Annotated in this window: 199 protein-coding genes and 3 tRNA genes; 91 read left to right on the top strand and 111 right to left on the bottom strand. The window is 64.6% G+C overall.

Annotated elements, in window-relative coordinates:
* Positions 1-467: 467 nt before the first annotated feature.
* The 7 genes from DL237_RS10200 to DL237_RS10230 all read right to left on the bottom strand — a co-directional run bounded on the left by DL237_RS10200 (position 468) and on the right by DL237_RS10230 (position 7,268).
* The gene (locus DL237_RS10200; RefSeq protein ID WP_119398973.1) at positions 468-1,283 is read right to left on the bottom strand and encodes an enoyl-CoA hydratase-related protein; all 816 of its coding nucleotides are present in this window, start codon (positions 1,281-1,283) and stop codon (positions 468-470) included.
* Positions 1,280-2,329 (bottom strand): MBL fold metallo-hydrolase, encoded by a 1,050-nt coding sequence (locus DL237_RS10205; protein ID WP_119398974.1) that lies wholly within the window; start codon positions 2,327-2,329, stop codon positions 1,280-1,282. Before DL237_RS10205 ends, DL237_RS10200 begins: the two co-directional genes overlap by 4 nt.
* Before the next feature lie 12 nt (positions 2,330-2,341).
* Positions 2,342-3,886 carry a class I adenylate-forming enzyme family protein gene (locus DL237_RS10210; protein ID WP_119398975.1) on the bottom strand — a complete coding sequence of 515 codons (1,545 nt, stop codon included), beginning with the start codon at positions 3,884-3,886 and terminating at the stop codon, positions 2,342-2,344.
* Positions 3,883-4,368 (bottom strand): MaoC family dehydratase, encoded by a 486-nt coding sequence (locus tag DL237_RS10215; RefSeq protein WP_119398976.1) that lies wholly within the window; start codon positions 4,366-4,368, stop codon positions 3,883-3,885. The genes DL237_RS10210 and DL237_RS10215 overlap by 4 nt, the downstream gene beginning before the upstream one ends.
* A complete protein-coding gene (locus tag DL237_RS10220; protein WP_119398977.1) occupies positions 4,365-4,865 on the bottom strand; it encodes an FAS1-like dehydratase domain-containing protein in 501 nt (166 codons plus the stop codon). Before DL237_RS10220 ends, DL237_RS10215 begins: the two co-directional genes overlap by 4 nt.
* Positions 4,862-5,989 (bottom strand): RidA family protein, encoded by a 1,128-nt coding sequence (locus DL237_RS10225; RefSeq protein WP_119398978.1) that lies wholly within the window; start codon positions 5,987-5,989, stop codon positions 4,862-4,864. The genes DL237_RS10220 and DL237_RS10225 overlap by 4 nt, the downstream gene beginning before the upstream one ends.
* A gap of 79 nt (positions 5,990-6,068) precedes the next feature.
* A complete protein-coding gene (locus DL237_RS10230; protein WP_158585614.1) occupies positions 6,069-7,268 on the bottom strand; it encodes an acyl-CoA dehydrogenase family protein in 1,200 nt (399 codons plus the stop codon).
* Between the two features lie 373 nt (positions 7,269-7,641).
* Between DL237_RS10230 and DL237_RS10235 the strand changes: the two genes are divergently transcribed.
* Positions 7,642-9,132: an alpha/beta fold hydrolase gene (locus DL237_RS10235; protein ID WP_119398980.1), complete on the top strand. Its 1,491-nt coding sequence runs from the start codon at positions 7,642-7,644 to the stop codon at positions 9,130-9,132.
* Between the two features lie 145 nt (positions 9,133-9,277).
* Here DL237_RS10235 and DL237_RS10240 read toward each other — a convergent pair whose 3' ends face one another.
* Together DL237_RS10240 and DL237_RS10245 are read right to left on the bottom strand one after the other, a co-directional pair.
* On the bottom strand, positions 9,278-10,264 hold the full coding sequence (locus DL237_RS10240) for an NAD(P)H-dependent flavin oxidoreductase (protein WP_119398981.1): 987 nt from the start codon (positions 10,262-10,264) through the stop codon (positions 9,278-9,280).
* A gap of 53 nt (positions 10,265-10,317) precedes the next feature.
* Entirely contained in the window at positions 10,318-11,286 is a 969-nt protein-coding gene (locus DL237_RS10245) for an IclR family transcriptional regulator (RefSeq protein WP_119398982.1), read from the bottom strand.
* Positions 11,287-11,553: 267 nt separating this feature from the next.
* Between DL237_RS10245 and DL237_RS10250 the strand changes: the two genes are divergently transcribed.
* The 6 genes from DL237_RS10250 (at position 11,554) to DL237_RS10275 (ending at position 18,244) form a co-directional block, all read left to right on the top strand.
* Positions 11,554-12,471, top strand: a complete 918-nt coding sequence (locus DL237_RS10250; RefSeq protein WP_119398983.1) for an ABC transporter permease — start codon at positions 11,554-11,556, stop codon at positions 12,469-12,471.
* Positions 12,468-13,316: an ABC transporter permease gene (locus tag DL237_RS10255; protein WP_119398984.1), complete on the top strand. Its 849-nt coding sequence runs from the start codon at positions 12,468-12,470 to the stop codon at positions 13,314-13,316. Before DL237_RS10250 ends, DL237_RS10255 begins: the two co-directional genes overlap by 4 nt.
* Before the next feature lie 37 nt (positions 13,317-13,353).
* On the top strand, positions 13,354-14,832 hold the full coding sequence (locus tag DL237_RS10260) for an ABC transporter substrate-binding protein (protein ID WP_119398985.1): 1,479 nt from the start codon (positions 13,354-13,356) through the stop codon (positions 14,830-14,832).
* 9 nt (positions 14,833-14,841) lie between these two features.
* A complete protein-coding gene (locus DL237_RS10265; protein ID WP_158585616.1) occupies positions 14,842-15,474 on the top strand; it encodes a cysteine hydrolase family protein in 633 nt (210 codons plus the stop codon).
* A gap of 110 nt (positions 15,475-15,584) precedes the next feature.
* Positions 15,585-17,345, top strand: coding sequence for a dipeptide ABC transporter ATP-binding protein (locus DL237_RS10270; protein ID WP_119398987.1), 1,761 nt, complete (start codon positions 15,585-15,587; stop codon positions 17,343-17,345).
* On the top strand, positions 17,345-18,244 hold the full coding sequence (locus tag DL237_RS10275) for an amidohydrolase family protein (RefSeq protein ID WP_119398988.1): 900 nt from the start codon (positions 17,345-17,347) through the stop codon (positions 18,242-18,244). The genes DL237_RS10270 and DL237_RS10275 overlap by 1 nt, the downstream gene beginning before the upstream one ends.
* Before the next feature lie 183 nt (positions 18,245-18,427).
* Here DL237_RS10275 and DL237_RS10280 read toward each other — a convergent pair whose 3' ends face one another.
* Positions 18,428-21,883, bottom strand: a complete 3,456-nt coding sequence (locus tag DL237_RS10280) for a rhamnan synthesis F family protein (protein ID WP_119398989.1) — start codon at positions 21,881-21,883, stop codon at positions 18,428-18,430.
* A gap of 626 nt (positions 21,884-22,509) precedes the next feature.
* On the opposite strand from DL237_RS10280, the gene ileS reads away from it, so the two are divergent.
* Positions 22,510-25,437, top strand: a complete 2,928-nt coding sequence (ileS, locus tag DL237_RS10285; RefSeq protein WP_119398990.1) for an isoleucine--tRNA ligase — start codon at positions 22,510-22,512, stop codon at positions 25,435-25,437.
* A 93-nt stretch (positions 25,438-25,530) separates the two neighbouring features.
* Here ileS and DL237_RS10290 read toward each other — a convergent pair whose 3' ends face one another.
* Positions 25,531-25,989: a hypothetical protein gene (locus DL237_RS10290; RefSeq protein ID WP_119398991.1), complete on the bottom strand. Its 459-nt coding sequence runs from the start codon at positions 25,987-25,989 to the stop codon at positions 25,531-25,533.
* Positions 25,990-26,362: 373 nt separating this feature from the next.
* Here DL237_RS10290 and DL237_RS10295 point away from each other — a divergent pair, with 373 nt between their 5' ends.
* Complete coding sequence (locus tag DL237_RS10295) at positions 26,363-26,830, top strand: methylated-DNA--[protein]-cysteine S-methyltransferase (RefSeq protein WP_119398992.1); 468 nt, start codon at positions 26,363-26,365, stop codon at positions 26,828-26,830.
* Positions 26,831-26,912: 82 nt separating this feature from the next.
* Here DL237_RS10295 and phaZ read toward each other — a convergent pair whose 3' ends face one another.
* Complete coding sequence (phaZ, locus tag DL237_RS10300) at positions 26,913-28,184, bottom strand: polyhydroxyalkanoate depolymerase (RefSeq protein ID WP_119398993.1); 1,272 nt, start codon at positions 28,182-28,184, stop codon at positions 26,913-26,915.
* Positions 28,185-28,317: 133 nt separating this feature from the next.
* Here phaZ and DL237_RS10305 point away from each other — a divergent pair, with 133 nt between their 5' ends.
* The 4 genes from DL237_RS10305 (at position 28,318) to DL237_RS10320 (ending at position 32,527) form a co-directional block, all read left to right on the top strand.
* Positions 28,318-30,126: a PHA/PHB synthase family protein gene (locus tag DL237_RS10305; protein ID WP_119398994.1), complete on the top strand. Its 1,809-nt coding sequence runs from the start codon at positions 28,318-28,320 to the stop codon at positions 30,124-30,126.
* Positions 30,127-30,271: 145 nt separating this feature from the next.
* The gene (locus DL237_RS10310; RefSeq protein WP_119398995.1) at positions 30,272-30,715 is read left to right on the top strand and encodes a phasin family protein; all 444 of its coding nucleotides are present in this window, start codon (positions 30,272-30,274) and stop codon (positions 30,713-30,715) included.
* 263 nt (positions 30,716-30,978) lie between these two features.
* On the top strand, positions 30,979-31,545 hold the full coding sequence (gene phaR, locus DL237_RS10315; protein ID WP_119398996.1) for a polyhydroxyalkanoate synthesis repressor PhaR: 567 nt from the start codon (positions 30,979-30,981) through the stop codon (positions 31,543-31,545).
* Positions 31,546-31,552: 7 nt separating this feature from the next.
* On the top strand, positions 31,553-32,527 hold the full coding sequence (locus tag DL237_RS10320; protein ID WP_119398997.1) for a LysR family transcriptional regulator: 975 nt from the start codon (positions 31,553-31,555) through the stop codon (positions 32,525-32,527).
* A gap of 2 nt (positions 32,528-32,529) precedes the next feature.
* Here the strand turns inward: DL237_RS10320 and DL237_RS10325 are convergent, their stop codons facing one another.
* The 4 genes from DL237_RS10325 to DL237_RS10340 form a co-directional block, all read right to left on the bottom strand.
* Positions 32,530-33,486, bottom strand: a complete 957-nt coding sequence (locus DL237_RS10325; RefSeq protein ID WP_119398998.1) for an ABC transporter ATP-binding protein — start codon at positions 33,484-33,486, stop codon at positions 32,530-32,532.
* Complete coding sequence (locus DL237_RS10330; protein WP_119398999.1) at positions 33,483-35,375, bottom strand: dipeptide/oligopeptide/nickel ABC transporter permease/ATP-binding protein; 1,893 nt, start codon at positions 35,373-35,375, stop codon at positions 33,483-33,485. Before DL237_RS10330 ends, DL237_RS10325 begins: the two co-directional genes overlap by 4 nt.
* Positions 35,372-36,319: an ABC transporter permease gene (locus tag DL237_RS10335; RefSeq protein ID WP_119399000.1), complete on the bottom strand. Its 948-nt coding sequence runs from the start codon at positions 36,317-36,319 to the stop codon at positions 35,372-35,374. The genes DL237_RS10330 and DL237_RS10335 overlap by 4 nt, the downstream gene beginning before the upstream one ends.
* Positions 36,320-36,521: 202 nt before the next feature.
* The gene (locus DL237_RS10340) at positions 36,522-38,105 is read right to left on the bottom strand and encodes an ABC transporter substrate-binding protein (RefSeq protein WP_119399001.1); all 1,584 of its coding nucleotides are present in this window, start codon (positions 38,103-38,105) and stop codon (positions 36,522-36,524) included.
* Between the two features lie 103 nt (positions 38,106-38,208).
* Here DL237_RS10340 and DL237_RS10345 point away from each other — a divergent pair, with 103 nt between their 5' ends.
* A complete protein-coding gene (locus tag DL237_RS10345; RefSeq protein WP_119399002.1) occupies positions 38,209-38,925 on the top strand; it encodes a DUF1028 domain-containing protein in 717 nt (238 codons plus the stop codon).
* A 15-nt stretch (positions 38,926-38,940) separates the two neighbouring features.
* Here the strand turns inward: DL237_RS10345 and DL237_RS10350 are convergent, their stop codons facing one another.
* The 7 genes from DL237_RS10350 to DL237_RS10380 all read right to left on the bottom strand — a co-directional run bounded on the left by DL237_RS10350 (position 38,941) and on the right by DL237_RS10380 (position 46,393).
* A complete protein-coding gene (locus DL237_RS10350; protein WP_119399147.1) occupies positions 38,941-39,654 on the bottom strand; it encodes a FadR/GntR family transcriptional regulator in 714 nt (237 codons plus the stop codon).
* Positions 39,655-39,839: 185 nt separating this feature from the next.
* Positions 39,840-40,844: an ABC transporter substrate-binding protein gene (locus tag DL237_RS10355; RefSeq protein WP_119399003.1), complete on the bottom strand. Its 1,005-nt coding sequence runs from the start codon at positions 40,842-40,844 to the stop codon at positions 39,840-39,842.
* A 41-nt stretch (positions 40,845-40,885) separates the two neighbouring features.
* Entirely contained in the window at positions 40,886-41,731 is an 846-nt protein-coding gene (locus DL237_RS10360) for an ABC transporter permease (RefSeq protein WP_119399004.1), read from the bottom strand.
* Positions 41,728-42,642: an ABC transporter permease gene (locus tag DL237_RS10365; protein ID WP_119399148.1), complete on the bottom strand. Its 915-nt coding sequence runs from the start codon at positions 42,640-42,642 to the stop codon at positions 41,728-41,730. The genes DL237_RS10360 and DL237_RS10365 overlap by 4 nt, the downstream gene beginning before the upstream one ends.
* Before the next feature lie 111 nt (positions 42,643-42,753).
* Complete coding sequence (locus DL237_RS10370; protein ID WP_119399005.1) at positions 42,754-43,536, bottom strand: ABC transporter ATP-binding protein; 783 nt, start codon at positions 43,534-43,536, stop codon at positions 42,754-42,756.
* 10 nt (positions 43,537-43,546) lie between these two features.
* Positions 43,547-45,007, bottom strand: coding sequence for a dihydropyrimidinase (gene hydA / locus DL237_RS10375; protein WP_119399006.1), 1,461 nt, complete (start codon positions 45,005-45,007; stop codon positions 43,547-43,549).
* A gap of 135 nt (positions 45,008-45,142) precedes the next feature.
* On the bottom strand, positions 45,143-46,393 hold the full coding sequence (locus DL237_RS10380) for a Zn-dependent hydrolase (RefSeq protein WP_119399007.1): 1,251 nt from the start codon (positions 46,391-46,393) through the stop codon (positions 45,143-45,145).
* A gap of 248 nt (positions 46,394-46,641) precedes the next feature.
* On the opposite strand from DL237_RS10380, the gene DL237_RS10385 reads away from it, so the two are divergent.
* Positions 46,642-47,274 carry a TetR family transcriptional regulator C-terminal domain-containing protein gene (locus DL237_RS10385; protein ID WP_119399008.1) on the top strand — a complete coding sequence of 211 codons (633 nt, stop codon included), beginning with the start codon at positions 46,642-46,644 and terminating at the stop codon, positions 47,272-47,274.
* Between the two features lie 106 nt (positions 47,275-47,380).
* Here the strand turns inward: DL237_RS10385 and DL237_RS10390 are convergent, their stop codons facing one another.
* The 5 genes from DL237_RS10390 to DL237_RS10410 form a co-directional block, all read right to left on the bottom strand.
* Positions 47,381-47,767: a YigZ family protein gene (locus tag DL237_RS10390; RefSeq protein WP_407691905.1), complete on the bottom strand. Its 387-nt coding sequence runs from the start codon at positions 47,765-47,767 to the stop codon at positions 47,381-47,383.
* A gap of 177 nt (positions 47,768-47,944) precedes the next feature.
* The gene (gene preA / locus DL237_RS10395; RefSeq protein WP_119399009.1) at positions 47,945-49,249 is read right to left on the bottom strand and encodes an NAD-dependent dihydropyrimidine dehydrogenase subunit PreA; all 1,305 of its coding nucleotides are present in this window, start codon (positions 49,247-49,249) and stop codon (positions 47,945-47,947) included.
* 66 nt (positions 49,250-49,315) lie between these two features.
* Positions 49,316-50,650: an NAD(P)-dependent oxidoreductase gene (locus DL237_RS10400; protein WP_119399010.1), complete on the bottom strand. Its 1,335-nt coding sequence runs from the start codon at positions 50,648-50,650 to the stop codon at positions 49,316-49,318.
* A gap of 312 nt (positions 50,651-50,962) precedes the next feature.
* A complete protein-coding gene (locus DL237_RS10405) occupies positions 50,963-51,286 on the bottom strand; it encodes an H-NS histone family protein (protein WP_325048633.1) in 324 nt (107 codons plus the stop codon).
* Positions 51,287-51,542: 256 nt separating this feature from the next.
* Positions 51,543-53,720, bottom strand: a complete 2,178-nt coding sequence (locus DL237_RS10410) for an anthranilate synthase (RefSeq protein ID WP_119399012.1) — start codon at positions 53,718-53,720, stop codon at positions 51,543-51,545.
* A gap of 321 nt (positions 53,721-54,041) precedes the next feature.
* Between DL237_RS10410 and DL237_RS10415 the strand changes: the two genes are divergently transcribed.
* The gene (locus DL237_RS10415) at positions 54,042-55,106 is read left to right on the top strand and encodes a ketopantoate reductase family protein (RefSeq protein WP_119399013.1); all 1,065 of its coding nucleotides are present in this window, start codon (positions 54,042-54,044) and stop codon (positions 55,104-55,106) included.
* Positions 55,107-55,201: 95 nt separating this feature from the next.
* Here the strand turns inward: DL237_RS10415 and DL237_RS10420 are convergent, their stop codons facing one another.
* Genes DL237_RS10420 through DL237_RS10430 form a run of 3 tightly spaced genes read right to left on the bottom strand, consistent with a single transcriptional unit; the run spans position 55,202 to position 58,084 of the window.
* A complete protein-coding gene (locus tag DL237_RS10420) occupies positions 55,202-55,780 on the bottom strand; it encodes an amino acid synthesis family protein (RefSeq protein ID WP_119399014.1) in 579 nt (192 codons plus the stop codon).
* Entirely contained in the window at positions 55,773-56,642 is an 870-nt protein-coding gene (locus tag DL237_RS10425; protein ID WP_233544947.1) for a UPF0280 family protein, read from the bottom strand. Before DL237_RS10425 ends, DL237_RS10420 begins: the two co-directional genes overlap by 8 nt.
* Positions 56,639-58,084, bottom strand: coding sequence for a 6-hydroxynicotinate reductase (locus tag DL237_RS10430; protein WP_119399015.1), 1,446 nt, complete (start codon positions 58,082-58,084; stop codon positions 56,639-56,641). The genes DL237_RS10425 and DL237_RS10430 overlap by 4 nt, the downstream gene beginning before the upstream one ends.
* A 170-nt stretch (positions 58,085-58,254) precedes the next feature.
* Between DL237_RS10430 and DL237_RS10435 the strand changes: the two genes are divergently transcribed.
* Positions 58,255-58,692, top strand: a complete 438-nt coding sequence (locus tag DL237_RS10435) for a MarR family winged helix-turn-helix transcriptional regulator (protein WP_119399151.1) — start codon at positions 58,255-58,257, stop codon at positions 58,690-58,692.
* 9 nt (positions 58,693-58,701) lie between these two features.
* On the opposite strand, the gene DL237_RS10440 is transcribed toward DL237_RS10435, so the two are convergent.
* From DL237_RS10440 to DL237_RS20575, 6 genes are all read right to left on the bottom strand, one after another.
* A complete protein-coding gene (locus DL237_RS10440; RefSeq protein ID WP_119399016.1) occupies positions 58,702-59,415 on the bottom strand; it encodes an ABC transporter ATP-binding protein in 714 nt (237 codons plus the stop codon).
* Positions 59,402-60,127 (bottom strand): ABC transporter ATP-binding protein, encoded by a 726-nt coding sequence (locus DL237_RS10445; protein ID WP_119399017.1) that lies wholly within the window; start codon positions 60,125-60,127, stop codon positions 59,402-59,404. The genes DL237_RS10440 and DL237_RS10445 overlap by 14 nt, the downstream gene beginning before the upstream one ends.
* A complete protein-coding gene (locus tag DL237_RS10450; RefSeq protein ID WP_119399018.1) occupies positions 60,124-61,074 on the bottom strand; it encodes a branched-chain amino acid ABC transporter permease in 951 nt (316 codons plus the stop codon). The genes DL237_RS10445 and DL237_RS10450 overlap by 4 nt, the downstream gene beginning before the upstream one ends.
* Positions 61,071-61,997 carry a branched-chain amino acid ABC transporter permease gene (locus tag DL237_RS10455; RefSeq protein WP_119399019.1) on the bottom strand — a complete coding sequence of 309 codons (927 nt, stop codon included), beginning with the start codon at positions 61,995-61,997 and terminating at the stop codon, positions 61,071-61,073. Before DL237_RS10455 ends, DL237_RS10450 begins: the two co-directional genes overlap by 4 nt.
* A gap of 146 nt (positions 61,998-62,143) precedes the next feature.
* Positions 62,144-63,457, bottom strand: a complete 1,314-nt coding sequence (locus DL237_RS10460; RefSeq protein WP_119399020.1) for an ABC transporter substrate-binding protein — start codon at positions 63,455-63,457, stop codon at positions 62,144-62,146.
* A gap of 282 nt (positions 63,458-63,739) precedes the next feature.
* Entirely contained in the window at positions 63,740-65,137 is a 1,398-nt protein-coding gene (locus tag DL237_RS20575; RefSeq protein WP_158585617.1) for a hypothetical protein, read from the bottom strand.
* 164 nt (positions 65,138-65,301) lie between these two features.
* Here DL237_RS20575 and DL237_RS10470 point away from each other — a divergent pair, with 164 nt between their 5' ends.
* The 4 genes from DL237_RS10470 to DL237_RS10485 all read left to right on the top strand — a co-directional run bounded on the left by DL237_RS10470 (position 65,302) and on the right by DL237_RS10485 (position 71,914).
* Positions 65,302-67,368, top strand: a complete 2,067-nt coding sequence (locus DL237_RS10470; RefSeq protein WP_119399021.1) for a hydantoinase/oxoprolinase family protein — start codon at positions 65,302-65,304, stop codon at positions 67,366-67,368.
* Positions 67,369-67,681: 313 nt separating this feature from the next.
* Positions 67,682-69,424: a hydantoinase B/oxoprolinase family protein gene (locus DL237_RS10475; protein WP_119399022.1), complete on the top strand. Its 1,743-nt coding sequence runs from the start codon at positions 67,682-67,684 to the stop codon at positions 69,422-69,424.
* Positions 69,425-69,603: 179 nt separating this feature from the next.
* On the top strand, positions 69,604-70,587 hold the full coding sequence (locus tag DL237_RS10480) for an NAD(P)H-dependent flavin oxidoreductase (RefSeq protein ID WP_119399023.1): 984 nt from the start codon (positions 69,604-69,606) through the stop codon (positions 70,585-70,587).
* A gap of 679 nt (positions 70,588-71,266) precedes the next feature.
* Positions 71,267-71,914 carry a TetR/AcrR family transcriptional regulator gene (locus DL237_RS10485; RefSeq protein ID WP_119399024.1) on the top strand — a complete coding sequence of 216 codons (648 nt, stop codon included), beginning with the start codon at positions 71,267-71,269 and terminating at the stop codon, positions 71,912-71,914.
* Between the two features lie 183 nt (positions 71,915-72,097).
* Here the strand turns inward: DL237_RS10485 and DL237_RS10490 are convergent, their stop codons facing one another.
* The 15 genes from DL237_RS10490 to hemP form a co-directional block, all read right to left on the bottom strand.
* Positions 72,098-73,171, bottom strand: coding sequence for a DUF1513 domain-containing protein (locus tag DL237_RS10490; protein ID WP_119399025.1), 1,074 nt, complete (start codon positions 73,169-73,171; stop codon positions 72,098-72,100).
* A gap of 3 nt (positions 73,172-73,174) precedes the next feature.
* Positions 73,175-74,197 carry an imelysin family protein gene (locus DL237_RS10495; RefSeq protein WP_119399026.1) on the bottom strand — a complete coding sequence of 341 codons (1,023 nt, stop codon included), beginning with the start codon at positions 74,195-74,197 and terminating at the stop codon, positions 73,175-73,177.
* Positions 74,197-75,702 (bottom strand): di-heme oxidoreductase family protein, encoded by a 1,506-nt coding sequence (locus DL237_RS10500; protein ID WP_119399152.1) that lies wholly within the window; start codon positions 75,700-75,702, stop codon positions 74,197-74,199. Before DL237_RS10500 ends, DL237_RS10495 begins: the two co-directional genes overlap by 1 nt.
* A gap of 237 nt (positions 75,703-75,939) precedes the next feature.
* On the bottom strand, positions 75,940-76,425 hold the full coding sequence (gene bfr, locus DL237_RS10505; protein WP_119399027.1) for a bacterioferritin: 486 nt from the start codon (positions 76,423-76,425) through the stop codon (positions 75,940-75,942).
* Positions 76,400-76,666 (bottom strand): (2Fe-2S)-binding protein, encoded by a 267-nt coding sequence (locus DL237_RS10510; protein WP_119399028.1) that lies wholly within the window; start codon positions 76,664-76,666, stop codon positions 76,400-76,402. The genes bfr and DL237_RS10510 overlap by 26 nt, the downstream gene beginning before the upstream one ends.
* A 108-nt stretch (positions 76,667-76,774) precedes the next feature.
* Positions 76,775-78,049, bottom strand: a complete 1,275-nt coding sequence (locus DL237_RS10515) for an imelysin family protein (protein WP_119399029.1) — start codon at positions 78,047-78,049, stop codon at positions 76,775-76,777.
* 41 nt (positions 78,050-78,090) lie between these two features.
* On the bottom strand, positions 78,091-78,552 hold the full coding sequence (locus tag DL237_RS10520) for a hypothetical protein (RefSeq protein WP_119399030.1): 462 nt from the start codon (positions 78,550-78,552) through the stop codon (positions 78,091-78,093).
* A 488-nt stretch (positions 78,553-79,040) separates the two neighbouring features.
* Entirely contained in the window at positions 79,041-79,268 is a 228-nt protein-coding gene (locus DL237_RS10525; protein ID WP_119399031.1) for a formate dehydrogenase subunit delta, read from the bottom strand.
* Entirely contained in the window at positions 79,258-80,076 is an 819-nt protein-coding gene (fdhD, locus tag DL237_RS10530) for a formate dehydrogenase accessory sulfurtransferase FdhD (RefSeq protein ID WP_119399032.1), read from the bottom strand. Before fdhD ends, DL237_RS10525 begins: the two co-directional genes overlap by 11 nt.
* On the bottom strand, positions 80,076-82,949 hold the full coding sequence (gene fdhF / locus DL237_RS10535) for a formate dehydrogenase subunit alpha (RefSeq protein WP_119399033.1): 2,874 nt from the start codon (positions 82,947-82,949) through the stop codon (positions 80,076-80,078). The genes fdhD and fdhF overlap by 1 nt, the downstream gene beginning before the upstream one ends.
* On the bottom strand, positions 82,946-83,167 hold the full coding sequence (locus tag DL237_RS10540) for a DUF4287 domain-containing protein (RefSeq protein ID WP_119399034.1): 222 nt from the start codon (positions 83,165-83,167) through the stop codon (positions 82,946-82,948). Before DL237_RS10540 ends, fdhF begins: the two co-directional genes overlap by 4 nt.
* 186 nt (positions 83,168-83,353) lie before the next feature.
* Entirely contained in the window at positions 83,354-84,871 is a 1,518-nt protein-coding gene (locus tag DL237_RS10545; protein ID WP_119399035.1) for a formate dehydrogenase beta subunit, read from the bottom strand.
* Positions 84,868-85,335, bottom strand: coding sequence for a formate dehydrogenase subunit gamma (locus DL237_RS10550; protein WP_119399036.1), 468 nt, complete (start codon positions 85,333-85,335; stop codon positions 84,868-84,870). The genes DL237_RS10545 and DL237_RS10550 overlap by 4 nt, the downstream gene beginning before the upstream one ends.
* Positions 85,336-85,424: 89 nt before the next feature.
* Positions 85,425-86,312: a LysR family transcriptional regulator gene (locus DL237_RS10555; RefSeq protein ID WP_119399153.1), complete on the bottom strand. Its 888-nt coding sequence runs from the start codon at positions 86,310-86,312 to the stop codon at positions 85,425-85,427.
* 336 nt (positions 86,313-86,648) lie between these two features.
* Positions 86,649-86,810 carry a hemin uptake protein HemP gene (gene hemP, locus DL237_RS10560; RefSeq protein WP_119399037.1) on the bottom strand — a complete coding sequence of 54 codons (162 nt, stop codon included), beginning with the start codon at positions 86,808-86,810 and terminating at the stop codon, positions 86,649-86,651.
* 516 nt (positions 86,811-87,326) lie between these two features.
* Here hemP and DL237_RS10565 point away from each other — a divergent pair.
* The 6 genes from DL237_RS10565 to DL237_RS10590 all read left to right on the top strand — a co-directional run bounded on the left by DL237_RS10565 (position 87,327) and on the right by DL237_RS10590 (position 94,666).
* A complete protein-coding gene (locus DL237_RS10565; protein ID WP_119399038.1) occupies positions 87,327-88,568 on the top strand; it encodes an alpha-D-ribose 1-methylphosphonate 5-triphosphate diphosphatase in 1,242 nt (413 codons plus the stop codon).
* 329 nt (positions 88,569-88,897) lie between these two features.
* Entirely contained in the window at positions 88,898-90,019 is a 1,122-nt protein-coding gene (locus tag DL237_RS10570) for an extracellular solute-binding protein (protein ID WP_119399039.1), read from the top strand.
* A gap of 365 nt (positions 90,020-90,384) precedes the next feature.
* On the top strand, positions 90,385-91,485 hold the full coding sequence (locus tag DL237_RS10575; RefSeq protein WP_119399154.1) for an ABC transporter ATP-binding protein: 1,101 nt from the start codon (positions 90,385-90,387) through the stop codon (positions 91,483-91,485).
* Entirely contained in the window at positions 91,482-92,897 is a 1,416-nt protein-coding gene (locus DL237_RS10580; RefSeq protein WP_119399040.1) for an ABC transporter permease, read from the top strand. The genes DL237_RS10575 and DL237_RS10580 overlap by 4 nt, the downstream gene beginning before the upstream one ends.
* Positions 92,898-93,099: 202 nt before the next feature.
* Positions 93,100-93,933, top strand: a complete 834-nt coding sequence (locus DL237_RS10585) for an ABC transporter permease (RefSeq protein WP_119399041.1) — start codon at positions 93,100-93,102, stop codon at positions 93,931-93,933.
* Between the two features lie 7 nt (positions 93,934-93,940).
* A complete protein-coding gene (locus DL237_RS10590) occupies positions 93,941-94,666 on the top strand; it encodes a hypothetical protein (RefSeq protein WP_119399042.1) in 726 nt (241 codons plus the stop codon).
* 272 nt (positions 94,667-94,938) lie between these two features.
* Here DL237_RS10590 and DL237_RS10595 read toward each other — a convergent pair whose 3' ends face one another.
* Complete coding sequence (locus DL237_RS10595) at positions 94,939-95,499, bottom strand: tetratricopeptide repeat protein (RefSeq protein WP_158585618.1); 561 nt, start codon at positions 95,497-95,499, stop codon at positions 94,939-94,941.
* Between the two features lie 106 nt (positions 95,500-95,605).
* Here DL237_RS10595 and DL237_RS10600 point away from each other — a divergent pair, with 106 nt between their 5' ends.
* Together DL237_RS10600 and DL237_RS10605 are read left to right on the top strand one after the other, a co-directional pair.
* Complete coding sequence (locus DL237_RS10600; RefSeq protein ID WP_119399044.1) at positions 95,606-96,529, top strand: PHP domain-containing protein; 924 nt, start codon at positions 95,606-95,608, stop codon at positions 96,527-96,529.
* Between the two features lie 116 nt (positions 96,530-96,645).
* Positions 96,646-98,265 (top strand): acyl-CoA dehydrogenase family protein, encoded by a 1,620-nt coding sequence (locus DL237_RS10605; protein WP_119399045.1) that lies wholly within the window; start codon positions 96,646-96,648, stop codon positions 98,263-98,265.
* Positions 98,266-99,001: 736 nt separating this feature from the next.
* Here the strand turns inward: DL237_RS10605 and DL237_RS10610 are convergent.
* The 12 genes from DL237_RS10610 to DL237_RS10665 form a co-directional block, all read right to left on the bottom strand.
* Positions 99,002-101,164, bottom strand: a complete 2,163-nt coding sequence (locus DL237_RS10610) for an esterase-like activity of phytase family protein (RefSeq protein WP_119399046.1) — start codon at positions 101,162-101,164, stop codon at positions 99,002-99,004.
* A gap of 133 nt (positions 101,165-101,297) precedes the next feature.
* Positions 101,298-101,852 (bottom strand): MarR family winged helix-turn-helix transcriptional regulator, encoded by a 555-nt coding sequence (locus DL237_RS10615; RefSeq protein ID WP_119399047.1) that lies wholly within the window; start codon positions 101,850-101,852, stop codon positions 101,298-101,300.
* Between the two features lie 252 nt (positions 101,853-102,104).
* A complete protein-coding gene (locus DL237_RS10620; protein WP_233544948.1) occupies positions 102,105-103,463 on the bottom strand; it encodes an ABC transporter permease family protein in 1,359 nt (452 codons plus the stop codon).
* Complete coding sequence (locus DL237_RS10625; protein ID WP_119399048.1) at positions 103,460-104,149, bottom strand: ABC transporter ATP-binding protein; 690 nt, start codon at positions 104,147-104,149, stop codon at positions 103,460-103,462. Before DL237_RS10625 ends, DL237_RS10620 begins: the two co-directional genes overlap by 4 nt.
* Positions 104,142-104,564 carry a hypothetical protein gene (locus DL237_RS10630; RefSeq protein WP_119399049.1) on the bottom strand — a complete coding sequence of 141 codons (423 nt, stop codon included), beginning with the start codon at positions 104,562-104,564 and terminating at the stop codon, positions 104,142-104,144. Before DL237_RS10630 ends, DL237_RS10625 begins: the two co-directional genes overlap by 8 nt.
* Positions 104,565-104,640: 76 nt before the next feature.
* Complete coding sequence (locus DL237_RS10635; RefSeq protein ID WP_119399050.1) at positions 104,641-106,131, bottom strand: alkaline phosphatase; 1,491 nt, start codon at positions 106,129-106,131, stop codon at positions 104,641-104,643.
* A 381-nt stretch (positions 106,132-106,512) separates the two neighbouring features.
* On the bottom strand, positions 106,513-107,754 hold the full coding sequence (locus DL237_RS10640; protein ID WP_119399051.1) for a cytosine deaminase: 1,242 nt from the start codon (positions 107,752-107,754) through the stop codon (positions 106,513-106,515).
* The gene (locus DL237_RS10645; RefSeq protein WP_119399052.1) at positions 107,751-108,185 is read right to left on the bottom strand and encodes a VOC family protein; all 435 of its coding nucleotides are present in this window, start codon (positions 108,183-108,185) and stop codon (positions 107,751-107,753) included. The genes DL237_RS10640 and DL237_RS10645 overlap by 4 nt, the downstream gene beginning before the upstream one ends.
* A complete protein-coding gene (locus DL237_RS10650; protein ID WP_119399053.1) occupies positions 108,182-108,979 on the bottom strand; it encodes an ABC transporter permease in 798 nt (265 codons plus the stop codon). Before DL237_RS10650 ends, DL237_RS10645 begins: the two co-directional genes overlap by 4 nt.
* Positions 108,976-109,869 carry an ABC transporter permease gene (locus tag DL237_RS10655; RefSeq protein ID WP_119399054.1) on the bottom strand — a complete coding sequence of 298 codons (894 nt, stop codon included), beginning with the start codon at positions 109,867-109,869 and terminating at the stop codon, positions 108,976-108,978. Before DL237_RS10655 ends, DL237_RS10650 begins: the two co-directional genes overlap by 4 nt.
* The gene (locus DL237_RS10660) at positions 109,866-110,957 is read right to left on the bottom strand and encodes an ABC transporter ATP-binding protein (protein WP_119399055.1); all 1,092 of its coding nucleotides are present in this window, start codon (positions 110,955-110,957) and stop codon (positions 109,866-109,868) included. Before DL237_RS10660 ends, DL237_RS10655 begins: the two co-directional genes overlap by 4 nt.
* A 65-nt stretch (positions 110,958-111,022) precedes the next feature.
* A complete protein-coding gene (locus DL237_RS10665) occupies positions 111,023-112,192 on the bottom strand; it encodes an ABC transporter substrate-binding protein (RefSeq protein WP_119399056.1) in 1,170 nt (389 codons plus the stop codon).
* A 384-nt stretch (positions 112,193-112,576) separates the two neighbouring features.
* Here DL237_RS10665 and DL237_RS10670 point away from each other — a divergent pair, with 384 nt between their 5' ends.
* The 3 genes from DL237_RS10670 (at position 112,577) to DL237_RS10680 (ending at position 115,138) form a co-directional block, all read left to right on the top strand.
* Entirely contained in the window at positions 112,577-113,740 is a 1,164-nt protein-coding gene (locus DL237_RS10670) for a M24 family metallopeptidase (RefSeq protein WP_119399057.1), read from the top strand.
* Positions 113,737-114,531, top strand: coding sequence for a maleate cis-trans isomerase family protein (locus tag DL237_RS10675; protein WP_158585619.1), 795 nt, complete (start codon positions 113,737-113,739; stop codon positions 114,529-114,531). Before DL237_RS10670 ends, DL237_RS10675 begins: the two co-directional genes overlap by 4 nt.
* Positions 114,532-114,757: 226 nt before the next feature.
* Complete coding sequence (locus DL237_RS10680; protein ID WP_119399058.1) at positions 114,758-115,138, top strand: hypothetical protein; 381 nt, start codon at positions 114,758-114,760, stop codon at positions 115,136-115,138.
* A gap of 144 nt (positions 115,139-115,282) precedes the next feature.
* On the opposite strand, the gene DL237_RS10685 is transcribed toward DL237_RS10680, so the two are convergent.
* On the bottom strand, positions 115,283-116,296 hold the full coding sequence (locus tag DL237_RS10685) for a LacI family DNA-binding transcriptional regulator (protein WP_119399059.1): 1,014 nt from the start codon (positions 116,294-116,296) through the stop codon (positions 115,283-115,285).
* 152 nt (positions 116,297-116,448) lie between these two features.
* Here DL237_RS10685 and DL237_RS10690 point away from each other — a divergent pair, with 152 nt between their 5' ends.
* The 6 genes from DL237_RS10690 (at position 116,449) to DL237_RS10715 (ending at position 124,560) form a co-directional block, all read left to right on the top strand.
* Positions 116,449-117,507: a sugar phosphate isomerase/epimerase family protein gene (locus DL237_RS10690; protein WP_119399060.1), complete on the top strand. Its 1,059-nt coding sequence runs from the start codon at positions 116,449-116,451 to the stop codon at positions 117,505-117,507.
* Entirely contained in the window at positions 117,504-118,661 is a 1,158-nt protein-coding gene (locus DL237_RS10695) for a Gfo/Idh/MocA family protein (protein ID WP_119399061.1), read from the top strand. Before DL237_RS10690 ends, DL237_RS10695 begins: the two co-directional genes overlap by 4 nt.
* A gap of 5 nt (positions 118,662-118,666) precedes the next feature.
* Entirely contained in the window at positions 118,667-120,178 is a 1,512-nt protein-coding gene (locus DL237_RS10700; protein WP_119399156.1) for a sugar ABC transporter ATP-binding protein, read from the top strand.
* Positions 120,175-121,182 carry an ABC transporter permease gene (locus tag DL237_RS10705; RefSeq protein ID WP_119399062.1) on the top strand — a complete coding sequence of 336 codons (1,008 nt, stop codon included), beginning with the start codon at positions 120,175-120,177 and terminating at the stop codon, positions 121,180-121,182. The genes DL237_RS10700 and DL237_RS10705 overlap by 4 nt, the downstream gene beginning before the upstream one ends.
* Positions 121,183-121,204: 22 nt before the next feature.
* Positions 121,205-122,161, top strand: a complete 957-nt coding sequence (locus DL237_RS10710) for an ABC transporter substrate-binding protein (protein WP_119399063.1) — start codon at positions 121,205-121,207, stop codon at positions 122,159-122,161.
* 329 nt (positions 122,162-122,490) lie between these two features.
* Positions 122,491-124,560, top strand: a complete 2,070-nt coding sequence (locus DL237_RS10715) for a putative bifunctional diguanylate cyclase/phosphodiesterase (protein ID WP_119399064.1) — start codon at positions 122,491-122,493, stop codon at positions 124,558-124,560.
* A 195-nt stretch (positions 124,561-124,755) separates the two neighbouring features.
* On the opposite strand, the gene DL237_RS10720 is transcribed toward DL237_RS10715, so the two are convergent.
* Entirely contained in the window at positions 124,756-125,652 is an 897-nt protein-coding gene (locus tag DL237_RS10720; protein WP_119399157.1) for a LysR family transcriptional regulator, read from the bottom strand.
* Between the two features lie 131 nt (positions 125,653-125,783).
* On the opposite strand from DL237_RS10720, the gene DL237_RS10725 reads away from it, so the two are divergent.
* The 4 genes from DL237_RS10725 (at position 125,784) to DL237_RS10740 (ending at position 131,763) form a co-directional block, all read left to right on the top strand.
* Positions 125,784-126,779: a TAXI family TRAP transporter solute-binding subunit gene (locus DL237_RS10725; protein WP_119399065.1), complete on the top strand. Its 996-nt coding sequence runs from the start codon at positions 125,784-125,786 to the stop codon at positions 126,777-126,779.
* Positions 126,780-126,802: 23 nt separating this feature from the next.
* Complete coding sequence (locus DL237_RS10730; RefSeq protein WP_119399066.1) at positions 126,803-128,689, top strand: TRAP transporter permease; 1,887 nt, start codon at positions 126,803-126,805, stop codon at positions 128,687-128,689.
* A 2-nt stretch (positions 128,690-128,691) separates the two neighbouring features.
* Positions 128,692-129,759, top strand: coding sequence for an amidohydrolase family protein (locus DL237_RS10735; RefSeq protein WP_119399067.1), 1,068 nt, complete (start codon positions 128,692-128,694; stop codon positions 129,757-129,759).
* Positions 129,760-129,915: 156 nt separating this feature from the next.
* The gene (locus tag DL237_RS10740; protein ID WP_119399068.1) at positions 129,916-131,763 is read left to right on the top strand and encodes an ABC transporter ATP-binding protein; all 1,848 of its coding nucleotides are present in this window, start codon (positions 129,916-129,918) and stop codon (positions 131,761-131,763) included.
* A 61-nt stretch (positions 131,764-131,824) separates the two neighbouring features.
* Here DL237_RS10740 and add read toward each other — a convergent pair whose 3' ends face one another.
* Positions 131,825-132,835 (bottom strand): adenosine deaminase, encoded by a 1,011-nt coding sequence (add, locus tag DL237_RS10745; RefSeq protein WP_119399158.1) that lies wholly within the window; start codon positions 132,833-132,835, stop codon positions 131,825-131,827.
* A gap of 296 nt (positions 132,836-133,131) precedes the next feature.
* Here add and DL237_RS10750 point away from each other — a divergent pair, with 296 nt between their 5' ends.
* The 5 genes from DL237_RS10750 (at position 133,132) to DL237_RS10770 (ending at position 138,008) form a co-directional block, all read left to right on the top strand.
* Positions 133,132-134,217, top strand: a complete 1,086-nt coding sequence (locus tag DL237_RS10750) for an ABC transporter substrate-binding protein (protein ID WP_119399069.1) — start codon at positions 133,132-133,134, stop codon at positions 134,215-134,217.
* Positions 134,214-135,053, top strand: coding sequence for an ABC transporter ATP-binding protein (locus DL237_RS10755; protein ID WP_119399070.1), 840 nt, complete (start codon positions 134,214-134,216; stop codon positions 135,051-135,053). Before DL237_RS10750 ends, DL237_RS10755 begins: the two co-directional genes overlap by 4 nt.
* Positions 135,053-135,901: an ABC transporter permease gene (locus DL237_RS10760; protein WP_119399071.1), complete on the top strand. Its 849-nt coding sequence runs from the start codon at positions 135,053-135,055 to the stop codon at positions 135,899-135,901. Before DL237_RS10755 ends, DL237_RS10760 begins: the two co-directional genes overlap by 1 nt.
* A 47-nt stretch (positions 135,902-135,948) precedes the next feature.
* Complete coding sequence (locus DL237_RS10765; RefSeq protein ID WP_119399072.1) at positions 135,949-136,935, top strand: isopenicillin N synthase family dioxygenase; 987 nt, start codon at positions 135,949-135,951, stop codon at positions 136,933-136,935.
* A gap of 62 nt (positions 136,936-136,997) precedes the next feature.
* The gene (locus DL237_RS10770; protein ID WP_147405337.1) at positions 136,998-138,008 is read left to right on the top strand and encodes a substrate-binding domain-containing protein; all 1,011 of its coding nucleotides are present in this window, start codon (positions 136,998-137,000) and stop codon (positions 138,006-138,008) included.
* A gap of 422 nt (positions 138,009-138,430) precedes the next feature.
* Here DL237_RS10770 and ilvD read toward each other — a convergent pair whose 3' ends face one another.
* A complete protein-coding gene (gene ilvD, locus DL237_RS10775) occupies positions 138,431-140,284 on the bottom strand; it encodes a dihydroxy-acid dehydratase (RefSeq protein WP_119399074.1) in 1,854 nt (617 codons plus the stop codon).
* A gap of 256 nt (positions 140,285-140,540) precedes the next feature.
* The gene (locus tag DL237_RS10780; protein WP_158585620.1) at positions 140,541-141,254 is read right to left on the bottom strand and encodes a GmrSD restriction endonuclease domain-containing protein; all 714 of its coding nucleotides are present in this window, start codon (positions 141,252-141,254) and stop codon (positions 140,541-140,543) included.
* 357 nt (positions 141,255-141,611) lie between these two features.
* Here DL237_RS10780 and DL237_RS10785 point away from each other — a divergent pair, with 357 nt between their 5' ends.
* Genes DL237_RS10785 through DL237_RS10795 form a run of 3 tightly spaced genes read left to right on the top strand, consistent with a single transcriptional unit; the run spans position 141,612 to position 144,161 of the window.
* Positions 141,612-142,478, top strand: a complete 867-nt coding sequence (locus DL237_RS10785; protein ID WP_233544949.1) for a phage major capsid protein — start codon at positions 141,612-141,614, stop codon at positions 142,476-142,478.
* 35 nt (positions 142,479-142,513) lie between these two features.
* Positions 142,514-143,092 carry an HK97 family phage prohead protease gene (locus DL237_RS10790; RefSeq protein WP_119399076.1) on the top strand — a complete coding sequence of 193 codons (579 nt, stop codon included), beginning with the start codon at positions 142,514-142,516 and terminating at the stop codon, positions 143,090-143,092.
* A 4-nt stretch (positions 143,093-143,096) separates the two neighbouring features.
* Complete coding sequence (locus DL237_RS10795; RefSeq protein WP_119399077.1) at positions 143,097-144,161, top strand: phage portal family protein; 1,065 nt, start codon at positions 143,097-143,099, stop codon at positions 144,159-144,161.
* A 113-nt stretch (positions 144,162-144,274) separates the two neighbouring features.
* Here DL237_RS10795 and DL237_RS20475 read toward each other — a convergent pair whose 3' ends face one another.
* Entirely contained in the window at positions 144,275-144,790 is a 516-nt protein-coding gene (locus tag DL237_RS20475) for a hypothetical protein (protein WP_147405338.1), read from the bottom strand.
* A complete protein-coding gene (locus DL237_RS10800) occupies positions 144,787-145,008 on the bottom strand; it encodes a helix-turn-helix transcriptional regulator (RefSeq protein ID WP_199672054.1) in 222 nt (73 codons plus the stop codon). Before DL237_RS10800 ends, DL237_RS20475 begins: the two co-directional genes overlap by 4 nt.
* 91 nt (positions 145,009-145,099) lie before the next feature.
* Here DL237_RS10800 and DL237_RS10805 point away from each other — a divergent pair, with 91 nt between their 5' ends.
* The 4 genes from DL237_RS10805 to DL237_RS10820 all read left to right on the top strand — a co-directional run bounded on the left by DL237_RS10805 (position 145,100) and on the right by DL237_RS10820 (position 147,466).
* Entirely contained in the window at positions 145,100-145,501 is a 402-nt protein-coding gene (locus tag DL237_RS10805; RefSeq protein ID WP_147405339.1) for a hypothetical protein, read from the top strand.
* Positions 145,502-145,610: 109 nt separating this feature from the next.
* Positions 145,611-146,126: a hypothetical protein gene (locus DL237_RS10810; protein WP_119399080.1), complete on the top strand. Its 516-nt coding sequence runs from the start codon at positions 145,611-145,613 to the stop codon at positions 146,124-146,126.
* A 12-nt stretch (positions 146,127-146,138) separates the two neighbouring features.
* Positions 146,139-146,375 carry a hypothetical protein gene (locus DL237_RS10815; protein ID WP_119399081.1) on the top strand — a complete coding sequence of 79 codons (237 nt, stop codon included), beginning with the start codon at positions 146,139-146,141 and terminating at the stop codon, positions 146,373-146,375.
* Positions 146,375-147,466 carry a tyrosine-type recombinase/integrase gene (locus DL237_RS10820; RefSeq protein WP_119399082.1) on the top strand — a complete coding sequence of 364 codons (1,092 nt, stop codon included), beginning with the start codon at positions 146,375-146,377 and terminating at the stop codon, positions 147,464-147,466. The genes DL237_RS10815 and DL237_RS10820 overlap by 1 nt, the downstream gene beginning before the upstream one ends.
* A gap of 51 nt (positions 147,467-147,517) precedes the next feature.
* Here DL237_RS10820 and DL237_RS10825 read toward each other — a convergent pair.
* From DL237_RS10825 to DL237_RS10890, 14 genes are all read right to left on the bottom strand, one after another.
* Positions 147,518-147,592 (bottom strand) — tRNA-Phe (locus DL237_RS10825).
* 142 nt (positions 147,593-147,734) lie between these two features.
* Positions 147,735-147,935 (bottom strand): DNA gyrase inhibitor YacG, encoded by a 201-nt coding sequence (locus tag DL237_RS10830; protein WP_119399083.1) that lies wholly within the window; start codon positions 147,933-147,935, stop codon positions 147,735-147,737.
* Entirely contained in the window at positions 147,932-149,005 is a 1,074-nt protein-coding gene (locus tag DL237_RS10835) for a ribonuclease E/G (RefSeq protein WP_119399084.1), read from the bottom strand. Before DL237_RS10835 ends, DL237_RS10830 begins: the two co-directional genes overlap by 4 nt.
* Positions 149,002-149,580 (bottom strand): Maf family protein, encoded by a 579-nt coding sequence (locus DL237_RS10840; protein ID WP_119399085.1) that lies wholly within the window; start codon positions 149,578-149,580, stop codon positions 149,002-149,004. The genes DL237_RS10835 and DL237_RS10840 overlap by 4 nt, the downstream gene beginning before the upstream one ends.
* A 45-nt stretch (positions 149,581-149,625) precedes the next feature.
* A complete protein-coding gene (gene infA / locus DL237_RS10845) occupies positions 149,626-149,844 on the bottom strand; it encodes a translation initiation factor IF-1 (RefSeq protein ID WP_010137880.1) in 219 nt (72 codons plus the stop codon).
* Positions 149,845-149,927: 83 nt separating this feature from the next.
* The gene (locus DL237_RS10850) at positions 149,928-150,815 is read right to left on the bottom strand and encodes a carbon-nitrogen hydrolase family protein (protein WP_119399086.1); all 888 of its coding nucleotides are present in this window, start codon (positions 150,813-150,815) and stop codon (positions 149,928-149,930) included.
* 20 nt (positions 150,816-150,835) lie between these two features.
* Entirely contained in the window at positions 150,836-151,414 is a 579-nt protein-coding gene (locus DL237_RS10855; RefSeq protein WP_199672056.1) for a GNAT family N-acetyltransferase, read from the bottom strand.
* Positions 151,414-151,812 carry a ketosteroid isomerase-related protein gene (locus tag DL237_RS10860; RefSeq protein ID WP_119399088.1) on the bottom strand — a complete coding sequence of 133 codons (399 nt, stop codon included), beginning with the start codon at positions 151,810-151,812 and terminating at the stop codon, positions 151,414-151,416. The genes DL237_RS10855 and DL237_RS10860 overlap by 1 nt, the downstream gene beginning before the upstream one ends.
* 18 nt (positions 151,813-151,830) lie before the next feature.
* Positions 151,831-152,292 (bottom strand): arsenate-mycothiol transferase ArsC, encoded by a 462-nt coding sequence (locus tag DL237_RS10865; protein ID WP_119399089.1) that lies wholly within the window; start codon positions 152,290-152,292, stop codon positions 151,831-151,833.
* A gap of 7 nt (positions 152,293-152,299) precedes the next feature.
* The gene (locus DL237_RS10870) at positions 152,300-152,779 is read right to left on the bottom strand and encodes a UPF0262 family protein (protein ID WP_119399159.1); all 480 of its coding nucleotides are present in this window, start codon (positions 152,777-152,779) and stop codon (positions 152,300-152,302) included.
* A gap of 125 nt (positions 152,780-152,904) precedes the next feature.
* Positions 152,905-154,209: a histidinol dehydrogenase gene (gene hisD / locus DL237_RS10875; RefSeq protein WP_119399090.1), complete on the bottom strand. Its 1,305-nt coding sequence runs from the start codon at positions 154,207-154,209 to the stop codon at positions 152,905-152,907.
* A gap of 255 nt (positions 154,210-154,464) precedes the next feature.
* Positions 154,465-154,932: a DUF2948 family protein gene (locus tag DL237_RS10880; RefSeq protein WP_119399091.1), complete on the bottom strand. Its 468-nt coding sequence runs from the start codon at positions 154,930-154,932 to the stop codon at positions 154,465-154,467.
* Entirely contained in the window at positions 154,929-156,200 is a 1,272-nt protein-coding gene (gene murA / locus DL237_RS10885; RefSeq protein ID WP_119399092.1) for a UDP-N-acetylglucosamine 1-carboxyvinyltransferase, read from the bottom strand. Before murA ends, DL237_RS10880 begins: the two co-directional genes overlap by 4 nt.
* Before the next feature lie 6 nt (positions 156,201-156,206).
* The gene (locus tag DL237_RS10890; RefSeq protein ID WP_119399093.1) at positions 156,207-156,395 is read right to left on the bottom strand and encodes a hypothetical protein; all 189 of its coding nucleotides are present in this window, start codon (positions 156,393-156,395) and stop codon (positions 156,207-156,209) included.
* Positions 156,396-156,519: 124 nt separating this feature from the next.
* Here DL237_RS10890 and DL237_RS10895 point away from each other — a divergent pair.
* A tRNA-Thr gene (locus tag DL237_RS10895) sits at positions 156,520-156,594 on the top strand.
* A 144-nt stretch (positions 156,595-156,738) separates the two neighbouring features.
* Here the strand turns inward: DL237_RS10895 and DL237_RS10900 are convergent.
* From DL237_RS10900 to DL237_RS10915, 4 genes are all read right to left on the bottom strand, one after another.
* Positions 156,739-158,166 (bottom strand): TrkH family potassium uptake protein, encoded by a 1,428-nt coding sequence (locus DL237_RS10900; protein ID WP_119399094.1) that lies wholly within the window; start codon positions 158,164-158,166, stop codon positions 156,739-156,741.
* Between the two features lie 299 nt (positions 158,167-158,465).
* Positions 158,466-159,728, bottom strand: coding sequence for an MFS transporter (locus DL237_RS10905; RefSeq protein ID WP_233544950.1), 1,263 nt, complete (start codon positions 159,726-159,728; stop codon positions 158,466-158,468).
* 403 nt (positions 159,729-160,131) lie between these two features.
* A complete protein-coding gene (locus tag DL237_RS10910) occupies positions 160,132-162,030 on the bottom strand; it encodes an acyl-CoA synthetase (RefSeq protein ID WP_119399096.1) in 1,899 nt (632 codons plus the stop codon).
* Positions 162,031-162,515: 485 nt separating this feature from the next.
* Entirely contained in the window at positions 162,516-164,330 is a 1,815-nt protein-coding gene (locus DL237_RS10915) for an ABC transporter transmembrane domain-containing protein (RefSeq protein ID WP_119399097.1), read from the bottom strand.
* Positions 164,331-164,586: 256 nt separating this feature from the next.
* Between DL237_RS10915 and DL237_RS10920 the strand changes: the two genes are divergently transcribed.
* Both DL237_RS10920 and DL237_RS10925 read left to right on the top strand, forming a co-directional pair.
* The gene (locus DL237_RS10920; RefSeq protein WP_321186033.1) at positions 164,587-165,150 is read left to right on the top strand and encodes a (2Fe-2S)-binding protein; all 564 of its coding nucleotides are present in this window, start codon (positions 164,587-164,589) and stop codon (positions 165,148-165,150) included.
* Complete coding sequence (locus DL237_RS10925; protein WP_119399099.1) at positions 165,147-168,503, top strand: molybdopterin cofactor-binding domain-containing protein; 3,357 nt, start codon at positions 165,147-165,149, stop codon at positions 168,501-168,503. The genes DL237_RS10920 and DL237_RS10925 overlap by 4 nt, the downstream gene beginning before the upstream one ends.
* On the opposite strand, the gene DL237_RS10930 is transcribed toward DL237_RS10925, so the two are convergent.
* Complete coding sequence (locus DL237_RS10930) at positions 168,500-169,669, bottom strand: aminotransferase class V-fold PLP-dependent enzyme (RefSeq protein WP_233544951.1); 1,170 nt, start codon at positions 169,667-169,669, stop codon at positions 168,500-168,502. The genes DL237_RS10925 and DL237_RS10930 overlap by 4 nt on opposite strands.
* 250 nt (positions 169,670-169,919) lie before the next feature.
* On the opposite strand from DL237_RS10930, the gene DL237_RS10935 reads away from it, so the two are divergent.
* The 11 genes from DL237_RS10935 to DL237_RS10985 all read left to right on the top strand — a co-directional run bounded on the left by DL237_RS10935 (position 169,920) and on the right by DL237_RS10985 (position 178,860).
* The gene (locus DL237_RS10935) at positions 169,920-170,894 is read left to right on the top strand and encodes a ketopantoate reductase family protein (protein WP_119399101.1); all 975 of its coding nucleotides are present in this window, start codon (positions 169,920-169,922) and stop codon (positions 170,892-170,894) included.
* Positions 170,894-171,649 (top strand): class II aldolase/adducin family protein, encoded by a 756-nt coding sequence (locus DL237_RS10940; protein ID WP_119399102.1) that lies wholly within the window; start codon positions 170,894-170,896, stop codon positions 171,647-171,649. Before DL237_RS10935 ends, DL237_RS10940 begins: the two co-directional genes overlap by 1 nt.
* 170 nt (positions 171,650-171,819) lie before the next feature.
* On the top strand, positions 171,820-172,986 hold the full coding sequence (locus DL237_RS10945; RefSeq protein ID WP_233544952.1) for an amidase: 1,167 nt from the start codon (positions 171,820-171,822) through the stop codon (positions 172,984-172,986).
* Positions 172,986-174,146, top strand: coding sequence for an acyl-CoA dehydrogenase family protein (locus tag DL237_RS10950; RefSeq protein WP_119399103.1), 1,161 nt, complete (start codon positions 172,986-172,988; stop codon positions 174,144-174,146). Before DL237_RS10945 ends, DL237_RS10950 begins: the two co-directional genes overlap by 1 nt.
* A 105-nt stretch (positions 174,147-174,251) precedes the next feature.
* Positions 174,252-174,608, top strand: coding sequence for a hypothetical protein (locus DL237_RS10955; protein ID WP_119399104.1), 357 nt, complete (start codon positions 174,252-174,254; stop codon positions 174,606-174,608).
* A 22-nt stretch (positions 174,609-174,630) separates the two neighbouring features.
* Positions 174,631-174,825: a hypothetical protein gene (locus tag DL237_RS10960; RefSeq protein WP_119399105.1), complete on the top strand. Its 195-nt coding sequence runs from the start codon at positions 174,631-174,633 to the stop codon at positions 174,823-174,825.
* A complete protein-coding gene (locus DL237_RS10965) occupies positions 174,822-176,099 on the top strand; it encodes an aromatic ring-hydroxylating oxygenase subunit alpha (protein ID WP_119399106.1) in 1,278 nt (425 codons plus the stop codon). The genes DL237_RS10960 and DL237_RS10965 overlap by 4 nt, the downstream gene beginning before the upstream one ends.
* 5 nt (positions 176,100-176,104) lie before the next feature.
* A complete protein-coding gene (locus DL237_RS10970; protein ID WP_119399161.1) occupies positions 176,105-176,587 on the top strand; it encodes an aromatic-ring-hydroxylating dioxygenase subunit beta in 483 nt (160 codons plus the stop codon).
* Between the two features lie 13 nt (positions 176,588-176,600).
* Entirely contained in the window at positions 176,601-177,350 is a 750-nt protein-coding gene (locus DL237_RS10975) for an SDR family NAD(P)-dependent oxidoreductase (protein ID WP_233544953.1), read from the top strand.
* Between the two features lie 16 nt (positions 177,351-177,366).
* Positions 177,367-178,323, top strand: a complete 957-nt coding sequence (locus tag DL237_RS10980) for a PDR/VanB family oxidoreductase (RefSeq protein WP_119399108.1) — start codon at positions 177,367-177,369, stop codon at positions 178,321-178,323.
* 9 nt (positions 178,324-178,332) lie between these two features.
* On the top strand, positions 178,333-178,860 hold the full coding sequence (locus tag DL237_RS10985; protein ID WP_119399109.1) for a flavin reductase: 528 nt from the start codon (positions 178,333-178,335) through the stop codon (positions 178,858-178,860).
* A gap of 18 nt (positions 178,861-178,878) precedes the next feature.
* Here DL237_RS10985 and DL237_RS10990 read toward each other — a convergent pair whose 3' ends face one another.
* Positions 178,879-179,361, bottom strand: coding sequence for a MarR family winged helix-turn-helix transcriptional regulator (locus DL237_RS10990; protein WP_119399110.1), 483 nt, complete (start codon positions 179,359-179,361; stop codon positions 178,879-178,881).
* 153 nt (positions 179,362-179,514) lie between these two features.
* On the opposite strand from DL237_RS10990, the gene DL237_RS10995 reads away from it, so the two are divergent.
* From DL237_RS10995 to DL237_RS11010, 4 genes are all read left to right on the top strand, one after another.
* The gene (locus tag DL237_RS10995) at positions 179,515-180,534 is read left to right on the top strand and encodes a TRAP transporter substrate-binding protein (RefSeq protein ID WP_233544954.1); all 1,020 of its coding nucleotides are present in this window, start codon (positions 179,515-179,517) and stop codon (positions 180,532-180,534) included.
* A gap of 44 nt (positions 180,535-180,578) precedes the next feature.
* Positions 180,579-181,082, top strand: coding sequence for a TRAP transporter small permease (locus tag DL237_RS11000; protein ID WP_119399111.1), 504 nt, complete (start codon positions 180,579-180,581; stop codon positions 181,080-181,082).
* A 52-nt stretch (positions 181,083-181,134) separates the two neighbouring features.
* Entirely contained in the window at positions 181,135-182,433 is a 1,299-nt protein-coding gene (locus DL237_RS11005) for a TRAP transporter large permease (protein WP_119399112.1), read from the top strand.
* A 56-nt stretch (positions 182,434-182,489) separates the two neighbouring features.
* Positions 182,490-182,563 (top strand) — tRNA-Gly (locus DL237_RS11010).
* A 266-nt stretch (positions 182,564-182,829) separates the two neighbouring features.
* Here the strand turns inward: DL237_RS11010 and DL237_RS20725 are convergent.
* The 4 genes from DL237_RS20725 to DL237_RS11030 all read right to left on the bottom strand — a co-directional run bounded on the left by DL237_RS20725 (position 182,830) and on the right by DL237_RS11030 (position 185,971).
* Positions 182,830-183,231: a phage holin family protein gene (locus DL237_RS20725; RefSeq protein WP_199672058.1), complete on the bottom strand. Its 402-nt coding sequence runs from the start codon at positions 183,229-183,231 to the stop codon at positions 182,830-182,832.
* Between the two features lie 7 nt (positions 183,232-183,238).
* The gene (locus tag DL237_RS11020; RefSeq protein WP_119399113.1) at positions 183,239-183,598 is read right to left on the bottom strand and encodes a DUF883 family protein; all 360 of its coding nucleotides are present in this window, start codon (positions 183,596-183,598) and stop codon (positions 183,239-183,241) included.
* Positions 183,599-183,934: 336 nt separating this feature from the next.
* Entirely contained in the window at positions 183,935-184,243 is a 309-nt protein-coding gene (locus DL237_RS11025) for a DnaJ family domain-containing protein (protein WP_119399114.1), read from the bottom strand.
* A gap of 159 nt (positions 184,244-184,402) precedes the next feature.
* Positions 184,403-185,971, bottom strand: a complete 1,569-nt coding sequence (locus DL237_RS11030) for a bifunctional metallophosphatase/5'-nucleotidase (protein WP_119399115.1) — start codon at positions 185,969-185,971, stop codon at positions 184,403-184,405.
* A 273-nt stretch (positions 185,972-186,244) separates the two neighbouring features.
* Here DL237_RS11030 and DL237_RS11035 point away from each other — a divergent pair, with 273 nt between their 5' ends.
* The 3 genes from DL237_RS11035 (at position 186,245) to arsC (ending at position 188,042) form a co-directional block, all read left to right on the top strand.
* Positions 186,245-186,580: a DUF952 domain-containing protein gene (locus DL237_RS11035; RefSeq protein WP_119399116.1), complete on the top strand. Its 336-nt coding sequence runs from the start codon at positions 186,245-186,247 to the stop codon at positions 186,578-186,580.
* Positions 186,581-186,678: 98 nt separating this feature from the next.
* Positions 186,679-187,704 carry a quinone-dependent dihydroorotate dehydrogenase gene (locus DL237_RS11040; RefSeq protein ID WP_233544955.1) on the top strand — a complete coding sequence of 342 codons (1,026 nt, stop codon included), beginning with the start codon at positions 186,679-186,681 and terminating at the stop codon, positions 187,702-187,704.
* Positions 187,701-188,042 carry an arsenate reductase (glutaredoxin) gene (gene arsC, locus DL237_RS11045; RefSeq protein ID WP_199672060.1) on the top strand — a complete coding sequence of 114 codons (342 nt, stop codon included), beginning with the start codon at positions 187,701-187,703 and terminating at the stop codon, positions 188,040-188,042. The genes DL237_RS11040 and arsC overlap by 4 nt, the downstream gene beginning before the upstream one ends.
* On the opposite strand, the gene DL237_RS11050 is transcribed toward arsC, so the two are convergent.
* The 3 genes from DL237_RS11050 to DL237_RS11060 are packed head-to-tail and all read right to left on the bottom strand — an operon-like array spanning position 188,043 to position 190,329.
* Positions 188,043-189,380 carry an MATE family efflux transporter gene (locus DL237_RS11050; RefSeq protein WP_119399118.1) on the bottom strand — a complete coding sequence of 446 codons (1,338 nt, stop codon included), beginning with the start codon at positions 189,378-189,380 and terminating at the stop codon, positions 188,043-188,045. It abuts the gene before it with no gap.
* Positions 189,377-189,895: a PaaI family thioesterase gene (locus DL237_RS11055; protein WP_119399119.1), complete on the bottom strand. Its 519-nt coding sequence runs from the start codon at positions 189,893-189,895 to the stop codon at positions 189,377-189,379. Before DL237_RS11055 ends, DL237_RS11050 begins: the two co-directional genes overlap by 4 nt.
* Entirely contained in the window at positions 189,892-190,329 is a 438-nt protein-coding gene (locus DL237_RS11060; RefSeq protein WP_119399120.1) for a PaaI family thioesterase, read from the bottom strand. The genes DL237_RS11055 and DL237_RS11060 overlap by 4 nt, the downstream gene beginning before the upstream one ends.
* A 141-nt stretch (positions 190,330-190,470) precedes the next feature.
* Here DL237_RS11060 and DL237_RS11065 point away from each other — a divergent pair, with 141 nt between their 5' ends.
* From DL237_RS11065 to DL237_RS11090, 6 genes are all read left to right on the top strand, one after another.
* Entirely contained in the window at positions 190,471-190,845 is a 375-nt protein-coding gene (locus tag DL237_RS11065) for a MerR family transcriptional regulator (RefSeq protein ID WP_119399121.1), read from the top strand.
* 406 nt (positions 190,846-191,251) lie between these two features.
* Positions 191,252-191,659 (top strand): MerR family transcriptional regulator, encoded by a 408-nt coding sequence (locus DL237_RS11070; protein ID WP_119399122.1) that lies wholly within the window; start codon positions 191,252-191,254, stop codon positions 191,657-191,659.
* A 39-nt stretch (positions 191,660-191,698) separates the two neighbouring features.
* Positions 191,699-193,477, top strand: coding sequence for an acyl-CoA dehydrogenase C-terminal domain-containing protein (locus tag DL237_RS11075; protein WP_119399123.1), 1,779 nt, complete (start codon positions 191,699-191,701; stop codon positions 193,475-193,477).
* A gap of 441 nt (positions 193,478-193,918) precedes the next feature.
* Positions 193,919-194,554: a glutathione S-transferase family protein gene (locus tag DL237_RS11080; protein WP_119399124.1), complete on the top strand. Its 636-nt coding sequence runs from the start codon at positions 193,919-193,921 to the stop codon at positions 194,552-194,554.
* 127 nt (positions 194,555-194,681) lie between these two features.
* Entirely contained in the window at positions 194,682-195,893 is a 1,212-nt protein-coding gene (locus DL237_RS11085) for an acetyl-CoA C-acetyltransferase (protein WP_119399125.1), read from the top strand.
* Between the two features lie 15 nt (positions 195,894-195,908).
* The gene (locus tag DL237_RS11090) at positions 195,909-198,098 is read left to right on the top strand and encodes a 3-hydroxyacyl-CoA dehydrogenase NAD-binding domain-containing protein (protein ID WP_119399126.1); all 2,190 of its coding nucleotides are present in this window, start codon (positions 195,909-195,911) and stop codon (positions 198,096-198,098) included.
* A gap of 172 nt (positions 198,099-198,270) precedes the next feature.
* Here DL237_RS11090 and DL237_RS11095 read toward each other — a convergent pair whose 3' ends face one another.
* Positions 198,271-199,050 carry a TetR/AcrR family transcriptional regulator gene (locus DL237_RS11095; RefSeq protein ID WP_119399127.1) on the bottom strand — a complete coding sequence of 260 codons (780 nt, stop codon included), beginning with the start codon at positions 199,048-199,050 and terminating at the stop codon, positions 198,271-198,273.
* A gap of 136 nt (positions 199,051-199,186) precedes the next feature.
* Here DL237_RS11095 and DL237_RS11100 point away from each other — a divergent pair, with 136 nt between their 5' ends.
* Positions 199,187-200,395: a multidrug effflux MFS transporter gene (locus tag DL237_RS11100; RefSeq protein ID WP_158585621.1), complete on the top strand. Its 1,209-nt coding sequence runs from the start codon at positions 199,187-199,189 to the stop codon at positions 200,393-200,395.
* 359 nt (positions 200,396-200,754) lie between these two features.
* On the opposite strand, the gene DL237_RS11105 is transcribed toward DL237_RS11100, so the two are convergent.
* Positions 200,755-201,504, bottom strand: a complete 750-nt coding sequence (locus DL237_RS11105; RefSeq protein ID WP_158585622.1) for a Hint domain-containing protein — start codon at positions 201,502-201,504, stop codon at positions 200,755-200,757.
* Between the two features lie 1,127 nt (positions 201,505-202,631).
* Here DL237_RS11105 and DL237_RS11110 point away from each other — a divergent pair.
* Entirely contained in the window at positions 202,632-203,675 is a 1,044-nt protein-coding gene (locus DL237_RS11110; RefSeq protein ID WP_119399130.1) for a hypothetical protein, read from the top strand.
* 83 nt (positions 203,676-203,758) lie between these two features.
* Here the strand turns inward: DL237_RS11110 and upp are convergent, their stop codons facing one another.
* Genes upp through DL237_RS11135 form a run of 5 tightly spaced genes read right to left on the bottom strand, consistent with a single transcriptional unit; the run spans position 203,759 to position 208,358 of the window.
* The gene (gene upp, locus DL237_RS11115) at positions 203,759-204,406 is read right to left on the bottom strand and encodes a uracil phosphoribosyltransferase (protein WP_119399131.1); all 648 of its coding nucleotides are present in this window, start codon (positions 204,404-204,406) and stop codon (positions 203,759-203,761) included.
* Entirely contained in the window at positions 204,403-205,458 is a 1,056-nt protein-coding gene (locus tag DL237_RS11120) for an adenosine deaminase (RefSeq protein ID WP_119399132.1), read from the bottom strand. The genes upp and DL237_RS11120 overlap by 4 nt, the downstream gene beginning before the upstream one ends.
* Positions 205,455-206,657 carry a phosphopentomutase gene (locus tag DL237_RS11125; RefSeq protein WP_119399133.1) on the bottom strand — a complete coding sequence of 401 codons (1,203 nt, stop codon included), beginning with the start codon at positions 206,655-206,657 and terminating at the stop codon, positions 205,455-205,457. The genes DL237_RS11120 and DL237_RS11125 overlap by 4 nt, the downstream gene beginning before the upstream one ends.
* A complete protein-coding gene (locus DL237_RS11130) occupies positions 206,654-207,964 on the bottom strand; it encodes a thymidine phosphorylase (protein ID WP_119399134.1) in 1,311 nt (436 codons plus the stop codon). Before DL237_RS11130 ends, DL237_RS11125 begins: the two co-directional genes overlap by 4 nt.
* 1 nt (position 207,965) lies before the next feature.
* Positions 207,966-208,358, bottom strand: coding sequence for a cytidine deaminase (locus DL237_RS11135; protein ID WP_158585623.1), 393 nt, complete (start codon positions 208,356-208,358; stop codon positions 207,966-207,968).
* Positions 208,359-208,645: 287 nt separating this feature from the next.
* On the opposite strand from DL237_RS11135, the gene DL237_RS11140 reads away from it, so the two are divergent.
* Entirely contained in the window at positions 208,646-210,928 is a 2,283-nt protein-coding gene (locus DL237_RS11140; RefSeq protein ID WP_119399136.1) for an NADP-dependent malic enzyme, read from the top strand.
* 280 nt (positions 210,929-211,208) lie between these two features.
* Positions 211,209-213,113, top strand: a complete 1,905-nt coding sequence (locus tag DL237_RS11145; protein WP_119399137.1) for a propionyl-CoA synthetase — start codon at positions 211,209-211,211, stop codon at positions 213,111-213,113.
* Positions 213,114-213,173: 60 nt separating this feature from the next.
* On the opposite strand, the gene DL237_RS11150 is transcribed toward DL237_RS11145, so the two are convergent.
* Complete coding sequence (locus DL237_RS11150; protein WP_119399138.1) at positions 213,174-213,371, bottom strand: CsbD family protein; 198 nt, start codon at positions 213,369-213,371, stop codon at positions 213,174-213,176.
* 155 nt (positions 213,372-213,526) lie between these two features.
* Positions 213,527-214,291 (bottom strand): NAD kinase, encoded by a 765-nt coding sequence (locus DL237_RS11155; protein ID WP_119399139.1) that lies wholly within the window; start codon positions 214,289-214,291, stop codon positions 213,527-213,529.
* A gap of 211 nt (positions 214,292-214,502) precedes the next feature.
* On the opposite strand from DL237_RS11155, the gene glyA reads away from it, so the two are divergent.
* From glyA to DL237_RS11175, 4 genes are read left to right on the top strand one after another with little or no spacing between them, the layout of a single operon-like run.
* Positions 214,503-215,786 (top strand): serine hydroxymethyltransferase, encoded by a 1,284-nt coding sequence (gene glyA, locus DL237_RS11160; protein ID WP_119399140.1) that lies wholly within the window; start codon positions 214,503-214,505, stop codon positions 215,784-215,786.
* A gap of 47 nt (positions 215,787-215,833) precedes the next feature.
* Positions 215,834-216,772: a bifunctional riboflavin kinase/FAD synthetase gene (locus tag DL237_RS11165; protein WP_119399141.1), complete on the top strand. Its 939-nt coding sequence runs from the start codon at positions 215,834-215,836 to the stop codon at positions 216,770-216,772.
* On the top strand, positions 216,769-217,266 hold the full coding sequence (locus tag DL237_RS11170) for a YcgN family cysteine cluster protein (RefSeq protein ID WP_119399142.1): 498 nt from the start codon (positions 216,769-216,771) through the stop codon (positions 217,264-217,266). Before DL237_RS11165 ends, DL237_RS11170 begins: the two co-directional genes overlap by 4 nt.
* Complete coding sequence (locus DL237_RS11175) at positions 217,266-218,312, top strand: threonine aldolase family protein (protein WP_119399143.1); 1,047 nt, start codon at positions 217,266-217,268, stop codon at positions 218,310-218,312. Before DL237_RS11170 ends, DL237_RS11175 begins: the two co-directional genes overlap by 1 nt.
* Positions 218,313-218,415: 103 nt before the next feature.
* On the opposite strand, the gene DL237_RS11180 is transcribed toward DL237_RS11175, so the two are convergent.
* Both DL237_RS11180 and DL237_RS11185 read right to left on the bottom strand, forming a co-directional pair.
* Complete coding sequence (locus DL237_RS11180; protein WP_233544956.1) at positions 218,416-219,246, bottom strand: alpha/beta fold hydrolase; 831 nt, start codon at positions 219,244-219,246, stop codon at positions 218,416-218,418.
* Positions 219,246-219,848, bottom strand: a complete 603-nt coding sequence (locus DL237_RS11185; RefSeq protein ID WP_119399144.1) for a 2-hydroxychromene-2-carboxylate isomerase — start codon at positions 219,846-219,848, stop codon at positions 219,246-219,248. Before DL237_RS11185 ends, DL237_RS11180 begins: the two co-directional genes overlap by 1 nt.
* A gap of 106 nt (positions 219,849-219,954) precedes the next feature.
* Between DL237_RS11185 and DL237_RS11190 the strand changes: the two genes are divergently transcribed.
* Positions 219,955-220,971, top strand: a complete 1,017-nt coding sequence (locus DL237_RS11190) for a ribose-phosphate pyrophosphokinase (RefSeq protein ID WP_119399145.1) — start codon at positions 219,955-219,957, stop codon at positions 220,969-220,971.
* 341 nt (positions 220,972-221,312) lie between these two features.
* Here DL237_RS11190 and DL237_RS11195 read toward each other — a convergent pair whose 3' ends face one another.
* Complete coding sequence (locus DL237_RS11195) at positions 221,313-221,762, bottom strand: nucleoside deaminase (RefSeq protein ID WP_119399146.1); 450 nt, start codon at positions 221,760-221,762, stop codon at positions 221,313-221,315.
* Between the two features lie 77 nt (positions 221,763-221,839).
* Between DL237_RS11195 and DL237_RS11200 the strand changes: the two genes are divergently transcribed.
* Positions 221,840-222,940, top strand: a 1,101-nt coding sequence (locus DL237_RS11200) for a pseudouridine synthase (RefSeq protein WP_233544957.1), incomplete at its 3' end; no start/stop codon positions are given.

Here is a 222,940-nt window from a genome sequence, read left to right on the forward strand (position 1 = left end):
CACCGCCACCCGTTCCGTCCGCCCCGTCTCGCGTCCCGTCGTGCGCCTCAGCGCCGCCGGTGAAGGGGGTTCTAGAGTTTACCACCCAAACCCGCAAGCACAAAATTCGCAGAAAAGTCACATTTCGCGCGATCACCGCCGTTGAGCCAATAAAATAAGCGCAATCAGCATGATGATGAGAGCGCTCCAGACGGGTTTCACGCGGCATTTCGGCCCTGCGCAGCCCGTTTCAGCCGATCAGACCGCGGAAAGATTCGGAATCAGGGGCGATTTTTCGGCTCAGCGCGGCCGAATCCTGTCGTCTGCCCCGGCACAGCTCTGCTCAGAGGCCATCTTTTTTCAAACGGCGCCGAATCCGGGCGCTCCCCCCCTGCCCCACCGCATCGCTCGCACCAGCCCCCTGACACCTGCCAGCCTCCGGCCCAAGAGACCGGCGAGGTGTTCCCCTTCCCCGGGGACCGCCCCTGCTAGTAGAGTGGGGGAAAATTCGGCGGGCGTTTTTCAAGGTAGCTGCGGACCCCTTCGGCCATATCGGGGGTTGCGATGCAGGCCTCCAGCTCTCGCTCTGCCATCCGCGTCGCCTCGGCAAGGGTCTGCCCCCAGGCGGCGCGCAGTTGCGCCTTGATCACCGCCATGGAACGGGGCGAACAGGATGCGGCCATCTCCTGCGCCACTGCCAGCGCGGCCTCGGCAAAGCCGGCGTCGGGCAGAACACGGCACAGGCCAAGGGCAGCGGCCTCGGTGCCCAGAAAAATGCGCCCGCTCAGCAGCAGGTCCGCCGCCGTCATCGGCCCGACGAGGCGCTGCAACAACCATGCGGCGCCATGCTCGGCCACGAACCCACGCCGCGCAAACGACGTGGTCATCTTCGCGCCCGCGCGCGCGATCCTTATATCCGCGAATAACGCCAGAACCAGCCCGACGCCCGCTGCGCCACCGTTGATTGCGGCAATCAGCGGTTTGCCTCCACCCATCAGGTAGGAATAGCGCTGTGCGAAATCTCCCTCTCGGGCGGGTGGCGCCTTCATCGCGTTGTCCGCATCGCCCTCGGCACTGTCCATATCCGCACCGGCGCAAAAGGCACGGCCAGCCCCGGTCAACAGCAAGACACGAACCTCGGGGTCAGCTTCTGCGCGCTCAAAGGCCGCGCGCAGGGCGACCTCCATGCCCGGCGTCCATGCGTTCATCCGTGACGGACGGTTCAGTGTCAGAACACAGACCCCGTCGCGCACCTCGTAAACGACATCAGGGGAGTCGGGCCCGATGTCGAGCGCTTCGCTCATGCCACCTGCCTCAGCCAGAATTTCCCATCCCCATCCGCGTCATGGGTCAACGCCCCGCGTGCGATCAGCGTATTCACATGTGCCAGCGTCTCGGCAAAGGCCAGACCGGCGTGGTGCGGCGGCAGTTCGCGGCGAAACAGGCGTGGGATCAACGCACCGACGGTGCTGGGCCCATCGGCCGACGCCGCCATGATCTTGCCACAGACCTTTTCGTGATGGGCCAGCAGCTCATCCACACGCCGATGCAGACCGCGAAACGGCAACTTGTGCCCGGGCAAGACCAGTGCGTCATCCGGGATCTGATCGCGTATTGCCGTCAGGGAGGTCAGGAATTCATCCAGGGGCCGCGCCGAGGGTTCCTGCGGCCAGACGCCGATGTTCGGGGTGATCTTTTCCATCACCTGGTCCGCCGCAAGGAAAACTCCCCCCTGCGGATTCCACAGCATCGCCATTTCGTCGGAATGCCCGCCCCCCGTGCGCAGATGCCAATCCTGCCCGCCAATGCGTATCACGTCCCCCGCCCGGATCGAGGTATAGGCCGCAGGCAGCGGCGCGACCGTTTCGATATAGGTCGCACCGCGCCCCAGTATGCCATCGGTGGCTGCATCCGACAGGCCGCGCGCATGATAGAAATCGCGGTCGTGGCCTTCGGTGTCGGCAAACAGCCCCCCCAGCCGGACCCGCGTCAGCAGGAATTCCGACTTTACCATAAGCAGCTCGGCCCCTGTTCGCGCGCACAGCCAGCCCGCCGCGCCAACGTGATCCGGGTGATGGTGGCTGACCAGCAGCCGCGTTACCGGCCGTCCGCCCAGCGGGCCGGCCAGCAAGGTTTCCCAGGTGGACAGCGTCGGCGCATCGCCCATGCCTGCATCCCACAGGAACCAGCCATCGCCGTCTTCGATGGCATAGATGTTGACGTGATCAAGGGACAGCGGCAGGGCAAGCCGCATCCAAAGCACGCCAGGTGCCACGCGGATCGCCTGCCCGGTCGTCGGCGCATCGGGAAAGGGGTGATCCAGACCGTTTGGTACAGCGATGGTGTTCATTGGGACCTCCGATCAGTCAAGGGGCGCATCCAGCGCATCCATCAGGTGCGCCTTGAGCTTGTTTCGCTCGACCTTGCCGGTCGAATTCGAAGGAATTTCAGGCACGAAGAAATAGCGCCGGGGCCGTTTGAAATCTGCCAGGTCGGGGCTCTCGCGGCACCAGCGATCCAAGGCCTCGGCGGTCAGATCCGTATCCTTGGCGACAATCGCCGCACAGACCATGTCGCCCCATTTCGTGCTCGGCAGGCCGATGACAGCCGCGTCGCGGATCGCGGGATGACGAAACAGCACGTTCTCCACTTCGGAGGGATGGATATTCTCGCCCCCCGACTTGATCGTGTAGTCGATACGACCATGCACGTAGAGGCTGCCATCCTCTTCGATCGACCCAGCGTCGCCGGTAAAATACCAGCCATCGCGCAGCACCTGGGCGGTCTTTTCGGGCAGGCCAAGGTAACCGTCCATCACGGCCGGAGACTTCGCGATCACTTGCCCGATCTGACCGGGCGCGGCGATGTCGTTCGGGTCGGTGGCATCCGGCTTGACCAGCCGCATGTGAACCGAAGCCAGCTCATGCCCGACCGATCCGATGCGATCGGGGCGTTGCTTGTAATCGATGCCCGTGCAGGTCAGCGCCTCTGTCATGCCGAACAGGTTCATGAAGCGCCCTGAAAACAGCGCCATCGCCGCCTGCGTGGTTTCATCATTCAGGTTCTGCCCTCCGAAAAAACCGGTGCGCAGCGATGTCAGGTCGTATTTCGACAAATCCTGTTGCATCATCATGACCAGCTGCGTCGGCACACCGTGCAATACGCTGACCCGTTCATCGACGACGTGGCTCATCGTCTCGTCCACATCGAACCCCCGCGTGATGATCGCGGTCGCCCCCAACATGATGAAGGGCAGCACTTGCAGCTGCAATTGCGCAATATGGAACAGCGGCTTGTTGTGGATGCAGATATCGGTATGTCGAAAGCCGATTTCCTGAGCGGTCATCATGGCGCCGATGGTTTCTGCCCGATGGCTGCGCAACACGCCTTTCGGCAATCCCGTCGTGCCCGAGGTGTACATGATAAAGGCCGTGTCGTTCCATCCCGCGCCCAGCGGCGGCTCGGTATCCGAAGCAGGTGCGATGAAGTCATGGAACTCGGTTGCGAAACCGGGACGCGCAGCGCCGATATTGACAAAACCCAGCACATCGAGATCCGGCACGATCTGCGCCACCCGGTCTGCCAGGTCATCGTCAAAGACAACCATGCGGGCCTGCGAATTGCCGATGATGAACTTCAGCTCGTTCGCGGCCAGCCGATAATTCACGGGCACCGGAACCGCGCCCATCTTCAACAGGCCGTAAAAGCTGGCCACCTGCTCAGGCAGGTTCCACGTCAGAAAGGCAACCCTGTCTCCCGGCCGCACGCCGCGCGCGGCAAAGGCATTGGCCGCCCGGTTGGCCAGTTTGTTGAAGGCGCTGTAACTCCAGCGCTGTCCTTCAAAGATGATTGCGGTCTTGTCCGGCCAGCGCGCAGCGGCCTGGGTAAGGTGGTGCCCAATATTCACGTGCGAATACCTTCTTCTGTGGCTTTTCCGGCAGAGTGTTCCGAGTCAGTTTCCGCGACCCCAGTTGCCGGCAGGATCACGACCGAAATGCAGGAGGCAACGCGCGTGCCCGCCTTTTCGATCTGTTGGCTGACCTCTATCTCGGTCCCGTCTGCCAGGGGCGAAACACTGGTGATGACGGCGCGGCATTCCACGTGATCGCCGGCAAAACACATCGCGTGATAGCGAAGCTTCATGCCCCCCACGAACGCCTGCGGTCCGCAATATGCGCGCAGCTGGCGGGCGAACCATGCCCCCCACATCTGGCCATCCACGAATGGCGCCGAAAGGCCCAGATCGCGTGCGGCGGCATCATTGTAATGACAGGCGTACCAATCCCAGGTGGCCGCACCGTAGGCCATCAGGTCAACCGGGGTCAGCGTCTTTTCAAAAGGTGGCAACACGTCCCCTTCGCGCGGGTTCAGCGCCGTTTGGTGCCTCATTGCCCCGCCTCCAGCGGTTGCAGAAAGAACAGCTCTCGGTTCGTGGCGACGATCGCGCCCGCGGCATCCAGATATTCCGCCAGCGACACGGCCAGCAATTGCCCGCGCCCGTCGCGCGATGATTTCGCCTCGACACTTTCCAGCCGATAGCGCACCGAAATACGGTCGCTCGGCACGATGGGCCGCTTGAACACATAGTCCTGGCCGCCGCGGATGGTGCGAAACCCCTTGGGCCACGGCCATTCGTGCGGGATATATCCATTGGCACTGGGCGTATTGCCCGCGTATTGCCCGGTCTCCACCACGAATGTCGGGGGGGCGATACGCCCGGAATACCCCTGGCGACGGGCCGCCGCATCGTCGACATAAATCGGATCCGTATCCCCGACGGCGATGGCAAAATATCGGATCGCCGCGCCGCCGATCTCTTCGTGCGCGGGATAGTATCGCTCCGCGCCAATCAGGGCGCGGATCTCATCGCTCAGCAGATCGCTCATTCCGAGATCACGGCAATCGGCACGATTTCAATCACGAAACTGCGTTTCAGGATACCTTCGCAAACCACTCCGGTCGCCGCAGGCAGCACCTGCGATCCGAAATACTTGCGCCGGACATCCGCGACGCCCTTGTACGCCTCCAAGGTCTGGCTTTCGACGAATTCCAGCGTATGCACCACGTCCGACATCTTGGCCCCGGCAACCGCCAGCATCGTCTGGATCGAAGCATAGATCATGTCTGCCTGGGCCACGATGTCATAGTCGTGAAAGCATTCTCCGGTCGCACAGTTCAGTGCCCCGAACCCTGACCCGAACACCAGCTTGCCCGCCTTGACCCCCGCCGAATAGGACAGGCTGTCATATCGATCCCAGCCCGGCACGCGAATGCGTTCGGGCACATCGCGGGTTGCGGTGATATCGTATTGCACGACGGCATCGGGATGCAGCAGGCCCGGTTGCATGATCCCGGCGGCCCCGGGATAGACAGGCCCCAGCGCGTCGAACCGTGGCTGGCCTGCACCGCGGTAATCCCGCCGGACACTCGGCAGCAGATAGTCGATGGTCTGCACGACGTGGCTCAGGTCCAGACCCATGGCCAGCAGCATCTCTTCCGCCACCTCGAAAATGCGCGCCGTCTGCCCGACCACGTCGCCGGGATAGCAGATCTCGCCATTCTTCAGCGGCAGGATCGTCGGCAGGTGCACGACGCCCTTGGAAATTCCCGCCGCCGCAATATCCGTGTTCGCCTCGATCTCGATCAGGGCATCGGGCCGCAGCAGGCCCTTGACCGGCACGGTGTTGACGCAGATTTCACGTCCGCCCAGGATTTCCGTGCGCACCCCGATTGCTTCGCCGTATTGCTCCAGCGCCGCAATCGGCACGTATTCGGCGACACGGGTCACATCCTGCAGGCTCTTGCCCTCGGCCTCCAGCACGGCCGCGATCTTGGCCCAGGCCAGACGTGCCTGCGCCGCCATGCCGCCCCGGGTCACGACCGCGCCATCGATATGCTCGGATCCGGTCGCGCCGGACAGGAACAAGCCCGCCGGCGTCTTGCGTCCCAGGGCAAAGGCATATTTGCGATAGTCCAGCCAGGGATAGCTTGTCGGTTCGATTGCGCTCATTACACTCAAGTCATCTTCCTTTGTCTTTACCTGCGGTTCCCGGCGGTGCGATCGCCAGGCGGCCGACCACTGTTGGCACTTAATAGGACCGGGGAAGGCCCAGGCGTTCCCCGATGAAATTCCGGCTCATCTCGTTCGACACGGGCGAAAACAGGCCCAGGCGCGCATCCCGGAACAACCGCTCCATCGGGCTTTCCTCGACCAGACCGTATCCGGCCAATATGCGCATTCCCCGGTCGGTCGCCCGTTGCGCGGCCTCGGACGCAAAGACCTTGGCCATCGCCGCCTCTGACGAACACTCGATCCCGCGCGAAATCATCCAGGCGGCCTTCGTGGTGAACAGCCGGGCGTGATGCAGATCGGTCGCGATATCGGCCAGCGGATGCTGAACCGCCTGAAAGGCCCCGATGGGGCGGTCAAAGGCGATACGCTCCTGTGCATAGCCGACCGCCGCGTCCAGCACGCCCTGCATGATCCCGATATAGATCGCGGCTGCCAGGATACGCTCTTCGTCCAGCGTCTTGATCAAGTGGTAGAAACCACGCCCCTCCTCGCCCAGCAGACCATCGGCGGGGGCAACGGCGTCGTCGTAATATGTTTCGCAAGTGCAGGCCGCGCGATGCGCCATCAGCTGCATCCGCCGCGCCTCGAACCCCGGCTGATCGGTCGGCACCATCAGCAGCGACAACCCCCGCGCCGGTTTCCCCTCTGGATGAGGAGAGGTCCGCGCCAACACCAGGACCGCATCCGCCTCGGCCGCGAACGAGGTATAGAGCTTGCGACCGTTGATCTTCCAACTGCCATCATCCTGTTTCACCGCACGGGTCTTGGCGCGCAGCGCGTCAGTGCCGCAATCCGGTTCGGTGATCCCGAATGCAAAGGTAAAATCCCCGATCGCCATCTTCGGCAGCCACGCGTCCTTTTGCGCCGCCGAACCGTGTTCCGCGACCGCGCGTGCCCCCATGAAAAAGCCCACGAGGTCCGTCGCCATCGACGGAAACCGCCGTGCGACCTCCTCGACCAGAACGGCGGCATAGGTCACATCGGCACCCGCCCCGCCATGGCTTTCGGGTATGGTCAGCCCATGCCAGCCAAGATCGGCGATCGCACGCAGGATCTTGTCGGGAATCTTGCGCGCCCGGTCTGCCGCGCGAATGCTTGTTTCCGGCAATTCCCGCTCGAAAAAGCTGCGCACCTGATCCCGGATCATTTCGTGGCCGGGGTCTTGCGAAAAATCCAGAACCGTTTGCATCTCTGATGTGGCATCATCCAGAGTCATATTGCACTCCATGTCGCAGGTCTTGTGGGCGCGGCGGCTCCGGTCCTCACCACGAAGGGCTGGCACCTGGCTCCGGCGCGCGGCCTCATGAAGAAATGATGCGATGCAGCATTTTGGGCGTCAACTTTGATTTCATTTAATGCCATAAAATAACCAACATAGTTCATTAAATGAAATTCTTAGAATTTCATACGTGCATTTTTTGCGCACCGCGCCGCAAATGGGCGCATTTTGTACCCGCTCCTTGCCAAACTTCGGGCATATCCTCACTGCCCGCCGCACAAGTTTTCTATAAGTGAAATTCCGAGTCGCACCACGATGTAATGGCGAAATCCGCCTGATCTCGTGCGACCGGCTTAGCGGAGCCCCCGACATGCCCCATACCGTCACCCGCCTCATCGTCGACGTGGCACAGCGCAACCACCACGTTCGCATCCTCGGCAGCGGGCCCGCCGTCGTCCTGCTGCATCTTTCGCCGCGATCTTCTGTCCAGGTGCTGCCGCTTGCCCAGGCGCTGGCCGACCGCTTTACCGTCTATTGCCCCGATACCCCCGGATACGGGCAATCCGACCCCCTGCGCCAGAAACGGCCCGAGATTGCAGACTTTGCCGACGCAACGGCGGCCCTTCTGGCTCGCCTTGGCCTTCAGCAGGCCACACTCTATGGCACGCACACGGGCGCCGAAATCGCCCTGTCTCTGGCCCGTCGGCACCCCGGCACCTGCTCTCACGTGGTGCTGGACGGACTGCCGCTCTTCACCCGGCAGGAAAAGGAAGAGCAACTGCGCCACTACCTGCCGCGCTTTGCCCCGGAATGGTCCGGCACGCACATGAGCGCGCTCTGGGCCCGCGTGCGCGATCAGCTGATGTTCTATCCATGGTATGCCCACGGAGAGGCGAACCGGCTGCGATTTGATCCGCCACCGCTGGAATTTCACATGCAGGTCATCGAGGATCTGCTGGCCGCCGGGGTCAGCGATGCGCCCAACTACACCACAGGATACAGCGCCGCATTTCGGTATGACGCGCACGATGATGTGCGCGCGGCCGCAGCGGTCAACCTGCCGGTGACCTACCTGTGCCGCGCCGATGACCTGCTGTTTCCGCACCTTGATCGCGTGCAGGCGCTGGCGCCTGCGGCCAATATCCTGCGACTGCCCCCCGATCCGGCCCCCTGGCACAGGGCCATCGCCAATGCCCTGCACCATGACACCCCCGCCCCGCCGCGCCCCGCACAAAGCCAGCGCGCCTTTTTCACGCGCGACGGCCTGTTCCTGCGCCGTCTCGGGCCGGATCGCGACACGGGGCCTGATCGCGACACGGGGCCGGCCCGCCTGCTGCTGCACGGCCATCCAGGGTCCGGCGCGATGCTGTTGCATCACGGCGAACGCGCCAACGGCCCGGTCTGGGTGCCCGATCTGCCCGGCTCGGGCCAGTCCGCGCCACTGCCGGACGGCCCACCAGACACCCTTGCCCCCCGCATGGCCGCCGCCCTCGCCCAGGCGATTCCCGGCTCGGCCCTTGTCGAGACATGGTTCACCGGTGCCCGCGTCGCCGCGCATCTGCCACGCGACCGGTTCACCCTGACCACGCGGCATGACCCCCTGCCACAGGATCCTTCTGAACTGGCGCGACTGCGCGCGCGATATATTCACGACGTGCCCGACGATTGGCACGGCGGACACATGATGGCGGCATGGTGGCGCGCCCGCGACGGGCTGAGCTATGCCCCATGGTTCAGCAGGGACGCCGCACATCAGCGTGCGCTTCCGCTTTCGCCCGATCTGGACGCGCTGCAGGCCCAGACCACCGCCATACTGCTGGGCCGAAAAACCGAACCCGACATCCTGCGCGCACTGCTGTAACAGGCGCCATCACCCAAGCCCCCACGTACGCGGTCATATCCGAGACGTTAGGGGCGCGGCAGGTTTCCCTGCCACGCCCCCGTTCACGTCCACTTAGCCGCACGTGCGCCTCGTGATCTGGCGCACCGTCGATGGCCAGCTGCGATCAGGCCACCGACCGCAGCATGCTGCTTTCGCGCATCAGCCCGGATTTCGCCTTGTCGTAATCATCCACCCAGCGATCGACAATCGCTTCGACCGGGCGCACCGCATCAACCGCTCCGATGCCCTGCCCCGCGCCCCAGACGTCCTTCCAGCGCTTGACCTTCTTGTGGTTCAGCGTCCATTCCAGCGTTTCCTTCGTCTCAAGGTGCAGCTGTTCAGGATCAAGCCCGGCGCGTTCGATGGACGGGCGCAGATAGTTGCCCGGATGCCCGGTGAACAAGTCCGTCATCATGATGTCCTTGGCTTCGCTGTCGACGATCATCTGCTTGTAATCCTCGACCGCATTGGCCTCGGCCGCGGCGATGAAGGCCGACCCGATATAGGCGAAATCTGCGCCCATTGCCTCGGCGGCAAGAATAGACCGTCCGGTCGAAATGCAACCGGACAGCGCCAACGGACCATCCCACCAGGCGCGGATTTCCTGCATCAGGGCAAAGGGCGACACATCGCTGGCATGACCGCCCGCGCCGGCGGCAACCGCGATCAGGCCGTCTGCCCCCTTGTCGATGGCCTTGTGCGCATAGAAATTCGTCGTGACGTCATGATAGACCTGCCCACCCCAGCGGTGCACAGCCTGGTTGACGTCTTCGCGTGCGCCCAGGGACGTGATGATCAGCGGCACCTTGTGCTTCTCGCAGATCTCCATGTCGCTATCCAGGCGTGTGCTCATCTTGTTGACCACCTGGTTCACTGCGAACGGCGCGGCGGGACGGTCGGGATGGCGGGCGTCGTGCGCAGCCAGCTCCTCGTTGATCTGCGCCAGCCAATCGTCCAGCATTTCCGGCGGACGCGCGTTCAGCGCCGGGAAAGAGCCGATGATCCCCGCCTTGCATTGCGCAATGACAAGCTCCGGCCCCGAGATGATGAAAAGCGGAGAGCAGATGACTGGAAGGCGCAGGCGGCCACGTAGCAGGTCCGTCATGGTCATTCGGGCTAGTTCCTTTCTGGATCTGGCCCCTCATGCGCCCTCCTCAGGCGTCATCAGGGCCGGTTTTGAGAACGCGCAGTCCGCTTGCCCGACCAGCGGGTGCGATGCCGTTCCGTTTCAGGCAGCCGATCAAGCTGATCGGCCAGTTCGCGCGCCTCTTCCCGCAGCAGGGCCGCAAGGCCAGCCACACGGTCATCGGCGAAACGTTCGGGAATGCCATTCAGCGTCAGCGCGCCGACAGGACGATTGTTGCGCGAGGTCAGGCACAGGCTCAGCCCCATGATCCGCCCCTGCGGATCGTCTGCGGCCAATGCCCAGCCCCGCTCACGGCACAGGGCGACCTCGCGGCGGATGCTTTCCGCGTCCGAACCGGGCACCTTGGCCAGCCGCGGTGCCGCACGCGCCAGGATATCCTCGATCTCAGGGTCCGGCAGCGGTGCCAGCATGGCAATTCCGGTCGCCCCGGCACCGATCGGTTTGCGCGATCCGATGTCCATCGGCATGGTGCGGACGGGAAAATTGCCCATCTGCACATCCATGCAAATGACATCCAGACCCGAGCGCAGACAGTACATCGCGGTGTCGCCCGTCACTTCGGACAGATGCTCCAGCGCCTCCCGCGCACGATCGGACAGGTCGTGCCGGTTCGATGCCGCCGACGCCAGCGCAAAGAATTCCAGGCCCAGCGTATACCGCTTTGACTGCATGTCCTGATCGACGAAATTGTGGTTCGCCAGGCTGGTCACCAGCCGATAGGCCGTCGCCCGGTCCAGCCCGCTCTGTTCCGCCAGGTCCATCAGGCGCAATCCCTCAGAGGAACCGCCAGCGATGATCTTCAACAATCTCATTGCCTTATCGACTGTCTGACTTCCTTGCGGCGGCTTCTTTCCCGGTGGAATGACCAGTTTGTCATCCGCACCCGTCGGAGTGGCGTCGGGTTCCTGTTTTATCGGCATGCTGCGCGTCTCCTCTGTCTCGCTTTCGGCCCGGCACCCCCGGTCCACACCGAAGGAATGCCCCATAGAGAAGGACGAAGCGCAGCGACTCAAGCCGTCTGATGCTCATCTAAGCAGAATTGTTCATTATCTGACAATATGATTTCGATATTCAAACTAAAATAAATTTCGAGTGCGAATAGTGAATATAAATATTGACAGCAACAACAGTGCAGCCGCAGCATCGAGGCGAAGATTGTTCCAACGGACCCCACACCACGCGCCGCATCGGCATGTCTGCCGCGGCGATACCGGCTCCGTTTCGCACAATCCGCCAACCGCACGGAGAACCGCATGGGCCGATATCTGCTGTCACGTTTGCTCGGGGGTGCCGCCACCTTGCTGGCGGTGCTGACCTTCGTCTTCCTGCTCGTGCGCTTTTCCGGCGATCCCGTGCGCCTCATGCTGCCCGACCAGGCCACAGCCGAAGACGTCGCCGCGATGCGCCATGCGCTCGGCCTCGACCTCAGCCTGCCGGTACAATACCTGACCTTCCTGCAATCGGCGGTACAGGGCGATCTGGGCATATCCCTGCGACAGGGGCGCCCGGCGCTCGACATCGTGCTGGAGCGTATGCCCGCCACGCTGGAACTGGCGCTGATTTCCTTCTCCATCGGCTTCTTCATCGCCGTGGCCCTGGCGGTCATCAGCGAGGTGTCGGGCTCCAGACGCCTGAACACGCTGATCCTGTGGATTGCAACAGCACGCCAATCCGTGCCGCCCTTCCTGTTCGGAATCCTCCTCGTGCTGATCTTTTCGGTCAAGATGAACGTCCTGCCGGCCATCGGGCGCAACGACTGGTCCAGCTACGTCATTCCCGTTGCCACCATCGCCAGCTTTGAAATCGCGCTCTACCTGCGCCTGATCGGCTCGGCGTTTGAGGAAATGCGCGCCAGCGACTGGGTCCGCACGGCGCGGGCCAAGGGCATTTCGCGTCCCCGTCTGGTGCTCGGTCACATGCTGCCCAATGCGCTGCTGCCGGTGATCACCGTCGCGGGCGTGAACCTTGGCGTGCTGATTGGCGGGCTGGTCGTGCTGGAAACGGTATTCAACTGGCCCGGCCTCGGCCGCCTGATCATCGACAGCGTCAGCCAGCGCGACTTTCCCGTCGTCCAGGCCGGCGTTCTGATGATCGCCTGCGCCTTCGTCGTCATCAACCTTCTTGTCGATTTCATCTACGCGGCGCTCGACCCGCGTGTGAGGCATTCATGACCGCCACAGACCTGACCACCCCGAAACGCCGCCGCGCGCGCCTGTCGCTGTCGACCACGCTGTCGCTGATCATGCTGGGCCTCGTGCTGGCGCTGGCGGTGCTGACCCCGCTCTGGCCCGGGTTCGACCCGATGCACCAGGATCTCTTCGGCTCTCTCGGCCCGGCCTTCAGTGATACCGCCCACCCACTGGGGACCGACGCCCTGGGCCGTGACGTGCTGTCACGACTGGCGCGTGCGACGCAGGTGTCGCTGCTGATCGCCGCCAGCGCCGTGGCCATCAGCGCCTGCCTCGGCCTGGCCCTGGGGTTGCTTGCAGGCTGGTATCGCGGGCTGGCCGACACGCTGCTGATGGGCCTGGGCAACATCCAGCTGGCGATCCCCGTCGTGCTGCTGCTGATCGTCCTCGTTGCCGCGCTCGGGGCGTCGACATGGATGCTGGTGCTGCTGCTGGGCCTGACCAACTGGGTGACATACGGCCGCCTGACCCGCTCCATGGTGCTCAGCCTGCGCTCTCAGGAATTCGTGATCGCCGCCCGCACCGCCGGGGCGACGGATCTTTGGATCCTCGCGCGACACCTTCTGCCCAACGTCGCCCCGAAGGTGCTGATCCTGGCGGCCTTCGACACCGGCGTCGTCATCGCCATCGAAAGTTCGCTGTCCTTCATCGGCCTCGGGGTGCAACCCCCCACCCCCTCTCTCGGCATGATGATCTCCGAAGGGCAGCGCTACCTGCAGACGGAACCGCATCTGACGATCCTGCCTGCATTCGTGATCTTCTGCCTGATCGGCGGCATTCAGTTCGCCGGGCAGGGGCTCGCCGCGAAACCTCCCTCTCGCGGCTGACAAGAACCGTTCCTCCCATAAAAAAAAGAGAACACACATGACCAACAGGATCCTGAAAACCACGATCACGGCCACGGCGCTGGCGGCACTTGTGCCGCTCGCCGCCCAGGCACAGCCGGCCGAGGTAATCGCCGGCCTGCACGGCGAACCGGACTCCCTCAATCCGCTCTACGATACCAACCTGCCCGCGCTGAACATCTACTACAACGTGTTCGACCGCCTCGCGACGATTGACGGCAACGGCGATGTCGTGCCCGATCTCGCCACCAGCTGGAGCTTCAACGACACCCTGGACCAATGGACGTTCACCCTGGCCGAGGGCATGACCTGCCAGGACGGCGCGCCGATGGACAGCTCCGACGTCAAGTTCACGTTCGACTCCGCCATGGGCGACAGCACCTCGCGCCTCGGCGGCTACCTCGGTCTGGTCGACACGGTCGAGGCCCCCTCGCCCACCCAGGTCGTGATCAACCTCAAAAGCGCCTTCGCGCCCTTCGATCGGCAGGTCTCGCTGATCCCCATCGTCTGCCAGGAAGCCTATGAGGAAATGGGCAAGGAGGCATTCGGTCGCAAACCCATCGGCTCCGGTCCCTACCAGGTGACGAACTGGGTGTCGGGCGATTCCATCGAAATGGTGCGCTATGACGGTTTCTGGGGCGACGCGGCCAAATACGACAAGGTGACGTTCAAGCCGATCCCGGATGAAACCACCCGGGCGGCTGCCGTGCAATCGGGCGATGTCGATGTCGCGCTCCTCGGTCCGGCACAGGTTGACGGGGTCAAGCAGCAGGGCTCGGTCGATGTCGTCGCGCAGGACGCAAACCGCGTCGTGTTTCTGGGCTTCAACGGCGGCGCGCCGTTCCTTGGCGACCAGAAAATGCGCAAGGCCGTTGACCTTTCCATCGACCGCACCCTGATTTCGCAACGCCTGCTGAACGGGGCCGCAACCCCGACCGCGCAGATCATCGCACCTGTGACCTTTGGCTTCGATCCGACGATGGAGCCGACCAAGGCCGATGTCGAAGCCGCCAAGGCGCTGGTGCAAGAGGCCGGCTATGACGGCACCCCGATCAAGATTTCCTACCCCACCACCGGCCTGCCGCAGATTGACCAGCTGGCCCAGGCCATCGCCTATTTCATGGACCAGATCGGTGTGAAAACCGAACTCGACCCGATGGAGCAGAATACCTTCTACGGCAACTGGTTCGGCAAATCCTTCCCCGGCATCTTCATCTTTGCCTTTGCACCCTCGGTGATGGACGCGCATCTGCCCTTCTACATGCTGCTCGCCAAGGATCAGCAGGGCTATATCTACGATGATCGGATCGACACGCTGATGGCCAAGCAGGTCGGAGAGAACGACGCCGAAGCCCGCGCCGCCGACCTGGCCGAGATTTCGGCAATCAACGCCGAGCGGACGATCTACGCCCCGCTCTTCATCGACAGCTACATCTACGGCGTGTCCAAGGACATCGACTGGTCGCCGCGCCCTGATGGCATGATGGTCTTTCGCTGAGGAATGAACATGACACCCATCCCGACACAGAACACCGCCCTGCTTGTCGTCGACATGCAAAAGGCCTTCATCGACAACCAATACAGCCTTGGCCAGCTCGGCCTTGACGTGACCCCCCTGCAAGCGGCCATTCCCGGCTGCGTCAGCCTGGTCAAGATGGCCCGCGCCGCAGGTATCCCGGTGATCTTCACCCGGTATGTCTACATGCCCGGAATGGTCGACTTCGGGCTGCATCGCGGCGCCAAGGGCGACGAACGCCTGACCAACGGCTCGCTCGGCTTCGGCACCGAGGAGATCGAGGTGATAGACGAGCTCGGAGTGCGCCCCGATGACATCGTCATCGACAAGTCGCGGCCTTCTTCGTTCTACGGCACCCGCCTTGAACCGGTGCTGACCTCGATGGGCATCCGCAACCTGGTTGTCTGCGGCGTGACCACGAACATCTGCGTGGAAACCACCGTGCGCGACGCCGGCCAGCGCGACTACGGCACCTATGTCGTCAAGGACGCGGTGGCCGAATTCACGCCCGAGCGCAATCACTACGCCCTCGTCGGCATGGGCTGGTCCTTTGCCGAGGTCGTCGAAACCGCCGATATCGCCGCCGCCTGGCCCGCCGACGTGGCGACACAGGCCGCCGAATAACCTCGGGGATGGGCGCGCCTGACCGGTGCGCCCGCCTCATGTGCGGGCAGGTGCCGATTGCACCCTGCCCGTCACGCCGTTCTGCCCCTCACGTTTCCGGAGTCCGCCTGATGTCCTCTGCCTCCATCGCTCCGCTGCTGTCGATCCGCGACCTGCACATCGAATTCGACACGCCCCATGGTCCGGTCTCCGCGGTGCGCGGCATCAACCTGGATCTTGCACCGGCGCAGACCGTCGCCGTCGTAGGCGAAAGCGGCTCGGGAAAATCCACCATGGCCGCCGCCGTCAACGGCCTGCTGGCCGGCAACGGGCGTGTCACCAGCGGCCAGATCCTGTTCGAGGGGCGCGACCTCGTACAGGCCAGCGAGGCCGAGTTGCGGCGCATCCGCGGCAGCGGCATCGGCCTTGTGCCGCAGGACCCGATGTCGAACCTCAATCCCATTCAGCGCGTCGGCACGCAGATCGCCGAGGTGCTCAAGGTCCACGGACAGGCCAGCGGTCGTGCGGCCCACGCCCGCGCCGTCGACCTGCTGGACATGGTCGGCATCAACGACCCGGCGCGCCGGGCGCGCCAGTATCCGCACGAATTGTCCGGCGGGATGCGTCAGCGCGTGCTGATCGCCATCGGTCTCGCCTGCCGCCCCCGTCTGCTGATCGCGGATGAACCGACCTCGGCGCTGGACGTGACCGTGCAAAAGGTCATCCTGGACGAGCTGCAAAGCCTGACGGCTGAAATGGGCACCGCCGTCATCCTGATCACCCATGACCTGCCGCTTGCCTCCGAACGCTGCGACGAGGCACTGGTGATGTTTCGCGGAGACATGATCGAACGCGGCCCGGCCGCCCGCGTCATGCAGGCCCCCCAGTCGGAATATACCCGCCGCCTGATCGACGCGGCACCGACCCTTGACGCCCCGCGCCTTGTGCGCAGCCCCACGACCGCCAGTCCCGGCACCCCCGGCAGCCAGCGCGTGCTGGCCGAACTGGTACAGGCCCGCAAGGAATACCCCGGCGCCGCACGCCTGTTCGGTCGCGCCGCGCCCTTTGTCGCGGTCGAGGGCATGAACCTGAAAATCCCGCGGGGCCAGACAGTTGCCGTCGTCGGTGAAAGCGGATCGGGCAAATCCACCACGGCCAAGATGTTGCTGCGCACCGAACAGGTCACGACCGGCGACATCATCTTCGACGGCCTTGCCGTGACCCGACTGCGCCGCAAGCGGCTGCATGATTTCCGCCGCCGCGTGCAACCGGTGTTCCAGAACCCCTATGGCTCTCTCGATGCCCGCTGGACTGTCGGCGCCTCGATCGAGGAACCCCTTTGCATCCACCGCATCGGCACCCCCGCCACCCGCCAGCGCAAGGTCGAAGAGGCGCTGGATGCCGTCGCCCTGCCGCGTGACTTGGCCAGCCGCCTGCCCGCCGAACTGTCCGGTGGTCAGCGCCAGAGGGTCGCGATCGCCCGCGCCCTCGTGCTCGACCCCGACCTCGTCGTGCTGGACGAAGCCGTCTCGGCGCTGGATGTGATCGTGCAGGCGCAGATCCTGAAACTGCTCGCGGATCTTCAGGAAAAGCTTGGCCTGTCCTATCTCTTCATCTCCCACGACCTTGCCGTGGTGCGCCAGATCGCGCACCACGTCTATGTCATGCAGCACGGTCGCATCGTCGAACACGGCGAAACCGAGGCGCTGTTCGCCGCCCCGCAGCAGGAGTATACGCGCCAGCTGCTTGCCGCCATTCCCGGTGTCACGCCACTTGTGCGCGCCGGGGCGCAAAAGGCGCCATCGCTACGCCCGCCCCAGACGGAAACACCCGCAACCACCGACGTCCCGGCAGACCCACGGCACCGCTCGGCCACCGCGCGGACCGCCTGATGACGACTGCCCGTCTTGGCGCCATCGACATTGCCTGCAACCTGCATGAACCCGGCGATGCCACCAGCCACGGTGGCGGTCTCTCTGCCAGCTTTCGTGACCTTCTGCACCTGGATGACCACGCCCGCACCGGCGCCGGTGTCGATGTCCTGCTCGACCAGATGGACCGCGCCGGGATCGAACGCAGCTTTTTGATCGCCGTGCGTGCCGGTGACATGCGCATGCGCGGATCGTTCGAAATTCCCTATGATCGCGTCGCCCGCATCTGTGCCCGGCACCCCGACCGGTTCAGCGGGCTGGCCGGGATCGACCCCACGCGAGGCATGTCCGGCCTGCAAGATCTGGAACGTGCCGTGCGGGACATGGGCTTTGTCGGTGCGCACCTCTATCCGCACTGGTTCGGGCTGGCCCCGGATCACGCGCGCTACTATCCCACCTACGCCAAATGCTGCGAACTCGACGTGCCGATCCAGATCCAGGTCGGGCACGCCCTGATCTATGACCCGGATCGCCCCCTGCGCAGCTTCGGGCATCCGATGACGCTCGATACCGTCGCCTGCGATTTCCCCGAACTCAAGCTGATCGGCAGCCATATCGGCGTGCCCTGGACCGATGAAATGATCTCGGTCGCGTTCAAGCATCCGAATGTGCGCATCGCCACCGATGCCCACCCGCCGCGCCACTGGCCTGCCGCGCTGGTCGACTACCTCGCGCGGCGCGGCGTCGGCAAGGTGATGTTCGGCACCGACTGGCCCGTGGTCGACCCGGTGCGCGCCCGCGCCCAGATCGACGGGATCGAAATGCCCGATGCCGCCCGGCGCGCCCTGCTGCGCGATACCGCGCTGGCGTTCTACGGGCTTACCGATGCAAAGCCCGCGACGGGTTCCACCCCCGCCTAGGCGCGCCTCGCCGCGCCTCGCCGCGCCTCGCCGCACTGCACCAAACACCCCCCCGGCGGGCGGGGCCAAGATGCGACGGGCGCTAAAGACGCCCCCCAGACGAAACCACACGCGAAACCTCTGGGGAAATGCGCCCCGGGCACGGCCCTGAAGGGGCGGCCCGCGATGCGGGCCTGCATCGCCTCAGCGCGTCGTGCCGACCACGTTCAGAACCGCCGTCTTCATCTTCTCCATCTGCGGCAATGCACCGAACAACCGCTCCACTGCGTGCAACTCCGTGCCATCGTCTGGCAGCGGCTCGGACGGATAGCTGTCCCAGTCGAATCCCAAGCCCAGGAACCGCTCGAACAGGGCCCTGCGCATCCAGAACATCGACCCCACCGGAAAGTTGAAGTAATCCGGCAGCGGGCCGGCATTCAGACGCCGGGCAAGATCCTCGGCGATTTCCGCGTTCTCGCACCAGGACATCATCCCGGGATCGTCGGGATAGACGATGGCAATTTCAGGGTCGCGCGCCATCGCGGTGATGGTCCGGCTCGCCATCGGACCGGCCTCCTCGGACCCCAGCAGGTTGTTCAGCATGAAGTTGCTCCACTTGCTGACAACGCCGCGGTCCTGAACATGCAGGGATTTCTTGGTGTGGGTGTGGCCGACGATGTCATACTGCCGCAGGCTGTCACCAAAACCGCTCAGCATCGGGCCCAGGTCACGCCCGATGTTGGGAAAGGCACGGGCCTCCACCAGCTTGCCCTTGTAGGCGCGCGCGCCCTGCGTGACCGCGTCCTCTCCGCCCGCCCGGGTCGAGATGAACAGGTCGGGAAACACGCTGCCGACATTCAGACGCGTGATCAGCTCGTCCAGCATTTCCGGGTAATAGGCGTGGATATGCAATGCCACGGATACCTTTGCGGCCTCTGCCTCGTCGACCTCCGCGTGTTCATCGATGACCAGCGCGTTCCAGATCCCCTGCGGGGTGCCGGTGCCGATGTAATGCGCCAGCGGATCACGGGTCGAATCCAGCCCGGTTTCCGCCGCATAGACCAGCGGATGAAATCCCGGCACGGCCTTGCGCGCGGCCCGCCCGGTCTTGCTGCGATCGACATATTCGGCAATCAGATCCCGCTGGGACATCTTGCGCGCGTGCACATCATAGAAATCCGTCCGGAACATCCCGGAGGCGTCAATCGTGTCGATATCCTCCTGGCGCTGCGCGACCGCGTTCCCAAGATCGCAGGCGACCGCATCGATCTGCGCCACGTATGAGGCCATGTCGAATGTCGGCCCCAGCGCACCGGATTGCCGGCGCCCCAGTTCGATCGCCGCGTCCTTGCTGGTCAGGGCGGCGATGATCCGGTCCGCCATGTCGGAGGTGTCGAAGAAATCCGCGATGCACGCGCCAAAGCCTTCGTCCCGCAGAATTTCGGCAAAACCCGTGGTCTTTTCAAAACAGAAGATCGGCTTGCCCGCATCGATCATGTCGATCGCGACGTTCGGCAGCGGATCAAGGCGCGACGCGATGATCAGCGCATCTGCCGCGGCATAGACCTCGTCCAGCGCCGAGACGGAGGGCAGGAAATGGAAACTTGTCTGCAACTGGGCCCGATTGACCTGGTCGATCAGGAACCGCGGATATTCCGCCCCCTGCGGGTCCAGCCCGTCCCCGACCCAGACAAAGCGGAACCGCGTGGCGGGGGCGCGCTGCTTGATCTTGCGCGCGATCTCGATAAAGACATCCGGCCCCTTGCGGTAATGGATCGACCCGATACCGACCAGCGTGATCTCGGCAGGGTTGCTGCCGAACGCCCGCCCGATGGCGGCAAGCTCGCCTTTCCTGATGGTCTCATCCACCAGCGATGACGGCACCTCGGATTTCCCCTGCGCCAGGATCATCGCCTTGGGGGGGCGGCAGATATGTTGATTTTCCAGCAGGTTCGACAACGTCAGCTCGGTCGAGAACACGACCTTGTCGGCCAGCTCCAGCGTCTCGATGAAATACGGATGGGCCGGCAGATCCGAGGCGAATTCGTGCACCAGCGCCACGATCGGCACCCCCGACTTCTTCAGCGCCGGCAGCGCGCTGTAGCTGGCCGCGGAATTCGCGACGGCGAACAGGGGCTTCGTGGCCTGCGCGATCTCCATGACCCGCACCTCGATCTCTGCCGGTGACATCGTCGCGCGGTCCAGTTCGATGCTGCAATAGCTCTCCTCGCTGAAATATCGCGCCAGCGGCCCGCCCAGCAGCGAAATCGAAATCACGTCATACTTGCGCGACAACTCCCTGATGATGTTCAGCGACAGGATCGGCGCGCCGGTGCGCGTCGCCTCGTGGCTGACCACGATCACGCAGTCGCGTGGCGGCTTGGTCAGGACGGGAACCTCGGGCGCTTCGGACGGGACCACCGGGACCACCGCACCCTGTGGTGACTGCGGTGACTGCGATGACTGAGGCAGCGCCATGATCGGCCGCTTGGGATTGCGCTTCTGCGCGCTCCTGGCAAATCGCTGGGTCATGTCCTTCGGCAAGGGCGGCGACAACTTGGCCAGCACGCGCAGCACACGGTATTCCAGCAGCTTGACCAGCAGCGCCTGCGGCCGCCGCCGCGCGCGCACGACCAGGTTCACCGCCATTTCGCGCTGTGCCTGCAACTGCACCAGGGTATCGTTCTGCGCCTGCAACCTCAGCGCCGCCTCGGCCGCCTGCGCTTCCTGAAGTTCCAGTTGTTCCGTCAGCGCCGTGCGCGCGGTTTCCGCCGCGAACCGCTTCTCCTGGGACGCCGCAAGCTTCTCCTCCGAGGCCGCAAGCTTCGCCTGCGCGTCTTCCAGCAGCTTCACCTGCTCGGCCAGCTGCGCATCCCTGTGCCTGACCACGTTTTCCAGTTCCCGCGCATGGTCGCGCCATTCGCCCAGCTCGCGGGTCCGGCTCTGTTCGACCTGAAGCGCCCAGTTCCGGTTCATGTTCGCGCCCAGCGTGCTATAGGCAAACCGGTAGGCTTCGGCGGCGGCGTCACCGGCCTCGAAAAACGCCGCCAGGCTGGCGGGAACCTCGCCGATCGCAAGCACGCCCAGACCATGCTGGTGAAAGAACTCGAACGTGCTGTAGGTCTCGCCCAGCTCCTTGAACAGCTTCCAGACGCCAAAATCGCGCTCTCTCACGTTGGTGTCGTGGAACAGCACGATGGCGTTGCTGGACAGTTTCGGCAGCCATTCGAAAAAGTCCTGTTTGACGTCGTCATAGAAATGGCGCCCGTCGATATGCAGAAGGTCGATGCCCCCGTCCGGGAAATAGTCCACCGCGTCGCTGAAGGTCGCCCGCATCAGTGTCGAAAACGACGCGTATTTCTGATTGATCGCCGTCACGCTGTTGAAAACCGCGTCGGAATAGAAACCGGCGTGTTCATCGCCCTGCCATGTGTCGACGGCATAGGCCGCGGTTTCCAGGCCCTTGCTGGCGATGGTCTGGCAAAAGCAGAAATAGGAAAATCCGTTGTGCGTGCCCAGTTCGACGAACACCTTCGGCTTCAGTCGCGCAATGACATGAAATGCGAACGGTCCGTGACCCAGCCAGGCCGACTCCACGAAAGTCTCGGGAACCGTCAGACTTTCTCTTGAAATGAAATCCTGTACATTGAACTCGGTCAAAGTGTTTTCTCCCTAGGGCGTCGGACCCTGCGCGACGAAATATCCCCTTGCTTCTGTCAAAATTAACGACCCGCGTCCAGTGCGCCGGATGCACCCGCGCGCCACGGCGGCACCGTTCCGCGCGCCGCTAACCCCGCAGAATCCCTGACAGGTTCGCCCGCCCTGCGCACGCCGCGCCCGACCCGCCGCGCGGCTGGCCCGGGACCTGTATCGGGGCCTTTGGCGGGGCCTGTCGCAGGGCTTGGCACAATGGGGTCACAACCGGCGCACTCCGGCCCGGGAAATGCAGGCGCCTCGGTGCTGGTGGGGCCGCGCGGATGGGGCGAACCGCGCGCCCACGCCCCCCCTTCGCACACGACCTGCACAAGACGACGCAGATGCGCCACCCCCCTGCCCGGGCGTCGGGCAGGCGCTGCCGCCGTCGGATGCCCGACAGGGGCGGCACCCCCTCTGGACGCTCACAGGTCCCGCGCGTATAAGCGCCGCAGGATGACAAATGCTTTCGCCATCATCATTCGAATTACCGGCCCGGCGCTCTCCTTCTGAGCCGCCGGGACAAGGCGTATGGACAGACCGCGCCGCCCCCTCTTCCTGACATTTCGACATGAGAGAACGGATCGCCAAAGATGTGCGCCGACACGCCAGACACCACCGCCGAAACGCCGGACTACAAGTCCACCCTGAACCTGCCCAAGACCGATTTTCCGATGCGCGCGGGCCTGCCCAAGCGCGAGCCGGAATGGCTCGCCCGCTGGGACCAGATCGGCGTCTATGACCGCCTGCGCGAAAAGACAGGCCGGACCTCCTTCACCCTGCATGACGGCCCCCCCTACGCCAACGGGCACCTGCACATCGGTCACGCGCTGAACAAGACGATCAAGGACATGATCGTACGGTCGCACCAGATGATGGGCCACGACGCCCGCTATGTGCCCGGCTGGGATTGCCACGGCCTGCCCATCGAATGGAAGATCGAGGAGCAGTATCGCGCCAAGGGCAAGAACAAGGACGAGGTGCCTGTCGTCGACTTCCGCCAGGAATGCCGCCGCTTTGCCGAAGGCTGGGTCGACATCCAGCGCGACGAATTCAAGCGCCTCGGGATCACCGGCAACTGGGCCGATCCCTACCTGACGATGAACTTCCACGCCGAACGTGTCATCGCCGAGGAGTTCATGAAGTTCCTGATGAACGGCACGCTCTATCAGGGCTCCAAGCCCGTGATGTGGTCGCCCGTTGAAAAGACCGCCCTGGCCGAGGCCGAGGTCGAATATCACGACAAGGAAAGCCCGACGATCTGGGTCAAGTTCAAGGTCGTCGGTACCGGTGACGCCACGCTCGACGACGCCTATGTCGTGATCTGGACCACGACACCCTGGACGATGCCGTCGAACAAGGCCGTCGTCTATGGCGCCGACATCTCCTACGGTCTGTACGAAATCACCGGCCGCCCCGAGGAATGCTGGGTCAACATCGGGGATCGCTACCTGCTGGCCGACAACCTGGCCGCCGACGTGCTGGGCCGGGCCCGTCTGGACGACACCATGTATCGCCGCCTGTGCGATGTGACGCCCGACGATCTGGCAAAGATCTCGCTCACCCACCCGCTCCACGGGGCCGAGGGTGGCATGGGCGAATGGGACGACATCCGCGATTTCCGCGCCGCCCCCTTCGTCACCGACACCGAGGGCACCGGCTTCGTGCATTGCGCGCCGTCCCACGGGATGGAGGAGTATGAGCTCTACCGCGATCTCGGCATGCTGGAGCAGGTCATCACCTACAACGTGATGGACGACGGCTCCTTCCGCGACAGCCTGCCGTTTTTCGGCGGCAAGATGATCCTGAAACCCAACGGCAAGGAAGGCGACGCCAACGGCGCCGTCATCGCCAAGCTGGTCGAGGTCGGCGGCCTGCTGGCGCGCGGCAAGATCAAGCACTCCTACCCGCACTCCTGGCGTTCCAAGGCGCCGATCATCTATCGCAACACGCCACAGTGGTTCGCCGCCATCGACAAGCCTGCGGGCGGCAATGACACCCACGGCAAGACCATCCGCGAACGCGCCCTGACCTCGATCGACCAGCTGGTGAAATTCACCCCGCCATCGGGCCGCAACCGGCTCTATTCGATGATCGAATCCCGGCCTGACTGGGTGCTGTCGCGGCAACGTGCCTGGGGCGTGCCGCTGACCTGCTTCGTGAAAAAGGGTGCCCTGCCGACCGACGCCGACTACCTGCTGCGCGACGACGCGGTCAACGCCCGCATCGCCGAGGCCTTCGAGGCCGAGGGCGCAGACGCCTGGTACGCCCCCGGTGCCAAGGAACGCTTCATCGGCACCGCCGCCGATGCCGCCGCCTACGATCAGGTGTTCGACGTGCTCGACGTCTGGTTCGACAGCGGCTCGACCCACGCCTTCGTGCTGCGCGACCGGGCTGACGGCACCGAGGACGGCATCGCAGATGTCTACATGGAGGGCACCGACCAGCACCGCGGCTGGTTCCACTCCTCCCTGCTCGAGGCCTGCGGCACCCTGGGCCGCGCGCCCTACCGCAATGTCGTCACCCATGGCTTCACGCTGGATGCCAAGGGCAACAAGATGTCGAAATCTCTCGGCAACACCATCGTGCCGGAAAAGATCGTCCAGCAATACGGTGCCGACATCCTGCGTCTCTGGGTCGCCCAGACGGATTACACCGCCGATCAGCGCATCGGCGACGAGATCCTGAAAGGCACCGCCGACAGCTACCGCCGGCTGCGCAACACCATGCGCTTCCTGCTCGGCAGCCTCGGTGATTTCCGAGAGGAAGACCGCGTCGCCCCCGCCGACATGCCCGAACTGGAACGCTGGGTGCTGCACCGCCTGTCCGAACTGGACGAGGTCGTGCGCACCGGCTACCGCGCCTTCGACTTTCAGGCGACCTTCCAGGCCGTGTTCAACTTTGCCACGGTCGAGCTTTCGGCCTTCTACTTCGACATCCGCAAGGACGCGCTCTATTGCGACGGCGACACGCTCCGCGCCAGATCGGCCCGCACCGTGCTCGACCTTCTGTTCCACCGCCTGACCAGCTGGCTTGCGCCGATCCTGGTCTTCACGATGGAGGAAGTCTGGCTTGAACGCTTCCCCGGCGACACCAGCTCGATCCACCTGACCGACTTCGCCGATACCCCGTCGGACTGGCGCGACCCCGCGTTGGCGGCGAAATGGGCCAAGGTGCGTCAGGCCCGCCGCGTCGTCACGGCCGCGCTGGAACTGCAACGGGTGGAAAAGGTCATCGGCGCCTCGCTTGAGGCCGCGCCCGTGGTGCATGTCGACGACCCCGAGACGCTGGCGGCCCTGAAATCCGTCGCGTTCGAGGATGTCTGCATCACCTCGGGTCTCAGCCTGACCGCCGATCCGGCCCCGGCCGAGGCGTTCCGCATGGCCGAGGTGCCCGGCATCGCCGTCGTGTTCGACGCCGCAGAGGGCGAGAAATGCCAACGTTGCTGGAAGATCCTGCCCGACGTCGGCACCCATGCGCACGCCGGCGTATGTGGGCGCTGTGACGAGGCGCTCGGCTGACGCGACGCCCGGCCCACCCCTGACCTGAAACGCGAAACCCCCGGCAGTCCGCGCGACTGCCGGGGGTTTTGCATGTCAGGGCCACACCTGCGCTCAGGCGGCCAGCCGCACCCTTGGCTGAACCAATGTCGCCAGTTGCTGTACCAGCGCATAGATCTGGAACGCGTTGTCCGACCCGCTGTCGCCCGCACGGCTGGCCTGCGCCACCAATCCCTGAAACAGGCTGACAGGGTCCATGCGCGGCGCGTTGTTGCTGAAAGACTCCTCGGCGCGCTCGGCCTGATCTGCGGGATCGGGCAGCGCGTCATGATGGGCCAGCGCCTCGTGCACCCGGTCATGCGGTCCCGGGGCATTCTCCGGCGCCCGATCCGGTGCACGTCCCGGCACCGGCAGCGCCAGCAATCCCACCGGCTCCATCGCGGCCATCGCCTCGACCGGCGGCACCAGCGCGTTGGACCCCGCCACCGTCCGGGTGTCAGGGTCCGCACCGGCCACGCTTGCGCGTGGCTCCACCGGCGTCACGATGCGAACAGAGGTCTGTATCTCGATCATGTCACCGGCTCCTTTCCCGCTGCTGAACACGTAAGACAAACCTGACCGGCAAAGATGACCGAAATCTTGAATCGGTGCTGAATCGCCGCGCCGATCTGCCCCGCCGCCCTGCCCCTCCGCCTTGTCGTGAGTCTGGCGGTCACACAGGGCGATGCCGCGCCCGGGTCGCGCCGCCACAGGATGACCAAGTTTTGTGCAGCCGCGTTAACCTTTGGCCCATGCTGCACCGCGGCGCGAACGCTGCGTTCATCTGGCCTGCCCCGGCGACACACCGAAAGATCGCCGCACGAATACCGACGTGATACCGACGTAGGTACCGACATGAAATCGAGCTGAAATTGCCCCGTGATTCGTGCGCACCGGAAAGGTTAAGATGCCCACAGCCTGCCTCGACACGCCGACCGGCCCTCTTCGCCTGACCGAAGAAGACGGCGCCATCACGCGCCTGTCCTGGTGCCTCGGGCAGGCAGACCTTGGGGGGCCCGCGCCGACGCCGCTGCTGGCGACGGCGCTTAATCAACTGCGTGCCTATTTCGCCGGAACGCTTCGCACCTTCGACCTGCCGCTGCGCGTCGCAGGATCGGATCTGCAACGCGCCGTCTGCACGGTTATGCAGGGCATTCCCTATGGTGAAACAATGACTTATGGCGACATCGCGCGTCGGCTGGATCGCCCGGCGCAGGCGATTGGGCAGGCCTGCGGCGGCAATCCGATCCCGGTGATCATTCCCTGCCATCGCGTTCTGGGGGCCAATGGCCTGGGCGGTTTTTCTGGTCAGGGCGGCGTCGAAACCAAGATCGCCCTGTTGCGGCTCGAAGGCGCCGCGTCGCTGTTGATCTGACGGCCCCGGATACGAAAAATGCCCGCGACCAGCGCAGGCATTTCCCTTTGTTTCCGGGCAGTTGGCAGCCTCAGGTCACGGCTCAGGTCACGGCGGTCAGCTTGGCCTTGGGGCCTTGTTTCCTGCCCGCGTTCTGGTCAATGAACTCCAGCACCAGGGGTCGGATGTTGTTGCGCCAGGACGATCCGGCAAAGATGCCATAGTGCCCCGCGCCCGGCTCAAGGTGGCTGGCCTTCTTGCTCGCATCCAGCCCGGTCAGCAGATCCAGCGCCGCAACGCATTGACCCGGCGCGGAAATATCGTCCTTCTCGCCCTCGACGGTCTTGACGGCCACGTCGGTAATCTTGCCGATATCCACCTGATGCCCGTTGATGGTGAAGGTATTGCTGGCGATCTCGGAGTTCTTGAAGATCCGCTCGACCGTCGACAGATAGAACTCTGCCGTCATGTCCATCACCGCAAGGTATTCATCGTAAAAGCGATTGTGCGGATCGTGGTCCGACGCTTCGCCGCGGGCCACGCGAAAGATCTGTTCGTTGAATGCCTTGGCATGACGATCCGCGTTCATCGAGATGAAGGACGTCAGCTGTAGCAGCCCCGGATAGACGCGCCGCCCGATGCCCTTGTACTTGGTGCCAACCCTTTGAATCATCATCTCTTCCAGCTGGCCCATCTGGACCCGGTTGCCGAAATCGGTGACCTCTGTCGGGGTCGCGTCGGGATCGATCGGACCGCCGATCAGGGTCAGCGTGCTGGGCTGCGCCTCGGGAAAGATCTCGGCCAGATAGGCCGTTGCCGCCAGCGTCAGAGGCGCCGGCTGGCACACCGCGATGACGTTGATCTCCGGCCCCAGCTCCTTCATGAAATCAACGAGGTACAGGGTGTAATCCTCGATATCGAACTTGCCCTCGCTGACCGGGATGTCACGGGCATTGTGCCAGTCGGTGATATAGACCTCGCAGTCGGGCAGCAGCGACACCACGGTCGAGCGCAGCAGCGTCGCATAGTGCCCCGACATCGGCGCGACCAGCAGAACCTTGCGGGCCCGCTCGGCCCGGTCCTGGACGCGGAAATGGATCAGGTCGCCAAAGGGCCGGGTGATCACCTGCTCGACGCTGACAAGGTGGTCGCGGCCATCCTCGCAGGCGACCGAATGAATGCCCCAATCCGGCTTGATCACCATCCGCTTGAACGCCCGCTCGGTCACCTCGCCCCAGGCAGACATCATCGTCAGCATCGGGTTCGACGCCAGCGCGAAGGCCGGGTAGGACGCAAAGCTCAGCGCCGACGCGCCCATCCATTGCTGGGTATTGCGCATGGTCTCCATAAGGTCGTAGCTTGCCATAAAGCGCATAGGCGTCTCCTTTTTGCGGGGCAAAACCCGGCGGTTAGGTAACATGGGCATGGCGGAAAGGTGGTATCCTGATACGACCGATCACCCGGATCGCCACATGCTGCAAAGCAGAAAATAGAGGGGAATCGTTAACATGACAACACAAGAGACAGTTGGCGACGTGACGACTTCTGGAGAAAACCTCGAAAAACTCAATGAAAACCTGGCGAGAGTGGACGCTCTCACGCAAAGATTTCTTGCTGCGCTACAGCAAAAGCAGGGCAGCCGCCCCGAACTGAACGGCCCGGATCCATCGTTGTTCGCCAAGGCCGCGGGCGCCTACTGGAGCGAGATGCTGCAAAACCCCGCGCGCATCTTTGAACATCAGCTGGAATACTGGGGCAATTCGGTAAAGCATTTTCTTGAGGCGCAGCAGGCATTTGCAGCGGGAAAGTTGCAGGCACCCAGCGATTCCGGCCCCGATGATCCGCGCTTTCGCAACCCGCTGTGGAAAACGCATCCCTATTTCAACTACATCAAGCAGCAGTACCAGCTGAACGCCAGCGCCGTCGCCAAGGCAGTCGAGGATGCCGAGGACATGAGCACGGTCGAAAAGGCCCGCCTGGCCTATTTCGCGCGCCAGATCGTCGACCTGATGGCGCCGACGAATTTTCTAGCCACCAACCCCGACGCGCTGGAGCGCGCGATTGAAACCGATGGCGAAAGCCTGGTGAAGGGCCTTGAAAATCTGGTCGCCGATCTTGAACACAACAATGGCGAAATGTTGGTGCGGCTGGCGGACGACAGCGCGTTCAAGCTGGGCGAAAACGTCGCCACCGCGGCGGGCGAAGTGGTCTATCGCAACCGCATGATCGAGCTTATCCAATACGCGCCAGGCACCGAAAAGGTCCACGCCACACCGCTGATCATCTTTCCGCCCTGGATCAACAAGTTCTATATCCTCGACCTCAAGGAAAAGAACTCGCTCATCCGGTGGATTACCGACCAGGGCTTTACCCTGTTCGTGGTGTCATGGGTCAACCCGGATGCGACCTACCGTGAGGTCGGGCTGGAGGACTACATCGAAGACGGCTATCTGGCCGCCATCGAGCAGGTCAAGCAGATCACCGGCCAGAAGCAGGTCAACACCGTCGGATATTGCATTGGCGGCACCACCCTGAACCTTGTTCTGGCCCTGCTGAAAAAACGCAAGGATCGCTCCGTCAAGTCGGCCACCTTCTTTACCACGCTGACGGATTTCTCGGATCAGGGCGATTTCACGCCCTTCCTGCAAGACGATTTCATCGACGGCATCGAGGCAGATGTGCGCGAGGTCGGCATCCTGCGCAGTCACATCATGTCGCGCACGTTTTCCTTTCTGCGCTCAAACGACCTCGTCTATCAGCCTGCGATCCGATCCTACATGCTGGGCGAGGCACCGCCGGCCTTTGATTTGCTGTACTGGAACGGCGACGGTACCAACCTGCCCGCGCGCATGGCGGTGCAGTACCTGCGCCGGCTGTGCCAGGGCAATGAATTCACCACTGATGGCATGGACCTGTTGGGCGAACATCTGCACATCAGCGATGTCACCGTCCCCATCTGCGCCATTACCTGCGAGACGGATCATATCGCGGCCTGGCGCAGCGCCTATCGCGGCTTCATGCAGACCAAGTCCAAGGATCGAACGTTCATCGTTTCGCAATCGGGTCACATCGCCGGGATCGTCAATCCACCGTCGAAAAAGAAATACGGCCACTACACCAATGCCGCCCTGCCCGAGACGGCGCAGGAATGGATGGATGGCGCGACCTTTACCGACGGATCGTGGTGGCCGAAATGGGGCGAATGGCTGGCGGGCAAATCCGGCTCGATGGTTCCCGCCAGGACGCCCGGCGATTCGTCTCATCCGCCGCTTTGCCCGGCACCGGGAACTTACGTGGCGGCACCCCTGCCAAAGTAGACGCATCCTATCTCCCTATGATTGTGGAGTTTTCTGCGCCGCAGAAAAAATACTTGATTTGCTGCGGCGCAGCATTCATATTGGGGTCAACGCCAAAGCTAGCGGGATGCAAAGTATGCCCCGCACCAAGAAGAGGATTTTAGACATGGCCAAGACACAAGATTTCTCCGAGATCATGAAAGACTTCATGGGCGCATTCCCTGTTGATACGTCCTCCATGGAAGACGCCTTCAAAACGCAGGCAGCCCTGGGCGAAAAGCTCTCCGGCGTCGCGATTGAAGCAGCCGGCAAATCCACGGACCTGTCGACCAAATGGACCAAGGAAGCCCTGACCAAGATCTCCGAGCTGTCCAAAGCCAAAAGCGAACCGGCCGATTATGCCAAGGCAATGACCGATTTCGCGTCGGCCTACGCCGAAATGTCGGCAGAAAACATGGCGGCCTTCGCTGAGATTGCCAAGAAAGTTCAGACCGACACCGTCGAACTGATGATGGCAGCCGGCAAGGACATGACCGAGGAAGCTTCGGCAGCGATGCAGAAAGCAACCAAGGACGCCACGACCGCGGCCAAGAAAACCGCAGCTAAGTAATTCCTTTCCTCCCAAGGAATTTGCGCCCCAGTGCTCCTCCCCCTTTGACAGGGCGCGATCAAGAAGGGCGGGTCCTCGGACCCGTCCTATTTGTTTGTGGAACGGGGCCATACCGTACGCCAGCGTACTGACCTAAGCCTGTTTCGCGGGTCACGTTTCAGGGTGTTTTTGAATTGCGCAGAGGCGAGAGTCTCTGCGCTTTCTTTTTGTCTGACAGTGCACTAGGCTTTGCTGCAGCGCTGCATTTTCGGGAGGGTACGCCAGTGGCCAATAGTGACTCCACGCTTTTGATCAAACGTTACGCCTCGCGCCGTCTCTACAATACCGAGACGAGCGATTACGTGACACTGGAGGATATCGCAGGTTTCATCCGTGAAGGCCGCGAAGTCCAGATCGTCGATTTGAAATCAGGCGACGACCTGACGCGGCAATACCTGTTGCAGATCGTCGCGGAACACGAAAGCCGGGGCGAAAATGTTCTGCCACTGAATGTTCTTATCGATCTCGTGCGCAGCTACAGCGGCACCGCGGGTTCCGTCGTTCCACAGTTCCTTGCCGCATCTTTCGAGATGCTGCGCGACGGGCAGTCGAAGATGATGGAAAACATGAAAACGGTGAATCCGATCATGGCCAACATGCCAGGCTTTGACGCGATGCAGGCTCAGCAAGAAGCCTTCATCAAGGCGATGACCGGCAGCTTCTCCGGCAGCTGGAGCGGCCCTGGCCGTGAAGAGGGCGAGGCCCCGTCCACCACGACGAGCGATGAGGACCTGACCCTGATCAAGAAGCAACTGGCCGAGTTGCAGCAAAAGCTGAACAAGCTGAGCTGAGCGCGTCATGACCGGCAGCCCAGGACGGATCACCCTGTGGGGGATCGAAGTCTTCGTGGCCACGGCTGAGGAACGCTCGATCACCGCTGCCGCGCGCCGCTTGGGGGCAAGCCCCTCGGCGGTGTCCCAGCAACTGACAAATCTGGAAACCGCGCTGGATGCGACGCTGCTTATGCGCTCGGCCCGCCCCGTGACCCTGACCCCGGCTGGCGAGGCATTTCGCCGCCGCGCTCAATCCATCCTGAACGAAGCCGCACAGGCCCGCGCGGAACTGGCGGTGTCCGATGCCCCCGCGCTCACGCGTCTGCGGCTCGGCGTGATCGAGGATTTCGAGGCGGACGTGACCCCGCGCCTGCTGACCCGCATGTCCGACGTGCTGTCCGACTGCCGGTTCCTGCTGGAAACGGGCGCAAGCCACTTCCTGCATGATCAGCTGGACGCAGAAGCTCTGGACGTGATCGTCGCCGCCGAGATGGGCACGCCACAACCCTGGGCCGAAGTGCATCCCGTCCTGACCGAAGGCCTGGTCGTTGCCACGCAGCGTGGATCACTGCGCACCGATTCCGACCTGTTGGCCCAGCTCAAGACGCGGCCCATGGTGCAATACACGACACGCCACTACATGGGGCGCCTGATCGCCACGCACCTTGAACAACAGAACCTGCGGCTGGACCACCGGTTCGAACTGGACAGTTACCACGCCATTCTGGCCCTCGTCGGAGGCGGTACCGGCTGGACGATCCTGCCACCGCTGGCTCTTCTCAGGGCGCGCAGACTGATGGCGCAACTCGATATCTTTCCTTTGCCACTTGCCCCTCTGTCGCGCCGTATCGTGCTGACGGCGCGGGCCGGCATCCTGGGCGATGTCCCCGCCCAGATCGCCGCGGATCTGCGGGCGTTGCTGCGCGCGATGGCCCGGGAAATTGATCAAAGCACATATCCCTGGCTCGACGCCTCCGTCAGGATCGCGCCCGACACCTGACTTCAAAGCGGATGGAAACAGGCCACCCGGTGGTCCGTATCCGCGCCAGCTGTCAGATCCGGCGCGACGGCTGCGCACTGCTCTGTCGCACGCGGGCACCGCGCCCTGAAGGCACAGCCTGTGGGCGGGTTTAGCGGATCCGGCAACTCGGTCTCGCGCCCCTCCGGCGCACGCAACGGGCGCCCCACGACCGGCGCCGACTGCGCCAGAAGGCGCGTATAGGGATGACGCGGCGCGCGAAAGATATCCTCGGCCGGGCCAATTTCCACGACCGAGCCGAAATAAAGCACCGCGACGCGATCCGACACCGCCTCGACCACGGCAAGGTCGTGACTGATGAACAGATAGGTCAGGTCCAGGCGCGACTTGAGGTCACCCAGCAGGTTCAGCACCTGAGCCTGCACCGATACATCCAGCGCCGAGACCGGCTCATCCAGGATCAGGATCTTCGCCTCCGCCGCCAGGGCGCGCGCAATACCGATCCGTTGCGCCTGCCCGCCCGAAAACTCGTGCGGGTAGCGATCAAGGAAGTCCTCGCGCAGATTCACGCTGGCGAATATCTCGGCAATCCGCCGGGCACGGGCGGCACTGTCCATCCGATGCAATCGCTTCAACGGCGCCTCCATCACCTGCCGTATGGTCTTGCGCGGGTTGAGGGAGCTGATGGGGTCCTGAAAGACATATTGGATCTTCCTGCCGAATGCCGCCGGGTCCGCCGTGTTCAGCGGTTCGCCGTTGATCTCGATCCGTCCGGTCGTTGCCGGCAGCAGCCCCACCAGCATCCGCGCCAGCGTGGACTTGCCGCAGCCGCTCTCCCCGACAATACCAAGCGTTTCGCCCTGCTGCACGACCAGATCGACGGGCCGGACCGCATGCACCACGCCCTTGGGCGCGCCGAACAGGCGTTTGCCGACGGGAAAGCTCTTTGAAAGTCGCTCCAGTTTCAGAACATCGCTCATGCGCTTTGCTCGCTCGGAATTTCGGTTTCGGGAAACAGGCAGCGTACGGCACGCTGCCCCGATCCAGCCAAGGCGATCTCTCCCGTCAGGCAGGCCGCGCGGGCCTTCTCGCATCGGGGCGCAAACGCACAGCCGGGGTCAAGGCGATCCACGGCGGGCGGCAAGCCCGGTATCGCCTCCAGCTTGCGACGCCCCTCGCCCAGCTCCGGGACGCAGGCAATCAGGCGACGGGTATAGGGATGCGCAGGTGTGGTTAGAATGGCCTCCGTCGGCCCCTGTTCCACGATCCGGCCCGCGTACATCACTGCGATCCGATCGCACAACTGGCCCACCACGCCGAAATCGTGCGTGATAAAGACGATTGCCAGCCCGCGTTCGCGCCGCAGATCATTCAGCAGCGACAGGATCTGGGCCTGCACCGTGACATCCAGCGCGGTGGTCGGCTCGTCCGCTATGATGACATCCGGATCATTGGCCATCGCCATGGCGATCCCGACGCGCTGACGCATCCCGCCCGACATCTCGTGCGGAAAGCTGCTGGCTCGGCTTTCGGCATTCGGAATGCGCACCTGCTTCAGCAGATCGATCGCCCTTTGCCATGCCTCGGCCTTGCTTACCGTGCGATGGCAACGGATCGCCTCGACCAGCTGGTCACCCACCTTGTAAAGCGGGTGCAGCGTCGCCAGAGGATCCTGAAAGATATACGCAATGCGGTCGCCGCGCAGGCGGCGCAGGGTTTCGTAACGTGCGCCGATCAGGTCCTGTCCGTCATACCTGGCGGCCCCCGCAGTGATCACGCCGGGGGGCGAGGCGACCAGCCCCATGACGCTCAGCGCAGTGACGGATTTGCCCGATCCGCTTTCACCGATGATGCCCAGACATTCCCCGGGCCTGACCGCAAGGCTGGCACCGCCCACGGCCTTGTAGACCCTCTTCTTGACATGAAACTGCGTCTGAAGATCACTTAGCGCCAGAACGGCTCCGCCCTCCTCCGTCTCGGCAGGCGGGGGTGTCGGGCGGTCGACCCGCGTCGCCGGCATCGGCCGCGTCAACGCACCAGAGCGCAGCCGAGGGTCCAGGGCATCGCGCACCCCGTCACCCAGCAGGTTGATCCCCATGACAATCACCAGGATCATCGCCCCTGGCACGATCGACGTCAGCGGGTTCGTGATCAGCGCCGAACGCGCCTCGCCCAGCATGGAGCCGAGGTCGGCCTGCGGCGGCTGCGATCCCAGACCCAGGAACGACAGGCCGGCGGTTTCCAGGATCATCCAGCCGATGGTCGTGGACATGGCGATCACGATCACCGGAACGACGTTGGGCAGGATCTCCGTCAGGATGATGCGCCCGTGTCCCAGGCCGGACAGGCGCGCCGCGTCGACAAATTCCTTGTGCGCCAGCCCGACGGTAACACCGCGAATGTTGCGCGCGAAAAAGGGGATGTTCACCGCCGCCACGGCGATAAGCGCATTGCCAAGCCCGGGACCCAGTGCCGCCACGATTGCCAGCGCCAACAGGATATAGGGAAAGGCCATCAGCATATCGACACCCCGCATGATCAGGTTGTCGGTCCGCCCGCCAAAATACCCCGCGATGATCCCGATGGCCGCGCCAAGGGTCGCGGCAAAGATCGCGGCGGCAAAGCCCACGGCAAGGCTTAGCCGGGTCCCCCACAAAAGGCGGCTCAGCAAATCGCGACCCAGGTGATCGGTTCCCAGCAGATGCGCGCGGCTCAGGGCCGGTTGAAACCGGTTGGCCGTATCGGTGGCATCGGGATTGGCCAATGGCAGCACCGGCGTCAGCACCGCCAGCACGACGACGACCAACAGGACAATCCCGCCTGCCGCCGCCAGGCGATTGCGCAACAGCAGGGCAAGAAACTGCGTCATGTCTTGATCCTCGGGTCCAGCAGGCTCTGTGCGACATCGACCGCGATATTGAACAGCACATAGCAGGCGGCGACGAAAACCACGCCGCCCTGCACCAGCAGGATATCGCGTTTCAGGATGGCATCGACCAGCATCCGGCCGACACCGGGCCATTGAAACACCATCTCGATATAGACCGCGCCGGACAGCACGAAGCCCGCCTGAATGCCCAGCACGGGAATGATGCTGACCATGGCCGAACGCAACGCATGACCCCAGATCACCCGCCCTTCGCCCACGCCCTTGGCGCGCGCCGTCCGAATGTAATCCTGCCGCAGCACCTCCAGCATGGCCCCGCGCGACAATCGTGCCACGACGCCTGTTGCGACCACCGACAGCGCCAGCGCGGGCATCACCAGGTGCCGGGCCACATCCACAAAACCACCCCCACCATAGGCCATCTTCATCCCCGACACCGGAAACCAGCGCAGATCGACGGCAAAGATCAGGATCATCATCATGCCAAGGAAAAAGCTGGGGATGGAAATGCCAAGCAGCACGACAAAGGTGATCGCCTTGTCAGCCATCCCATACTGACGCGCTGCGCTGATCACGCCCGCCGCGATGCCCAGCACCGCGCAAAGCACGAAGGACACGCCCGCAAGCAGCAGCGTCGCGCTGAACCGCTCCAGCACCTCGTCCAGAACCGGGCGGTTCAACGCAAAGCTCTGCCCGAAGTCACCTTGCAGCATATTGCCAAGCCAGATGAAATACCGCGCGACCAGTGGCGCATCGAGGCCAAGATCCCGGTTCAGCTTGGCCACGTTTTCCGGGGTCGCATAGCTGCCCAGGATCGCCAGGGCCGGATCGCCCGGGATCAGCGCCATGATCAGGAAAACGATCACCGTAATTCCCAACAGAACCGGAATGGCCGACAGCAGTCGTTTCAGGATGTAACCGGTCATGTGGGGACTTTCCGGCTGGGGCGGCAATCGCGGCCCTGACTTTTACGGATGGGCCGCCCACCTTTCGCGGGCGGCCCCTTTTCGAGCATTGGCACCTGGCCTTTGGGCACCGGCCGCGGTGGTCCTGTCTCAGCAGACCGGCATCGCTTCTCCGGCGCAGCTTCTCCGGCGCAGCTTTTCCGGCCATACCTTCCGCCTGGCGTCAGTTCTTGGCGACGTCTTTCAGCAGCAGAAAGAACGACGGCTCAAGCGCAAAATTCTCCACCGCCTCGCTGGCGACGGCGTTCTGCTTCCAGTTGGCAACGAACAGCCAGGGCGCGTCTTCCTGCACGATGGTCTGCATCTTCTTGTACAGCCGTGCGCGTTCGTCCTGATCGGTTGCAACCCGTGCCTCTTCCAGCAGGGTGTCGACCTCCGCGTTCGAATAATAGCCGGAGTTAAAGCCGCCCTTGTCTGGCCAGGCGTCGCTGCGCAGCGCCAGATAGGGCAGCGTATCGGGATCATTCGTCATCCAGGCCATCTCGGCCATGTCGGCCTTGCCTTCCAGGCCGGGATTTACTTCGCCCAGAAAGGTATTCCACTCGTAGGTTTCGATCTTGACGTCAAAGCCCACGGCCTTCAGGTCGGCCTGAATGGCGGTCCCCATGGCGATGGGGTCCAGCATCCCCGACCCACCTTCGGTGACGAAAAAGGTCACCTCCGGGTGCTCATTTCCGGCTTCGCCCAGCAGTGTCCTGGCCTTTTCGGGATCATACGGGTAAGGCTCCAGATCCTCGTTGTAGGCCCAGGCAAAGGCGGGCGGTGTGGGACCTGCCGCAACCTCGGCCGTGCCTTCAAGGACATTGTCGACCAGCGCCGTCTTGTCGACCGCGTAGTTCGCCGCCTGTCGCACCCGCTTGTCGGCAAACGGGCCTTCCTTGGCGTTCAGGATCAGGAACCACACATGCGGGCCGGCCTGCTCGAAAACCTTGTAGCGGTCGCCCTCGAATTCGGACAGGGCCACCGGGGGGACTTCGACCATCAGGTCGATACCCCCTGCCAGCATCTCGGCGGTGCGGGTATTTGCGTCGGTAATCGGACGGAAGACCAGCGTTTCGGATGCCGGTGCGCCATCCCAGTAATCGGGGTTCGCATTCAGGATGACATGTTCATTCGACTTCCACTCCGCAAAGCGGAACGGGCCCGTCCCGCTGGGATTGCGACCGAAATCACCGCCAGACTGTTCGACCGCCGCAGGCGAAACGATCAGACCGGTCGGATAGGCAAGGTTCGACAGGAACGGCGCATAAGGCGCGTTCAGCGTGAACTCGACCGTCATCGGATCGACCACGCTGACCTCCTCGACCGAGGAAAAGAAGAACGCCAGCGGAAACGGCCCGGTGTCGTGGAAAGGGTGATCCTCTTTCAGCATCCGGTCAAAGTTGAACTTGACCGCCTCGGCATCGAAATCCGATCCATCGTGGAACTTGACCCCCTCGCGCAGATGAAAGGTATAGACCGTCCCATCCTCGCTGATGTCCCAATCCGTCGCCAACGCCGGTTCGACCTCCAGCGTGCCGGATTTATAGCGCACCAGCCCGTCGTAGACGTTCATCAGAATGCGGAAATCATTGACGGCTGTCACCGCCGCCGGGTCCAGCGCCTTCGGCTCGGCAATCTGGCCGATGATCAGAACCCCGGGCGGCGTCTGCGCCGCTGCGGGGGACATCGCGCCAAGCGCCAGCGACATCGCCACCCCGGTTGCCAGAACGCCACGCCGCGTCCAATTGCGAAATCCCTGTGTCATGAGCCACTCCTCTGTCGCGGGCTTCACTTATTAATCATGATAAATTGAAGTCACGCAAATTTTCATGATAAATTCAAGAGGCAAGTAATCCGGAGGTTCGCCGATGACGTTTTCCATTCTCGCCCGTGATGCCGAAACAGGCAGGATCGGCGGCGCCGCAGCCACCGGGTCGCTCTGCGTCGGCGGTTGGGTGCTGCGCGGACGTGTCGAGGCGGGCCTGACCGCCAGCCAGGGCACTGCGCCCTCAACGCTCTGGGGCGAGGCTGCGTTGGACGAAATGCAGGCGGGCAGCTCTGCCGCGCAGGCGGTATCGCGCGTCACCACCCCCGATCCGGGGCGGGCGCACAGGCAACTTGCTGCACTGGATGTGCTGGGGGGAACGGCCGCGTTCACCGGCGAGGCATCGGTCCCTGCCTGCGCCAGTCGCAGCGCAAGCGGCGTCATCGTGTCCGGGAACATGCTGACCAGCGAATCGGTCCTCGACGCGGTACTGTCCACGTTCGTCTCGACCACCGGCGCACTGCCCGACAGGCTGTTGGCGGCACTGACGGCTGGTGAAAAAGCAGGCAGTGACAGTCGCGGCCTGATGTCCTCCGCGATGCTCTGCCTCGGGCCGGACATGCCGCCGCTGAACTTGCGTATCGATTACTCGGAAACGCCGCTGGGCGACCTGGCGGGCTTGCTTGGGCGGGCGACGGCACGGCCTTACGCGGACTGGTCCTACCTGGTACCGACACGGCAGGCCCCCTTTCGCGCCCCCACCGATCAGGATCTCGCGCGGCTCAACGCATCGGTGCCGACCGATATGCAGGGCAAGTGACCAGGGCGTCGTGGCTCAGGTATTCAGAAAGCGTTTCAGCATCAGGGCTTCCTGCCCCTCCATCAATCCCTCGGCCGTGGCCATGTGGTCGGCCATGACCAGGCGCGCACGTTCTGCATCCCCGATCCGCAGCGCCTCGATCAGCTCCAGCTGGTAGGCCCGGCCACGCTCCCACAGCTCCCGGTTCGGCGGTGCATAGAGGTGGCGGTAAACCGTCAGGTCGCTGAGAATCTGCGCCATGAACCCGATGACGAACCCCAGCAGTTCGTTGCGCGCATATCCAGCGAGAAGCTGATGAAACCGCAACGACGCGACATGCTGTTCGCGCTCCTCCTCCTCGGTGGCCGAGGGGGCATCATAGCTCTCGACCACGGCACTCAGCGCAGCCAGCTGCGTGTCGCTCAGCGTGCCGGCAAGCGACGCCGCCAATTCAGGCTCCAGCAGCCGCCGCATCTGGTAGATGTCGGTCAGCCTCAGGTCACGAAAATAGAAATAATTTCCAAGCAGCGCGCGGGCGCGCTCGCTCGACACCTCGTGCACGAAACTGCCGCCACCGGGACCGGTACGCGTCTTGACCAATCCCTGTGCTTCGAGAATGCGCATCGCTTCGCGGATCGTGCCCTTTGACATGGCAAAACGGTCAATCAACTCGGTTTCGCCCGGCAGGCGGTCGCCCATGCGCAACCCCTGCTCGACCACCCAATCCTTGATCTGGTCGGCCACCTGCACGGGGCGCGAACGCCGCATCGGCCCGCCTTTTTCGCTGTCGTGTTTCAGCGGTTCAGCCCCCTGCACTCTCGCCACCTGAACAAGGTTACCTGATCAATCTCGTTAATTTTCATTATAAATTTACTGACAGCAAAAGGGCCGGTGCGCAATGCCCGGCCCTTTTCCACTATCGTTTCAAGATGCCCTTACTTCAGGGCTTCGTCCGTGATGTCCAGCGTATAGGCGCCCTCGGGCTCCTTGGTGATCGCGGGGTTGTCCGGCGAAACCGCCTTCAGCAGGGTCGCGACCGTCTGGTCGTAATCCGCGGGATCAAGTGCGCCATTGGAACCTGCGGTCAGCTTGGCAACTTCGCCCATCATGTATTCCTGATGGTCCAGCGTCTGCGCACCGGTCTCGTCGTTTTCCAGAACGATCTCGGCGGCCTCGTCCGGGTGCTCCTCGGCGTATTTCCAGCCCTTCATCGAGGCGCGCACGAACCGCACCATCTCGTCCTTGAAGGCCGGATCCTCCAACTTGTCACCCAGCACGTAGAGGCCGTCCTCCAGCATGCCAAAGCCTTCGTCGAGGTAGTTGAACGTCACCAGTTCATCCTCGGTGATGCCCGCCTGAAGGATCTGACGATATTCGTTGTAAGTCATCGTCGAAATGCAGTCGGCCTGCCCCTGGATCAGCGGGTCGGCGCTGAACGCCTGCTTGATCACCGTGACGCCGTTGTCGTCCGCACCGTCCGTCTCGATCCCCAGCGACGCCATCCAGGCGTAGAACGGGTATTCGTTGCCATAGAACCAGACGCCCATGGTGTGACCCGGGAAATCTGCCGGCGTCTCGATCCCGCTGGACTTCAGGCAGTTGACCTGAAGGCCACCGGTCTTGAACGGCTGGGCGATATTCACCAGGTCGACACCACGTTCCCGCGCGGCCAGCGCAGCGGCCATCCAGGTGGTGATCACGTCGGCACCGCCGGCGGCAATCACCTGCTCGGGCGCGATATCCGGGCCACCGGCCTTGATCGTCACGTCCAGGTCTTCCTCGTCGTAAAACCCCTTGTCCTTTGCCACGTAGTAGCCCGCGAACTGGGCTTGCGTGACCCATTTCAGCTGCAATGTCACCTCATCGGCGGCCGAGGCCGCACCGGCGGTCAGACCTGTCGCCAGGCCCAGGGTCATTGCCCCTGCGATCATCTTTTTCATCTCTTAGCTCCCGTGCTGGTTTTTATAACTTGCTTATGTTTTCACTTGCGTTGCGACGGGTGCCAGAAGGTCACCCCCCGCTCTATCAGGGCGATGACCCCGTAGAAGACCGATCCCGACAGGGCGGCGACAAAGATTTCGGCCCAGACCATGTCCAGCGCCAGTTGTCCCACCGAGGTCGAGATGCGGAACCCCATTCCCGATATTGGCGAGCCAAAGAATTCCGCGACGATGGCGCCAATCAATGCCAACGTAGACGAGATTTTCAAGCCGTTGAAGATAAACGGCATCGCAGCGGGCAGACGCATTTTCCAAAAGCCCTGCCAATAGCTCGCCGCCCAGGTTTTCATCTGGTCGCGCTGCATGTTGGTGGTTTCCTGCAAACCCGCCGTGATGTTCACCAACATCGGAAAGAACACCATGACCACGACGACCGCCGCCTTGGACTGCCAGTCGAACCCATACCACATCACCAGAATGGGCGCGGTGCCGACGATCGGCATGGCGGCAACGAACGATCCGACGGGCAAAAGTCCGCGACGCAGGAAACTGCTCCGGTCAGCGATGACCGCCACCACGAACGCCGCCGCGATACCGATCAGATACCCCGACAATGCCCCCTTGATGAACGTCTGAACGAAATCGGTCCACAGGATCGGCAGGCTGGTACTGATCTTCTCGGCAATGACGCTCGGCGCGGGCAGGATCACCATCGAAACGCCCAGGCCACGGACCACCAGCTCCCAGATGGCCAACAGTGTTAGGCCAAAAATCAGGGGCACTGCCAGGCGGGTTGCGGCCATGTCGCGCGCTGGCCCGTTGGCCAGCCAGACATTGCACCACCATGCCAGCGCCCAGAGGACGAATGCAGCAATCACCAGTGTCATGCCAACCCCATCCGTTTCAGGGTGCCGCGCTCGATCCCGCTGATGATCGCCACCAGCCCGGCGGCCAGTATCGCCGTGGCGAACAGGGCGGCCCAGATCTGCACGGTCTGCCCATAGTAGCTGCCAGACAGCAGGCGAAACCCGAGCCCCTGGCCTCCACCCGCCGGCAGTTCGGCCACGATCGTGCCGACCAGCGATGACGCCACCCCGATCTTGAGCGAGGCAAACAGGTAAGGTGCGCTGGCGGGCAGACGCAGTTTCCAGAACGTCTGGGCCCGCGTCGCGCTCCACGTGCGCATCTGATCCAGATCCATCGGGCCGGGGCTACGCAGCCCCTTGACCATGCCGACGACAACCGGGAAAAAACTCAGATAGGCGCTGATGATGGCCTTCGGCAGCAATCCCTGCACGCCGAACGAATTCAGCACGACGATGATCATCGGCGCAATGGCCAGGATCGGGATGGTCTGGCTGGCAATGGCCCAGGGCATCACGCTCATGTCCATGGCGCGGGAATGCACGATACCGACCGCCAGGATGATCCCTGCACCGGCCCCGATGACAAACCCCGCAAGCGTCGCCGACAACGTCACCCAGGCATGAAAGACCAGCGACCGCTTGGAGGTAGGCTTCACCTCGGCCGTGGTCTTCCACAGTTCGGCCACCACCTGATGCGGGGCCGGCAGGCGGGGCTTGTCCTGCGTCCAGGTATCGGCCCAGACCACAGGATTACGCACCGCCAGCAGGATGGCTGACATGTCGCGACGCGCCTGCACACCCTCGGGGCTGACGACCACGCCCTGGCGCTCGGCCGTCATCATCGCGAACTTCACGTTCATTGGAACGCAGGCAAGGTACCAGAAGACGACAATGGCCGCGACCACGCTCAGCACCGGCAGAAACCATTTCATCGCCGCCACCCCGTCCATGTCACGCAACCCGTCACCCCGCCGGGTGCCCCCATGTTGCCCTTCGCAGGACCTGCGCGGACGGGCGCCTGGCAAGGCACGGCGCAGCTGGGATCAGTCATAGGCGTGCCCCGCACGCAAACCTTCACGCACGCGGTGCGCGATCTCCAGGAACTCGGGTGAATCGCGAATATCCAGCGGGCGCTCTCGTGGCAGCGGGCTTTCGATCACATCGGTGATACGCCCGGGGCGCGGGCTCATCACCACGATCTTGGTCGATAGGTAGACCGCTTCGGGGATCGAATGCGTCACAAAGCCGATGGTCTTGCCCGTCCTTGCCCACAACTTCAGCAGCTCTTCGTTCAGATGGTCGCGCACGATCTCGTCCAGCGCCCCGAACGGCTCGTCCATCAGCAGGATATCGGCATCGAACGACAATGACCGGGCGATGCTGGCCCGCTGCTGCATCCCGCCGGACAATTGCCAGGGAAATTTCCTGCCGAAGGTCTCCAGGTCGACCAGTTCCAGCACCTCGGCCACGCGCCTGGTCTGCTCGGCCTTGCTGAACCCCATGATTTCCAGCGGCAGCCGAATGTTCCCCGCGATGGTGCGCCAGGGATAAAGGCCCGCCGCCTGAAAGACATAGCCGTAGGCGCGCGCCTTGCGGGCCTCTTCCGGGTGCATCCCATTGACCGTGATCTCGCCCCCTGTCGGGGTCTCAAGCGCCGCAATTGTGCGCAGGAACGTAGTCTTTCCACAGCCCGAAGGGCCGATAAAGCTGACGAAATCGCCCTTTTCGATCTCAAGGTTCACATCGCGCAGCGCCTGGACCGGACCATCATTCGTCTCGAAGGTCAGATCCAGGCCGCTGGCCGTTATCACTGGGGTCCTGGTCACGCAGTTCCCCTCAGATGCCAGCCGGAATGTTCATCGGATCACGCTGAACCGAGCGCGGAGAGTTCAGCTCCTTCCACTTGCTCAACGCGGTATTGGCCGACGGAAACGCCGGACGCGGCACGAACCGCCCGCGTCCCGGCTGGGGTTGCGAATTCTGTCCCCAGGCCCAGATCACCTCGCCCCGGCTCAGCGTATACCGCGCCTGCGCCGTGACCTCGTAGCCCTCGAAGACATTGTAATCGATGATCGAATGATGGTTCGACGCGCTGATCGTCTTGGAAATCTTCGGATCCCACACAACCACATCCGCATCCGCACCGGGGACGAGCGCGCCCTTCCTGGGATAGATATTCAGGATCTTGGCAATATTGGTCGAGGTAACGGCGACGAATTCCTCGGGCGTCAGCCGCCCCGTCTCGACCCCTTGCGTCCACAGCACCGCCAGACGCTCCTCGACACCGTTGGAGCCGTTCGGGATCTTGGTAAAATCCTTCAGCCCCATACGCTTCTGCTCCGTCGTGAAGGCACAATGGTCCGTCGCCACCACCTGCAACGAGCCGGATTGCAACCCGGCCCAAAGCCCGTCCTGGTGCTCCTTGCCGCGAAAGGGTGGCGACATCACGCGCCGCGCGGCATGGTCCCAGTCGGGGTTCAGGTAATCGCTTTCATCCAAGGTCAGGAACTGGGCCAGCGGCTCGCCATAAACCCGCATCCCCTTCTGACGGGCCCGCCGGATCGCCTCGTGCGCCTGTTCGCAGGACACGTGCACGATATACAGCGGCACCCCGGCCGCATCGGCAATCGTGATCGCGCGGTTCGCCGCCTCCCCTTCGAATTCCGGCGGACGCGACCGCGCGTGCCACTCCGGCCCGGTCTTGCCCTCCGCCAGGAATTTCTTCTGCATGATATCGACAAGGTCGCCGTTCTCGGCATGTACCATGGGGATCGCCCCCAGCTCGCGGCAGCGGCTGAAGCTGGCGAACATCTCGTCATCCTCCACCATCAACGCGCCCTTGTAGGCCATGAAGTGCTTGAAGGAGTTCACCCCGTTGTCCACGGCGTATTTCATCTCGTCAAAGATCAGCTCGTTCCAGCCCGTGATCGCCATGTGATAGCCGATGTCGGAACAGATCTGCGGCGCGCTCTTGCGGTGCCACTCGTTGATCGCATTCTTGATCGACCCATCCGCCCCCGGCAGGCAAAAATCCACCAGCATCGTCGTCCCGCCGGTGGCCGCAGCCCAGGTTCCACTCTCAAAGGTTTCCGCCGCGGTGGTTCCCATGAAGGGCATTTCGAGGTGCGTATGCGGATCGATCCCGCCGGGAATCACATAGGCCCCCTCGGCGTCGATCACCTCGTCGCCCATCAGGTCCACGCCGATCTCCTTGATCGTCTCCCCCTCGATCAGGACATCCGCCTTCCATTGCCGGTCCGCCGTGACAACCGTTCCGCCCTTGATCACCTTGCTCATCTTACTCTCCCTGTCTGTTCCAACCCCGGCCCTGTTTCCCTGTTGGAAATATCCCGGGGGCGTCGCGCCTTTGGCGCGGCGGGGGCAGCGCCCCCTCTTCCCTCTGCCAACCCGCCCTCGGGGCAGGCGGCACGATCACTCTACAATCACAGCAGTCTCGACGACCGCATGCAGCAGCACATCCGCCCCCGCTGCGGCCCATTCCTTGCTGATGTCTTCCGCCTCGTTATGGCTCAACCCGTCGACGCAGGGGCACATCACCATTGCGGTCGGCGCCACCCGGTTCATCCAGCAGGCATCATGCCCGGCCCCCGACACGATATCGCGGTGCGAATATCCCAGGCGATCGGCAGCATCGCGCAACGCCCCGACACAGCCCTCATCAAAGGTCACGGGGTCGAAATGCCCCACCGGCTCGATGGAAATCCCAAGCCCCAGGTCTTCGGCAATCTTCGGCGCCTCCGCCTCCAGCCGGGCGCGCATCCCGTCCAGCTTCTCCAGGTCGGGCGAACGGAAATCGATGGTAAAGACGGCCTTGCCCGGGATCACGTTGCGCGAATTGGGATAGACATTCGCCTGGCCGATGGCGCCTACGGCATCCGGCTGCGCGTCCATCGCGATCGAATGCACCAACTCGGTGATCCGCGCCATTCCCAAGCCGGCATTCACCCGCATGTTCATCGGCGTCGATCCGGTATGCGCGTCCTTGCCGGTCAGCGTGACCTCCAGCCACCACAATCCCTGCCCATGCGTGACGATGCCGATATCCTTGCCTTCGGCCTCCAGGATGGGTCCCTGTTCGATATGCAGTTCGAAAAAGGCGTGCATCTTGCGCTGCCCCACCGGCTCATCGCCTTCCCAGCCAATCCGCTTCAGTTCGTCGCCAAATCGCTTCCCGTCGGAATCCACGCGATCCTTGGCCCAGGATTCCTCGTGCAAACCGGCGAAAACGCCGCTCGCCAGCATCGCCGGGGCATATCGCGTCCCCTCTTCATTGGTCCAGTTGGTCACCACGATGGGATGTTTGGTCTTCACATCCAGATCGTTCAGCGTCCGCACCAGTTCCAGCCCGCCAAGAACGCCCAGCACGCCGTCGTACTTGCCCCCCGTCGGCTGCGTATCGAGGTGCGAACCGACATAGACCGGCAAGGCGTCGGGGTCCGTGCCCGCCCGTTGCGCGAACATGTTGCCCATGGAATCCACCCCCATGGTGCACCCGGCGGCCTCGCACCAGTCCCGAAACAACGCCCGACCCTCGGCGTCCTCGTCGGTCAGCGTCTGCCGGTTGTTCCCGCCCGCGACACCGGGCCCGATCTTGGCCATTTCCATCAGACTGTCCCACAGTCTTTCCCCGTTAATCTTGAAATTCTCACCGGGTGCAGACATGACAAGGCTCCTTGACTGACCTAAATTCCTTTTGACCTTTTGGTCAAAGCCACGCTAGCAGAGCACATGGGGCAGTCAAGAAATTCGCCCGTCCAACACCGCTGCAAGACACCTGATGCCCGGATTGATCATATTTCAGTCACTCCGCACGCCCCGCCACGCCCACCCAAGCGACACAGCCGGCCATTTACGCAGAAAAGCTTTTAGAGACAGAAACTTCCCGTAGATTCGAAGGACCCTGCAACAGGATGAACAAACCCTTGGCCCGCACCCGAATTCAACGCAAGAACATCGCCCTGATTTCCGAGGCAGCCCTGAACATCTTCTCCGCACAGGGCTTCCGCGGCGCCACGGTCGACCAGATCGCACGCGAAGCCAGCCTGTCGAAACCGAACCTGCTGTACTATTTCCCCTCCAAGGAGGCGATCCACACGCACCTCCTCTCCACCTTGATGGACACCTGGCTCGACCCTTTGCGTGAACTCCAGGCCACCGGCGATCCGCTGGACGAAATCCTCACCTACGTGCGCCGCAAACTGGAAATGAGCCGCGATCATCCACGCGAAAGCCGCCTCTTCGCCAATGAAATCGTCCAGGGCGCCCCCCATATCCTCGGCCTGCTCGGCACCGACCTCAAGACTCTCGTCGATGAAAAGGCCGCGATCATCGCAGGCTGGATGGCCGAGGGGCGCCTCGCCCCCGCCGACCCGCATCACCTGATCTTCTCGATCTGGTCGCTGACCCAGCACTACGCCGATTTCGATGTCCAGGTGCGTGCCGTTCTCGGCCCCGACCGCCCCGATCCCTTCCCCCAGGCCGAGGCCTACCTGACGACCCTGTTCACCCGAATGCTGTCCGTGGCCCCCCAGGGCCCCGCCTGACGCGGGCGTGCCGGCCTGGATGTTTCCCTGTTTGAAATATCCCCGGGGGACGCGCCGCCGGCGCGGGGGGCGGCGCCCCCTCCACCTCTACCGCCAGGGCCGTCGTTCACCCGGCACGACCTGCCCCGGGATCAATGCCGACCTGGTCGAAATAGGCGCGAACCGCGCTCTGGACATGGCGAAACCGGTCGCCGCCCAGATGCGTGCCCCCGAACCAGCGGGTCACGATGACGACATGCCCCCGAAGGTCCGCGCGTTCCAGCATCCGCAAGATCACCAATCCAGCCCCTGCCTCGCCATCGTCGGACTTCACCGGTTCGCCCGGCAACAGCAGCGCCCAGGTGTTGTGGGTTGCCTTGGCGAATTTCTTGCGCCGCTTCAGTTCCTTGATCATCGCCTCGGCCTGCGCCCGGCTGTCCGCTGGCCCGCCCGACACCGCGTATCGCGATCCGCGGTCGCTCAGGACATTTTCCAGAATGGTCAGTTCCGTCATGCTCACCTCGACGCCGCATTAGGGGCCCGCAATCCCGGGGTCCGCAATATCGCACCCGCCCCGCCTTGGAAACACGCGCCCCACCACCTCCCCCCCTGAAAGCAGGTAGGGCCGCCCGATAAGGACGACCCTGAGACAGCCTGAAAACTGGTGGGGATCAGATTGCCTGTCTCAATCTCATTCAGCCGCCTTGATCGCGCCGGGGTTATTCGGATGGCTGGTCCAGTTGGCATAAGGTTTGACGATTTCCCCGGTACGCTCGTCCAACGCGCCCATTTCCAGCTCGACCATCTCGATACAGCCCTCGACAGGGCAGACATTAACGCAAAGGTTGCACGCCACGCATTCGTCATCCTTTACCGTGAACACCCGATCAATGGACATGTCGATCGCCTGGTGGCTTGTATCCTCGCAGGCGGCATAGCAGCGGCCGCAGGAAATGCAGGCATCCTGGTCAATTCTGGCCTTGGTCACGTAATTCAGGTTCAGATATTGCCAATCCGTCACATTGGGCACCGCCATGCCGACAAAATCCGACGTCTTCTCATATCCCTTTTCATCCATCCATTGGCTCAGACCCGAGATCATCTCCTGAACCACCTTGAAGCCATAGGTCATTGCAGCGGTGCACACCTGTACATTGCCCGCGCCAAGCGCCATGAATTCCGCCGCGTCCCGCCATGTCGTGATACCGCCGATGGCACTGATCGGCTTGCCATTGGTTTCGGGATCACGGGCGATTTCCGCGCACATGTTCATCGCGATCGGCTTGACCGCCGGTCCGCAATACCCGCCATGCGTGCCCTTGCCGTCAATCATCGGCTCCGGGCTCATCGCATCCAGATTGACGCTGGTGATTGAATTGATGGTGTTGATCAGGCTCACCGCATCGGCATTGCCCTTGAACGCAGCACGGGCAGGCTGGCGAATATCGGTGATATTCGGTGTCAGCTTCACGATGACCGGCTTGGAATAGTACATCTTGCACCATTCCGTCACCATGGTGATGTATTCCGGCACCTGCCCGACAGCCGACCCCATGCCACGTTCGGCCATCCCGTGCGGACATCCGAAGTTCAGCTCGATCCCGTCCGCCCCGGTCGCTTCGACCAGCGGCAGGATGGCTTTCCATGCCTCTTCCTCGCAGGGCACCATGATCGACACGATCAGCGCCCGATCGGGATAGTCCTTCTTGACGCGCGTGATCTCCTCTAGATTGCGATGCAGATCGCGGTCCGTGATCAGTTCGATGTTGTTCAACCCGAGCAGCCGGCGGTCGGCACCGAAAATCGCGCCGTAGCGTGGCCCGTTCACGTTCACGACCGGCTGACCTTCCATGCCGAGCGTCTTCCACACCACGCCACCCCACCCAGCCTCGAAGGCACGGCGCACGTTGTATTCCTTGTCGGTCGGCGGTGCAGAGGCCAGCCAAAAGGGGTTCGGGCTGGTAATGCCCAGAAAAGTTGTCGTCAGATCAGCCATATCACGTCTCCCTGCGTAGGGCGGCCGGGCATGCCCGAAACCACCTTTGCGTGGGGGGCTCGCGCCCTACCCCATCAATGCCTTGTGAATATCCTCGGCCGCATCGCGCCCTTCGGCCACGGCGGTCACCGTCAGGTCCTCGCCACCCAGGGCACAGTCCCCCCCGGCCCAGACGCCCTTAACCGAGGTACGCCCGCCCCCCGTCACCACGATCTTGCCCCGGGTGATTTCCAGCCCCTCGGGCGCGCCCTGCAACGTCTGGCCAATGGCCTTGAACACCTGGTCCGCCACCAGCCGCACCGTCTCGCCGGTGCCGGTCAGACGGCCATCCACGTCCTGCGTATACTCCAGCTCGACCTCGCTGGCCGCGCCGTTGCCGTGCACGGCAACCGGCATCACGTTGGTCATGATCCGCACGCCCTTGGACGCCGCAAGATCCTGTTCAAACTGCGATGCCCCCATGCGGTCGGCTCCGCGCCGATAGGCCACGGTAACGCTCTCCGCGCCCAGCAGCCGCGACTGGACGGCGGCGTCGATCGCCGTCATCCCGCCACCGATCACCACGACGCGACGCCCCACCGGCAGCGTCGCCAGATCCTCCGCCTGCCGCAACTCGGCAATGAAGGAAACAGCGTCGACAACCCCGTCCTTCTCCGCACCCGCGACCGACAAGGCATTGACCCCCGCCAGGCCAATCCCGAGGAAAACGGCATCATGGTCCTGTTTCAGCTGCTCCAGGCTCAGTCCGGCGCCCAGCGATCTGCCGGTTTCCACGGTGATCCCGCCGATCCCCAGCAGCCAGGCGACCTCGCGCGCGGCGAAATCCTCGGTCGATTTGTAGGCGGCGATACCGAATTCGTTCAGGCCGCCCGCCTTGGCGCGGGCGTCATACATGACCACGTCATGCCCCTTCATCGCCAGGCGGTGCGCGCAGGCCAGGCCCGCAGGACCAGCCCCCACAACCGCCACGCGCTTGCCGGTTTCGGCGGCGCGGGCAAAGGGGTGCGAATTGCGCGCCATCAGCGTGTCCGTCGCGTACCTTTGCAGACGACCGATCTCGACCGGCTGACCCTCTGCCGTTTCGCGCACGCAGACCTCCTCGCACAGCGTCTCGGTCGGGCAGACCCGCGCGCACATCCCGCCAAGGATGTTCTGTTCCAGGATCGTCCTTGCCGCCGCTTCGGGCGTACCGGTCATGATCTGGCGGATGAACAACGGAATGTCGATCGAGGTCGGACAGGCCGTCATGCACGGGGCGTCGTGGCAGAAATAGCAGCGGTCCGCTGCAACATGCGCCTCATGCGGCGTCAGCGGCGGATGCAGGTCCTGAAAATTCACGTCCAGATTTTCGCCCGGCAGGCGCCCCGGCTGGATACCCGGTGTCATTGTCGTGTTGCTCATCCTGGGGCCTCCCGTTGAGATCCTTGGTAGAGCCAGCGTGGCATGTTTCAATTTTTTATCAAATGGTAAATTTTCTACGCGGACATTATTTTTCAAATGGCCCCGCATCTGCGCAAAATTCAATCGCCCCGCCGTACGACCGGATGCACCGCACGTGCAAACCGACCGTCCGAACCAACAGCCCCCCTGACAGACCTGCAAACAGCAGGCCCCTGCGCATAAAAAAAGAGGCCCCTGGCCCCTTCATCGGTCTCACTCGCGGCGGTCTGGCCGGGCTCCATGAACGCATGGTGGCCCGACCGTACCGGACGATTATTTCACGATCAGAAACTGATCCAGGGACTCGCCCCGCGCAATCGCATCCTTGATCCAGCTCGGCTGGCGGCCACGGCCGCTCCACGTCTGGGTCAGGTCTTCGGTATTGCGGTATTTCGGCGGATTCACTTTCGGCTTACGGCTACCGTGGTTCCCCGTCAGGTCGGACAGGGAAAATCCCATTTCCGCGGCCTTGGCTTCAAGTTCGGCAATTGCCGCTTTGCGCTGACGGTCTTCGTAGGTCTTGATGGCAGTGTTCACCTGCACTTGCAACTTTTTCAGATCCGCCAGTGCCATGGCGTCCAGATCTAAATCTAACATTTTCATTGTCCTCATACACTCAGAAACGGAGTGGCCATTTCTGAAAACGACCTTTAAGACGATTTATTCATCATTGGCAATAGAGCAGAAATAATCAAGATTTGGTTAATCCGAAATTTATTGTGCTTGAGCGAACATCCGCCAGATCATCACGCCGATGTCTAAAGATGACGCTATTGGGCATCCGTACAAAATGAAAAGACCGGACACCTTTCGATGTCCGGCCTGTCCAGCATTCAATTGCAGATTGAACGGGCTACTCGCCTGCCATTGCCTTTGCCCCTGTATTGACGCCAAGGCGCGCCACCACGTTTTCAATCATTCGCATTCCTGCGTCCTGGCCCAGAGACATGATTGACTCGGGGTGAAACTGCACGGCTGCAATTGGCAGGTCGCGATGTTCTATTCCCATGACGATACCATCCGAAGTGCTGGCCGTAATAGCCATCTCCTGCGGCAGGCTTTCCACGGATACATGCAGGGAATGATATCTTCCAATCGTGATCTGCGACTCCAGCCCGGCAAAGACCTCGCCCGGATTGGTGATTGAAATGCGCGACGGTTTGCCATGAACCGGGTCGTCCAGCTGCCGCAACTCGCCCCCGAAATATTCCGAAATCGCCTGCAGGCCGAGGCAGACGCCGAACAAGGCCAACCCACGGTCCAGCGTCTTGCGGATCGTGGCCGCGCAATCGAAATCCGACGGGTTGCCCGGCCCCGGCGACAGCACGACCAGATCCGGGCGGAACTGGTCGAAAACCGCATCGGCAACGGGGCTGCGGGTCGTCAGAACCTCGGCCCCTGTCTGGCGAAAGTAGTTGGCCAGCGTATGCACAAAGGAATCTTCGTGATCGACCAGCAGCAATCGCCGCCCCTTGCCGGACGGCAGGCGGGTGCCGTCCCCGCCCCCGCTGTTGCTGCGCATGTCGCCGCGAATGGCGGCCCGCATGGCGCTGGCCTTCAGCTCGGTCTCGGCCTCTTCCTCGTCCGGGTCGCTGTCGTTCAGCAGGGTCGCACCGGCGCGCACCTCGGCAACACCGTTCTTGATGCGAATGGTGCGCAGCGTCAGGCCGGTGTTCATGCCACCGTCGAACTGGATCGCCCCGACCGCGCCGCCATACCAGAACCGCGTGCTCTTTTCGTGCTTTTCGATGAACCGCATCGCCCACAGCTTCGGCGCGCCAGTGACCGTCACGGCCCAGGCGTGCGACAGGAAGGCGTCAAAGGCATCCATTCCCTCGCGCAGACGCCCCTCGATATGGTCGACCGTATGGATCAGGCGCGAATACATCTCGATCTGGCGCCGCCCGATCACGCGCACGCTGCCGGGTTCGCACACCCGGCTCTTGTCGTTGCGATCCACGTCCGAACACATCGTCAGCTCTGATTCGTCCTTTTTGGACTGCAACAGCTTCAGGATCTGCTCGCTGTCCTCGATCGCGTCCCGGCCCCGCTTGATGGTGCCGGAAATCGGGCAGGTCTCGACCCGCCGTCCCGTCACCCGCACGAACATCTCGGGGCTGGCGCCCACCAGGTACTCCTGTTCGCCAAGGTTCATGATGAACCCGAAAGGGGCCGGATTGATCTTTTTCAACCGCTCGAAAATGGCCGAAGGGCTGTCCTTGCACGGCTCGTAGAACACCTGCCCCGGCACCACCTCGAACAGGTCGCCGCGGCGAAAGCTTTCCTTGGCGCGGGTGACAAGCTGGGCGTATTCGCCGGGGTTGTGATCCCCGCGCGGCAGATCCTCGCGTCCCCGCTGGAACGGTTCGGCCACGCTGCCGCCACGCGCGCCCTCGGTGCTCAGCCCATCCTTGGCGAACTCGTACCGGTACCGCATGGCCGAGGTCGAATAATGGTCCCCGACCAGGATGTCATCTGCTAGGAACAGCACCAGGTCGCGCTGATCGGCAGGGCGTTCCAGGGTGAATTCGATCGGCTCGAACTGGAACGCCAGGTCATAGCCAAACGCGCCGTACAACCCGAGGTGCCCGTCTTCGTCGGTGAAAAACAGCGCCACGATGGCCCGCAATACGGAAAACACCGACGGTGCGCGCGACCGCTCTTCCTCGTTGTACACCCGGTCGGGCTGGCGGATGTCCAGCGTGATGGTGGTCTGCGAAACCTCGGCCCCGGCGACCGCGTCCAGCGCGGTGACCGTCGGCGCGATCATCTGCAACAGAACTTCGCCGCGCCCGTTCAGCGCCCGCAGCTTCATCTTGCGACCACGGCTTTCGATCATCACCGGCGGCTCGGCAAAGCCGAAATCCCACCGGGTATAGCGGCCGGGATATTCGTAGTTCGAAGTCAACAGCACCCCGCGGTGCGAATCCAATTGTACCGCCAGCGCATCGGTGTCGGTCATGTAGGTCGCGGGCAGTTCGCGGCGGGTGACGGTCACACCCCCCTTGGTCTGGAAAGTGAGGTCGGTCATCGGGAATACATCTCTGTGCAGGGGCGGCGCGCGGACAAGGGCGTCAGACCGCTTTGGCAATGGAATGGGGTCAGTGCGGCGATGGCCTTACCATCGCCGGGAAAACGGCCAGCTTTGCCATCGTTTCCCGCTCATTCCGTGCCCTTCTTTCGTCCTGCCTGCCCGATCGTGCCGGGCAACATGACTTAGCAATGAAAATCGACCCTGTAAATCCGTCCTTGGGCGCCGCCTGTCAAGCACTCTTGCAACACCGCCTCGCCTTGCGCCCGGCCCGATCCCGGGCCTAGTTTGCCCGGAACGCAAGACAACAGGAAATGCCCGATGACCGAAGTGACCCAGACCCCGCCCGCCGACCTGCCCGACCTGCCCGACCTGCCCGACCGCCCCCTGTCGATCTGCGTCGTCGGGGCCGGGGCGATCGGCGGCGCCATCGCCGCCCAGCTTGCCGCGGCCCCGCCCGAAGCCGGGATCGGCGCGGTCTCCGTCGTCGCGCGCGGTGCGCATCTTGCGGCCATCCAGGCGCAGGGCCTGCGCCTCAGAACCACCTCTGCCCCCGACATTCGCACCTTTCAGGTGACCGCCACAGACGACCCCGACAGCCTGCCCGCGCAGGACGTGATCATCACCGCACTGAAGGGGCACCAGATACCGCCCATGGCAGATCAGCTCGCTCGGCTGCTCGCGCCCCATGGCCGCATCCTCAGCGTCGTCAATGGCCTGCCCTGGTGGTACCCGATCAGCGATGGCAACGGCGGCACCCGCGGCGCGGACGAGGTCGACCCGGGCGGGGCCTTGTGGTCTGCCATCGGGCCGGCGCGGGCCATCGGCGCCATCGCCTTTTTCAGCGCCTTTGTCGAGGAACCAGGTCTTATCAACGTCAACAACGAAGGCTACATCGACCTTGGCCGCCTGCCCGGCCAGGACACGCGCGACGTGCTGCGGATGGCCGAGGTGATGCAAGCCGCCGGTCTGTCGATCCGCCGCACCCAGCCATTCCAGAATGCACTGTGGAACAAGATCATGGGCAACGCGGCGCTGAATTCGGTCTGCGCCGTTTCGCAGACGCCGGTGCACAAGGCGCTGGCCGATCCGGTGCTGATGCAGTTCGTCGTCGCGATCATGCACGAGGTACAGGCCGTCGGGCTGGCCGAACAGGTCGTATTCCCGACCTCACCCGAACAGCGCGCACAGGCGGCGCGGGAAAAGCTGCGGATCAAGCCGTCGACCCTGCAAGACCTCGAAGCCGGCCGCCCGATGGAGATCGAGCCTATCTTCGGCGCCGCCCTTGCGGTGGCGCGTTCGCATGGGCTGGGATGCCCCAACCTCGCGCTGGTCACCGCCATGCTGCGCGCCATTGACCGCACCCGTTTCGGCGATCCCGCCTGATCACCCAAGTGGCCCGCAGCAGCGGGCCACCCCACACGCAGGCAGGCGCAGGCCCGTCAGATGAGCGGCGGGCCCCCGACAGGCACCTGCACGGCTCAGCGCAGACCATCGCCCTTGGAAATCTGATCGACCGTCAGCCCGCCGACACGCGCGTGGATGCGCCCGCCGCGCGACATCGCCAGCGCGAACAACAGCTCGTCGGCTTTCGGGCCGTCAGGCAGCCCCACCTCCATCGCGTCGAAGTGGCTGCGCACATAGGCCGCGTTGATATGGCCCAGCGGAATGTCGATCCGCGTGCCCGGCCCGCCCTGCTTCATCGACGACGGCACGATGGCCAGCGCCTCGCCCAGCCGTTCGCGCATCGAATACCCCCCCGGCACGTGCCACAGCGCGGTATGCTCCAGCTCTCCGGCCTCGCCGCACATGGCCGCCTTGCCGTAACCGTCGATCCCCTCGATCCCGCCCATGGCCGCAATCAGCTTGTCGGTCATCTCCAGGCCCAGCGGTTTCAGGTCGTCCATCGCGCTGGCAATATCCTCGACATAGCCGCCCGCAAAAGGGTTTTTGACCAGCGCCACGATGGCACCGCGCTGCCGCGCAGGCCCGCTCGGGCCACCGTCATGGGCAATCTCTTCCAGGAAAATCATCGTCTTGCGCAGGGTGAATTCAGCCATGCCGCTCCTCCAGTTTCATTTTTTCATCCGTTATCAGATCGCGCGCGCCAACCTGCCGCGATTGCCCCTGCAACGCCAGGTGCACCGGCCCGATCACCCCGCGCGCCTGCAACTCCGCCGCATGAGAGGCACCGCGCGCCAGCGCCAGCGCCACCTCGGCCTCGCTCAGGGGATCCAGGCCCACCGTCACCAGACGCGCGCCCAGGTCACTGTCGGGCGACAGCGCGTCGGCGGGGCGGCGATGCACTGCGGGATGGCCCGGCAGATCGACGCGATTGGCGATCATCGTCGCCGCCGCGTCGGCCACCGCGGCGCCGCGCGCCAGCACCGTCACCGCATCCGCGATGCCCAGCGAATGACTGCGCCCCCCCCGACCGGATGTCGCGCAGCCCCGCCACGGGGCAGAGGCCGGCACCGCGATCACGCCGCCCGCCATCGCCAGCCGCATCTCTTCGTCTCCGCCGACCTGCCAGGCAATATCCCCGCCGTTGTTCACCCACAGCTTGGCGCCCGGCGCGACAGCGGCCATGGCCCCCAGAACCTCCTCGGCCACGGCGCCGGCCACCGCCGCCATCGGCGTGATGAAATCGGGCGCATGGGGGGCAACCGCACGCGCCATGCGCTGCGCCACCACGCCCTGCGGCTGGCCACCCTGGCGGCGCAGCTCGGCCAGTTCCGCCACCAGATCTTCCAGTAGGCCGTCGAAACGCCGGACCGCCGCCGCATGGGCCACAGGTCGCACATCCACCTCCGCCCAGAGGATCAGGTCGATCGGCCCCGCCTGCAAATGCAGCCGCGCGCCATCGGGCAGCATCGCCGCCCGCGCCACGCCCGAGCGCATCTGCGGCAGCGCCTCGATCACCGCACGACCGGGGCAACCGGGGCGACCGCGCGAAAGCTGTCGCCGTATTCGCCGCCCTCTTCCAGCACCTGCGCCAGCGGCCGGATCGCGGCCCCATAGCCGCCGAGGGCGACGTACAGATCGCGCGGCATGGTGAATTCCAGCGGCGCGACCAGCGCCGGCGTCGGCACATAGCCAAAGCTGCCCGCCGGCATGTCCAGCACATCGACCATCAGGGTAATTCCGCCGCCGGGCCACAAAAACGCCTGCGCCCCGCCCAATGTCACCTTGGCCGCGCCCGATTGCACCGCGCGGGTCAGCCGCACCGGGTTCTGCGTGACCCCGGATCGCAACGACCCACCGGCCCCGGCGCAGAACATCACCGTGCACAGCGCCGGTTCGCAGTTTTCCTCGATCAGCGCGACCGAGGGGCGCAAGCTCTCGGGCAGCGGTTGCTGCACCGGGCGCAGGTCCGCATCCAGCACGTAATAGGCTGCATGTTCGCCCGTGGTCGACACCATCAGCAGCGTCAGTCCGGGCCGCGCGCCCTTCTTGGGCTGCCAGTCGCCAAGGATGGTCAGCGGATCGCTGATATCTGTGCCACCCCAGCCCAGCCCCGGCTCGGCCACCTGAAAGTACCGGCCCGGCGTCGACCGCCGCCCCTTGATCTTGATCCCGGTGTCCTGCCAGCCGATCACCTTGCCCGCCTGATGTTCGCTGACCACGCCGGTGATATGGTCGTCTACCACGACAACCTCGTCGACCAGGCCCTGCCACTGGCTCGCGAACATGCCGATTGTCGCGCTGCCGCAACCAACGCGCATCCGTTCCTCGCGCGCACCGTCCACGACGGGGGCCTGCCCCGCCTGCACCAGCACGGTTGACCCGCCCTCGATCTCCAGCTCCACCGCCGCGCCGTTGCACAGCGCCATCAGCGTGTCGCAGGTGGCACGCCCCTCGGCCTTGGACCCGCCCGTCAGGTGATCCACACCGCCCAGCGACAGCATCTGCGACCCATACTCGGCCGTCATCACCATGCCGATCGGCTCGCCCCTGGCGCGCACCACCGCGCGCTCGTCCCCGATGTGGCGGTCGGTGTCGATCTTTACCTTGACGCCACAGTAGGAATAGATCGCCTCGGTCACGACCGTCACCGTATCGACGCCCTCGATCTCGCGGCTGACGATGAACGGCGCCGGTTTGAAATCGGGATAGGTCGTGCCCGCGCCGATGCCCGACACGAACAGATCGCCCCCCGCCACCGCGTCACCGTCCCAATCACGCTGCGCAAAGGGGCGGATCTCTCCGCCCGCCGCGATACGCCGATCCAGCACCGTCACCGGATCACAGCGCACAATCCGTCCGCCTTCGTTTGCATATCGGTCACAGGCGCCTGTGCGCCCTTCGGCCACATAGCACATCACCGGGCAGGCATCGCATCGGATCTTGTCAACTGGCGCCATACCGCGTCACTCCTGTAAACAAGGGGTCCGGCGCCGCACCGGCCAGCAGAGCCGCCGCGCGATACGCCCGACATTTTGTTCGTATACAAATGGAATTTGCCTGTTCGCCGACCTCGGTGTCAATCTCTTTCCACCTTGCCAATCGCAACCGGGCCAGAGATACCTTTTTCATGCAATATGAGTTCAAGGATAAGGCAGCAAATGCCTACAGGCTGGAGGAGCAGGTTGGCTTCCTTCTGCGCCGTGCGTCGCAACGCCATCTCTCTATCTTCACCCAGATGCTGCCCGATCTCACCTCGACACAGTTCGCCACGCTGGCCAAGCTGTGCGAAATGGGGCCGACCTCGCAGAACGCGCTTGGCCGCGCCGTGGCGATGGACGCCGCCACGATCAAGGGTGTCGCGGACCGCCTGCGCGCCCGGGGCCTCGTCATGGCAACCCCCGACGAAGAGGACCGCCGCCGCCACTACCTCTCGGCCACCGAAGAGGGCCGCGCGCTCTATGAACGCACCGCCCATGCCGCCCTTGCCATCACCGGCGAAACCCTCGCCCCGCTTGATGCCGATGAAATCGAGACATTCCTGACCCTGCTGCGCAAGCTCTGCTGACCCTCCGCCTCAGACCCCCAGATGCCCCCGCAGGCGCCTGGCATGTTCCGGCACCGCCAGATCGGCGCGGCTGAAATCTTCGGCATTGCGGCCCATCTCGATCACGCTGACCCGGTCGGCAAGCCCCAGCACGGCATCGATGCGCTGTTCCACCAGCAGCACCGCCAGCCCCTTGTCGCGCATCGCCACCATGACCTGCCGGATCGCCTCGATCATCGACGGCTGAAGCCCCTCTGTCGGCTCGTCCAGCAGCAACAGCCTTGGCCGCACGCACAGCGCCCGCGCCGTCGCCAGCATCTGCTGTTCGCCGCCCGACAGGGTGCCCGCGCGCTGGCTCATGCGTTCCTGCAGGCGCGGAAACAGCTCCAGCACCTCGGCGCGCAGGGCGCGGCGGCTGGCGGTGTCCTTTGGCCCGGCCCCAACACCGACCTCGATATTCTGCGCCACGCTCAGATCCGCAAACAGCCGCCTGCCCTGCGGCACGTACCCGACCCCCTGTCGCGGCACCTGGTGCGCAGGCATCTGCGCCAGGTCGGCGCCCCCCAGACCGATCCGCCCCGCCTCGGCGCGCACCAGCCCCATGATCGCCTTCATCAGCGTCGTCTTGCCCGCGCCGTTGCGCCCCATCAGCACGGTGATTTCCCCGGCCTCGGCACGCAGGTTCACGCCCCGCAACACCGGCGCGGCGCCATACCCGGCACTCAGCCCCTCAATGTTCAGCATCGTCGCCTCCGGTGCCCAGATAGGCCGATTGCACCTCGGCACTTTGGTGGATCTCCTGCGGCGTCCCCTGCGCCAGCACCTCGCCGAAATTCAGCACGGTGATGCGGTCGGCCAGCTCCATCACGACGGACATGTTATGCTCGATCAGCAGGATCGTCGTCTCGGTCGCCAAGCCGCGGATCAGCGCCTTGAAGCCAGCGATCTCGCTCTCGGCCAGGCCCTGCGTCGGCTCATCCAGGATCAGCAAGGCCGGGCGCTGCGCCAACCCCATCGCAATCTCCAGCAACCGCTGGTGCCCATAGGACAGATCGCCCGCGATTTCCCCGGCACGCGCCCCCAGTCCGACCCGTGACAGGGCCGAGGCAACCTCGGCCTCGACATCCCCGCCCAGACGCCGGGCGGCAAGGGCGACATTTTCATGGCAGCTCAGCTTGGCAAACACGCTGGTGATCTGAAAGGTATAGGCCATGCCCGCCTGCACCCGCGCCTGCGCCCCCAGCCGCGTCACGTCCCGCCCCTCAAAGGTGATCACCCCGGAGGTGGGCCGCAGCCGCCCGATCAACATCGACACAAAGGTCGTCTTGCCCGCGCCGTTCGGCCCGATCAGCGCATGAACCTCGTGGCGGTGCAGCGCGAAATTGATGTCGTGGTTGGCGCGCAGCCCGTCAAAGCTCTTGCTCAACCCCTTGGTCGACAGGATCACATCGCTCATGGCAGATCCCTCCACAGGCGTCGGCGCACCTCGCCCACGATACCCTGCGGCGCGAACAGCGTCAGGCCCACCAGCACCACGCCCGCAATCAGCATGTAGGCGTCGGTCACCCCGGTCGCGAGGTCGATCAGATAGAACATGAACAGCGTCCCCACGAACGGCCCCAACACGGTGCCCGCGCCGCCCAGCAACACCCAGAGCAGCGCAAAGATCGAATATTGCACCCCTGCAAAGCTGGCCCCGACATAGCCGAACAGCAGCCCGTAGGCGGCCCCCGACGCGGCCGAGATCGCGCCGGAAATCACCAGCGCCCCCAGCTTGCGGCGTCCCGTGTCATAGCCCAGCAGGCGCGCGCGTTCCTCGTTTTCACGGATCGCCACCAGAACCCGGCCAAAGGGTGCCCTGACCAGCCACAGGCTGAACAGCAGCGCGGCGGAAAACAGAACCCATCCGACCAGATATCGCGGGTGCTGCTGGCTCAGGTCGATGCCTGCCAGCGTCCGGCTGACGCCCGGCACGACAAACCCGTCGTCGCCATGGGTGATATCCCCGAAATACAGGATCGTCAGGTAGACCGCCTGCGCGAACATCAGCGTCACGATCATGAACGACACGCCCGCCGTGCGCAGCGCCAGCGCGCCGACCACCAGCGCCAGCAACGCGCCGGCCCCCGTACCGACCAGCCACGCGGGCAGCGCCGACATGCCGAAATGCAGCCCCATCAGACCCGCGCCATACAGGCCCGCGCCAAAGAACATCGCATGGCCAAGGCTCAGCAGCCCGGTATAGCCAAAGGCGATATTGTACCCGATCGCATAGACCGCCAGCACCATGACCCGCGCCAGCACGCCCTGATGATAGACCGGCAGGACAAAGTTCAGCGCAAACAGCACCGCCACCAGCCCCAGATGCAGCGCGACGACCGCGCCCCAGGTCTTGCCCCTCATCGCTCACGCACCCCGAACAGGCCCTGCGGGCGGAACACCAGCACCAGCGCCACCAGCAGCGTCGCGATGATCTTGGCCAGCGTCGGCGTGAAAAAGACCGAGATGATGCCATCGCTCATCCCGATCAGCACCGCCGCAACGACCGTGCCCGCAAGCGAGCCGAGCCCGCCGATGATCACCACGATAAAGCTCAGCAACAGGGCGTCGCCCCCCATCAGGTAATGCGCCTGCTGGATCGGCACGATCAGCACCCCGGCCAGCGCCGCCAGCGCGGCCCCCGCGCCAAAGACCAGCGCATAGACCCGCTCGACCGGGATGCCGAAGGCCGTCGCCATCTCGCCGTCGGCCTGCGTCGCGCGCATGATCAGCCCGGCGCGGCTGCGCGTCATGAACAGGCGCAGCGCCGCCAGCAGCACCACGGCCGCCACGATCACGAACAGCTTGTAACTCGTCGTCGACAGACCCCAGGGGAAATACAGGCCAATCCCGCCCTCGCCCCACTCGACCCACGGCAGGGCAATGCGGCTGTTGAACGGCGGCGCCACGGGCCGCGCCTCGGGGCCATACCCCATCAGCGCCAACTGCTGGATGATGTACAGCAACCCGATGGTCGCCACGATCGTGCGCTCGGGGTCATAGCTTAGCCGCTTCAGGATCGTCACATCCGCCAGCACCGCCAGCGCGCCGACGATCAGCGGCGCCAGGATCAGGGCCGCGACGAAATTGATCACCGCTCCGCCGCCCAGCACGCTGGTCACCACCCAGGCCATCACCGCGCCCAGCATGTAGAACTCGCCGTGCGCCACGTTGACAACGCGCATGACACCGAAGACGAGGCTCAGCCCCGAGGCCATCAGCGCCAGCACAGCCGCCAGCACCGCGCCCTCCAGGCAGGCGAGCAATAAGTAAGGTCCGAATTCCATTGATCATTCTCCGAGGGCGCTGCCGATCCGTGCCGGGCAGGTGGCGGGTCCCTCAACCGGGCGCGACTGGCCCGCTGGTCTGGACATGTCCTCCCCCTGCCCGGCACGCGGCGTCGGACAGGGGGATCGTTTCAGGCGCGATGGCGTCAGAAACTCATCGTGGTGTAGTCCACTTCGTCCGGGTACAGCGTATCTTCGTAGTCGACCGTTTCGGCCACCACCAGCTTGCCGTCCGTCACCTTGGAAATGTACTGCGGCCCGAACACCTGGTGCGTCTTGCCGTTGAACCGTTTCGCGCCCTGCGGGTGGTCCGGCCCGGCGGGCATGTCGGTCATCGCCTCGACCGCCTCGATCAGCGCCTGGCGGTCATCGGTGGATTTGTAATCCGCCGCTTCCATGCCCGCCTTGATGATGTGCAGCGTTTCCCAGCAGCCGAACATGTGCGCCGCGGTCGACACATCCGCCCCGTCGCTGGTGCTGGCGCCATTCGCGTCGATCCCCACCGCATCGCGGTAGGCTTTGACATAGTCGGGCGCATCGTCCTGCAGGTACCGCGGCATCCCTTCCCAGAAATACGTGCCCTCCAGGAACTCCAACCCGGGCGAGGACAGATCGACCGCCTCCAGCGAATCGATGAAGCCGAAGATCTCGGGGCGCGAGGGTCCGAAGAACTCGCCCATCTCCTTGACAAAGGTCAGCACGGCCGGCCCGACCATGACGTGATAGATCACTTCGGTGTCGCGCGGGATCTTGGGGAAATACTTGGTAAAGCTGGTCTCGGTCGGCGGAATGGCGATCTGCGCCACCACTTCGCCACCCGCTGCCGTGATCGCCGGGGTCAGGTTGTCGCGGTGATCATAGCCGAAACCGTAATCGGGGTAGATCATCGTCACCTTCTTGCCCAGCGTATTGGTCAGAAAGGGGGCCATCGCCGTCACCTGGCTTTTCACGTCCGTGATACCGGGTTGCAGCGTCCAGCGGTTCAGCATCCCCGACGCGACGTGATGCCCCTCGGACACCACGAAATACGGCAGCTTCAGTTCAGCCGCGCGCGGGGCGGCCCCGATCACGACATGGCTGAACAGCGTGCCGAAGGCGATGTCGCACTTGGACTGGCTGGCGAATTTCTCCAGCACCTCGGCGGCGCGTTTCGGGTCGGTGCCGTCATCCTCGGTCACCAGTTCCACCTGGCGGCCATTGATACCGCCCTCTGCGTTGATCTTGGCCAGGGCCGCAACCGAGGTGCGCTCGTACCAGCGGCCATAGGCCGCGCCGATGCCGGTGGCGTGCTTGCCAAAGCCGATGCGGATCGGCTCGGCGCTCTGCGCGCCGGCGTAACGCGACCACAGCGGCATGGTGGCCGCCGCACCTGCGCCCGCGGCCAGGGTCTTCAGCGCCTGGCGGCGCGTCGGCAGGGCTGAACTCGCCCCGGAAAGTCTCTTGCTGGGTGTATCGGTCATGATCAGAACATCCCTGTTGGATATGATTGACGAGGTCTTATTAGGCTGACCCTGCGTCGCAGTCTGTAGGCGCGCAAATGAGCTGTCCAATAATTTATCTGCACCGAAACTCGTTTGTGTGCATTCTTTCTGGTCGCCGCTCAAAGATCGGGCGCCACTCCGCCCCGCATTGCCGCCCGCTGACATTCCGCCCGCCCGAACGTCGCCCCTTGCCCGAACGTCGCCCCGCCCGTGCTACGCCCCGCCCGCGCTACGCCCCGCCCCAACCACAGCCCGCCCGCATCATGCGCCGCGCGGTGATGCCAGCAGCCACAGCCCGAAAAGGGTATAGGCGATCATGAACAGCGCCAGCGGCGCCTGGCTGATCGCCGCGCGCCGGTGGCTGCCGGTCAGCCGCAATGCGGCGGCATGGCTCATCAGGATGGCAATGACATGGCCCAGGACAACGGCCCCCGCCTGCACCATGAACAGCACATGAACCGGGGCGCGCTGGTTCAGGAACCCCGTCGTCACCTCGATCTCCGGCCCGCCGATGTGATCGCTGACTATGTCCGCCAGGTACTGCCCGTTCACCAGCGCCGCCGTCAGGTAATGGGCAATGTGATAGCCAAAGGCGATCGGCAGGATCGCGGGGGCCAGCATCCGAAACCCCAGGGCAAAGCGGCGATCCCCGACCAGCAGCAACCCGGCCTGCACCGCCAGACCATAGGCCGCCACCAGCGCCGCCACCGCCACGCCCAGCCCGACGGCATTCGGCAGAACCACGGCGGACCGCCCGCTGAACTCCAGCGGATTGACCCCGATCCAGCCCAGCCAGGCAAAGGTCTCGTTCAGGCCGTCGAAACTGCCGCAGGCCAGCGTGATCAACATGAAGATCGCCAGCGACACGCCCGGCACCGGGGCGCTCACCCAGCCCCAGCCCGGCAAGCCGGCCTGTATCGCCCCGCCCCGCCGCGCCACCGGCGCAAGCCGCGCATAGGCGCGCATCACGATGCCCACCCCCTCGGCCCGCACCAGCCAGACCGGCCCGAAGATCACGCATCCCGTCAAGGTCAGCACCCAATACCCCAGCACCATCCAGGCCAGCCGGTCCGGATCCGCCGGGGCAATATCCACCAGCAGCACCGCCGCAAAGGCACCATAGCTCAGCACCCCCGGCCAATGACCCAGCCCGCGCGGCCATCGCAAGACCGGGCGCAGTCCGCAGGCCCGCAACAGCGCATAGGGCGCCCGAAACGGGCTGACCCAGCGCCACAGGTCCCCGACGATCCCCTGCGCCGTGACGACGAACAGCCACATCGCCGTCCAGACCAACAGCGGCAGCGCGTTGTGCGTCGGGTCCTGACCGCCGCGCAACCCCTCCACCACCGCCCCCGCCAGCAGCACCGCGCACACGCCCGATGTCAGCAACGACCACCGCGCGCCACCGCACAGTGCGAACAGCCGCCGCGTCGCGAACATCCCCCGCGCCGCCCGTTCCGGCAACAGCAAGATCAGCAGCACCGTCGCCGCCACGCTCGCCGCGCCGCCCCAGACGTAATAGCCCGTCGGCAGCAACAGCACGAAGCCCCCCTCCGAGGTATGCGCCAGCGCACCCGCAGGCCAGACCGCCGCCAGAAACCACCCAAATACCGCCCAGATACCGCCCAGATACCGACGTTCCAGATTCAGCCTTTTCATGCCCACCCCCGCCTAGGTTTCCCGGTGCCGATCATGGCGACGGCCCGAAAGCTAAGCAAACGACAACTTGACGAAGCCGCCTCCGCACGCAACCGATTGACTTCTGTCTGCACATTGGAAAATCATTTGCACACAAACATACCAATCCGGGGAACAGGCACGACATGGCTTCAGGCGAGGATACGATGACAGGGCAGGTGATCGGCGTCGACGTGGGCGGAACCTTCACCGATCTCATACTCATGGACCCGGCCACGGGCGCGGTCCGTCTGGCCAAGGTGCCCTCCACGCTGGATGACCAGTCGCGGGGCGTGATGATGGCCGTGGCCGAAGCCGGGGCCGATTTGCCCGACACCGCCCTGATCGTGCACGGCACCACCACCACGACCAACGCCGTGCTGGAACGCAAGCTCGCCCGCACTGGCATGATCACGACCAAAGGCTTTCGCGACGTCCTGGAGCTGGGCCGCAGAACCCGCCCCCAAGCCTATGGAATGAAAGGGGAATTCACCCCGCTGATCCCCCGCGACCTGCGCCTTGAGGTGCCCGAGCGGATGGACGCCGAGGGCCGTGTCATCACCCCCCTCGACGAAGAGGCCCTGGCCGATGCGGCGCGCAAACTCCTCGCGCTCGGCTGCACCTCGGTGGTCGTGCACTTCCTGCATTCCTATCGCAATCCGGCACACGAGGCGCGCGCGGGCGAGGTGCTGCGCACCCTCTGGCCCAACAGCTACATCACCCTCGGCCACGCCCTTCTGTCGGAAAGCCGCGAATACGAACGCGGCGTGACAGCCGCCGTCAATGCCTCGGTCCAGCCCATCCTAGACCGCTACGTGACCAACCTCGCCGGCTCCCTGGCCCAGGGTGGTTACGCGGGTGAACTGCTGGTGATGAACGGCAACGGCGGCATGGTCTCGGCCTCCCGCGTGGCCGAAGAGGCCGCCCGCACGGTGATGTCCGGCCCCGCCTCCGGCGTCATGGCCGCCGCCTTCACGGGCCGCGCGGCCGGCATCGAAAACCTGCTGACCTACGACATGGGCGGCACCTCCACCGACGTCGCCCTGATCCGAAATGCCCAGTCTCCCGTCTCCAACGAGATCGAGATCGAATACGCCATGCCGATCCACGTTCCCATGGTCGACGTGCGCACCGTGGGCGCAGGCGGCGGCTCCATCGCCCGCGTCAATCCCGCCGGCCTGCTCGAGGTCGGCCCCGAATCCGCCGGCGCCACCCCCGGCCCGATCTGCTACGGGCGCGGCGGCACCGAACCCACCATATCCGACGCCAACCTCCTGCTCGGCCGCCTGGATCCCGCACGGCTGAAGTCCGTCGAAGGCGGCGTCACGCTGGAACAGGTCCGCGCCATCTTCTCGGAAAAACTGGGAAAACCGCTCGGCCTCACCCCGGAAGAGGCTGCCGACGCCGTGATCCGCCTCGCCAACGTCAAGATGGCGGGGGCAATCCGAATGGTCTCCGTTTCGCTCGGGGCCGATCCGCGCGACTTCGCCCTCTTCGCCTTCGGTGGCGCCGGCCCGCTGCATGCCGCAGCCCTGGCGCGCGAACTCGGCGTGCCGCGGGTGCTCGTGCCGGCCCGCCCCGGCATCACCAACGCGCTGGGATGCCTTGTCGCGGACCTGCGCCACGACTTTACGCGCACCCTGGCCACCCCCCTTGATACGCTCGACATGTCCCAGCTCTCCAGCACACTTGCCGCGCAGGCGAGCGAAGGGCGCGCCCTGATCGCCCGCGAAAAGGTCTCCGTCACCGACACCCGCGTCCTGCACTCGGTCGACATGCAGTTCATCGGCCAGACCCACCTGCTGCGCGTCGACCTTCCCGACCCCACACTCACGCGCGAGGCCCTGCAAGCCCGGTTCGAAGATGTCTACTTCAACCGCTTCCGCGTCCGCCTCGACACCATCCGCGCCGCCGTGGTCAATGCCAACACCTCGGTGATCGGTACGCGTCAGGGCCTCGATCCCGCCACGCTGATCCCGGCGCAGGAACGCAAAGCCACGGTGGACGCCGCCTGCCGCGGCAGCCGCAAGGTGCGCTTCTCCGGCCAGGTCCATGACACGCCCCTCTATCAACGCGATCGCCTGCCCGCCGACGCCGCATTCGATGGCCCCGCGATCCTGGAGCAGATGGACACCACCACCCTCATCCCCCCCGGCGACCGCGTCACCACCGATGCCATCGGCAATATCCTGATCGAGATCGGCGCCGCATGACACGATCACGCTCCCTCCACCCCGACGCCGCCCTCGCCTCGCGCCCGCCCCTACGCCCCCGACGCCCCCACCGCGTGCCCGCCCGGCTGCCTCTCCCGCACGCATCCCCCTGCCCGCTCCGAACATCCGACGCAGCTTCTCTCCCTTTTTCAGACCCTCCCCCTGTCCCGGGCCAGCTCCCCTCCGCAGGGCTCCCCTCCCAAGGACGCCCCTTCCAAGGCCAGATCCGTTTCCCTGTTCCAAGTATCCCCGCCGGAGGCATCGCCCCCCGGGGCGATCTCCCCTCTCTCCGCCCAGCCCCCGAGGTCCGCCCATGACGCCCGAACTCGACCCCATAACCCTCTCCGTCATCCAGGCCGGGCTTCAGCAGGTCTGCGACGAGATGGACCTCTCCTTCTCCCGCGCCGCCTTCTCTCCGGTGATTGCCGAAGCGAACGACCGCTCGGATGGCATCTATTCCGCGACCGACGGCGCCCTCATTGCCCAGGGCGCCCAAGGGCTTCCGGTCTTTGTCGGCACCATGCAATATTCCACCCGCGTGCTGATCGAACGTATCCGCGACGGCCTCACCCCCGCACCGACGCCCGGCGACATCTACATCGTCAACGACCCCTACCTTGGCGGCACGCACCTGATGGATGTCCGTTTCGCCAGCCCCTTTTACCGTGACGGCAAGATCTTCTGCTGGCTTTCCAACACGGGCCACTGGCCCGACACCGGCGGCGCCGTTCCCGGCGGCTTCTCCGCCTCCGCCACCTCGGTCGAACAGGAGGGGCTCCGTCTGCCCCCGGTCCGACTGTTCAAACAGGGTGTGCTGGACAGCGAAATCTACCAGGTCATCTGCTCCAACATTCGCGTCGCCGACCAGCGGATCGGGGATGTACAGGCCCAGGCCGCTGCCCTGATGGTCGGCGCCGACCGCCTCTCCGAATTGCTCGACCGCTACGGCGATGCCACTGTCTCGGCGGCGATCGACGAACTGCGCCATCGCGCGGCACGGCAGATGCGCACCTATCTCGCCCAGGTCCCCGAGGGGACGCATACCGCCTCGGCCTGGATCGACAGCGACGGCGTGGTCAATACGCCCCTGGAAATCCGCCTCTCCGTCCACAAGACCGACGCAGGCCTCACCTTCGACTTCACCGGCTCCTCCGCCCCCTGCGCCGGCCCGATGAACTCCGTGCTCGCCACGACGCTCTCCTCGGTCTACCTCGCCATGCGCCACATCTTCCCCGAGGTGCCCATTTCCGCCGGTGCCTTCGAACCCCTCCATGTCACGGGATACGCTGGCACTTTCCTTGACGCGCAATATCCGCGCCCGGTCTCGGGCTGTGCCGCCGAAGTCAGCCAGCGCATCGCCGAAGCTGTCTTCGCAGCGCTCGCCCCGGCACTTCCCGACCGCGTCACGGCCGCCCCCGCCGGAACATCGGGCAACTTTGCCCTCGGCGGGCACGACCCGGAAAAGCAACGCGATTTCGTCATGTACCAACTCTCGGGCGGGGGCTACGGCGGCAATGCCGATCACGACGGACTCTCGAACGGCTGCTCCACCATCGGCATATCCAAGGCACCGCCGGTCGAAATCATGGAGGCGCAATTTCCCGTCCTCTACCACCACTACGCCCTGCACGAAGGCTCTGGCGGCGCGGGCCGGCATCGCGGCGGCTTCGGCCTGGACTACGCGCTGGAACTGCGCCGAGGGGCGGCAACCGCCAGTTTCGTCATGGACCACGGCCGCGGCGGGCCGCTCGGTGCGCTCTCCGGCCGCGACGGCGCCGTGAATCAGGTCAGGGTGATCCGCAACGGTACCCCCCACATCCCCGAACACCTGTCCAAGGAACAGGACATTCCCCTCGCCCCGGGTGATGTGGTTCATGTCAGAACCCCCGGTGGCGGCGGCTACGGCGATCCGCTGACACGCGCTCCCGCCGCGGTCGCCGACGACGTGCGCCTCGGCCGTTACACCCCCGATCAGGCCCGCAGCCTCTTCGGGGTCGCCCTCGCACCGGACGGCACTGCGGACCTGCACGCAACACGCCAGCTGCGCACGCCCTGACCCGTTTCCCTGTTGGAAATATCCTCGGGGGGCAAAGGCCGCCCAGGCGGCCTTTCGGGGGGCAGACAGCCCCCCCCGCCTGTTTCTGACGCAGCGACACGGATGACAGCTGCGACCTCCCATGCCACACCTCGGGGCAACAGCACACGCCGCGCGCGGCCGGATTTGGGAGGATCCACATGGCTCTACCACCACACTTGCAAAACCTTCGACTGCCCCTCATCGGCAGCCCGCTCTTCATCATCTCCAACCCGGACCTGGTCATCGCACAGTGCAAGGCGGGCATCGTCGGCAGCTTTCCCGCCCTCAATGCCCGTGAAAGCGACGGCGATCCAATCCAGCTCGACCTCTGGCTGACCCGCATCCGCGAAGAGCTCGACCGCCACAACCAGGCCAATCCCGACACTCCCGCCGCGCCCTACGCAGTCAACCAGATTGTTCACCGCTCGAACCCCAGGATCGAACGCGATATCGAGATCTGCGCCCGCCACGAGGTACCGATCTGGATCACCTCGCTGGGCGCACGTACCGACGTGAACGACGCCGCCCACGCCTCCGGCGGGATCGTCCTGCACGATGTGATCAACAACCGCTTTGCGCACAAGGCGATCGAAAAGGGCGCGGATGGGCTGATCGCAGTCGCGGCCGGTGCCGGTGGTCACGCAGGGGCGTTGTCTCCCTTTGCCCTGGTGCAGGAAATCCGCAGCTGGTTCGACGGCCCGCTGTACCTGTCAGGGGCCATCGCGCGCGGCGACTCCCTGCTGGCAGCCCTCGCCATGGGGGCCGATGGCGGCTACGCCGGTTCCGCCTTCATCGCGACCGAAGAGGCCAACGCCCAGGACGCCTACAAACGCATGATCGTCGACAGCGATGCCTCCGATATCGTCTACTCCGACCTGTTCACCGGTGTCTGGGGCAACTACCTGAAACCCTCGATCGCCGCCGCCGGAATGGACCCCGAAACACTGGAGCGGTCCGACCCGTCGAAGATGGATTTCGGCGGTGCCAAGCCGAAAAGCTGGAAGGAGATCTGGGGGTCCGGCCAGGGCATCGGTGCCGTCGAGGACGTGCTGCCCACGGCAGAGCTGGTTGCACGGCTCGAGCGGGAGTTCCTGGCAGCACAGGATCGCCTGGCCGGACAGCTGGGCTGGCAACGGCGTTGATGATCGCTCATCAGGGATAGCAGATCAGAGGGATCGCCTGGGGCATGCCGGGCGGAGGGGCGCTGCCCCTCTGCCGCCGGGGGCGGCATTCACCCCGGGATATTTCCAACAGGGAAACCTCCGAAAGGGAAGATCGCCGGTGGCGCGGGGACACCGCAGCGGGACCGTTTCGATACCGCCACGATACCGACGTCGGAAAGACAGATCCCTGGCCCCGACGCTTGGCGCAGATTTACATCCCGAGGGGTCGGACGCCTTGACTGGGCATACGGTTCGATCAGCAGCTGGACCGGGTGGTTTAATATCTGATCGTTCGGTTCAGACGGTGTCCCGCAGGTCGAAAGCACGCCCTGATCTGACGGTAAAATGCTTGGGAGCCGCGCGAAAAGGGGCACATTTGCAAGTGCCTGCGCCCTTGATCCCCGAGGCGATCCGGGACGAAAGCGGATTCTCGCCTGCATTTAACTTTATGCAAACAAATCAACCATATAAATGCCCCGTTTTGGCGGCAGGCCGCTATGCCAAAGGGGGGCCTCGCGCCTCTCCGGTGGCCGGGGCCGGCAGGGCATAACCGGAACAAAAGCCCCCGAGGGGCGGTTTATTCTCCAACGCGAAACAGGTCCGGCACCTTTGACACACGCCCGGATCGGCCGCCGAAAGGCGGTGATGCACACGAGAAATGGTTGAGGAAAAAATGGTCAACTGGAATGGCGAAGTCGCCACACGACAACAGATACGTGAGCAGAAGCGACGTGCGGCCCTGCGGGTCGCCTCGCGTCTGTTCAACGAAAAAGGCTATCACGCAACATCGCTTGACGAGATTGCGGATCGTATCGGCGTGACCAAGACCGCGCTGTATTACTACTTCCGCAACAAGGAGGAGTTGCTGTACGATTGTCTCCAGGTCAGCTTTGCCTGTGGTGAGCAGGCACGCGCCGAGGCCGAAGAAATGGACGGCAGCGACTATGAACGGTTCTGCCTCTACTATCGCCGGTTCACGCAGCTGGCGATCGAGCAATCCGGTGCGTTCACGACAACGGCGAATATCCGTGCCTTGCCGCAGAACATGCAGACCGCGTTGCTGGCGCGACGAGATGCGCTGCACGACTACATGCAGGGTCTTCTGGATGGTGCAATGGAGGACGGCAATCTGCGGCGGCTCGACCCGAGGGCTGCAACGGGCTACTTCTTCGGCTCGATCAACTGGATGCTGTCCTGGCATCTGGAGGAAGGCGCCAATGACGGCGAAGGCCATGACCCTGCGGTGTTTTCCGACAAGATACTGGACCAGGCGCTGTATGGGTTGGCCCGGCCGGCAAGTTCATGATGCAACGCATGTTGCAGATACCGCCATCGATGGGCGGCCAGACCCCAAAGAAAAACCAGACCCCAGAGAAAAACCAGACTCCGGAGAAAAACATGACGGGCGCGAAGGCCATCGCGCCCGTTTCGCATTCTGGGGACCTGTTACGCGCAGGGACATGGCGCGCCGCGTGTCAGCGTGCCGCCATCAGAGCGCGACGACATGATTATCCCAGTTGCGCGACGCGCGGTGCAGGGGCGAGAAGGTCTCGCTGTCGGCATGCCAGATGCCGCCCTGCCCATCCGTGGCCATGAACCCGCGGGGCCCGCGCGCAAGGCCACAGATGTCGGCGCGCCTGTGCACGGTGCCCAGGTCGCCCTCGGCGGAAAAGATATGCAGCCGACCGCCCACGGGTGACGTGATTCCCACATGCGCATCATCGCCGGAAAATGCCACGCTGCCCGCGTATCCCTGCATCGCGAGTTGTTCCCCCAGATCGGCCTGTGCCAGTCGGGCCGGGCCAGCGCCCAGCCGGTGCAGCCCCAGCAACGGCACCGCGTCGCTCGGCTCTCCCTGCCACTGCATCGCGAACCCGACCAGCCCATCGTCCCGCGCGGCGATGTGACGGATCGAATTCTTGTGCAGTTCCGGCGGCAGTTCGACCTTGTCGCGCAAGACGCCATCGGGCGTCACATAGGTCAGGCTCGGTTGCATCGTCGGGATGTTCAGCTTGTCGCGACCATGGTCGGGATGCGTTTCAATACCGCCATTCGCAATTACCAGCAGGTCATCCGTTAGTGTCAGAATTTCGTGCGGGCCCAGGCCATGAGATGGGATTTCACCAACGCGCCGATACCCTTCGGAGCGTGACCACAGGCCGATCACACCGTTGACCGTATCGAAGTCGTTTTCCGCAGTGCACAGGATATCGCCGTCGGCCACGAAGGTGCCATGCCCGTAAAAATGCCGACCCTTGGGAGAGTGCAGTTCCTTGATTACCTTGCCGCTGACGCAATCGATCACCAACGCGAAGGTACCCGGCCGGCGGGCAAAGGCAACGGCTTCGGGCGCATGGGGGTGCGCGACCCCCGCGTGGCCCCGCGCCGGCAACCCCACGCGAAACAGATCCGCGCCCTCACCGTCCAATCCGAACAGGGCATAGCCCCCATCGGCTTCTTTCGCGGCCGCCAGGAAACTCGGATTGCCGGCGTCGGCCCAGCTGAGCGAGGGCACGACGGCACTGGCCATCATCGCAGCAAGAAATCCACGTCGTGTTGTCATCCCTCAGTCTCCGTCTGCCGAATTGAACCCCGCAGTCACACCAAGCGCTGCACCGATTTCCCCCTCGACCGCGCGTCGCACCGCTTGGATGCGTTGCTGCACGATCTCGACCTTCAGGCGTCCCGTCGGGTCGCCGACGCCGGCGAAGACCGGATCGTTCAGCTCCCCGGCCTCGGCCAGGGCCGTGTCGAAGGCCGCTTCGGTGACGGGAATCGCAACATCGGCCAATGCGCCGCTGAGATCGCGCAGCGCCTCAAGGGACAGGACGACGTTGCGCAAGGACCGGTCGCTGCGCCGTGCCTCCGCCCGGGCCGGACGGGGTCGATCAAATGTACCAAGCGGGCGACCTATGCGCTGATCGGCGGTGAATTCCAACCCTGCCAGCAGCGCCGTGTAGAGCGCCTGCGTAACCTCGTCGCGGGACAGATAGGTGGTGTTGCCGTCCTGCCCCGCGCTGCGCATCTCGGGGGCCTGTGTCGTGCGCCAATCGGCGTCGATGCCGTCCGCCATGCGCGCCAGATCAACACTGATCGCCTGCACCAGCCGGCAGGTATAGCTGTCAGCGTCGTAATCGGCATATTGCGGATCATAGAGCAGCATTTCCAGCGCGAACAGGCCGCGTGCCGCGACCGAGACGTCGCCGAAATCCTGCGGGTGGTTCACAATCGGGTCCTGATCGGCAATCAGGCCGCCAAGGCTGCGCCCGATAAAACCCTTGGCATCCGGCCAGAAGGCGATGGCGTTGATCCGCCCATTCTTTTCCAGGGGGCCAAAGCGCAGATGCGAAATTTCCATCCAGGCATCGAAGGCGGCGTTATAGGGCGATTGCACCGCGTCAGGCCGACAATCCGCACTGGCCGCATCCGACAACCGGCGGGTCGCATCGGCAAAATCGGCGGTGCCCGGCAGGATATGCAGCTCGATCACCTCGTCCAGCCCGGCATGGGCAGGCAAAGCCGCCCATGTCAGACCGGCGCTCAGACATGCGGCGGACAGAAAACGGGCAGTCAGGGTCGTCGGACGCATCAAAGGCTCTCCAGGTAGGTGACAAGGGCGGCGCGGTCTTCGGGGGGCAGACCGACGACATGATCGCGTGCCGCCTGGGCTTCGCCGCCGTGCCACAGAACGGCCTCCAGCAACGACCGGGCACGACCGTCGTGCAGATAGCTGCTGTTGCCGCTGACCTGCCGTGCCAGACCGATACCCCACAACGGCGCGGTACGCCACTCCTGCCCCGTTGCGCGCCCTTCGGGGCGGTTGTCGGCCAGACCCTCGCCCATGTCGTGCAACAGCAGATCCGTGTAGGGCCAGATCAGCTGAAAGCTCTGCTCGGGCTGGTCCTTCAGCCGCGCGGTCACGAATTTGGGAATGTGGCAGGCCGTGCAATTGGCCTCATAGAACACCTGCTTGCCGCGCAGGACATCCGGCGCGCCAACCTGGCGGCGTTCGGGAACAGCCAGGTTGCGGCTGTAGAAGGTGACCAGTTCCAGGCCTTCGCTGTCGATCTCGGTGCCGCGCGCGTCACCGTCGCCATGCGGTGCGCTGCGGCACGCGGTCTCGGCTTCGGTACAATCCCCCCAAGGATCGCCAAAGATCGGGGTCGAGATACCGATATCGCCGGAAAATGCCGCGGCGGACTGCTCTCGGATCGTCGGGGCACCTGCCTTGTAGCCAAAGCGGCCCAGCAAGGGGCGGTCATGTTCGAACGACCAGACAATCTGCGGCTTGCCGGAAATGCCGTCGCCATCCGCATCGTCTGGGTCGGCATGGGCCAGGATGTCCTGCGCGGGGATCGCCTCAAGCAGGCCCAGTCCGATCATCTGTGGCGCAACCCGTGGGCTCAGCATCGCCCCCGGCGCCAGCGGCCCATAGCCCAGATCGTCGGCGCGCCAGGTCGGCTTGCGCAGGGTTGCGGTCTCGCCGCCCGCCATCTCGACCGGGACCTCCTCCCAGTCGACGCCCAGCTTGTATTCCGCTACCTGGCCCGCAACGCCGAAATCCTGCAATTGACCGCCATACACGGGATCGGGCCGCGTCCGCGCGCCGCCCTGTCCGGCAGAGAGCAGGAACGCCTCGATCTCGCTCATCGGTTCGGTTTCGTCAGCCGGAACCGAGATGCGCAGGAACATCGAAACGGCATCGTCGTCCGGGCCTTCGGGAACATGGCCCCGACCATCCTTGAGGTGGCACCGCTGGCAGGACCGTGCATTGTAAAGCGGACCCAGCCCATCGGAGGCCAATGTCGAAGACGGCGAAGAGACCCAGAGTTTCTTGAACAAACCGTTGCCGACCTTGAAATCCAGCTCCCGTTCGAACGAAATATTGGCCGAGCTTTGCGAAAAAGCGTCCGCGTCAGTGCGCGCGCGCGTGGTCGCGGCGCCACCGGGATTGGTTTCAAATCGTTCAGGCGCGGTGAAATCGGTTGTCGGCGCGACCGCGCCCTCGATCCGCTTCTGTTCTTTCGTGCTGCGCGGAACGGTGTCGAGGAAAGGTGCGGTGATGTCGCGCCCCAGTGCCGGCCCGGATGCCATGCAGACCGCGACGGCAAAGACGGATATGGTGCGGACAAAGGCAACGCGGCCAACAGGGACAAGCTCAGCGAGAACTGGGGCCATGTCAGGGCGGGCATGTCGAATAATCATATTGGCGTATCTCCGGTGCTGCCGGACTGCCACTTGTACCCTAGCAATTCAATCGGAATTATCGCCAACCCGCTGCGGCTTTCTGTCAGGCCACCCTTGCGGCCCGACAGACAAGGCAACCGCGACCTATTCGGCCTGGTCCGCCGACGTGGCGTTGAGCAGGCCGTATTTCTCGGCGCCCAGCGTCTCGAACAGGTCGATCTGCGTTTCAAGATAGTCGATGTGACCCTCTTCATCCGCCATCAGCTCTTCGAACAGGTTCTTGGTGACGTAATCGCCAACCTTTTCGCAATGCTCGCGCGCTTCCTTGTACAGGCTGCGGGCCTCATGCTCGGCCGCCAGATCCGCCTCGAGCGTTTCTTTCAATGTCTGACCGATCCGCAGGCTGTCCAGCTTTTGCAGGTTCGGGTGCCCTTCGAGGAAGATGATTCGCACGACGAGCTTGTCGGCATGGTGCATCTCTTCGATGCTCTCTGCCCGCGACTTCGCTGCGATCTTGCCGTATCCCCAGTCTTCCTGAAGCCGATAGTGCAGCCAGTATTGATTGACCGCCGTCAGCTCGCTCCGCAGCGCTGCGTTGAGGTACTCAATGACCTTTGCGTCGCCTTTCATCCAATGTCTCCTTTCCCGTCGCGCGACGTAGGCCGCGCAGAATTTCCGGTACTTCGAAACTATCGCATTGACGCATGGTGTCCATGAAAACTGGCAGACAGCCGCCACATTCGGCCTTCTTGCCCAAGGCGCGGTACACCTTGCCGGGGGTAATGATGGTGTCGGGATCCGAGGCGCGCATCCAGTCGACCGCGGCGCGAATATCGCGGTCGCTGATCGCCATGCAGTGACATACCATCATGTTTTCGTCCTTCCCGTCATGTCCCGGTCGACGGTTTGCAATACCGCGTCGACCGCTGTGTTCAGGAACCGGGCAACGACACCGCGCCGCCGCCCGGATCGTTTTGTCTTACTGGAAAACCGCGTCGGGGTTATCCAGGCTGTCCGAACCTTCGAACCCGATGTCATCCAGGTTCAGCGCCGAAACGGCGCGTTCGATCCCGCGGGTCTGCTGCACCAGCGCATCCACCGCGCCCATGATCAGCGCCTCGCCCTGCTCATTTCCGCGCGCCAGCATCATGTCGTAGCTGAAGCCACCTTCTGCCGCGACCTTGATCGCCATCAGCTTGAACATCGTCTTGTCGAGATCGGCCTTCAGGGCCGCGTCGACCTCTGGGTCGGCGGCCGCCACCAGATCGGACACCGACGCCCCCGAAACGACGCGACCGTCAACACCGACATATTGCCCGTAGTAGACATTGTGCACGCCAAGCCCGTCATAGAAATGGCTGTTGTAGGTATTGTCCGAGAAGCAATCGTGTTCTTCCTCGGGGTCGTTCAGCAAAACGCCCAGCTTCATCCGCTCGCCCGCCTGCTCGCCGTAGGACAGGCTGCCCATGCCGGTCAGGATGGCCGCCACACCGGCGTCGGGATCGTCCATCAGCGTCTTGCGTGCGTCCCCCGTGTCGCCCCATTGCGCTGCCATGTACTCCAGATCGCTGACCAGCAGATCGGTCGCCGCCTTCAGATAGGCGCCACGACGGTCGCAATTGTCGTTGGTGCAAGCCTCGCCCGTGGCATAATCCGTCCAGGGACGGGCGCCAGCGCCCTTGTCCGTCCCGTTCAGGTCCTGTCCCCACAGCAAGAATTCGATGGCGTGATAGCCGGTTGCGACGTTTGATTCGACACCATCCGCTTCCTGCAACGTATTTTCCAGCAGATCAGGGGTGATCTCGCTCGCGTCCACCTCTTCGCCCGACAGCGTGAAGGTCGGATTGGCCACCACGTTCAGCACGGCATACTGGTTTTCATCCGTCGCCCCGCCGTAGGATCCATCGACATAATCGATCAGCCCCTCGTCCAGCGGCCAGGCGTTCACCTTGCCCTCCCAGTCATCGACGATCGGGTTGCCGAACCGAAACACCTCGGATTGCTGATAAGGCACGCGGGCCTCTTTCCATGCCGCTTTCGCAGCGTCCAGGGTTTCTGCGGACGGGTCCGAAATCAGCGCCTCGACCGCGGCCTGCAACGCCTGGGCGGTGGTCAGGGAATCGCCGTAGGCTGCTGCCGCGATGTCTGCGTAGGTGTCCAGCACGTCTGCCTGGTCGACCGCCTCGTTGGCGGCATAGGCCGGTGTCGTCGCAATAGCGATTGCTGTCGCAGCGGCATAGATCTTGCGTGTCATGGAGGGTCCTTCCGGGTCAGTATTCAGGTCTGGTCGTGCCATCAGTGCAATGTCTCCGACGGCATGGCGGGAAAACGGGGCGCTACCGGGGCAGTGCGAAGCAACTCCAGCCCAAGTGTCTGCGCCAGCGATACGACGATCGGCGCCACATCGGCGCGCACCAGCAGGCAGGCCATCAACATGGCATCCTCGCGGTCGCCGCTGGTCGAAATCGTCACGAGATGCGCCAGCACGGCCTCGTCCGCGCCAACACAGGAACATTTCTGGCCGTGCCGCATCACCGGGCGGCGGACGTGGCGCAGGGTCAGCCCCAGGAACTCATCCAGCCGGTCCAGCAGGCGTGCCGCGCCGCCTTCGCCGTAAAGCGCGGCCAGTTCCGTTGCGAATATTGCCATCTCGTCCGGCCCGTCGCATCGCGCGCGCAGCGCCCCGATCAACAGCACCTCGTGAAAAGGCAGGGCCGCGATCGTCGCGACAGGCTCGGCTCCGCGTTCCGGCTTCACGACAGGACCTCCCGCGACGCTTTGCCGACGCGACCTGCCCGGCAGCGGGCGACGTCGCGCGGCAACGGTGGCTTGATCTGGCAAAGGCCGGGCTGGCAAAACATGGGTCTCTCCCGTGGTCCCGACTTTTCTGACTAAAAAGATCAGCTAAGTCAATCCCGAGTATTTTGGTAACCCATCAATCCGCCCGAACTGCCATATGCTATCGCAAGTTTCACGGGCAAAACATTCTGAGGGAGGGCAGCCCGCGCAAACCTGGTTCGAAGGGCATCGCCAGATTGCCCCGGCGAAATGCAGCAGACCCGGGCGACCAGGCTGTCGCGTCCGGGCAAAAGGTATGCGTCACAGGGAAAGGCAGGCGCCAGCTGAACCGGCACGCTATCGCCTCCCCCTGGCATCACCTGCCCGCGGTGGCAGGCGCGGCTCCCTGCGCTTGCATCGCGATATGCCCGGACCGTTTCCGGGGTGCGGACGATCGCCGTTTCCGCTCAGTCGGCGCGAACGACGGGGGCGCGCACATGGGCCGCCGCACGCACCACCAGCGGATCGCACCCTTGCCCCCCATCGCGGACATGGGCCAGGAACTGCGCCCGCATCCGGGGCGCCCAGAAATCATTCAGATGTTCGGCAATCCGTTCAGGCTGGTCGTCTCCCGGCTGACTGCGAAAGAACGTGGCAATCTGGTTGGCCATCATGACCATTTTCTCAGGCGACATCACTGGCTCCGCTCAAAATCCGTTCCGGGTGGGAAAACAGGTCAAACCCCTGGCCACGGGCAAAGGCGACCAGTGTGATCCCCGCCCCCTTTGCCAGGCGAACGGCATGGGCGGTCGGCGCGGACACCGCGATGATCGCCGGACAGCCCACCATCGCTGCCTTCTGCACCAGTTCGACCGACAACCTGCTGGTCATCACGAAGGCACCTGACGCAGGATCGATCTCTGCCACGATCAGCGCGCCGATCAGCTTGTCCAGCGCGTTGTGCCGGCCGACATCCTCGCGCACCAGAACCAGCCCGGCGCCCGGCTGGACAAAGCCCGCGGCATGAATCGCCCGCGTCCTGTCATGCAGCGGCTGCTGATCGCGCAACGCCGCCACCGCGTCCAGAATCTGCGACCGCGTGAACTCCGGCCCGCCCGGTGCCACATGCGGCAACGCTCGCACCGCCTCGCTCAGCGAATCGATGCCGCACAGACCGCACCCCACCGGCCCTGCCATGGCACGGCGACGGCGCGCCACCGCCTCTGCCCGCTCAGGTGCCAGCCAGAACCGCGCTTCGCTGCCGGTCTCATGCTCCACCAACTCGAAATCGCGGATATCACCCACGCCCTCGACGAACCCCTCTGTCAGCGAGAACCCAAGCGCGAAATCCGACAGATCCTGCGGCGTGCACATCATCACCGCCTGCGTGGAGCCGTCATAGACCAGCGCGACGGGCCACTCCTCGGGCAGCGCCCGGTTGATGCCATGCCCCCCGTCTGCGCCAATCGCGCGCCCCTCAACGCTGATCACCGGCGACGGCATCACTCTGCCGCCGGCAGGATGCGCCGCGCCCGCTCGGCATGGGCGGCATAGCCCTCTTGCCAGTCGGATGGCCCGTTCGACTGGCTGACCTGCACCGCAGTCACCTTGAACTCCGGGCAATTGGTCGCCCAGTCGCTGAAATCGGTGGTGATCACGTTGGCCTGAGTATCCGGGTGGTGGAAGGTGGTATAGACAACGCCCGGGCTGACCCGATCGGTGACCTTTGCGCGCAGGCTGGTTTCGCCAGCGCGCGAGGCAAGGCGCACCCAGTCGCGATCCTTCAGGCCCCGCACCTCGGCGTCGTGCGGGTGGATCTCCAGCACATCCTCGTCATGCCAGGCGACGTTCTCGGTGCGCCGCGTCTGCGCGCCGACGTTGTACTGGCTCAGGATGCGTCCCGTCGTCAGCAGCAGCGGGAAACGAGGCCCGGTCTTTTCATCCGTTGCGACGTATTCAGTGACAATGAACCGCCCCTTGCCACGCACGAACCCGTCCACATGCATCAGGGGCGTGCCATCCGGGTGGGCCTCGTTGCAGGGCCACTGGACGCTGCCTTTCTCCTCCAGCACCTCGTAGGTCACGCCCGCAAAGCTGGGCGTCGTCAACGCAATCTCGGCCATGATCTGCGACGGATGCGTATAGCGCCAGTTCGCGCCCATGGCATTCGCCAGCAGTTGCGTGACCTCCCAATCCTCATAGCCGTTCTTTGGTGCCATCACCCGACGCACCCGATTGATGCGACGCTCGGCATTGGTGAACGTCCCGTCCTTCTCCAGGAAGGACGACCCCGGCAGGAACACATGGGCGTAATTCGCCGTCTCGTTCAGGAATAGGTCATGGACGATGACGCATTCCATCGCCGCCAGCCCCGCCGCGACATGCTTGGTGTCGGGGTCAGACTGAAGAATATCCTCGCCCTGACAATAAAGCCCCTTGAACGTGCCCATCACCGCCGCGTCCAGCATGTTGGGGATGCGCAGACCCGGCTCCGGGTCGATCTCGACGCCCCAGGCCTGCTCGAAAATCGCGCGCACCTCGGCACCCTTCACATGGCGATATCCGGGCAGCTCATGCGGGAACGAGCCCATGTCGCAGGACCCCTGGACGTTGTTCTGCCCGCGCAGCGGGTTCACCCCGACACCCTTGCGCCCGACATTGCCGGTCAGCATCGCCAGATTGGCAATCCCCATGACGGTGGTTGACCCCTGGCTATGCTCCGTCACCCCCAGCCCATAGTAGATCGCGCCATTGCCACCGGTCGCAAAGGCCCGCGCCGCCGCCCGCAGCTCTGCCGCAGGCACCCCGGTCAACATCTCCGTCGCCTCGGGCGAATGCCTCGGGTCGCGGATGAAATCGCTGTAGGCCAGGTATTCCTCCCAGTCGCAGCGCTCGCGGATATACTCCTCCGCCGCCAGACCCTCGGTGACGATCACATGCGCCATCGCGCTGACCACGGCCACATTGGTGCCGGGCCGCAAGGCCAGATGATGCGCCGCGCTGACATGGGCCGAACGCACCAGATCGATCCGCCGCGGGTCGATCACGATCAGCTTTGCCCCCGCCCGCAGCCGCTTCTTCAACCGGCTGGCAAACACCGGATGGCCATCCGTCGGGTTCGCGCCGATGACGACCACGACATCCGTATGCTCGACGCTGTCGAAATCCTGTGTCCCCGCGCTTGTGCCAAAGGTCTGCCCCAGGCCATAGCCGGTCGGAGAATGGCACACCCGCGCGCAGGTGTCGGTGTTGTTGTTGCCAAACACCGCCCGCGTCAGTTTCTGCACCAGATATGTCTCTTCATTGGTGCAGCGGCTCGACGTGATCACGCCGATCGAATTCTTCCCGTACTGCTCTTGCAAACCGCGCATCCTGCGGGCGGCAAAGGACATCGCCTCCTCCCAGCTCACCTCGCGCCAGGGGTCGGTGATCCTGTCGCGGATCATCGGGGACAGGATGCGATCCTGGTGCATCGCGTAACCATAGGCAAAGCGCCCCTTGACACAGCTGTGCCCCCGGTTCGCCTTGCCGTGCTTCCACGGCACCATCCGCACCAGCTGATCACCGCTCAGCTCGGCCTTGAACGAACACCCGACCCCGCAATAGGCACAGGTCGTGATGACCGAGCGTTCCGGGGTGCCGATCTCGATCACGCTCTTTTCCTGCAAGGTCGCCGTCGGACAGGCCTGCACACAGGCCCCGCAACTCACGCAGTCGCTCTCCAGGAAATTCGGCGCCCCGACCGACACACGGCTGTCGAACCCCCGCCCCTCTATGGTCAGCGCGAAGGTCCCCTGCACCTCTTCACAGGCCCGCACACAGCGATTGCACACGATGCACTTCGCCGGATCATAGGTGAAATAGGGATTGCTGTCGTCCTTCGGGATATAGCGCGCATTCGCGTCGCCCCCGCTGCGCACCTCGAAATGGGTCTCGCCCGGCCCATAGCGCACCTCGCGCAGCCCCACCGCGCCGGCCATGTCCTGCAATTCGCAATCGCCATTGGCCGAACAGGTCAGACAGTCCAGCGGGTGATCCGAAATATACAGCTCCATCACCCCGCGCCGGATCTTCTGAACCTTCTCGCTGCGGGTCGTCACCACCATGCCCGCCGCGACCGGCGTGGTGCAAGAGGCCGGCGTCCCCCGCCTCCCCTCGATCTCCACGACGCACAAGCGGCACGACCCAAAGGCCTCCAGGCTATCCGTCGCACACAGCTTTGGCACCTGGATCCCGGCCTCGGACGCGGCCCGCATCACGCTCGTCCCCTCCGGCACCGTCACCTCGATACCATCCACGACCAGCGTCACCGGCGCGCCGCTTTTCGCGGGCGTGCCCCTGTCGGTATCCTCCCCGGGAATGATGAAATCCTTCATGCCTCGGATGCCTTTCTCTGCTCGGCCAGCTCATGCGCCACCAGCGCATTGGCATGCCCATGCCCCAACCCGTGCTCGCTCTTCAGCACCGACACGATCTCCATGTGCTTGCGGTCGAGGTGCTCGCGAATGATCGCCTTCCAATGTTCAATCGGTTGCCCATAGGCCTTCTCGATCGACGGAAAATAAGAGGCCGGTCCCGTCACGCGCTCACCCATCACACCCTCCCCACGCTGGCCCAAGTTTCGTCGGCCCCAGTTTCGTCGGCCCAAGTTTCGTCGGCCCAAGTCGCTTCGGCCCAGGTTTCATCGCGCCCGGCTCGCTCATCTGGCCGAAAATACCCCGGGGGAGTCGCAGCGCCGCTGCGACGGGGGCAGCGCCCCCTGTCCCTGCACCCTCGCCCCTCATTCCGCCGCCTCCCGCACGCCTGCGAAGTCCTCGGGAAAGCCCCGCAACGCCGACAGCACCGGATATGGCGTGAACCCCCCGAGCGCGCAGAGAGAGCCATCCTTCATCACCTCGCACAGGTCGCTCAGCACCGTCACCGCCGCCGCGTCGCCGCCCGCGATGCGGTCGATCGTCTCGACCCCGCGCACCGCGCCGATCCGGCAGGGCGTGCATTTGCCGCAACTCTCCACGGCGCAGAATTCCATCGCGAACCGCGCCATCTTCAGCATGTCGGCGGATTCGTCAAACACCACCAACCCGGCGTGGCCGATCAACCCGCCCTGCCCGTCGAAATCCTCGTACCCGAATGGCGTCTCGAACTTGTCGCGCCCGAAATACGCCCCCAGCGGGCCGCCGATCTGCACCGCCTTCACCGGCCTGCCGCTGGCAGTGCCCCCCGCCACCTCGTCGACCAGCGCGCCCAGAGGCATCCCGAAAGCAGTCTCGAACAGCCCGCCGCGCGCCACGTTGCCCGCGATCTGCACCGGGATCGTCCCCTTCGACCGCCCCAATCCGAAGGCCGCATAGAACGCCGCCCCCTTCTCGAAGATCACCGGCACCGTCGCCAGGGAAATCACGTTGTTCACAACGGTCGGCCGCCCCAGGAAACCTTCCAGCGCCGGCAGCGGCGGCTTCGCCCGCACCACCCCGCGCTTGCCCTCCAGCGAATTCAGCAGGCTGGTTTCCTCGCCACAGACATAGGCTCCGGCGCCACTGCGGATCTCCATGTCGAACGACCGGCCTGATCCGAGCACATCCGCGCCCAGCACCCCGGCGGCACGCGCCAGCGCCACCGCCTCGTTCATCACCGCAATCGCATCGGGGTATTCCGAGCGCAGGTAGACATAGCCCCGGCCCGCCCCGACCCCGAGGCCCGCAATCACCATCCCCTCGATCAGCGTGAAGGGATCGCCTTCCATGATCATCCGGTCGGCGAAGGTGCCGCTGTCGCCCTCATCCGCATTGCAGACGATATATTTCTGCTCCGCCTCGGCCTGGCGCACCGTGTTCCACTTGATCCCCGTGGGAAAACCCGCCCCGCCGCGCCCGCGCAGCCCCGAGGCGGTTACCTCCGCGACGATCTCATCGCCGCTCATCGCCAGGGCCCGTCGCAGCCCCGCCAGGCCGCCATGCGCCTCGTAGTCGCGCAGGCACAGCGGGTCGGTCACGCCGCAGCGCGCAAATGTCAGCCGGGTCTGACGGGCGAAAAACGGGATCTCCTCGGTCAGGCCCAGGCTTTCCGCCGATCCCTCCAGCACCCCGGCGACATCGCCGGGCGCGACCGGCCCATAGGCCATGCGCCCCAGCCCGCGATCCACCTCAACCAGCGGCTCCAGCCAGACCATGCCGCGCGAACCGGTGCGGATGATCTCGGCCTCGACGCCCTGCGCCGCCAGCTCGGCCCGCAAGGCCGCAACGACCCGCTCGGCCCCGACCGCTTTCGCGGCGCTGTCACGCGAAACATAGATCTTCATACCCCCGCCTCCTCCAGAATGGCGATGGCCCCGGGTGCATCGACCCGGCCATGCCCCACGCCATCCAGCATCAGCGCCGGCCCGCAGGCACACAGGCCAAGGCAATAGACCGGCTCGACCGTGATCCTGCCGTCCGGGGTGGTACCGTGCCAGTCCACCCCCAGCTTGCCCAGCAGCGACGCCGCCAGCGCGTCGGATCCGACAGACTGGCAGGCCTCGGCCCGACACAGCTTCAACACATGCCGCCCGGCAGGCGCCTTGCGGAAATCATGGTAAAAGCTGATCACCCCGATCACCTCCGCGACGCTCAGGTTCAGCGCCTCGGCCATCACGCGGGTCGCCGCCTCGGGGATGAAACCGAACCGCGCTTGAAGGTCGTGCAGGATCGGCAGCAACGGCCCCTCAAGGTGCAGATGCGCCTGCACGACGGGCCGGATCTCCTCTTCAGATGGCTGCGGGTGCATGGCGTCCTCCCCTCGCTGGCTAGACCTGCGGTTTGGCGCATGCTCCATCTCCAATCAATATCGAATATCCGTCAAACGATAGACAAAGGCTATTGACCTTCTGCCACGCGCCCCGCTTCGGTCAGCAGGGCCTCGATCACGGGGGTATGCGGCTCCTGGTATGGTGCGATCAGACCGACCGAGGGCCCCGGCTCCCCCGTTTCAACCGGCACCATCACCAGGTCCCGCCCGGCGACCAGAAAGGCGGCCAGGTGGTCCGGCAGCACCGTCACCATGCCCGCCTGTTCGACCTGGGTCGCCAGGACGACGGTCGAATTCGATTCCAACCGCGCCACCGGCGCCAGTCCCGCCTGCATGAAGGCGCGATTGATGATCCGCCGGTTCTGCATGTCGGGCGTCAGCAGGCACAGCGCCTCGTCCGCCAGGTCGCGCCAGGCAATCCTGTCGCGCCGGGCCAGCGCATGTTCAGGGCGGCAGATCACCGCATAGGTTTCGCGATACAGAAAGGCGCGCGACACATGCCCAAGCGGCTCGTTGTCCAGATAGGAAATGCCCGCATCGACATCGAAGTTTTCCAGCATGGTCAGGATATCGGCCGAATTGCGGCTCAGCACCGTGAAATTCACGTTCGGATGCGCCACGCCAAAACCCGACGCCAGCCGCGATGCCCATGTCAGTGCCGTCGGAATAACCGCGATACGCAGATGCCCCGACAGCCCCTCGCGGGAAAATCGCATTTCCTCGCGCAGGCGCCGCGCATCCCCGACGATCTGGCGCGCCCAGACCAGGGTGCGCTGCCCCTCGGGGGTGAGGCCGCCGAAACGCGACCCGCGCAGCACCAGCTTGACCCCCAGCTGTGCCTCAAGTTGCTTGATACCGGTCGACAGTGACGGTTGCGTCACGCCAATGCTTTCAGCCGCGCGGCCAAAGTGCTGCTCGCGCGCCAGGGCTATCAGCATTTCCAGTTTCTGGATCATGCGCCCTGTGTGCCACGCAAAGGCGGCCTTGCCCAGCATCCCCACACATCGGGCGCCCATTTTCCGACATACGGTGACACGGCTTGAACCTGCAAGGCCCAACCCTGCAAAGCCCAGGCGGACAGTGCCCGAGGCCCACACATCGCCGCCCCCCCCTCAGCATCAGCCGGGCACGGCAAAACCGCCGAAATTTTCGGCGGTTTGCTCAGGCCATCCCGACCTGTTGTTTGCCTGACCCCCGGGTGACTCAGCCCGGTGGGCTGCGCCCGATTACCCGGCAGCCGTTTGATCAACACCACACCGCGCCCATTCAAAAAGGCGGGCGCTGACCCGGGCTTACTTGGTCAGAATCAACTTGCCGGCGCGCGTGATGCGCAACGTGTAGATCTGATCGTTCAGAATGATCTGCGCCGTTGTACCCTCTCCGGTCAGCTCATTTGCATCGTGCTGCGGAATGGCTGGAACGGCCACCCGGCTGTCGATTTTCTCGGACATCATCGCATCTTTCCTTCCATTCCCGCCGACGCGGGGGACAAGCCCCGTTTCATCGCCTCTGACCGGGGCGCCCAAAGGCGCACCAGCCGCGAAACCCTGAAACAGCCCCTCGAACTCCCCGGAACCGCAGCAATGCGGCGGGCCATCCTTGCAGGGGTCCGTGTTACATTTCAAATCGGGCCACCGACGGACCTGTCCGCAGCACACCCTCTGCGACAAAAGTTGACTCATATTATCAGGATTGTCAATCCGACTAAATTAGTCAGCTACTCGGATGCGTGACTTTTTTCGCCCCACTGATCCAGCGGTTTTTCATCCTGCTCATCCAAAGGCACAGCCGCCGCGCGAAAGGTGCCGCAGCGCAGGCGGCAGGCCCCGTGAACCGATGCGCCCCCTTACGGCACCGACAGCCCGGGCGGGACCGGCCCCTGCAACCGCCCTCTCAGACCCCCCGGCTCGCCATTGCACCGACCGCAGCCGCCGCCTATCGTATGCCGGACCTGACCGGACGAGGCCCCGATGCACACCCAGACCGCCGGCGAAACGCCCGCCCTTCTCTTTCAGGGGGCGCAGGTCATCCTGCCCGACCGGATGGTGCGCTGTTCCGTACGGACCGAAGGCGACCTGATCACCGGTCTCGACCGGCCCCGCGACGGCGCGCGCGTGATCGACGCCAGCGGCCTGATCCTTGCACCTGCCATGGTCGATATCCACGGCGATGCCTTCGAACGACAACTCATGCCCCGCCCGGAGGTGTTCTTTCCCCTCGACCTGGCGCTGCTGGAAACCGACCGTCAGCTGGCGGGAAATGGCATCGCCACCGCCTATCACGCCTTGACCCTGTCGTGGGAACCGGGCCTGCGCTCGGTCGCCCGTGCCCGGCAGGTCGTCGATCAAATGGCCGCTCTCGCGCCGCGCCTGCGCGTCGACAACCGCCTGCAACTGAGGTGGGAGACGTTCTGTTTCGAGGCCCGCCCGCTGATCGAACAGGCTCTTTCGACGACGCCCCGCCCCGCGCTGGCCTTCAACGACCACACCTCGATGGCCCTGCTGCACCCCGACACGCCCTTGCAGGACCGCCCCTTCGATCACGATCCGGCCTTTCCGGTGACCGACACGACCAGCGCCGCCTTTGCCCAAAAGATCACGGCGCGCGCGCAACGCTCGGGGGTATCGCGCGATGATTACGTCCAGCTGATCACGCGGATCTGGGAACGGCGGCCCGACGTGCCCGCCGCGATCGACGCCATGGCACGGGCGGGGCGCGCCGCCGGGGTGCCGATGCTGTCGCATGACGACACCCAGCTGGAAACCCGCCGGTTCTATCGCGACCGCGGCGCGGCCATCAGCGAATTCCCCATGCGCCGCGCCGTGGCCCGCGCAGCACGCGAGGCGGGTGATTTCATCGTCTTCGGCGCGCCGAACGTGGTGCGCGGCACCAGTCACATCGGGTCGCCCTCGGCCCGCGACATGGTACAGCAGGGCCTGTGCGATATCCTCGCCTCGGATTACTTCTATCCCGCGATGCTGGCAGCCGTGGCCAGGATGCGCGCCGACGGCATCGCCGTCCTGTCGGAGCTGTGGAAGCTGGTCTCGCATAATCCCGCTGTCGCCCTGGGGCTGCACGACCGTGGCCGGATCGCACCCGGCGCGCGCGCCGACCTGGTGTTGCTCGACTGGCCCGAAGGTGGCGCCCCCGCGCCGCTGCTGACATTGTCCGGCGGCAGGATTGCTCATGCGGGGCACAGCTTCGGGCTCTGACACGCCAGCGCGGCCCGAGCCCGGCGGCGCCCCGCGCGTGCGCGTACCCGCGCCTCACCCGCGCGCATCAAACACAGACCCGGACCATTCAACCAAAGCGTGCAAGAAAATGCTTGGCGCTCAGCGGGATTGGCGCAAATGTATCGGCATGGGCGCCACCAGCGCCCGGCATTCATCCCGCGTCGACGCCTTTGCCGAGCTGACAACAAAACGTCATCAAATGGATGCACAAACTCGATACGCGGATCACGGTCTGCTGCGGACCGCAAAAAGCAAAACGCATAACACGGCCAGATAAGCTCAAGGCATTCACAATCAGGGGGACCATCATGACATTCAATCGCAGAACCGCACTGAAAATGACCGCAGGGGCCGTCGCCGCACCTGTCATCCTGCGCGCCCATGATGCGCTCGCCTCCTCGGGCAGCGTCAAGGTGCTTGCCTGGCAGGATTATATCCAGCCCAATATCGTCGAGAAGTTCGAGGCCGATACCGGCATCACCCTCGACCTGACCACCTTCGGGTCCAACGACGAGGCGGAATCGACCGTGCGCGCCAATGGTGGCAAGGGCTTCGATGTCGTCTTCCCCTCGATCACCAATGTCGCCAGCTACTACGATGACTCCGGCGAATGCTATTTCGCCCCCCTTCCGGACGCGGTGAACGTCGACGCGGTGATCCCCGCCTTCGTGCGCGATAGCGCCGCGCTCGGTGGTGTGCAGAACGGCGAACAGGTCGTGCTGCCCTTCGACTGGGGCACCGAGGGGATCACCCTGAACCGGGACCAGCTCGACATTTCGGATGCCGACCTGTCCTATGGCGACATGTTCGGCCCCACCACCGTGGGCAAGGCCGCCTTTCGGCAGAAATCGGCCCTTATCGGCGTCGGCCTCTATCTCGACGCGACGGGCGAGGTTGCCTCGAACCGGATGCTCGATGTCTACAAGTCAGAAGAGGACGCGCGCCGCGTGTTCGGCGAAGTCGTCAAATGGATGGTCGCCCGCAAGGACCATTTCGGCGCCTTCTGGAACAACGCGACCGAGGCGACCGCCGCCTTCAAGGACGCGGGCTGCATCATCGGCCAGACCTGGGACACGACGGGGCTGCTGCTGAACCGCGAAAACCCCAGCTATGTCTACCGCGCCCCGAAAGAGGGCATCATCACCTGGCTCGACAGTTTCGGCATCCTGCGCGGGGCAGAGAACACCGAACAGGCCGTCGCCTTCATGAACTTCATGCTCACCCCCGAGGTCGGCGGCATGTTCGCCAACAACACCGGCTACAATTCGGCCGTGCAGGGCGCCGCGGATTTCGCGACGGATGAATTCAAGGCACAGTTCAACGCCGTCTACACCGCCGAGGTTCTCAGCAACATGTGGTGGTGGCAGTCCGATACGCCCTTCTACGGCCCCGTCGTCAACGAGATGGTCGAGATCGTCACCAACGCCTGACGCGACACGGCGGCCCATGACTGCGCGCGGTGCGTTGGAACGTCCGTCGGTCTGACAGAACCGGCCTCACGCACGGGACACCGACACCGACGACGGCGCGGCACGGCGCGCGGGCAGGCAGCCAATTCGACATCACCGGGGCGGTCACGCAGCCGCCCCGGTTGCCCAGCGGCGAAACCGTCCTGCCGCCACTCGGCTCCCCACCGTTAGCCCCCGGCACGGCCACCACAAAACCAAAGTGCCACCCCGTAATTTTGTACCCTGCAATTTCGACCCTGCCAGGCACCGCATCGGAAAAGACCCGCAGATGCTTTGCCCGCAGGACGATCCTCAAAAAAGGAACGCCAGTGGCACGTGATCTGGAAATGCGCGGTCGTGACGTGCAGCTCGAAGGGGTATCGATCACCTACCCCAACGGCTATACCGCCGTGCACCCGACCGATCTGCACGTGCGCGCCGGCGAATTCTTCTCCATTCTCGGCCCCTCGGGCTGTGGCAAGACGACGATCCTGCGCGCGGTGTCCGGGTTTGTCGCCCCCAGCGCCGGGCGCATCCTGATCGGCGGCGCGGACCAGCGGGGGATCGGCCCGAACGCCCGCCCGACGGCCCTGATCTTTCAGAACCTCGCGCTGTTCCCCCTGATGCCGGTCTGGGAAAACGTCGCCTTCGGTCTCGAGGCGCGTGGAATGCCCCGGCGCAAGCGCCGTGACCAGGCCCAGAGCCTGCTGGATCTGGTCGCCCTGGGCGATCAGGGCGACAAGCTGCCGTCGGACCTGTCGGGCGGCCAGCGCCAGCGTGTCGCCATCGCCCGTGCCCTGGCGGTCGAACCGGCGGTTCTGCTGCTGGATGAACCGCTCTCGGCGCTCGACCTCAAGCTGCGCCAGCACATGCGCACCGAATTGCGCGACATCCAGAAAAAGACCGGCGTGACCTTCATCTACATCACCCATGACCAGGGCGAGGCGCTGACCATGTCCGACCGCATCGCGGTGATGAATGCCGGTGTGATCGAACAGACCGGCACCGGGGACGAGATCTATTCGCGCCCGGTCTCGGCTTTCGTGGCCTCCTTCGTGGGCGAAGGAAACACCTTTCACGGGCGCATCACCCGGACCGGAGACGGGATGGCGCGCATCGATACGCCCGCGGGGGCGCTGCTGGGGCGGAACCCGGCGGGCCTGCCGGTCGGCACGCCGGCGATCCTGTTCGTGCGGCCCGAACGCATGGCCTTCGGGGATTTGCCCAATGCCTTCGACGTCACCCTGCTGCGTCGCGACCTCGAAGGCGCGTTCGTCAATTTCACCTTTCGCACTGCCGATGGGCGGCCCATCGCGTTGCACCAGTCCAATCTCGGCCAGGCCGATGACGCCGGGCAAACCGCCCGCATCGGTTTTGCCCCCGATGCGGCCCTGATCCTGCCCGAAGGCCCGATGGCCCGCACCGGCCAGGAGCTGGCCTCGCAATGACGGGCATGTTGCGCGGATACGGTGTCGGCCTGACCGCGCTGTTCCTTGTCGCCGCGCTGGCCTGGGCGCTGGTGCTGATCATCCTGCCCCAGCTGACGATGCTGGAACGCGCCGTGACCCAACCGAAACGCGCGCTCGATTCCTCCATCGCGATGCAGATGTCGCGCGACGCACGCAGTTGCGCCGCGCTTCTGGCGATGCAGGGGACAAAACCCGATGCAGCCCCCACTGCTGGACCCGGTGCAATATCAGGTGCAACATCCAGTGACCTCGCGGTGCCCGCCATCGGTGGAATGCTCAGCGTCCCCGCGATCGGCACCACGGCCCCGACGGCATCGACACCGCCGGTCCGCCCCTACATCCTGCAATGTGATCGCGCCGACACCCACTGGCGCCTGCGCCGAGACGACGAGGCGCCGCCGGTCTACCTCGACACCGAATACGGCATCGAAACCCTCCGGGTCGACGCGACGGCCCCGCTCCCGGCACAAATCGACATGGCCCGCCAGATCAGCGCCCTGACCCAGGCCCTGGCCACCCGCCTGCAAGCGCAAGAGGCAAGGGCCTTCCCCTACACCATGGACAATTTCCAGGCCCTCGCCGCGCCGCGCCTGATCCCGATCCCCCCGGATCGGCAGCAGGCCGAGGATGCGCGCCTGTCCAACCGCCTGATGACCCTGATCGGCCTGCGCTTCGAACGCGACGGGCAAACCTACGAACGCCTCGCCCTGGTGACGCTGACGCGCACGCTGTGGTTCGCCATGCTGGCAACCGCGCTGGCGCTGCTGCTGTGCTATCCCATCGCCTACAAGGTCGCCCTCGCCACGCCACCGGACAAGGCAGTGTGGCTGTTCCTCGGCCTGGTCATCCCCTATGCCATCGTCGAGCTGATGCGGATCTACGCCTGGACCACCATCATCGACAACCAGGGCCTGATCAATGGCCTGCTCCGGGCCGCGCACCTCGTGTCGGAACCGATCCAGTTCAACCGCTTTCCCGGCACCGTCTTCGTGGTCATCGTCTATACCTACGTGCTGTTCATGGTCTTCCCGATCTACAACGTCATGACAACGCTGGACCGCAACCAGATCGACGCCGCCCGTGACCTCGGCGCCTCGCCGCTTCGGCTGCATTGGCGGGTCATCGCTCCGCATGCGAAACCGGGCATCGCCGTCGGCTGCATCGCCACCTTCATGCTCAGCGCCGGGGCCTTCTCGGTACCGCGTATCATTTCACGCGGATTGCAGGCCGAATGGTTCAGCCAGACGATCTACAACAAGTTCTTCGAAAGCGCGAATGCCAACGTCGGCGCCGCCTATTCCTTTGGCTATACCCTGATCTGCGTGCTGCTCGTGGCCCTCTTCATGTGGCTGATGCGCACCCGCCTGAAAGACTTTGCGAGGGCGCAATGACACTTTCACTTTCCCCAACCCCGTCACCCGCACCGCCACCGGTCGCAGTCCTCGCCCCACCGCCCCCCCGATCCGCCTCCACTGGCCTTCCGCAGCCAGCGGCGCGCGCCCCCACGCCCGCAGCAACACCGCCGACGACGCCCGCACTCATGCCCGTACCCACTTCCCCAGCCCGCCCCGGCCCCAAAGGCGGACCCGCACAATGACCTCCACCCGCTTGCTCACCACCTATACCTGGGCCTTCCTGATCTTCATGTTCGCGCCGCTGGTGCTGATGGTGATCTCGTCCTTCAACGACGCCTCGCCCCCCACCGTCACCGAATGGCACGGGCTGACCGGAAAATGGTACGCCTTCTTCTGGTGGCCCGACGACGCCCTGCGCGCCGATCCGGTGCTGCGCGCCCTCGATCGCGACCGCCTTGTCGGCTGCATGGGCAATTCGCTGCGCGTGGCTGGCATCGTGGTGCCGCTGTCGCTCCTGCTCGGCCTGGCCGGCGCGGTCCTGCTGACCCGCTGGCGCACCCGCGCGCAGGGCCTGCTGTGGTGGGTGCTACTGTCGCCGATGCTGGCGCCCGGCATCGTGCTCGGCCTCTCCGCGCTGGTCTTCTGGGGGCGGATCGGCGTCAGCGCGGGCCTGTTCACCGTCGTCATGGCACAGACCACCTTCATCGCGGGCTATCCGATGCTGATCCTGATGGCGCGCCTGCAACGCCAGCCGGTCGAACTCGAGGAAGCGGCCCTCGATCTCGGCGCCTCTCCCTTGCGCGTCTTTCGCCGCCTGACGCTGCCCTACCTCGCCCCGGCCCTGATCTCTGCCGGTGTCATCGCCTTCATGGCCAGCGTCGAAAATTACAACACCACCATGTTCGCCAAGGGCGGCGCCTGCACCCTGGCCACGGAAATCGGCGCCATGGGACGCAACCCCAACGGACACCCGCCAGTGATCAACGCCATCGGCACGGTGATCATCGCCATCACGGTCCTGGCCGCCCTGGCCCATACCTTCCTGTTGTCGCGCGAAAAGAAAGCGGCATAAAGAGGGCATGAGCACGCCAGACATCCCCCCCGCGCCCCGGATCATCGCCCGCTGCCACCCCGCGCTGGCGGCGCTGCTGCCCGAACCGCAGACCGCCCGCGCCGCCCTGCCCGACTGGCTGCGCACCATGCCCGCGCAAACCCCGGCAGATACGCTGAACGGCGACCCGGTGCGCACGCTGAAACACTGCCCCCCCTTCCTCGACGCCCTCTCGCTCGGCCTGATGATGCCCCTGGCCACCGACCTGCACTTCGACAGGGGCGCCGTCAGCTGGGACTGGGATCCGCCCGTCCTGCCCGACACGGCCCTCTCACGCGCGCCCATCGCGCTGCACCTGCCCGAACAGGCAAAGGGCGCCCCCTACCCGCTCGCCGTCAACTCCATCCTCAAGTTCATCAACTTCTGGACGCTGGAAACCCCGCCGGGCACATCCCTGCTCTTCACCCACCCCCTCAACCGCGAAGACCTGCCCTTCCGAACCCTCTCGGGCGTCGTCGACTGCGACCTCTTCCGCGATGGCTACGTGCATTTCCCCGCCCTCTGGCTGGATCGCGACTTCACCGGCACCCTGCCCGCCGGAACCCCGATCGCCCAGGTCATCGCCCTGCCGCGCGGCACCTCGCCCGATCTGGAGGTCACCGTGATGACCGACACCCAGATCGCCGCCAACCGCCGCCTGCAAGACGACCTCGCCACCACGCCGGGAACCTACCGCAAACGGTTCCGCCACTGAGCGACCCCGGCTCTTTCATCTGGCCCGAAATACCCCGGGGGGCCGCAGGCGGGGGCAGCGCCCCCTCCCCCCCTCACCCGCCTCCCGCCCGCCTCCCGGCACGCGCGACAGGGCCGGCACTCTCCACATCCTGATCAGAACATGGTGACGGCCCCGATCAGCGCCCCCCCCCCGGACATGCGGTCATTGTTTGATTATCTCGGCACTTGGCAAGGGACGCCGGGGGCAAGCCGTCCTGCCCCCTCGCGAACCGGGCAGCGCCCCTCCCGCGCTCACAAATCCAGCGGCAGACACCCCTTCGACGCCCGCGTCAGCGCGCGCAGCGCCGCCGCCCGCTCGCCCCGCCCATCCCTGCGCCACAAATCCCTCCGCAGGGCTTCGGCCTCCGGCAGGCGCAGCTCCGCCGCCGCGCGATACAGCATCCCGTCGACCTCGACGTCCCGCCCCGCCAGGGGCTGCAGGACCGCGCGCAGCTCTTCGTAGCGCCCCAGCCTCAGCACGATCCGCCCAAGGTTGATCCGCGCATCCGAATCCCCCGGCGTCAGTCCCAGCACCCTGCCAAAGGCCGCGCCCGCCGCGTCCAGGTCGCCCAGTTCCAGCTCGACCCGCCCCAGCTCGAACCAGGCCTTCGCATGGCCCTTGTCACGCGCCAATGCCCGCCGCAGCCAGGTGCGCGCCGGTCCCCACTTGCCCTGCTCCATCATCACCCGGCCCAGGTTGTACAGCACTGCGGCCGGCGGCTTGCCCTTGTGCGCCGCGCGCATCAGCAACCGCTCGGCCAGCGGCCAGTCACCATGCGCCAGCGCGCCGGTCAGGGGATCCCTCTCTGCCATGGCAAACTCTTGCGTCGCCCCCTTGCGGAATTCAAGCCTGTCATGAAACCATTGCCCAGGTACCCTAGGCAGCACTTCAACCGCCGCCGCCCTCCGGAGATTTCCCATGCGCCTGTCCGCCTTCGCCCGCCCCGGCCAGTTCTACCGTGGCAACCTGCACACCCACTCCACCCTCTCCGACGGCGTCCTGCCCCCCGAAGAGGTCTGCCGCCGCTACCGCGCCGAAGGCTACGATTTCATCGCCCTCACCGATCACTTCGTCGGCCGCTTCGGCTATCCCATCGCCGACACGCTGCCGTTTCGCTCCGAAGGCTTCACCACGATCCTCGGCGCCGAACTGCATTCCGGTGCCATGCAAAACGGCGAACTCTGGCATATCCTCGCGGTCGGCCTGCCTGCGGATTTCGCCCCCTCCAACACCCCGGACTTCACGCCCGTCGCGGATCAGGAAACCGGCGCGCAGATCGCCGAACGCGCCCGCGCCGCCGGGGCTTTCGTCGCGATCGCCCATCCGCAATGGTCCGGCCTGACCCTCTCTGACGCCCGCAGCATCACCGCCGCCCATGCGGTCGAGATCTACAACCACGGCTGCGCCATGGGCTGCGACCGCGGTGACGGCTTCTCCATCGCCGACCTGCTGCTGTCCGAGGGGCGCGACCTGTCCCTGATCGCCACCGATGACGCGCATTTCTACGAACCCGACCATTTCGGCGGCTGGGTCATGGTCAAGGCCGAAGCCAACGACCCCGACGCGCTGCTCTCCGCCCTCAAGGCGGGCGATTTCTACGCCTCCCAAGGCCCCGAACTGCGCGATGTCACGATCTCCGAAACCGAGGTCACGGTCGAAAGTTCTGCCGTCTCCGCTGTCATCGTTCAGGGAAAAGGCTCGGCGTCGGTCGCCGTCCACGGCCACTCGATGACCCGCGCCAGCGTGCCCCTCACCCGCTTTGCCACCTCGCCGTGGATCCGCGTGACGGTCATGGACCGCGCCGGCAAGAAAGCCTGGTCCAACCCCGTCAAGCGGCCGTAGGGCGGGGTTCACCCCGCCGCCCCCGCCCCCGACACCGCCCCCGACGCCGCCCCATATCGCGCCCCTTCCCAACCGCCCCCGCGCGGCCTACCCTTCTGCGGCAGGAGGACCCCGCCATGATCCAAGCGCAAAGCCACCTCGCCACCCACGACGTCACCAACCAGCCCGGCCCGCGCGGCGATGTCGACCTCTGGCAGACCGACCTGCCGCTGCGCGAAGCGATCTCGCGCGAAGGCGGCGACCCGACCGCCCTCGCGCCCTACGGCGCGCAGATGGGCGCGGCGGACACGCGCGAAGACGGTGCCCTCGCCAACCGGCACACGCCGGAGATGCACCTGTTCGATCGGGCCGGGCGGCGCCTGGACGAGGTCCGCTTCCACCCCAGCTACCACGCCCTGATGCGCAAAAGCACCGCCGCCGGCTACAGCGCCATCGCCTGGGACACGGGCGCGACAGGCGGCCATGTCACCCACGCCGCGATGGTCTACCTCGCCTCGCAGGCCGAACCCGGCCACTGCTGCCCCCTGACGATGAGCTATGCCGCCACCCCCGCGCTCGCCGCCAGCCCCGATCTCGCCGCGCTCTGGCTCCCCAGACTGCACGCCCGCCGCTACGATCCCTCGATCCGGCCCGTGGCGCAAAAGGACGGCGCGACCCTCGGCATGGCAATGACGGAAAAGCAGGGCGGCTCGGACGTGCGCACCAACACGACGACCGCCACCCGTGATGGCAATCACTACCGCCTGACCGGGCACAAATGGTTCTGCTCCGCCCCGATGTCCGACGGCTTCCTGACCCTCGCACAGGCCCCCGACGGCCTCACCTGCTTCCTCGTGCCCCGCTGGCTCGACGGGGCGCGCAACACGATCCGCCTCCAGCGCCTCAAGGACAAGCTCGGCAACCGCTCCAACGCCTCCTCGGAAATCGAATTCGACAACACCTTCGCCCAGCGGCTGGGGGACGAAGGGCGCGGCGTGCAGACCATCATCCAGATGGTGCACCACACCCGCCTCGATACCGCGATGGCCCCCGCCGGCCTGATGCGCGCTGCCCTGGCCGAGGCGCACCACTGGGCCCGCCACCGCACTGCCTTCCAGAAACGCCTGATCGACCAGCCCCTGATGCGCGCCGTCCTCGCCGACCTCGCGCTTGAGGTCGAAGCCGCCCTTGCCCTCGGCCTGCGCACCGCCCGCGCCTTCGACGGCACGACCGAACAGGACCGCGCCTTTGCCCGCCTCGGCGTGGCGCTGGCCAAGTTCCACAACAACAAACGCGCGCCCCTCGTGACGTACGAGGCGATGGAGGCGCTCGGCGGCATGGGCTATGTCGAAGACACGCCGATGCCGCTGCTCTACCGCGAAGCGCCGCTGAACGGCATCTGGGAAGGCTCCGGCAACGTGATCTGCCTCGACATCCTGCGCACGCTGGCGCGCGACCCGCTGGCGGCCGAAACGCTGCGCGCCGAACTCACCGCCGCAACAGGCGCCAACCGCCACTTCGACGCCGCCCTCGCGGCGCACGCTGCCCGCTGGCCCGCCCTCCCCCCCGAGGCCGAGGCCCGCTGGTTCGCCGAACGCACCGCGCTGCTGCTGCAAGCCTCGCTGCTGATCCGCCACGCGCCCGCCGCGGTTTCCGACGCCTTCACCGCCACCCGCCTCGCGGGCGAGGCCGGCCGCATCACCGGCGCGATACCGGATGGCGACGTCACCGCCCTGCTCGCCCGCATCGCCCCCTGAAACGCGCCCCCTCTCACGCCTCCTGACGCCTCCTGGCGCGCCACCCGCCCGTCTCGCGCCCGGCACGACCCCCGCCGGGCATTTGCTTCGGAGCCGCCTTCGCCTGATCCCGAAGAGTCGGGGCGCGCGCCGCCCTGCAAGCAAAATTGCGGAGGGTCCACGGCACGTGGAAACCGCCATTTTACTTGCAGGGCGGTGCGGGTTCCGACACGCAAGGATCCGGCGAAGGCGGCGGACAAGCATTTGCTTTGGTGAGCCCGAAGCCGTCCCACCCCATCCGCCCCCCAACGCTGTCCGCATATCCCCCCCGCATATCGACCCTGCCCGGTCATCGCCCCCGCCCGGTCATCGGCCCCCGTCAAAGGCCCCGCCCCGTCAAAGGCCCCCCCGTCATCGGCCCCGCCCGCAAACCGGCCCTGTCGGCCTATCGCTCCCGCCCGCTCATCCTCCTCTCGCTCTCATCCCGCACACTCTTCCGCCTCCCTGGCGCAGCCCGTCCGCCACCACGCCACCGCATGCTGACCGCCGCGCCCGTCTGCCTCGCCCGTCTGCCCCGCCCGTCTGCCTCGCCCGTCTGCCTCGCTCGTCGCCCACCAGGCCCGGAAAAAACACCGCCCGGATACCGCACAGACACCGTTCAAATACCGACGTCGAAATTTCGCTATTTCAATCACTTAACGCAAAGACGCGCCCGGCAATGCCGAACGCGCCCCCAAACCCCTCAAAAGGGCGGTCGTCAGATCTTGCCGATCGAGAAGAACATCGTCTCGCCCGAGTGGTCATCGACCCCGTCATTGTCGGTCGAGACATAGGCGGTCCCGTCCTCCATGATCGCCAGCCCCTCGACCTTGTCGAGGACAAAGCCCCCGGTCGCGGTCAGGTCGGGGATCAGGTCGCGCACCTCCTGCTTGGACACGACAGGCAACTCTTCCCCCAGCGGCGCCGGAACCATTTCAGAGGCCGGGATGCGGTAGATCTTCTTGATCTTCGCCGCTTCACCGATCTGGTTGTCACGCTCGATGACATAGACAAAGTCACCATGCGCGACGATTTCGGACATGCCCACCCAGCCGGTGTCAGGCGCGGCCTTCTCATAGGCCACAGCGCCCCAGATCTTTTTCTCGGGGTTGTAAGCCACCAGTTTCACGTGGTTTTTCGCGTCGTCAGCCCATTCGCGCTGCACCACCATCCACAGCGTATCGCCAATCCGGGTCACCCCTTCAAAGCCAAACCGGGTCTGACCGGCCAACAGCGTCTCGGGCAGCATGACGTCCTCGATGATCGCGCCGGTTGCATCGGCATGGTACAGCGCATGGGCCACACCCTTGTCCGCATTGCCCTCGGACGCCAGCCAGAAGCCGCCCTGACCATCCAGCGTGATGCCTTCCAGGTCCAGACCTTCGGCCGCCGCGCCATCGCGGGTCACGCGGATCACCTGGTCGATTTTCGCAGGCTTTTCAGTGGGATCGATGCGCACGATGGTCGGTTGCGCGCTGTAGAAACTGTCGCTGACCGCCCAGATATGATCGCCATCGGCCACCATGCCCGAATTCGCGCCCCAGCCCACCGGCTTGCCGTCTTCCAGCAGCCCGGCAGACGTCAGCATCGGATAGCTTGCCGGTCCTTCGGCATATTCATAGATCATGACATGCGCACGCACGCCACCATCCTCGGTCAGGTCTGATTCATTGGCCGAGATCAGAAGGTTACGCGACGGGATCGCGATATACCCCTCGGGGGCGATACCCGACGGCAGCAGCTGTTTCAGCACGGGATTGGCGATGTCGCTGACGTCGTAGACACCGACGACCGAGGCCCGCTCGGCACCGACAAAGACCATTCGAGTCCCCTCGAAGGTACCGACCTCGATGGACTCCGGCTCCACGCCCTTCTTGCCCGAACGCTTGTCCGGGTAATGCCCGATTTCCGCGATCGCATATTCGAAGGATGTGCCGCTGTCATAGACCAGATCGCCGGTCTTGGAAAAGATCGACCAGCCGCGCGTGCCGCCGTCCATGTCGCCTTCATTGGCCATCGCGAAATGGTCGTCGTCGATCCAACCGATCGCATCCGGTTCGCGTGGTACGTCCTTGATGCTGCCGTTAAAGGTGATCGCGCCATCCTTTTCGGTGTCCACCCCATCCAGCGAAACCCGCCCCGCCGAAAAGTTCGACAGGATCTCACCGTCCTTGGAAACCACGACGATATGATTGTTTTCCTGAAGCGTGACAACGGTTTCGCCAAGCGAGTTGATGTCCACGAACTCCGGTTCGGGATCTTCGGGCGCGATCTCGGCCAGGCCGGTCATCGCAACGTGCTTGATGCTGGCGCAATCTGCCGTGGCGTCCGCCACACCCAGGATCACCAGGTCACCCGCAGGCATCTGGCCCACACGACCATCCCCCAGCTCCTCGTCCCGCTCGTTTTCGATCGCGACGGAAATAAAGCTGCCATCCGCGGATACGGCCACGCTGTCGGGCTGACCGCCCAGATCGCAGGTTGCGGTGATTTCCTTGCTGGCGATATCGACCGTGACCAGTTTGCCCGACGGTTTCGTATAGCTCTCCGAGGTGTTTACCCCGACATAGGCCGTTTGACCGATGATGCCGACGCTGGTGGGCTCGCCACCCATGTCGATATTGCCCAGCGGCTTGGGTGCGCGCGGATCGGTGATGTCGATCAACCCGACGACACCCAGCGGGCTGTCGGTATAAACCAGCGTCATCCCGTCTTCGGTGGCATAGATGATTTCAGCCGAGGTTTCACGGCTCGTATCTTCGCCCTCGGCCATGTTCAAGGGCGTGGCAAAGTTGGCAATGCGGTTGAAATTCATCTCGGCGCTCGCCATTCCGGCGTGCAGAGCCAGAAGCGATGTCAGCGCAGTGGCGCGAATGATCATGATGTCCCCCATGTGGATCGATGGAGGACAGGTGCCGAAAAGATGTAACGTCATCATGACGTTAAAGACACCCTTTTGCGACAAGACACCGCCCCTTTGCCGGTCCGTCGCCGGTCCGTCGCTGGCCCCGTACCTAGACGGACTCCTGCGTTGCCGCCTCGCCCAGCAGGATACCCTCGGCGTTCAGATCCGCCATCACGCCCATCAGTTTTGACAGCGTACGATACAACGTGCGCCGCTCGGTCGCGGACAGTTTCTGAAGCAGGAATTTCTGGCGGGCACGTCCCACGCGGATCACTTCGCGGCCGACCTCCTGGCCTTCTTCCGTCAGCTCGAAAATGGCGCGCCGGGCATCCTTGGGATCGTCGCCCTTGCAGATATACCCGCGATCCGCCAGTGCGGCCGCGGCGCGGCTGATCTGCGCGCCATCCAGCAACAGGGTTTCGCAGATTTCGCCATAGGATTGCGGGCCGCTGTTGACCAGACGCGCCAGCACCCGCCCCTCGGCCAGGGTCAGCCCGAAATGGCGCGAGAAGTATTTGGAAATATTGCGATTGAATTCACCCGACAACATCCCGATCCTGTAGGTCAGGTAGTCCTCGTGCGGCATCTCGTCATAACTGGCCTCCGCCGTCGTATCGTCGAGGAAGGCGGGCATTTGCCAATAAGGTTGGCTCTTGGGCGGCATCTGGGTCTTTTCCTTTGAACGGAACTGCCCAAGGCTATGGCGAAGTCATTGACATGTCAAACAATCTTGACAGCCGACCGGCCTCGCTTTGCTGACTACGCCAGCTTGGCGGGCACTCTCGCTTCGGCCAAGGGGGGCCGGTGGCATATGGGCATTTTGAGCGCCTGTTTGGCCTAACCCTCGACCGGATTCAAGCGGCATGACCCTATGTCGCAGACACAGGCGAAAGACCGGTTGGCCGACAGGCGCCCATCAAGCACGCAGGCGCGCCAGCACGGGCAGTCGCAGCGCGGCAATCGCGGGCAGCAGGGCAAGCACCATCGCGACCAGAACAAACCCCGCCACGAGATGCAGCTCGGCCCAACCGAAAGTCGCGGGAACGGCGATCCCGGTGCGCGCTGACAGGATCCGGCTCAGGCCCCAGGTCGCCAAAATCCCGCCGCCCAGCCCGACCAGGGCCCCTGCCCCGAGCAATACGCTGGAAAACAGCCAGACCACCGCCATCAGGTAGCGCCCCGGGGCACCAAGCGCGCGCAAAACCGCAAGGTGCCGCGCGAACAGCCGGGTCAGGATGAACAGTCCCACCAGAACACTGGCCGCCACCAGCGCCTGCGACACAAGCGCCATTACCGACATCGCGGCCCGCAGATCGCCCATGATCGCATAAAGCTGCGACAATACCGTGCCGGGAAAGAACGCCATCGTTTCGCGGTCCCGGGTAAAGCGCGAGCGCAGCGCATAACTGGCCGCCAGGCTGTCTGCCTTGACGACAATCGCCGGCGTGCCCGGAAAATACGCCGGGTCGAAAGGCGGGCCAAGATGCTCAGCTGCCGCGTGGTCATCGCCATGGTCATGGTCACCGGCTTCGTGGTCTTCATGGTCATGACCGGCATCGTGGCCATCGGCCAATCCGTGCACACCCCAGACAGCCTCGATCGGGATCACGACCGCATGGTCCCAGGGCGTACCCGTGACCGGCATGCGCCCCACAACGACGAAATCGACGTCATGCGCGTGATCGTCCGCACCATCCCCAACCCCATGTGCGGGCTCGAAACTTTCGCCAAGGCGCAGGGGGACCATCGCACCGACGACGGCCTCGTGTCGTGCGGTGAACATGCGACCCTCCAGCGGCCCCTTGGCCAGATGCGTCACCAGGTCAGCCGTGGTTCCGACCACGGGCGCACGTCCGACGGAATCGCCAAAGGCCAGCGGAGCCGCCAGTGCCACATGCTCGGCACCGGCAATCTCGGCATAGGTTTCGCCATCCAGTAGCGGGGCATCTGTCGCCTGAAGATAGACCGAGGCGAGCATCATCGTCACCTCGCTGCCCGGCGCCGTCACGACGATGTCGAACCCGTCCGCAGCCCGCGCGGTACCGATACGCAACCCGCGTTCCTGCGCGATCAGCCCAACCCCGATGGCAACCGATCCGGCAACCACGGCAACAAAGATCAACGCGGTCCAGCGGAAACGCCGCAACATGGCTGCAACCAACGGCCAGGGCGCATAGCCCTGCAACAGCACCGCGCCCAGGACCGCGATCGGACACAACAGCGCGGCCAGCGTCAGCGCGTCCTGCACACCCGGCGTCAGATCAGCCCAGATCACTGGCTGCCCCCTTTGAAATCGTTGACCAATACCCCGTGGGACATGGTGATCACTCGGTCCATTCGCGCCAGGAGCTGGGGATCATGACTTACCACGATCAGGGTGCGCCCGGCCTGGTGCGCCTCGGCCAGCAGCAGCTGCGTCAGGTGCTCGGCGTTGGCGCTGTCAAGGCTTGCGGTCGGTTCGTCCGCCAGCAGGATCGAGGGGCGGTGCGCCAAGGCGCGGGCAACGGCGACCCGCTGGCGCTCTCCGCCAGAAAAACGCGACACATCGCGCGCATCGTCAGGAAGCGAGAGGGAGGAGAGGCGACGCGCAGCCTCGTCCTGCAACGCGCGCCGTTCCGAGCGCGAGCGAAAGCCCGCGACAACGGTGGCATTGGCCAACGCACCGAGCTCCTCGAACAACAGATGGTCCTGAAAAATCAATCCGATATGGCGCGCACGAAAGGCAGCACGCGCCGGGGTCCCAAGGGCCGACAGATCAGTGTCGCCCCACAGCACCGAGCCGCGCATCCGGGGCGCCAGGCCCGCCAGGGCGAACAGCAGCGAGGACTTTCCCGCGCCGCTCGGACCGCTGATCCCCAAAGCCTCGCCCGCGGCCACGTCCAGCGCCGGCACCTCGGCCAGTGGCGCGCACTCCTCGGTCAGTACGACAAGGTCGCGCAGTTTGAGTGCGCGCTTATCCATACGTCGCATCAACCAGCCGCACCATGCTGAGAAAGCCGGTTTCGGGGTCGGTGTATCGGCCCAGCTCAAGCCGACCGCTGGCCTCGATCCGCACGTTGAAGGGGGACACGTCGAGACGGCGGCGGATATAGACCGCCAGAATGTCGTCAGGCCATTCCGCCTCGCTCTCGCAGAACGGACAGACAGCCATAGGCCGTTGGGTCAAAACGAAAAAAGCCGCGTCGGCTTTCAAAGGCGGGGCCATGAACCCTTCGAACCGCACCTTCTGACCGTCCAGTGCGCGCGCCTTGTCGGTAAAGGCACCGCCTCGCGCGTAGAGGTCGCGGGGCTTCATCGGTGCGGCGCGTTCGGCCCAGACCCGGCTTGCCACTGGAACGGCCAGCGCCGCCAGAACCAGATTTCGACGTGTCAACATGACTGACCTCCTGCCTTGCAAAACGGGCGAAGGGCCCCGGTGTTCGGGGCCCCTGCCTATCGGTTTTCTCCGCGCCTTACTCGGCGGTGACGGCGTAATCCATCACGTGGAAGATGACGTTCTGTTCGATGGTACCGTCGAAGAGATGCGCCCAGGGACCCTTCGCATAGAGCGCGACGTCCACGCCAGAATGGCTCTCGGACGATTTGGGGATCAGGGATTGCTGAACGTAATCAATATCCTGCGCTTCTTCCTGGGTGATTTCCGGGCGGCCTTCGGGGGCGGCAAAGGTGCCGTCGGGCTGTTCGACCATGACAGAGCCGACGCCGTTCAGGTAGCCCACCACGGTGTAGGGCTTGTCATCCGAGCCAAACACCAGATCGTCAGAGTGCATGATGCCGGTTTGCGCGACGTCATAGCACAGACCGTCGATCGGCGTGCCGCGGCCGCAGTAGCCGTTCATGGCAATCGCATGTTCGTGGTCCGCGGTGACGATGATCAGCGTATCGGCGTCCTCGGTCAGCTCGTCGGCCAGGGCGACGGCGTCGGCAAAGGCCTTGCCGTCGATCATGGCGCGCTTGGCGTTGGTGTCGTGGTTGGCGTGATCGACGCGGCCCGCTTCGATTTCCAGGTAGAAACCGTTTTCATTTTCGCCAAGGTATTCAATGGCTTTGCGGGTCATGTCGGCCAGTGACGGCTCGGTCTCGGGGCGATCAGCCTCATACGAGGCATGGCTGTCGGTCCACATGCCAAGGATCGGCTTGTCGTTGGTGGTGGCGTCGAGGCCCGCCTTGTCGGAGACGTACTGGATGCCGTTCGACTGCGCCGTTTCGACCAGGTTCACACCGTCGGGGCGATGGCCTTCGCCGCCATTCGGGGTTGCGGTGCCCTTGGGCACGAAGTAACGCGCGCCGCCACCGAGGGCGATGTCGACGACGCCGCTTTCAAGCGCGTTGATCAGCTGGCTGGCGATGTCGGTCTGGGCCGAGCAATCGGCGGGCACTTCGTCTTCCCAGTTGCGGTTGGCGGTCTTGGCATAGACGGCGGCGGGCGTCGCATGGGTCAGGCGGGCGGTGGTGATCGCGCCAACCGATTTGCCGGCGTCGGTCATCATCTCGGAAAACAGCGTCAATTCGTTGCCCGCGACGGTCGAGCAATCGTCATGGATCGCCTCTTCGCCGAGGTTGATCAGGTTGAAGCGTTGCTTGACGCCAGTGTTCATCGCGCCGGCAGTCGGGGCAGAGTCGGGCGTTTGTGCGTTGATATTATAGGTTTTTACCAGCGCGAGGTTCGGAAATGCCTCTTGCGGCTGAACGTAATCGTCGCCCATGCCGCCCTCTTGCTGACCAGCCCAGAGGCGGTTCATGTAGTTGGACGCGACGCCGTTGCCGTCCGCGATGAAGAGGATGACATTCTTGGCACGGCCGGTGATCGGCTGGCGGTCGAGCTGGGCCTGAAGCGTGGCCTGGCCATCGGTGAACCACTGGCTGGAGGCCTGCGGCAGGTCCTGCGCGAAGGCGGCGGAAGCACTGGCGAGCGCCAGAACGGATGCGGTGAGCAGTTTCATGGGAGTCCCCCGTTTGGTATTTTCACGCAGCGCATAGCGCGGGCAAAAAACGCCTTCATGACGGAGGCGTGAAGGTATTGTGACATGGCCGCCACCTGGCGACAGGCGACGTCGGTAGGTGCGGGGCGGCCAGGGGCGGGCCAAGCCATTGATATTGCTAAATTCGCACGTCGGTATCTGAACGGTATCTGAGCGGTATCCGAACGGTGCTGCGCCACGCAGCCGGGCCTGTCGCCGCCTTGTCGGGGCCTTGGAACCGGGCGGTGGGAACGTCGGTATCCTGTCGGTAACGGAACGGTTTTCTTGCCCGCCATCGGCGGTGCGCCCCGCGCCCCTTTGCAAAGTGCGCTGCCTGTGTTTGCAAATGCGACGCCGCGCCGGTTACCAGCCGGTCGTCAGTGTGCCCTGAACCGGCGTGTTGCGCGCCACGACACGGCCTTTCGACACCACGGCAAGGCGCGGGGCCCGCGTGCGGATCGCCTCGATCGGGTCGGCGGCATCGACGACGACAAGGCTGGCAACCCGCCCCTTTTCCAGCCCATAGTCCAACCCCATGATCGCGGCACTGCTGGCGGTGACCATGTGGTAACAGCTGCGCATCTGGTCGGGGCTGGAGAGCTGGGCGACATGAAGCCCCATGAAGGCCACGTCGAGCATGTCGCCGGTGCCCAGCGGATACCACGGATCGCGCATCGAATCCTGACCGAAGCCGACGGGAATGCCGTGGGCCAGCATTTCGGGCACACGGGTCATGCCGCGCCGTTTCGGATATGTCTCCATCCGGCCCTGAAGGATGATGTTGGCCAGCGGATTGGGGATGGCGGCGACCCCGGCCTCGGCAATCAGGGGCAGCAGTTTCGAGACATAGTAATTGTCCATCGAGTGCATCGAGGTCAGGTGCGACCCCGCCACCCGGCCCTGAAGCCCGCAGCGCAGGGTTTCGGCCGCCAGCGTTTCGATATGGCGCGACATCGGGTCATCGGTTTCATCGCAATGCAGATCGACCATCAGCCCCCGATCCGCCGCCAGTTCGCAGGCGGCGCGCACCGAGTCGGCCCCGGCCTGCATCGTGCGTTCAAAATGCGGGATGCCGCCGATCACGTCGACGCCCATGTCGAGCGCGCGGATCAGGTTCGCCTCGGCCCCCGCGCTGCGAAACCAGCCGTCCTGCGGAAAGGCGACCAGTTGCAGGTCGATGACATGTTTGACCCGTTCGCGCACTTCGAGCAGGCCCTGGACGCCGACAAGGCCCGCGTGGGTCACATCGACATGCGACCGGATCGCCAGCAGCCCCTTTGACACCGCGAGCGAGCAGTATTGCAACGCGCGATCAACCACCGCGTCGACCGTCAGCATTTCGCGCAGTTCGCCCCAGAGGGCGATCCCCTCAAGCAGCGTACCGGAGGCGTTGATGCGCGGAATGCCGTAGCTGAGCGTCGCGTCCATGTGGAAATGCGGATCGACAAAGGGGGTGGAGACGAGCTTGCCCGACGCCTCGATCACCTCGCCTGCCTCGGCGGTGATGTTCGGGGCGATGTCAGCGATGGTCTGGCCGGTGATGGCGATGTCGGTGACGGTGCCGTCGGGCAGCGTGCCGCCCCTGATGATCAGATCGAAGCTCATGCGTGGTCTCCTGCGTAATCGCCCTTGATGCCCTCGGGGCCCCAGGCGTAAATCTCCCACAGCTCGTCGTCGGGACCGGCGAAATAGCAGCCACGGGCGTTCCATTCATAGTCGCGCGGCGGGCCGGTAAAGACCACGCCTTTCGCGCAGAGGTCGTCGTAGGCGGCCTGCACCGCCGCGGCGTCGGGCAGGCGGACGGCGATCATCGCCTTGTGGGCGGCGGGGCGCGCGGCGGAAATGCCGGTGCGCGCCGCGAGGTGGTCGATTTCCCAGGCGGCCAGCGTCAGGCCCGCGCCCTGGAATTCGGCAAAGCCTTCGGCGCGGCGGGCGAGGCGAAAGCCGAGCTTGCCGGTATAGAAGGCGACCGAGGCCTCGGCATCGGCGCAGAGGATGCAGATATCGGTGATCGGGTTGGATTGGGCAAAGCTCATGCGTCGGGTTTCCGGATCAGGTAGGGGATCAGCAGCACCTCGAGCGCGATCAGCACCGCGCAGGACATGGCAAAGACGATGGTGCCGATGGCGTTGAGAGAGGGGTCGATGGCCGCGACCAGCACCGAGTAGATCGCCACGGGCAGCGTCTGGTCGAAGCCCGAGACGAACCAGGCGATGATGAATTCGTCGAAGGAAAAGGTGAAGGCCAGCAGCCAGGCCCCGAGGATACCGGGCAGCGCGAAGGGCAGCACGACACGGCGCACCGCCTGCCATTCGCTTGCCCCGAGGTCCCAGGCGGCTTCCTCCAGCGCCTTTGGCATCTGGCTGAGGCGCAGCTGGATGATGGCCAGCGCCGGGGCGGTGATCAGCACGACATGGGTCAGAAAGACCGCCAGCAGCGTGCCAGACAGGTGGATGCGCGCCAGCAGCCCCAGGAAACCGACGCCGAGGATCAGCGGCGGGATGATGATGGGCAGCGTCACCAACCCCAGCAGCGCCGTCTTGCCGGGAAAGGTGAACCGGTTCAGGGCGTAGCCGGCAAGGAAGGCGATGATGGTGGCCACGCTGGCGGCGGCGGGCGAGACGATCATCGTGTGCCCGAGGGCGGCGATCAGCGTGCCGTCGTCGAACAACCGGGCGTACCATTGCAGTGTCCAGCCTTGCAGCGGGAAGCCGGGAAACCGGTTCGCCTGAAGCGAGAACAGGATCAGAACCACCAGCGGCAGGAACATGAAGGCATAGGCGAGGCCGAGCCAGAGGCGCCCGAGGCCGATCCAGGCGTTGCGTTTCATTGCGAGACCTTTCTGCGGGCGGCGGTGGCAAGCGCCACCCCGGCGACCAGCGCGGCCACCATCACGACGATCAGGATCGTCGCCAGCGCCGAGGTGCGCGGCAGGTTGGTGGCGCTGGAATAGTCGGACATGATCATGCTGGCATAGGTCGGCAGCTTGCCCAGGATCGACTGCCCTGCCCCGCCGCCCAGCAGGTTGCCCGACAGCGCATCGCCCAGCGACACGATCACCGCGAAGCTGCCCGCCGTCAGCAGGCCGAAGCGCGACAGCGGAAAGATAAGCCGGGTGAACACCTGCCAGCGGGTACAGCCGAGTTCGCGCGCCGCCTCGATCAGCACGCGGTCGATGGACAGGACCGAGACGTAGAGGATGACGATCAGGATCGGCGCGAGGTAGTGCACCAGCCCGATGCGGGTGGCGATCTGGGTATAGATCACCTCGAACTTCCAGGACAGGCCGGCCTGTTTCAGCAACGAGTTGATGACGCCGTTGCCCGACAGGATGGTCTGCCACGCATAGAGCCGCAGCACGTAGGACGACCAGAACGGCACGATGGCGAACAGCAGGGCGGCGCGTTGCAGGCGGGGCGGCACGGCAAAGGCAAGCGCCAGCGCCGTCGCATAGGCAAAGGCCGTCGCAAGGATCGCCGTGGTGCCCGCCACCCAGAGCGATTGCAGCAGCGCCCAGCCATAGCGCGACCCGGTGAAAAAGCTGGAAAAGATCTCGGCGTAGTTGGTGAGCGAGAAACCGGGGACGGCGCGGTACGCCTCGATATGCCAGAAGCCGACCCAGAGCAGGAACAGCAGCGGCGCAAGGAACATCACGCCGATCCAGATGACCAGCGGCGCGAGGAAGAGGAGCTTGATCGGGCTGTCGTTCGGGGTCTTCATTTGGCGCCCCGGATCAGGCTGGCGTCTTCGGGCGCGAAACACAGCCGTTCCTCGGCCCCGTAGTCGGGGATGGCCCCGTCGTGAGAGACGACCTTGATCTCGGTTCCGTCGGCCAGGTCCATCAGGAAGACGTTGTGCGACCCGGCGAATTCACGCCCCCGCATCACCGCGGGCACCGTGTTGTCACCGGCGCGCAGGCCACGGCGCAGCTTTTCGGCGGCGATGGCGACGACGACGCGGGTGCCCGCCGCCAGCCCCTGCGCATCGGCCACCCGCACCGGCCCATGGGCGCAGGTGACGACGGCGACGTCGCCGTCGTAGCCCGCCAGCGTTCCGGGCAGGATGTTGTTGGAGCCGACGAAGCGGGCGACGAATTCGGTTTTCGGGGTGGCATAGAGCACCTCGGGCGTATCGAGCTGTTCGATGCGGCCCCGGTTCATCACGGCAACACGGTCGGCCATGGAAAACGCCTCGTGCTGGTTGTGGGTGACATAGATGAAGGCCATGCCGAGCTGTTGCTGGATACGGCGCAATTCGGCCTGCATCCGGATGCGCAGATGGGCGTCCAGCGCCGAGAGCGGTTCATCCAGCAGCAGGATGTCGGGTTCGGTGACCAGCGCACGGGCCAGCGCGACGCGCTGTTTCTGGCCGCCCGAAAGCTGGCCGATGGGGCGGGTCATGAAATCGTCCAGCCCGACAAGCGCGCCCATCTGGGCCACCTTGCCGGCCACCGCGGCCTTGTCGTGCCGTCCCAGCGTCAGGCCGAAGGCGATGTTGCCCGCCACGTCGAGGTGCGGAAACAGGGCATAGTTCTGCCAGACAAGCCGGGTGGTGCGCCGGTTGACCGGCACCGCCGACACGTCGCGGCCGCGAATTTTCACCTGTCCGTAGGTGACGCTTTCCAGCCCCGCCAGAATGCGCAGCAGGGTCGTCTTGCCGCAGCCCGACGGCCCCATGATGGCGACGAATTCACCCGGAGCGACCGAAAGGTCGACGGTATCGACCGCCAGAAAATCACCGAACATCTTTGAGACCTGAACCAGTTCGAGGTCTGGAACGGGTGCGGTTTGGGGCGCAAGTTGCGACATGGAACACTCCGACGGAGAGGGGCCGGGCGGCGCGGGCCGCCCGGTGTCAGGGGAAAGACGCGCAATCAGGCGGTCTTGAATTCGTTGTAGATGTCGATCCACGCCTGTTCGGGCTGATTGGCGGGCAGACCGCGTGGCATGGAGCGGTCGATCAGGGTTTCGACCAGCATCTTGCCCGGCGTGTCGGGATCGGGAACATAGCTGAGCAGCGCCGCCTGTTCATCGTCCCAGTACTCGACGATCTTCATGTTGGGGCCGCGCGCCTTGAAGGCCTTGGTATAGACCAGGCGCGACTGCACGTCGGGCTGGGTCATGTATTTCACCCATTCCATCGCAAGATCCTTTTTCGAGCTGTCCTTGCAGACGGTCGCCACCTCCTGCCAGCGGATGCCGCCCTGTTTCGGGATGGTGGAGGAGAAGTTGTCATAGCCTGCCAGCTTGAGATCGATATCGAGGTCGCCGGTCGGAGAGGCGACGATGTCGCCCGCCAGAAGCGCCTGCGCGATGGGTTGGTTGGAGGAGCCGAACATGCCGATCTGGGGGCGCAGTTTCATCATGAAATCCCTGACCTGGGCCAGTTGGTCATCGCTGATTTCATAGGGCGCGGGATTGCCCGGATTGATCGCCAGCGAGGCATTGCCCATGTTCGGCAGATACCAGTCGAACATGCCCAGCCTGCCCGCGTATTTCGGCAACAGGAGGGAATGCCAGTCACCGGCTTCCTCGGCGCTCATCTCGTCCGTGTTGTAGCTGATGCCGTAAAAGCTGAACCGGGTCGGGATGCCGTAGACGCTGCCTTCGGTGGTGCCCATCGTCGGTTTGAAATCGAGGAATTTCGGGTGATAATTGGCGAGCTGGTCAAAGCCGTCGGTCGGGAATTCGTCGATGGCACCCTGCGCCTTGAGCTTGGTCACGTATTCGGCGTCCGAGATGATCGCGTCGAAGGTGCCGGGGCGGGTCTGGGCAAAGAATTGCAGCATCTGTTCGCCGCCGATGTAGATCTTGAATTCTACCTTCACCTTGTGGGTGTCTTCGAACTGTTCGATGACATCGCGTTCCTCGTACCCCGGCCAGCAGAGCACGCGCAGCGGTTCGGCCGCCGCGGCCGAGCGCGGAAAGTAGAGGAAACTGGTCACGCCTGCGGCGGTGGCGGCGCCGGTTTTCAGCACGTCGCGGCGCGTCACCCCACCGGAGGTGGTGGCCGTGGTCCGGGGATCGATCGGTGTCTTCGTCATACTCAACCTCGTGTTCAGAATGCGGATGCCCCGCTGTGAGGCCGCTCTGACGCCAGTGCGGAGCCGGTGCGGGGCCGAAAGAGGGCCAGTGCGCCGGGTGCGCTGCGCGGTGGAAACCGGGACGTGCGGGGTGCGGCCATGCAGGGCCGACGCCCCACGCTAAGAGCGAGTCTGACCATCGGGTCAGAATATTTCGGCGGGTGTCGGGCAAAATCGACAACACCCCGAGGTTGCGACGAAATTTTGCGCAGCTGGCGCGGAAAACGACAGGCATGACGGGCGCGGATCGGCCGCGCGTCAGCCGAAATGCAGAAAAGTTGACGCGAAAGCGCGCCAGTTGCTGGCAAGGCTTGACGCGGCTGTGCTTCGGTGCAGGCTGATCGCATGAGCGAGAGAGTGTCGCCGCCACGCGGGTTTCCAAAGGAAGAATACCAGGCCCGCGTGATGCGCGCGCAGGCGTTGATGGGGCGCGCCGGACTGGCCGCGCTGCTGCTGACGAGCGAAGCCGAAGTCCGCTATTTCACCGGATACCTGACGCGGTTCTGGGAAAGCCCGACGCGCCCCTGGTTCGTGGTGGTTCCGGCAAGCGGCGATCCGGTCGCCGTCATTCCCGCCATCGGGGCGCACCTGATGCACCAGAGCTGGCTGCGCGACATCCGCACCTTTGCCGCCCCCGCGCCGGGGGATGCCGGGCTGGCGCTGCTGGGCGACACGCTGGAAGAGCTGACCCCGCCGGGCAGCCGGATCGGCGTGCCCTCCGGCCCCGAGACATACCTGCGACTGCCGCTGGCCGACTGGGCGCGGCTGCGCGAACGGGTGGCGCGCGTCCTTGTCGATGACGCCAATATCGTGGCGGTGCTGCGGAGGGTGAAATCCGGCGCGGAGGTGGCGCGGATCACGCAGGCCTGTGCCATTGCCGGCCGTGCCTTTGCGCGCCTGCCCGAGATCGCGCGCGCCGGGGTGCCGCTGGACGAGGTGTTCCGCCGGTTCCAGATGCTGTGCCTTGAGGAGGGCGCGGACTGGGTGCCCTACCTGGCCGGGGCCGCCGGACCGGGGGGATATGGCGACGTGATCTCGCCTGCGACGCGGGTGCCGCTGGCGGCGGGCGACGTGCTGATGCTGGACACCGGGTTGGTCTACGACGGGTACTTTTGCGATTTCGACCGCAACTTCAGCCTCGGCCCGCCCGCGCCGGAGGTGGCCCGCGCCCATGCCCGGCTGATCGAGGCGACGCGCGCCGGGTTCGCGGCCGCCCGCCCCGGTGCACGCCACGGCGATCTGTACCGTGCGATGGCGGATGTGCTGGGCACGCAGCCCGAGGGGCGGCTGGGCCACGGCCTGGGGATGCAGCTGACCGAGGGGCCGTCGATCGTGGCGTGGGAGGAGGCGCCCCTGGTGCCGGGCATGGTGCTGACGCTGGAGCCTTGCATCGACGTCGCGCCGGGGCGCATGCTGGTGCACGAGGAAAACATCGCCATCACGGAAACGGGGGCGATCTGGCTGAGCCACCCTGCCGCTGCCGAAATCCAGATACTGGAGGCCACATGACTCGCCTGCGTTATATTCTGGACACCCGAAAACCGCGCAAGATCGGGCTGATCGTCTTGCAGGCGGATGAAACCATCGAGCTGGATTTCCGCAGACTGTTCCCGCACGAGATCGAGCTGTTCGTCAGCCGGATCCCGTCGGGCGCGGACCTGACGCAGGACAGCATCGGAGAGATGGCGCACAACCTGAGCGATGCGGCGCGCCTGCTGCCCCAGCCCGCCAGTATGCGGGGGGTGTATTTCGGGCTGGATGCGATCGGATATGCCTGCACTTCGGCGACGGCACAGATCGGCACGGCCAATGTCGCCCGGCTGATCCTGGACGGGGCGCTGACGCAATACGTGAGCGAACCCGTCTCGGCCCTGATTGCCGCCTGCCGCCGGCTGGACATCCGCCGCCTGGGCATCCTGTCGCCCTATGTCGCGCCGATTTCGGCCCGGTTGCGGGCGGTGCTGCGCGCCCAGGATATCGAGACACCGGCCTTTGCATCGTTCGAGGAATCCAGCGAAGCCCGCGTCGTGCGCATTTCCGCGCAATCGGTCTATGACGGGGCGCTGGCCGTCGCGGCGCAAGCCCCGGCTGATGCCCCCCTTGAGGGGTTGTTCCTGTCCTGCACGAACCTGCGCACCCTGGACGTGATCCCCGCGCTGGAGGATCATCTGGGCATTCCGGTCTTTTCCTCGAACCAGGTGCTGGCCTGGGATCTGCTGTGGCATACCCAACGCATGAGCGAGCCTGCGACCTTCGTCATTCCCGGGCGGCTGGGCCATACCTCTCCCACCCGCCCCTGAAGCTTGGGCCTGAAGCTTGGGCCTGAGAGGTGGGCTGAGCGGATTGGTGCGCGCGCCGGTGGCGCGGGTGATTTGCGCGCTGAAGGATGGGCAGGCGGATGGCGACCAGCTGGGCGGCAGGTGGATGAGCGGTGGTTGGCGCAGAGGCGCGCCATCCCCGCGCAGCTTCGGAACATGTTGCGGCGGTCCCGTGTTGAATCGGTAGTGTTCCAAGGAGGATGCACCCATGACAGACAAGACGCACGAAAGTGCCCTCATCCCGCCCGAGGTCCAGCGCAAGAAGGGTCGGACCATCAACCAGATGGCCCAGCAGATCGACCCGGCCGGGCGGCATCGCCGCGATGTCAACGCCAATGCGCAGGGACCGGAGAACACCAAGCAACCCGGAAACCTGCCCGAAGACACCGCCACCCATGGCCCCGACGCAAAAGGAGCCGCACCTTTGGGCGAACGCGCAACCACGCACAAGACGGGTCACAAGCAAGGGCACAAGACGGTCCGAGACGCAGGCCCCGGCGAGATGGAGAACCCGCCACGCACCTGGGACATCACCGACGAAGAGGGCGATGAATCCTTTCCCGCCAGCGACCCGCCCGCCAATTACTGAGGCGCGGTATTTGCCCGACCGGGGGCGCGCGGGGTCGATCGGTGGCAGTCTCGGTGGAAGTCGGTGGAAGCTGTTGGCGACAGGGCCGATGGACTGGCTTGAAAGATCGGCCTGAGTGGCAAAGATGCGCCTGACTGGCGCGCCTCAGCCAGGGGTCGGTGGGGGTGCCACGCTGGCCCGGGTGATCAGTTCGACCTCGATCACTTCTGAGGGGCCGGACAGGCTGCCTGCCGCGATCATGTCGAGCAACAGTTCCGCCGACCGGGTGCCGATGATCGTGCGCGGCTGGCGGATCGTCGTCAGGCCGGGTGTCAGGTGCTGGGCAACCTCGATATTGTCGAAGCCGACGATCGAGATGTCGCCGGGCACCGACAGGCCGGCACGATGCACCGCCCCCATGAAGCCGACCGCCATTTCGTCCGAGGCGCAGAACAGCGCGGTGGGGCGATCGGGCAATGCCATCCAGCGGCGGGCTGCGGCCGCGCCGGAATCCATGGTGAAATCGCCTTCGAGGATCCAGTCGGGGTGCGCGATCAGCCCGAGGGCGGACAGCGCGGCGTGATACCCCGCCAGGCGTTCCGTCGTCAGCACGTTGGCCGGTGGACCCGAGAGAAAGCCGATGGCGCGGTGCCCTGCCCCGGCCAGGTGATTTACCGCCAGGGCCGCGCCATGGCGGTTGTCGACCGTGATGCTGGGCAGGTCGTCCTCCATCCATTCCGAAACGAGCAGCACCGGCGGACGGCCCGGCACGTTCAGGCTGTCACGGGACAGGGTGCCGTCGAACAGGATCAGCCCGTCGGCGTTGCCCGACGTCAGGTGATAACCCAGGCGGTCGTCGGGATCGGTGCCGGTTTGCGTGTCGGCAACAAGCAGGCCCAGCCCCGCCTCGGTCAGGACCGCCGACATGCCCGCGAAGATCTGCGAAAAGAACGGGTTGGCAAGGTTGGGCACCAGCGCGATCACGCTGCCGGTGCGCTGGCGGCGCAGATTCGCGGCCAACGTGTTGATGCGATAACCGGTATCGGCGACAGCCCGCAGAACCGACTCGCGCGTCGCGGGGGCCACGACCGAGGGTTTGGACAAGGTCCGGCTGACGGTCGCGGTCGACACCCCGGCCACGCGCGCAACATCTTGGATTGTGGCCGTTTTTCGATCCATTCAGGCATCCTTTTGGCGCGCACAATGACCTGCAATCTGTCTATTGTAAACGATTGCACGTTGTGTAAACTGCCAAGTAATCGATTACATGGGCCTGTTTGCGCTTGAGGAGGCGGAAACCGGCGGGACATGGCGACGCGTGGGGGGAGAACATGCAGACATTGAAGGGCCCGGCCCTATTCCTGGCGCAATTCGCCGGTGACACGGCGCCGTTCGACACATGGCAGGGCATTTGCCGCTGGGCGGCTGATCGCGGCTATGCCGGTGTGCAGGTGCCCAGTTGGGAAGGCCGCCTGATCGACCTTGCCCAGGCCGCCGAGAGCACGGGATATTGCGACGACTGGAAGGGCCAGGCCGCCGATTGCGGTGTCGAGGTGACGGAGCTGACGTGCCATTTGCAGGGTCAGCTGGTCGCCGTCCACCCGGCCTATGACGCCGCGTTCGACGGGTTCGCCGCCCCCGAGGTGCGCGGCAACCCCAAGGCGCGGCAAGCCTGGGCGGTGGATCAGGTGGAAAAGACCATCCGTGCCTCGGCCAACCTTGGCCTGAGCGCGGTGGGGACGTTTTCCGGCGCGCTCGCCTGGCCCTATATCTATCCCTGGCCGCAGCGCCCCGCAGGCTTGGTCGAAGCGGCGTTCGACGAGCTGGCGAAACGCTGGCATCCGCTGCTGGATCTGGCCGAGGAGAACGGGATCGATCTGTGCTACGAGATCCACCCCGGCGAGGATCTGCATGACGGTGTCAGCTTCGAGATGTTCCTGGATCGCGTCGGCCAGCACGCCCGCGCCAAGATGCTGTATGACCCGAGCCACTACGTGCTGCAATGCCTCGATTACCTCGACAATCTCGACATTTACGCCGAACGGATCGGGATGTTCCACGTCAAGGATGCCGAATTCAATCCGACCGGGCGGCAGGGGGTCTATGGCGGCTTTCAGTCCTGGGTGGACCGCGCGGGGCGGTTCCGCAGCCTCGGCGATGGTCAGGTCGATTTCGGGGCGGTGTTTTCCAAGCTGACGGCGATGGATTTCGGCGGCTGGGCCGTGGTCGAATGGGAATGCGCGATGAAGCACCCCGAGGATGGCGCCCGCGAAGGCGCGGCCTTCGTGCGCGATCACATCATCCGCGTGACGCCACATGCCTTTGACGATTTCGCCGATGCGGGCGCGGATCAGGCCGCCATTCGCAAGATGCTGGGCCTGGGCCAATGAGCCGGTTCGAAGGACGCAGCGGCCCGATACGCCTGGGTATGGTAGGGGGTGGTCAGGGCGCGTTGATCGGATCCGTGCACCGCGTCGCCGCGCGGCTGGATGGCGATTATGCGCTGGTGGCGGGGGCGCTGTCGGCCTCGCCCGAGCGGGCGCAGGCCTCGGGGGTGGATGCGGGGTTGGCGGCGGACCGGATCTATGACGATTTCACCGCCATGGCACAGCGCGAGGCGCGGCTGAAGGATGGGATCGAGGCGGTTGCGATCGTCACGCCGAACCACCTGCACCTGCCCGTCGCGCGCGAATTCCTGAAACGCGGCATCCACGTGATCTGCGACAAGCCGCTGACCGGCACGCTGGCGGATGCAAAGAAATTGCAGGCGGCGGCGGAAAAGTCGGAGGCCCTGTTCGTGCTGACGCACACCTATTCCGGCTACCCCATGGTGCGAGAGGCACAGGCCCGTGTCGCCAGTGGTGAGTTGGGCGATATCCGTCTGGTGCAGGTGGAATACGCGCAGGACTGGCTGGCCGAGGCCCCTGCCCCGGACAACAAGCAGGCCGCATGGCGCACCGACCCCGCGCGCAGCGGTGTGGGCGGCGCGATTGCCGACATCGGCACCCATGCCTGGCATCTGGCGCGGTTCATAACCGGGTTGCAGCCCGAGGCGCTGGCCGCAGATCTGCAAAGCTTTGTGCCTGGCCGGACGCTGGACGACAATGCCCATGTGATGATGCGCTTTGCCGGGGGCGCACGCGGGATGCTGTGGTCGAGCCAGGTTGCGGCAGGCCAGGAAAATGCCCTGCGTATCCGTGTCTACGGCACCCGGGCCGGGCTGGAGTGGGAACAGGAGCATCCAAACCAGCTGTCGATCACGCCTCTGGGGGGCGCGCGCTGCGTGATCACCCCCGGACTGGCGGGGAACACGGATGCCTCGGCCCGGCTGGTGCGGGTGCCTGCGGGCCATCCGGAGGGGTATTTCGAAGCCTTTGCCAACCTGTACCGGGAGGCGGCCAGCGCGATCCGGGCACATCGCACCGGCGCGGCGCTGCCCGAGGGCGTTGTCTTTCCGTCCGTTGCCGACGGGGTCGAGGGTGTCGCCTTTGTCGAGGCCTGCGTGCGGTCGTCGGCGCGCGACGCGAAATGGGTGACGCTGTGAGCGACATGCCCCAGGGAACAAGCGTTCTGGAAGGGCGCGGCATCATCCGCCGTTTCGGCCCCATTCAGGTGTTGCACGGCGTCGATTTTGCGCTGAACGCGGGCGAGGTCCATGCGCTGATCGGAGAGAACGGCGCCGGCAAGTCGACGATGATGAAGATCCTCGGCGGCTATCTGTCGCCCTCGGAGGGCGAGTTGCTGCTGGACGGCGCGCCGGTGCGGTTCACGGACCAGCGGCAGGCCGAGGATGCGGGCATCCTGATGATTCACCAGGAGTTCAACCTGGCCCTGCAACTGAGCGTCGAGGAGAACATCTTTCTGGGGCGCGAGCTGCGGCGCGGCCCTTTTCTGGACAAGGCCGCGATGCGGGACGCCGCGCGCGACCTGCTGGCGCGGCTGGATTGCCATGTCGATCCGCGCACGCGCATCCGCGACCTGTCGGTACCGAACCGGCAGATGGTCGAGATTGCCCGCGCCCTGGGGCGGCGGGCGCGGGTGTTGATCATGGACGAACCGACAGCGGTGCTGACCAACCGCGAGACCGATACCCTGCTGACGCAGATCGACCGGCTGCGCGAAAACGGCACGGCGATCCTGTATACCTCGCACAAGCTGGACGAGATCCGGCGGATCGCGGACCGCGTGACGGTGTTGCGCGACGGCACGCAGGTGCTGAGCCGGGAGGCCGAGGGGTTCACGGAAGATCAGATGGCCGAGGCGATGGTGGGCCGCGAGTTGAGCGATCTGTTCCCCGCCAAGGCGGTGCCGCACGATGAGGTCGTGCTGGAGGTCGACGGGCTGACGGTGCCGGGGCGCGTGCGCGATGCGTCCTTTACCCTGCGGCGCGGCGAGGTCCTGGGCTTTGCCGGGCTGGTCGGCGCTGGGCGCACCGAGTTGATGGAGGGCATCGTCGGCCTGCGCCCCTCCACGGGTCGCGTGCGGGTGATGGGCAAGGTTTTGAAGCCGGGGTCGGTTCTGGCCGCGCGCGAGGCCGGTCTGGTTTACCTGACCGAGGACCGCAAGGAAAAGGGCCTGCTGCTGGGCAAGAACCTGACGCAGAACCTGACCCTGCTGGCACTGGACAGGTTCGGGCATATCCGCATCGACAAGCCCGCCGAAGACCGCGCGCTGAGCGAGGCGATCACGGATTTCGACATCCGCGTCAAGGATCGCGCCATGCTGGCGGGCAGCCTGTCGGGGGGCAACCAGCAAAAGCTGCTGCTGGCCAAGACCATGCTGGCCGAGCCTGAGATCGTCATCATCGACGAGCCGACGCGCGGCATCGACATCGGCACCAAGCAACAGATCTATGAATTCATCGCGGCCCTGGCGGCGGCCGGCAAGAGCGTGATCGTGGTGTCATCCGAACTGCCCGAGGTGATCGGGCTGGCATCGCGCGTCATCGTCATGGGCCGCGGCCATATCGCCGGAGAGCTGACCGGCACGGACATCACAGAAGATGCAATCCTGCGGCGAGCCATGGGCGTGACCGACGACAGGGAGGAAATATCCGCATGAGCAATGCAACAGACATCGCGGCCGAGGCCCCTGCCCCGCGCCGTCGTTTCAGCCTGCATGTGCTGGGGCCGGTGCTGGCGCTGATCGCCCTGATCGCGCTTGGCGCCTCGCTGAACTCGAACTTTCTGGGCTATGGCAACGTCACCAACGTGCTGGCGCGGTCATCGTTCATCGGGATCATCGCCGTGGGCATGACCTTCGTGATCACCGCCGGGGGCATCGACCTGTCGGTGGGGTCGATGGCGGCCTTTGTCGCCGGGGTGATGATCATGTCGATGAACGCGCTGGTGCCGGTGCTGGGCATCGGCGTGGCGCTGGTGCTGGCAGGCATGGGGGTGGCGCTGATTGCCGGCCTCGCGGCGGGGCTGTTGAACGGGGTGCTGATCGCAAAGGTCAGGATCGAGGCGTTCATCGTGACGCTGGGGGCGATGGGGATCTATCGCAGCCTTGTCACCTGGCTGGCCGATGGCGGCACGCTGTCGCTGAACTTCGAGGCGCGCGGATTTTACCGCCCGGTCTATTACGACGGGATCCTGGGTGTGACCTGGCCGATCATCGTTTTCGCGCTGGTCGCCATCCTGGGCGAACTGGCGATGCGGCACACGCCCTTTGGCCGCCATTGCGCCGCGCTTGGCGCGAACGAACAGGTCGCACGCTACTCGGCGGTCAAGGTCGACCGGCTGCGCATGGCCACTTACGTTGTGCTGGGCCTGCTGGTTGGCCTCGCGACGATCATGTACGTGCCACGCCTCGGCTCGGCCTCGGGTTCGACCGGGGTGCTGTGGGAGCTGGAGGCGATCGCCGCGGTGATCATCGGCGGCACCGTCCTGAAGGGTGGATACGGCCGGGTGTGGGGCACCGTCGTCGGTGTGCTGATCCTGAGCCTGATCGACAATATTCTCAACCTCGCCTCGATCGTGTCGCCGTATCTGAACGGCGCGATCCAGGGCGTGATCGTGATACTCGCTGTTGTCTTGCAGCGAGAGGGAAAGTCCACCGACTAGGTGGCAATAGGGAGGAAGAAACATGAAACGCAGAGATATCTTCAAGGGGGCGGCCGTTGCCGTTGCCCTGGCGGCCAGCGGCCCGGCCATGGCGCAGGACGAAAGCTATACCATCGGGGTTGCCATCCCCTCGGCCACCCACGGCTTCATGGGCGGGCTGAACTATCACGCCCAGGCCGCCATCGAACGGCTGGAGGCAACCTATCCCCAGCTTGACTTCGTGCTGGCCACGGCAGGCGACGCGGGCAAGATGGTGAACGACATCGAGGACATGGTTGCCACCCGCGACATCGATGCGCTGGTCGTGCTGCCGTTTGAATCCGAGCCGCTGACCTCGCCCGTGCAGGCGGTCAAGGACGCCGGGATCTGGGTCACCGTGGTCGACCGGGGTCTGTCGGTTCCGGGGATCGAGGATCTGTACGTTGCGGGCGACAACACCGGCTTTGGCCGCGTCGCGGGCGAATATTTCGCCGAAACGCTGAAAGAAGGCGACAACATCGTGGTTCTGCGCGGCATCCCGACGACGCTGGACAATGAACGCGTCGACGCGTTCAGCGCGGCGATCGAGGGGTCGGGCATCAATGTGCTGGACATGCAGCACGGCAACTGGAATCGCGACGACGCGTTCAACGTGATGCAGGATTTCCTGTCGAAATACGACGACATCGACGCAGTCTGGGCGGCAGATGACGACATGGCCATCGGCGTGCTGGAAGCCATTGCGCAGGCAGGCCGCGACGACGAGATGTGGGTGGTCGGCGGCGCCGGCATGAAGGAGATCATCAAGCGCATCATGGACGGCGACCCGCAGCTGCCGGTCAACGTCACCTATCCGCCCGCGCAGATCGCAACGGCAATCGAGCTGACCGCGCTTGGCCTCGTGTCCGCCACGCCAGTGTCTGGCCGTTTCATCATCGGCAGCCAACGCGTCACCCCCGATAATGCGGCGCAGTTCTATTTTCCCGACAGCCCGTTCTAAGGCCTGAGAGAACTGAAAAAGGTACCCCGGCCCGCGGCAAATGCTGCGGGCCGATTGCGTTTGTCGACATGGCCACGGTGCGACGCCGCCCCGGCACGTGGGGCGCAGATCAGCCCCACCCGCGACGCAGCGGCATCCTTGCAACAGGTCGGCGTGATTTTTCGCGCAAAGGATAGCTTGTTTATTGCTCCGTCCTAGGTACTGCTTGTCTCAAGTCTCGCCTTGCAGGTTGCATTTTCGCATAAGTATGCAGGCTCGGCTCGGGGATGAACGCAAGCCTGATTGTATTCATCTGCCGGAGGCCTGCTGTTTGGTGAAACGGAGTTGGTATGTTTACGGTTCTGTCATGCGTTGTTTATGCTCATAATATCTGGCTGGTCCTGTTGGCCGCCGTGCTGTGCCTGTCGGGGTCCTGGGTGACCGCACGACTGTTTCGGCGCGCCGGCCAGACCACTGGAATGCTGCGTGTCGGATGGCATTTCCTGACGGCCCTGGCCGCTGGCGTTGCCATATGGTGTACACATTTCGTGGCGATGCTGGGGTTTTACGCAGGCACGCCCGTCGGGTTCAATCCCAGCCTGACCATCCTGTCGCTGCTGATTGCGGTGATCGGCAGCAGCCTTGGCTTCGTGCTGGGGGGCAGCCGCCTGTTCAAATTTGCGCCCGCCGTCGGCGGCGCCGTGGTGGGCCTGGCGATCGCGGCGATGCATTATACCGGCATGATCGCCTATCGCGTGCAGGGCATCGTCACCTGGGACCAGCGCTATCTTGTCGCCTCGATCCTGCTGGCGGTCGGGTTTTCGGCATTGGCACTGCAGCTGGGCACGCGCAAGGGCAAATACGCAAACGACATTCTGGCAGGCGTCCTGGCCTTTGCCATCGTGGCGCTGCATTTCACCGGGATGACCGCGTTCAACGTCGCCCCGCTGGAAATCGACGGGGCCTATTCCGACCCGGAGGCGTTTCGCGCCCTGGCGCTGGCTGTCACCGGGATGGCCGCCCTGATCGTCGCCGCCGGGCTGGCCAGCTATCTGATCGACGACAAGACGCGCACCGAAAACATCGAGATGCTGCGCCAGATGGCAACCACGGATGCGCTGACCGCCCTGCCGAACCGGCAGGGGTTCGAAGCCCGGCTGGAATTCGAATTGTCGCTGGCCGCGGAGCAGCGGCACAAACTGGCGCTGGCGCGGATCGACCTGACCCGGTTCAAGGAAATCAACGATCTGCGCGGGCACAAGGTGGGTGACAGCGTGCTGCGCAATCTGGGTCAGCGCATTTCCGACCTGCTGCACCAGGAAAACGGAGAGTTCGTGGCGCGGGTCGGGGGCGACGAATTTGCCGCGATCTTTCGCATGACTGGCGGACGCGACATCGCCACATTCCTGGAAAAGATCGAGCGGGTGATGCATGCGCCCATCCGGCTGGAGGGATCGGAGATCCATCCGCGCGCCAGTCTCGGCGTGTCGATCTATCCCGATGACGCGGACGATGCCGAGACGCTGATCTCCAACGCCAACCTGGCGATGTATCGGGCCAAGTCGGATATCAGCCGGTCCATCTGCTTTTACGAAAAGGACATGGACCAGCGCGTCAAGGAACGCCGGGCCATGTCAGCCGATCTGCGCGATGCCATCGCGCACGGCCAGCTTTCGGTGGCCTATCAGGTGCAGACCCGCGTTTCGACGGGAGAGACACTGGGCTACGAGGCGCTGCTGCGGTGGGAACATCCCCAGCTCGGCTTCATCTCGCCCGAGACCTTCATCCCGCTGGCCGAGGAAAGCGGGCTGATCCTGGACCTGGGCGAATGGGTGCTGCGGACCGCCTGCGAAGATGCGGCGACCTGGACCCAACCCCTGACCGTGGCAGTCAACCTTTCGGCGGTGCAATTCATCCATGCCGACCTGCCAAAGCTGGTCCGCGACGTTCTGGCCGAAACCCGGTTGCAGCCAAGCCGCCTGGAACTGGAACTGACCGAGACGGCAGTTTTTTCAGATGGTCATCGCGCGCGGCACCTGATGGAACAGATCAAGCAGACCGGGGTGAAGGTGGCGCTGGACGATTTCGGCACCGGCTATTCATCGCTGGACACTCTGGTCAGCTTTCCCTTCGACAAGATCAAGATCGACAAGTCGTTCATCCAGGAAGCCCACTCCAATCCGCAGACCATCGCGATCATTCGTGCCGTTGTCGCCCTGGGCCGCAGCCTGGGGTTGGCCGTGCTGGCCGAAGGCATCGAATCCGAGGAGCAGTTGAACATGCTGCACATGGAGGGGTGCAGCGAAGGGCAAGGTTACCTGCTGGGGCGGCCATCGCCGCTCAAGCAGCTGGTGGCGGATGGGGCGATCACCGTGAACCCGCCGCGCACGGCAAGCTCGGGGGTGGCGCGCGCGCATTGATGCGCGTCGCTGATGCCCCCCTGCCCCCCCCTGCGCACCGATCATCCCGCGCGGAAGGCCGGGCATCGGGCGACATCGGGTTCGCCTATGGCGTTTGGGGGTGGTGGTGGCAGTCACATTCAGCTCCGCCCATGGCTGCAGATCTGAAACAGGCCGGACGCGGGCCTCCTGGCCACGCTCAGGGCCGATCCGGGGTCAGGCCAGTTCCGCCAGCAAAAGCTCGACAAACCTTGCCGCCGGGGGGGACATGCTGCGCCCCCGCCGCGTGAGCACAGAGATGGGACGCGACACGACCGGATCGACCAGCGGGCGGAACACCACCTCGGGGGTATGGATCGCCTCGGCAAGGCGGCGGGGAAACACGCACAGCCCCATGTCGCAGGCCGCCATCCATTCGGCACTGTAAAGAAATCCGATCTCGTTCACGATATTGGCCCGGGCCCCGACCGATTTCAGCGTCGCTTCGACCAGTTCGCGCACGCCATAGTCACGACGCGAGGCGATCAGCGGCTGCATGTCCAGTTGCGCCCATCGTACCGTGTCCTGCGCAGCCAGCGGGTGATCGCGGTGCAGCACCACGTTCAGCGGATCATTGTGCACGGGCTGCCAGTCGAACCGCATGCGGTCGGGGGGCGGCAGGCCAAGACCGAAATCGACCCGCTCCGTCTCGATAATCGAAAACAGCTGATCGGGGGCGCAATCGTTCATGATGATCAGGATATTCGGGTATTCGGCCTTGTAGCGTCGCACCACGGCCGGCAGCAGCGCGATGCCCGTGGCAGGCGTGGCCCCGATCCGCACCGTGCCACGTTCGAGCACCTTCAGCTCCCGCACCGCGTGGTCGAGGGCATCCAGATCACCCAGGATGCGTTCCACGATGCCGATCATCTGCTCCACCGCCTGCGTCGGGGACAGCGAACGGGTGGTGCGATCGAACAGGCGTGTGTCCATTGCCGCCTCGGCCTGTCCCAGCAGGACGCTGACGGCAGACTGGCTGACGTTCAGCCGCTGCGCCGCCGCCGAGACGCGCCCCGTGGCGTAGATGGCGTGAATCGCCCGAAGCTGGCGAATGGTCAGGTGCGATATCGACATGATCATTCATAAGATTACTGCATAAATAAAGTCTAGCATTTCATGAAAACGGATCACTGACCGGTGCTAGGCTGGTGCTGTCCGGGCCTTCGTGGAGGGTGGCGCGGACGCCATCTCAGGGAGGAGATATCATGTTCGGACGCAAGTTTGCCATCGGATGCCTGGCGGCATCTGTGCTGGCCTTCGCCACGCCGGTTCTGGCGCAGGGGCGGATCACCATTGGTACGAACCCGCAGGGTACGCTGTATTACACCATCGGCGGGGGCATCGCAGCGGCGTTGCAGACGGCCCTGTCGCGCAACGTGACGGTTCAGCCCTATACCGGGTCGTCGGTCTACATTCCGCTGATTGCCGCGGACGAAGTGACGGTGGGCCTGAATTCATCCATTGATGTCGGCAGCTGGTATCGCGGCGAATACGACAACCCGCCGATGACCAACATGCGGGTGCTGGCGCGTCTTTGGCCGCTGCGGCAGGCCTTTGCGGTGCGCGCCGACAGCGGCATGACCGAGGTCGCGGATCTGACCGGCAAGCGGGTCGTGACGGCCCTGTCCTCGCAGGCCGCAACCGGGCGCGTCAACGAAGCGATGCTGAAGGCGGGCGGGCTGGAGCTGGACGCGGTTGAAGGTGTCACCGTTTCGGGGCTGTCGCAGGGCATGGACGGTCTGACCGAGGGCACCCTGGATGCCAGTGGCATCGCGGTGGGGATTCCGCTGACGCAGCAGGCCAATGCCACGATCCCGGGCGGCATCCGCTATCTGTCGATCACCGGAGAGGCGGCGACGGACGCCGCGATCGACGCGATCTATCCCGGCGTCTACCTGATGCAGGTCGACCCGTCGCCCCGGATGCCCGAGGTGACCGAGCCGGTGACCGTGGCCGCCTACGACGTGTTCCTGACCACCAGCGCCAGCCTGTCGGACGACGACGCCAGCGCCATCCTGAGCGCGCTTTACGACGCGCTGCCGCAACTGACCGCCGACTACCCGGCGATGGGTGCGGCGCGGCAGGAAAAGATGGCCGACCCCAGCAACACGGTGCCCTATCACCCCGCAGCGGTGCGCTTTTTCAAGGAAAAGGGCATCTGGTCGGAGACCAACGACGCCCATGAGGCGACGTTCGAGTAACCCCCATCGTCGGGAGAGATACCGTGAAATCCACTCATCTCGTCGCGGTCCTCCCGGCGCTCGGTATCCTGTGGATACTCGATGTGCCGGGGCGACTGGGGGCGGTCTACATCACCGAGCAATACCTGGCGGTCGTGCTGGGGCTTGCGGTGCTGGGGGGCGTGCTGATCAGCCCCCTGCCCCGGCTTTGGCGCAGTGCCGATCTGGCGTTCGGCGTGGTGACCATGCTGGCATGGTTCTGGCTGGCCTACAATTACCAGGACTGGCTGCTGAGTGCGGCCAGTCGCGGCCCCGAGAAATGGCTGCCCGCGCTGATCGCGCTGGTCGGGCTGGTCGAGGTCACGCGGCGGGCCTGCGGCGGGGTTCTGGCGCTGCTGGGCCTTGCCTTTGTCGCCTATGGCTTTCTGGGTTGGATGGCGCCGGGCACGCTTGAGGGAGCCTATCTCAAGCCCGCGCGCTATCTGCTGTATCTCTACAGCGATTCAAACAGCGTGCCCGGTCTGGTGCTGAATGTGGGCGCGACGCAGATCCTGGGTTTCATCATCTTCGGGGCGACGCTGAATGCGGTCGGCGGCAGCGATGCGATGACCCAGCTGGCGCTGGCCCTGATGGGGCATCGGCGCGGCGGCCCGGCCAAGGTGGCCATCCTGGCGTCATCGCTGTTCGGCACCCTGTCCGGATCGACTGTCGCGAACGTCATGTCTACGGGCGTTGTGACCATCCCGATGATGAAGAAATCGGGCTATCCGGCGCGCTACGCTGCCGCGATCGAGGCCGTTGCCTCAAACGGTGGGCAGATCGCGCCGCCGGTGATGGGGGCGACGGCCTTTGTCATCGCCGAGTTCCTGCAGGTCGGGTATGCCGACGTGGTCATCGCCGCCTTTCTGCCGGCGCTGTTCTATTACTACCTGCTGTATCGGCAGGTCGATTGCTATGCGGTTGCGCATGGGATCACCGGCGCGCCCCGCGACAGCCTGCCCCGGCTGAGGGCGGCGTTGAAAGGGTCGTGGCCGCTGCTGGCGCCGCTGGGCGTGCTGGTGTGGTTCCTGTTCGTGCTGGGGTATTCGCCGGGTAAATCGGCGCTGTATTCGTCGGGGGCGGCGCTGGCGCTGCACCTTGTGACGGCGCGCCACAAGGGCGAGGTGCTGGCGCTGCTGCCGCGTATCCTGATCGAGAGCGGCCGAACCCTGATCCCGATCCTGCTGGTATGCGGCGTCGCGGGCATCATCATCGGCACGATCAATATCACCGGCCTGGGGTTTTCCATCACCCTGGCGCTTGGCCGGATCGCCGAGGTCGGCGGGGTCTGGGCGCTGTTGCTGACGACCGCGCTGCTGGCCATCGTGCTGGGAGTCGGGATGCCGACCACCGGCGTCTATGTGGTGCTGTCGGTCCTGCTGGCCCCGGCGCTGGTGCGGTTCGGCATCACGCCGATGGCGGCAAACCTGTTCATCCTCTACTTCGGGCTGCTGTCGATGCTGACGCCGCCCGTGGCCATCGCCTCCTATGCGGCGGCCAGCATTGCCGGGTCCGACATGTGGGCGACGGGCCTGACGGGAATGAAGCTGGCCCTGACGGCCTATCTGCTGCCCTTCGTCTTTGCGATGAACCCTGCGTTGCTGATGGATGGCACATGGCCCGAGATCGCGGTCTCGGGCCTGACCATCCTCGTCTCGGGCTATCTGCTGGCCGAAGTCCTGGCCGCGCGCCACGCCTTTGGCGGCGGCCTGATGCGGATCGTCGCCGGGCTGGTTGCCGTCACCGTGGGGGGCAGCACGATCTTTCTGGCCCCCGCCTCGGGTCCCGGCATCGCGCTGGCGCTGCTCTCGCTGCCCATCGTCTACGGCCTGACCCGTCTGCGCGGCCCCGCCGCGCCCACCCCCCTTGCCCCATCCCAGAAAGGAAGCTGAGCATGACCAATCGCTACCCCGAGATGCCCCCGCGCAATCCGAACCCACCCTACAAACGCATCGCCGCGGAGGAGGCTTGGCTGCCGCCCGAAATCATGAACCTGTATATCAAGGGGCTGGAAGACGGATCGATCCAGGACCCGGGGTTTCGCAGCCTCTGGGGGTTCTTTGCCCAGTCGAAGACGGAAAAGGCGCAGGCCCACTTTCGCCGCATCCAGACCCTGGGAGAGGAGCGCCTGGCAGACATGGACGGCTCGGGCATCGACATGCAGGTGGTCGCCCTGTCCTCGCCCGGGGTGCAGGTTTTCGAGGCAAAGCAGGCCAGTGCGCTGGCCCGCAGCGCCAATGACCAGCTGGCCGAGGGCATCGCGGCCAATCCCGACCGCTATGTCGGGCTTGCCGCCTTCAGCCCGCTGGACATCGGCGGCGCCGAGCAGGAGCTGGAGCGCGGGGTCACCAAGCTGGGCCTGCGCGGTGGCATCCTGAATTCGCACACCCTTGGCACCTACCTGGACGACGAACGGTACTGGGGCCTGTTCGAGGCCGCCGAAGCGCTGGATGTTCCGATCTATCTGCATCCCAACACCCCGCCGCCGCAGATGATCGAACCCTTTCTGAACCGGGGTCTGGATGCCGCGATCTATGGTTTTGCATGTGAGACCGGCCTGCATGCGCTGCGCCTGATCGTGGCCGGGGTGTTCGACCGGTTTCCAAAATTGCAGATCATCCTGGGCCACTGCGGCGAGGCCCTGCCCTATTGGCTGTACCGGATCGACTACATGCACGGGCATATCTCAAAGACCGGGCGCTATCCGGATGTGAAACCCTTGCAGCGGCGGACCTGGGATTACCTGATCGACAACTTCTACTACACGTCCAGCGGCGTCGGCTGGGCCCCACCCATCGAATATGTGCGCAATGTCATCAGCCCGGAGCGGATGCTGTACGCGATGGATTACCCGTGGCAGTTCGTGCCCGAAGAGGTCGGCGCGCTGGATGCCATGGGAATAGGAGAAAACGGCCTGAAGCAGTTCTTTGAGGGCAATGCGCGGCGTCTGTTCAAGATCTGACATCGCACGGCAGGGGCCGCCGCGTGCCGGCCCCTGTTTCCCCGGACCGCGAGGCACGCAAACGAACCTGCCGCCATCGCCGTCGCAAGCTTGACTTCTGCGGGGCCTCGGGCCAGCACCGGGCAAGCAATTCTGTCCCGCGAAAAGGCTGCCCCCATGTTCGCCTGGTTCGAACGTCGCATAGACCCCTATCCTGACCAGCCCCCTGCGATGCCGCCCCGCTCGCTGGTGCGCTTCGTGCTGCACTACAGCCGCGGAGTGCTGCCGTGGCTGGTCTTTCTGGCCGTCGGGTCCGGGCTGATCGCGGTGATCGAGGTCATGCTGTTCGGCTGGCTGGGGCAGTTGATCGACCGGCTGTCCGACACCCCGAGAGAGGTTTTCTGGGCACAGGAGGGCGCGCGTATCGCCATGATGGCCGTGGTGCTGGTGATCGCGATGCCGCTGCTGAACACCGTCACTTCGCTGGTGCTGCACCAATCGCTGATGGGGAACTTTCCGCAGCGCATCCGCTGGCAGGCGCACCGCTATCTGCTGCGCCAGTCGGTTGGCTATTTTCAGGATGAATTCGCCGGGCGCATCGCGCAGCGGCTGATGCAGACCGCGCTGGCCGTGCGCGAGGTGGCGATGAAGGTGATGGATGTCGGCAGCTACGTCCTGATCTATTTCCTCGGCGCGATGGGGCTGGCGGCCAGCCAGGACTGGCGGCTGGCGGTGCCCTTTGTCCTGTGGGCCGTCGCCTACGGCGCGATGCTGTGGCAGATCGTGCCGCGCCTTGGCCGCGTGGCGCAACAACAGGCGGACGCGCGCAGCGGCATGACCGGGCGCATCGTCGACAGCTATACCAATATCGCGACAGTCAAGCTGTTCTCGCACTCCGACCGCGAGGAACGCTGGATGAGGGAGGGCATGGACCGGTTCCTGGGCACCGTGCACAGCCAGATGCGCCTTTCAAGCCTTCAGGATATCGTGCTGAACCTGATCAACGTCTGGCTGGTCGCCTCGGTCGCCGGTGTGGGTCTGTGGTTATGGTCGGTGGGCGAAGTGGCCGTGGGCGCCGTCGCGGTGGCCGTGCCGCTGGCGTTGCGGCTGAACAACATGGCACACTGGATCATGTGGGAATTCGCGGCCCTGTTCGAAAACATCGGCACGGTGCGCGACGGGATCACCAGCCTTGCCCTGCCACGCGACGTGCGCGACGCCCCGGATGCCACACCGCTGGTCAAAGGGCCGGGCGAGGTGCGTTTTGATCACGTCACCTTCCGCTACAGCGGGCTGGAGGGTGCACGCCCGATGGCCGTGCTGGAGGATCTGTCGCTGCATCTGCGTCCCGGTGAACGTGTCGGCCTGGTCGGGCGGTCCGGTGCGGGCAAATCGACGCTGATCAACCTGCTGCTGCGCTTTCACGATATCGAGGAGGGCAGCATCACCATCGACGGCCAGCGCATCGAAAGCGTGACACAGGACAGCCTGCGCGCGGCGATTGGTGTGGTGACGCAGGACAGCTCTCTCCTGCATCGCTCGGTACGCGAGAATATCGCCTATGGCCGACCCGATGCCAGCGAGGCGCAGATCCAGGAGGCGCTGCGCCTGGCCGAGGCGGATAGCTTTGTGCCCGATCTGTCCGACAGCATGGGCCGCCGTGGTCTGGATGCCCATGTGGGCGAACGTGGCGTGAAACTGTCGGGCGGGCAGCGCCAGCGCATCGCCATCGCGCGGGTCGCCTTGAAGGACGCGCCGATCCTGATCCTGGACGAGGCGACAAGCGCGCTGGACAGCGAGGTCGAAGCCGCGATCCAGTCGCGCCTTGAGGTGCTGATGCAGGGCAAGACGGTCATCGCCATCGCGCACCGTCTGTCGACAATCGCGGCGATGGACCGGCTGATCGTGATGGACAAGGGCCGTATCATCGAACAGGGCACCCATGGCGAGTTGCTGTCGCGGGGCGGGCTGTACGCCCGCCTTTGGCAGCGTCAGTCGGGCGGGTTCCTGGCCGCCGATGAATGACGGCTTTTGCCGGAAAAGGCCCCGCGCGCGATGATCCGCCCTCGGGGCCTTTCCCATGGCCTCAGGCGGCGGCGAGGGCGGCTTCCAGCGCGTCCAGATAGTGGGCGATCTGCTCTTGCGGCAGGAAAGCGCCGGTAAAGCTGTTGCGCGCCAGTTGGATGATTTCGGCGTCACTCAGGCCAAGACCTTGCTGCGCCGCGATGAAATTGGCCCCGATGTAGCCACCGAAATACGACGGGTCATCCGAGTTGACCGTGACCTTCAGACCGGCGCGCAGCATCTTTGCCAGCGGATGCGCCTCGATCGTCTCAAACACCTTCAGGCGCAGGTTCGACAGCGGACAGACGGTCAGGGTCATGCCGCTTTGCACCAGTTCGCGCGTCAGATCGGGATCTTCAAAGGCACGCACGCCATGATCAAGCCGGTCGGGGTTCAGGCCGATCAGGGCTTCGCGTACAGCGTCGGGGCCGCCTTCCTCGCCCGCGTGAACCGTCGTCTTCCAGCCAAGGGCGCGGGCCCGGTCATACAGGGGGCGGAACTTCGCGGTGGGAAAGCCGACCTCGGACCCGCCCATGCCGATGGCCGAGACAAGGGGCAACCAGCGCGGTTCGGCGGTGAAGGCGTCAAAGGCGGCCTCGGCCTCCTCCAGCGGGCGCTGACGTTGCAGGCCGAAGATCATGGTCGATGTGACACCAAGGTCGCGCGCCCCCTCTTCGAACGCCTGCGCGATACCCGTCATCATCTCGTCGACAGTTACGCCACGCCGCAAATGGCCCTGCACCGAGACGTAGAATTCGGCGTGGCGGACGCCGTCGGCGGCGGCCTTTTCAAGGTATTCGCGCGTCACCTCGTAGAAATCGCGCGCCGTGACCATGACCGTCAGACCGGCATAGAACAGATCCAGAAACGTTTGTAGATTGTCGAACTCATAGGCCTGTTTCAGCTCCTCGGCAGATGCGAAGGGAAGGGCGATGCCATTGCGCTGCGACAGGCGCATGATGGTTTCCGCCTCCAACGACCCCTCCAGATGCAGGTGAAGCTCTGCCTTGGGCAGTGCCGAAATTTCGATCATCTTGATCCACTCCTCTTTCATATCGATCCCGTTGCGCCGATTTTTCCGGCAGATCCCCACACCGAGCGCCCAAAGCTGCATCACCGGGAAATGTTATCGTACCGCCCCTTTCGCCCATGCCTCAGCCGCATGGCCACAACGCATTGAAACGAAAGGAAATCACCTGAATCCTATCCGTTTCGGCAAGTTTTGACAACGTTTTCAGAAAACGTTTTCAATGAGTCGTTCACCTGGTCCACCGCTCCTCCGCTGCGGAAGGTGACACCAAAAACAACAGGGATTTCAGGAGCTTTTCGATGAAACGAACCAGCAAGAGTTTACTTGGCCTTGTCGCGTTTGCCGGCCTTGCCTTGCCCGCTGACGCGCAGGACCTCAAGCCAGTGACAGTGACCGTCGGCACGTCGGTGCTGAACGTCGGCTATCCGATGCTGACCCTGCCCGTGACCCTCGGGTATTGGGCGGACGAGGGGTACGACGTGACGGTCGAACCTTCGGGTGCCTCGATGCAGGCGCTGCAACAGATGGTGACGCGCAACGCCGAATTCGCACAGGTCAATGCCTCGGTCGCGGTGCAGAGCAACGTCGAGAACGACCTGCCCGTGCGCATCGCCATGGCCAACGGCGTGATGGACTGGTCCATCGCCGTGCCGAAAGACAGCGACATCACCTCTGTCGCGGATCTGAAGGGCAAGACCTTCGGGATCTTCTCGCTGGCGACGGGCGGCCTTCCCCTGCTGAAAAGCTACCTCAGCGACAACGGCATCGACCCCGAAACGGACGTGACCTACATCCCCACCGGCTTTGGCGCCGGGCCAGTCGAGGCGCTGAAAAACGGCCAGGTCGACGCGTTGATGTACTGGGCCTCGGCCAACGCGGGCATGGAGAACGCCGGGCTGGACCTGCGCTATATCTTCGACGACAGCTGGCGCGAAATGCCTGACTATTCGCTGACGGTCACCGAAGCCACGGTCAAGGACGACCCTGACATGGTTGTCGCCATTTCGCGCGGCGTCGCCATGGCAACCGTCTTTGCGCTGGCGAACCCGGAATGCGCGGTCAAACTGCACTGGCAGGAATACCCCGAGACAAAGCCCGCCGGCACGGATGAGGCGGCAATCCTTCAGGCCGACCTGAACAACATCAACGCCCAGCTTAACACCCTGAAACTGGGATATGAGCTGAACGGCGAAACCTGGGGCCAGGTCGATACCGATGCGCTGGACAGGCTTCAGGATTTCCTGACCAACAGCGGCATCGTGTCGAAAAAGATCGATCCGGCGACCTATCTGGTCGACATCCCCGATTTCGCGGCGCGGGTCAGCGATTTCGACGCAGATGCGATCAAGGCATCGGCCGAAGCCTGCGAGATGCTGAAAGGATGAGCCATTCGCCCGACATCCAGACCGGCGCGCTTGCGCCGGCCTCCGTCGCGGCTGCAGTGTCGGGCGATCCGCTCGTCCGGATCGCCGCGCTGGAGAAGATCTATCCGACCCGCGACCGGGGCAACGTTCACGCGCTGAGCGACATTCATCTCGATGTGTCACAGGGAGAGTTCCTGACCATCGTCGGCCCGTCAGGCTGTGGCAAGTCGACCCTGCTCAAGATCCTTGCGGGGATTCTGGCCAAGACCTCCGGGCGGGTGCAGATTGCCGGGGCCGATCTGGACGGCCCGAACCGGGATCTGGGCGTCGTGTTTCAGGCGCCCGTGCTGCTGCCTTGGAAATCGGTGATCGAGAATGTGCTGGTCCCGGCACGGGTGCAAAAGCTGGACATGGCCCCTGCCCGCCGCCGCGCCCGCGACCTGCTGGACCTGGTCGGCCTGTCCGGGTTCGAAGACCGCTATCCGGGCGAGCTTTCGGGCGGAATGCAGCAACGTGTCGGCATTTGCAGAGCATTGATCCATCAGCCGAAATTCCTGCTGATGGATGAACCCTTCGGCGCCCTCGACGCCATGACCCGCGAACAGATGAACCTTGAGCTGCTGCGCATCTGGAAGGAACAGGATGCCACCATCCTGCTGGTCACCCACTCCATCCCCGAGGCGGTGTTCCTGGCGGACCGCGTCGTCGTCATGTCGCCCCGTCCGGGCCGGATTGCCGAGGTGATGCAGGTCGATCTGCCGCGCCCCCGGAATCTGGAGATGTTCAACACCGGCCGCTTCGGCCAGCATGTCGCCGCGATCCGGCGCCATTTCAACAGCACCGGAGGGATCGACTGATGACCCAGATCGATACAAGCGACGCCATCCCGGCCAGCCAGCCCGCCGGCACCGCCAAGGGCGTCGCCCGCCACTGGAGCGAAAGCCGCGCCCTGTCCCCGATCCTGCTGATCGCCCTGATCCTGCTGTGGGAAGGTCTGATCCGCTGGTTCGAGGTGCCAAAAATCGTGGTACCGGCCCCCTCTGCCGTCTTTGTGGCGCTGTGGGACGGGATCGTTTCGGGCCTCTTCTGGCCGCACTTCCTCGTCACCTTGTGGGAAATCGTCGCCGGGTTCGGCATCGGCAGCGTGATCGGTATCCTGCTGGGCATCCTGATCGGCCTGTCGCCGCTGATGGAGCGGCTGATTTACCCCTACGTCGTCGCCTTCCAGACCCTGCCAAAGGTCGCCATCGCGCCGATCATCGTGATCTGGTTCGGCTATGGCCTCAGCTCCAAGATCATCATCACCGCGACCATCGCGTTCTTTCCGCTGCTGGCCAATACCATCGTCGGCCTGCGCTCAGCCCCGCGGGAACAGATCGAGATGCTTGAAGCCTGCACCGCGAACCGCTGGCAGATCTTTCGCATGATCCGCCTGCCGCAGGCCCTGCCCTTCATCTTTGTCGGCCTGGACGTGGCGGTGGTTCTGTCGGTCATCGGCGCCATCGTGGGCGAGTTCGTCGGCGCACGGGCCGGGCTGGGCTACCTGATCCTGCAAAAGAACTTCAGCTTCGACATGGCCGGCGTCTTTGCCATCCTGATCATCCTGTCGATGATCGGGGTCGGGCTGCACATGCTGGTGGTCGCCGTCCAGCGCCGTGTCCTGTTCTGGAGCGAGGCCACCGCAAATTCCGTCACCGGCGCCTGATACCGGGTGCCGATACCACAACCATACGATACATAAGGATAATTGCCATGGAGCGTAACATCCGCGCCGCCAGCCGGGACGAAGTGCCCGTCCTCGATCTGACCCCGCTGACCACCGGCGGCGACATCACCGCACTGGCCGAGGCGCTGGACGCCGCCTGCCGCAACACCGGGTTTTTCTACGTCAAGAACCACGGCGTCCCCGAATTTACCCTGAACGCGGTCTTCGGGGCGACCCGCCGCTATTTCGCGCTGCCCCAGGAGGTCCGCGATGCACATGTGATGGATCCGGTGTTCCGCCGTGGGTTCATGCCACAGGGCGTCACCAAGCACCCGGGCTTCAAGGCCGATCTCAAGGAAAGCTACGAGGTGGGCGTCGACCTGCCGCTGGACGATCCCGATGTCGCCGCCGGGTTGCCCCTGCACGGGCCGAACCAGTGGCCAGAGGAGTTTCCCTGGCTGCGCGAGGCCGCCGAGACCTATTTCAACGAAATGCGCGCCCTGGGCGAGCGGATGTTGCGGCTGGTGGCCTTGGCCGTGGGTATGCCCGAGGATCACTTTCTGCAATTCAACACCAAGCCGATGGTGCAGATGCGCCTGTTCCACTATGCCCAACAGCCCGAAGCCGCCGAAGAGGATGGCCAGCACGGTGCCGCGCCGCATACGGACTACGGGTTGCTGACGCTGCTGGCGCAGGACCCGATCGGCGGGCTGGAATTGCAGACGCGGCAGGGCGAATGGGTCAAGGCCCCCTATATCGACGGCGCCTTCGTGGTGAACATCGGTGACCTGTTCCAGCGATGGACCAATGATCGTTACTTCTCCAACAAGCACAGGGTCGTCAACCTGACCGGACGCGAGCGCTATTCGATTCCATTGTTCTACAATCTGGATTATCACGCTCCGGTCGAATGCCTGCCAAGTTGCCTGGCCGAAGGTGAGACGCCAAAACATGCGCCCACCACCTGCGGAGAGTACCTGACAGGTCGATTCAAGGCCGTTCAGGGGTACAAGACCAAGGAAGAGCTGGCCTGATCACAGGCCGGGGTGGCCCTGAAACGGGGCCGCCCGATCAAACGGGGAGAGTGAGGGGGCGCGTGTCGACGGATGTGACGATCAAGGATATCGCGCGGCTGGCCGGGGTCTCGGTCTCGACCGTGTCGCGGGTGGTCAACCGCTCCGGGCTGGTGGCGCCGAACAAGCGCCTGGCGGTGGAGCATGTCCTGTCGCAGGTAAACTACATTCCCAACAACGCCGCCCGCGCCCTGGTCAAGCGGCGCAGCATGACCATCGGGCTGATCGTGCCCACCTTGTCCAATCCGATCTTTGCCCCCAGCATCGGCGCCGTTGAAACGGTTCTGGCCGAACATGGCTTTGGCCTTCTGATCTCGTGCAGCCATCGCGACCCCGAAGCCGAACTGGCGCAATCGCGCACGATGATTGAGCGTGGCGTAGAAGGTATAATCTTTACAGGCAGTTACCGGCACCCCGGCGTCATGCCTATGATCGCGGCGCGGGGCATCGCCGCGGTCAGCCAGGATGATCCGGAAGGCGCGCCGGGGCTGTTGTCCATCGGGATGCCGGATGCGGCGGCGATGGCCTGCGCGATCGACGAGCTGGTGGCGCGCGGGCATCGCCGGATCGGCATCGTCACCGGCCCGACCCGCAACACCCGCCCCATCGCGGACCGCCTGTCCGGCGGCCTGGCGCGGCTGGCTGAACATGGCATCGCCCTGGGCGACGCTGGCGTGACCGAAGCCAGCGATTATTCCGCCGAGGCCGCGCGCCTGGCGACCCGAAAGCTTATACAGCAAAGTCAGGACCTTACGGCCATTGCCTGTACCGGCGACATGCCCGCGATCGGTGTCGTGGCCGAGTGCATGGCCCAGGGAATTCGGGTGCCTGACGATATCTCGATCACGGGGTGCGGCGAAACGATCATGGCCCAATACGTGCATCCGTCGCTGGCCACCGTGCGCCTGCCCTTTGCCGAGCTGGGCCGACTGGCCGCGCAAGGGCTGCTGGACATGATCGAGGGGCGTCCGGCGGCCCCGGTGGCCCCTTTGGACTATGCGTTCGTTCCGGGCAATTCCATCCGCTCTGTCTAGGGCGGTATTCACGTCGGTATCTTGACGGTATCCAAGCGGTGCCGGGACCGCGCCGCCCTCTGTGCCGTCTGTCGCGATTACGCGCGCTTTGCCCCCCCATTCGCCCCGCCTGCCACTCTCGCCTCAGCGCCGCTCATCCGGCGGGCGCCTTCAGCCCGGAGTGCGGATCGGGCGAAACCTCCTTGGCTTTCGCACCGGCGCGGTCGGTCGCATGACCGCTCTTGTCCGGGGCCATGGCGGACGCCTGGGGACGCGCCGCAGCGGCCCTGTGACAACCGGGAATGCTGGTGACTGCCCCCCAAGGCAGGTATGGCGCGCCGCCTTGGGGGGTGTCAGGGCGCGGCGCCGCCGCAGGTCGGTCCGGGGTCCACCGTCGCCGCTGGTGACTGGCAGATCCCGGTTTCAGGCGGTCCGGGCCGCTGCTACTTGGCGGGCCGCGTCAGCTGGGTGACGTCACGCACCGCACCGCGCGACGCCGAGGTGGTCAGAGCCGCATAGGCCTTGAGCGCGCTCGACACCCGGCGCGTCCGCTTCTCCTCGGGGACCCAGCCCTTGTCGTCGCGCGCCTGGCGACGGGCGGCCAGTTCGGCGTCGTCCACGGCAAGCACGATCTTGCGCGCCGGTATGTCGATCTCGATCAGGTCGCCGTCCTGCACCAGGCCGATGGTGCCGCCTTCGGCCGCTTCGGGCGACACATGCCCGATCGACAGACCGGACGAGCCGCCGGAAAACCGCCCGTCCGTGACCAGCGCGCAGGCTTTCCCAAGACCCTTCGACTTGAGGTAGGACGTCGGATACAGCATTTCCTGCATCCCCGGCCCGCCGCGCGGCCCCTCATAGCGGATCAGAACGATGTCGCCCGCGGTGATCTTGCCGGTCAGGATCGCATTCACGGCGCTGTCCTGGCTTTCAAAAATGCGGGCCGGGCCGGAAAAGGTCAGGATCGACTCGTCGACGCCCGCCGTTTTCACGATACAGCCCTCTTCCGCGAGGTTGCCGTACAGCACCGCCAGGCCGCCATCCTGGGAAAAGGCGTGCTCGGCATCGCGGATCACGCCCGCCTTGCGATCAAGGTCCAGCGCGTCATAGCGGCGGCTTTGCGAAAACGCGGTCTGGGTCGGAATGCCCCCCGGCGCGGCGCGGAAAAAGTCGTGCGTGCTGGACAGGTTCGTGCGCGCCACGTCCCACCGGTCGAGCGCATGGGCCATACTTTCGGCGTGCACGCAGCCGACGGTCGTGTCCAGCAGGCCCGCGCGGTCGAGTTCGCCCAGGATCGCCATGATCCCGCCCGCACGGTGCACGTCTTCCATGTGCACATCGTTTTTCGCGGGCGCGACCTTGCACAGCACCGGCACGTTGCGCGACAGCTTGTCGATCTCGGCCATGTCGAAATCGACCTCGCCTTCGTTGGCGGCGGCCAGCAGGTGCAGGACGGTGTTCGTCGACCCGCCCATCGAGATGTCCAGCGTCATCGCGTTCTTGAACGCCGGCAGCGTCGCGATCGACCGCGGCAGGACCGAGGCATCGTCCTGTTCGTAATAGCGTTTGGCAAGATCGACGATCAGGTGACCGGCCTCGACGAACAGCCGCTGGCGATCGGCATGGGTGGCCAGGGTCGACCCGTTGCCCGGCAGCGACAGGCCAAGCGCCTCGGTCAGGCAGTTCATCGAGTTTGCGGTGAACATCCCCGAGCACGACCCGCAGGTCGGACAGGCCGCCCGTTCGATGGCATCCACCTGCGCGTCGGAATAGCGCGAGTCGGCGGCGGCGACCATCGCATCGACCAGGTCCAGCGCCTGTTCCTTGCCCTCCCAGACGATCTTGCCCGCTTCCATCGGCCCGCCGGACACGAAGACGACGGGGATGTTCAGCCGCATGGCGGCCATCAGCATCCCCGGCGTGATCTTGTCACAGTTCGAAATGCAGACCATCGCGTCGGCGCAATGGGCGTTTACCATGTATTCGATGCTGTCCGCGATGATTTCCCGCGAGGGCAGCGAATACAGCATCCCGTCATGCCCCATGGCGATACCGTCATCGACCGCGATGGTGTTGAATTCCTTTGCAACGCCGCCCGCCTTCTCGACCTCGCGCGCGACCATCTGGCCAAGGTCCTTGAGGTGGACATGGCCGGGCACGAACTGGGTAAAGCTGTTGGCAATCGCGATGATCGGCTTGCCGAAATCATCGTCCTTCATGCCGGTGGCGCGCCAGAGGCCGCGGGCGCCAGCCATGTTTCGGCCATGCGTGGTCGTTCTTGAGCGGTAGCGGGGCATTGGGTTTTCCTTGGATTTGGACGTCTAGCCGACCTTAGAATTGAAACCGTCTTGCTGTATCCGACTATGGGAATGGAGTAAATTTTATTTTCCGCGCATCGCGGTGCGGGCGTGTCGCCCCCTCGCCTGCGTCGCACGCCGATCCCGGCATGCACGGCCCCGGCACCGCTCCAACGCGCGGCAAGGCGCCCGTCTTGAGGGCGTCTTGGGGGGCAGGCGCCATCCGCAGGGGAGCATTCCTCGGCCCGTCCTGTCCTCAGCCCGTCCCGTCCGCGCAATGGCGCTGGCGCAGACGCGCGATGCGCGCTGCCTCGAACTCTCCGTAGTGCAGGCCGTAAAGCACCATGATCCGATCAAAGCGAAGCAGGTACTGGCATTGAAAGCCCCTGTCGGGGGGCAGCCATTCCGCCGCCCCCTGCGCCCCCTTTGATCGGTTGGCCGAGGCATCGACGGCGAACAGGTTGCGCGTGTCGTTGGCAAAGGCGATGCGTTTGTCCCGAGACCAGTGGGCAGCGCCGCGCACATGCGCATAGGCCAAAGGCACCAGGTGATCGATGTCGAGGTCTGCGGCGTCCAGAAAGATACGGCCCGTATAGGGATCCAGCCAGCGCCCCCGCACCACCGTGCACCCTGCGCCGTTCCAGGTGACCGCGACGGTGGAAAGCGCGGCCAGAATCTCCTGCCGGGTGTTCTGACAATCGCCATCCGTATCGAGCCAATCCCCGTAAAGGTCACGATCATAGGCGTCCGAAGGGGCCTCGGCCGCCCCCGGTTCGTAGCCGGAATAGGCCCGGCCCGTCGTCAGGCAGGTGGCCATGTCGGGCATGGCCGTGAAACGCGCCGTCCGCCCGTACCAGGGCGACGCCGCATCATGGCAGATGCCCGACGCGCTCAGCTTGACCGGCTCGGCGCTGGCCAGCGGCGCCAAAAGGACGACCGCAAAGGCAAATGTCACGAGAAATCTGAACAAGCCCCAACCCCCAAATATTCGGCCCGACCAGCGCGCCGGTCGGACGTCGCTGGTGTCACCCAAGTGCCCCACTTGGAATGCCCCACCTGACATTGCGCCAAACTGTGACCAGAATGCGACGGCCGCCCCTTTATCGCTGACCCCATATCGCCGCCCTGCGCCGCCGCCCCCGTACCGCAAGCCCGTACCGCAAGGCCGTGACCGCCGCCCCGCCTTCGATCAACGCGCCTGGGCCAGCGCGCCCCGTCTGAACGCATCCGGCGACAGGCGACACCTCAATCAATCCCAGGGGCGCATTGCCCCCTGCTGCCCCTGCTCAACCCGTGCCCCATCCCCGTGCCGTGGCAGGCGCTGGAAGTGCGTGAGGGCGAGACCATCTCGGGCGGCACCGTCGCCCCCGTCCAGACCCGGCCCATCATCGAACGGCTGTTCCCCGACAGTGTGGCCACCCGCATGGGGACGCAAATGATCAGCATCGACCGGGGCGCGGTCGAATGGCCGGTGACCACCTCGGCCGTGACGGCAGGCTGGGCAAACGGGGAAGGCGGCAACGTGGCCGGGCCGTCTGCCTACAAAACGGCAAACAAGGCCCTGAAGCCCGATCACAACCTGGGCATTCAGATGCGGATCACGCGCAAGACGCTCCAGCAATCGGGCGGCGCACTGGAACAGGCTGTACGCCGCGACATGAATGGCGCGATGGCGATGGAGCTGGACCGGGCGATCTTCCAGGGCACCGGGGAAGACGGCCAGCCCCTCGGCGTGATCTCGGGCGCTGAGGACTATGGCATCCCCATCACCGCGGTTGATGCGCCTGGTCTGTGGGGGCCGTTCCGCTCCGGTGTGGTGCGGTTCATGAACGAGAACACCGCCTCCAGCCCGTCCGACGTGAAGGCGCTGATCCGTCCCGAGTTGTGGGACTTCATGGACAGCGTTTTGGCGGCCAGCACCGGACCGATCTGGGAGTGGGATCGGATGATCAAGGCCTTGGGCGCAAGCAACGTGGTCATGTCCGGCACGGCTCTGAGCGCGCCGACGGGTGATCCCTTGGCGGTGTCGTCGCTGTTGACGACCCGCGTTGGGGGCGTTGCGCCGATCTTCATCGGCTCCTGGGGGGCCATGGACCTGATCCGCGATCCCTATTCCGACGCCCAGTCTGGCGGCCTGCGGATCACTGCGCTGGCGACCATGGACGTGACGGTCGCCCGCCCCAAGCAGCTCTAGGTGCTGAGCGGCCTGGAACTGGCGTTGCGCTCCTGATGCTTTGGGGTGCACACAGCGACGGCCTTGAGCTGCGCACCGTTGGCGGGGAAACCCGCCTTCGGGCCACCTTCCCCTATGGCCAGGCAACCGTGCTGGCCGAAGCCATGGGGCGGGGACGTGCCCGTCATGAAGTGATCGCGACCCGCGCCTTTGCGGATCGGATCGGCAGCGGCGAGGATATCCATTTCCTCGCCGGCCACGACTTCAACAAGCCGCTGGCCTCACGATCCGCCGGCACGTTGAGCCTGACCGAAAGCGACAGCGCGCTGACCATGGAAGCGACAATCAGCGCCGATATGGCAGGCGTGTCCTATGTGCGGGACTTCCTGTCTGCCCATGCTGCCGGGCTGGTGCGGGGCCTGTCACCGGGTTTCCGCGTGCGCCCAGGTGGTGAGACGGTCGAGGAACGCGGCAACGCGATCCTGCGCACCATCCGTTCCGCTGATCTGATCGAGATCTCGGCGGTCACGCGCCCCGCCTATCCCGACGCCCAGATCGAGGCGCGGAACTGGCAACCCATTGGCGAGATCGTCGGGCGCATGGCCCACCGACCCGCCGCCCTGCGATGGAGGTAACGGAATGTTCGGATGGCTGAAAAGCAAGGCCCGCCCGATCGAGCAACGATCGAGCGGCGCGGGCTACACCGCCCAGATCATGCAGGCGCGGGAAAGTTATATCTCCGGGCGACGTGGCGTGGCCGAACTGACCGCCACCGTGCAAAGCTGCGTCAGCCTCTGGGAAGGCGGCTTTGCCATGGCCGATGTCAGCGGCACCGACCTGCTGACCCGCCAAAACATGCCCATGATCGCCCGCGCCGTCGCCCTGAATGGCGAAGCCGTGTTTCTGATCACCGACTTGGGCCTTGTGCCTGTGACGGATTGGGACCTGACCACCCGCAATGGCCAGCCGCGCGCCTATCGCCTGTCGATCCCCGAGGCAGGCGGGCCGCGCAGCCTGACCGCGCTTGCCGCAGAGGTGCTGCACCTGCGGATCGGTTCGGACCACCTGACGCCATGGATCGGCACCGCGCCCTTGCGCCGCTCAAGCCTAACCGGGGCCATGCTGCATGCGGTCGAAACCGCGCTGACAACGGTGTTTGAAGATGCACCGCTTGGCAGCCTGATCGTGCCCCTGCCGGATAGCGGCGCGGGCGACATGGAGGGGATGCGCCACGCCTTCCGGGGGCGGCGCGGCTCAACCCTGATCATCGAGGGCGTTGCCCAGGCAACGGCGGCAGGCATGAACCCGACCATAGGGCAAAAGCCGGATCAGCTTTCCCCGGATCTGTCCAAATCGATGACCGACGAAACGCTGGCCGCTGCCCGAGAAGGGATCTTGATGGCCTACGGCGTCCTGCCTGCGCTGGCCAACCGGGCCACCACCGGCCCCGTGGTGCGCGAGGCACAGCGCCAGCTCGCAATCTGGACGCTACAGCCCATTGCCGCCCTGCTGGCGGACGAGGCCAGCGCCAAGCTGGGGGCCGTGGTCGAGATCGACACCATCCGCCCCCTGCAAGCCTTCGACGCTGGCGGGCGCGCCAGAGCGCTGTCGGCAATCGTCAAAACCATGGCCGAAGCGAAAGAGGCGGGCATTGCCGCCGCTGACGTCTCCGGCGCGATGCGCATGGTGGATTGGAAGGAATAGGCCGGATGCGCCTGGGGTTGTTCATGCCCCAAGCATCCCGGATCAGTCGGTGAGTGCCGTAACAACCCCGACAGCGCGCGGCCTGTGCTCCTTCGGGCGCGGCGCGCTCATTGTCATTTGCGTGGATATTTTACATCAACTTGGCGCCAGAGTTCATCGATTAGAGACGTTGCTTCGGAGTATTGCGCTTTACTGTTCTTCATGCAGCTCCACAAAGTTCTCTCTTCTTTTTCAAAAACATTTTCCCAACCGAACTTCTCGCTATGCATCGGGAGAAAACAATGGGCCGCTGCATGCATAGTTTCGCATATCGGCTTCGCATCCAAGCCATAGGATGCTGCCAAGCTCGTGAATTTCATTTGAGCTGCATTGAACCTATCTTGGTTCGATGCGGGGATCTCCTCTTTTGATTGCCTTTTGCTAGCTAACTCGAAGTATCCTTCCAGATCGCTAGTCGCGTCGATCAGACCATCTATCGCACTTCTGAGCTCATCTCTCACACCTCTAGCTTCATCGTTTCGCCTGTCCAAATAATGCTGACGAGCTGGCCAGAGAAGCCCTCCGATAATACCCAGAACGGAACCTGTAGCTGTGATAATCAGGGTGTAATCTTGAGCTGCCCAAGTCATTTTTTTAACCTCACGCCGACACCGCCGCCATTTTCGGGTATAAACTCGACCCCCGCACCTTCGAGCGCGATCTTGATCACTGCGACGGTTGAGGGCTTCAATGGCTCTCCGCGCTCCAGGCGTGAAATTGTAGCCTGTGCCACCCCTGCCAACTCTGCAAGGTCGCGAACGCCCAGCCCAACCGCGACCCGAGCCATCTTGCATTGAACTGCGTTCATTTTAATAACCACGTTATATTTTTGTTGACTGCGCTTGCGATAAATGAAAAGTATAACTCTGTTATCATAATCTAATCAGGAGTCCCTGACAATGAGCAATGAACGCGCCTGCGCGAACGGCCGATCTATGTCCCGTCGCACCTTGTTGACCGCTTTGCCGGTTGCGGGGGTTTCCTTGGTTCTGCCTGCGATCTCTATCGCTCAAGCAACTGACCCACATCCGGCCTGGCTAGATCAGTGGCGGGCCGCTTACGCAGACTGGTGCGCTGGTTTGGCGATAAGCGAGGATGACACCCCGGCCACAGACGCGCTGTACGAGCGGGTGAGCAAGATCGAAACGAGGCTGGAAACCACTCCGGCGAAAACCGTCTCAGGCGCCCTCGCGATTGTGGAATACGTGATCGAGGACGCAGGAGGCGAATTTTCCTACCCGGGCCACGCTCAGGCGCTGGAACTGGCGCGCGATGCTCTGCGGATCGCATCTTTCACCTGAGCCGAAAATCACCCCGCCAGCCTCAAGCCTTCCTCACCCGGGTTATTGACTAACGCCATATATAGGTCATATAAGAACTTATTGCCTAACCCAGCAAGGAACGAAAGCCATGGTTGAAAAGCTGCCCACCAAAGAAATCTGCGACATACTCGGCATTGATCGCCAACGCTTGAATGAGGACATCGCCAGCGGGGCCTACTACTTCGCCCCCGAAGCCGAAGCCCAGCACATCGGGCGTCTCTGGGACGAAGCCGACGTCTTTGGGCTGTTCGTCTATTCGTTCCTTTCGCGCGTCTACTCCTCCCTCGATGATCAGTCCAAGCGGTCTGACCACCGCAAACCGGCGATCAGCAAGCGCGTTGCGGCCATGTACGCGGAACAAATCGTTGCCGCCGCCCGCTCGCCCGAAACGAATGGGGCATCGCGCATCGACTTCCCGCTGACCGGCTTCAACAACGACTGGACCGCCAACAAAGTCGGTTCCGCCCCCTGTTTCATCGCGAACGGAGCCATTTCCAATGTCGCGACCATCTGTTTCAGCCTCGACGGCATCCGCGACGAGATTGAGGGCCGCAAGAAATTCATGGCTGAGCGCGCTGCCAACAACACCAACGCCATCGACTAAGGAAGATCGCCAATGGCAAATGCGAACCTCAATATTAGCGTTATCCAAGTGCGGATGATGAAGCAGGCTGAGGCTGCCAACTACACCGGCCTGCCGGTGAAGTATTTCAAATCCGCCTGCCCGGTTCAGCCGGTTGAGGTGCGTCCGGGGACTATCCTCTGGGACAAGCGCGACCTCGACAAATGGATTGACGACATGAAGGAAGGCGAAGACCTGACCACCCAAGCGTCGATCCTGGGCAAATTGTAATGAAGCAGATCAGGGTCAAAGGCTTCAAGATCTTCAATGACCGGCACGGGAAACCGCGCTGCTACCATCGTGCTACCGGCCACAAGATCGACTTGGAAAGGGCCCCGCTCGGCTCTGCCGAATTCTTCGCGGAATGCACCCGGATCTCTGCCATTGCCGAAGCCAAGAAAGCATTGGGTCCTAAGCCCGGAACGCTCGGCGGCTTGATCTTGGTCTATTTCGAGACAGAGCACTTTCAGAACCGCGCACCCGCCACACAGCGCGACTACCGCAAGTGCGCCGATTTTCTTTACCCGATACGCGACACGCCGGTTTCCGTCATCAATACCCCGCTGATCGCGGGCATCCACGACAAGGCGGCAGCCAAGATTGGCTGGCGGCGCGCTAACATGGTTCGCACCTTTCTGGGCCAGGTCTTCCGCTTTGCCGTCCCGAAGGGTCTGATTGATCAAGACTACTCGGCAGCCGTCATCCCGAAGCCCCGCCCCAAGGACCGCCCCTATGCCAACCGCCCGTGGAAGCAGGACGAACGCACGATAGTGCTTGAGCGCACTGCCCCGCATGTTCGCGTTGTCATCGCATTGATTATGAATACCGGCCTCGACCCCTCCGACGCCCTCAAGCTGACACGTCGCCAGATCGACGGCAGCACCATCTGGGGTTTCCGAGGCAAAACTAACGAAGAGATTGCGATTCCTATCGGCCCGACGCTGCAAGCCGCGCTAGATGCCGCGCCCGAACATGACGCGGTGACAATCCTCGCCAACTCCAGGGGCAAGCCATGGACGTATGACGGTTTCTCGACCGTCTGGCACCGCTTCAAGATGAAGCTGGAAGAGGAAGGTTTGGTGCAACCCGGCCTGACCCTCAAGGGGCTGCGCCACACTGTGGCAACGACGCTGAGAGAGACGGGAATGGGAGAACGACAGATTGCCGATCTGCTGGGGCAGAAAACCCCGGCGATGGCCCGCCACTACTCGCGTTCAGCCAACCTTGCGGAACGCAATCGCCTGACACTGGACGTGCTGGAAAAAGAGAACGAGCGGCGCTCTGAAATTGTCAAACCGTTCTCTAAAACTGTCAAACCTTAGGAGGTCTTCCGGAATGGAAACGGAAAAAAACTTTACCACCAAGGATTTAAGTGGTGCCCGGGGGCGGAATCGAACCACCGACACGAGGATTTTCAATCCACTGCTCTACCCCTGAGCTACCCGGGCACGGGTGAAGGCGCTGCCTTCTGGGTGTGGGCGTTCTAGGCGACGGTTCGGGCGGTGTCCAGAGGGTTTTTCGCAAAAACACCGCCGCATGTGCAAACTTCTCGGCGGGCCCCCGCGGGACCGGCGCAGCACACTGAAATCCCTAGGAAAGTCGCGGTTTCGGCTGGGGGTTGGCCAGCTCTTCCTCCATCGCCTCGACCAGCTCGTCCAGATCGTCGGGGTCGGTCGAGGGCACGGCATAGCTGCCGTTGAACCACCGCGCCAGATCCAGGTCGGCGCAGCGTTTGCTACAGAACGGGCGGTACTTCGGGTCGACGTCGGCGTCGCAGATCGGGCAGCTCATCCCAGCAATGTGCCAAGAATCGGGCCCAATGGCAAACGGGCGCGCTTGCGCTGCAGTTCGTAGTTGCCCAAGGGCGTCCAGCCGGCCAGCACCGTCTCGGTCGCATCGGCCCGGAAGGCCGCGCGCAGCGAGGTTTCGAACTGCCGCCGGTCCTTCTTGCCCATCGGGGCCAGGTCGAGGAAGATCTGCCCGCCCAGACCGCGCAGGCGCAACTGGCGCGGCAGATCCTTGGCAGCGGCAATATTGGCCCGCAGGCCCGACGCCGGGCCATTGTCGGCGCCCGTGTTCACGTCAACGGCGACACAGGCGCGCGTCACCTCGACGAACATCGACGCATCGCCCCCCAGACCCACGTCCGGCCGCGCCAGACGTTCCAGCAGGTCATCGACGCCCAGGTCCGCAAAGGCCCCCTTGCGCTGCACCACATCGGCCTCGGCGGGCCAGTCGCGCCAGGCCAGCTCATGCGGGCCGGGGCCCTCAAGCAGCACTTCGGCGTCCTTGCCGGGATCGCCCAGCACCTGACTGGCCAGGGCGACCATGGCGGCGATATCCTCGGCCACGTCATCGGGGTCGGCGGTGGCGCAGGCAGACCGCAGGATCAGGCCCGCAGGGTCATCGCCCTGTGCCAGCGGATCGCCCGCGAAAATCTCATGCGCGATTTCAAGGATCTGCACGCGCAGCTCCTCGTCGCGAATCGACCGGGACACGTTGATGCCCGGCGCGCCGGGGGTGATGATGGCATAGCGGCTCTTGAACAGGATGCGCTGCGTCAACGGCAGGGCCTTGCCCGGCTCGGCATAGCCGGTGACCTGCACCAGCAGCGGCTCTCCGGGCTTCATCCCCTTGATCTGGCGCAGGAAACCATTGCCCTCGGGGGTGCGCAGAAAGATCCCGCCCTGCCCCTTTACGGGCCGGTCGCAGATACCGCGATAGATCGTGCCGGGGCGCGGCTGGTTGGTGTCGTCGATCAGCAGATCCGACAGACGGCCGTCTTCCAGCAATGCCGCGACCTCGACCTCGCCACCCTGCCCGTCGGGCAGATGATCCAGTACAATCTGCAAGCCCTTCATGACTTTTCCTTCCACAGCGGCCATCCCGCCGCCATCAGCAATTGCGCCGTTTCGGTCACCGGCAGGCCCATGACGGCGGAAAACGACCCCGAGATCCACGGGATGAACGCCCCCGCAGGCCCCTGGATGCCATAGCCGCCGGCCTTGCCCTGCCAGTCCATGCTGGCAAGATAGCCGTTCACCTCGGCGTCCGACAGCTGCTTCATGCGCACTGTCGTCACCACGTCGCGTTCCCAGATCCGCGTGCCCTGCTTCAGCGCAATGGCCGTGATCACCCGGTGACGCCGCCCCGACAGCGCCCAGAGGAACTCTGCCGCCTGCCCGGCCCCGTCGGGTTTGCCCAGGATTCGGCGCCCCAGGGCGACCGTCGTATCCGCGCACAGGACGATCTCGTCCTCCTGTGCGATCACGGCGGCAACCTTCTCACGCGCCATGCGCGCGCAATAGGGGCGCGGCAGTTCGGCCTTGTGGGGCGTTTCATCAATGTCGGGGGGGCGGATATCGTCGGGCGTCACCCCCAGCTGAGCCAGAAGCTCAAGCCGCCGGGGGCTTCCCGATCCGAGGACAAGTTTCAAATCCGGTCCTCACTTAGTTCCGCAATACCGCGCAACAGCGCGATATCACTTGAAGCGATAGTTGATCCGACCCTTGGTCAGATCGTAGGGGGTCATCTCGACCTGCACCTTGTCGCCTGCCAGAACACGGATGCGGTTCTTGCGCATCTTGCCTGCCGTGTGTGCGATGATCTCATGGCCATTCTCAAGCTCGACCCGAAACGTCGCATTGGGCAGGAGTTCCTTCACGACGCCGGGGAATTCGAGAATATCTTCCTTGGCCATGTGGTCTCCTGTAAACGTGGAACCGCCTGCATGAGGCGGATTGCGGCTAGATGGGCCTTTCGCGCGGGATATTCAAGAAAAAACTATTTGAGCGGGCAAAGTTCGACTGAATCCGAGGTGTCCTGTTCGGCCCAATGGGCACGGTTGCGCACATTGCCGCTGCTGCGCACGCGCTGCACCGCGTCTATGTCGACCGTGCCATAGGTCCAGCCGGGCTGGTTCATCTGCCCTTCGGCAATCACGCCGGTGCCGGGAAAGCCCTGGTCGGGGGGCGCAAAGATGCCGCCCATGCCCCAGTTGGTGTCCACCGCCTCCAGCCAGTCGCAGGCCCCCACGGTCGACGACATCACCGCAACCATCTGATTTTCCAGCGCCCGCGCCATCGTGCCGATGCGCACGCGCCAGTATCCCTCCAGTGCGTCGGTGCAGGATGGCACCAACAGCAGGTCCGCCGCGCGCTGTGCCCGTGCCAGCAGGGGGTATTCGCTGTCATAGCAGATATTCACCGCGATCTTGCCGAGGGCGGTGTCAAAGATCTTCAGCGGGCCCAGCCCCTCGACGCCCCAGGGGGTGCGCTCCCACAGGGTCATGATCTGCTTGTCCTGGAACCCCGCCTGCCCTGTCGGCGTGTACAGTGCCGCGCGGTTGACGATGCGCCCGTTTCCCGGCCCGCCGTCCAGCACCACAGGCCCCGACGCACCCAGGATATGCACGCCGTGCCGTGCCGCCAGCGACAGGTGCAGCGCCGCAACCTGCCCCATCACATCCGACACCGCCTGGCTGGCGCGTTGCAAATCCCGGCACACCTCTGCCCCGGCGAGCGAGGCAAGTTCCATCGCGCCATATTCGGGGAACACCAGCAAATCGGCACCCTGCGCGGCGGCCTCGCCCACCCATGTCGTCAGCTTGGCCTCATAGCCCGCCCAATCGTCAAACCAGCTCAGCGGATAGGCAGCGGTCGCAATCTTCATCGTCTCTCCTCAGCGGCGCGTCACAGCGCCTTCATCCAGAATTGCAGCTCATGTGAGGCGTGTTCGACCGTGCCGATATCCTTCCAGTCGAACCGCGCCGTCACCCCGGGCAGCGGCGCATACCCCCGTCCCCGCCAGAACCCGCCGAGCGCACGGGCATCCGCGGGGCGCAAGGGGTGATCATCGTCACGGATCACCGCGCAAAAGGCGCTGTAGCGCCGCCCGAGGGCGCGGGCGTGATCCTCCCGGGCATCGAAAAATGCATGGCCCAGCCCCTGCCCGCGAAACTCCGGCAACAGCACCGACTCGGCGCAATAGAATATCTCGCTCAGCGGTTCCGGGCGATCGGCAAAGGCGGCGGCGAAATCATCCGCATGGGCCTCCATCGCCATGCCGGTCGCCACGCCGACGATCCGTTGCCCGTCAAGGGCCGCGACGACAACCGCGCTCGGGTCAAGGTAGGCCTCAAGATAGCGCATCTCGTAGGACAGATCACCGTCGTACAGGTAAGGCCAGTCGCGGAACACCGCGATGCGCAGCCGCGCCACATCCTCCAGCGCGGCCCGCAGGCGCGCGCCCGTCAGCACCTCGACCCGCATCAGGCCGATACCTGCGCCACCCAGTCGGCAAGGTTGTAATAGGTCGTCACGCGACAGATCAGCCCGGCATCGTCGAGATCGAAAAACGACCCAGCCGGTAAGCGATAGGTCTGGCCGCGCGCCTCCGGCAGGCCAGAGTCACTCTCCAGGTAGGTGCCGTTCACGACATATTCCGCCGCCCCGCGCCGCCCGCCGTCGCCGCTGAACACCACCATATCCGTCAGCTCTTCGCGATAGCAGCGGCTCATGTGGGCGCAGAACGCCGCAAACAGCGCCTTGCCGCGCCGCACCTCGCCCTCGTTCACGTGATGGGCCACGTCATCCGAAAGGCACTCCAGCATGGCGGGGGTGTCCCCGGCGTTGAAGGCCGCGAAATAGCGTTGGATTGTTTCGGTCATGAAAAGTCCCTTGAAGTATCAGAGGTCGACACGCGGCGGCCCGAACCGCTGCTGCAACCGCGTGATGATCTGATCACGGGTCTGTCGATACGAATTCAGTTTCTGGTCACGCGTTTCGCCGATCCCGGTCGGGTCCATGATCGGCCAGTATTCCACCGTCAGATGGAAATACCGCGTCAGCTCCAGCGCCGAACGCTGGCTGGCGGGCGACAGCGCCACGATCAGGTCGAAACTGCTCAGATCGTCGCCCCACTGCTGCATTTCCTCAAAGCTGCGCGACCGGTGCCGCGACAGGCCGACCCCCATCTCGGCGCAGACGGCAATGGCGAATCCGTCGATTTCCAGATCGTTGTGCACGCCCACGGATTGCACGTAGGTCTCGGCGCCGTAGAACTTCTTCATGAAGCCCTCGGCCATGGGCGAACGTACCGCGTTGTGATCGCAGCAGAACAACACCGATTGCGGACGTTCCGCTGTCAAAACAGACTTAGCCTCCGAAGTGCAACACGCATACAAGCGTAAACAGACGACGCGCCGTGTCGTGGTCTACGATGGCCTTGCCTTCGAGTCGTTCGACAAGGATGCGCGCACCCTCATCATGGATGCCCCGCCGGGCCATGTCGATGGTCTCGATCTGTGACGGGGGTAAATTCTTCACTGCATCGAAATAGCTTTTGCAGATCGCAAAGTAATCCTTCACCACCTGACGGAACGGGCCCAGCGACAGCAGGAATTGCGCCGCCTCTTCGCCGCTGTCGGTGCGGATGTCGAACACCAGCCGCTTTTCGCGGATCGACAGACCCACCTTGTAGGGGCCGTCGGGGGCCACCCGGTCATCGCGCCGGGGCAGAGAAAACGAATTCTCCTCCATCAGATCGAACATGGCGACACGCCTTTCCTGCTCGATCTCCGGCGTCGGAGGCGGCAGGTTGCGGTCGTCCAGTTCGATATGCGTAATCCGGGACATAAGCATCGGATCCCCTCAAGGCTGCAGGCGAGTCTCAACTCACACTACATATTATGCTGCAACGCAGAAAAACGCCACAAATTCTTAACGGCAAGTTAACAACACAGGCGGACTTCTACGCAACCTCAACTGCGGTTCAGACGGTTCAACCTTGCACGTACCGAAAGTCCATGCGCCTCAAGGCTTTCCGAGATGGCCAGCGTTTCCGCCGCCGGGCCGATGGCCGCCAGCGCCGCCGGTGTCATCTGCGCCAGCGTGGTGCGCTTGACGAAATCCATCACCGACAGGCCGGATGAAAACCGGGCCGAGCGCGCGGTGGGCAGCACGTGGTTGGGCCCGCCAACGTAGTCGCCGATCGCCTCGGGCGTCCATGCGCCCAGAAAGATCGCGCCGGCATGAATACATTTTTCCGACAGCGCCTGCGGGTCCGCGACGCAAAGCTCAAGATGCTCGGGCGCGATGCGGTTCGACAGCACCGCGGCCTCGTCCATGTTCGCCACCGTGATCACCGCGCCGAAATCGCGCCAGCTTGCGCCCGCGATTGCCCGCCGCTCCAGCGTCTCGAGGCGTTTTTCCACCGCCTCGGTCACCGCCGTGGCCAGCGTCGGGCTGTCGGTGATCAGGATCGACTGGGCGCTTTCGTCATGCTCCGCCTGGCTCAGCAGGTCCAGCGCCAGCCAGTCTGGGTCGTTGTCGCCATCCGCGATCACCAGGATTTCGGACGGCCCGGCGATCATGTCGATACCGACCTTGCCAAAGACCCGGCGTTTCGCCGCCGCCACAAAGGCGTTGCCCGGCCCGGTGATCTTGTCGACCGGCGCGATGCTTTCGGTGCCATAGGCCAGCGCGGCAATCGCCTGGGCGCCGCCGATCCGGTACACCTCGTCCACGCCGGACAGGCGCGCCGCCAGCAGCACCAGCGGGTTCGCGCGGCCGTCAGGTGTCGGCACGCAGATCGCCAGCCGCTCGACCCCCGCCACCTTGGCCGGGATCGCGTTCATCAGCACGGACGACGGATAGGACGCCAATCCGCCGGGCACATACAACCCGGCCGCCGACACCGCGCTCCAGCGCCACCCCAGCGAGGCCCCGTCCGGGTCGGTCCAGAAGGCATCCTGCGGCACCTGCCGCACGTGATAGGCGCGAATGCGCTCTGCCGCGACCTCAAGCGCCTGGCGTTCGCTGGCGGGCACGGCGGCGCAATGGGCGTCGATCTCGGCTTCCGAAAACCGCAGCGTCTCCGGGGTCAGCTCCATCCGGTCGAATTTCGCCGTCAACTCGATCACGGCGGCGTCGCCACGGGCGCGCACATCCGCAATGATGCCCGCCACCACGTCATCCACGTCGGGGCTGTCTTCGCGCTTGGCATTCAGCAGCGCGGTGAAACGGCTTTCAAAATCGGCGTCGGTCTTGGACAGAAAATGCGGCATCGAACCCTCCAGAGGTGCGCGCCCTCATTAGACCGATGTCCGCCCCGCCTCAAGCACTGCCCGCCCTGCGATCTCGCCGCGTCGCAGGCGCTGTGCCGTGGCACGGTGCCACCCACCGTGCCCGCGTCCTTGGTGCAGGGGCGGACCGTCCGGAATGCGCGCGCCCTGCCCCGCCATCCCGCGCCGTCCCGGCCTGCTGCCGGCAACGCAGGACCGGCCCCCGGGGGCCGATCCCGCAAGGTCAGCTTTCTGACGTCAGGCTCCGTGGTCCGGCACCTTGCCGGACGGGGCGCGATAGGGCCGCGTGACGTCACGCAGCACCGCTTCCAGCGCCTCGACCTGCAACCGGATCGCGCCGTCGCCCGCCAGCGTCAGCAGGACCTGCCCGCCCGGTGCCGCCTGTCCGGGAATAAACTCAACCGACAGCAGCGAAAGCACCATGTCCTTGTCGGCCCGGCTGACCCCCTGAGAGGCAACGGTCAGCACGTTGTCGAACGCCAGCACCGATTGCACCCGCTCGGCCTGCATCTGGGCGCCGTTTTCCCAGCGGAACCGGTTCAGCAGCAGCGCAAAGCGCCGCTCGCCCTTCACGAACCGCATTTCCGTCGCCGGAAACACCGCGTCCTGCACCAGTGCCGAGATCACGCCCAGGTCCTCGACCTCGAACGCGCCCAGGTTCAGCGGCCCGTCGCGGCCATCTTCGAAACGTGCATCTGCGCTCATGTCGAGGCCACCCTTTCGATCTTTGCGCCACAGGCCGACAGTTTTTCCTCGACCCGCTCATACCCGCGGTCCAGGTGATAGACCCGGCTGACCACCGTCTCTCCCTCGGCCGCCAACCCGGCAAGGATCAGGCTGACCGAGGCCCGCAGATCCGTCGCCATCACCGGCGCGCCCTTCAGGCGGTCGACACCATGCACCGTGGCATGACCGCCGTGCACGTCGATATTGGCGCCCATGCGGATCAGTTCCGGCGCGTGCATGAAGCGATTCTCGAAAATCTTCTCTTCCAGCACCGATGTCCCCTCGGCGGTGCACAGCAGCGCCATCATCTGCGCCTGCAAATCGGTCGGGAACCCGGGGAAAGGCTCGGTCGTCACGTCCACCGCCTGCACCCGCGTGCCCGCGGCCCGGCTGACCGCCAGTCCTGCCTCGGTCTCCTCGATGGCGATGCCCGCCTGCTCCAGCTTCTGACAGAACGCCTCGACCAGCGACCGCTTGCCGCCCAGCAGCTCGACCCGGCCACCGCAGAACGCCGGGGCCAGCATGTAGGTGCCCAGCTCGATCCGGTCGGTGACAACGGGGTGCGTCGCCCCGCCCAGCCGGTCGACGCCCTGAATGGTGATCGTGGACGTCCCCTCGCCGTCGATCTGTGCGCCCATGCGGCGCAGGCATTGCGCCAGGTCGACGATCTCGGGCTCACGCGCGGCGTTCTTCAGCACCGTGGTGCCCTTGGCCAGCGTCGCCGCCATCAGCGCGTTTTCAGTCGCCCCGACGGACACGATGGGAAACTCGAACGTGCCGCCCTTCAGCCCGCCGGGCGCCTTCGCGTGCACATAGCCCTCTTTCAGCTCCAGCTCGGCCCCCAGGGCCTCCAACGCCTTCAGATGCAGATCGACCGGGCGCGCGCCGATTGCGCAACCACCGGGCAGCGACACCACCGCATGACCGTCGCGCGCCAGCATCGGCCCCAACACCAGGATCGAGGCGCGCATCTTGCGCACGATCTCGTAGTCGGCCTTGTGATTGTTCAGGTCATGGCTCGACATTGCCAGCACCTTGCCGCCCTGCAGGCTGGTCACCTCGGCGCCCAGCGACTGCAACAGCGCCGTCATCGTGCGAATATCGCTCAGACGCGGGGCATTGGTCAGCGTCAGCGGCTCCTCGCTCAGCAGCGTCGCCGGCATCAACGTCAGGCAGGCGTTTTTCGCCCCTGCGATCGGGATCTGCCCATTCAGAGGGCCATTGCCCGTCACCAGTATCGAATCCATCTGCTCTCAGTCCTTGTTCTTTTCATTGTCGGTCCCGGCGTCTGGCGCGGCGCTGTCATCGACGGCGCCTTTGCCCTCTGGTGCGCGCCTGGCACGCGCCTGTGCCTTGCGCCGCGCAAGGTTCGCCTTCAGCGCCGCCTTCAGCCTGTCATCACGCGTTTTCGCGCCTTTTGCCTTACCCGGTTTATCTGTCATGCGCCTTCTGTAAAGCACCGCTGAAAAAGCGTCCAGATTATGCTTGCACCCCTCGCGGATTGCGTCTAATCAGCCGCCCACGGTCACCGGCACAGACGCTTTCGCGGACATGCACGGGAACGTCGCCGCAGTAGCTCAGTGGTAGAGCGCGTCATTGGTAATGACGAGGTCGGGAGTTCAATCCTCCCCTGCGGCACCATCAAACCCCCTTCACGATTTCAGCCGCTGCATGACATGGGGCACGTCCCCCGACCGTCAATGCGGATCGCGCCAGCAGCTGGTGCGGCGATGCAAGAACGCGCCGCAACCCATTGCAATACCATGACAATCCGCGCGGCGCAGATCAGCGGGCGGGAATAACCTCGCGCCAGAAGAACGGCGTCAGCAGTGCAAAGACGGTCAGCATCTCCAGCCGCCCCAGATACATCGCCACCACCAGCACCACCTTGACCGGTGCGCTCAGGCTGGCGAAATTTCCTGCCGGGCCGATGACGCTGCCGACACCGGGGCCGACGTTGGCCAGCGCCGTGATCGCGCCGCTGGTCGCGGTTTCCAGGTCCAGCCCCAGAAACGCCAGGATCACGGCAATGATCGAAAAGGTCGCGACGTAGAACACGAAGAACGCGATCACCCCGCTCAGCACGTCGGGCTGAACCTGCCGCCCCTCATAGCGCAGCATCTGGATGGAATGCGGCGAATGCACCCGCGCGATTTCGGATTTCGTGGCGCGAAACAGCAGGATCCAGCGCATCGCCTTGACCCCGCCCGAGGTCGATCCGGTGCACCCCCCCACCGCCGTCAGCGCGAAAAACACCGCCGCCGCGAAATAGCCCCAGACCAGGTAATCCGTCGTCGCATAGCCGGTCGTCGTCACCACCGACACGACGTTGAAGGCAACCAGCCGCAGCGCCACGAACAGGTTCATCCCGTGCGTCAGCGTCAGCCAGATCGACAGGACCGAGATGACGGCCCCCAGGCACCACAGCATCATCAGTACCTGTTCGCTGCGGAACGATCCACGGTGAAAGGCGCGGATGTACCAGGCAAAGGGCAGACCGCCCATCAGCATGAACACCGTCCCCGCCCATTGCAGGAACGGGCTCTGGAAATGGCCGAACGACGCGTCATAGCCGGAATAGCCCCCGGTCGACAGCGTCGTCATCGCGTGGGTGATCGCGTCAAACACGCTCATCCCGCCGACCGCGTAGACCAGCCCGCACAGCGTCATCAGCCCCAGGTAGACGATCAGCGTGGCCGAGGCGAACTTGGCCGCGTTGCTCAGCTCCTTCTCGCTCTTGTCCGAACTTTCTGTGCGAAACAGCTGCATCCCCCCGACCTTCAGGATCGGCAGCAAGGCGATGCCGGTCACGATGAACCCGACCCCCCCGACCGCCTGCAATATCGCCCGCCACAGGATGATTCCGCGCGGCGTCGAATCCAGCCCCGACATCACCGTCGATCCCGTGGTGGTGATTCCCGACATCGATTCGAACAACGCATCGACCGGCGACAGCGTGGTCAGGTACAGCGGCACCGCCCCCGCCAGCGCCGCCGTCACCCATACGGAGGACGTCAGCAGGAAACCGTGCAGGCGGTGCATGTTCTCGAACGACGAATTGGAAGACAGGGTCAGCGCCATGCCGACAAATCCGGTCAGCAGCGCCGACATGCCAAAGGCCGCCGCCGTGTCGGGAAAGACCAGCGCGTCGACCGCCATCAGTGCCGCTGAGAACAGCAGCACGAGGCCATTCACGAAGATCACGAAATTCACGCACGTCCCCCGAGTTTGACGTCTGACGTTTCGGTTCGGCCCGCTCTGCTGCTCTGCGGCGCAGGGTCAACCTGACCTATACCCGGCACCGCGCTTAGGCAATTGCCTTCCCTGTGCGGCCCATGGTCCCGGCCGGGATGCGGCACGGACGCACCGCAGACGCACCGAAATCGCACCGCCCGGATACCGACGCAGGCACCGACGTCGTGATCGGGCGGTGCAATCGGGTGATGTCGCCGGGTGGTGCGACCGGGCACTGACCTCAGGCGGCGCGACCGGATGGCGCGTTCAGGCGTCCTTCAGGCGTCCTCCTCGCCACGCAGCTCCTGCACATCGCGCAGCTCGGGAAAGATCTTGTACCACAGCCCGCAGATCCCCATGCAGACCACGGCCCCCAGTGCGACCGAGGGCACCGTGCCCAGCAGTGCCGCCATGCTGCCCGCGCGAAATTCCCCCAACTCATTGGAAGCACCGATGAAAATCATGTTCACCGCGTTGACCCGGCCACGCAGCCCGTCGGGCGTGTTCAGCTGTACCAGCGTGCCCCGGATCACCATGGACACCATGTCGAAACCGCCGATGAAGGCCAGCGCCAGCACCGACAGCCAGACCACCTTGGACAGGGCGAAAACCAGCGTGAAAAAGCCGAACCCCGCGACCGAGGCAAACATCAGCTTTCCCGCGTTCCGCCGGATCGGATAGCTCATCAGCACGCCGGCCACCAGCACCGCCCCCACCGCAGGCGCCGCCCGCAACAGGCCCAGCCCCAGCGCCCCGACATCCAGGATATCGCGGGCATACACCGGCAGCATGGCAAAGGCGCCGCCCAGCAGAACTGCAAACAAATCCAGAGAGATAGCGCCGAAAATGATTCGTCGCGCACGGATAAAGCGGAACCCTGCCGTGACCTCAGACCAGCTGCGCCCGGCCGGCGCACCGCGCCGCGGCTGGCGCGGCACCATGGCCACCAGCGCACCGGCGGCGAACAGGAACACGACCGACACGCCATAGGCTGCCTCGGGCGCCAGGCCGTACAGCAGGCCCCCTGCCACGGGTCCGCAGATCGTCGCCACCTCGTTGACGCTGGAATTCATCGCCAGCGCCTTGGGCAGATGCGCCGGCTTGACGATATTGGTGATCAGCGAACTGCGCGCCGGGTTGTAGAAGGCCCGCGCCGTGCCGAACAGCACCATCACCATGAACACCAGGCGCACGTCGCCATTGCCCCGCAGGGTCAGCACCAGAAGGCCCCCGGCGACCAGCGCCTCGACCCACATGCAAAGCGTCATGATGCCCCGCCGCGAAAACCGGTCCGAGACGGTGCCGGTCACCAGCACGAGGATCAGCGCGGGCGCGAATTGCGACAGGCCCACCAGCCCGAGGTCAAAGGGATTGCGCGTCAGGTCATAGACCTGCCAGCCCACTGCAACAGTCTGAATCTGAATGGCAAACCCTGTCAGGAACAGGGCCGCCATGAAAAAACCGTATCCGGGGTTCTGGAACACGTCCCAACGAGAGGGCTGTGCAGCGGTTTCAGCGGGGTCCGACTTGGCCGCGCTCACGAATAGAAGTCCGAAGTCATCTCAATCCGATCATCACGAATTTGAATTGGGTCGACGTCGAACCGCAGGCCGAGGACCCTGTCCAGGATGGCGGAGGAAATCGCCTGATGGGGTCTCGGCGGCGGCGCGTCGTGGCCATATGGACCAAGTTTTCGCGCTTTGCCAAGGCCGTCCGATGCTTTGCGATCCTTGTATAGGCAAAAATATCGCACCCCGCGCCACGGCCCGGGCCTCACCTGCCCGTGCCTCACCTGCCCGCGCCCCGAATGCCCGCGGCCCGCGCACCCCAACGCCCCCCGCCCGCGCAGCGGACCGCATGATTGCACACGAAAAAAGGGGTGCAGCCATTGCCACGCCCCCTTTCGCAATTCCCACGACAACTCGCCCGGACCCGGCCCGGATGTCAGGCGGTTTCCTTCTCCTCGGCCCAGTCCCAGGGCCGGGTGTAATTGCCCAGAACCCGGGTCAGTTCGGCCTCGTCCACGGCACCGGTGCGCACCAGCCGCGCCGTCAGGCCGCGTTTCTTGTCGTCCACCACGTCCCGCACCTCGGCGGCCAGCCCGGCCTCGGCCAGCGCTTCGTTGTAGATCCGCTTGATCGCCATCTTGCGCAGGTCGGGCTTGAACACCTTGCCCACGGCGGTTTTCGGCAGCTCTTCCAGAACCTCGACGTATTTCGGAATCGCCGCGCGTTCGTGCACGTAGACCTTGCAGTGGGCCAGCAGTTCCTCGGTCGTGACCTCGGCCCCCTCGATCAGCTCGACATAGGCGCAGGGGATCTCGCCCGCGCGCGCATCCGGCTGCCCGATGGCCCCGGCAAAGGCAACGGCGGAATGCGCCAGCAGGGCATCCTCGATCATGGCGGGGTCGATGTTGTGGCCACCACGGATGATCAGATCCTTGGCCCGCCCGGTGATGAACAGGTACCCGTCGACATCCAGCCGGCCCAGATCGCCGGTGCGCAGATAACGATCGTAATGGAACAGATCATGGTTCTTGACCTCTTCCGTATAGGTCGACCCGGCAAAGACACCGGGGCTTGCGATGCAGATCTCGCCCACCTCGTCGACGCCGCATTCGCGCGTCACCCCGCCGGAATTGTCAAAGATCCGCACGTCCGTATAGGGAAACGGCACCCCGACCGAGCCGAGCTTGCGCGGGCCGCTGTCGGGGTTGCACGACACGAGGCAGGTCGCCTCGGTCAGCCCGTACCCCTCAAGGATCGTCACGCCCGCCGCCGACTCGAACCGGCGAAACAGCTCCTGCGGCAACGGCGCAGAGCCGGAAAAGGCCAGCTTCACGCTCGACAGATCCGCATCGACCGGCTTTTGCATCAGCACGGCAACAGCCGTCGGAACGGTCGTGATGAAGGTGATCTTCCAACGCTCGCACAACTTCCAGAAATTGTCGAAAACGCCATCGCCACGATAACCCGCAGGCGTCGGAAACACGACATGCGCCCCCGACATCACCGCGCCCATCAGCATCACCTGACAGGCAAAGACATGAAACATCGGCAGCGGGCACATGATGTTGTCGTCTTCGCCAAACAGCAGGGTCGACCCGAGCCAGCCGTTGTAGACGATCCCTTCGTTCAGGTGGCGTGCCACCTTGGGCATCCCCGTTGTCCCGCCGGTATGGAAATAGGCCGCGACGCGGTTCACCTGGCGGTCTTCGAACTGCAGCTGCCTTGGCTGGCGCGCCATCTCGTCGACGAAGCTCTTGATGCGGGCATGGTGCGGCGCGGGCATCTTGGGGCGCAGCAGCGGCACCAGCCAGCTTTTCGGCGGGGCAAGGTAGCGGTTCAGGTCGATTTCCAGCACCGTCTCGACACCGGGGCAGGCGCGCACGGCCTCGGCCACCTTCTGTGGCACGTCGGTCTTTGGAAACGCCTTCAGCGTGACCACGACCTTGGCCCTGGTCTCTTGCAGGATCGAGGCGATCTGTTCGCTGTCCAGCATCGGGTTGATCGGGTTCACGATGCCCGCGACCATGCCGCCCAGCGTGGCATAGATCGTCTCCATCGCGTTCGGCAGCACCAGCGCGACCACGTCGTCCTCGCCCACGCCAAGCTCTCGGAACAGGTTCGCCGCCTGGCTGACCTTGTCCAGCATCTCGGCCCAGCTGACCGTTTCAGCCCGATCCTTCGGGCCGGATTCCAACTGAAACGAGACTGCGTTGTGGCTGGGAAATGCCGCTGCGGTCCGGGCCACCATGCCAAGGACGGTCTTGGGAACGTCACGCTCCTCCCAGGGCATCTCGTTCGTCAGTTTCAATGCGTCGCCAACGCCTGAAAAGGTCATGCTCTCTCCTCCCATGTCCTCTCCGCGCCTTTTCCGCGCGGTAGGACCGCAGACTTTCATCCCCACGCACAATGACAAGCGTGACGCTGCGTTTGTCCCCCCCGACGTCGCGTGAAGCACGCCGCATCGGGGATGGTCACGCCGCACGTCCGCGCGCCCGTCGCCCGGCCCATCTGACAAGTATGCAAGTGAACGCGCGGTTTAGAAAGCCTTTTGGCGGTGTCGGCTCATGCTGTCTGCCCCCGGCCCCGCTACACCGGGGCCCAATCCCCGGCAGGCCCGCTACACCGGGGGGCAATCCCCGGCAGGCCCGTCACACCGGGGCCCCGTCAACGGGCAGGGCGCGCGGCGCGGTCCGCATGAGACAGGCCGGTGCCAGCACAGTCGCGCCAGGGCCATCGCAGTCGCGCCGGGGGCGGTGTGCCGCGCCCGCCCTGTCAGGCCGACCGTGCAGCCCCCCGCACCGGTCGGCCTGCACAACCGGATCAGGCGGCGTCGGCCGAACCTGCGGTGAACTGCAACCGTGCCAAGCGCGCATACAACCCGCCCTGCGCCACCAGTTGATCGTGGGTGCCCTGGGCGACGATGCGGCCCTGATCCATCACGATGATCCGGTCGGCCTTTTTCACCGTGGCCAGACGGTGCGCGATGATGATCGTGGTGCGCCCCTCGGCCACCGTCTCGATCGCTTGCTGCACCAGGCGCTCGCTCTCGGCGTCCAGCGCGCTGGTGGCCTCGTCAAGCAGCAGCACCGGCGCGTCGCGCAGGATGGCACGGGCGATGGCGATGCGCTGTTTCTGCCCGCCCGACAGCATCACGCCGCGCTCGCCCACCGGGCTGTCATAGCCCTGGGGCAGCGCCAGGATGAACCCCTCCGCCGCGGCCGCCTTTGCCGCCGCCACGACCTCGTCGTCGCCCGCCTCGGGCCAGCCAAAGCGGATGTTTTCGCGCGCCGTGTCGGCAAAGATCACCGGATCCTGCGCCACCAGCGCCATGGATCGGCGGAACGCGGGCCGCGACATCGCCGCCAGGTCGACCCCATCCAGCAGAACGCGTCCCTGTTCCGGGTCGTAGAACCGCAGGATCAACTGCATGATCGTCGATTTGCCCGCGCCCGACGGGCCGACGACCGCCACAGTCTCGCCGGGGTGGATGGTCAGGTTGACCCCCTCCAGCGCCGCCGCCGACGGACGCGAGGGGTAGTGGAACGTGACATCCTCAAAGGTGATTTCGCCGCGCACCGGGGCGGGCGGCGCAATCGGCGCGGCCGGATCCTTGACCCGGTCCTGCGCCTGCAACAGCTCGACCAGCCGTTCGGTGGCCCCCGCGGCGCGTTGCAATTCGCCCCAGATCTCGGACAGGGCCGCCACGGACCCCGCCACCATGATGGCATAGATCACGAATTGCACCAGCGCGCCGGTGCTCATCGTGCCCATGCGCACGTCATGCGCGCCGATCCACAGCACCCCGACCACCCCCGAGAAGATCAGGAAGATCACGATTACCGTCATCATCGCGCGCGTCCAGATCCGCGTCAGGGCGGACCCGTAGCTTGCCTCGGTCACGGTGTCGAACCTGGCCCGGCTGCGCCCCTCGTGCGTATAGGCCTGCACCGTCTGCACCGACAGCAGCGCCTCGCTCGCGTTGCCAGACGACTGCGCGATCCAGTCCTGGTTCTCCCGGCTCAACCGGCGCAGCTTGCGCCCCAGCGTCAGGATCGGCACCACCACCAGCGGCACGATCAGCAACGCCAGCCCGCTCAGCTTGGGCGATGTCAGCATCATCAACACGAACCCGCCCGAAAAGATCAGCACATTGCGCAGCGCGATCGACACGGACGACCCGATCACCGACTGGATCAGCGTCGTATCCGTGGTGATCCGGCTCAGCACCTCGCCGGTCATCGTGGTCTCGTAGAATGCCGGGCTCATCCCGATGACGCGCCCGAACACCGCCTTGCGGATATCGGCCACCACCCGCTCGCCCAGCCGCGTCACCAGCGCATAGCGCAGCCCCGTGCCCACGGCCAGCAGCGCCGCGATACCGATGGCGGCGGCAAAATACTGGTTCAGCAGCTCGACCTGGCCCGAATTGAAATTGTCGATCACCCGTCGCGCCGCCAGCGGCAGCACCAGCGACACGCAGGCCGTCAGCACCAGCGCGCAGATCGCGCCTGTCATCATCACCCGGTAGGGCGCCAGAAAGGGCCAAAGATGGCTCAGCGCCCCCACCTTGCGAGAGGTCTCGCGGGTCTGCGCGTCACTGTCACTTACCGGTCTGCGGGCCACGCCGTACCTCATCTGTTGACGCCCTCGGGTGGGCCATGGCTACATGACGGCCCACTTCCTCGGGGTCAAGGCGCGGGCCGCAAATGCCCCGGAAACGGTCAATTTGCCTCAACTCCCCCGGCCCCACCGCCGCGCCGTGTCAGCGGCACTTGACGACCCACCCCGCTTAACTGTTTCCATACATACGAAATCGGACAATAGCGTTTGAGGTGCCGGGCCAATCCGTGCCTCAATGGCGCAGGGCAGAACCAAGGGGAGGCAGGGCAAAGTGACACGCGATCTCGCGCTGGTGGTGAACGGGCAACCGGTCACGTTGCACGTCGATGCCGACCGCACGCTTCTGGACCTGCTGCGCGACGAGCTGTCGCTGAATGGGCCCAAATACGGCTGCGGCATGGCGCAATGCGGCGCCTGCACCGTGCTGGTCGACGGTGCCCCGGCGCGGGCCTGCGTGCTGCGCGGCGCATTGGCCGAAGGGCGCAGCATCACCACGCTCGAAGGTCTGGCCGACCCCGACACCGGCGCGCTGCACCCTGTCCAGCAAGGCTTTCTTGACGCCGAGGGCGCGCAATGCGGCTATTGCCTGAACGGCATGATCATGACCACCCACGCGCTGCTGGCCCGCACGCCGGATCCGACCGAAGACCAGATTCGCGATGCCCTGCGCCACAACCTGTGCCGCTGCGGTGCGCAGGTCGAAATCATCGCGTCGGTCAAACGCGCCGCCACCCTGATGCAGGCAACCCCGACGCAAGCCCCCAAAGTGCACGCCCCCCAAATTCAGGCCCCCCGAATTCAGGCCCGCCAAGTGCACGCCGGTGATCCGGAATGACCGACGCCCTGACGATCCGCCGCAACGGCGACACCTTCCTGACTCTTTCGCCCGACGGCACGGCAACCGGTTACAACGGCCATGTCGACCTTGGCACCGGGTTGCAGACCGCCCTCGCCCAGATCGTGGCCGAGGAGCTGGACCTGCCGCTTTCTGCCGTGCGGATCGTGCTGGGCGACACCGCCCGCACCCCCGACCAGGGGCCGACGATTGCATCCGAGTCGATCCAGATCACCGCCGTTCCCTTGCGTGCCGCCGCCGCACAGGCGCGTCACTGGCTGGCGCGGGCCGGGGCGCTGCGGCTGAATGCCCCGCTGGCCGATATCAGCACGCAGGACGGCCATGTCATCTGGCAGGACCAGCGTATCTCCTACGCCGCCCTGCTGGCGGGGCGCGCCGAGGTCCTGCCGCTGGATGACGCCGCCCCGCTGAAAGATCCCGCCAACTATACCCTGGTCGGTCACAAGGCCGGGCGCACCGACCTGCCCGCCAAGCTGACCGGCGATTTCGACTATATCCACGATATCCGCCTGCCCGGTATGCTGCATGGCCATGTCATCCGCCCCCCATACGCCGGGCGCGATTCGGGCGATTTCATCGGGCGCAGTCTGATCAGCTTTGACGACTCCGCCATTGCCGCCCTGCCCGGCTTTGTCGCGGTGGTGCGGCAGGCCGATTTCCTCGCCGTCGTTGCCACCAAGGCGCATCTGGCCCGTCAGATGGCCGAGGCGCTGCCGGTGCAATGGCACCGCCCCCCCGACCTGCCCGACCTCTCCGATCCCGTTGCCGCGATCAAGGATCACCCCTCCTCGCCGCGCGTCCTCGACACCACCGGCGATATCCGCGCGGGGCTGGCCGATTGCAGCCCCCGGCTGGACCGCCGCTATGTCTGGCCCTGGCACATGCATGCCTCCATCGGGCCGTCCTGCGCCGTGGCCGATTGGAACGGCGGCGCGCCGATCGTCTGGTCCGGCACGCAGAACCCGCACATGCTGCGCGGTGACCTCGCCACGCTGACCGGCCTCGCGCCCGAGGTGATCGAGGTGCGCCGCCACCAGGCCGCCGGTTGCTATGGCCGCAACTGCGCCGATGACGTGGCGGGCGACGCGCTGCTGCTGACCCGCGCCCTGGGTCAGCGGGTCCGCGTGCAACTGACCCGCGCGCAGGAAAACCTGTGGGAACCCAAAGGTGCCGCACAGGTGATGGAGGTGTCCGGCGGTGTGAATGCCGCGGGCGATTTCCACGCCTATGCCTTCGACAGCTGGTACCCCTCCAACCGTGGTCCCAACCTCGCGCTGCTGCTGACCGGCGCGATCTCCCCCGAACCGCGCCCCTCCGACATGGGCGACCGTACCATCGTTCCGCCCTATCGCATCGCGCACAAGCGGATCACCGTGCACGACATGGCCCCCATCGTGCGCGCGGCATGGCTGCGCGGCGTCTCGGCGCTGCCCAATACCTTCGCGCACGAAAGCTTTGTCGATGAACTGGCCGCGCAGGCGCAGGAAGACCCCGTCGCCTTCCGTCTGCGCCACCTCGACGATCCGCGCCAGGCCGACCTCGTGCGCCGCACCGCGCAGGCCGCAGCCTGGCAGACCCGCACCCAACCCACCCTGCGCCGCAAGGGGCGCATGGCCTATGGTCAGGGCTTTGCCTATGCCACCTACGTGCACGGCGCCTTTCCCGGCACCGCCGCCGCCTCGGCCGCATGGGTCGTCGATGTCGCGGTCGACATGGAAACGGGCGAAGTCACGCTGTCGCGCGTGTTTGTCGGGCAGGATCAGGGCCTCGCCATCAATCCCGACCACGTGCGCCAGCAGATCCACGGCAATGTCATCCAGACCGCCTCGCGTGCGTTGCAGGAAAGCGTCAGCTTCGACCAGATCACCGTCACCGACCAAAGCTGGGCGACATACCCCCTCGCCACCTTTCCCCAGACCCCGCAGATCGAAACGATGCTGGTGGCGCGCCCCGACGACCCGCCCCTCGGGGTCGGGGAAAGCGCGGGCGTGCCCGCCGCCGCCGCCATCGCCAACGCCATCTTCGACGCCACCGGAGTGCGGATGCGCGAGGTGCCGTTCACGCCGGAACGGATGCGCGACGCCCTCGGCATCCAGCCGCGCCAATCCGCCCCTCTCGCCCTGCCGGGCCGCAGGAAACGCAAGACCCTGCTGGCAACGACCCTCGGCCTGACCGCGGCCCTCGGCCTCGGCGCGCTGTCCTTCCCGCTGGCCCGCGCCATCCCGAAAACCACCGCCCCCGCCGCCGCCAACTTTTCGGCCGAAACGCTGACACGCGGCGAAACCCTCTTTGCGCTCGGCAACTGCGCCTCTTGCCATACGGCCCCGGATGGCGCACCGAACGCCGGGGGCCGCGCCATCGACACCCCCTTCGGCACGGTGCATTCCACCAATCTGACGCCCGATCCCGATACCGGCCTCGGGACCTGGTCCTTTGCCGCCTTCGCCCGCGCCATGCGCGCCGGGATCAGCCGCGATGGCCACAACCTCTATCCCGCCTTCCCCTACACGTCCTTCGCCGGGATGGCAGAGGACGACCTCTTTGCCCTCTATGCCCATCTGCAAACCCTGCCTGCGGTGGCCCAGCCCACCCCCAAGGCGCAGATGAGCGTTCCACGCCCCGCCCTCGCCGCCTGGAACGCCCTCTTTCACCGTCCGCAATCGCTGGCGCCCGACCCGGCGCAAGGCGCCGACTGGAACCGGGGGCGCTACCTTGTCGAAACCGTCGGGCATTGTTCGGAATGTCACACGCCGCGCACCGCCCTCGGCGCGCAGGCCAAGACCCCGCTCAGCGGTGCAATGGTGCGCGACTGGTTCGCGCCCGCCCTTGCCGGGCCTGACGCGCAGCTGCGCGGCACGGATGACATCGCCGCATATCTCTCCACCGGCGTCGCGCCCGGCCGCGCCGCCGCCTCCGGCCCGATGGCCGAGGTGATCGCCGGCCTTTCCACGCTACCCGACGGCGACATCACCGCGATGGCGACCTACCTCGCCTCGCTGCCGACTGACGCACCCGCGCCGCTGCCCGAACAGGCCGCGACCATACCCGACCGTATCGACCGGATCTTTGCCAATGCCTGCGCCAGCTGTCACGAGGCGGCGCTGCCCGACCTACTGACCGCCGCGCAGATCCCGCTGACCCGCGCCCCGGCGATCCGCGCGCCCTCGCCCGCCGCCGCACAGGCGACGATCCGCGACGGGTTGCGCGCCCCCACCGGCACCGCGCTGCGCGACATGCCCGCCTTTGGCGCGGACCTGGCCGAGGCCGACATCCTTGCGCTGGCCCGCTATCTGCGCGCGCGCTACGCCCCAGACCTGCCCGGCTGGGACTAAAGCGCACCCAGCACCGCGCACAGGCGCGCAATCTCGTCCTGCGTCGTCAGATAGCTGACCGAGGCACGGCAGACCGGCCCCGCCAGACCCGACAGCGGGCCATAGTGCGCGGGTACCGCGTTGATCGTCACGCCTTGGGCGCGCAGCGCCTGCATCACCTCGGCCGGCGTCATGCGCGCATGGGTAAAGGTGGTGATATGGCTCTGAACCACGCCGCTTTCGCGCAGGCTCACCCCCGCCACGCCGGACAAACCGGCGCGTAAGGCCGCGACCTTGTCAAACGTCGCCCGGCGGATCTCCTCGACCCTGAGGTCCAGCGCCAGCCCCAGCGCCACCCCAAGGCCCAGCAGCGGCGCGGGCGCATACTCGTTGCTCTCGAACCGCGCAGCGTCGCGCCGCAATACGACCTTGCCCGCCTGCCAGCCTGCCGCGCGCACGTTCAGCGCACCCGGTGTCGCCGCACATCCCTGTCGCACGTACAGCACCCCAGTTCCCTTGGGCCCGCGCAACGCCTTGCGCCCCGGGGCCGTCAGCATGTCGCAACCGATCCGACCGACATCGCAGGGCAGCAGGCCCAGCGCCTGCGCCGCATCCAGCAGATAGGGCACACCCGCCGCCCGCGCGATCTGCCCCACCTCGGCCACCGGCTCTGCGATGCCCAGGTGCGCCGGAACCCATGTCACCGCGATCAGCCGCACCCGGTCATCCATCATCGCCGCCAGCGCGCCGGTATCCATCCGCCCATCCGGTCCCGTCGGGATCGTCTCGATCACCGCACCGCTGCGCCGCGCGGCCTCCACCAGGGTAAAGACGTTGCCGCCCCATTCATGCGCGCCAACCAGCACACGGTCGCCCCCCTGCAAGGCAGGCAAGGCATGAAAGGCCGCGTTCCAGGCCTGCGAACTTCCCGTTGTCAGCGCGACCTCCTCGGCACGCGCCCCGATCAGCCGCGCCGCCGCCGCCCGTGCCGCTTCGATGGCGTCGGCCACGGCCACGCCTGCCTCATGCGGGGCCAGCGCAGCCTCGGCCTGCAAATGCGCCTGCATCGCTTCCAACACCGCGCGCGGCACCAGGCCGCTGCTGGCCGCGTTGAAATGAACCACCCCCGGCAGCGCCGGCGTGGCCGCGCGCAACGCCTCGATATCCAGTCCCATCTGATCCGCCATCATCACCCCTGCCCCAACCGTTTCTGTCCCGCAGGCTATCCGCCCACGCACCGGCGTCAAACCCTCTCGGACCGCGCTGCGGGTGATTTCCGCGCCAAAGATTTGCCCATCGCGGCGGGGTCCTCCGCGATTTTTGGCGCGGCCTTGCGCAAAACCCTTGCGTCAAAGCCTTGATTCGGAATTTACTTCAATAATCACGTTACTTTTCTTGCAACCATTCCGAGACATCGGTCCACGATTGGGAATTTTCATGACGCGTCCCTCCATTGCCATTGTCGGTGCCGGTGCCATCGGGTCGATCCTCGCCGCGCGCCTTGCACAATCGGGGGCCGATGTCCGCCTTGTGGCGCGCGGCACGCGTCTGGCGCAGATCCGGCAGGATGGCCTGCGCATCCGTGATCTGGACGGCGAGGTCACGGTGCATGTGCCCGTGGTCGCCGCCCTCGCCGCGCCGGTCAGCGTGCTGTTCCTCTGCGTGAAAGGCCCCGCGATCGAGGCCGCGATCCGTGACAACCTTGCAGGCATGGGGCCGGACACCCGCGTCGTGCCGCTGGTCAACGGTATCCCGTGGTGGTTCTTTGATGACCTGGGCCACCCGGTGCGCGCGGTCGATCCCGATGGCGCGCTGTTCGACCTGGTGCCCTTCGACCAGATCGTCGGGTCGGTCACCATGATGACGGCGGCTTTTGACGACGACGGCACCGTCGTGTCGACCATCCCGCACAAGCTCGCCCTGGGGCCGACAACGCCGAACGGCCCCCGCCCCGTCGATCTGGCAGACGAAATCACCGCCGCCGGCATCACGCTGGACCGTGCCGACCACATCCGCCCGCTGGTCTGGCAAAAGCTGGCGCTGAACCTCGCCACCAATCCGTTGTCGGCGCTGACAGGGCAGACCCTGGAACAGATTGCCGCCGATCCCGCCAGCCTGGCCCGCGCCACCGCCATCGCGGTCGAGGCCGAAACCCTTGCCGCCGCCTGGGGCTGCCCCATCGACATCGCAGCCCACATGCCCGCGCAGCTGGCCCGCGCCGGTGCGTTCCGCACCTCGATGCTGCAAGACGCCGAGGCAGGCCGCCCGCTGGAGCTGGCCCCGATCTGCGACGCCCCGCTGGAACTGGCCGAGGCGCGCGCCATCGCCATGCCCGAAACCGCCACCCTGCTGAGCGAACTTCGTGCCAAACTGGGCACACCCGCAGCCGCCCTGCCCCAAGGAGCCTTGTGATGACCATCCACACCACCGACCGCCTCGCCGGCAAATCCGAAGCCGACCTGCGCGTCCAGCTCGCCGATTTCTACCACCTCGTCAGCTACCTCGGCTGGACCGAGCTGATCTTCAACCACATCTCCGTGCGGGTGCCCGGCGAAACCCACGCCTACCTCGTGAACCCCTTCGGGCTGCACTATGACGAGGTGACGCCCGAGAACCTGATCAAGGTCGGCATCGACGGCAAGAAGATCGAGGACAGCCCCTATGACGCCAACCCCGCCGGGTTCGCGCTGCACGGTGTCATCCACGAAAACCGCCCCGACGTCGGCTGCATCGCTCATACCCACACCACGCCGATTTCCGCCATCACCATGAAGGCCTTCGGCATCGACCACGACAGCTTTTATGGCGCGCAGCTCTATGGCCGCGTCGGCTATCACGGGTTTGAAGGCATCACGCTCTACGACGATGAACGCCCCCGGATGCTCGACTCGCTGGGCGACAGGCATGTCCTCGTCCTGCGCAACCACGGTATCGCCGTGTGCGAGGCCGACATCCCCCTCACCTTCTTCCTGCTCTGGACCGTCCAGCGCGCGGCGGAAATCCAATGCGCCTCGCAGGGCATTCCCGGCCCCAACACCACCCTGCCCGAAGTCATCAAGCAGAAATGTGCCGACGATGCCCAGCGCCTGAAGGAAAGCGCAAAGTTCGCGGACCTGCTGTTCGATGCCATGGTGCGCAAGATGAAACGCGACCAGGGCCGCGCCTGACCGGGATCACCTGACCGGGACAAGCTGACCGGAAACACGACCCGGCCCCCCCGGAACAGCGCCCGAAAAACATGCATATTCACGTTTTTCGGGCGCCCCTTGCAGATTTCTCTTAGTGAATCGACCTTAATGCGGTAATATTGACGTAATAAAGACGAAACGGAGCCCTCATGACCCCCGACTTTCCCCCAGGCCTCAGCCCGGACGCCGCGATGACCGTATCGCTGGATCTCGGCACGTCCGGGGGGCCACGGGTCGCGGTCAAGGAATGCCTCGCGATCGAGGGGTTGCCGACCCGCGCAGGCTCGGCCGCGCTGGCCGATGCGCCGCCTGCCCTCGCTCATGCGCAGGTCGTGCAAACCCTGCTCGACACCGGCTGCCAGATCGTCGGGCGCGCCAACATGCACGAACTGGCCTACGGGATGACCGGCGCGAACGCGCATACCGGGACGCCGCAGAACCCGCGCTGGCCCGACCGCATTCCCGGCGGCTCCTCCTCTGGCTCGGCGGTTCTGGTGGCGCAGGGCGCGGTCGATTTCGCCGTCGGCACCGACACCGGCGGCTCGATCCGCCAGCCTGCGGGCTGTTGCGGTGTCTTCGGGCTGAAACCGACCTTCGGGCGGATCAGCCGCGCCGGGGCCACCCCTGTCGCCTCCACCCTCGACTCCATCGGCCCCTTTGCCGCGACGGCCCCCATGCTGACGCGTGCCATGTCCCTGATGGACCCCACCTTTCAGGCCGAAAGCCTCGCCAGCCCCCCCTCGCTGGCGCTGCTCCGGCCCGAGGCCGCGTCCGATATCACCGCCAGTTTCGACGCGGCCACCAAACTCCTGCACGATGCAACGCTGACCGAGGCGACGCTGCCCAGCCTCGATGCCGCCTATCACGCCTCGATGACCATCATCGGGCATGAAATCGCGGCCGAATTCGGCGCCCTCGCCGCCTCCAACGCCACCCTTGGCGCGGATGTGCGCGCCCGCATCCTGAACGGCACGCGCATCACCGCCCGGCAACTGGCCGACGCCGAAGCCGTCCGCACCCGCTTTACCGCCGAAATCGACGCGCTGCTGGACACGCACGACGCCATCCTGTTGCCGCTTCTGGCCCGCACGCCCCCCACCTGGGCCGTGGCCGCAGACCCGGCCGCCGTCCTGCCGATGACCCGCTTTATCCGCCAGTTCAACATGTCCGGCCACCCGGCGCTGGCCCTGCCCACCCTGACGGCAGACGGCCTGCCCGCTGGTTTGCAACTGATCGGTGCCAAGGGGGCCGATGCCCGCCTCTGCGCCATCGCCGAATGGATCGCCGCCCGCACCCCTGAAGAGGAGACAGCCTGATGTCCCAAGCTCTCGCAGAAGCCACCACAACGGTGGCGCAGACCCCCGATGTCACGCTCGACACCGTGCTGGCCCAGATCCGCGCCCGCCGGGCCGAATTCGAAGGTCTGGCCCATGTCCCCGCCGACATGGTCGCACAGCTGCAACAGGTCGGGGTCTACCGGGCCTTCGTGCCGAAACGCTTTGGCGGTGACGCCCTGTCGCCCGCCGACTTCTGCCGCCTGATCGAAAAGATCTCGATGGCCGATGCCTCGACCGGCTGGGTCTCCAGCTTCGGGGTCTCCTCGACCTACCTGGCGGCGCTGCCGCCCGAAACCTTCGCCAAGATCTACGGCGCCAACCCGAACACCGTCTTTGCCGGGGCGATGTTCCCGCCGCAAAAGGCCACCCGCGAAGGCGACCGGCTGCGCGTGTCGGGTCGCTGGCCGTGGTGCTCCGGCTCCATGGGGGCCTCGCTGATCGGCGTCGGCATCAAGATCGAGGGCGAATCCTCGCCCCTGCCACGCTCTGCCATCTTCCCCGTCGCGGACGTCACCATCGACCAGACATGGGACACCGTCGGCCTGCGCGCCACCGGCTCGCATGACGTGGTGGTCGAGGGCAAGCTGGTGGACGAGGACTGGACCTTCATCCGTGGGTCCGCGCCGCAGCTCGACGACCCGATCTTCCGCTTTCCCGCCATGGCGCTGGCCGCGCAGGTGCTGGCCGTCGTCGCCCTTGGCACCGCCCGCGAGGCGCTGGACTGGGTGAAATCCGACGCCGCCAAGAAGGCCTCGATCACCGGCGCGCCCAGCCCCGGCGCGCGCCCCTATGTGCAGGCCGACCTGGCCCGCGCCGAGGCGCTGCTGCGCTCCGCCCGTGCCCATTTCTACGAAACCATCGAAGACGCCTGGGACCAACTGCTGACCAAGGGCGAGGTCGACCCCGATCTGCGCATCCGCCTGCGCCTTGTCGCCACCCAAGCCGCGCGTGATGGGGCCGAGGCCGCCCGCATCGCCTTTGTCATGGGTGGGTCCAACGCCATGCGCACCGGCCACACGCTGGGGCGCTGCATGATCGACGCCGCCTGCGTCGCCCAGCACGCCTTCATGAACGAAGGCACCTGGACCGCCGCCGGTGCCGGAATGTTCGGCGAAGCGACGCCCCCCGGTTACCCATGACCTAACAGGTCCGATCCGGCCCTGAATGCCGCGCAGAAATACCGACGTGATACCGACACGATACGGCACTTGATACCGACACCCCAAAATCCACGGTGAAATGATATGACTGCTCCTCTCCGCACCCTTCTCTGCTTCAACAACCACCCGACCTTCTTCAGCCTGCCCTTCGATCAGATCGGCCCGGTGTGGAAGGCCACACAGGAACTGATGTCCTCCATCGCCAAGATGGATGGTGTTGAAATCGTTGGTACTTTTGATGACGATCAGACCATGGTTGGCGCAAGTCAGGGCTTTCCTTACACCTGGTACATCCTCGCGGACTTTCCCAACCGCGATGCCGTGCAGGCCGCCTGCAACTTCCTGCGCACCATCGTCGTGGGCGAAGGCAACGACCGCCTCTGGAAGTACATGACAGTCGAAGCCCGCATGGGCCGCGCACTGGAAATTCCCGACCTGTAAGCAACTGGAAAGAGACGGAAAAGTGACTGACTCCGCGAAAATCCGCCAGATCGTCGAAGCCTCCCGCGCCCGCTTTTTGCGGGGTGTTCTGGTGCAGGCGACGGTGCCCGGGCGGCCCCCCGTCGCGGTGAATTCCGTCTCGACTCCCCGCGCCAAGACCAGCTTCCGCCCCCTGCGCACTCCTCCCTCCCAGCCCATCACGAAGGACAGGACATGACCCTCGATCATTTCCCCCAAGGCCCGCAAGACGCCAGCTATGCCCCGCTGGTGAAGGGCGACCGCGTTGCCACCCCGATGTATGAAGACCCCGCCATTTTCGATGTCGAGATGGAGAAAATCTTTGGCAAAACATGGGTTTGGGTCGGGCACGAATCCGAGGTTCCCGACAAGGGAAACTTCAAGCTGTCGGTCGTCGGCACCCAGCCGGTGATCATTTCGCATGACCGAAAGGGCGCACTGCACGTGCTGGTCAATCGCTGCCGCCACCGCGCCGCGACCGTCTGCGAGATCAAGAAGGGCAAGACCAGCTCCTTCCAATGCCCCTACCACGGCTGGGGCTATGCCCTCGACGGCAGTCTTCGCGGTGTCCCCTACACCGAAGGCTACAACACCGACTTCGACAAAAAAGACTATGGTCTCAAGAAGTTGAAGGTTGAAACATACCAGGGCATGATCTTCGCCTCCTTCAACATGGACGTCGAACCGCTGGAGGATTTCCTCGGCAATGCCAAACCCTGGATCGACCTGTTCATGAAACAGGGTGGCGGATTCCCGGTCAAAACCCTCGGGGAACATCAGTTCAAGGTCCCGATGAACTGGAAGATCCAGTTGGAAAACACCACTGACGCCTACCATTTTCCCGTTGTTCACAAGAGCTTCATGCAATCTCTCGACGGTGAGGCAACGCAGCAGTTCTCCTTCCTCGAAGACGATGACGGCTGGGTCGAAGACCTTGGCAACGGCCACTCCGTCATGGTGATGATGCCCGAGTTGAACGACCTCGACGACAACCTCGATGCCCCGATCCCCGAACGCTTCCAGGCGCTGGCGGAAACCCTGCGCGCCGACTACGACGAAGATCAGGTCCGCCGCATCGTGCGCGCCGTCGGCGGCTGCGGCTTCAACCTCAACCTGTTCCCGAACGCCGCCTGCTCGCTGTCGTTCTTCCGCATCCTGCGCCCTGTCTCGGTGAACGAGACCGAGATCCGCCACATTGCCCTTGGCATGGACGGCGGCCCGGAGGCGGCAAACCAGATGCGCATGCGTCTTCATGAGCATTTTCAAGGGCCTATGGGCTTCGGCTCTCCCGATGATGCTGAGGTCTGGGAACGTGTGCAACGCGGCTCTGCCGGCGGCGGCGACCTGGATGTGATGGTCAACCGTGGCAAGGGCCTGGAAGAAACCTCCGAAAATGGCCTGCCCAAGGGCGACATCAGTGCCGAAACCGGCATGCGTGCCGCCTACGCCAAGTGGCAGGAGATGATGGCGTGAAAGACATGACACCCGAGACAGAAATCACACTGGATGACGCGATCAAGTTCCTCTGGAGCGAGGCCGACATCCTGGATCGCAACGATTTTGATGCCTGGTTGCCGCTTTGGCATGGCGGACATTACATCATCCCCATCGGCGATGAAGTGACGGATTTCGCCAACAATCTCAACATCGTCTACGATGATGCGCAGATGCGAAAGGCCCGCGCCGCGCGCCTGTCGGGGGGCTTTTCGATCTCTGCCGCGCCGCCGGCGCGCACTGTGCGCACGCTGTCCCGCTTCGTCTTTACCGAAGAGGCACCCGGCGCCGTCACCATCCGTTCCGCCCTGCATGTGATCGAGGACAAGTTCGGCCGCCAGCGCATGTTTGCCGCCAATGTCGAACACAAGCTGATCGCGACCGAAAACGGTATCCGCATCACCCAGAAGGTCGTGCGGCTGCTGAACTCCGACGGAATGCTGACCTCGATCAGCTACCTTTTCTGAAATGGGGGCTCCCTTGCCAGACGTCATCCAGACCGCCGTTGTCACCGGGGCCGCCAGCGGTGTCGGTGCCCGTATCGCCCGCGCGCTGCACGCCGCGGGGTTCCGGGTTGTCATCTCAGATATCGATTCCGAGGGCGCATCGGCACTGGCGACGGACCTCGACCTGGCCGGTGAAACCGCCGTCACCGCGACGCTGGATGTGTCCAAACCCGAGCATTTTCAAGAAGTTCTGGACAAGGTCATCGACCGATGGGGATCGTGCGAAGTGCTGGTGAACAACGCCGCACTGACCAAGGCGCAACCCGTGCTCGACATCGCACCTGAGGATTTCAACAGGATCCTGACGGTCAACGCGGGCGGCACCTTTGCGGGCAGCCAGATCTTCGGGCGGCACTTCAAGGACCGCGGCTATGGCCGCATCATCAACATGGCCAGCCTGGCCGGACAGAACGGCGGCACCACCACGGGCGCGCATTACGCCGCCTCCAAGGGCGCGATCATGACATTGACCAAGGTGTTTGCCCGCGACCTCGCCCCCTTTGGCATCACCTGTAACGCCATCGCGCCCGGTCCGCTGGACAGCCCGATGGTGCATGACCTGGTCCCGGCGGACAAGATGCCGGGAATGCTGGCCAATATCCCCGCCGGGCAGTTGGGCGACCCGGCCTTTGTCGCCAACCTCGTGGCCCTGCTTGCCGGTCCCGCGGCCAGTTTCGTCACCGGCGCCTGCTGGGACGTCAACGGCGGCCTGTTCATGCGCTGAGGCGGAAAGAAGACCTATGACCACCGAGACCCTGACACTGATGATCGCGGAACGCCTTGACGACAAAGGCGATATCATGCGGCTGACCCTGACGGACCCGACAGGCGCGCCCCTTCCCCCCGTCACGGCGGGGGCGCATATCGACGTGCTGGTCGCCACCGACAGCGATACGATGTGGCGACAGTATTCCCTGGCGGGCGATCCCGCGGATCGCAGCAACTGGACGCTGGGCATCCTGAAGGAACCCGCCAGCCGCGGCGGCTCGGTCGCGCTGCACGATATCGCCCGCAAGGGGGCCGAGCTGCGCATCACCGGGCCGCGCAACCACTTCGGCCTGGTCGAGGCAGACAAGACCTACCTCTACGGCGGGGGCGTCGGCGTTACTCCGATGCTTGCAATGGCGTATGAGTTGCACGCCAGGGGTGCCGCATTCGAACTGCACTACTGCACCCGCAGCGCCGATCGTGCCGCCTTTGACGACCTCCTCCGAGCCGCACCCTTTGCCGAGTCTGTCCACCAGCATCACGACGACGCAGAGAGCAAGTTCAACACCGACGCGCTGCCCGACCCCGCCGACGACACCCATCTGTATATCTGCGGCCCCGAAGGGTTCATGTCCTGGCTGATCGGCGCGGCCGAGGCCCGGGGCCATGCCTCGGCCCACATACATCGCGAATATTTCTCGGCAGACGTGGACGTCACGGGCGACACCTTCGAAGTCGAGGCCCGCGCCTCTGGCATCACCGTCACCGTAGGCGAGGGCGAATCCATCGTCACAGCCCTTGCACGAAGCGGCATCTCGGTAGAAGTGAAGTGTGAGGAAGGCATTTGCGGCACCTGCCTGACCGATGTTCTTGAGGGAGAGCCGGACCACCGCGATCATTTCCTCACCGATGAAGAAAAGGCGGACAACAGCGAGATGTGCCTGTGCTGCTCGCGCGCGAACTCTGCGCGACTGGTGCTGGATATCTGAGGAATGATCATGACCGACAGCCCACCCCCACCCGAGCACAAAAAACCGACCGAGGCGGAGGTTCAGACCTTTCGCGAAGGTATGGCCCGCCTCGGCGCCGCCATCACCATCCTGACAACCGATGGCCCTGCGGGCAAACATGGCATGACGGCCTCGGCCGTGTGCTCGGTGACGGACAGCCCGCCGACCCTGCTGGTGTGCATCAACAAATCGAACCGCAGCCATGACATCATCGAAAAGAACGGCGTGATTGCCGTGAACGTCCTGGGCGGGCGGCATCGTGAGCTTTCGGCCGCCTTTGCCAGCAAGAAGAGCGAGGAGGCACGTTTCGCCGGTGGCGTCTGGCGCACGATGGCCACCGGCAGCCCTTTGCTGACGGATGCGCCTGTCGCCTTCGATTGCAAGATCACGGACAGCAACACCGTTGGGTCCCACACCGTCTTCTTTTGCGAGGTGCAGGCGATGGAACTGGCGAAAGGTCAGGCGGAAACCCTGATTTGGTTCGGTCGTGACTTTCACCACCTGACGGCGATCTGACCCATGATCCCGGCGCGCTCAATACTCTCCCAAACGGTGAAAAACGCGCTCCATCAGGGTGTTGAGGGTGCGCTGTTCTTCTGCATCCAGATCCTGAAACGCCCCGGCAAACACCAGATCGGCAATCGCGCGGGCCTCGCGGCGGCGCGCGTCGCCCAGCGGCGTCAGGGTCACCTCGGTTACGCGGGCATCGGTCGGTCGGGCGCGCGTTGTCACCAGACCATCGGCCACCATCCGCTGGATGATCTTGGTGGCCGTGTTCAACTTGATGATGCAGACCTCCGCGATCTCGGACACGCTCATGTGCTCGTCCTCGAACAGGGACATCAGCACACGCCAGCGCGGCACGTCCAGACCGATCGCCTTCAGCCGCTTTTCCATCGTCATGAAGTAGCGTGCCGAGGTGCGGGTCAGCCAATAGAACGGCCAGTCCTGCTTGCGGAATCGGCCCTCGCTCGCATCGGTATCCTGCGCATCTTTCTTGTCGATCGGATCGCTCATGCTGCCTCTTTTCTCGCCCCTACCACCCGCGCACCGTGCATCGTGACACCAAAATGATGAAGGTCGCTGACTTTCGCCAGAAAAAACCAAGAATAGTCACGTGAACATTACGATGATTTTCAGAACAACAGCAACTCAACAGGGAAACCAAAGATGCTCTTCAAGAAGCTGACAATGACGACGACTGCGGCGCTGGCGCTGTCCACCGCGGCTGCGATGGCCGACACCACGCTGACGGTGGCCAACTGGCTGCCCCCCTCGCACCCCCTCGTTTCCGAGGTGATCGTGCCAATGACCGAAGCGATCGCCGAGGCGACCGGCGGATCGGTCACCACCAACATCCTGCCCGCCCCCCTGGGGCCGCCACCTGCGCATTTCGACTTTGCCGTCAATGGTGTGGCCGACATCACCTTCGGCGTGCAGAACTATTCGCCGGGCCGCTTCAAGACGACCAGCGTGGCTGAAATGCCCTTTCTCGGCAACAGCGCGACCGCAATGTCCGTCGCTTACTGGCGCACCTTCGAGGCGATGCTGAAACAGGCCGGTGAATACGATCAGGTCAAGGTTCTGGGCGTTTTCACCCATGGTCCGGGCGAGATCTTCATCAAGGAGGGCGACGCCTCAAGCACCGACGTCCTCAAGGGCACCAAGATGCGCGTCGGCGGTGGTCTGATCAACGAAGTCACTACCCAGCTGGGCGCCGTACCCGTAGAAGGCCCCTCCTCCAAGGCGTACGAACTGCTTAGCCAGGGCGTGGCCGACGGGATCTTCTTTCCCTACGAATCCGTCAACTCCTTCGGCCTGATCCCGCAACTGACCAAGGGGATCGACGTGCCCGGCGGCCTCTACAACACGTCGTTCTTCGTCGTGATGAACAAGGCCAAATGGGACAGCCTGACCAGCGAAGAGCAGGCCGAGATCGACAGCGTCACCGGTGAATCGCTGGCCCGGCTTGCCGGCCAGATGTGGGACAGCGCCGACGCCAAGGGCAAGGCGGCGATGGACGGCAAGATCGAAATCACCACGGCGACCGACGACCAGATGGTTGCCTGGACAGATGCGCTCGCCCCCGTGATCAAGGAAAAGATGGATGAAATCGCGTCGACCGGTGTCGACGCCGAAGCAGCCATGAAGATGATGGAAGACGAAATCGCCAAGGTCGAGGCCGAATGAGCCCCAATCCTGCCGAACATTTCGCAGCGGGTCCGGAGGCAGCAATGTCTCCGGCTCCCGGCAAACGGACCAGCGCGTTCAGCATCTGGCCCCGGCGCATTCTGGCCTGGGTATGCGGTGCGATCCTGCTGGTGCTGATGACACTGACCGTCGTCGACGTGATCGGTCGCTACATCTTCAACGCTCCGCTGATCGGGTCCACCGAATTGACCGAGGTGCTGCTGGTGTCGGTGATCTTCATCGGTCTGCCCGCCGTCTGCATGGACGATGAACATGTCACCGTCGATCTGGTGACCTCGCAGATGCCCGCGTGGGTTCATCCCTTCCGAAAAGCACTGCTGGCGCTGATCTCCGCCACGATCTTTGGCGTCATCTCCTGGCGGCTCTGGATCTACGGCAGCCAGATCGCGGGCTATCACGGCGTCACCAATTCGCTGCGGATTCCCGTCGGGCCTTTCGCATGGCTCTGCTCGGTCTGTGCCGCCGTGGCCGTCGTCATCACGCTCTACGTCGCCGCCCGTGATCTGCGCCGTGCTCTCAGGGCCTGACCCTGCGCGGCGCTGATCCCCTCAAGCCCTGAACATCGAGACGTTTTCCCCCATGGAACTTCTAGCCAACTGGCCCGTCGGCATGGCCGCCCTGTTTGTCCTGCTGCTCGTGGGCCTGCCGATTTCCATAGCCCTGACGCTGATCGGCCTGCTCGGCACGGTCTCGATCATAGGGTGGAGCCCGGCCCTGTCGCTGCTGGGCACGACCTTCTTCGACCAGGGCAAGAACTACTCCCTGTCGGTGCTGCCGCTGTTCCTGCTGATGGGCAACTTCGTGGTGCAATCTGGCATCGCAAGAGAGCTGTACGAGGCCGCCCATGCCTGGTTGCGCCATCGCAAGGGCGGTCTGGCCCTGGCCACCGTCATCGCCTGCGGCGGCTTTTCCTCGGTCTGCGGCTCTTCCATGGCGACGGCGGCGACGATGGCACGGATCTCGCTGCCCTCTATGCGCCGCTATGGCTATCCAGATGATCTGTCGACCGCCTCGATCGCGGCTGGCGGCACGTTGGGCATCCTGATCCCGCCATCGGTGATCCTTGTCTTCTATGGCATCATGACCCAGCAGGACATCGGCAAACTGTTCCTGGCGGGGATCGTGCCCGGCCTGCTGGGCATCCTCGGCTATACGACCGCCGTCTGGATCTCCGTGCGGTTTCGCGGCATCGACCTTGCAACCGAACCCAAGCTGCCCCTGCGCGACCGCCTGCGCGCCCTCAAGGGGACCCTGGGCGCAATCATTTTGTTCATCTTCGTCATGGGCGGCATCTACCTTGGCGTGTTCACCCCGACCGAAAGCGCCGGGATGGGCGCTGCGGGGGCCCTGCTCTTGACGATCCTGTCAGGCAAATTCTCGGTCTCATCGGCCTTCGTGACGCTGTTCGACGCGGCGAAAACAACGGCGATGATGTTTTTCATCCTGTTTGGCGCACTGACCTTTACCAACTATGTCAACTTCAGCGGCATGACCGCCGACATGCAGGCCTTTGTCACCTTTTTCGGAGACGGGCCGACCTCCGTGATCCTGACCATCCTGGTGATTTACCTGGTTCTCGGCTGCGTCCTCGAGGGGCTTTCGATGATCATGCTGACAGTTCCGATCTTCTATCCGGTTGTCGCGGCGCAGGGGTTCGACCTGATCTGGTTTGGCGTCTTCGTCGTGGTGATCACCGAAATATCCTACATCACTCCGCCGGTTGGCATGAACGCCTTCGTATTGCGCTCAGTGGTCAAGGACGTCCAGTTGAGCACGATATTTCGGGGTCTCGTCCCCTTCGTACTGATGGATATCGTGCGGATCGTCTTGTTGATCCTGGTGCCTGGACTGGTTCTGTTCCTGCCCAACAGCATGTAGCGGGCGCTCTGCCTCTTGACCGTGCTTTGCCCATGAAATATGTGCTCTCAGCAAGAGCGGGTATGGTGTAATGGTAGCGCCCTAGCCTTCCAAGCTAGTCGTGCGGGTTCGATTCCCGCTACCCGCTCCAGGATTTCCCTCCTGACACAGTCTGACGGCACGGATCACGACGTTGGCAAAAGCCGACACTCTGGCTCCGTGCCGAATTTCCCCGGCTCACCCTAGACAGTCCCCTCCTAAAAGCGCTCGTGCTGAAACCCGCCGCTGCGCAGGTGCAACGCGCTGGCATCAGTTCGGAAACAGACGAAAATCGCCCGCGACAGCCTATGCTGCGCGGGCGATGTGCTTTGTCGTCAACTCAGATGCCGTCAGTCGCAACCACCGCAATGGTCGCCGTCAGCGATAGTCCGGGTATTGCGGCGGCGGGGGGGGCGGCGGCGGCGGAGGAGTCGGTGCAGGCTTGCGCGCAGCACCCGCAGCAACCCCGGCACCGACGCCTTGCATCAGCGCCGCGATCAGCCCAGTCATCGACGCGGCAGCGGGGGGAGGCGCCGCCGTGGTATGCGCCATCGGGACGGGACGCGTGCGCGCGCTCAGTGCCAGAAAGATCAGGCCAAGCCCGAAATAGGCACAGCCGATCACCAAGGCGGCAAACAGCGCGTCATGCGTCTGCGCCAGGTAGATCCAGGCGGCCACCGTCAGGAAACCCAGACCGATGGACATCAGGATCAACGCCCCGAGGGAATATCCCGCCCGGCGCACCATCCGCGAAATGGAGTATCTGAGAGATCCGAACATTCAGCCCTCAGCGCCGCGCCATCAGCAGGCCGATCAAAAAGCCGACGCCGCTGGCGATGGCAACCGAGGCTGCGGGATTTTCACGAACACGGTCTTCTGCGGTCGCGTAGGCCTGGCGCGCCTGCGCATCGGCATAGGCAAGACCCGCCTCTGCTTCACCGCGCACCTGCTCCGCCTTGGCGCGGGCAGCACCGCTCAGATGCGCACCCTGCGCCTTGCCGTATTCGGTCAGTGCACGGGTCAGTTCGGCGACGTCTTTCTGCACGGCCTCGAGTTGCGCCTGGATCACAGCGGTATCGGGGCTGTCTTTTTTCGCGTCCGAAGTGGTCGTGGGTTTCGCGCCAGTGGCTGTTGTCGGTTGTGCCATCGTGTCATCCTCCTTGGAGACATTTGAATTCACGGATCAACGCTTTGCCTGACGCATTGTTCCATTTTAGCGCCTCATATGCACGCCTTTCCTGCGGCGTTGGCCGGTGTGGTGCCGTCGTCAGCAGGGCACCAGGCGTGGCCCGTCTGCGATGTGGGCGTTAACGGCCCTGCCGCCGCTGCACATGTCGCTCCTCTTCGCAGGCCGTATCTGGGGGCAGATGTCGGAATTCGGCAGGGACGGCAAATTCTTACCGGATGCGGCAACGAACAGCCCCGCCGTCGCCTCGCTGGCAATGTCATGGGGATGTGACCGTAACATGGCGCTCCGCAGCCGCTATCTTGTCCAGGATTTGCGCGCAATATCGATCCGGGCCTCCAGCATCGACATGTCACGCAGAATGTCCCGGCGGCGTGTCCGGTCGCCCTCTCCCCGCAACTCTTCGCGCAGGCGGCGCAGCTCACGTGACAGACTGACGAATTCGGGCACGCCCCCTGCCTCGTGTACAAGACGGTTCAACAGGGCGTTTTCCGGGTCATCCTGCGTCGTCAGCGGCTTGCCCGCCCCGGGCAGATCATCGAATGCTCCGCGCGCCTCGGCTTCGGCGATCCGGGCATTGATCAGGTCAATCAGCGGGTGATCCATTCAGCGTCTCCTCGGAGCACCGCCCCTCATGGCATGTGGGCGAGTTTGGCAAAATACGTCCGCGCGTCAATGCGCAAACATCTGCACGCCCCAGAACGCAAAATCCCCGCCCGGCTGCCCGGGCGGGGATGATCGGCGTGCGCAATTAGCCACGTGCCCTTACTTGGCGGTGATGTGACCGTCGGTGTAAGGCGTATAGGGCGAATTTTCCGCCAGGTATTCTGCCGTCACATCGGCCAGATCGGGGCCGTAGTCATAGGCATTGGGCGAATCCTTGAACATCGCGTACCCGTCGCCGCCATTGCGAACGTAGTTGTTCGTCACGGCAAGATAGGTTGCCTCGGGGTCGATCGGTGCCCAGCCTTCGCCATCCACGACCATGACATCGCTGATGCGGGTGCCAGCATCGGCTGCCTTGTCAAAGGTGAACTTCAGGCCGGCCACCTGCGGGAAACGTCCTGCCCCCTCTTCCAGCTGGCTGACGCCGTTTTCCAGCGCCGCGACCAGGTTGGCCCCCGTCGTCTCGAATGTGGCCAGCGTGTTCTGGAACGGCAGCACCGTCAGGACCTCGCCCATCGTCACCTCGCCCGCGTCGATACTGGCGCGCAGACCACCGCCATTGGTGATCGCGACCGTCACGCCCTGATCGGCCACGCGGGCCAACATCGCGTCGGCAACCAGGTTGCCCATCTGGCATTCACCGGCCCGGCACGAATCCTTGGCACCATCGATGGCCTCGGCCGTTTCGGCCACGACCTTGGTGCGGATCTCTTCCAGCGGCTTGGCAGCCTCTGCAATCCGCTCCACCGTCGGGCCGTCTTCGGCGACTGTCCCATCCAGGGAAATCGGCGCGCCGACCGCCTTGATGACATGGCCGTCGTCGTCGAAGGTCACGTTCAGCTCACCCAGGAACTTGCCATAGGCATAGGCCGAAACGATCGCCGTATCGCCCACCATCGTGGGATAGGGGCCTTCGGCACCATCCATGTCGCCCAGCAGGGTGTTGGTATGACCCCCAACGATCACGTCAACGCCCACCGTGTTGGCGGCGACATCCTGGTCGACCTTGTAACCCGAATGGCTAAGCACGACGATCTTGTTGACGCCTTCGGCACCCAGCTTGTCGACCTCGGTCTGAACCGCCTCGGAGGGATCGGTGAACGTTACGTTGGCACCGGGGCTGGACAGCTCGTCCGTGTCCTGGGGCGTCAGACCGATCAGACCGATCTTTTCGCCACCGACCTCGATCACCGTCGATTTCATCAGGCTGTCGGCCAGCAAGGGCTCGGCGCTGACATCGGCGTTCGACATCAGGACAGGGAAATCGACCGCATCCATGAAGCCACGCAGAACCTCCGGGCCATCGTCGAATTCGTGGTTGCCCACGGTCATCGCATCATAGCCCATCTTGTTCATCATTTCGGCGGCCAGTTTGCCCTTGTAGTAGGTATAGAACAGCGTGCCCTGGAACTGGTCCCCACCGTCGACAAGGATCGAGTTGCCGGCGGTCTTGCGCTCTTCTGCGATCTGGGTCACCAGGCGGGCCGAGCCGCCAAAGCATTTGCCCTCGGCATTGTCTTCGGCGCCGCAGCTCGAATCATACTTGCTCACCGGCTCGAACCGGGCATGAAAGTCGTTCGTGTGCAGGATGGTAAGGTCGTAATCGGCCATTGCGGAACCGGCACTCAGGGCCAGCACGGCGGCGCTTGTCAGCAGGCGGACATGCATCGCGGAATCCTCTCTGTTCGTTTCTTTGTTGTGTCGGGAATGCTGCCCCGTCACGTCCCCCCATGTCAAAGCCGATCTCTACGTCACCCTGATGACAATGCGGGCGAAAGTGCGTCGCCGCCCAACCCGTCATCTTTTTGTTACACTCCGACGGTGCTGCGCATCCCCGTTGCACAGCCGACACCCCAAGCCATCGCGTGCCCGGCAGTTTGCCCTGTCGGCATCCTGCAATAGCTTGACCGCTGCATCAGAAACGGGCATCCGGAGGATACCATGATCTACAAGATTTTCACCACCGAGCAGTGGCAGCAGCTGGAGGCCGAGGGCACCACCCAAGGCGCCCCGATCGACCTGTCCGACGGCTTCATCCACTTTTCTACCGCCGATCAGGTGGCCGAAACCGCGTCAAAGCACTTTGCCGAGCAGGACGCCCTGATCCTTGCCGCCGTGGACCCTGCCCCGCTTGGCGACGCCCTGAGATGGGAGGAAAGCCGCGGTGGCGCGTTGTTTCCCCACCTCTATGCGCCGCTCAGGCACGAGGACGTGGTAAATCACTGGCCCTTGGCACTCTCGGGCGGGCGGCACTTGTTTCCCGATGGCATTCTGTGACCGGACCGTCTGACGCGGCACGCCCCGGCCCTGTGTCTCGGGGCCCTGGCCCTCACGGATTCGTTGCTCGGGGCTACGAAGGGCTGGGCCTGCGGCTGTTGCACCGGTTCGATCCGGAACTGGCACATACGATTTCGCTTCATGCGCTGCGCGCCGGCCTCGTGCCCCTGGCGCGCCAGATCACCTCACCCCGGCTCAGAACGTCGATCGCCGGCTTGTCCCTGGCCAATCCCGTCGGACTTGCCGCGGGCTATGACAAGAACGCGATCGCGCTTGCACCACTGTCGCGCGCGGGGTTCGGGTTTCTCGAAGTCGGCGCGGCCACACCTCGGGCACAGCCGGGCAATCCGAAACCCCGCGTCTTTCGACTGCGCCAAGATCGCGCCGTGATCAACCGGTTCGGCTTCAACAACGACGGTATGCACGCCATTGCAGATCGCCTGGCACAGCGTCCTCATGATGCGGTGATCGGCCTCAACCTAGGGGCAAACAAGGACAGCGGCGACCGCGCAAACGATTTCTGCGCCGTTCTCGAAACCTGTGCGCCGTCTCTTGATTTCGCCACGGTCAACGTCTCGTCGCCCAACACGGAAAAGTTGCGCGATCTTCAGGGCAAGGCGGCCCTGTCGGCCCTCCTCACGGGCGTGCTCGCAACGCGCGATGCGATGGCCCGCCCCATACCGATCTTTCTGAAAATTGCGCCTGACCTCGACGATGCGGGCCTTGCCGACGTGGCCGAGGTCGCGCTGGCGCATGGTCTCGACGCCATAATCGCGACCAACACCACTCTGGATCGCACCGGCCTGACCAGCGCCCATCGTGCCGAGGCCGGGGGCCTTTCCGGCGCACCGCTGTTCGAAAAATCCACCCGCGTGCTGGCGCGCCTCTCTGCGCTGACCGATGGGCAGATCCCCCTGATCGGCGTCGGCGGAATCGCCACGCCTGAACAGGCCTACGACAAGATCCGCGCAGGCGCCTCTGCGGTGCAGCTCTATTCGTCGCTCGTCTATGGCGGTCTGTCGCTGGCAGCTGACGTCGCCCATGGCCTTGACGCCCTGCTGGCCCGCGACGGGTTTGCCAACGTGGCCGATGCCGTCGGTACACAAAGGGAGACCTGGCTGTGATCACGCTCTGGCATAATCCGCGCTGCTCCAAGTCCCGCGCCGCCCTCGCCCTGGTCGAGGCGAGCGGCACCGCCTTTTCGCTTCGTCTCTACCTCGACGACGCCCCTTCACGTGATGAACTGACTGCGCTGCAAGCCAAGCTCGCCCTGCCCGTCATCGACATGATGCGCACGAACGAGGCAGTGTTCCGCGAACTCGGCCTCAGCAAGACCGACGATGACGCGACGCTACTGGCCGCCATGGTCGCGCACCCGAAACTTATCGAACGCCCGGTGCTGATCGCCAGCAACCGCGCCGTCATCGCCCGTCCGCCCGAAAAGGTGCACGACCTCCTCTGATCAGCCCGCCCGCACCTGCGCCTCCAGCGCCGGATAGCGCAGGCCAAGGGTGACGCCCCGCGCCACAAAGCTGATCAGATAGCTTGCCCATAGACCGTGGTTGCCAAAGGCGGGCACCAGCACGGCAACGCTGGCAACATAGACGACCAGACTGATCGCCATCATGTTGCGCATGTCGCCTGCCCGCGTCGCACCGATGAATACGCCATCCAGCATCCAGGCCCAGACGCCGAACACCGGCGCCGCGATGATCCACGGCAGGAACCGCCGCGCGCCGATCCGCACATCCGGGGCGCTGGTCATCAGGTCGATGATCATCCCGCCGAAGATCCAGAAGGCCAGCGACATCACGACACAGATCACCAGCCCCCAACCGCCGCTCAGCACGACCGAGCGGCGCAGACTGTCGCGTTCGCCACGCCCCATGCTCTGCCCGACCAGCGCCTCGGCGGCAAAGGCAAAGCCGTCCAGCGCAAACGCGGTAAACAGCAGGAATTGCATCAGCACCTGGTTCGCCGCCAGTTGCACATCCCCGAAATTCGACCCCAGGAACATGAACGACACCACGATCCCCTGCAACATCAACGAGCGCAACAGGATATCGCGGTTCACCAGCGCCATCCGCGTCAGCCGGGTTCGGTCGAACACCCGTGCCCAATCCCGCCAGGCCGGCACGGCAAACGCCCCACGGCATAACCAGAACCCCAGGCCCAGCCCGGCCCATTCGGAAATGAGCGTCGCCAGGGCGACGCCCTCGACGCCCCACTCCAGCTGCAATACGAACAGCAGGTCCAGGCCGATATTCACGCCATTCATCGCCAGTTGAACCGCCAGAACGGCACCTGTCCGCTCCTGCGCGATCAGCCAGCCGGTCAGGCCATACAGCGCAATGGCGGCAGGGGCCGAAAATATCCGGATGCCCATGTAACTGCGCGCCAACGCCTCCACCTCGGCCGAAGCGGGGCTGGCCCGAAATGCGATCCAGAACAGCGGCACCTGGGCCACGATGATCACCAGGCCCGCGCCCAGTCCGATCATCAGCGCGCGCGTCAGCAGTGCGGCGACCTCAGGTGTGTCGCCGGCACCGGCGGCATTCGCGGTCAGGCCGGTGGTGCCCATTCGCAGAAAACCGAAGACCCAGTAGAATGTTGCCAGGATCACGGCACCGATGCCGACCGCACCGATCGGCGCCGCCTCGCCCAGTTGCCCGATCACGCCGGTATCGACCGCCCCAAGGATCGGCACCGTCGCATTGGCCAGCACGATCGGGATCGCAATACGCAGCACCCGCGCATGTGTCAGCGGCGTGCGTGCCTCGACCGCTTGACCAAGGCTCACTCGCTCGCCTCGCCATTCCCCGGCATGCGGAAATGCCCAGTGGCCTGCGCGATCGGGCGCGCCACGTTGTCCTGCCACGCCTCGACCCGCACACTGGCATAGCGCCGACCCGACCGGGTCACCTCGGCGCGCGCATAGGCGTCGCGCGGCAGCCCGGACCGCAGGTAATCGACCGTCAGTCCGATGGTCTTGGGCAAACGCGGCAAGTGCCCCTCCCGGACCTGCGCCGGATCCAGCACGCCGCGCTCAAGGTCGCGCCACAACATCGCCCAGCTCAGCCCGATCACCGCCGTCACCTCCAGAAAGGCCGCCGTGGCGCCCCCATGCAGCGCCGGCAATTCGGGGTTGCCGATCAGCATGTCGTCGTAGGGCAGGATAGAAGTCAGCTCATCCCCGCGCCGGTCGAACCGTATGCCCAGGAAACGGATATAGGGCACCCCCCCGACCAGGGCTTCCAGCGCGGCATCCCTGCGCTGCTTGATCACCTGAACAGGTTCCGGGCGGCTCCGCTTCATGATGCGTCCTCGATCATACTGAAGGTAAAGGCCCCCGTCGCCGTCGCGACCGGGTTGTCGCGATCGTCGTCCAGCGCGACCGCCCGCACGAAGGCCACGCTGCGTGTCACGTGATAGCAATTTGCCTCGGCGCGGATCGCCTGGCCGGGAACCGCCGGACGCATATAGTCGATTCGCAGATCCAGCGTCGCCGTGGGCGCCCCCGACAACGGGTGACTGGCCACCGCCGCGCCACAGGTCGTGTCCAGCAACGCCGACACCGCCCCACCGGCCATGACGCCGGTTTCCGGGTCACCGATCAGCTTGGTGTCATAGGGCATGGTGAAAACCGCCCGCCCCGGTGTCAGCTCCGCGACCTCCATTCCCAGGGCCTGCGCATGTGGCAACGCCAGCATGAATTGACGGGCGATTTCCAGCGGGTCTGTTTCTGTCATGATCACTTTCCTTGTCTCCGCATAGAATAACGGATCCGGGGGCGCTGCAAGCCACGACCAGCTCACGCCTCCTCAGGATGGTTGCCCTTCCGCGCCACAATGCGTACCGTTCAACTCCAGTCCCCTAAGTCAGCGGCAGCGATGTCCGAGAAAAAGCTCAGCTTCAAGGAAATGTGCGAAAAGTTCGAGGTCACCCCCCGGACCCTTCGCTACTACGAATATATCGAGCTGCTTCAGCCCGAACGTGACGGGCGTGCACGCTGGTATGGCCCGCGCGAAGTCGCCCGCATGACGCTGATCATGCGCGGTCGCCGCTTCGGCTTCTCGCTTGAGGAAATGCGCCAGTGGCTGGAAATGCGTGAACAGGCCGGCTCCGAGGCTCAGCTCAAGATATGGGTCGAGATGGCAGACCGCCAGATGGCCGAGCTGACCGAACAGCGCCGCCAGATCGACGAGGCGATGGACGAATTGCGCCAGTTGCGCGAAACCGCCGCCAGCGAACTCAGCCAGAGCTGATCCGCCAGGACCACCGCCCTCTTGCGCCACCGTGAACAGGTCGGCTTACGTGGCGTGTCGCGCCTACAGGCGTAATCACGCCGTCAGGCGCAGATATTGCACCTCCTGATTGTACCGGCCACCAATCTTTGAAATTGTGCCCGATACCGTCGCGTCACCGGGCGGCACGTCGCATGCGCCGGACGAATCGAACCGTGACGGCGGGGGCGCCCCCGCTCCGTTCACCGTGCCTGATGCACGACCATGGAGGTAACGAAATTGCGCCCGCCCCGGCGTCACCGATGCTTATCTTACGTCATCTTTAAAGTGACGTGACGTATCACTTACGTCAACCTGCGGCCCCTTGTATCCATTACTCGTGGCCTGCATTCCTGACCAGTCGATAAAAATTTCACATGGGTATGTTATGCCAGACACAGACGACCTTATGACGATCCGCGCGATGTGCGATGACTATGATGTCACTCCGCGCACGCTGCGGTTCTACGAAGCGAAGGAGTTGCTCTTTCCGATCCGCGAAGGCCAGAAACGCCTGTTCACACGCCGCGATCGTGCACGGCTGAAACTGATCCTGCGGGGCAAACGCTTCGGCTTTTCCCTGGAAGAGATCCGCCAGCTGCTCGACCTCTACGACATGGGCGACCAGCAGCAGACCCAGCTGGCCCGCACCTACGGCGTGGCAAAGGACCGCCTCCGCATGATGGAGGCGCAGCGTGCCGAACTCGACACGGCGATAACGGAATTGAAAGAGCAGATGGATTGGGTGGCCCGCATGATCGGCTCCATGAAGGGGGCGGCAAAGGCGGCTGAGTAAGCCGCAGGGCCCATTTGAAAGACCTCGGGAGGAGGAACGATGCCTAGCTACACCGGACCGGTAGACGACCTGCAATTCGTCATTCACGACGTGCTCAAGATTACCGAGCAGAACGTCCCGGCTTACGAGGAACTGGACCGTGATTTCACGGCCGCCATCCTCGGCGAAGCGGCAAAGATTTCCTCCGAGGTCATCGCCCCCCTCAACACCGTTGGCGACAAGGAAGGCGTCACGCTGGAAAACGGCGTCGTGCGCACCCCGACCGGGTTCAAGGCCGCCTTTGATCAGCTGCGCGACGGCGGCTGGACGGGCCTTGACTGCGATCCCGAATACGGCGGGCAAGGCATGCCCTACATTCTGACGGTGGCGACGGGCGAGATGTTCTCCGCCGCCAACCAGGCCTTCATGATGTACCCTGGCCTGACCCACGGCGCCTACTCCGCGATCCACGCTCACGGCACGGACGCGCAGAAACAGACCTTCCTGCCGAAAATGGTTTCCTGTGAATGGACCGGCACCATGAACCTGACCGAGCCGCAATGCGGCACCGATCTGGGCCTCATGCGCACCAAGGCCGAACCGCAGGAGGACGGCAGCTACCTGATCACCGGGCAAAAGATCTTCATCTCTGCCGGCGATCACGACATAGCCGACAATGTCATCCACCTCGTGCTGGCCAAGATCCCCGGCGGCCCCGAGGGCATCAAGGGCGTGTCCCTGTTCATCGTGCCGAAACTCATGGTGAACGAGGACGGCTCGCTCGGCGATCGCAACTCTCTCTCGGTCGGCAAGATCGAAGAAAAGATGGGTATCCACGGCAATGCCACCTGCGTGATGAACTACGATGGTGCGACCGGTTACCTGCTGGGCGAAGCGCACAAGGGCATGCGCGCCATGTTCACCATGATGAACGAAGCCCGCCTTGGCGTTGGTATGCAAGGCCTGTCCCAGGCCGTCGCCGCCTACCAGAACGCCGTGATCTACGCCAATGACCGCCTGCAGGGGCGCGACGTGACGGGCGCGAAAAACCCCGACGGCCCAGCGGACCCGATCATCGTGCACCCTGACGTGCGCCGCATGCTGATGGATCAGAAAAGCTTCATCGAGGGCGCCCGCGCCTTCGGTCTGTGGGGCGGCACCCTGATAGACAAGGCCCGCTCCATGGGCGACGAAGACGCCGAAGGCCTCGTCTCCCTGTTGACCCCGGTTCTGAAAGGCTTCCTCACAGACCAGGGCTACGACATGACGGTCCAGGCCCAGCAGGTCTACGGCGGCCATGGCTATATCGAGGAATGGGGCATGTCGCAGTTCACCCGCGACGCCCGCATCGCGATGATCTACGAGGGCGCGAATGGCGTGCAGGCGCTGGACCTGGTGGGACGCAAGCTCTCGGCCAAGGGCGGCAAACCGGCAATGACCCTGTTCGAGATCATCAAGACCTTCTGCAAGGAAAACGCCGAAGACGAAGAGATCGCGAAGGATTTCATCGAACCGCTCAAGGGTGCCTCGAAACAGCTCCAGGAAGCTGCCATGTACTTCATGCAGAGCGGCATGAAAAACCCGAACCACGCACTGGCAGGGTCCTACGATTTCATGCACCTCTTCGGGCATGTCTGCCTCGGCTACATGTGGGCACAGATGGCCATCGCCGCCAAGGCAAAGCTGGACGCCGGGACCGGCGATGCCGCGTTCTACAAAACCAAGATCGCAACGGGTCGCTACTACATGGCGCGTCGCCTGCCGGCGACGGCCATGCATCTGCAGCGCATTCTTTCAGGCGCCGATACCGTCATGGCACTTGACGCAGCCAGCTTCTGACGCCGCGCATTCAGCCTGGAAAGGGGGAGCGCGGAGCGATTTCTCGCCCCCCTCGATAGGATGAATTCGGAGCGGCAAAGGCTAGCGGCAAAGGCTAACGGCGGCAAGCGATGCAGGAAACCGAACAGCCCGCTCGATCACGATGCCTCTGGCAGGGGTATTTTTGGCCAGATGATAAAGAGCCGCTGTGCTTTCAGATTTCGCAAATTGACTTTGAAAGTGGCTCCGCCCCGTCCCGCTTCACCGGATTGGCTACCAGATATATCGAGGACGGGGCGTCACCTGGCACGCCCATCGGCTCCCCAGCCTGTAGCGCCTCACGATGGTGACGCGTGCTGGTTAAAAAAGCGTGACCAGTTCCCTGTCATCTGGCCATAAATACCCCACAGGGGTCCGGGGGTGTGAAACCCCCGGCTCTGACTGATCAACCGGGAGGACACCATGACGATCAAGCTCTACTGCTTCGGGGAAAGCGGCAACGCCTACAAGGCGGCCTTGCCGCTGGAACTGTCGGGCCTGGACTGGCAAGCGGTCAAGGTCGATTTCTTCGGCGGCGAAACACGCAGCCCGGACTATCAGGCCTTGAACATCATGGGCGAGGTCCCTGTGCTCGTGGACGGCGAGACGACCCTGACCCAGTCCGGCGTCATGCAGATGTACATCTCGGAGAAGTGTGGCAAGTTCGGGGGCGCGTCCGCGGCCGAGGCCCGGGATGTCATGCGCTGGGTGTTCTTTGACAATCACAAGATGTCATCCCAGGCAGGCATGCTGCGCTTTCAGATGAATTTCCTGCCCGAAAACAAGCGCAACGCGGATGTCATCGGCTTTATCTCAGCCCGCCTCAAAGCCGCCTTCAAGACGCTCGACGCGGGCCTTTCGGGGCGTGACTGGCTGGTCGGAGATGGGCCGACCAACGCAGATTTCTCGAACTGCGGGTACCTTTTCTACCCCGAGCCCTTCACCTTCGAGCGCGGCGACTGGCCGAATATCGACCGCTGGCTGAGCAACATCGAATCCCTGCCCGGGTGGAAGCATCCCTACGACCTGATGCCCGGCAACCCGTCCGAACGCAGCTGACGAAACGTCGCGGAACCGTCTGTTGCAACGCAACGTCGTGGTGGCTTTCCCCGCGCAGGCTGCCGACATTGAACGAAGACCGGGGGGCGGAGGGGCTCCCCACAGAACCAGGAGGACTTGGGACATCATGACCGAAGCCTATATCTACGATTCAGTCCGATCCCCGCGCGGCAAGGGCCGCAAGGATGGATCGCTTCATGAAGTCACGTCCGTCGCGCTCGGCAAGCAGATGCTGAACGCGATCCGCGAGCGCTCGGATCTCTCCGGGCACGCGGTCGAGGACGTCATCTGGGGCAATGCCACGCAGGCCATGGAACAGGGCGGTTGCCTCGCGCGCACCACTGTGCTGGCGTCTGATCTGGACGAGGCCATTCCGGGCCTGTCGATCAACCGCTTCTGCGCCAGCGGCATGGAGGCCGTGAACCTGGCCGCGAACCAGATCAAGGGCGGCGCAGGCATGGCCTATATCGCGGGTGGCGTGGAATGCATGTCGCGCGTGCCCATGGGCAGCGACGGCGCCGCCGTTGCCGTCGATCCGACCGTGGCGATGGACAGCTACTTCGTGCCCCAGGGCATCTCTGCCGATATCATCGCCACCGAATACGGCTTTTCGCGCGATGACGTGGATGCCTTTGCCGTGGAATCCCAGAACCGGGCCGCAGCGGCGTGGGCCGACAACCGGTTCGCGAAATCCATCATCACCATCCGCGACGTGAACGGCCTGCCCATCCTGGATACCGATGAATACATGCGCCCTGGCACCGACATGCAGGCCCTCGGCGGCCTCAAGGCCAGTTTCAAGGACATGGGCGAGGTCATGCCCGGTTTCGACAAGGTCGCGATGCTGAAGTACCCGCACCTGGCGGCGATCAACCACGTGCATCACGCTGGCAACTCCTCCGGTATCGTTGACGGGTCCGCGGCGATCCTGATCGGGAGCAAGGAATTCGGCGAGGCGCATGGCCTGAAACCGCGTGCCCGCATCCGCGCCACGGCCAAGATCGGCACCGATCCGACGATCATGCTGACCGGCCCCGTGCCCGCCACGCAAAAGATCCTCAAGGATGCAGGCATGACGATCAATGACATCGACCTGTTCGAAGTGAACGAGGCGTTTTCCGCCGTCGTGCTGCGCTTCATGCAGGCCTTCGATGTCGATCATGCCAAGCTGAACGTCAACGGCGGCGCGATCGCCATGGGCCACCCCCTCGGGGCGTCCGGCGCGATCATCATCGGCACCCTGCTGGACGAGATGGAGCGGACCGGCAAGGGCACTGGCCTTGCCACGCTCTGCGTCGCGTCGGGCATGGGCGCGGCCACGATCATCGAGCTGGTGTAAGGGGAGGATCATCACATGACCGATTTCACGATGGAAAAGGGCGCCGATGGCGTCGCAGTGATCACCTGGGACCTGCCCGGCAAGAGCATGAACGTGCTGACGATGGCGGGGGCCAGGGAACTGGACGCCGCCATCACCGATGCGCTGGACGACGATACCGTCAAGGGCATCGTCATCACCTCGGGCAAGGACAGCTTTGCGGCGGGCATGGACCTGAACGTCCTTGCGGGTTTCAAGGAAGAAGGGGCCGAGGGCGTCTTCAACGGTGTCATGTCGCTGCACCACATGCTGCGCAAGATCGAACGCGCCGGCATGGATGCCAAGACCAACAAGGGCGGCAAGCCGATTGCCACCGCCCTGACCGGCACCGCGCTCGGGATCGGGTTGGAACTGCCGCTGTCGACGCATCGGATCTTTGCACCCGACGCGCCCAAGGCCAAGATCGGCTTGCCGGAAATCCAGGTCGGGATCTTTCCCGGCTCGGGTGGCACGACGCGGCTGGTGCGCAAGCTGGGCGTGATGACCGCCTCGCCCTTCCTGCTGCAAGCCAAGCTGAGCGATCCGAAAGCGGCCCAGAAAGCCGGGATCATCGACGAAGTGGTCGACGATCCGCTGGCGGCGGCCAAAGCCTGGGTTCTGAGCGCGACCGACGCCGATATCCTCAAGCCCTGGGATGCCAAGGGTTACAAGGTCCCCGGTGGCGCGCCCTATCACCCGGCGGGTTTCCAGACCTTCGTCGGGGCCAACGCGATGATCATGGCAAATACCTGGGGCGCCTACCCGGCCCCGCGCGCCATGCTGAGCGCGGTCTATGAGGGGCTGATGGTGCCCTTTGATACCGCGCTGAAGATCGAGGCGCGCTGGTTTACGTCGGTGATCATGAACCCGTCCTCCGGCAACATGATCCGGTCGCTGTTCCTGAACAAGGAAGCGCTGGAAAAGGGTGCGAACCGTCCCGAAGCCCCCGATCAGCGCGTCAGAAAGCTCGGCGTGCTGGGCGCGGGCATGATGGGGGCCGGCATTGCGCTGGTCTCGGCCCAGGCCGGTATCGAAGTGGTGCTGATCGACCAGAAGCAGGAGGCCGCCGACAAGGGCCGCGCCTATACCGAGGCCTATCTGGACAAGGGGATCGCCCGCAAGAAGACCACGCCGGAGAAGAAGGCCGAGGTGCTGGGCCGCATCACCGCGACGACCGACTACAACGCCCTCTCGGACGCCGATCTGATCATCGAGGCGGTGTTCGAGGACCCGGGAATCAAGGCCGAGGTCACGAAGGCAGTTGAGGCGGTCATTCCCGAGACCTGCATCTTTGCCTCCAACACCTCGACCCTGCCGATCACGGACCTGGCCAAGGCGTCGTCGCGGCCAGAGCAGTTCATCGGCATCCACTTCTTCTCGCCGGTCGAGAAGATGCTGCTGGTCGAGATCATCAAGGGCAAGGAGACCGGCGATATCGCCGTCGCCAAGGCGCTGGATTACGTGCGCCAGATCCGCAAGACCCCCATCGTCGTCAATGACGAGCGGTTCTTTTATGCCAACCGCTGCATCATTCCCTACCTGAACGAAGGTGCGCGGATGGTCAGTGAAGGTGTGTCGCCCACGCTGGTGGAAAACGCCGCCAGGATGCTGGGGATGCCGGTCGGCCCGCTGCAACTGATCGACGAGACTTCGATCGATCTGGCCGTGAAGATCGCCAAGGCGACCAAGGCCGCCATGGGTGACGCCTACCCTGCCGACGCCAAGGGCACCGACGACCTGATGTTCTGGCTGTTCGACGAGGGGCGTCTGGGGCGCAAGGCAAACGCGGGGTTTTACGACTACGACGAAAAGGGCAAGCGCACCGGGATCTGGTCGGGGCTGGCAGAGAAATATCCCCTTGCCGAAGAGCAACCCGACCTGATCGACGTGCAGCACCGCCTGATGTTCGCGCAGGTGCTGGAGGCCGTGCGCGCGTTGCAGGACGGTGTGCTGGAGGATATCCGCGAAGGCGATGTCGGCGCCATCCTCGGCTGGGGCTTTGCGCCCTGGTCCGGCGGGCCGTTCAGCTGGCTGGACATGATCGGCGCGGCCTATGCGGCCGAGCGCTGTGACGACCTGGCCGAAACCCATGGCAAGCGCTTTGCCTGCCCGGATCTGTTGCGCGAGATGGCCGACAAGAACCAGAGTTTCTACAAGCGATTCGGCCCGGACGCCAAAGCGGCCTGATCTGACGCTCAGGACAGGACTGAAACCGCCCGGTGGAGACGCCGGGCGGTTTTTCATACGATGTCGGAGGGGGCGCTGCCCCCGCCTGCGGCCCCCCGGGGGTATTTCCGGCCAGATGATGGAGAGCCGGATGCGGGGGTGCACGCATGACGGAGAGCCGGTCGCCCCCGGGTCAGCGTGGCGGCAGGCCGAGGGCAGGAGCGAAGATCTCGATCACCTGGGAGACGCGGGCGGAGAGCTCTTCTTCGTCCTGCTCGGGTGTCGGGTGAATCGACATTGCCGCGACCTGGCGAAAGCCGATGATCGCGCCGATCATCAGGCGTGACAGGTCCACCGGCTGCTCTGCCGTGATGGCTCCGTCGCTGCGCAGGCGCTGAAAGCGTTCCATGCTCTGGGCGACCATTGCCGCGACTTCGAGGCGATGAAAGCTCTCTGACAGTTCGGGGTGCTGGTGGGAATCGGCGATCACCAGACGGGTCAGGGTCAATCGCCGCGGCGACAGGATATAGCGCACCATGGAAAACAGCGAGCGGTGCAATTCCTCGCGCGGGTCGTCGCCCGGGCGATAGGCATAGGCCGACAGCGGGGTCATGTGGTCCTGTTCGCCCAGCAGGGCCTCGAACGCCGCACGCTTGTCGGGAAAGATCCGGTAGAGGGTGCGTTTCGACATTCCCGCCTCGGCCGCGATCTTTTCCATCGTGGCGCGCGCGAAACCGTCGCGTCGGAATACCTGCCCCGCCGCATGCACCAGCGCCCTGCGCCGGGCCTCGGGGCTGAGGGCGAGCGGGCGGCCGGTGCGGACCTCGCGCGGGCCGGGTGCGCAGCAGGGTGCGGGGCTGCGCAGGTCGAGCCCTGGCGCGCCGGTGCCGGGGAGAGGGGCCGTGCCGCCGCCCTGACCATTGCCCGCACCAGGGGTATCCTTTTCTGCGTCCGGCCCGGTCATCTGCTGCATCCCTGTTCTTGCATGGCGGCTTGTCGCGCTGCGACGCAGAATAATCTTGACTATAGGAAACGCAAGTGTTTCTTAAGTCACAACACATGCGTTCATCATGCAATGGACGCTGTCACGTTTTTTTCAGGAGCACTTCATGGATCGTGAAACACGCATCCTTGCAATCTGCCTTGGCGCCATTGCCGCGCTCGGGCCCTTCGCGATGGATATGTACCTTGCCGCCATGCCCAAGATGGCCGCCGACCTGGGCGCCGCCGAAGGCGAGATCGAATTGTCGGTCATGGCCTTCTTCATCGGCTTTTGCGGCGGGCAGCTGGTGCTGGGGCCCCTGTCGGACCGCACGGGGCGCAAACCCGTGGTCTATTTCGGGCTTGCCATGTTCTTCCTCTCCTCCATCGGCTGCATCTTTGCCGGGTCGGTACACCAACTGATGCTGTGGCGCCTGATGCAGGGTATCGGCGGCTCCATCGGCATGGTCATCGCCATGTCCTCGGTGCGCGACAAGTTCAGCGGCCACATGGCGGCGCGGATGATGTCGATGGTGGTGATCGTGCTGGGGCTGGCCCCGGTGGTGTCGCCCATCATCGGTGGCACACTGCTGACCTTCGGGCCGTGGCAGTGGATCTTCTATGCCCTCGCCCTTCTGTCGGCGCTGGTGTTTTTCATCGTCTGGCGTTTCATGCCCGAGCCACGCTCGCCCGAGGCCCGCGCCCAGAGCAATCCGCGCCACGCCCTGCGCAACTACGGCCGCCTGCTGGTGAACCGGGAGTTCATTCCCTATGCCGGGGGCATGGCCCTGACACAGGGCGGCTTCTTCGCCTATCTATCCTCGGCCTCGGTGGTGCTGATCGGCTATTATGGCCTGACCCCGCTGGAGTTTTCGGCAGCCTTTGCCGTCAACGCCCTTGGTCTGACGTTGACGGCGCGTTTCGCCCACAAGCTGATCGCCCGCTACGGCGCGGTGGTGCTGGCCCGTCGCGCCATGACCTTTCGCGCCGCGGTCACGGTTCTGATGACGCTGCTGCTGGTGCTGGGCGGGTTGACGCTGCCCGCGTTCCTGGTGCTGTGCTTCTTCTTCGTCGGCAGCCTGGGCCTGGTGATGCCGACCTGTTCGCTGCTGGCGCTGGACCGCCAAGGCAAGCTGGCGGGCACCGCCTCGGCCCTGATGGGGGCCTGCGGATTCGGCTGTGGCGCCCTGGGGGCGCTGGCAGTGGGGCTGCTGACGGATGGCACCGCGATGGCGCTGGTGATCGTGATCACCGCGGCCACCGTCGGGGCGCTGGTGCTGGCGCTGACCACGTTTTCCGACGAAGCCGGCGTTCAGCCCCTGCCCGCCTCGTCCTGAGACAAGCGCGAACAGAGCTTCAACCGGGCCGGGGCGCGACCAGCACTCCGGCCCTTTTGCCGAGACCTGCCCGTTGGAGCCTGCCCTCGCGCACATGGCATCCTGCGTCCGGTGCGTTAACCAGTCGGAAAATGCAGGTTCGCGCACCGCTCGGAAACCGGCAAGATACCGTCAGGATACCGACGTCGTGATTTCGTGCTTGGGGCCTTGTTTACCAGTTGAATCCGCCCGCCGGGGATAGCGAGCCGGGACACCCCGAACCGACGCGGCGCACGGCGCATTAACCCATCTCGCGTCGGAAACTCTCAGAAACCGATCAAGGCGTCCTGTGCCGGGCAATGGCGCTGACCGCCGCCGGATCAGCAGATCGGGCTGGAACCGCGCGGTTGCACCCGGCCGGTCTGTTGGCGGCGGCGGGCAACCAGACCAGCCCATTTGACATCCAGTTCCCACAGGATTTCGGCGATCAGATCGCCAGCGGTCTCTTGGCAGAGGACCGTATAAGGACCAGGCGACCGGGTCGGCGGCGCGAACCTTCGGTTCAGCACGTCGCCCCCCGCCGGGCAGATGCACAATGCGCCGGTGCTTGCGAACACCAGTTCATCTTCATCGAAAGCAAGGACATAGGAGGCCCGTTCACCCGCCATCGGACGGCGTGAGGTGGCACTCAGCCCCCCAAGGGTTTCTGCGCGCAACAGCACCAGCGGATCGCCCAATGCCTTTTCCGCAACGTCGCTTTCGATCAGCACCCCCTGACGGGGCAGCAATGTCAGGTCTTCGCGGTTGCCTATTGCGCCGCCGGGCACATGAAGCGCCATGATCCTGGTGGTCGCATCGTCCCTGCTGTCGTCCAGTGCGATGCAGGTAATGCCCCGCAACGGTTGCAGGCCGTTGTCCAGCGTCAGAACCACACCACCGACGCGCAGTTTCTCGATCTTTTGCCATCCCACGGCCGTCGCCACGCGGGTGCCGGCCAACATGCCGGACATGGCGCTTTCGCGGTCGCGGAACCGGATTTCGTTTTCATACGCGGAGAGCGGCGTCTTCGCGCCGTCCCTGGCCTCGGCCTCACGACGTTGCAGCGCCTTGCGCAAGCTGATGTCAAACATCTTCGTCAGTCCAGTCTGGCGCGCCCACAGGGGTCGCATCGCGGGAAAACCTAGATCACACCCCCCAACAAAGACCGTCTGAACACCCAGCCAGCCGACCGCGGCACAGGGCAGGAAACACCCTGTTAAGCAGTTGATCAGATTTTCGCATTATCAATTGCGCCTGTCGAGGGACAGACACCGGACAGGAGGGTATTGAGAGCAGGTAGCGTCGAATAATCGCGATTACAGGCGAGGAAACGCCTAAACGCGCCAAGCCGGCCATGTCGAACGGATCGCAGAGGGACGGAAAATCGACAAGAACAGGGCTGAACCGCATCACGCGACATCGCTTGTGACGCGGCAAAGCGTCGGTCGACGTCATTTCAGTGCAACTCGGTCAGCGCCCCATTGCGCATCCTTTTGCACATCGAATCGCCTTCAGTCGATACACCGTGCGCTCGCGCTCAAAGCATCGCGCACCCTCAGGCGCTTTCGTGGTCCCCTCATGCACGATGGTCGTCCTGCGACATGCCACAGCAGCCCTGTCCGAAGAGGTCGTATCGCGCAGAATTTCCTTTGGCACCGATCTCTCACCCCCTAGGGTGTGCAACCTGCGCCATACCGAGGTGACCTTTCCAAACAGCTACCCGTCGGCCGACGACATCGCGAACAGCCATGATCCAGCTTCGGCGCTACATCTGGCGGGCCACTTCGCCCCCCCCACCAGGGCCGGCGGCAGCCAGTGCCTGCTTTGCCGGCACCCTGCCCAACCTCAGCGGACGCGCGTTCGCACACGCCAACGCAGCCGCGCCGCCGGGCGCAGCTTGCGGTGCGGATAACCCCATCGCAGCATCACGGCGCCACATACCAGCCCCGACACGCCAATCGTCAAAACCTGTTCCAAGAGCCGTCTCCTTGCAAATTGCACCCGTCACGCCCGACCACACCCCGCGCCCGAGCCACGCCTGCCTCGGCCTGATCTGCCAGAGCGCGCATTAACGCCGAGTAAACGGGACTTGCCTTCTCCGTCTTTGCGCGCGCGATTGCGGCCCCGACAAACCCCGTGCTATTCTTCTGGGCAATCAGAAGGCTGGTAGATGTCCCTGACAGAGCCCCCGCAGAACGATCCGGAAGAGCAGACCTGAATGACAGCCTTGGAGAAGTATCAGCGGTTGGAGGCCGCCGCCCTGTGGCGCGAGGCCCCGGATGCGCAGCGCCGGGACGTCATCGTTTCGATCGGCGAGGCGACGCTGATGATCGCAGACCTTCAGGATCGTCCGCTGACACATTGGTCGATTGCGGCCCTCGCCCGGGCCAATCCCGGCGAGATGCCCGCCCTCTACCACCCGGATGGCGATCCCGGCGAAACCTTGGAACTGGGCGCTGACGAAGCCGAGATGATCGAAGCGCTGGAAAAGCTGCGCAGTACGATCGAACGCCGGCGCCCGCGCAAGGGCCGCCTGCGGCTGTGGATGGTGCTGGTATTTGTCGCGGTGATCGCGGGGTTCGGCTATCTCTGGCTGCCCGGCGCGCTGGAACGTCAGGCCCTTGCCGTGCTGCCCCAGGTCAAGAGGGACGAGATCGGCGCCAAGCTGTTCAGCAAGGTTCAGACGCTGACCGGCGCCCCCTGCGGCGCGGCTGGCGGTGACATTGCCTTGCAACGGCTGGCAGAACGCCTGCGCGGGTCCAACGGAGCCCTGCCGCAACTGTTCGTCGTGCGCAGCGGCGTGCCGGAAACCGCGCATCTGCCCGGCGGTATCGTGCTGCTGAACCGTGCCATGGTCGAGGATTTCGAAGACCCCGAGGTCACCGCCGGTTACATCGTGGCAGAACGCCTGCGCGCTGCTGCCCGCGATCCGATTGCCCGGCTGCTGGACGAGGCGGGCACGGCCGCCGTCCTGCGCCTGCTGACCACGGGCGAGATTTCGGACGACATCCTGCGCGCCCACGCCCGGACATTGATCAACGCCGCCCCGGCAAAGCTGTCAGACGATACACTGATCAGCGGCTTCACCGCGGCAGGGATCCAGACCCGTCCCTATGCTGCGGCGCATGGCCTCGGCGTGCAGAGCACGCGCGCGACCGACATGCTGAAACTGATAGAGGCAGACCCCTTTCCCAACGGGGCCCCGGCCCCCGTCCTGCGCGATTCAGACTGGCTGCGCCTTCAGGGTATCTGCGGCAACTAGCACCGACAAACCACTGTCCTGAAAAGGAAAACGGCCCGCAACCATCGGTGCGGGCCGTCTGTTTCGCCAGGTGTGTCGCCGTGTCACTTGGTGCCGAACATCCGGTCGCCAGCATCCCCCAGGCCCGGGACAATATACCCCATATCGTTCAGGTGACTGTCGAGAGACGCCGTCACGATCGGCACATCCGGATGAGCCTCCTTCATCCGCGCCACACCCTCGGGGGCGGCCAGAAGACACAGGAAACGGATGTTCGTCGCGCCCGCCTTCTTCAGCAGATCAATCGCCGCCACGGATGAATTGCCTGTCGCCAGCATCGGGTCGACGGCGATCACCAGCCGGTCACCCAGGCCGTCGGGCACCTTGAAATAGTATTGCACCGGTTGCAGGGTTTCTTCGTCCCGGTACAGCCCGACAAAGCCGACCCGCGCCGCGGGCACCAACTCCAGGATGCCATCCAGCAGCCCGTTACCCGCCCGCAGGATCGAGATCAGAGCGAGCTTCTTGCCATCCAGCACAGGCGCATCCATCTCCTCCATCGGGGTCTTGATGCGACGTGTGGTCATTTCCATGTTGCGCGTAATCTCATAGGCCAGCAACTGGCTGATTTCACGCAGCAATTGACGAAATTTCGCGGTCGAGGTCTCTTCCTCGCGCATCAGCGTCAGCTTGTGCTGCACCATCGGGTGCGTGACGACGGTCAGGTGTTCGGTCTCGGGGCTATCGCTCATGCCGGGGTCTCCTCAAGGCGCTTGGCCAGTTTCTCTTTGGTGGCTGCATCGCAGAATGCGGCATCCAATGCGGTGCGGGCGATCTCGGCAAAGACCCCCCTGTCCCAGCCGAAGGCCAGGCGCAATGCCTCGTATTCGCGGGTCATCGTCGTGTGAAAGAAGGGCGGGTCGTCGGTCGAAACGGTTACCTTCACGCCACGTTCGCGCAGCATCTGGATCGGGTGGCGGGTGAAATCGGGATACAGCTTTAGCGCCACGTTCGAACCGGGGCAAACCTCCAGAACCACGCCGGACTCCGCCAGTTGGTCGACCAGGGCCAGATCCTCGATCGCGCGCACGCCATGGCCAATGCGGCTGACACCCAGGTCGCTGATCGCGTCGCGGATCGACTGCGGCCCCCCCCATTCGCCCGCGTGTGCCGTCAGGTGCAGCCCGGCTTCGCGTGCCATGTCAAAGGCATAGCTGAAATCCTTGGGCTTGCCCTTGGCCTCATCCCCCGCGATGCCAAATCCGACGATCCAGTCGCCTGCCGTCTCGGCGGCACAAGCCGCGCTGGCGCGGGCCTTTTCGGGGCCGAAGTGGCGAATGCAGGTGATCACGCCACGCAGCACGATGCCCATGTCGCGTTCAGCCGCATCGGCGGCCTCGCGGATCGCATGCAGATATTCCTTCCACGCCCCAACGTCGCTGCCACCACAAAAATCCGGCGACAGGAAGGTCTCGGAATAGATCACGCCCGACTCTGCCGATTGCTCCAGCACGGCGGTGGTCAGGCGCGCATAATCCTCGGGGGTGTTCAGCACCTCGGTCGCGGCTTCGTAAACCCTCAGGAAATCAACGAAATCACTGTAGGCATAGTGCCCTTGCGCGTCGAAAACCTTGCCGAGGTCGATACGTTTTTCCTGCGCTAGGCGCCTGATGAACGCGGGTGGCGCCGCACCTTCGTGGTGCAGGTGCAGCTCCAGCTTTGGCAGGGTGGCCAGGTCAAAACTCAGATCGACATCACGCTCCCTGGCACGCTCCCTGCCGCGCTCCCTGTCCCGGTCTCTCATATCAGGCTCCTTCCCGGCCCCTGCGCCGCCACGCCCAGATGGCGCGCAACGGTGGCCGCAATATCACTAAACTGGCAGAGGCCAAGTGCCCCTGCCCCGAGCCCGGCAATCAGCACCGGCACACGTTCCCGCGTATGATCGTTGCCGAACCAGCTGGGATCATTTCCATGGTCTGCCGTAAGCAGCAACATGTCGCCCTTTTTCAGGCGTCCGATCACCGTGCCGATCCGCGCGTCGAACCATTCCAACGCGCGGGCATATCCCGAAATATCGCGCCGATGTCCATAGAGGCTGTCGAATTCCACGAAATTGGCAAAGGTGAGAGAGCCTTCCTCGGCCTCCTCAACAAGGCGATCCAGCTGGTCCATCAGCGCGGCGTCGTCGCCCTTGACCACATCGTCGATCCCCTGCATCGAGAAGATGTCACCGATCTTGCCGACCCCGTGCACGCTGCCGCCCGCAGCCTGCACCCAATCGCAAAGCGACGGGCTGGGAAGCGCCATCGCATAGTCGCGCCGGTTGGCCGTCCGGGCAAACGACCCTGCATCGCCCACGAAGGGGCGCGTGATGACACGGCCCACCTTCATTGCGTGCAACATGGGGGAAAGATCCCTGGCCAGCTTTTGCAGGCGGTCATTGCCGAAACTGTCCTCGTGCGCCGCAATCTGGAACACGCTGTCGGCCGAGGTATAGCAGATCGGCCAACCGGTTGCGACATGCTCTGCGCCAAGGCGGGCGATGATCTCGGTCCCGCTGGCGTGGACATTGCCCAGGATGCCTTCTGTGCCTGCCAGGCGGCACACTTCGGCCACCAGATCGTCGGGGAACGCTGGCGTTGTCTCTGGAAAATAATGCCAATCCCAGGGCACGGGCACGCCCGCCAGCTCCCAGTGGCCGGTCGGCGTGTCCTTGCCCGGGCTGGTCTCGCTCGCGGCGCCCCACAGCCCGCCTGGCACGCCCCCCAGGGCAGTTTCCCCCGAGGCGAGTTCGACCGCCGCCCACAGCCCAAGCGCGCAAAGGTTCGGCAGATGCAGCGGGCCGCTGCGCCCCACCTCGGCGCGCCCCTCGGTACAAGCCTGCGCGATATGGGCCAGCGTATTCGCCCCGGCATCGGGACGGTCACCGTTAAAGAAATCCGCCGCGTCCGGCGCACCGCCGATCCCGACGGAATCCATGACCACCAAAAAGGCCCGGCTCATCCGGTGATCCTTTCCAGAATCAGCGAACCCGGCTTCGCCTCTGCCACGTCTCGTATCGTCACCGCAGCCTGAACGGCCGCGACGGCAGCATCCGCACCACCTTCGCGCGCGGCATGAACCCGTGCAATCGCCTGCCCCGCCTCGACCCGCTGGCCAAGACGCAACACATCCGTCAGCCCGACGGCCGGGTCGATCACATCGGCCTCGACCTTGCGCCCGCCCCCCAGGTCAACCACGGCAAGGCCAAGCGCCTCTCCGTCAATCGCCGCGATCACCCCGGAACGGTCTGAAACGACCTCGCGGATCACCGTCGCCTCGGGCAGGAACCGTTGCCAATCATCGGTAAACCGCACAGGCCCGCCCATCAGCGCGACCATGCGCCCGAAATGCTCGGCTGCGCGTCCGCTGGTCAACGCATTTTCCATCGCCTCCGCTCCGGCCTCGATATCGCTCACCAAGCCTCCCTGCAGCAGCAGCCCGGCCCCGAGCGCGATGCTCAGCTCTGCCAGACGCCCCCGTTCCTGTCCGCATAGCACACGCATGGACGCCGCCACCTCCAGCGCATTGCCAAGCGAGGATGCGAGAGGCTGGCTCATATCCGACAAGACGGCCTCGGTCGGACAGCCTGCGGCATTGGCAGTCGACACCAGTGCCCGCGCCAGCGCAGCAGCGTCGTGCTGTGATTTCATGAAGGCACCTGAGCCGCATTTGACGTCCAGCACCAACCCCTCAAGCCCCGCCGCCAGTTTCTTGGAAAGGATCGAGGCGGTAATCAGGTCAAGGCTCTCCACTGTCGCCGTCACATCGCGGATCGCGTACAAACGGCGATCCGCCGGTGCGATATCACCGCTGGCCGACACGATGGCGCAGCCCGCCTGCGTCACCAACTGGCGAAAGGCCCCTTCCGTCACCTGGGTGGACACGCCGGGAATGGCCTCCATCTTGTCCAGGGTGCCGCCGGTATGCCCCAGCCCACGCCCAGAGATCATAGGCACATAGGCGCCACAGGCCGCCAGGGCGGGCGCCAGCACCAGGCTGACGCAATCCCCCACTCCGCCGGTCGAATGCTTGTCCAGTACCGGCCCGGGCAGATCCCAGTTCAGCACCCGCCCGCTGTCGCGCATCGCAAGGGTCAGGGCCACCCGCCCCTCTTCTCCGATGCCCTTCAGCAGCACGGCCATGGCAAAGGCCCCGGCCTGGGCATCCGTTACCGTTCCGTCCGATAGCCCCTGGGCGAACCACGTCAGATCCGCCTTGCCCGGCGCGCGCCCGTCGCGCAGCGCCCCGATAATCCGTCGCGCGTCCATCTCAGGTGTTGGCCATGTGATCCGCCACAAACCGCCCCGGCAGGATCTCGTCCAGCGTCATCTCCAGCGTCTTGCCATCCGTCGTGCACATCGTCACCCGCACCTCGGGCTTGCCGAATTCGACCAGTTTCTGACGGCACCCGCCACAGGGGGGAACCGGCGCGGGACTATCCGCAATCACGTAGACTTCGGTCAATTCCGTCTCTCCCGCCGCCACCATGGCCGCGATCGCCCCTGCCTCGGCACAGGTACCTTCCGGATAGGCGACGTTTTCGACGTTGCAGCCCGAATAGATCACACCAGAGGCCGATCGGATGGCCGCGCCTACCTTGAACTTGGAATAGGGGGCATAGGCATTTTCACGCACGGCGGTGGCGGCTTGCAGCAGGTCCATCTTGTGGGTCCTCATCTTTGGGTCAGTCGGCACTTGGTTCGGCACCGCAGCGCCGACCGTTTCCGGCGCAGTGTTTAAGCCTGCGAACCACTTTGCAAGGGCTAACCCGACACCCCCTTTGCGCTTTGCGCCCCACCCGATCACACGCGCCGCGGGAATGCCTTTCAGAGATCCTTAACCGGCCTTATGAATAGTTGGCGCGGCCATAATATCACACCGCTCGGGGGTTCCCCCTGATGGTAATTTGGTTTAGCGCTAAACTACTTCCAAAGAGGATGAGGCCGCTCATGTCCGACACAGACAAGACCACGCTTCGCGATGCAGCGCTGGCCTATCATGAATTCCCGAAACCCGGTAAACTTGAGGTCCGCGCGACCAAGCCGCTGGCCAATGGTCGCGACCTGAGCCTGGCCTACTCGCCCGGCGTCGCCGAGGCCTGTCTTGAAATCAAGGCCGACCCCTCTGCCGCATCGCGCTATACCGCGCGGGGGAACCTGGTTGCAGTGGTGTCCAATGGCACGGCGGTACTGGGTCTTGGCAATATTGGTGCGCTTGCCTCCAAACCGGTGATGGAGGGCAAGGCCGTCCTCTTCAAGAAGTTCGCCGGCATTGATTGCTTTGACATCGAGCTTGACGAGAGCGACCCAGAAAAGCTGGCTGATATCGTCTGCGCCCTCGGGCCCACCTTCGGTGCGATCAACCTCGAAGACATCAAGGCACCCGATTGTTTCATCGTGGAAAAGATCTGCCGCGAGCGGATGAACATCCCTGTCTTTCATGACGATCAGCACGGCACCGCCATTGTCGTCGGTGCCGCCGCGACAAACGCATTGCGCGTTGCCAACAAGAATTTCGAAGACATCAAGATCGTGTCCACCGGTGGCGGCGCGGCCGGAATCGCCTGTCTGAACATGCTGGTCAAGCTGGGCGTCAAACGCGAGAACATCTGGCTCTGTGATATTCACGGTCTGGTCCACGAGGGTCGCAACGAAGACATGAATCCGCACAAGGCCGCCTTTGCGCAGGCCAGCGACCTGCGCACGCTGGACGAAGTGATTGATGGCGCGGATCTGTTCCTTGGCCTGTCCGGCCCCGGAGTGCTGACGGCTGAACAGGTCGGACGCATGACAAAAAAACAGCCGATCATCTTTGCCCTGGCCAACCCTACACCGGAAATCATGCCGGACCTGGCACGCGCTGTTGCCCCCGATGCGATCATTGCCACCGGACGCAGCGATTTCCCGAACCAGGTTAACAACGTGCTGTGCTTTCCGTTCATCTTTCGCGGTGCGCTCGATGTCGGCGCGACCGAGATCAACGACGAAATGCAGATCGCCTGCATCGAGGGGATCGCCGCCCTCGCCCGCGCCACGACCAGCGCCGAGGCCGCGGCCGCCTATCAGGGCGAACGGTTGACCTTCGGCACCGACTATCTGATCCCCAAACCCTTTGACCCACGCTTGTCAGGTATCGTCTCCTCTGCCGTGGCCAAGGCTGCGATGGAAAGCGGAGTTGCCACGCGTCCGATCGACGACCTTGCCGCGTACAAGGCCAAGCTGAATTCGTCGGTCTTCAAGTCGGCCATGCTGATGCGCCCCGTGTTCGAGGCCGCGCAGACCGCCTCGCGACGCATCGTCTTTGCCGAGGGCGAGGATGAACGCGTGCTGCGCGCGGCACAGGCCATTCTGGAGGAAACCACAGAACAGCCCATCCTGATCGGCCGCCCCGAGGTCATTGAATCCCGATGCAACCGCGCCGGGCTCAAGATCAAGCCAGGTGTCGATTTCCATGTGGTGAACCCGGAAAACGATCCGCGCTATCGCGACTACTGGATGACCTATCACAAGTTGATGGCCCGTCGTGGCGTCACGCCCGAGGTTGCGCGCGCCATCATGCGCACCAACACCACCGCCATCGGCGCGATCATGGTGCACCGCGAAGAGGCCGATAGCCTGATCTGCGGCATGTTCGGCGAATATCGCTGGCACCTGAACTATGTCACGCAGGTTCTGGGCGGCGGCGCACGCCAGCCGACCGGCGCGCTGTCGATGATGATCCTCGAAGACGGTCCGCTCTTCCTGACAGACACGCATATCAACCCCGATCCCACACCTGGGCAGATTGCTGCGGCCGCAATCGGGGCTGCTCGCCACGTCAAGCGGTTCGGCCTGCTGCCCAAGATCGCATTGTGCAGCCGTTCGCAGTTTGGCAATCAGGATACCGAAAGCGCGATGCGTATGCGTCTTGCCATGGAAATCCTCGACTCCGAGCCGCGCGATTTCATGTACGAGGGCGAGATGAATGTCGACACCGCGCTCGACGCCAGACTCCGCGAGGAAGTGTTCCCGGAATCGCGCCTGGAGGGGGCCGCGAATGCGCTGGTCTTCGGCCATGCCGACACCGCCTCGGGCGTGCGCAACATCCTCAAGACCAAGGGGGGCGGACTGGAGGTCGGACCGATCCTGATGGGGATGCGCAATTGTGCCCATATCGTTTCGGCGTCGACCACGGCGCGGGGGCTGCTGAACATGGCTGCCATCGCCGGAACCCCGGTCGCGCATTACGGCTGATCAGACGGGGCGCGACACCGATTTGGTGCAGCGCCCCGCCAAAACCTGTGTTGCAGACATGTCTTTGCAGACTTTGCAAAGTTGCCGCCGGCACAGTCTCTTCTGGAAATAATCGGAAACTTTGCAAAGTTTTGCAGGCCAATTGACGCCTGACAAACAGATTTTTCACCTGTGGATGGCGCTTTAGTCCATTCAATTCTTGCTCTGAGGCCACTCGCTCCCGTACCTCATTAGGAACCCGAGGCAACCATAAGTTGCCAAGGTCAAGGAGGAGGATCTTATGGGTTACAAAGACGTCTATGCCGCCTGGGCAGCGGATCCGGAGGCATTCTGGATGCAGGCTGCCGAAGCCATCGACTGGGACCGCAAGCCAACCAGGGCGCTGTTCGACGACAATGCGCCCCTTTACGAGTGGTATTCGGACGGGATGGTCAACGCCTGCTGGAACGCAGTCGACCGTCATGTCGAAAATGGCCGCGGCGAACAGACAGCGATCATCTACGACAGCCCGATCACGCATACAAAACACGAAATTTCGTTCGTCGAGCTGCGCAACCGTGTGGCCACGCTCGCCGGTGCTCTGCGCGCCAAGGGTGTCGAAAAAGGTGACCGCGTGATCATCTACATGCCGATGATCCCCGAAGCGATCGAGGCAATGCTGGCCTGCGCGCGCATCGGTGCGGTCCATTCGGTGGTCTTTGGGGGCTTTGCCGCAAACGAACTGGCCGTGCGGATCGACGACTGCCAGCCCAAGGCAATCATCGCCGCGTCCTGCGGGTTGGAGCCGGGGCGAACGGTGCATTACAAACCCCTGCTGGACGGCGCAATCGATCTGGCCGAGCACACACCCGATTTCTGCGTCATTTACCAACGCGAACAAGAGGTTGCCCAGCTTACCCCGGGCCGGGATGTGAACTGGCACGGATTTCAGTATGGCATTCAACCGGCGGATTGCCTGCCCGTCGAGGGAAACCACCCCGCCTACATCCTCTATACGTCCGGTACGACAGGGCAACCAAAGGGCGTGGTTCGTGCCACCGCCGGTCATCTGGTCGCGTTGGAATGGTCAATGCAGAATGTCTACGACGTGGATCCGGGAGACGTCTTTTGGGCCGCGTCGGATGTCGGCTGGGTCGTCGGTCACAGCTACATCTGCTATGGTCCCCTCGTACACGGGAACACCACCATCGTGTTCGAGGGCAAGCCCATTGGCACCCCGGACGCCGGCACGTTCTGGCGGGTGATTTCCGAGCATAAGGTCAAAAGCTTTTTCACGGCACCAACCGCTTTTCGTGCGGTCAAACGCGAAGACCTCGAGGGCACCCATGTCGGCAGGTACGATCTGAGCTGCCTCAAGAATGTCTTCCTTGCCGGGGAACGCGCCGATCCCGACACGCTGATCTGGGCACAGGAAAAACTCGGCAAACCGGTGATCGACCACTGGTGGCAAACCGAAACCGGCTGGCCTGTCGCCGCCAACCCGATGGGTATCGAGGCACTGCCGATCAAGCTCGGCTCGCCATCTGTCCCGATGCCCGGATATGATATTCAGGTGCTGGACGACGCCGGCCAGCCGGTGCCTGCGGGCGAACTTGGTGCGATCGCCATCAAGCTGCCCCTGCCCCCTGGCACGCTGCCGACACTCTGGCAGGCAGAGGGCCGGTTCCGCACCAGCTATCTGACGCATTTTCCCGGCTACTATGAAACCGGCGATGCAGGGATGATTGATGAAGATGGCTATGTCTACATCATGGCGCGCACCGACGACGTGATCAACGTTGCCGGGCATCGCCTGTCGACCGGCGCGATGGAGGAGATCCTGGCAAGCCACCCCGACGTGGCCGAAACGGCCGTCATTGGGGTCGCCGATCCACTGAAGGGTCAGTTGCCTGTCGGATTTGTGTGCCTGTCCAAGGGGGTGAACCGCCCGCATGCAGAGATCGCGCGGGAATGCGTCGAAATGGTGCGTGACAGGATCGGGCCGGTCGCCGCCTTCAAGCTGGCCGTGGTCGTCGATCGCCTGCCCAAGACACGATCGGGCAAGATCCTGCGCGCCACCATGGTCAAGATCGCGGATGCGCAGGACTTCAAGTTGCCAGCCACCATCGACGACCCAGCAGTGCTGGATGAAATTCGCACGGCCCTGCAAGGCATCGGGTATGCCAGACAGGCCCATCCCGCCTGAGCCCGTCACGCAAAAAGGGCGGCCTTTCCGGGCCGCCCTTTCTCAACAATGCGATCAGTATCAGTACTTTGCGACGAATTCGTCAACCTGACGCTCGGCTTCGTCTTTTTCGATGCCGTAGCGCTCCTGGATCTTGCCGACAAGCTGTTCACGCTTGCCCGCGACGACATCCACGTCGTCATTCGTCAGCTTGCCCCAGTTTTCCTGAGCAGTGCCTTTGAATTGTTTCCAGTTACCTTCAATGCGATCCCAGTTCATGAGTTTATCCTCCATCTGAGCTACCGGATGTCCATGCATCCGTCAGAGAGAAAACGTGACAACCCGCTTCGGGGTTCCGAAAGGCAGCGTGTCGCAGGCGGTCTTTTGCCGAGCATCGCGCACCCGCAGCAGCCCTGTTCCGGGCACCCGGAGCGTCAGACAAATTGCTCCTGGATCAGGCGTTCTTCCAACCCGTGACCGGGATCGAAAAGGATGTTGTGACGCACGTCGGAGGCCGAGCTGACCTCAACCGAAAGGACATTTGTCACCGATCTGCGGCTGTCGGCGTCTGCCATCACCGGGCGCTTTTCCGGCTCCAGCACGTCAAAGCGGATCACGGCAGTCTTGCGCAACAGAGCCCCGCGCCACCGCCTTGGCCGGAACGGCGCAATCGCCGTCAGCGCCAGCACGTCGGACCCGATCGGCAGGATCGGCCCATGCGCCGAATAATTGTACGCGGTCGAGCCTGCGGGCGTCGCGATCAGGGCACCGTCGCAAACCAGATCATCCAGTCGCACGCGCCCGTCGACCGTGATGCGCAACTTGGCCGCCTGCGGCCCGGCGCGCAACAGCGACACCTCGTTGATCGCCAACGCGGTCTGCACCTTGCCGTCCGCCCGGGTGGCACGCATCTCAAGCGGATTGATCACCTCTTCCTCGGCGGCGGTCAGACGCTCGATCAGATCCTCCTCGGAATAGTCGTTCATCAGAAAACCGACGGTGCCGCGGTTCATCCCGTAAACCGGTGCGCGCAGGTTCGTGGTGCGGTGCAGCGTCGCCAACATGAATCCGTCGCCCCCGAGGGCGACGATCACGTCCGCTTCGCTTTCGGGAACCGACCCGAACCGTGCTGTCAGGCTTTTACGTGCCGCCTGCGCCGAAGGGCCGCGACTGGCGGTAAAAGCAAGCTTGATGCTCATCGGGTGGCTGCCTCGCTTGCGAACCCTGAAACCAAAGGCCCGGAGCGCGTCGCGCGTTTCCGAAAGCCGTCATTCGGTTCCGAAACAACCACAACTCGGGGAAAGGTGCCAGCCCTGCCGCTTTTCATATTGATCATGACGATTTGGACACTTCCTCAGGGGGCACTGTCATTGTAGGTACCCGCTCAACAGCAGTTGATGGAGTTACCCCATGACCGATACCGGCTTTTTCACAGACACCCTCGAAGCCCGCGATCCGGAAATTTTTGGCGCCATCCGCAAGGAGCTTGGCCGTCAGCGTGACGAGATCGAACTGATTGCCTCCGAAAACATCGTCAGCCGCGCCGTGATGGAGGCGCAAGGCTCTGTCATGACGAACAAATATGCCGAAGGTTACCCGGGCCGTCGCTATTACGGCGGCTGCCAGTTCGTCGACATTGCCGAGGATCTGGCGATCGAGCGTGCCAAGCAGCTGTTCGGCTGCGGCTTTGTCAACGTGCAGCCGAATTCGGGTAGCCAGGCCAACCAGGGTGTCTTTACCGCCCTGCTGCAACCCGGCGACACCATCCTGGGCATGAGCCTGGATGCGGGTGGCCACCTGACCCACGGTGCCAAACCGAACCAGTCGGGCAAGTGGTTCAACGCCATCCAGTACGGGGTGCGCAAGCAGGACAGCCTGATCGACTATGATCAGGTTCAGGAACTGGCGACCGAGCACAAACCCAAGATGATCATCGCTGGCGGCTCGGCCATTCCCCGTCAGGTGGATTTCGCGAAAATGCGCCAGATTGCAGACAGTGTTGGTGCCTACCTGATGGTCGACATGGCGCACTTTGCCGGTCTGGTCGCGGCGGGCGAGCACCCCAGCCCCTTTCCCCATGCCGATGTCGTCACCACCACCACCCACAAGACGCTGCGTGGTCCCCGTGGCGGGATGATCCTGACGAATGACGAAGCGATCGCGAAAAAGGTCAACTCGGCCATTTTCCCCGGTATCCAGGGCGGCCCGCTGATGCACGTCATCGCCGGCAAGGCCGTTGCCTTTGGCGAGGCGCTGCGCCCCGAGTTCAAGACCTATCAAAAGCAGGTCCGCGCCAATGCCGTCGCACTGGCTGATCAGCTGATGAAGGGCGGGCTCGATATCGTCACCGGCGGCACCGACACCCACGTCATGCTGGTTGACCTGCGCCCCAAGGGCGTCAAGGGCAACGAGACTGAAAAGGCGCTGGAGCGGGCGCATATCACCTGCAACAAGAACGGCATTCCGTTTGACCCGGAAAAACCGACCGTGACCTCGGGCGTGCGCCTCGGCACCCCCGCCGGGACGACGCGCGGGTTTGGCGAGGACGAATTCCGCCAGATTGCGGATTGGATCGTCGAGGTCGTCGATGGTCTGGCCGCCAATGGCGCCGATGCCAACGGTGACGTCGAGGCCAAGGTGGCAGGCGAAGTTGCGGCGCTCTGCGCGCGCTTTCCGCTCTATCCCGAACTCTGAAACGGCGGCTCTTGCCTCTCTCTCGCATGGGCGCTACGCAAGCGCCCATGCGCATCGTCAGAGACCATCAATTCGTCACGGACCGCGACCGCGGCGCCGTCGCTGCCATCGGAAACTTCGATGGCGTGCACCTGGGCCACCGCTCCGTGATCGACCTCGCCCGGGCCGAGGCAACCCGCATGGGTGCCCCCCTTGGTGTCGTCACGTTCGAGCCGCATCCGCGACAGTTGTTTGCCCCCGACTCGCCCGACTTCCGGCTGACCAATTCGACGGCGCGCGCGCATCGGCTGGAAAAGCTGGGCGTTGACGTGCTGTATGAGCTGAACTTTACCCCCTCTCTCGCCAATCTCACGCCCGAAGCCTTTGCCGATGGGGTGCTGCGCGCAGGGCTGGGCCTGCGAAAGATCGTCGTCGGGGCCGACTTTCATTTCGGCAAGGGCCGCGAGGGCGACGTCGAGGATCTGATCGCCTTTGGCAAGACCTTCGGCTTTGACGTGCAGGTCGTGCCGTTGCTGGAAAACGAATCCGAGGAGGTTTCCTCGACAGCGATCCGCGCCGCCCTGGCAGAAGGACGCCCACGTGATGCCGCCGCCATGCTTGGCCACTGGCATCGGATCGAAGGAACGGTCATTCGGGGCGATCAGCGTGGTCGTGACCTTGGCTATCCGACGGCGAACATGTCACTGCGCGGGCTGCACAAGCCCTGCTACGGTGTCTATGCGGTGCTGGTCGACGTGCTGACGGGGCCGAACAAGGGCAGCTACAAGGGGGCAGCCTCGCTTGGGATGCGCCCTATGTTCGATGGCAAGGTGCCCAACCTGGAAACCTTCCTGTTCGATTTCCGTGGCGATCTTTATGGCAGCGAGCTGTCGGTGGCACTGGTCGACTACCTGCGGCCTGAAATGAAATTCGACGGTCTGGAAGGGTTGATTGCCCAGATGGATGCCGATTGCACCCGCGCACGGCAGATCCTGGAGCCCTTATGAGCAACCCTCGCACGCCTTCGCCCCGCACGGACCCGATCGATCGCAGCGGCCTGCGCCCGCGGTTCTGGGAAAATGTGTCGCTGAACCGCATGACCCAGAAGGAATGGGAAGCACTGTGCGACGGTTGCGGCAAGTGCTGCCTGAACAAGCTGGAAGACGAAGAGACCGGCGAGGTCGCCCTGACCCGCGTCGCCTGCCGCCTGCTGGACGGGCATTCGTGCCTGTGTTCGCAATATCCGATACGGCACCAGTTCGTGCCTGAATGCATCTCGCTCTCGGCCAAGAACCTTGAGAGCCACCTCTACTGGATGCCGGAGACCTGTGCCTATCGCCTGCTGCACGAGGGGCGCCCGCTGTTTCACTGGCATCCGCTGATTTCCGGCGATCCCGACAGCGTGCATGCGGCAGGTGTCTCCGCGCAGGACATCACGGTGCCGGAGTTCGAAATCGACGAGGAGGACTGGGAGGACTACATCATCGAGGAACCGACCTAATGTTTTTTGCCTCCGACAACGCCGGACCGGCCCACCCCTCCATCGCCGAGGCGCTGGTACACGCAAACACCGGCTACCAGATGCCCTATGGCAAAGACACGATCATGGATCAGGTCCGCGACCGTCTGCGCACGATTTTCGAGGCCCCCGAGGCTGCGATATATCTGGTGGCGACCGGCACCGCCGCAAATTCCCTTTCACTCGCAACCTATTGCCAACCCTGGCAAACCGTCTTTTGCAGCCCCGTGGCGCATATCAATGAGGACGAGTGCAATTCCCCCGAATTCTACATGGGTGGCGCCAAGCTGACCCTGGTGGGGGACAGTGACAAGATGACGCCGGCGGCGCTGCGCGCGGCCATGGGGCACGACGCCCGCATCGCCGTGCACTCTGCCCAGCCTGGTCCGTTATCGATCACGCAGGCCACGGAAAAAGGGCGCATCTATACCTGTGACGAAATCGCCGCGCTGTCGGCCATTGCCGCCGATCTGGGCCAGCCGACGCATCTGGATGGCGCGCGCTTTGCCAATGCGCTGGTGGCGCTCGGCTGCACCCCGGCAGAGATGACCTGGAAGGCGGGTGTCGATGTGGTCAGCTTTGGTGGCACAAAGAATGGCTGCGTCGGCGTTGAGGCAGTGATTTTCTTTGACCCGGCAAAGGCTTGGGAATTCGAGCTGCGCCGCAAGCGGGGCGCGCACCTGTTTTCCAAGCACCGCTACCTGTCGGCACAGATGCTGGCCTACCTCGAAGGTGGCCTCTGGCTCGACCTGGCGAAACGGTCGAACGCGCGCATGGCCCTTCTGGCGGACGGGTTGCGCAAGATTCCCGGGACCAGCTTTCTGCACGACCCCCAGGCGAATATCGTCTTTGCCAACCTGCCCCGTGCTGCCCACAAGCGCCTCATGCAGGCCGGTGCGCGGTATTACCTGACATCCGGTGACCTGGACGGGGCGGATGAAGACGAACTGCTGACCGCCCGTCTGGTCTGCGACTGGTCCCTGCCCGAGGCCGAGATAACGCGGTTTCTGGAAATCGCCGCCGGATAGCGCCGGCCCCAATCCGCAGCCACCGGGAAAAGCAGCCGCGCTTTTCCCGGTGGCGCATCTCTCTAGCCGCGCAGCATTCCCAGAGGCTTAGCTTTCCAGGCCGTCAGGCGTCCTGCATCATGAAGGAACGCACGGCATCACCGACGGCCCCGGCGTGGGTGACAGGGCCCATGTGGGCGGCCCCGGCGATCACCACACGTTCGGCTGCGGGCATCTGGGTCTGCAAGGCGTCGTTGATCCGCGCGGCATAGATGGGACTGTCCGCCCCCTCCATCAAGAGAACCGGACATGTCAGGGCCGATAGCCGCCCCCGCGACAGCATCCCGGCCGGATCGCCATAGTTGGTTTCCCGGATGGCATCGATCAACGGAATGCGCGCAGCAAAGCCTTCGCGTTGAGATTGAGGCAGGCGATCCCATTCACGGCCGTCGCCCCAGAGCCTCATGAAGGCGCGGGCGGCGCCTTCGTTGTCGCCTGCCGCCATCGCATCGGCAAAGGGGGCCATGTCGCGATCGTGCTGCGCCTTCAGTTCGGGGAAGGCCCGAAAACCGGCGGTAAAGAACACCGGTTCGTAGAGCGAGAGCGAGCGGACCAGTCCGGGCTGTTCCACCGCCAGACGCAACGCGGCGGTGGCACCGAAGGAATGCCCCAGAATATCAACCGGACCGCCGCCCCAATTGCGGATCAGGCCCGAAGCCATCTCAACACTCTGTTCCTGATACGAAACATCGGGATGCCAGGCACCGCTTTTGCCATGCCCGGGCAGGTCGAAGGCGCGGCTTTCCACCTTGGGCAACAGGCGGGTCGCCACCCCACGCCATGCCCCCGAATGGGCCAGCGAACAGTGGATCATCAACAGGCGGCGGTCTGCGCCAGCCTCCTCTCCCCATGCCTGCCAGGCCGTTTCGTGACCGCCGAAGATCGAGTGCAACATCACAGTTTACCGTCGAGAAACGCCTCGAGGTCGGACAGGCGGTCATGTCCCCAGAACCGCTCCGTTCCGTCGACGACATAGAACGGTGCGCCGAAGACCCCGGCGTTCAGCGCCTCTTCGGTGTTGCGGGCAAAGGTTTCGGCCCCGCTGAGAAGGCCGCTGTTGGCCAGTTCGGGGTCGAACCCGGCGCGCGACAGGCAATCGCGGATCACCTCGTCATCGGCGACATTGCGATCCTCGCGCCAGCAGGCGGCCAGGAAAAGCCGGCTGAGCAGGCCGACGTCCCCGCCCCCGGCCGCCTGCGCGGCGATGATTGCATAGCAGGATGGCGCAGGGTTGGTGGGGAAAAACGCCGGATGCAAGGTCAGTTGCAAACCGGATTTCACCATGGCGCGGCGCAGCTCTTGCAGGCGGTATTCCTGACGGGCGATCGGCCGTTCCGACAGCGCGAGGCCCCCGGTGCGGTTGAAAATCGTCGTGAGATCAACGGGTTTGTAGGAAATCGTGGCCCCATGCCGTGCTGCCACCTGTTCCAGCCGGTCACCGGCAAGATAGGTGAAGGGAGAGATGGTGGTGAAGTAGTAGTCGATATGCTTGGTCATTTTCCCAGCCTTCCGGACGCAGGTTGTTTGGCAAGACCGTAACGGGGTGCTAAGCGGGGTTCAACGTCACGAATCTGTCATCGCGCCGCCCTCCGGAGACCAGTCCATGCCTAATATCATCGAGCCCAAGTTGATTGCGGGCAACTCAAATATGCCATTGGCCACATCCATTGCGCGGCGGATGTCGATGCACCGCGGGATGAGCGTGGACCTGGTCAAGGCCCGGGTCGAGCGGTTCAACGACGGCGAGATCTTCGTCGAAGTGTTTGAAAACGTGCGCGGCGAGGACATGTTCATCATCCAGAGCACCTCGAACCCGGCCAACGACAACCTGATGGAATTGCTGATCATGACCGACGCGCTGCGCCGGTCGTCGGCGGCGCGCATCACCGCCGTGATCCCCTATTTCGGCTATGCCCGTCAGGATCGCCGCACCAAGGCGCGCACCCCCATCACCGCCAAGCTGGTGGCCAACATGCTGGTCGAGGCGGGGGTCGAGCGCGTGCTGACGCTGGACCTGCATGCTGCTCAGATTCAAGGGTTTTTCGACATTCCCGTCGACAACCTCTATGCCAGCCCGATCTTTGCGCTGGATATCATGGAGCAGTTCAAGGACCGCTTGCAGGATGTCATGGTCGTGTCGCCCGACGTCGGCGGCGTGGCCCGCGCCCGAGAGCTGGCCAAGCGGATCAACGTCCCGCTGAGCATCGTCGACAAGCGGCGGGAAAAGCCCGGCGAGATTGCCGAGATGACCGTCATCGGCGAGGTGAAGGACAAGATCTGCATCATCGTCGATGACATCTGCGACACCGCGGGCACGCTGTGCAAGGCCGCGGAATTGCTGATGGATTACGGCGCAACCGAGGTGCATTCCTATATCTCGCACGGGGTTCTGTCGGGTCCGGCGGTCGAGCGGATCTCAAACTCGGTCATGAAGAACCTGGTGATCACGGATTCCATCGCCGCCACCGATCCGGTGAAGGCCTGCGACAAGATCCGCATCCTGCCGACCGCGCCGATGTTCGCCCAGGCAATCCTGAACATCTGGAACGGCACCTCGGTCAGTTCGCTGTTCGAGACCGGGACGCTGGAGCCGATCTACGAAGGGTATTTCCGCGGCTGAGCCGGAGCCGATTTCAGAGCGTTTCGAGGGCGCGGGGACCGGAATGTCGGTACCCGCGCCCTTTTGCCATCCAAGTCATTGATATCGCTGTTTTCGAACGTCGGTATCTGAACGGTATCAAGGCGGTTTGCGAACGGTTCTTCGCGGCGGAGATGTGACGGCACCGATCGGGCGGTGCGTGGGTCTGCACGGGCGGCAAGAGGGGCTCCGCCCCCGGCGCAAGCGCCTTCCCCCGGGGTATTTCCGGCCAGATGAGCGAGCCTGCGGGCGGCGGGATGGCTTGGGGGCGCGCCGGGTTTGCGAAACGGGTCGGCGGGGAGAGCCGAGATTGGGCTGAAGCGTCAGCGGCGGGCGGCGAAGAAATCGCGCAGCAGGGTTTCCGCCTCACGCGCGGCAATGCCGTCGTAGACGTCGGGCACATGATGGCACTGGGGATGCGAGAAGATCCGCGGCCCCTGGGCGATGCCGCCCGACTTTGGATCCGCAGCGCCGTAGCAGAGCCGTGCGATGCGGGCGGCGGAGATGACCGCGGCGCAGGCCGGACAAGGTTCGAGCGTGACGTAGAGCACGTGCCCGGTCAGGCGTTCGCTGTGCCGCGCGGCGCAGGCGGCGCGGATCACCAGCACCTCGGCATGGGCCGTCGGATCGCTGAGTTCGCGTGTGCGGTTGCCGTCGCGCGCGACGATGCGCCCGGCGGGATCGAGCAGCACCGCGCCGACCGGCACCTCGCCCCGGGCGGCGGCGGCGCGGGCCTCGTCCAGCGCGATCTGCATATGGGAGGTGAATGTCATGCCCCTTGGTGCCGTGTTGACCCCGCGCTTGCAAGATGATCCTTCCTTGACGGCGTGATCCGCGCTAGAGCCGGGTCATGACACGCAAGCCCACGCCCCGCCCCGACCGCCCCGCCGCCTCTGCCGATCCCCGCGCCCCGGGGCAGGCTGACGCCTTGCCGCCCGATACCGGCGCGGAGGGCGTGCCGGAGAGATCCGCCGGAAGGACGGCCGGGGCGACTCTCGGGACCGGGGCCTCTGCCGGAACAGGTGCCGACGCCGCCGGGCGGCCCGGTGACCGCATCGCCAAGGTGCTGTCACGCGCCGGTGTCGCCAGTCGGCGCGACGCGGAGAAGATGATCGCCGAGGGCCGTGTCGCGGTGAACGGCAAGGTGATCGACAGCCCCGCCCTGAACATCACCGGGGGCGCCCGCATCACGGTTGACGGCCGCCCCATTGCCGCGGCCGAACCGGCGCGGTTGTGGCTGTATCACAAGCCCACCGGGCTGGTGACCACGACAAAGGACGAACAGGGCCGAGCGACGATTTTCGACACCCTGCCCGAGGACATGCCACGGGTTCTGTCGGTCGGGCGGCTTGACCTGAATTCGGAAGGGTTGCTGTTGCTGACCAACGACGGCGGCATCAAGCGCCAGCTGGAGCTGCCCTCGACCGGCTGGTTGCGGCGCTATCGGGTGCGGGTCAAGGGCGCGCCGACGGACGAGATGCTGGCACCCCTGCGCGAGGGCATCGTGGTGGACCGCGAGGAATTCCAGCCGATGATCGTGTCGGTGGATCGCCAGCAGGGGGCGAATGCCTGGCTGACGGTGGCGCTGCGCGAGGGCAAGAACCGCGAGATCCGCCGGGCCATGGAAAACATCGGCCTGGTGGTGAACCGGCTGATCCGGGTCAGCTATGGCCCCTTTCAGCTGGGCACCCTGAAGGCGGGGGCCGTGGAAGAGGTCAAGCGCCGGGTGATGCGCGACCAGCTGGGGCTGGAGCCGGAGGAAGAGGACACCACCCCTGCCCCGCGCAAGCGGCTGGTGCGCAAGAGCAAGCCGTCCGGCGTCGGGTCGGACATCACGGAAGAGACCTTTGGCGGGCGTGGCCGCACCGGCGGCCGGGGCGGGCCGAAGGCTGCGGGTGGCGCGGCGGGCAAGCCAGGTGCGCGGTCGCCGGGCAAGCCCGGTGCGCGGTCG

This window comes from Pseudooceanicola sediminis (genome assembly GCF_003575965.1).
GTDB classification, from domain to species: Bacteria; Pseudomonadota; Alphaproteobacteria; order Rhodobacterales; family Rhodobacteraceae; genus Pseudooceanicola; species Pseudooceanicola sediminis.

Excerpts from the sequence above, each read along its gene's own strand:
- add (WP_119399158.1), bottom strand. The coding sequence starts at position 132,835 with ATGATCGAAATTTCGGCACTGCCCAAGGCAGAGCTTCACCTGCATCTG.
- DL237_RS10435 (WP_119399151.1), top strand. The coding sequence starts at position 58,255 with ATGCAATATGAGTTCAAGGATAAGGCAGCAAATGCCTACAGGCTGGAG.
- DL237_RS10680 (WP_119399058.1), top strand. The coding sequence starts at position 114,758 with ATGACAGACAAGACGCACGAAAGTGCCCTCATCCCGCCCGAGGTCCAG.
- DL237_RS10310 (WP_119398995.1), top strand. The coding sequence starts at position 30,272 with ATGGCCAAGACACAAGATTTCTCCGAGATCATGAAAGACTTCATGGGC.
- DL237_RS11140 (WP_119399136.1), top strand. The coding sequence starts at position 208,646 with ATGTCCGACACAGACAAGACCACGCTTCGCGATGCAGCGCTGGCCTAT.
- DL237_RS10915 (WP_119399097.1), bottom strand. The coding sequence starts at position 164,330 with ATGAGGTACGGCGTGGCCCGCAGACCGGTAAGTGACAGTGACGCGCAG.
- DL237_RS10670 (WP_119399057.1), top strand. The coding sequence starts at position 112,577 with ATGAGCGAGAGAGTGTCGCCGCCACGCGGGTTTCCAAAGGAAGAATAC.
- DL237_RS11030 (WP_119399115.1), bottom strand. The coding sequence starts at position 185,971 with ATGCATGTCCGCCTGCTGACAAGCGCCGCCGTGCTGGCCCTGAGTGCC.
- DL237_RS10930 (WP_233544951.1), bottom strand. The coding sequence starts at position 169,669 with ATGGCGGATCAGATGGGACTGGATATCGAGGCGTTGCGCGCGGCCACG.
- DL237_RS10385 (WP_119399008.1), top strand. The coding sequence starts at position 46,642 with ATGAACAAACCCTTGGCCCGCACCCGAATTCAACGCAAGAACATCGCC.
- DL237_RS10550 (WP_119399036.1), bottom strand. The coding sequence starts at position 85,335 with ATGCACCCGCAGCCATCTGAAGAGGAGATCCGGCCCGTCGTGCAGGCG.
- DL237_RS10555 (WP_119399153.1), bottom strand. The coding sequence starts at position 86,312 with ATGATCCAGAAACTGGAAATGCTGATAGCCCTGGCGCGCGAGCAGCAC.
- DL237_RS10715 (WP_119399064.1), top strand. The coding sequence starts at position 122,491 with ATGTTTACGGTTCTGTCATGCGTTGTTTATGCTCATAATATCTGGCTG.
- DL237_RS11100 (WP_158585621.1), top strand. The coding sequence starts at position 199,187 with ATGGATCGTGAAACACGCATCCTTGCAATCTGCCTTGGCGCCATTGCC.
- DL237_RS11025 (WP_119399114.1), bottom strand. The coding sequence starts at position 184,243 with ATGGATCACCCGCTGATTGACCTGATCAATGCCCGGATCGCCGAAGCC.
- DL237_RS11170 (WP_119399142.1), top strand. The coding sequence starts at position 216,769 with ATGAGCAACCCTCGCACGCCTTCGCCCCGCACGGACCCGATCGATCGC.
- DL237_RS10275 (WP_119398988.1), top strand. The coding sequence starts at position 17,345 with ATGACGACTGCCCGTCTTGGCGCCATCGACATTGCCTGCAACCTGCAT.
- hydA (WP_119399006.1), bottom strand. The coding sequence starts at position 45,007 with ATGAGCAAGGTGATCAAGGGCGGAACGGTTGTCACGGCGGACCGGCAA.
- DL237_RS10525 (WP_119399031.1), bottom strand. The coding sequence starts at position 79,268 with ATGTCGCCTGAGAAAATGGTCATGATGGCCAACCAGATTGCCACGTTC.
- DL237_RS10925 (WP_119399099.1), top strand. The coding sequence starts at position 165,147 with ATGACCGACGCCCTGACGATCCGCCGCAACGGCGACACCTTCCTGACT.
- DL237_RS10810 (WP_119399080.1), top strand. The coding sequence starts at position 145,611 with ATGGTTGAAAAGCTGCCCACCAAAGAAATCTGCGACATACTCGGCATT.
- glyA (WP_119399140.1), top strand. The coding sequence starts at position 214,503 with ATGACCGATACCGGCTTTTTCACAGACACCCTCGAAGCCCGCGATCCG.
- DL237_RS10450 (WP_119399018.1), bottom strand. The coding sequence starts at position 61,074 with ATGAGGGGCAAGACCTGGGGCGCGGTCGTCGCGCTGCATCTGGGGCTG.
- DL237_RS10815 (WP_119399081.1), top strand. The coding sequence starts at position 146,139 with ATGGCAAATGCGAACCTCAATATTAGCGTTATCCAAGTGCGGATGATG.
- DL237_RS10580 (WP_119399040.1), top strand. The coding sequence starts at position 91,482 with ATGACGGGCATGTTGCGCGGATACGGTGTCGGCCTGACCGCGCTGTTC.
- DL237_RS10855 (WP_199672056.1), bottom strand. The coding sequence starts at position 151,414 with ATGCGGGTCGAGGTGCTGACGGGCGCGCGCCTGCGGGCCGCGCTGGAG.
- DL237_RS10255 (WP_119398984.1), top strand. The coding sequence starts at position 12,468 with ATGACCGCCACAGACCTGACCACCCCGAAACGCCGCCGCGCGCGCCTG.
- DL237_RS10475 (WP_119399022.1), top strand. The coding sequence starts at position 67,682 with ATGACGCCCGAACTCGACCCCATAACCCTCTCCGTCATCCAGGCCGGG.
- DL237_RS10340 (WP_119399001.1), bottom strand. The coding sequence starts at position 38,105 with ATGACACAGGGATTTCGCAATTGGACGCGGCGTGGCGTTCTGGCAACC.
- phaZ (WP_119398993.1), bottom strand. The coding sequence starts at position 28,184 with ATGCGCTTTATGGCAAGCTACGACCTTATGGAGACCATGCGCAATACC.
- DL237_RS11060 (WP_119399120.1), bottom strand. The coding sequence starts at position 190,329 with ATGACAGAAACAGACCCGCTGGAAATCGCCCGTCAATTCATGCTGGCG.
- DL237_RS10420 (WP_119399014.1), bottom strand. The coding sequence starts at position 55,780 with ATGGCTGAATTCACCCTGCGCAAGACGATGATTTTCCTGGAAGAGATT.
- DL237_RS10320 (WP_119398997.1), top strand. The coding sequence starts at position 31,553 with ATGACCGGCAGCCCAGGACGGATCACCCTGTGGGGGATCGAAGTCTTC.
- DL237_RS10240 (WP_119398981.1), bottom strand. The coding sequence starts at position 10,264 with ATGACCATGACGGACCTGCTACGTGGCCGCCTGCGCCTTCCAGTCATC.
- DL237_RS10250 (WP_119398983.1), top strand. The coding sequence starts at position 11,554 with ATGGGCCGATATCTGCTGTCACGTTTGCTCGGGGGTGCCGCCACCTTG.
- DL237_RS11055 (WP_119399119.1), bottom strand. The coding sequence starts at position 189,895 with ATGAAGCGGAGCCGCCCGGAACCTGTTCAGGTGATCAAGCAGCGCAGG.
- DL237_RS10635 (WP_119399050.1), bottom strand. The coding sequence starts at position 106,131 with ATGAAACTGCTCACCGCATCCGTTCTGGCGCTCGCCAGTGCTTCCGCC.
- DL237_RS10965 (WP_119399106.1), top strand. The coding sequence starts at position 174,822 with ATGACCCTCGATCATTTCCCCCAAGGCCCGCAAGACGCCAGCTATGCC.
- DL237_RS10990 (WP_119399110.1), bottom strand. The coding sequence starts at position 179,361 with ATGAGCGATCCGATCGACAAGAAAGATGCGCAGGATACCGATGCGAGC.
- DL237_RS20475 (WP_147405338.1), bottom strand. The coding sequence starts at position 144,790 with ATGACTTGGGCAGCTCAAGATTACACCCTGATTATCACAGCTACAGGT.
- ilvD (WP_119399074.1), bottom strand. The coding sequence starts at position 140,284 with ATGCCCCGCTACCGCTCAAGAACGACCACGCATGGCCGAAACATGGCT.
- DL237_RS10740 (WP_119399068.1), top strand. The coding sequence starts at position 129,916 with ATGTTCGCCTGGTTCGAACGTCGCATAGACCCCTATCCTGACCAGCCC.
- DL237_RS10540 (WP_119399034.1), bottom strand. The coding sequence starts at position 83,167 with ATGGGTGAGCGCGTGACGGGACCGGCCTCTTATTTTCCGTCGATCGAG.
- DL237_RS11175 (WP_119399143.1), top strand. The coding sequence starts at position 217,266 with ATGTTTTTTGCCTCCGACAACGCCGGACCGGCCCACCCCTCCATCGCC.
- DL237_RS10260 (WP_119398985.1), top strand. The coding sequence starts at position 13,354 with ATGACCAACAGGATCCTGAAAACCACGATCACGGCCACGGCGCTGGCG.
- DL237_RS10430 (WP_119399015.1), bottom strand. The coding sequence starts at position 58,084 with ATGGCGCCAGTTGACAAGATCCGATGCGATGCCTGCCCGGTGATGTGC.
- DL237_RS11135 (WP_158585623.1), bottom strand. The coding sequence starts at position 208,358 with ATGGACCTGCTGCAAGCCGCCACCGCCGTGCGTGAAAATGCCTATGCC.
- DL237_RS10460 (WP_119399020.1), bottom strand. The coding sequence starts at position 63,457 with ATGACCGATACACCCAGCAAGAGACTTTCCGGGGCGAGTTCAGCCCTG.
- DL237_RS10600 (WP_119399044.1), top strand. The coding sequence starts at position 95,606 with ATGCGCCTGTCCGCCTTCGCCCGCCCCGGCCAGTTCTACCGTGGCAAC.
- DL237_RS10935 (WP_119399101.1), top strand. The coding sequence starts at position 169,920 with ATGACGCGTCCCTCCATTGCCATTGTCGGTGCCGGTGCCATCGGGTCG.
- DL237_RS10695 (WP_119399061.1), top strand. The coding sequence starts at position 117,504 with ATGAGCCGGTTCGAAGGACGCAGCGGCCCGATACGCCTGGGTATGGTA.
- DL237_RS10220 (WP_119398977.1), bottom strand. The coding sequence starts at position 4,865 with ATGAGCGATCTGCTGAGCGATGAGATCCGCGCCCTGATTGGCGCGGAG.
- DL237_RS11090 (WP_119399126.1), top strand. The coding sequence starts at position 195,909 with ATGACCGATTTCACGATGGAAAAGGGCGCCGATGGCGTCGCAGTGATC.
- DL237_RS10355 (WP_119399003.1), bottom strand. The coding sequence starts at position 40,844 with ATGAAAAAGATGATCGCAGGGGCAATGACCCTGGGCCTGGCGACAGGT.
- DL237_RS11145 (WP_119399137.1), top strand. The coding sequence starts at position 211,209 with ATGGGTTACAAAGACGTCTATGCCGCCTGGGCAGCGGATCCGGAGGCA.
- DL237_RS11005 (WP_119399112.1), top strand. The coding sequence starts at position 181,135 with ATGGAACTTCTAGCCAACTGGCCCGTCGGCATGGCCGCCCTGTTTGTC.
- DL237_RS10360 (WP_119399004.1), bottom strand. The coding sequence starts at position 41,731 with ATGACACTGGTGATTGCTGCATTCGTCCTCTGGGCGCTGGCATGGTGG.
- hemP (WP_119399037.1), bottom strand. The coding sequence starts at position 86,810 with ATGATGTCCGAGAAAATCGACAGCCGGGTGGCCGTTCCAGCCATTCCG.
- DL237_RS10270 (WP_119398987.1), top strand. The coding sequence starts at position 15,585 with ATGTCCTCTGCCTCCATCGCTCCGCTGCTGTCGATCCGCGACCTGCAC.
- DL237_RS10230 (WP_158585614.1), bottom strand. The coding sequence starts at position 7,268 with ATGACTCTGGATGATGCCACATCAGAGATGCAAACGGTTCTGGATTTT.
- DL237_RS10605 (WP_119399045.1), top strand. The coding sequence starts at position 96,646 with ATGATCCAAGCGCAAAGCCACCTCGCCACCCACGACGTCACCAACCAG.
- DL237_RS11035 (WP_119399116.1), top strand. The coding sequence starts at position 186,245 with ATGATCTACAAGATTTTCACCACCGAGCAGTGGCAGCAGCTGGAGGCC.
- DL237_RS10700 (WP_119399156.1), top strand. The coding sequence starts at position 118,667 with ATGCCCCAGGGAACAAGCGTTCTGGAAGGGCGCGGCATCATCCGCCGT.
- DL237_RS10570 (WP_119399039.1), top strand. The coding sequence starts at position 88,898 with ATGACATTCAATCGCAGAACCGCACTGAAAATGACCGCAGGGGCCGTC.
- DL237_RS10545 (WP_119399035.1), bottom strand. The coding sequence starts at position 84,871 with ATGAAGATCTATGTTTCGCGTGACAGCGCCGCGAAAGCGGTCGGGGCC.
- DL237_RS11180 (WP_233544956.1), bottom strand. The coding sequence starts at position 219,246 with ATGTTGCACTCGATCTTCGGCGGTCACGAAACGGCCTGGCAGGCATGG.
- DL237_RS10755 (WP_119399070.1), top strand. The coding sequence starts at position 134,214 with ATGAGCCATTCGCCCGACATCCAGACCGGCGCGCTTGCGCCGGCCTCC.
- DL237_RS10610 (WP_119399046.1), bottom strand. The coding sequence starts at position 101,164 with ATGATCATTCGCGCCACTGCGCTGACATCGCTTCTGGCTCTGCACGCC.
- upp (WP_119399131.1), bottom strand. The coding sequence starts at position 204,406 with ATGAGCGATAGCCCCGAGACCGAACACCTGACCGTCGTCACGCACCCG.
- fdhF (WP_119399033.1), bottom strand. The coding sequence starts at position 82,949 with ATGAAGGATTTCATCATTCCCGGGGAGGATACCGACAGGGGCACGCCC.
- DL237_RS20725 (WP_199672058.1), bottom strand. The coding sequence starts at position 183,231 with ATGTTCGGATCTCTCAGATACTCCATTTCGCGGATGGTGCGCCGGGCG.
- DL237_RS10800 (WP_199672054.1), bottom strand. The coding sequence starts at position 145,008 with ATGAACGCAGTTCAATGCAAGATGGCTCGGGTCGCGGTTGGGCTGGGC.
- DL237_RS10595 (WP_158585618.1), bottom strand. The coding sequence starts at position 95,499 with ATGGCAGAGAGGGATCCCCTGACCGGCGCGCTGGCGCATGGTGACTGG.
- DL237_RS11095 (WP_119399127.1), bottom strand. The coding sequence starts at position 199,050 with ATGCAGCAGATGACCGGGCCGGACGCAGAAAAGGATACCCCTGGTGCG.
- DL237_RS11020 (WP_119399113.1), bottom strand. The coding sequence starts at position 183,598 with ATGGCACAACCGACAACAGCCACTGGCGCGAAACCCACGACCACTTCG.
- DL237_RS10470 (WP_119399021.1), top strand. The coding sequence starts at position 65,302 with ATGGCTTCAGGCGAGGATACGATGACAGGGCAGGTGATCGGCGTCGAC.
- DL237_RS10590 (WP_119399042.1), top strand. The coding sequence starts at position 93,941 with ATGAGCACGCCAGACATCCCCCCCGCGCCCCGGATCATCGCCCGCTGC.
- DL237_RS10995 (WP_233544954.1), top strand. The coding sequence starts at position 179,515 with ATGCTCTTCAAGAAGCTGACAATGACGACGACTGCGGCGCTGGCGCTG.
- DL237_RS10625 (WP_119399048.1), bottom strand. The coding sequence starts at position 104,149 with ATGGATAAGCGCGCACTCAAACTGCGCGACCTTGTCGTACTGACCGAG.
- DL237_RS10410 (WP_119399012.1), bottom strand. The coding sequence starts at position 53,720 with ATGACCGACCTCACTTTCCAGACCAAGGGGGGTGTGACCGTCACCCGC.
- DL237_RS10480 (WP_119399023.1), top strand. The coding sequence starts at position 69,604 with ATGGCTCTACCACCACACTTGCAAAACCTTCGACTGCCCCTCATCGGC.
- DL237_RS10515 (WP_119399029.1), bottom strand. The coding sequence starts at position 78,049 with ATGACACGCAAGATCTATGCCGCTGCGACAGCAATCGCTATTGCGACG.
- DL237_RS11165 (WP_119399141.1), top strand. The coding sequence starts at position 215,834 with ATGCGCATCGTCAGAGACCATCAATTCGTCACGGACCGCGACCGCGGC.
- ileS (WP_119398990.1), top strand. The coding sequence starts at position 22,510 with ATGTGCGCCGACACGCCAGACACCACCGCCGAAACGCCGGACTACAAG.
- DL237_RS10245 (WP_119398982.1), bottom strand. The coding sequence starts at position 11,286 with ATGGGGCATTCCTTCGGTGTGGACCGGGGGTGCCGGGCCGAAAGCGAG.
- DL237_RS10330 (WP_119398999.1), bottom strand. The coding sequence starts at position 35,375 with ATGACGCAGTTTCTTGCCCTGCTGTTGCGCAATCGCCTGGCGGCGGCA.
- DL237_RS11105 (WP_158585622.1), bottom strand. The coding sequence starts at position 201,504 with ATGTTTGACATCAGCTTGCGCAAGGCGCTGCAACGTCGTGAGGCCGAG.
- DL237_RS10660 (WP_119399055.1), bottom strand. The coding sequence starts at position 110,957 with ATGTCGCAACTTGCGCCCCAAACCGCACCCGTTCCAGACCTCGAACTG.
- DL237_RS11195 (WP_119399146.1), bottom strand. The coding sequence starts at position 221,762 with ATGACATTCACCTCCCATATGCAGATCGCGCTGGACGAGGCCCGCGCC.
- DL237_RS10970 (WP_119399161.1), top strand. The coding sequence starts at position 176,105 with ATGACACCCGAGACAGAAATCACACTGGATGACGCGATCAAGTTCCTC.
- DL237_RS11130 (WP_119399134.1), bottom strand. The coding sequence starts at position 207,964 with ATGGACGCGCGACGGATTATCGGGGCGCTGCGCGACGGGCGCGCGCCG.
- DL237_RS10940 (WP_119399102.1), top strand. The coding sequence starts at position 170,894 with ATGACCATCCACACCACCGACCGCCTCGCCGGCAAATCCGAAGCCGAC.
- DL237_RS10655 (WP_119399054.1), bottom strand. The coding sequence starts at position 109,869 with ATGAAGACCCCGAACGACAGCCCGATCAAGCTCCTCTTCCTCGCGCCG.
- DL237_RS10390 (WP_407691905.1), bottom strand. The coding sequence starts at position 47,767 with ATGACGGAACTGACCATTCTGGAAAATGTCCTGAGCGACCGCGGATCG.
- DL237_RS10200 (WP_119398973.1), bottom strand. The coding sequence starts at position 1,283 with ATGAGCGAAGCGCTCGACATCGGGCCCGACTCCCCTGATGTCGTTTAC.
- DL237_RS10765 (WP_119399072.1), top strand. The coding sequence starts at position 135,949 with ATGGAGCGTAACATCCGCGCCGCCAGCCGGGACGAAGTGCCCGTCCTC.
- DL237_RS20575 (WP_158585617.1), bottom strand. The coding sequence starts at position 65,137 with ATGAAAAGGCTGAATCTGGAACGTCGGTATCTGGGCGGTATCTGGGCG.
- DL237_RS10575 (WP_119399154.1), top strand. The coding sequence starts at position 90,385 with ATGCGCGGTCGTGACGTGCAGCTCGAAGGGGTATCGATCACCTACCCC.
- DL237_RS10400 (WP_119399010.1), bottom strand. The coding sequence starts at position 50,650 with ATGAGCAACACGACAATGACACCGGGTATCCAGCCGGGGCGCCTGCCG.
- DL237_RS10835 (WP_119399084.1), bottom strand. The coding sequence starts at position 149,005 with ATGAAGGGCTTGCAGATTGTACTGGATCATCTGCCCGACGGGCAGGGT.
- DL237_RS10510 (WP_119399028.1), bottom strand. The coding sequence starts at position 76,666 with ATGATGGTATGTCACTGCATGGCGATCAGCGACCGCGATATTCGCGCC.
- DL237_RS10215 (WP_119398976.1), bottom strand. The coding sequence starts at position 4,368 with ATGAGGCACCAAACGGCGCTGAACCCGCGCGAAGGGGACGTGTTGCCA.
- bfr (WP_119399027.1), bottom strand. The coding sequence starts at position 76,425 with ATGAAAGGCGACGCAAAGGTCATTGAGTACCTCAACGCAGCGCTGCGG.
- DL237_RS10705 (WP_119399062.1), top strand. The coding sequence starts at position 120,175 with ATGAGCAATGCAACAGACATCGCGGCCGAGGCCCCTGCCCCGCGCCGT.
- murA (WP_119399092.1), bottom strand. The coding sequence starts at position 156,200 with ATGGATTCGATACTGGTGACGGGCAATGGCCCTCTGAATGGGCAGATC.
- infA (WP_010137880.1), bottom strand. The coding sequence starts at position 149,844 with ATGGCCAAGGAAGATATTCTCGAATTCCCCGGCGTCGTGAAGGAACTC.
- DL237_RS10405 (WP_325048633.1), bottom strand. The coding sequence starts at position 51,286 with ATGTTAGATTTAGATCTGGACGCCATGGCACTGGCGGATCTGAAAAAG.
- DL237_RS11120 (WP_119399132.1), bottom strand. The coding sequence starts at position 205,458 with ATGAGAGACCGGGACAGGGAGCGCGGCAGGGAGCGTGCCAGGGAGCGT.
- DL237_RS10675 (WP_158585619.1), top strand. The coding sequence starts at position 113,737 with ATGACTCGCCTGCGTTATATTCTGGACACCCGAAAACCGCGCAAGATC.
- DL237_RS10615 (WP_119399047.1), bottom strand. The coding sequence starts at position 101,852 with ATGCCGCCCAAGAGCCAACCTTATTGGCAAATGCCCGCCTTCCTCGAC.
- DL237_RS10690 (WP_119399060.1), top strand. The coding sequence starts at position 116,449 with ATGCAGACATTGAAGGGCCCGGCCCTATTCCTGGCGCAATTCGCCGGT.
- DL237_RS10650 (WP_119399053.1), bottom strand. The coding sequence starts at position 108,979 with ATGAAACGCAACGCCTGGATCGGCCTCGGGCGCCTCTGGCTCGGCCTC.
- DL237_RS10645 (WP_119399052.1), bottom strand. The coding sequence starts at position 108,185 with ATGAGCTTTGCCCAATCCAACCCGATCACCGATATCTGCATCCTCTGC.
- DL237_RS11155 (WP_119399139.1), bottom strand. The coding sequence starts at position 214,291 with ATGAGCATCAAGCTTGCTTTTACCGCCAGTCGCGGCCCTTCGGCGCAG.
- DL237_RS10455 (WP_119399019.1), bottom strand. The coding sequence starts at position 61,997 with ATGGAATTCGGACCTTACTTATTGCTCGCCTGCCTGGAGGGCGCGGTG.
- DL237_RS10790 (WP_119399076.1), top strand. The coding sequence starts at position 142,514 with ATGCTTTGGGGTGCACACAGCGACGGCCTTGAGCTGCGCACCGTTGGC.
- DL237_RS10205 (WP_119398974.1), bottom strand. The coding sequence starts at position 2,329 with ATGAACACCATCGCTGTACCAAACGGTCTGGATCACCCCTTTCCCGAT.
- DL237_RS11110 (WP_119399130.1), top strand. The coding sequence starts at position 202,632 with ATGACAGCCTTGGAGAAGTATCAGCGGTTGGAGGCCGCCGCCCTGTGG.
- DL237_RS10985 (WP_119399109.1), top strand. The coding sequence starts at position 178,333 with ATGACCGACAGCCCACCCCCACCCGAGCACAAAAAACCGACCGAGGCG.
- DL237_RS10365 (WP_119399148.1), bottom strand. The coding sequence starts at position 42,642 with ATGAAATGGTTTCTGCCGGTGCTGAGCGTGGTCGCGGCCATTGTCGTC.
- DL237_RS10565 (WP_119399038.1), top strand. The coding sequence starts at position 87,327 with ATGCACACCCAGACCGCCGGCGAAACGCCCGCCCTTCTCTTTCAGGGG.
- fdhD (WP_119399032.1), bottom strand. The coding sequence starts at position 80,076 with ATGCCGTCGCCGGTGATCAGCGTTGAGGGGCGCGCGATTGGCGCAGAC.
- DL237_RS10830 (WP_119399083.1), bottom strand. The coding sequence starts at position 147,935 with ATGAGCTGCCCGATCTGCGACGCCGACGTCGACCCGAAGTACCGCCCG.
- DL237_RS11125 (WP_119399133.1), bottom strand. The coding sequence starts at position 206,657 with ATGAGCCGGGCCTTTTTGGTGGTCATGGATTCCGTCGGGATCGGCGGT.
- DL237_RS10325 (WP_119398998.1), bottom strand. The coding sequence starts at position 33,486 with ATGAGCGATGTTCTGAAACTGGAGCGACTTTCAAAGAGCTTTCCCGTC.
- DL237_RS10685 (WP_119399059.1), bottom strand. The coding sequence starts at position 116,296 with ATGGATCGAAAAACGGCCACAATCCAAGATGTTGCGCGCGTGGCCGGG.
- DL237_RS10225 (WP_119398978.1), bottom strand. The coding sequence starts at position 5,989 with ATGAGCGCAATCGAACCGACAAGCTATCCCTGGCTGGACTATCGCAAA.
- DL237_RS10485 (WP_119399024.1), top strand. The coding sequence starts at position 71,267 with ATGGTTGAGGAAAAAATGGTCAACTGGAATGGCGAAGTCGCCACACGA.
- DL237_RS10445 (WP_119399017.1), bottom strand. The coding sequence starts at position 60,127 with ATGAGCGATGTGATCCTGTCGACCAAGGGGTTGAGCAAGAGCTTTGAC.
- DL237_RS11080 (WP_119399124.1), top strand. The coding sequence starts at position 193,919 with ATGACGATCAAGCTCTACTGCTTCGGGGAAAGCGGCAACGCCTACAAG.
- DL237_RS10235 (WP_119398980.1), top strand. The coding sequence starts at position 7,642 with ATGCCCCATACCGTCACCCGCCTCATCGTCGACGTGGCACAGCGCAAC.
- DL237_RS11085 (WP_119399125.1), top strand. The coding sequence starts at position 194,682 with ATGACCGAAGCCTATATCTACGATTCAGTCCGATCCCCGCGCGGCAAG.
- DL237_RS10265 (WP_158585616.1), top strand. The coding sequence starts at position 14,842 with ATGACACCCATCCCGACACAGAACACCGCCCTGCTTGTCGTCGACATG.
- DL237_RS10585 (WP_119399041.1), top strand. The coding sequence starts at position 93,100 with ATGACCTCCACCCGCTTGCTCACCACCTATACCTGGGCCTTCCTGATC.
- DL237_RS10805 (WP_147405339.1), top strand. The coding sequence starts at position 145,100 with ATGAGCAATGAACGCGCCTGCGCGAACGGCCGATCTATGTCCCGTCGC.
- DL237_RS10440 (WP_119399016.1), bottom strand. The coding sequence starts at position 59,415 with ATGCTGAACATTGAGGGGCTGAGTGCCGGGTATGGCGCCGCGCCGGTG.
- DL237_RS10640 (WP_119399051.1), bottom strand. The coding sequence starts at position 107,754 with ATGAGCTTCGATCTGATCATCAGGGGCGGCACGCTGCCCGACGGCACC.
- DL237_RS10890 (WP_119399093.1), bottom strand. The coding sequence starts at position 156,395 with ATGACAGATAAACCGGGTAAGGCAAAAGGCGCGAAAACGCGTGATGAC.
- preA (WP_119399009.1), bottom strand. The coding sequence starts at position 49,249 with ATGGCTGATCTGACGACAACTTTTCTGGGCATTACCAGCCCGAACCCC.
- DL237_RS10955 (WP_119399104.1), top strand. The coding sequence starts at position 174,252 with ATGACTGCTCCTCTCCGCACCCTTCTCTGCTTCAACAACCACCCGACC.
- DL237_RS10500 (WP_119399152.1), bottom strand. The coding sequence starts at position 75,702 with ATGGCATCCGGGCCGGCACTGGGGCGCGACATCACCGCACCTTTCCTC.
- DL237_RS11070 (WP_119399122.1), top strand. The coding sequence starts at position 191,252 with ATGCCAGACACAGACGACCTTATGACGATCCGCGCGATGTGCGATGAC.
- DL237_RS10335 (WP_119399000.1), bottom strand. The coding sequence starts at position 36,319 with ATGACCGGTTACATCCTGAAACGACTGCTGTCGGCCATTCCGGTTCTG.
- DL237_RS11185 (WP_119399144.1), bottom strand. The coding sequence starts at position 219,848 with ATGACCAAGCATATCGACTACTACTTCACCACCATCTCTCCCTTCACC.
- DL237_RS10495 (WP_119399026.1), bottom strand. The coding sequence starts at position 74,197 with ATGCGTCCGACGACCCTGACTGCCCGTTTTCTGTCCGCCGCATGTCTG.
- DL237_RS10910 (WP_119399096.1), bottom strand. The coding sequence starts at position 162,030 with ATGACCTTTTCAGGCGTTGGCGACGCATTGAAACTGACGAACGAGATG.
- DL237_RS10860 (WP_119399088.1), bottom strand. The coding sequence starts at position 151,812 with ATGACCGAAACAATCCAACGCTATTTCGCGGCCTTCAACGCCGGGGAC.
- DL237_RS11190 (WP_119399145.1), top strand. The coding sequence starts at position 219,955 with ATGCCTAATATCATCGAGCCCAAGTTGATTGCGGGCAACTCAAATATG.
- DL237_RS11065 (WP_119399121.1), top strand. The coding sequence starts at position 190,471 with ATGTCCGAGAAAAAGCTCAGCTTCAAGGAAATGTGCGAAAAGTTCGAG.
- DL237_RS10295 (WP_119398992.1), top strand. The coding sequence starts at position 26,363 with ATGCCCACAGCCTGCCTCGACACGCCGACCGGCCCTCTTCGCCTGACC.
- DL237_RS10850 (WP_119399086.1), bottom strand. The coding sequence starts at position 150,815 with ATGAAGATTGCGACCGCTGCCTATCCGCTGAGCTGGTTTGACGATTGG.
- DL237_RS10665 (WP_119399056.1), bottom strand. The coding sequence starts at position 112,192 with ATGACGAAGACACCGATCGATCCCCGGACCACGGCCACCACCTCCGGT.
- DL237_RS10720 (WP_119399157.1), bottom strand. The coding sequence starts at position 125,652 with ATGTCGATATCGCACCTGACCATTCGCCAGCTTCGGGCGATTCACGCC.
- DL237_RS10870 (WP_119399159.1), bottom strand. The coding sequence starts at position 152,779 with ATGTCCCGGATTACGCATATCGAACTGGACGACCGCAACCTGCCGCCT.
- DL237_RS10630 (WP_119399049.1), bottom strand. The coding sequence starts at position 104,564 with ATGTTGACACGTCGAAATCTGGTTCTGGCGGCGCTGGCCGTTCCAGTG.
- DL237_RS10950 (WP_119399103.1), top strand. The coding sequence starts at position 172,986 with ATGTCCCAAGCTCTCGCAGAAGCCACCACAACGGTGGCGCAGACCCCC.
- DL237_RS10415 (WP_119399013.1), top strand. The coding sequence starts at position 54,042 with ATGACCGAAGTGACCCAGACCCCGCCCGCCGACCTGCCCGACCTGCCC.
- DL237_RS10710 (WP_119399063.1), top strand. The coding sequence starts at position 121,205 with ATGAAACGCAGAGATATCTTCAAGGGGGCGGCCGTTGCCGTTGCCCTG.
- DL237_RS10820 (WP_119399082.1), top strand. The coding sequence starts at position 146,375 with ATGAAGCAGATCAGGGTCAAAGGCTTCAAGATCTTCAATGACCGGCAC.
- DL237_RS10725 (WP_119399065.1), top strand. The coding sequence starts at position 125,784 with ATGTTCGGACGCAAGTTTGCCATCGGATGCCTGGCGGCATCTGTGCTG.
- DL237_RS10290 (WP_119398991.1), bottom strand. The coding sequence starts at position 25,989 with ATGATCGAGATACAGACCTCTGTTCGCATCGTGACGCCGGTGGAGCCA.
- DL237_RS11000 (WP_119399111.1), top strand. The coding sequence starts at position 180,579 with ATGTCTCCGGCTCCCGGCAAACGGACCAGCGCGTTCAGCATCTGGCCC.
- DL237_RS10945 (WP_233544952.1), top strand. The coding sequence starts at position 171,820 with ATGACCCCCGACTTTCCCCCAGGCCTCAGCCCGGACGCCGCGATGACC.
- DL237_RS10880 (WP_119399091.1), bottom strand. The coding sequence starts at position 154,932 with ATGAGCGCAGATGCACGTTTCGAAGATGGCCGCGACGGGCCGCTGAAC.
- DL237_RS10980 (WP_119399108.1), top strand. The coding sequence starts at position 177,367 with ATGACCACCGAGACCCTGACACTGATGATCGCGGAACGCCTTGACGAC.
- DL237_RS10750 (WP_119399069.1), top strand. The coding sequence starts at position 133,132 with ATGAAACGAACCAGCAAGAGTTTACTTGGCCTTGTCGCGTTTGCCGGC.
- DL237_RS10380 (WP_119399007.1), bottom strand. The coding sequence starts at position 46,393 with ATGTCTGCACCCGGTGAGAATTTCAAGATTAACGGGGAAAGACTGTGG.
- DL237_RS10490 (WP_119399025.1), bottom strand. The coding sequence starts at position 73,171 with ATGACAACACGACGTGGATTTCTTGCTGCGATGATGGCCAGTGCCGTC.
- DL237_RS10345 (WP_119399002.1), top strand. The coding sequence starts at position 38,209 with ATGACGTTTTCCATTCTCGCCCGTGATGCCGAAACAGGCAGGATCGGC.
- DL237_RS10795 (WP_119399077.1), top strand. The coding sequence starts at position 143,097 with ATGTTCGGATGGCTGAAAAGCAAGGCCCGCCCGATCGAGCAACGATCG.
- DL237_RS11150 (WP_119399138.1), bottom strand. The coding sequence starts at position 213,371 with ATGAACTGGGATCGCATTGAAGGTAACTGGAAACAATTCAAAGGCACT.
- hisD (WP_119399090.1), bottom strand. The coding sequence starts at position 154,209 with ATGCCGCATTTTCTGTCCAAGACCGACGCCGATTTTGAAAGCCGTTTC.
- DL237_RS10760 (WP_119399071.1), top strand. The coding sequence starts at position 135,053 with ATGACCCAGATCGATACAAGCGACGCCATCCCGGCCAGCCAGCCCGCC.
- DL237_RS10735 (WP_119399067.1), top strand. The coding sequence starts at position 128,692 with ATGACCAATCGCTACCCCGAGATGCCCCCGCGCAATCCGAACCCACCC.
- DL237_RS10305 (WP_119398994.1), top strand. The coding sequence starts at position 28,318 with ATGACAACACAAGAGACAGTTGGCGACGTGACGACTTCTGGAGAAAAC.
- DL237_RS11075 (WP_119399123.1), top strand. The coding sequence starts at position 191,699 with ATGCCTAGCTACACCGGACCGGTAGACGACCTGCAATTCGTCATTCAC.